The organism is Nocardioides albus (assembly GCF_014648255.1).
Classification (GTDB): domain Bacteria; phylum Actinomycetota; class Actinomycetes; order Propionibacteriales; family Nocardioidaceae; genus Nocardioides; species Nocardioides albus.
Map to the genome: position 1 here is coordinate 1 of NZ_BMQT01000006.1, position 228314 is coordinate 228314.

General features: G+C 69.6%; 199 protein-coding genes, 3 tRNA genes and 1 pseudogene (1 of these 203 running past the window's edge). 64 read left to right on the plus strand and 139 right to left on the minus strand.

Annotated features, from left to right (window positions below):
- Nucleotides 1–204: 204 nt before the first annotated feature.
- The gene (locus tag IEY84_RS13465) at nt 205–1584 is read right to left on the minus strand and encodes an NAD(P)/FAD-dependent oxidoreductase (protein WP_229788653.1); all 1380 of its coding nucleotides are present in this window, start codon (nt 1582–1584) and stop codon (nt 205–207) included.
- Nucleotides 1585–1716: 132 nt separating this feature from the next.
- Here IEY84_RS13465 and IEY84_RS13470 point away from each other — a divergent pair, with 132 nt between their 5' ends.
- From IEY84_RS13470 to IEY84_RS13480, 3 genes are all read left to right on the plus strand, one after another.
- A complete protein-coding gene (locus tag IEY84_RS13470) occupies nt 1717–2187 on the plus strand; it encodes an Lrp/AsnC family transcriptional regulator (RefSeq protein WP_183546365.1) in 471 nt (156 codons plus the stop codon).
- Complete coding sequence (locus IEY84_RS13475) at nt 2184–3575, plus strand: NAD(P)/FAD-dependent oxidoreductase (protein ID WP_229788655.1); 1392 nt, start codon at nt 2184–2186, stop codon at nt 3573–3575. The genes IEY84_RS13470 and IEY84_RS13475 overlap by 4 nt, the downstream gene beginning before the upstream one ends.
- 165 nt (nt 3576–3740) lie before the next feature.
- Complete coding sequence (locus tag IEY84_RS13480) at nt 3741–4616, plus strand: serine protein kinase RIO (protein ID WP_183546367.1); 876 nt, start codon at nt 3741–3743, stop codon at nt 4614–4616.
- Between the two features lie 60 nt (nt 4617–4676).
- On the opposite strand, the gene IEY84_RS13485 is transcribed toward IEY84_RS13480, so the two are convergent.
- Nucleotides 4677–5270 carry a TetR/AcrR family transcriptional regulator gene (locus tag IEY84_RS13485; RefSeq protein ID WP_183546369.1) on the minus strand — a complete coding sequence of 198 codons (594 nt, stop codon included), beginning with the start codon at nt 5268–5270 and terminating at the stop codon, nt 4677–4679.
- Nucleotides 5271–5342: 72 nt separating this feature from the next.
- Between IEY84_RS13485 and IEY84_RS13490 the strand changes: the two genes are divergently transcribed.
- Together IEY84_RS13490 and IEY84_RS13495 are read left to right on the plus strand one after the other, a co-directional pair.
- A complete protein-coding gene (locus IEY84_RS13490; RefSeq protein WP_183546371.1) occupies nt 5343–6221 on the plus strand; it encodes an oxidoreductase in 879 nt (292 codons plus the stop codon).
- Nucleotides 6222–6239: 18 nt separating this feature from the next.
- Nucleotides 6240–7376, plus strand: a complete 1137-nt coding sequence (locus IEY84_RS13495) for an LOG family protein (protein ID WP_183546373.1) — start codon at nt 6240–6242, stop codon at nt 7374–7376.
- On the opposite strand, the gene IEY84_RS13500 is transcribed toward IEY84_RS13495, so the two are convergent.
- Nucleotides 7354–8514 carry a glycosyltransferase family 4 protein gene (locus tag IEY84_RS13500; RefSeq protein WP_183546375.1) on the minus strand — a complete coding sequence of 387 codons (1161 nt, stop codon included), beginning with the start codon at nt 8512–8514 and terminating at the stop codon, nt 7354–7356. The two genes, IEY84_RS13495 and IEY84_RS13500, sit on opposite strands and share 23 nt — an antisense overlap.
- Before the next feature lie 169 nt (nt 8515–8683).
- Between IEY84_RS13500 and IEY84_RS13505 the strand changes: the two genes are divergently transcribed.
- Entirely contained in the window at nt 8684–9118 is a 435-nt protein-coding gene (locus IEY84_RS13505; RefSeq protein ID WP_183546377.1) for a hypothetical protein, read from the plus strand.
- A gap of 5 nt (nt 9119–9123) precedes the next feature.
- On the opposite strand, the gene rlmN is transcribed toward IEY84_RS13505, so the two are convergent.
- From rlmN to rpsB, 7 genes are all read right to left on the minus strand, one after another.
- Nucleotides 9124–10248 (minus strand): dual-specificity RNA methyltransferase RlmN, encoded by a 1125-nt coding sequence (rlmN, locus tag IEY84_RS13510; RefSeq protein WP_183547090.1) that lies wholly within the window; start codon nt 10246–10248, stop codon nt 9124–9126.
- 121 nt (nt 10249–10369) lie between these two features.
- Nucleotides 10370–10768, minus strand: coding sequence for a hypothetical protein (locus IEY84_RS13515; RefSeq protein ID WP_183546379.1), 399 nt, complete (start codon nt 10766–10768; stop codon nt 10370–10372).
- Nucleotides 10769–10913: 145 nt separating this feature from the next.
- Nucleotides 10914–11822: a phosphatidate cytidylyltransferase gene (locus IEY84_RS13520; RefSeq protein ID WP_183546381.1), complete on the minus strand. Its 909-nt coding sequence runs from the start codon at nt 11820–11822 to the stop codon at nt 10914–10916.
- A 167-nt stretch (nt 11823–11989) separates the two neighbouring features.
- Nucleotides 11990–12544 carry a ribosome recycling factor gene (gene frr, locus IEY84_RS13525; RefSeq protein WP_229788707.1) on the minus strand — a complete coding sequence of 185 codons (555 nt, stop codon included), beginning with the start codon at nt 12542–12544 and terminating at the stop codon, nt 11990–11992.
- Nucleotides 12545–12607: 63 nt separating this feature from the next.
- Entirely contained in the window at nt 12608–13321 is a 714-nt protein-coding gene (gene pyrH / locus IEY84_RS13530) for a UMP kinase (protein WP_183546385.1), read from the minus strand.
- 164 nt (nt 13322–13485) lie between these two features.
- Nucleotides 13486–14295, minus strand: a complete 810-nt coding sequence (gene tsf / locus IEY84_RS13535; protein ID WP_183546387.1) for a translation elongation factor Ts — start codon at nt 14293–14295, stop codon at nt 13486–13488.
- Nucleotides 14296–14344: 49 nt separating this feature from the next.
- Nucleotides 14345–15292, minus strand: a complete 948-nt coding sequence (gene rpsB, locus IEY84_RS13540; protein WP_183546389.1) for a 30S ribosomal protein S2 — start codon at nt 15290–15292, stop codon at nt 14345–14347.
- A 422-nt stretch (nt 15293–15714) separates the two neighbouring features.
- Here rpsB and IEY84_RS13545 point away from each other — a divergent pair, with 422 nt between their 5' ends.
- On the plus strand, nt 15715–16338 hold the full coding sequence (locus tag IEY84_RS13545) for a peptidoglycan DD-metalloendopeptidase family protein (protein WP_183546391.1): 624 nt from the start codon (nt 15715–15717) through the stop codon (nt 16336–16338).
- Here the strand turns inward: IEY84_RS13545 and IEY84_RS13550 are convergent.
- The 9 genes from IEY84_RS13550 to rplS form a co-directional block, all read right to left on the minus strand.
- The gene (locus IEY84_RS13550; protein WP_183546393.1) at nt 16257–16862 is read right to left on the minus strand and encodes a hypothetical protein; all 606 of its coding nucleotides are present in this window, start codon (nt 16860–16862) and stop codon (nt 16257–16259) included. The two genes, IEY84_RS13545 and IEY84_RS13550, sit on opposite strands and share 82 nt — an antisense overlap.
- A gap of 119 nt (nt 16863–16981) precedes the next feature.
- A complete protein-coding gene (locus IEY84_RS13555; protein ID WP_183546395.1) occupies nt 16982–17944 on the minus strand; it encodes a tyrosine recombinase XerC in 963 nt (320 codons plus the stop codon).
- 29 nt (nt 17945–17973) lie between these two features.
- Nucleotides 17974–19146 carry a DNA-processing protein DprA gene (gene dprA, locus IEY84_RS13560; protein WP_183546397.1) on the minus strand — a complete coding sequence of 391 codons (1173 nt, stop codon included), beginning with the start codon at nt 19144–19146 and terminating at the stop codon, nt 17974–17976.
- On the minus strand, nt 19143–20726 hold the full coding sequence (locus IEY84_RS13565) for a YifB family Mg chelatase-like AAA ATPase (protein ID WP_183546399.1): 1584 nt from the start codon (nt 20724–20726) through the stop codon (nt 19143–19145). Before IEY84_RS13565 ends, dprA begins: the two co-directional genes overlap by 4 nt.
- Nucleotides 20726–21091: a YraN family protein gene (locus tag IEY84_RS13570; RefSeq protein ID WP_183546401.1), complete on the minus strand. Its 366-nt coding sequence runs from the start codon at nt 21089–21091 to the stop codon at nt 20726–20728. The genes IEY84_RS13565 and IEY84_RS13570 overlap by 1 nt, the downstream gene beginning before the upstream one ends.
- 128 nt (nt 21092–21219) lie before the next feature.
- The gene (locus IEY84_RS13575) at nt 21220–21528 is read right to left on the minus strand and encodes a DUF2469 domain-containing protein (protein WP_179657015.1); all 309 of its coding nucleotides are present in this window, start codon (nt 21526–21528) and stop codon (nt 21220–21222) included.
- Nucleotides 21529–21555: 27 nt separating this feature from the next.
- Complete coding sequence (rnhB, locus tag IEY84_RS13580; RefSeq protein ID WP_229788656.1) at nt 21556–22248, minus strand: ribonuclease HII; 693 nt, start codon at nt 22246–22248, stop codon at nt 21556–21558.
- The gene (lepB, locus tag IEY84_RS13585; RefSeq protein ID WP_183546403.1) at nt 22245–23147 is read right to left on the minus strand and encodes a signal peptidase I; all 903 of its coding nucleotides are present in this window, start codon (nt 23145–23147) and stop codon (nt 22245–22247) included. The genes rnhB and lepB overlap by 4 nt, the downstream gene beginning before the upstream one ends.
- A 74-nt stretch (nt 23148–23221) precedes the next feature.
- Nucleotides 23222–23572 carry a 50S ribosomal protein L19 gene (rplS, locus tag IEY84_RS13590; protein WP_183546405.1) on the minus strand — a complete coding sequence of 117 codons (351 nt, stop codon included), beginning with the start codon at nt 23570–23572 and terminating at the stop codon, nt 23222–23224.
- A 323-nt stretch (nt 23573–23895) separates the two neighbouring features.
- Here rplS and IEY84_RS13595 point away from each other — a divergent pair, with 323 nt between their 5' ends.
- Nucleotides 23896–25107 (plus strand): Fic family protein, encoded by a 1212-nt coding sequence (locus IEY84_RS13595; protein ID WP_183546407.1) that lies wholly within the window; start codon nt 23896–23898, stop codon nt 25105–25107.
- 191 nt (nt 25108–25298) lie between these two features.
- Here the strand turns inward: IEY84_RS13595 and IEY84_RS13600 are convergent, their stop codons facing one another.
- The 13 genes and pseudogenes from IEY84_RS13600 to IEY84_RS13655 form a co-directional block, all read right to left on the minus strand.
- Nucleotides 25299–26555, minus strand: a complete 1257-nt coding sequence (locus tag IEY84_RS13600; protein ID WP_183546409.1) for an ammonium transporter — start codon at nt 26553–26555, stop codon at nt 25299–25301.
- A 153-nt stretch (nt 26556–26708) separates the two neighbouring features.
- Nucleotides 26709–27095, minus strand: a complete 387-nt coding sequence (locus IEY84_RS26940) for a GNAT family N-acetyltransferase (protein WP_260173753.1) — start codon at nt 27093–27095, stop codon at nt 26709–26711.
- A 117-nt stretch (nt 27096–27212) separates the two neighbouring features.
- Nucleotides 27213–27881 (minus strand): annotated as a pseudogene (gene trmD, locus IEY84_RS26945) (tRNA (guanosine(37)-N1)-methyltransferase TrmD); the annotation flags it as partial.
- Entirely contained in the window at nt 27878–28447 is a 570-nt protein-coding gene (rimM, locus tag IEY84_RS13610) for a ribosome maturation factor RimM (RefSeq protein WP_229788658.1), read from the minus strand. The gene rimM and the pseudogene trmD, both read right to left, overlap by 4 nt.
- Before the next feature lie 214 nt (nt 28448–28661).
- Nucleotides 28662–28904 carry an RNA-binding protein gene (locus IEY84_RS13615; RefSeq protein WP_183546413.1) on the minus strand — a complete coding sequence of 81 codons (243 nt, stop codon included), beginning with the start codon at nt 28902–28904 and terminating at the stop codon, nt 28662–28664.
- A gap of 5 nt (nt 28905–28909) precedes the next feature.
- Nucleotides 28910–29410, minus strand: coding sequence for a 30S ribosomal protein S16 (rpsP, locus tag IEY84_RS13620; RefSeq protein WP_183546415.1), 501 nt, complete (start codon nt 29408–29410; stop codon nt 28910–28912).
- Between the two features lie 173 nt (nt 29411–29583).
- Entirely contained in the window at nt 29584–30657 is a 1074-nt protein-coding gene (locus tag IEY84_RS13625) for an amidohydrolase family protein (protein ID WP_183546423.1), read from the minus strand.
- 14 nt (nt 30658–30671) lie between these two features.
- Nucleotides 30672–32378, minus strand: a complete 1707-nt coding sequence (locus IEY84_RS13630; RefSeq protein ID WP_183546425.1) for an FHA domain-containing protein — start codon at nt 32376–32378, stop codon at nt 30672–30674.
- A gap of 166 nt (nt 32379–32544) precedes the next feature.
- A complete protein-coding gene (locus IEY84_RS13635; protein WP_183546428.1) occupies nt 32545–32907 on the minus strand; it encodes a hypothetical protein in 363 nt (120 codons plus the stop codon).
- 86 nt (nt 32908–32993) lie between these two features.
- Nucleotides 32994–34556 carry a signal recognition particle protein gene (ffh, locus tag IEY84_RS13640; RefSeq protein ID WP_183546430.1) on the minus strand — a complete coding sequence of 521 codons (1563 nt, stop codon included), beginning with the start codon at nt 34554–34556 and terminating at the stop codon, nt 32994–32996.
- Between the two features lie 159 nt (nt 34557–34715).
- Nucleotides 34716–36932 carry a [protein-PII] uridylyltransferase gene (locus IEY84_RS13645; protein WP_183546432.1) on the minus strand — a complete coding sequence of 739 codons (2217 nt, stop codon included), beginning with the start codon at nt 36930–36932 and terminating at the stop codon, nt 34716–34718.
- A 20-nt stretch (nt 36933–36952) separates the two neighbouring features.
- The gene (locus IEY84_RS13650; RefSeq protein WP_008363338.1) at nt 36953–37291 is read right to left on the minus strand and encodes a P-II family nitrogen regulator; all 339 of its coding nucleotides are present in this window, start codon (nt 37289–37291) and stop codon (nt 36953–36955) included.
- Between the two features lie 84 nt (nt 37292–37375).
- A complete protein-coding gene (locus IEY84_RS13655; protein ID WP_183546434.1) occupies nt 37376–37714 on the minus strand; it encodes a P-II family nitrogen regulator in 339 nt (112 codons plus the stop codon).
- 197 nt (nt 37715–37911) lie between these two features.
- Between IEY84_RS13655 and IEY84_RS13660 the strand changes: the two genes are divergently transcribed.
- The gene (locus IEY84_RS13660; RefSeq protein ID WP_183546436.1) at nt 37912–38958 is read left to right on the plus strand and encodes a class I SAM-dependent methyltransferase; all 1047 of its coding nucleotides are present in this window, start codon (nt 37912–37914) and stop codon (nt 38956–38958) included.
- Nucleotides 38959–38964: 6 nt separating this feature from the next.
- Here IEY84_RS13660 and IEY84_RS13665 read toward each other — a convergent pair whose 3' ends face one another.
- The 20 genes from IEY84_RS13665 to IEY84_RS13760 all read right to left on the minus strand — a co-directional run bounded on the left by IEY84_RS13665 (nt 38965) and on the right by IEY84_RS13760 (nt 62358).
- Entirely contained in the window at nt 38965–40533 is a 1569-nt protein-coding gene (locus IEY84_RS13665; protein WP_183546438.1) for a glycosyltransferase family 2 protein, read from the minus strand.
- Nucleotides 40534–40733: 200 nt separating this feature from the next.
- Complete coding sequence (locus IEY84_RS13670) at nt 40734–41684, minus strand: sugar phosphate isomerase/epimerase family protein (RefSeq protein ID WP_183546440.1); 951 nt, start codon at nt 41682–41684, stop codon at nt 40734–40736.
- Between the two features lie 54 nt (nt 41685–41738).
- The gene (locus IEY84_RS13675) at nt 41739–42746 is read right to left on the minus strand and encodes a sugar phosphate isomerase/epimerase family protein (protein WP_183546442.1); all 1008 of its coding nucleotides are present in this window, start codon (nt 42744–42746) and stop codon (nt 41739–41741) included.
- Nucleotides 42743–44146: an alkaline phosphatase family protein gene (locus tag IEY84_RS13680; RefSeq protein ID WP_183546444.1), complete on the minus strand. Its 1404-nt coding sequence runs from the start codon at nt 44144–44146 to the stop codon at nt 42743–42745. The genes IEY84_RS13675 and IEY84_RS13680 overlap by 4 nt, the downstream gene beginning before the upstream one ends.
- 76 nt (nt 44147–44222) lie before the next feature.
- Nucleotides 44223–45407, minus strand: coding sequence for a metabolite traffic protein EboE (gene eboE, locus IEY84_RS13685; RefSeq protein WP_183546446.1), 1185 nt, complete (start codon nt 45405–45407; stop codon nt 44223–44225).
- The gene (locus IEY84_RS13690; protein WP_183546448.1) at nt 45404–46261 is read right to left on the minus strand and encodes a TatD family hydrolase; all 858 of its coding nucleotides are present in this window, start codon (nt 46259–46261) and stop codon (nt 45404–45406) included. The genes eboE and IEY84_RS13690 overlap by 4 nt, the downstream gene beginning before the upstream one ends.
- The gene (locus IEY84_RS13695) at nt 46261–46992 is read right to left on the minus strand and encodes an EboA domain-containing protein (RefSeq protein ID WP_229788660.1); all 732 of its coding nucleotides are present in this window, start codon (nt 46990–46992) and stop codon (nt 46261–46263) included. The genes IEY84_RS13690 and IEY84_RS13695 overlap by 1 nt, the downstream gene beginning before the upstream one ends.
- Nucleotides 46989–47858: a sugar phosphate isomerase/epimerase family protein gene (locus tag IEY84_RS13700; RefSeq protein WP_183546450.1), complete on the minus strand. Its 870-nt coding sequence runs from the start codon at nt 47856–47858 to the stop codon at nt 46989–46991. Before IEY84_RS13700 ends, IEY84_RS13695 begins: the two co-directional genes overlap by 4 nt.
- Nucleotides 47855–48697, minus strand: coding sequence for an SCO3242 family prenyltransferase (locus tag IEY84_RS13705; protein WP_183546452.1), 843 nt, complete (start codon nt 48695–48697; stop codon nt 47855–47857). The genes IEY84_RS13700 and IEY84_RS13705 overlap by 4 nt, the downstream gene beginning before the upstream one ends.
- On the minus strand, nt 48694–49848 hold the full coding sequence (locus tag IEY84_RS13710; protein WP_183546454.1) for an inositol-3-phosphate synthase: 1155 nt from the start codon (nt 49846–49848) through the stop codon (nt 48694–48696). Before IEY84_RS13710 ends, IEY84_RS13705 begins: the two co-directional genes overlap by 4 nt.
- Complete coding sequence (locus IEY84_RS13715; protein WP_229788662.1) at nt 49848–50645, minus strand: ThuA domain-containing protein; 798 nt, start codon at nt 50643–50645, stop codon at nt 49848–49850. The genes IEY84_RS13710 and IEY84_RS13715 overlap by 1 nt, the downstream gene beginning before the upstream one ends.
- Before the next feature lie 87 nt (nt 50646–50732).
- The gene (locus IEY84_RS13720) at nt 50733–51908 is read right to left on the minus strand and encodes a Gfo/Idh/MocA family protein (protein ID WP_183546458.1); all 1176 of its coding nucleotides are present in this window, start codon (nt 51906–51908) and stop codon (nt 50733–50735) included.
- Nucleotides 51909–52001: 93 nt separating this feature from the next.
- Nucleotides 52002–53066: a substrate-binding domain-containing protein gene (locus IEY84_RS13725; protein ID WP_183546460.1), complete on the minus strand. Its 1065-nt coding sequence runs from the start codon at nt 53064–53066 to the stop codon at nt 52002–52004.
- 69 nt (nt 53067–53135) lie between these two features.
- Nucleotides 53136–54188, minus strand: coding sequence for an ABC transporter permease (locus IEY84_RS13730; protein ID WP_183546462.1), 1053 nt, complete (start codon nt 54186–54188; stop codon nt 53136–53138).
- Complete coding sequence (locus IEY84_RS13735) at nt 54185–55744, minus strand: sugar ABC transporter ATP-binding protein (protein ID WP_221208917.1); 1560 nt, start codon at nt 55742–55744, stop codon at nt 54185–54187. The genes IEY84_RS13730 and IEY84_RS13735 overlap by 4 nt, the downstream gene beginning before the upstream one ends.
- The gene (locus tag IEY84_RS13740) at nt 55741–57030 is read right to left on the minus strand and encodes an ROK family transcriptional regulator (RefSeq protein WP_183546464.1); all 1290 of its coding nucleotides are present in this window, start codon (nt 57028–57030) and stop codon (nt 55741–55743) included. The genes IEY84_RS13735 and IEY84_RS13740 overlap by 4 nt, the downstream gene beginning before the upstream one ends.
- A 247-nt stretch (nt 57031–57277) precedes the next feature.
- Nucleotides 57278–59407, minus strand: coding sequence for a PQQ-dependent sugar dehydrogenase (locus tag IEY84_RS13745; protein WP_183546466.1), 2130 nt, complete (start codon nt 59405–59407; stop codon nt 57278–57280).
- Between the two features lie 155 nt (nt 59408–59562).
- The gene (locus IEY84_RS13750) at nt 59563–60768 is read right to left on the minus strand and encodes an ROK family transcriptional regulator (RefSeq protein ID WP_183546468.1); all 1206 of its coding nucleotides are present in this window, start codon (nt 60766–60768) and stop codon (nt 59563–59565) included.
- A 50-nt stretch (nt 60769–60818) separates the two neighbouring features.
- On the minus strand, nt 60819–61970 hold the full coding sequence (gene ftsY / locus IEY84_RS13755; RefSeq protein ID WP_183546470.1) for a signal recognition particle-docking protein FtsY: 1152 nt from the start codon (nt 61968–61970) through the stop codon (nt 60819–60821).
- A gap of 133 nt (nt 61971–62103) precedes the next feature.
- Nucleotides 62104–62358, minus strand: coding sequence for a hypothetical protein (locus tag IEY84_RS13760; RefSeq protein ID WP_183546472.1), 255 nt, complete (start codon nt 62356–62358; stop codon nt 62104–62106).
- Between the two features lie 162 nt (nt 62359–62520).
- Between IEY84_RS13760 and IEY84_RS13765 the strand changes: the two genes are divergently transcribed.
- Together IEY84_RS13765 and IEY84_RS13770 are read left to right on the plus strand one after the other, a co-directional pair.
- Nucleotides 62521–63513, plus strand: coding sequence for a glycosyltransferase family 2 protein (locus tag IEY84_RS13765; protein ID WP_229788663.1), 993 nt, complete (start codon nt 62521–62523; stop codon nt 63511–63513).
- 20 nt (nt 63514–63533) lie between these two features.
- On the plus strand, nt 63534–64580 hold the full coding sequence (locus IEY84_RS13770) for a methyltransferase domain-containing protein (protein WP_183546474.1): 1047 nt from the start codon (nt 63534–63536) through the stop codon (nt 64578–64580).
- 157 nt (nt 64581–64737) lie between these two features.
- On the opposite strand, the gene IEY84_RS13775 is transcribed toward IEY84_RS13770, so the two are convergent.
- From IEY84_RS13775 to IEY84_RS13815, 9 genes are all read right to left on the minus strand, one after another.
- On the minus strand, nt 64738–65781 hold the full coding sequence (locus tag IEY84_RS13775) for an FUSC family protein (protein WP_183546476.1): 1044 nt from the start codon (nt 65779–65781) through the stop codon (nt 64738–64740).
- Between the two features lie 51 nt (nt 65782–65832).
- Nucleotides 65833–66453 carry a maleylpyruvate isomerase family mycothiol-dependent enzyme gene (locus tag IEY84_RS13780; protein ID WP_183546478.1) on the minus strand — a complete coding sequence of 207 codons (621 nt, stop codon included), beginning with the start codon at nt 66451–66453 and terminating at the stop codon, nt 65833–65835.
- An 89-nt stretch (nt 66454–66542) separates the two neighbouring features.
- Nucleotides 66543–69698 carry a glycosyltransferase gene (locus tag IEY84_RS13785; RefSeq protein WP_183546480.1) on the minus strand — a complete coding sequence of 1052 codons (3156 nt, stop codon included), beginning with the start codon at nt 69696–69698 and terminating at the stop codon, nt 66543–66545.
- A 105-nt stretch (nt 69699–69803) separates the two neighbouring features.
- Nucleotides 69804–70256, minus strand: coding sequence for an acyl-CoA thioesterase (locus IEY84_RS13790; protein ID WP_183546482.1), 453 nt, complete (start codon nt 70254–70256; stop codon nt 69804–69806).
- A gap of 22 nt (nt 70257–70278) precedes the next feature.
- The gene (locus tag IEY84_RS13795; RefSeq protein WP_183546484.1) at nt 70279–72351 is read right to left on the minus strand and encodes an acyltransferase family protein; all 2073 of its coding nucleotides are present in this window, start codon (nt 72349–72351) and stop codon (nt 70279–70281) included.
- Complete coding sequence (locus IEY84_RS13800) at nt 72348–74102, minus strand: glycosyltransferase family 2 protein (protein ID WP_183546486.1); 1755 nt, start codon at nt 74100–74102, stop codon at nt 72348–72350. Before IEY84_RS13800 ends, IEY84_RS13795 begins: the two co-directional genes overlap by 4 nt.
- Nucleotides 74099–75184, minus strand: a complete 1086-nt coding sequence (locus IEY84_RS13805) for a glycosyltransferase (RefSeq protein ID WP_183546487.1) — start codon at nt 75182–75184, stop codon at nt 74099–74101. The genes IEY84_RS13800 and IEY84_RS13805 overlap by 4 nt, the downstream gene beginning before the upstream one ends.
- Nucleotides 75185–75499: 315 nt before the next feature.
- Nucleotides 75500–76735 (minus strand): metal-dependent hydrolase family protein, encoded by a 1236-nt coding sequence (locus tag IEY84_RS13810; protein ID WP_221208918.1) that lies wholly within the window; start codon nt 76733–76735, stop codon nt 75500–75502.
- Between the two features lie 40 nt (nt 76736–76775).
- Nucleotides 76776–78185: an MFS transporter gene (locus IEY84_RS13815; protein ID WP_183546488.1), complete on the minus strand. Its 1410-nt coding sequence runs from the start codon at nt 78183–78185 to the stop codon at nt 76776–76778.
- Nucleotides 78186–78274: 89 nt separating this feature from the next.
- Between IEY84_RS13815 and IEY84_RS13820 the strand changes: the two genes are divergently transcribed.
- The 4 genes from IEY84_RS13820 to IEY84_RS13835 all read left to right on the plus strand — a co-directional run bounded on the left by IEY84_RS13820 (nt 78275) and on the right by IEY84_RS13835 (nt 83859).
- A complete protein-coding gene (locus IEY84_RS13820) occupies nt 78275–78589 on the plus strand; it encodes an antibiotic biosynthesis monooxygenase (protein ID WP_183546490.1) in 315 nt (104 codons plus the stop codon).
- 12 nt (nt 78590–78601) lie between these two features.
- Nucleotides 78602–79438: a MurR/RpiR family transcriptional regulator gene (locus tag IEY84_RS13825; protein WP_183546491.1), complete on the plus strand. Its 837-nt coding sequence runs from the start codon at nt 78602–78604 to the stop codon at nt 79436–79438.
- A gap of 109 nt (nt 79439–79547) precedes the next feature.
- A complete protein-coding gene (gene hrpB, locus IEY84_RS13830; RefSeq protein ID WP_229788665.1) occupies nt 79548–82088 on the plus strand; it encodes an ATP-dependent helicase HrpB in 2541 nt (846 codons plus the stop codon).
- 151 nt (nt 82089–82239) lie between these two features.
- A complete protein-coding gene (locus tag IEY84_RS13835) occupies nt 82240–83859 on the plus strand; it encodes a DEAD/DEAH box helicase (RefSeq protein WP_229788666.1) in 1620 nt (539 codons plus the stop codon).
- A gap of 67 nt (nt 83860–83926) precedes the next feature.
- On the opposite strand, the gene IEY84_RS13840 is transcribed toward IEY84_RS13835, so the two are convergent.
- From IEY84_RS13840 to IEY84_RS13880, 9 genes are all read right to left on the minus strand, one after another.
- Nucleotides 83927–84163 (minus strand): hypothetical protein, encoded by a 237-nt coding sequence (locus IEY84_RS13840; protein WP_183546496.1) that lies wholly within the window; start codon nt 84161–84163, stop codon nt 83927–83929.
- Between the two features lie 135 nt (nt 84164–84298).
- Complete coding sequence (gene smc / locus IEY84_RS13845; protein WP_183546498.1) at nt 84299–87838, minus strand: chromosome segregation protein SMC; 3540 nt, start codon at nt 87836–87838, stop codon at nt 84299–84301.
- 171 nt (nt 87839–88009) lie between these two features.
- Nucleotides 88010–89140, minus strand: coding sequence for a polysaccharide pyruvyl transferase family protein (locus IEY84_RS13850; protein WP_183546500.1), 1131 nt, complete (start codon nt 89138–89140; stop codon nt 88010–88012).
- Nucleotides 89133–90167, minus strand: a complete 1035-nt coding sequence (locus tag IEY84_RS13855; RefSeq protein WP_183546502.1) for a glycosyltransferase family 2 protein — start codon at nt 90165–90167, stop codon at nt 89133–89135. Before IEY84_RS13855 ends, IEY84_RS13850 begins: the two co-directional genes overlap by 8 nt.
- Before the next feature lie 64 nt (nt 90168–90231).
- Nucleotides 90232–91869: a glycosyltransferase family 2 protein gene (locus IEY84_RS13860; protein ID WP_183546504.1), complete on the minus strand. Its 1638-nt coding sequence runs from the start codon at nt 91867–91869 to the stop codon at nt 90232–90234.
- Nucleotides 91870–91930: 61 nt separating this feature from the next.
- Nucleotides 91931–93796: a glycosyltransferase family 2 protein gene (locus IEY84_RS13865; RefSeq protein ID WP_183546506.1), complete on the minus strand. Its 1866-nt coding sequence runs from the start codon at nt 93794–93796 to the stop codon at nt 91931–91933.
- A 45-nt stretch (nt 93797–93841) separates the two neighbouring features.
- Nucleotides 93842–95962: an acyltransferase family protein gene (locus IEY84_RS13870; protein WP_183546508.1), complete on the minus strand. Its 2121-nt coding sequence runs from the start codon at nt 95960–95962 to the stop codon at nt 93842–93844.
- Nucleotides 95963–96262: 300 nt separating this feature from the next.
- Nucleotides 96263–96460 carry a hypothetical protein gene (locus IEY84_RS13875; RefSeq protein WP_045548398.1) on the minus strand — a complete coding sequence of 66 codons (198 nt, stop codon included), beginning with the start codon at nt 96458–96460 and terminating at the stop codon, nt 96263–96265.
- A gap of 160 nt (nt 96461–96620) precedes the next feature.
- Nucleotides 96621–97421, minus strand: coding sequence for a DUF6576 domain-containing protein (locus IEY84_RS13880; protein WP_183546510.1), 801 nt, complete (start codon nt 97419–97421; stop codon nt 96621–96623).
- Between the two features lie 212 nt (nt 97422–97633).
- Here IEY84_RS13880 and IEY84_RS13885 point away from each other — a divergent pair, with 212 nt between their 5' ends.
- Nucleotides 97634–99064, plus strand: a complete 1431-nt coding sequence (locus IEY84_RS13885) for an ATP-binding protein (protein WP_183546512.1) — start codon at nt 97634–97636, stop codon at nt 99062–99064.
- A 17-nt stretch (nt 99065–99081) separates the two neighbouring features.
- On the opposite strand, the gene IEY84_RS26730 is transcribed toward IEY84_RS13885, so the two are convergent.
- Complete coding sequence (locus IEY84_RS26730) at nt 99082–99234, minus strand: hypothetical protein (RefSeq protein ID WP_221208919.1); 153 nt, start codon at nt 99232–99234, stop codon at nt 99082–99084.
- Between the two features lie 70 nt (nt 99235–99304).
- On the opposite strand from IEY84_RS26730, the gene IEY84_RS13895 reads away from it, so the two are divergent.
- The gene (locus IEY84_RS13895) at nt 99305–99445 is read left to right on the plus strand and encodes a hypothetical protein (protein ID WP_183546513.1); all 141 of its coding nucleotides are present in this window, start codon (nt 99305–99307) and stop codon (nt 99443–99445) included.
- On the opposite strand, the gene mutM is transcribed toward IEY84_RS13895, so the two are convergent.
- The 6 genes from mutM to IEY84_RS13925 all read right to left on the minus strand — a co-directional run bounded on the left by mutM (nt 99442) and on the right by IEY84_RS13925 (nt 104222).
- Nucleotides 99442–100314, minus strand: coding sequence for a bifunctional DNA-formamidopyrimidine glycosylase/DNA-(apurinic or apyrimidinic site) lyase (gene mutM / locus IEY84_RS13900; RefSeq protein ID WP_183546515.1), 873 nt, complete (start codon nt 100312–100314; stop codon nt 99442–99444). The genes IEY84_RS13895 and mutM overlap by 4 nt on opposite strands.
- 17 nt (nt 100315–100331) lie before the next feature.
- Nucleotides 100332–101030, minus strand: a complete 699-nt coding sequence (gene rnc, locus IEY84_RS13905; RefSeq protein ID WP_183547105.1) for a ribonuclease III — start codon at nt 101028–101030, stop codon at nt 100332–100334.
- Between the two features lie 20 nt (nt 101031–101050).
- Nucleotides 101051–101236 carry a 50S ribosomal protein L32 gene (gene rpmF, locus IEY84_RS13910; RefSeq protein WP_008358292.1) on the minus strand — a complete coding sequence of 62 codons (186 nt, stop codon included), beginning with the start codon at nt 101234–101236 and terminating at the stop codon, nt 101051–101053.
- Between the two features lie 67 nt (nt 101237–101303).
- Nucleotides 101304–101873 carry a YceD family protein gene (locus IEY84_RS13915; RefSeq protein ID WP_183546517.1) on the minus strand — a complete coding sequence of 190 codons (570 nt, stop codon included), beginning with the start codon at nt 101871–101873 and terminating at the stop codon, nt 101304–101306.
- Between the two features lie 40 nt (nt 101874–101913).
- A complete protein-coding gene (locus tag IEY84_RS13920; protein WP_183546519.1) occupies nt 101914–103296 on the minus strand; it encodes an ArnT family glycosyltransferase in 1383 nt (460 codons plus the stop codon).
- Nucleotides 103248–104222, minus strand: coding sequence for a lysylphosphatidylglycerol synthase domain-containing protein (locus IEY84_RS13925; protein WP_183546521.1), 975 nt, complete (start codon nt 104220–104222; stop codon nt 103248–103250). Before IEY84_RS13925 ends, IEY84_RS13920 begins: the two co-directional genes overlap by 49 nt.
- Nucleotides 104223–104337: 115 nt before the next feature.
- Here IEY84_RS13925 and IEY84_RS13930 point away from each other — a divergent pair, with 115 nt between their 5' ends.
- From IEY84_RS13930 to IEY84_RS13950, 5 genes are all read left to right on the plus strand, one after another.
- Nucleotides 104338–105456, plus strand: coding sequence for a glycosyltransferase family protein (locus IEY84_RS13930; RefSeq protein ID WP_221208920.1), 1119 nt, complete (start codon nt 104338–104340; stop codon nt 105454–105456).
- Nucleotides 105453–106208 carry a class I SAM-dependent methyltransferase gene (locus tag IEY84_RS13935; protein WP_183546523.1) on the plus strand — a complete coding sequence of 252 codons (756 nt, stop codon included), beginning with the start codon at nt 105453–105455 and terminating at the stop codon, nt 106206–106208. The genes IEY84_RS13930 and IEY84_RS13935 overlap by 4 nt, the downstream gene beginning before the upstream one ends.
- Before the next feature lie 70 nt (nt 106209–106278).
- The gene (locus IEY84_RS13940; protein WP_183546525.1) at nt 106279–109047 is read left to right on the plus strand and encodes a YfhO family protein; all 2769 of its coding nucleotides are present in this window, start codon (nt 106279–106281) and stop codon (nt 109045–109047) included.
- 66 nt (nt 109048–109113) lie between these two features.
- Nucleotides 109114–110727 carry an acyl-CoA synthetase gene (locus IEY84_RS13945; protein WP_183546527.1) on the plus strand — a complete coding sequence of 538 codons (1614 nt, stop codon included), beginning with the start codon at nt 109114–109116 and terminating at the stop codon, nt 110725–110727.
- Nucleotides 110728–110729: 2 nt separating this feature from the next.
- A complete protein-coding gene (locus tag IEY84_RS13950) occupies nt 110730–111539 on the plus strand; it encodes an enoyl-CoA hydratase (RefSeq protein ID WP_183546529.1) in 810 nt (269 codons plus the stop codon).
- A gap of 27 nt (nt 111540–111566) precedes the next feature.
- On the opposite strand, the gene IEY84_RS13955 is transcribed toward IEY84_RS13950, so the two are convergent.
- Genes IEY84_RS13955 through IEY84_RS13975 form a run of 5 tightly spaced genes read right to left on the minus strand, consistent with a single transcriptional unit; the run spans nt 111567 to nt 117936 of the window.
- Nucleotides 111567–113255: an AMP-binding protein gene (locus tag IEY84_RS13955; protein WP_229788668.1), complete on the minus strand. Its 1689-nt coding sequence runs from the start codon at nt 113253–113255 to the stop codon at nt 111567–111569.
- Nucleotides 113256–113264: 9 nt separating this feature from the next.
- A complete protein-coding gene (locus IEY84_RS13960) occupies nt 113265–114026 on the minus strand; it encodes an ABC transporter ATP-binding protein (RefSeq protein ID WP_183546531.1) in 762 nt (253 codons plus the stop codon).
- Nucleotides 114026–115852 carry a branched-chain amino acid ABC transporter ATP-binding protein/permease gene (locus IEY84_RS13965; RefSeq protein WP_183546533.1) on the minus strand — a complete coding sequence of 609 codons (1827 nt, stop codon included), beginning with the start codon at nt 115850–115852 and terminating at the stop codon, nt 114026–114028. The genes IEY84_RS13960 and IEY84_RS13965 overlap by 1 nt, the downstream gene beginning before the upstream one ends.
- A complete protein-coding gene (locus IEY84_RS13970; RefSeq protein ID WP_183546535.1) occupies nt 115852–116709 on the minus strand; it encodes a branched-chain amino acid ABC transporter permease in 858 nt (285 codons plus the stop codon). The genes IEY84_RS13965 and IEY84_RS13970 overlap by 1 nt, the downstream gene beginning before the upstream one ends.
- A 48-nt stretch (nt 116710–116757) precedes the next feature.
- A complete protein-coding gene (locus tag IEY84_RS13975; RefSeq protein ID WP_221208922.1) occupies nt 116758–117936 on the minus strand; it encodes an ABC transporter substrate-binding protein in 1179 nt (392 codons plus the stop codon).
- 117 nt (nt 117937–118053) lie between these two features.
- Between IEY84_RS13975 and IEY84_RS13980 the strand changes: the two genes are divergently transcribed.
- The 3 genes from IEY84_RS13980 to IEY84_RS13990 all read left to right on the plus strand — a co-directional run bounded on the left by IEY84_RS13980 (nt 118054) and on the right by IEY84_RS13990 (nt 121017).
- Entirely contained in the window at nt 118054–118815 is a 762-nt protein-coding gene (locus IEY84_RS13980) for an SDR family NAD(P)-dependent oxidoreductase (RefSeq protein ID WP_183546539.1), read from the plus strand.
- 181 nt (nt 118816–118996) lie between these two features.
- Nucleotides 118997–120046 carry a glycosyltransferase family 2 protein gene (locus IEY84_RS13985; RefSeq protein ID WP_183546541.1) on the plus strand — a complete coding sequence of 350 codons (1050 nt, stop codon included), beginning with the start codon at nt 118997–118999 and terminating at the stop codon, nt 120044–120046.
- The gene (locus IEY84_RS13990; protein ID WP_183546543.1) at nt 120043–121017 is read left to right on the plus strand and encodes a lysylphosphatidylglycerol synthase domain-containing protein; all 975 of its coding nucleotides are present in this window, start codon (nt 120043–120045) and stop codon (nt 121015–121017) included. The genes IEY84_RS13985 and IEY84_RS13990 overlap by 4 nt, the downstream gene beginning before the upstream one ends.
- On the opposite strand, the gene IEY84_RS13995 is transcribed toward IEY84_RS13990, so the two are convergent.
- From IEY84_RS13995 to fakA, 7 genes are all read right to left on the minus strand, one after another.
- Nucleotides 121014–121634: a helix-turn-helix domain-containing protein gene (locus IEY84_RS13995; protein WP_229788669.1), complete on the minus strand. Its 621-nt coding sequence runs from the start codon at nt 121632–121634 to the stop codon at nt 121014–121016. The genes IEY84_RS13990 and IEY84_RS13995 overlap by 4 nt on opposite strands.
- Before the next feature lie 50 nt (nt 121635–121684).
- Nucleotides 121685–123448: a hypothetical protein gene (locus tag IEY84_RS14000; protein ID WP_183546548.1), complete on the minus strand. Its 1764-nt coding sequence runs from the start codon at nt 123446–123448 to the stop codon at nt 121685–121687.
- Between the two features lie 70 nt (nt 123449–123518).
- Nucleotides 123519–124247 (minus strand): class I SAM-dependent methyltransferase, encoded by a 729-nt coding sequence (locus tag IEY84_RS14005; protein WP_229788671.1) that lies wholly within the window; start codon nt 124245–124247, stop codon nt 123519–123521.
- 74 nt (nt 124248–124321) lie between these two features.
- Nucleotides 124322–124813, minus strand: a complete 492-nt coding sequence (gene coaD, locus IEY84_RS14010) for a pantetheine-phosphate adenylyltransferase (protein WP_183546550.1) — start codon at nt 124811–124813, stop codon at nt 124322–124324.
- 48 nt (nt 124814–124861) lie between these two features.
- The gene (rsmD, locus tag IEY84_RS14015; RefSeq protein ID WP_183546552.1) at nt 124862–125425 is read right to left on the minus strand and encodes a 16S rRNA (guanine(966)-N(2))-methyltransferase RsmD; all 564 of its coding nucleotides are present in this window, start codon (nt 125423–125425) and stop codon (nt 124862–124864) included.
- A 9-nt stretch (nt 125426–125434) separates the two neighbouring features.
- Entirely contained in the window at nt 125435–127696 is a 2262-nt protein-coding gene (locus IEY84_RS14020; protein WP_183546554.1) for an ATP-dependent DNA helicase RecG, read from the minus strand.
- An 11-nt stretch (nt 127697–127707) separates the two neighbouring features.
- Nucleotides 127708–129345: a DAK2 domain-containing protein gene (fakA, locus tag IEY84_RS14025; protein WP_183546556.1), complete on the minus strand. Its 1638-nt coding sequence runs from the start codon at nt 129343–129345 to the stop codon at nt 127708–127710.
- Between the two features lie 218 nt (nt 129346–129563).
- Here fakA and IEY84_RS14030 point away from each other — a divergent pair, with 218 nt between their 5' ends.
- Nucleotides 129564–130592 carry a methyltransferase domain-containing protein gene (locus tag IEY84_RS14030; RefSeq protein WP_183546559.1) on the plus strand — a complete coding sequence of 343 codons (1029 nt, stop codon included), beginning with the start codon at nt 129564–129566 and terminating at the stop codon, nt 130590–130592.
- A 125-nt stretch (nt 130593–130717) separates the two neighbouring features.
- Nucleotides 130718–130903: a 50S ribosomal protein L28 gene (gene rpmB / locus IEY84_RS14035; RefSeq protein ID WP_183546560.1), complete on the plus strand. Its 186-nt coding sequence runs from the start codon at nt 130718–130720 to the stop codon at nt 130901–130903.
- 168 nt (nt 130904–131071) lie between these two features.
- Here the strand turns inward: rpmB and IEY84_RS14040 are convergent, their stop codons facing one another.
- Nucleotides 131072–132028: a thiamine-phosphate kinase gene (locus tag IEY84_RS14040; protein WP_183546562.1), complete on the minus strand. Its 957-nt coding sequence runs from the start codon at nt 132026–132028 to the stop codon at nt 131072–131074.
- A 190-nt stretch (nt 132029–132218) separates the two neighbouring features.
- Here IEY84_RS14040 and IEY84_RS14045 point away from each other — a divergent pair, with 190 nt between their 5' ends.
- Together IEY84_RS14045 and IEY84_RS14050 are read left to right on the plus strand one after the other, a co-directional pair.
- On the plus strand, nt 132219–132455 hold the full coding sequence (locus IEY84_RS14045; RefSeq protein WP_179656947.1) for an Lrp/AsnC family transcriptional regulator: 237 nt from the start codon (nt 132219–132221) through the stop codon (nt 132453–132455).
- 58 nt (nt 132456–132513) lie between these two features.
- Complete coding sequence (locus tag IEY84_RS14050) at nt 132514–133470, plus strand: D-alanine--D-alanine ligase family protein (RefSeq protein ID WP_183546564.1); 957 nt, start codon at nt 132514–132516, stop codon at nt 133468–133470.
- Between the two features lie 278 nt (nt 133471–133748).
- On the opposite strand, the gene IEY84_RS14055 is transcribed toward IEY84_RS14050, so the two are convergent.
- Genes IEY84_RS14055 through IEY84_RS14065 form a run of 3 tightly spaced genes read right to left on the minus strand, consistent with a single transcriptional unit; the run spans nt 133749 to nt 137137 of the window.
- Complete coding sequence (locus IEY84_RS14055; protein ID WP_183546566.1) at nt 133749–134864, minus strand: D-alanine--D-alanine ligase family protein; 1116 nt, start codon at nt 134862–134864, stop codon at nt 133749–133751.
- Between the two features lie 18 nt (nt 134865–134882).
- Nucleotides 134883–136373, minus strand: a complete 1491-nt coding sequence (locus IEY84_RS14060) for a Mur ligase family protein (protein WP_183546568.1) — start codon at nt 136371–136373, stop codon at nt 134883–134885.
- Between the two features lie 17 nt (nt 136374–136390).
- Entirely contained in the window at nt 136391–137137 is a 747-nt protein-coding gene (locus IEY84_RS14065) for an alpha/beta fold hydrolase (protein ID WP_183546570.1), read from the minus strand.
- 180 nt (nt 137138–137317) lie between these two features.
- Between IEY84_RS14065 and IEY84_RS14070 the strand changes: the two genes are divergently transcribed.
- The gene (locus IEY84_RS14070) at nt 137318–138385 is read left to right on the plus strand and encodes a trans-sulfuration enzyme family protein (RefSeq protein ID WP_183546572.1); all 1068 of its coding nucleotides are present in this window, start codon (nt 137318–137320) and stop codon (nt 138383–138385) included.
- A gap of 154 nt (nt 138386–138539) precedes the next feature.
- Here IEY84_RS14070 and ggt read toward each other — a convergent pair whose 3' ends face one another.
- The 3 genes from ggt to IEY84_RS14085 form a co-directional block, all read right to left on the minus strand.
- Entirely contained in the window at nt 138540–140357 is a 1818-nt protein-coding gene (ggt, locus tag IEY84_RS14075) for a gamma-glutamyltransferase (RefSeq protein ID WP_183546574.1), read from the minus strand.
- A gap of 123 nt (nt 140358–140480) precedes the next feature.
- Nucleotides 140481–141503 carry an NAD(P)H-dependent glycerol-3-phosphate dehydrogenase gene (locus IEY84_RS14080; RefSeq protein ID WP_183546576.1) on the minus strand — a complete coding sequence of 341 codons (1023 nt, stop codon included), beginning with the start codon at nt 141501–141503 and terminating at the stop codon, nt 140481–140483.
- The gene (locus IEY84_RS14085; RefSeq protein WP_183546578.1) at nt 141500–142264 is read right to left on the minus strand and encodes a lysophospholipid acyltransferase family protein; all 765 of its coding nucleotides are present in this window, start codon (nt 142262–142264) and stop codon (nt 141500–141502) included. The genes IEY84_RS14080 and IEY84_RS14085 overlap by 4 nt, the downstream gene beginning before the upstream one ends.
- A 60-nt stretch (nt 142265–142324) precedes the next feature.
- On the opposite strand from IEY84_RS14085, the gene cofC reads away from it, so the two are divergent.
- On the plus strand, nt 142325–142966 hold the full coding sequence (gene cofC / locus IEY84_RS14090) for a 2-phospho-L-lactate guanylyltransferase (protein WP_183546580.1): 642 nt from the start codon (nt 142325–142327) through the stop codon (nt 142964–142966).
- Here cofC and IEY84_RS14095 read toward each other — a convergent pair.
- A complete protein-coding gene (locus IEY84_RS14095) occupies nt 142963–143946 on the minus strand; it encodes a histone H1-like repetitive region-containing protein (RefSeq protein ID WP_229788672.1) in 984 nt (327 codons plus the stop codon). The two genes, cofC and IEY84_RS14095, sit on opposite strands and share 4 nt — an antisense overlap.
- 151 nt (nt 143947–144097) lie before the next feature.
- Between IEY84_RS14095 and IEY84_RS14100 the strand changes: the two genes are divergently transcribed.
- A complete protein-coding gene (locus IEY84_RS14100; RefSeq protein WP_183546584.1) occupies nt 144098–145288 on the plus strand; it encodes a YncE family protein in 1191 nt (396 codons plus the stop codon).
- Between the two features lie 143 nt (nt 145289–145431).
- Here IEY84_RS14100 and leuD read toward each other — a convergent pair whose 3' ends face one another.
- On the minus strand, nt 145432–146037 hold the full coding sequence (gene leuD, locus IEY84_RS14105) for a 3-isopropylmalate dehydratase small subunit (RefSeq protein WP_183546586.1): 606 nt from the start codon (nt 146035–146037) through the stop codon (nt 145432–145434).
- 17 nt (nt 146038–146054) lie between these two features.
- Entirely contained in the window at nt 146055–147467 is a 1413-nt protein-coding gene (gene leuC, locus IEY84_RS14110) for a 3-isopropylmalate dehydratase large subunit (RefSeq protein WP_183546588.1), read from the minus strand.
- A gap of 143 nt (nt 147468–147610) precedes the next feature.
- On the opposite strand from leuC, the gene IEY84_RS14115 reads away from it, so the two are divergent.
- A complete protein-coding gene (locus tag IEY84_RS14115) occupies nt 147611–148333 on the plus strand; it encodes an IclR family transcriptional regulator (RefSeq protein ID WP_008358359.1) in 723 nt (240 codons plus the stop codon).
- 37 nt (nt 148334–148370) lie between these two features.
- Here the strand turns inward: IEY84_RS14115 and IEY84_RS14120 are convergent, their stop codons facing one another.
- From IEY84_RS14120 to IEY84_RS14130, 3 genes are read right to left on the minus strand one after another with little or no spacing between them, the layout of a single operon-like run.
- Nucleotides 148371–148796, minus strand: coding sequence for a hypothetical protein (locus tag IEY84_RS14120; RefSeq protein WP_183546590.1), 426 nt, complete (start codon nt 148794–148796; stop codon nt 148371–148373).
- Nucleotides 148796–149275: a methylated-DNA--[protein]-cysteine S-methyltransferase gene (locus IEY84_RS14125; protein ID WP_183546592.1), complete on the minus strand. Its 480-nt coding sequence runs from the start codon at nt 149273–149275 to the stop codon at nt 148796–148798. Before IEY84_RS14125 ends, IEY84_RS14120 begins: the two co-directional genes overlap by 1 nt.
- Entirely contained in the window at nt 149275–150750 is a 1476-nt protein-coding gene (locus tag IEY84_RS14130) for an Ada metal-binding domain-containing protein (RefSeq protein WP_229788674.1), read from the minus strand. The genes IEY84_RS14125 and IEY84_RS14130 overlap by 1 nt, the downstream gene beginning before the upstream one ends.
- 183 nt (nt 150751–150933) lie before the next feature.
- Here IEY84_RS14130 and IEY84_RS14135 point away from each other — a divergent pair, with 183 nt between their 5' ends.
- The 7 genes from IEY84_RS14135 (at nt 150934) to IEY84_RS14165 (ending at nt 159629) form a co-directional block, all read left to right on the plus strand.
- Nucleotides 150934–152094, plus strand: a complete 1161-nt coding sequence (locus IEY84_RS14135; RefSeq protein WP_229788676.1) for an LCP family protein — start codon at nt 150934–150936, stop codon at nt 152092–152094.
- Nucleotides 152095–152111: 17 nt separating this feature from the next.
- Nucleotides 152112–153659, plus strand: a complete 1548-nt coding sequence (gene hutH / locus IEY84_RS14140) for a histidine ammonia-lyase (RefSeq protein WP_373292315.1) — start codon at nt 152112–152114, stop codon at nt 153657–153659.
- Nucleotides 153660–153681: 22 nt separating this feature from the next.
- Nucleotides 153682–155337, plus strand: coding sequence for a urocanate hydratase (hutU, locus tag IEY84_RS14145; RefSeq protein WP_221208925.1), 1656 nt, complete (start codon nt 153682–153684; stop codon nt 155335–155337).
- A gap of 128 nt (nt 155338–155465) precedes the next feature.
- Nucleotides 155466–156692, plus strand: a complete 1227-nt coding sequence (locus IEY84_RS14150) for an allantoate amidohydrolase (protein WP_183546602.1) — start codon at nt 155466–155468, stop codon at nt 156690–156692.
- The gene (locus IEY84_RS14155; protein WP_183546604.1) at nt 156689–157984 is read left to right on the plus strand and encodes a formimidoylglutamate deiminase; all 1296 of its coding nucleotides are present in this window, start codon (nt 156689–156691) and stop codon (nt 157982–157984) included. Before IEY84_RS14150 ends, IEY84_RS14155 begins: the two co-directional genes overlap by 4 nt.
- The gene (gene hutI / locus IEY84_RS14160; protein WP_183546606.1) at nt 157981–159135 is read left to right on the plus strand and encodes an imidazolonepropionase; all 1155 of its coding nucleotides are present in this window, start codon (nt 157981–157983) and stop codon (nt 159133–159135) included. The genes IEY84_RS14155 and hutI overlap by 4 nt, the downstream gene beginning before the upstream one ends.
- Complete coding sequence (locus IEY84_RS14165; protein ID WP_183546608.1) at nt 159132–159629, plus strand: arsinothricin resistance N-acetyltransferase ArsN1 family B; 498 nt, start codon at nt 159132–159134, stop codon at nt 159627–159629. Before hutI ends, IEY84_RS14165 begins: the two co-directional genes overlap by 4 nt.
- Here IEY84_RS14165 and IEY84_RS14170 read toward each other — a convergent pair.
- Together IEY84_RS14170 and IEY84_RS14175 are read right to left on the minus strand one after the other, a co-directional pair.
- Nucleotides 159626–160405 (minus strand): ABC transporter permease, encoded by a 780-nt coding sequence (locus IEY84_RS14170; RefSeq protein ID WP_183546610.1) that lies wholly within the window; start codon nt 160403–160405, stop codon nt 159626–159628. The genes IEY84_RS14165 and IEY84_RS14170 overlap by 4 nt on opposite strands.
- Nucleotides 160406–160509: 104 nt before the next feature.
- Nucleotides 160510–160582: transfer RNA gene (locus IEY84_RS14175), tRNA-Glu, on the minus strand.
- 121 nt (nt 160583–160703) lie between these two features.
- Here IEY84_RS14175 and IEY84_RS14180 point away from each other — a divergent pair.
- Complete coding sequence (locus tag IEY84_RS14180) at nt 160704–161735, plus strand: helix-turn-helix domain-containing protein (protein WP_221208926.1); 1032 nt, start codon at nt 160704–160706, stop codon at nt 161733–161735.
- Between the two features lie 19 nt (nt 161736–161754).
- On the opposite strand, the gene IEY84_RS14185 is transcribed toward IEY84_RS14180, so the two are convergent.
- From IEY84_RS14185 to IEY84_RS14225, 9 genes are all read right to left on the minus strand, one after another.
- Nucleotides 161755–165861 (minus strand): S8 family serine peptidase, encoded by a 4107-nt coding sequence (locus tag IEY84_RS14185; RefSeq protein ID WP_183546612.1) that lies wholly within the window; start codon nt 165859–165861, stop codon nt 161755–161757.
- A gap of 76 nt (nt 165862–165937) precedes the next feature.
- Nucleotides 165938–170533 (minus strand): S8 family serine peptidase, encoded by a 4596-nt coding sequence (locus IEY84_RS14190; RefSeq protein ID WP_183546614.1) that lies wholly within the window; start codon nt 170531–170533, stop codon nt 165938–165940.
- A gap of 29 nt (nt 170534–170562) precedes the next feature.
- Nucleotides 170563–173244, minus strand: coding sequence for a kelch repeat-containing protein (locus tag IEY84_RS14195; RefSeq protein WP_183546616.1), 2682 nt, complete (start codon nt 173242–173244; stop codon nt 170563–170565).
- A 137-nt stretch (nt 173245–173381) separates the two neighbouring features.
- Nucleotides 173382–177149 carry a S8 family serine peptidase gene (locus tag IEY84_RS14200; RefSeq protein ID WP_183546618.1) on the minus strand — a complete coding sequence of 1256 codons (3768 nt, stop codon included), beginning with the start codon at nt 177147–177149 and terminating at the stop codon, nt 173382–173384.
- Nucleotides 177150–177344: 195 nt separating this feature from the next.
- A tRNA-Glu gene (locus IEY84_RS14205) sits at nt 177345–177417 on the minus strand.
- 91 nt (nt 177418–177508) lie between these two features.
- A tRNA-Gln gene (locus tag IEY84_RS14210) sits at nt 177509–177580 on the minus strand.
- Nucleotides 177581–177715: 135 nt separating this feature from the next.
- A complete protein-coding gene (locus tag IEY84_RS14215; protein WP_183546620.1) occupies nt 177716–178654 on the minus strand; it encodes a CPBP family intramembrane glutamic endopeptidase in 939 nt (312 codons plus the stop codon).
- Nucleotides 178655–178673: 19 nt separating this feature from the next.
- Nucleotides 178674–180164 (minus strand): glutamate--tRNA ligase, encoded by a 1491-nt coding sequence (gene gltX / locus IEY84_RS14220; protein ID WP_183547115.1) that lies wholly within the window; start codon nt 180162–180164, stop codon nt 178674–178676.
- A 41-nt stretch (nt 180165–180205) separates the two neighbouring features.
- Entirely contained in the window at nt 180206–181018 is an 813-nt protein-coding gene (locus IEY84_RS14225) for a fumarylacetoacetate hydrolase family protein (protein WP_183546622.1), read from the minus strand.
- Between the two features lie 86 nt (nt 181019–181104).
- On the opposite strand from IEY84_RS14225, the gene IEY84_RS14230 reads away from it, so the two are divergent.
- Nucleotides 181105–181953: a 3-methyladenine DNA glycosylase gene (locus IEY84_RS14230; RefSeq protein WP_308424454.1), complete on the plus strand. Its 849-nt coding sequence runs from the start codon at nt 181105–181107 to the stop codon at nt 181951–181953.
- 18 nt (nt 181954–181971) lie between these two features.
- Here IEY84_RS14230 and IEY84_RS14235 read toward each other — a convergent pair whose 3' ends face one another.
- From IEY84_RS14235 to IEY84_RS14245, 3 genes are all read right to left on the minus strand, one after another.
- Entirely contained in the window at nt 181972–182475 is a 504-nt protein-coding gene (locus tag IEY84_RS14235) for a nucleoside deaminase (RefSeq protein WP_221208927.1), read from the minus strand.
- 264 nt (nt 182476–182739) lie between these two features.
- Nucleotides 182740–183054 (minus strand): type II toxin-antitoxin system PemK/MazF family toxin, encoded by a 315-nt coding sequence (locus IEY84_RS14240; protein WP_183546626.1) that lies wholly within the window; start codon nt 183052–183054, stop codon nt 182740–182742.
- Complete coding sequence (locus tag IEY84_RS14245; protein ID WP_183546628.1) at nt 183047–183265, minus strand: ribbon-helix-helix protein, CopG family; 219 nt, start codon at nt 183263–183265, stop codon at nt 183047–183049. The genes IEY84_RS14240 and IEY84_RS14245 overlap by 8 nt, the downstream gene beginning before the upstream one ends.
- Nucleotides 183266–183359: 94 nt before the next feature.
- On the opposite strand from IEY84_RS14245, the gene IEY84_RS14250 reads away from it, so the two are divergent.
- The 3 genes from IEY84_RS14250 to IEY84_RS14260 are packed head-to-tail and all read left to right on the plus strand — an operon-like array spanning nt 183360 to nt 186157.
- On the plus strand, nt 183360–184445 hold the full coding sequence (locus IEY84_RS14250) for an alpha/beta fold hydrolase (protein WP_183546630.1): 1086 nt from the start codon (nt 183360–183362) through the stop codon (nt 184443–184445).
- 48 nt (nt 184446–184493) lie between these two features.
- Nucleotides 184494–185102 carry a pentapeptide repeat-containing protein gene (locus IEY84_RS14255; RefSeq protein WP_221208928.1) on the plus strand — a complete coding sequence of 203 codons (609 nt, stop codon included), beginning with the start codon at nt 184494–184496 and terminating at the stop codon, nt 185100–185102.
- Between the two features lie 17 nt (nt 185103–185119).
- Complete coding sequence (locus IEY84_RS14260) at nt 185120–186157, plus strand: DUF2330 domain-containing protein (RefSeq protein ID WP_183546634.1); 1038 nt, start codon at nt 185120–185122, stop codon at nt 186155–186157.
- Here the strand turns inward: IEY84_RS14260 and IEY84_RS14265 are convergent.
- The gene (locus IEY84_RS14265; RefSeq protein WP_183546636.1) at nt 186143–186712 is read right to left on the minus strand and encodes a TetR/AcrR family transcriptional regulator C-terminal domain-containing protein; all 570 of its coding nucleotides are present in this window, start codon (nt 186710–186712) and stop codon (nt 186143–186145) included. The two genes, IEY84_RS14260 and IEY84_RS14265, sit on opposite strands and share 15 nt — an antisense overlap.
- A 111-nt stretch (nt 186713–186823) precedes the next feature.
- Between IEY84_RS14265 and IEY84_RS14270 the strand changes: the two genes are divergently transcribed.
- From IEY84_RS14270 to IEY84_RS14280, 3 genes are read left to right on the plus strand one after another with little or no spacing between them, the layout of a single operon-like run.
- Complete coding sequence (locus IEY84_RS14270) at nt 186824–187432, plus strand: biotin transporter BioY (RefSeq protein ID WP_183546638.1); 609 nt, start codon at nt 186824–186826, stop codon at nt 187430–187432.
- The gene (locus IEY84_RS14275) at nt 187425–188129 is read left to right on the plus strand and encodes an energy-coupling factor ABC transporter ATP-binding protein (protein WP_183546640.1); all 705 of its coding nucleotides are present in this window, start codon (nt 187425–187427) and stop codon (nt 188127–188129) included. Before IEY84_RS14270 ends, IEY84_RS14275 begins: the two co-directional genes overlap by 8 nt.
- Nucleotides 188130–188131: 2 nt before the next feature.
- A complete protein-coding gene (locus IEY84_RS14280; protein ID WP_221208961.1) occupies nt 188132–188731 on the plus strand; it encodes a CbiQ family ECF transporter T component in 600 nt (199 codons plus the stop codon).
- Nucleotides 188732–188915: 184 nt separating this feature from the next.
- On the opposite strand, the gene IEY84_RS14285 is transcribed toward IEY84_RS14280, so the two are convergent.
- From IEY84_RS14285 to IEY84_RS14320, 8 genes are all read right to left on the minus strand, one after another.
- Nucleotides 188916–190322, minus strand: a complete 1407-nt coding sequence (locus tag IEY84_RS14285; RefSeq protein WP_183546644.1) for an amidase — start codon at nt 190320–190322, stop codon at nt 188916–188918.
- Nucleotides 190323–190331: 9 nt separating this feature from the next.
- On the minus strand, nt 190332–191291 hold the full coding sequence (locus IEY84_RS14290) for a GNAT family N-acetyltransferase (RefSeq protein ID WP_183546646.1): 960 nt from the start codon (nt 191289–191291) through the stop codon (nt 190332–190334).
- A 100-nt stretch (nt 191292–191391) separates the two neighbouring features.
- Nucleotides 191392–191931, minus strand: a complete 540-nt coding sequence (locus tag IEY84_RS14295) for an NADPH-dependent FMN reductase (RefSeq protein ID WP_183546648.1) — start codon at nt 191929–191931, stop codon at nt 191392–191394.
- Nucleotides 191932–192013: 82 nt separating this feature from the next.
- The gene (gene cimA, locus IEY84_RS14300) at nt 192014–193606 is read right to left on the minus strand and encodes a citramalate synthase (RefSeq protein WP_183546650.1); all 1593 of its coding nucleotides are present in this window, start codon (nt 193604–193606) and stop codon (nt 192014–192016) included.
- Nucleotides 193607–193759: 153 nt separating this feature from the next.
- Nucleotides 193760–195286, minus strand: a complete 1527-nt coding sequence (locus tag IEY84_RS14305) for a serine/threonine-protein kinase (RefSeq protein WP_183546652.1) — start codon at nt 195284–195286, stop codon at nt 193760–193762.
- A gap of 167 nt (nt 195287–195453) precedes the next feature.
- Nucleotides 195454–196533, minus strand: a complete 1080-nt coding sequence (locus IEY84_RS14310) for a branched-chain amino acid aminotransferase (RefSeq protein WP_183546654.1) — start codon at nt 196531–196533, stop codon at nt 195454–195456.
- Between the two features lie 114 nt (nt 196534–196647).
- Nucleotides 196648–197703 (minus strand): 3-isopropylmalate dehydrogenase, encoded by a 1056-nt coding sequence (locus IEY84_RS14315; RefSeq protein WP_183546656.1) that lies wholly within the window; start codon nt 197701–197703, stop codon nt 196648–196650.
- Nucleotides 197704–197712: 9 nt separating this feature from the next.
- Nucleotides 197713–197898: a hypothetical protein gene (locus tag IEY84_RS14320; RefSeq protein WP_183546658.1), complete on the minus strand. Its 186-nt coding sequence runs from the start codon at nt 197896–197898 to the stop codon at nt 197713–197715.
- Between the two features lie 267 nt (nt 197899–198165).
- Here IEY84_RS14320 and IEY84_RS14325 point away from each other — a divergent pair, with 267 nt between their 5' ends.
- Nucleotides 198166–198735 carry an O-methyltransferase gene (locus IEY84_RS14325; RefSeq protein ID WP_183546660.1) on the plus strand — a complete coding sequence of 190 codons (570 nt, stop codon included), beginning with the start codon at nt 198166–198168 and terminating at the stop codon, nt 198733–198735.
- 18 nt (nt 198736–198753) lie between these two features.
- On the opposite strand, the gene IEY84_RS14330 is transcribed toward IEY84_RS14325, so the two are convergent.
- Complete coding sequence (locus tag IEY84_RS14330; RefSeq protein WP_183546662.1) at nt 198754–199449, minus strand: DsbA family oxidoreductase; 696 nt, start codon at nt 199447–199449, stop codon at nt 198754–198756.
- Between the two features lie 159 nt (nt 199450–199608).
- Here IEY84_RS14330 and IEY84_RS14335 point away from each other — a divergent pair, with 159 nt between their 5' ends.
- Together IEY84_RS14335 and IEY84_RS14340 are read left to right on the plus strand one after the other, a co-directional pair.
- Nucleotides 199609–200544, plus strand: a complete 936-nt coding sequence (locus tag IEY84_RS14335) for an ABC transporter ATP-binding protein (protein WP_183546664.1) — start codon at nt 199609–199611, stop codon at nt 200542–200544.
- Nucleotides 200541–201368 carry an ABC-2 transporter permease gene (locus IEY84_RS14340; RefSeq protein WP_183546666.1) on the plus strand — a complete coding sequence of 276 codons (828 nt, stop codon included), beginning with the start codon at nt 200541–200543 and terminating at the stop codon, nt 201366–201368. Before IEY84_RS14335 ends, IEY84_RS14340 begins: the two co-directional genes overlap by 4 nt.
- 111 nt (nt 201369–201479) lie before the next feature.
- Here IEY84_RS14340 and ilvC read toward each other — a convergent pair whose 3' ends face one another.
- The 4 genes from ilvC to IEY84_RS14360 form a co-directional block, all read right to left on the minus strand.
- A complete protein-coding gene (gene ilvC / locus IEY84_RS14345) occupies nt 201480–202505 on the minus strand; it encodes a ketol-acid reductoisomerase (RefSeq protein WP_183546669.1) in 1026 nt (341 codons plus the stop codon).
- Nucleotides 202506–202574: 69 nt separating this feature from the next.
- Nucleotides 202575–203138: an acetolactate synthase small subunit gene (gene ilvN, locus IEY84_RS14350; protein ID WP_183546677.1), complete on the minus strand. Its 564-nt coding sequence runs from the start codon at nt 203136–203138 to the stop codon at nt 202575–202577.
- Nucleotides 203138–204889, minus strand: coding sequence for an acetolactate synthase large subunit (locus IEY84_RS14355; RefSeq protein ID WP_229788678.1), 1752 nt, complete (start codon nt 204887–204889; stop codon nt 203138–203140). The genes ilvN and IEY84_RS14355 overlap by 1 nt, the downstream gene beginning before the upstream one ends.
- Nucleotides 204890–205142: 253 nt before the next feature.
- Nucleotides 205143–207266, minus strand: coding sequence for a prolyl oligopeptidase family serine peptidase (locus IEY84_RS14360; protein WP_183546679.1), 2124 nt, complete (start codon nt 207264–207266; stop codon nt 205143–205145).
- 54 nt (nt 207267–207320) lie between these two features.
- Between IEY84_RS14360 and IEY84_RS14365 the strand changes: the two genes are divergently transcribed.
- Nucleotides 207321–208658 (plus strand): ABC1 kinase family protein, encoded by a 1338-nt coding sequence (locus tag IEY84_RS14365; protein WP_183546681.1) that lies wholly within the window; start codon nt 207321–207323, stop codon nt 208656–208658.
- 22 nt (nt 208659–208680) lie between these two features.
- Here the strand turns inward: IEY84_RS14365 and IEY84_RS14370 are convergent, their stop codons facing one another.
- Entirely contained in the window at nt 208681–209094 is a 414-nt protein-coding gene (locus tag IEY84_RS14370) for a VOC family protein (protein ID WP_183546683.1), read from the minus strand.
- 32 nt (nt 209095–209126) lie between these two features.
- Nucleotides 209127–209453, minus strand: a complete 327-nt coding sequence (locus tag IEY84_RS14375; protein WP_183546685.1) for an SHOCT domain-containing protein — start codon at nt 209451–209453, stop codon at nt 209127–209129.
- A gap of 156 nt (nt 209454–209609) precedes the next feature.
- Between IEY84_RS14375 and IEY84_RS14380 the strand changes: the two genes are divergently transcribed.
- From IEY84_RS14380 to IEY84_RS14395, 4 genes are read left to right on the plus strand one after another with little or no spacing between them, the layout of a single operon-like run.
- Entirely contained in the window at nt 209610–210641 is a 1032-nt protein-coding gene (locus IEY84_RS14380) for an iron-siderophore ABC transporter substrate-binding protein (RefSeq protein WP_183546687.1), read from the plus strand.
- A gap of 31 nt (nt 210642–210672) precedes the next feature.
- Entirely contained in the window at nt 210673–211731 is a 1059-nt protein-coding gene (locus IEY84_RS14385; RefSeq protein ID WP_183546689.1) for a FecCD family ABC transporter permease, read from the plus strand.
- Nucleotides 211728–212804 (plus strand): FecCD family ABC transporter permease, encoded by a 1077-nt coding sequence (locus IEY84_RS14390; protein ID WP_229788680.1) that lies wholly within the window; start codon nt 211728–211730, stop codon nt 212802–212804. Before IEY84_RS14385 ends, IEY84_RS14390 begins: the two co-directional genes overlap by 4 nt.
- A complete protein-coding gene (locus IEY84_RS14395; RefSeq protein WP_229788681.1) occupies nt 212801–213646 on the plus strand; it encodes an ABC transporter ATP-binding protein in 846 nt (281 codons plus the stop codon). Before IEY84_RS14390 ends, IEY84_RS14395 begins: the two co-directional genes overlap by 4 nt.
- Here the strand turns inward: IEY84_RS14395 and IEY84_RS14400 are convergent.
- Nucleotides 213643–214920 carry a multidrug effflux MFS transporter gene (locus IEY84_RS14400; RefSeq protein ID WP_183546691.1) on the minus strand — a complete coding sequence of 426 codons (1278 nt, stop codon included), beginning with the start codon at nt 214918–214920 and terminating at the stop codon, nt 213643–213645. The two genes, IEY84_RS14395 and IEY84_RS14400, sit on opposite strands and share 4 nt — an antisense overlap.
- A 58-nt stretch (nt 214921–214978) precedes the next feature.
- On the opposite strand from IEY84_RS14400, the gene IEY84_RS14405 reads away from it, so the two are divergent.
- Complete coding sequence (locus IEY84_RS14405; RefSeq protein ID WP_183546693.1) at nt 214979–215428, plus strand: MarR family winged helix-turn-helix transcriptional regulator; 450 nt, start codon at nt 214979–214981, stop codon at nt 215426–215428.
- Here IEY84_RS14405 and IEY84_RS14410 read toward each other — a convergent pair.
- From IEY84_RS14410 to ilvD, 4 genes are all read right to left on the minus strand, one after another.
- A complete protein-coding gene (locus tag IEY84_RS14410) occupies nt 215419–216141 on the minus strand; it encodes a GNAT family N-acetyltransferase (protein WP_229788683.1) in 723 nt (240 codons plus the stop codon). The two genes, IEY84_RS14405 and IEY84_RS14410, sit on opposite strands and share 10 nt — an antisense overlap.
- 35 nt (nt 216142–216176) lie before the next feature.
- Nucleotides 216177–217409, minus strand: coding sequence for an MFS transporter (locus tag IEY84_RS14415; protein ID WP_183546697.1), 1233 nt, complete (start codon nt 217407–217409; stop codon nt 216177–216179).
- A 91-nt stretch (nt 217410–217500) separates the two neighbouring features.
- Nucleotides 217501–218064: a pyridoxamine 5'-phosphate oxidase family protein gene (locus IEY84_RS14420; protein WP_183546699.1), complete on the minus strand. Its 564-nt coding sequence runs from the start codon at nt 218062–218064 to the stop codon at nt 217501–217503.
- Nucleotides 218065–218189: 125 nt separating this feature from the next.
- Nucleotides 218190–220037, minus strand: coding sequence for a dihydroxy-acid dehydratase (ilvD, locus tag IEY84_RS14425; RefSeq protein WP_183546701.1), 1848 nt, complete (start codon nt 220035–220037; stop codon nt 218190–218192).
- Nucleotides 220038–220447: 410 nt separating this feature from the next.
- Between ilvD and IEY84_RS14430 the strand changes: the two genes are divergently transcribed.
- Nucleotides 220448–220675, plus strand: coding sequence for an AbrB/MazE/SpoVT family DNA-binding domain-containing protein (locus tag IEY84_RS14430; protein ID WP_183546703.1), 228 nt, complete (start codon nt 220448–220450; stop codon nt 220673–220675).
- A gap of 19 nt (nt 220676–220694) precedes the next feature.
- Nucleotides 220695–221102, plus strand: coding sequence for a type II toxin-antitoxin system VapC family toxin (locus IEY84_RS14435; protein ID WP_229788684.1), 408 nt, complete (start codon nt 220695–220697; stop codon nt 221100–221102).
- Between the two features lie 85 nt (nt 221103–221187).
- On the opposite strand, the gene IEY84_RS14440 is transcribed toward IEY84_RS14435, so the two are convergent.
- Complete coding sequence (locus IEY84_RS14440; protein WP_183546705.1) at nt 221188–222255, minus strand: WD40/YVTN/BNR-like repeat-containing protein; 1068 nt, start codon at nt 222253–222255, stop codon at nt 221188–221190.
- 138 nt (nt 222256–222393) lie between these two features.
- Between IEY84_RS14440 and IEY84_RS14445 the strand changes: the two genes are divergently transcribed.
- The 5 genes from IEY84_RS14445 (at nt 222394) to IEY84_RS14465 (ending at nt 228079) form a co-directional block, all read left to right on the plus strand.
- The gene (locus tag IEY84_RS14445) at nt 222394–223161 is read left to right on the plus strand and encodes an HAD family hydrolase (protein ID WP_183546707.1); all 768 of its coding nucleotides are present in this window, start codon (nt 222394–222396) and stop codon (nt 223159–223161) included.
- Nucleotides 223158–225812: a glycoside hydrolase family 65 protein gene (locus IEY84_RS14450; protein WP_183546709.1), complete on the plus strand. Its 2655-nt coding sequence runs from the start codon at nt 223158–223160 to the stop codon at nt 225810–225812. The genes IEY84_RS14445 and IEY84_RS14450 overlap by 4 nt, the downstream gene beginning before the upstream one ends.
- Before the next feature lie 29 nt (nt 225813–225841).
- The gene (locus IEY84_RS14455) at nt 225842–226741 is read left to right on the plus strand and encodes an EamA family transporter (RefSeq protein ID WP_183546711.1); all 900 of its coding nucleotides are present in this window, start codon (nt 225842–225844) and stop codon (nt 226739–226741) included.
- Nucleotides 226742–226875: 134 nt separating this feature from the next.
- Entirely contained in the window at nt 226876–227133 is a 258-nt protein-coding gene (locus IEY84_RS14460; protein ID WP_183546713.1) for a hypothetical protein, read from the plus strand.
- Nucleotides 227134–227155: 22 nt separating this feature from the next.
- Nucleotides 227156–228079, plus strand: a complete 924-nt coding sequence (locus tag IEY84_RS14465) for an alpha/beta fold hydrolase (RefSeq protein ID WP_183546714.1) — start codon at nt 227156–227158, stop codon at nt 228077–228079.
- A gap of 189 nt (nt 228080–228268) precedes the next feature.
- On the opposite strand, the gene IEY84_RS14470 is transcribed toward IEY84_RS14465, so the two are convergent.
- A protein-coding gene (locus IEY84_RS14470) for an ECF transporter S component (RefSeq protein WP_183546716.1) crosses the window boundary here: on the minus strand, nt 228269–228314 show its 3' end. Its footprint extends 770 nt past the window's final position; 46 of the gene's 816 nt are visible here — the last part of the coding sequence; its start codon lies off the right edge, out of view — the gene reads right to left on this strand; it ends in the stop codon at nt 228269–228271.

The window sequence follows — 228314 nt, forward strand, 5'->3', positions numbered from 1 at the left end:
CTATGAAGCTCTCAACCGAGAGCAACAACCCGTATAGCGGCGGCAGAGAACCTGGGGCGCTTCAGGATCGCCGAAGGCGACCGGCGAAGCCGGCGGCCAAAGGCCGTCCTTGACTCCGGGACACGGCGAGAACACCATCCAAACAGGGTCGGCGGCCCCAACCCAACAAAGACGCCCAACCCCAAGAGCCTGCCCCAACCCCATTCAGGAGTCGAACCCGAGCCCCAGCCGATCCATCGTCCGCAGGAAGAGATCCCGCCGACCACCATTGACATCCGCCTTACCCAGCGACCGGACCATCATCTGGATCCCGGCATAGCGCGCCGGCTCCGGCGGGAACGGCAACGGCTTGGAGCGCACCATCTCCAGCGACGTACGCTCCGTCTCCTCACCGCTGAGCAGGTCGAGCATCACCTGGGCGCCGAAGCGGGTGGCCCCGACGCCGAGACCGGTGTAGCCGAGGGCGTAGGCCACGCGGCCGGCGTAGGCCTTCCCGAAGAAGGCGGAGAAGCGGGTGCAGGTGTCGATCACGCCGGCCCAGCGGTGCGTGAAGCGCAGGCCAGCCAGCTGCGGGAAGGTCTCGAAGAAGTGACCGGCGAGGCGGTCGTGCGTCGCCCCGGTCTCCAGCTCCGGTGAGATCTTCGAGCCGAAGTGGTAGATCGCGTCGTACCCGCCCCAGAGGATCCGGTTGTCCCTGGTCAGGCGGTAGTAGTGGAAATGGTTGGCGGAGTCGCTGACGCCCTGCCGGTTCGTCCAGCCGATCGAGGCGAGCTGCTCGGCTGTGAGCGGCTCGGTCATGAGTACGTAGTCGTATACCGGCACCGTCATCATCCGCAGCCGCCGCAGCAGCGGCGGGAAGGCGTTGGTGGCCAAGGCGACTCGACCAGCGCGCACCGACCCCATGATCGTCGACACCTTCATTCCGGCCCCGTCGCGGGCGAGGCCGGTCGCCGCGGAACCCTCGTGGATCACCACACCCGCGTCCAGACAGGCCTGCCGCAGTCCCCACGCCAGTCGCGCCGGTTCGACCGTCGCCGTGTCGCCGAGCACCTCCAGACCACCGAGATAGGTCGGCGAGCGAAGCTCCTTCCGCACACCGGTCTCGTCCAGCAGCCGGTGCTTGATGCCGTGCTCGGACAACGCTGCCGACCATTCGGCGAGGTCGTCGACCTCGTGCGGGCGGGTGGCGACGTTGAGGGCGCCAGTCATCTGCCAGTCACAGTCGATGCGGTGCTCCTCGATGGTGGCGGCCATCTCGGCGAGGTTCTCCTCACCGAGGCGGTCCAGCGTCGCGAGCTCGTCTGGCCAGCGCTCCAGCCCATTCCAGAAACCGTGCGTCAAAGACGCCTCGGCGAAGCCGCCGTTGCGCCCCGAGGCCTGGTCACCGCACTGCCCGGCCTCGAGGACCATCACCGACCACGACGGAAACCGCGTCCTGGCCAGCAGCGCCGTCCACAGCCCCGAGTAGCCGCCGCCGACGACCACCAGGTCGGCTTCGGCCATTCCGACCAGTGGCGGCGACGGCGCAGGCTTCCCGGGGTCGTCCAGCCAATAGACGGCTGGCTTGGCATCGGTCAGCGACACATGGCTCACCTTGCCAACTATGGCAAGTCTGCACGCCCGAAACCACCCATTAGATACGGAATCATGTAAATAGTTCGCCACACACGACGGATTTCGTTGCAAGGGACCAGTAGCAAAAGGTTGACTGGCCCCATGACTCGCAAGCACAACGGGGGCGCTCACCTCGATGAGGTCAACAAGCTGATCATCGAGCAGCTGCAGCAGGACGGCCGGCGCAGCTATGCCGCGATCGGCAAGGAGGTCGGCCTGAGCGAGGCGGCGGTCCGACAGCGCGTACAGCGCCTCGTCGACAGCGGCGTCATGCAGGTCGTCGCGGTCACCGATCCGCTCGAGCTCGGCTTCGCACGGCAGGCGATGATCGGCGTACGCACCTCCGGGCCGGTCGAGGGGATCGCCGACGAGCTCGGCAAGCTCGACGAGGTCGACTACATCGTCATCACCGCCGGCTCCTACGACCTGCTCGTCGAGGTCGTCGCCGAGAGCGACGAGGCCCTCCTCAACCTCATCTCCAGCAAGATCCGCGCGATCGACGGCGTGGTGAGCACCGAGACCTTCATGTACCTCCACCTGCACAAGCAAACCTACGCCTGGGGAGTCAGGTGAGCGAGCCGGTGAGCGGGTACGCCGACATCAGCCTGTGGCACGAGACCGCGGGCGACTCCTGGGAGCCGCGACCGGCGCTGATGGGCGACCTCGAGGTGGACGTCGCGATCGTCGGCGCCGGCTACACCGGACTGTGGACCGCCTACTACCTGACCGAGGCCCGGCCCGAGCTGAGGATCGCGATCCTCGAGGCCGAAGTCGCCGGGTTCGGGGCATCAGGCCGCAACGGTGGCTGGTGCTCGGCCCTCTTTCCCGCTTCGCTCGACAAGGTCGCGGCGGGCTCGAGCCGGGAGGCAGCGCTCGCCCAGGATCGCGCCATGCGCGCCACCGTCGACGAGGTGATCCGCGTCGCCGAGGAGGAGGGCATCGAGGCTGACATCACCAAGGGCGGCACGATCACCCTGGCCCGTACGCAGGCACAGCTCGAGCGCGCGGGGGCCGAGGTCGAGCACGCCAGGTCCTGGGGTCTCGGCGAGGCCGAGCTCGCCCTCCTCGACCGGACCGGCGCCGAGCAGCGCCTCGCCGCGACCGACACCCTGGGCGCGACCTACACCCCCGACTGCGCCGCGCTCCACCCGGCCAAGCTCGTCCGCGGCCTGGCCCGTGTCGTCGAGTCCCGCGGCGTCACGATCTATGAGCAGACTCCCGTCATCGCCATCGAACCACACCTGGTGAGGACGAAGCGCGACGTGGTCTCCGCCGACGTCGTCGTACGCGCCACCGAGGGCTACACCCCGACCCTGGCCGGCATGGAGCGCGAGGTCATCCCGGTGCGCTCCCTCATCATCGCCACCGAGCCGCTCTCCGACCTGGTCTGGTCGAGCATCGGCCTGGAGGAGCGCGAGACCTTCTCCGACGGCCGGCACCTGCTGATCTACGGTCAGCGCACCGCGGACGACCGGCTGGTCTTCGGCGGGCGCGGCGCTCCGTACTCCTTCGGGTCGAAGATCACCCACGCCGACGCCTCCGACCTGCGCACCCACCGTCGCCTGCTGACAACCTTGATCGAGATGTTCCCTGCCATACGCGGCCACCAGGTCACCCACCGATGGGGCGGCGTGCTCGGCATCCCGCGCGACTGGCACGCCTCGGTCGGCTACGACCCCAGCAGCGGGCTCGCCCACGCCGGCGGTTACGTCGGCGACGGCGTCGCGACCACCAACCTGGCCGGGCGTACGCTGCGCGACCTCATCCTCGGCACCCCCTCCGATCTCACCGCACTCCCCTGGGTCGGCCATGTCTCACCCCGCTGGGAACCGGAGCCCCTGCGCTGGCTCGGCGTCAACGCCGGGCTGCGCGCGATGACGGCAGCAGACGCGGAGGAGTCCGCGACCGGCAAGGCCTCCCTGGTCGCCCGCGCCGTCGCCCCGCTGGTCGGCGGCCACTGATCCCGACGGATAAACCGGTTGCACACGCCGGTCGCGGTCCGCCACCATGGACCGCGACCGGCGTACCTCGTCCTTGAGGCGCCCTTGATCGAGAGGAGCAGACCATGACTGTCGTTGTCCTGTGCCTGCCCACAGACCACATCTCTCGCATCAGGAGCACCCGTAGTGACTCAGGAGAATCTCTCCGCTGATCCCATCGGTGGGATCGACCCGAACTTCATCTTCGACTTCCAGGCGTACGACGACGACCTGGACGAAGGACAACGCTGGTCCACCTGGCTCTCGGTCGAGCCGCTCTCCCGTGGACCGGAGCCGCGCCCCGACTGGGTGGTGACCTCCCAGGGCGCCATCGACACCGAGCTCGGCATCCTCAAGACCGGCAAGGAGGCCGACGCCTTCCTGCTGGTCCGCGCCGACCCGCTGGAGCCGGAGCACGAGGCAGTGATGGTGGCCAAGCGCTATCGCGACGCCGACCATCGCACCTTCCACCGGGCCGCGACCTACACCGAGGGCCGCTCGGTCAAGCGCTCGCGTGACGAGCGCGCTCTGAAGAAGGGCTCGACCTTCGGCCGCGAGGTCGCCAAGGCCGAATGGGCCAATGCCGAGTGGAACGCGCTCGTACGCTGCTGGAACCTCGGTCTCCCGGTCCCCTATCCCGTGCAGATCGACGGGACCGAGATCCTGATGGAGTGGATCGCGGTCGACGGCGGCAACGGCGAGCTCGAGACGGCGCCACGGCTCGCCCAGACCCGACCTGAGCGGCACGTCTTGGAGATGTGGTGGGACGGGCTGGTCGACTCGCTGGCCACGATGGTGCAGGCGGGGATGGTCCACGGCGACCTCTCCCCCTACAACATCCTGGCCCAGGACGACCGGCTGGTGATCATCGACCTGCCCCAGATCATCGACCTGGTCGGCAACCCCCTCGGCTTCGACTTCCTGCTCCGCGACATCGCCAACGTGGCGAAGTGGTTCCAGGCCAAGGGCCTGGAGGTGGACGAGCAAGAGGTCTACGCCGACCTGATGGCGCACGCCTTCTGAGCCCGCGCTGTGCTGCCAGGAGTGCGCGATGGCGCACTCCTGGCAGCACAGCGCGGCGGTTCAGCGCGCCAGGCCGCGCATCAGGGTGGCGACGACGTCGCGCAGCATCCGCTGTGACTGCTCGGGCGTCACGAAGCCGGAGCCGACGAAGGTGGCCAGGCCCTGGAGCGCGGCGAGGACGGTGACCCCGATGACTTCCGGGTCACCGTCGACGACCTCACCGCGGGCCTGGCCTTCGGTGAGCAGCGCGGTGGGGTGAGCGAAGGCGGCGGCGACGGCCTCGGCGATCTCGGCGCCGGCGGTCTCGCTGTGCTTGCGCGCGAACATCACCGAGAGCAGCGCCGGGTTGTCGGTGGCGAACTCGAGGTAGGCCGAGGCGAAGGTCACCAGGTCGTCGGTCAGCGAGCCGCGGGTGGCCAACGCGGCATCCATCACCTCGCCCAGCCGCCGGAACCCCGCGACCGCGAGCGCGTCGAAGAGCGCGTTCTTGTCGCGGAAGTGGGCGCTCGGCGCGGCGTGGCTCACGCCCAGATCGCGGGCGATGGCGCGTAGCGAGAGCGCATCGGTGCCCGACTCACGCAGCACCTCCTCCGCACGGCGGAGCACCGCGGCGCGCAGGTCGCCGTGGTGGTAGCGGGGCATCGTCTCGGTCATCAGGGCACACCCTATCGAGATTTCACTGATATTGGCATTGTCAAGATTCTTGTCAGCGTCTAGATTGAATCCATGACCGAACAGAAGTGGACAACCGATCGGCTGCCGTCCTTCGAGGGCCGCACCGTGATCGTCACCGGCGCGACCAGCGGTCTGGGCCGCATCGTCGCCACCGAGCTCAGCGCGAAGGGTGCCCGTGTCGTCCTGGCCGTACGCAACACGGCCGCCGGCGAGGAGGTGGCCACTGCGATCGGAGGCAAGACGGAGGTGCGGTCGCTCGACCTCGCCGACCTCAGCTCGGTGCGACAGTTCGCCGACGCATGGGAGGGGAAGATCGACGTACTCATCAACAACGCCGGGATCATGATGGTGCCGAAGCGTCTCACGACCGACGGCTACGAGAGCCAGCTCGCCACCAACCACCTCGGGCACTTCGCGCTCACCAACCTGCTCCTGCCCCACATCACCGACCGCGTCGTCACGGTCGCCTCCTCGGCCCACCGCTGGGGCGGCTTCGACATCGACGACCTCAACTGGGAGCGGCGCGACTACCAGCCGGAGAAGGCCTACGGACAGTCGAAGATCTCCAACCTGCTCTTCACCCTCGAGCTGCAGCGACGTCTGGAGGGCACTGGGATCCGGGCGTACGCCGCCCACCCGGGCTACGCCGCCACGAACCTGCAGAGCCACACCGGCAACCGCCTCAAGCACGCCCTCATGACGCTCGGCAACCGGGTCGTCGCGCAGTCGGCCGAGGCAGGCGCCCTCCCGACTCTGTACGCGGCCGGCCAGGATCTTCCGGCGGGAAGCTATGTCGGACCCGACGGGCTCGGCGAGTACCGCGGCAGCCCGACGCTCGTCGGGCGCACCGCGATCGCCTCCGATCCCGACCTGGCCCGCAAGCTGTGGGCGGAGTCCGAGGCGATGACCGGGGTCTCCTGGCCACTGTGAGTCGGTAGGTTTCTCGGTATGAAGCATCACCGGGGACGGCATGTCGACATCGAGTCGGTCGAGGAGCTCGACGGGCATCTGGCGGCAGGAGCGGGGAGCCTGCGCGGGTGGCGATTGCGATCGGTCGACCTCACCTCGCGCTCCACCGCGTTGCGGGACGCCGAGCTCGCGGGGGCGACGTTCCTGGGGTGCAGGTTCGCCTCCGGCGACAAGGACTACGCCGAGGACGAGGGCGCACTGGTGATGCCGGTGATCCCCGAGACACCCGTGGACACCTACCGCTCCAGGCTCTACACCGCCGAGGAGCTCTACGACGATCCCGTCTATGCGCGGAGCCTTGACGCCAGGGCGTACGCCTGGCTGCAGCAACCGCTCGACGCCGACGACGAGCTCGCGATCACTCTCCACGACCACGCGATCGACGCCGCGCTCGAGGCGTGGGTGCGGGCCCGACGCGACGAGGGAACCAGGATCGTCGGGATGATGGGCGGGCACGCGCTGCAGCGGGGCGAGGCGGACTATGCGACCGCTGCCCTTCTGGCCCAGCAGCTCGCGAACCACCATGTGATCGCCACCGGCGGGGGTCCGGGTGCGATGGAGGCGGCCAACCTGGGGGCCTTCCTCGCCGGCGCACCGAAGACGACGCTGGAGGACGCGCTCGAGAAGCTGGCCGCGGTGCCGTCGTTCCGGCCCTCGATCCGGGCCTGGGCACAGGTGGCCCTCGGCGTACGCGACGAGGTCGAGGGCAGGCCCGGGAGGTCGCTGGGGATCCCGACCTGGCACTACGGGCACGAGCCGCCCAACGTGTTCGCCGGCGCGATCGCGAAGTACTTCCGCAACGCCACCCGCGAGGCGGTGCTGCTGGAGGTCTGCGACGGCGGCATCGTCTTCCTCCCGGGCGCGGGCGGAACCGTGCAGGAGATCTTCCAGGACGCCTGCGAGAACTACTACGCCGACGCGAGCGCGATCGCGCCGATGGTGCTCGTCGGACGGCGCTACTGGACCGAGACGCTGCCGGTCTGGCCCTTGCTGCAGGCGCTCGCGCGTGGGCGTGCGATGGAGCCGTACGTCCACCTAGTCGACACCGCCGAGGAGGTGCTCGACGTCATCAAGCCAGAGATCAGGCCAGAGATCAGGCCAGCGAGCGCGCCCTGATGACGTCTCGGTAGTGGTCCACCAGGGCCGCGTTCACCGAGCCCCAGGACTTGTGCGCGACGCTCTTGCGGGCCTCGCGTCCCATCCGTAGCCGTAGCTGCGGGTCGTTGTGGAGGAGCGCGACGTGCGAACCGAGATCGTCTCGGCTGCCCGGATCGTAGAAGAACCCGGTGACGCCGTCGGCGACCAGGTCCAGCGGCCCACCCGAACGCGGCGCGACCACGGGGATGCCGGAGGCCAGCGCTTCCTGGACCGCCTGGCAGAACGTCTCGTGGGAGCCGGTGTGCACGAAGATGTCGAGGGAGGCGTATGCAGCCCCGAGTTCCTCCCCCTGCAGCACCCCCAGGAAGGTGGCGTCGGGCAGCAGCTGTCGCAGCTCGCGCTCCTGCGGGCCACCGCCGACGAGCACGACCTTGTACACCGGGTTGCGGGCGAGCGCGGCGAGCAGGTGCAGCTCCTTCTCCTGAGCCAGGCGACCGACGTACCCGACGATCGTCTCCCCGTTCGGTGCGAGCTCCGCACGCAGGTCGTGATCGACGCGGCTGGGGTGGAACAGCTCGACGTCGACGCCTCGGGGCCACAGGCCTGTGCGCTGTACGCCGAGGCCCTCGAGCTGGGTGAGCGCCGACGAGCTCGGTGCCAGGGTGCGGTCGGCGGCCGAGTGCGCCTGTCGGGTGAGCATGGCGGCCGCCTGCGGACCCCCGACCGCCCGGTACTTGTCCCAGAAGCCCACCAGGTCGGTCTGGTAGATCGCCACGCTCGGGATGCCTAGCTCCTTGGCGACCAGCACCGCCTGCCGACCGAGCAGGGCAGGTGAGGCCACGTGGATGACGTCGGGGCTGAACCGGCGCATCACCGCGCGCAGCTTGCGTCGGGTCTCGAGCCCGACGCGGAAGTCCTTGTAGACCCAGAACGTGGCGCCGCGGGTCCGGGTCACCGGGAACCCGGCATACTCCGCCGGTCCGGTGGGAGCCACCACCTCGACGGTGTGGCCGTCGAGTGCGAGATGCTCCAGCACGCGGCGTACGGAGTTCGTCACGCCGTTGACCTGGGGCAGGAACGACTCCGTGACGATGAGGACGCGGAGCGGCTCTGAGTTGGCGGCGACCAGCGGGACCCGATCGAGGCTGATGCTCATGTTTCTGATCGTGAGCGCCCTCCGGCAACGTGGTCCCCGACTTGGTTGACGGATCGGTGAACCTCCTGTGGCCAGAACTCCGTGCCGGGCGACAGGTAGGCCGAACGGATAGGAGCCAGCGGCTGCAGATGGGTTGCCGCAAGCCCGTTCGGTTTGCCACGATCGCGGCATGACCACCGATGAGGAGCACATCCGGCCCGAAGGCGTCGACGACCTCACCGTCGAGGCGCTCGGCTCCATCAGCGAGGCACTCGAAGCGATCGAGATCGCCCGCGGTCATCTGTACGCACTGCATCGCATCACCGGCACCGCCGACCTGACCCTCGGCAAGGGGGTCCAGCAGTTGCGCGAGGCCGGCCACGCCGAGCTGGCGGACAGGTTCGAGCGCGAGCTCGTCGGACGCAACGTGCTCTACGGCAGATGGACGTTCCAGATCGTCGAGGAGTACGACGACGGCTACTACGCCACGTTCAAGCGCCTCGAGAAGGAGGCTCGCGACACCCTCGTCGAGGGCAAACGACACCTCTACGAGTCGGAGATGAAGGAAGACCGCCGCACCCGAGGCCGACACGGCCACGAGCGCCGGCCCGCGTCAGGGGCCTGATCCGGTTACGACACCGACTGAGCGGCGAGCTGGCCGCAGGCGCCGTCGATCTCCCGGCCTCGGGTGTCGCGGACGGTGGTGGAGATGCCCTTGGCCTCGAGGCGGCGTACGAACTCGCGCTCGTCGGCCGGGTCGCTCGCGGTCCACTTCGATCCCGGGGTCGGGTTGAGCGGGATCAGGTTGACGTGGACCCAGCCCCAGTCGCCGTAGGAGTTGAGGACGTCGGCGAGCATGTCGGCGCGCCAGGCCTGGTCGTTGATGCCGCGCATCATCGCGTACTCGATGCTGACCCGGCGCTTCGTGACGCGGGCGTAGTTCCAGGCGGCGTCGACGGTCTCGGCGACCGAGAAGCGGGTGTTGATCGGGACCAGCTCGTTGCGCAGCTCGTCGTCAGGGGCGTGCAGGGAGAGGGCGAGGGTGACCGGGATGCCCTCCTCGGTGAGCTGCTTGATCCGGGGTACGAGGCCGACGGTGGAGACGGTGACATGGCGGGCGGAGAGGCCCAGGCCCTCGGGAGCCGGCGAGGTGAGTCTTCTGACTGCACCCATCAGTGCCTTGTAGTTGGCCATCGGCTCGCCCATGCCCATGAAGACCACGTTGGAGAGACGGCCGGGGCCGCCGGGGATCTCGCCGCTGGCCATCTGCCGGGCAGCGACGACGACCTGGTGGACGATCTCGGCGGTCGACATGTTGCGCTCGAGGCCGCCCTGGCCGGTGGCACAGAACGGGCAGGCCATGCCGCAGCCGGCCTGGGAGGAGATGCAGACCGTGGCGCGGTCGGTGTAGCGCATCAGCACCGACTCGACCAGGGCACCGTCGAAGAGCTTCCACAGTGTCTTGCGGGTGGTGCCCTTGTCGGCCTCCTGCTGACTGATCGGCGTCATCAGGTCGGGCAAGAAGGTCTTGACGAGCTCTTCGCGCTGGCTTGCCGGAAGGTCTGTCATCTGCTCGGGGTCGTCGACCAGCCGCTCGAAGTAGTGCACCGAGAGCTGCTTGGCCCGGAACCCCGGAAGCCCGGCTTCCTTCGCCGCCTCTTGGCGGCCTGCCAGGTCGAGGTCGGCCAGGTGGCGCGGAGGCTTTCCGCGTCCCTTCGGCGGCGCCATCACCAGCGGCAGGCGGCGCCCCTCCATCGCGGCAGCCTCGGCCTCGGGGCTGTGCGGGGCCGGTACGGTCACGGGGTCGGGCTCGGTCACCGCTCCATTGTCCCACCGGGGTGCTGCGTACGGCTAAACCTGGATCCGGGCGGCTCGGTCAGCCCGTCTTCAGCAGGATCCAGAACACCAGCGCACCGACTCCGACCACCACCAGCACGGTGAGGATGATCCCCAGCCAGATGAACTGGGCCAGCCGGCGGGTCTTGCGCGGGATGAGCAGGGCAAGCGGCACCAGCAGGGTCAGCGCCACCCATGGGAACAGCTGCTCGGCCCGCTCCGGGCCGGCCACCCAGGCCAGCAGAGCACCCCAGGTCCCGGGCACCAGGATCGCGTAGGCGAGGCCGATGTAGAACCCGACCAGGGCTGCCACGGTGGGATGCGAGTCGTGCAGCCACGCCCACACGCCACCCGACCCCGAGGGCTTCGCCTCCGGGTCGTGATCTGCCTCGACATCTGGATCTGAGTCCACGTCGAGGTCCGTGGGCCGCTGGGTCACGATTCAACCGTAGCGCCGAACACCGAGCGCCCTCGGTAAAGAATCGCGGGCGGACGTGGGTCGCGGGTGTGATACGACGACGCTCCCAGTGCTTCGCGGCGACACCACGGACCTGGTCGGCGCGCTCGTGACGTACGAGAAAGAGTTAGAAGACGGCGTAGTGGAGGATCAGCCAGACCGGGGCGACGGTCGCCAGCAGCGAGTCGAGGCGGTCCATGAGGCCGCCGTGACCGGGGACGATCTGGCTCATGTCCTTGACGCCGAGGTCGCGCTTGATGACCGACTCGACCAGGTCGCCGAGGACTGCCATCACACAGGCGACCACGCCCAGCGCGACGCCGATCCACCAGGCTCCGTCGAGCAGCCACACGACCAGGCCGACGCCCGTGGCAACGGTGAAGACCACCGAGCCGGCGAAGCCCTCCCACGACTTCTTCGGGGAGATCACCGGGGCCATCGGGTGTCTGCCGAAGAGGACGCCGGCGATGTAGCCGCCGATGTCGGACATGATCGTGAGTAGGACCCAGACGATGATGCCGCGTACGCCGTCGTCGGAGAGACCGCCCGAGGTCCAGTCGCCGCCCTCGCCGAGCATGAGCGCGACGAACGATCCCAGGAACGGCAGGTAGAACAGGGTGAGGACGGCCGCAGCGGACGTGCGTACGTAGCCGTCGACGCCGCGCCGCAGCACCCACAGCATGATCACCAGCGCGGTCACCGCGGTGGCCGTCACCAGCGCGTCGGAACCCAGGAAGTACGCGACCAGGACCATCACCGTGCCGCCGATCATCAACGGCTGCTCGGGGACGTCCATGTCCTTGGCCATCAACCCGCGGTGGAGCTCCCAGACCGCGGCCACCACACAGCCGACGACGATCAGCATGAAGACCGTCTTGACGAACATCAGGCTCAGCGCGATCGCAACCAGGAGGACGACGGCGGAGCCGATCGCCGCGGGCAGGTTGCGGCCGGCGCGGCCGTAGTCCTTCTTCGGCGGCTCGGGGGCTGCAGAAGGAGGAGGTGGCGGCGTCTGGGTCACGGGAAGCTCAGCCATTCGTCAGTCGGTGGTGGTGGGCCAGCAGTCTGGGCATCTGATCTCGGCGTGATCGTTCGCGTACGGGTAGATCTCGACCCGCTTCGCGGCTTCGCAGGCTCAGCCGCTGCGCTCGCTCGATCTTTTCGCGTTGTGACCCTGCTCGCTTCGCTCGCAGGGTCACAGGCTCAAACCTCGAGCAGCTCGGCTTCCTTGGACTTGAGCAGCTCGTCGATAGCGTCGGTGTGCTTCTTGGTGAGGCCGTCGAGGCGCTTCTCGGCACCGGTGACGTCGTCCTTGCTGGCCTCGCCGTCCTTCTCGAGCTTCTCCAGGTTCTGCTTGGCCTTCTGGCGGACCTGGCGCACCGAGACGCGGCCCTGCTCAGCCTTCTCCTTGGCGAGCTTGATGTATTCCTTGCGGCGCTCCTCGGTGAGCTCGGGGAAGACCGCGCGCAGGATCTTGCCGTCGTTGGACGGGTTGACACCGAGGTCGGAGTCGCGGATGGCCTTCTCGACGTTTGCCATCGCGCCGATGTCGAACGGAGCGATGTTGATGATCCGCGGCTCGGGGCTGGTGAACGAGGCGAGCTGCTGGATCGGCGTCGGGGTGCCGTAGTAGTCGACCAGGATCTTGCTGAACATCTGCGGGGTGGCCCGGCCGGCACGAATGGTGGCGAAGTCCTCACGCGTGGAGTCCACCGACTTCACCATCTTGCTGTCGGCCTCGTTGAGGATGTCGTTGATCACCGGATGCTCCTGTGCGCTCGTAAGGGTTATGGGTGTGGGTGGCGTGTGGGCTCGTGCCGCTCAGCCGGCGGTGACGAGCGTACCGATCTTCTCACCCTGGACGATCCGGAAGATCGCGCCCTCGTCCTCCGCGCCGTAGACCACGATCGGCATCTTGTTCTCCATGCAGAGGGCGAACGCGGTGGCGTCGGCGATCTTGAGCTGCTTCTGGAGCGCCTCGCCGAAGGTGAGCTCATCGTACTTCGTCGCCGTCGGGTCCTTCTTCGGGTCGGCGGTGTAGACCCCGTCGACGCCGTTCTTGGCCATCAGGACGACCTCGGCGTGGACCTCCAGAGCACGCTGGGCGGCGACGGTGTCCGTGGAGAAGAAGGGCATGCCGGAACCGGCGCCGAAGATCACGACGCGGCCCTTCTCCAGGTGACGCATGGCCTTGCGCGGGATGTAGGGCTCGGCGACCTGACCCATCGTGATCGCGGTCTGCACCCGGGTGTCGACGCCCTCCTTCTCGAGGAAGTCCTGCAGCGCGAGGCAGTTCATGACGGTGCCGAGCATGCCCATGTAGTCGGCGCGGGACCGGTCCATGCCGGCTTGCTGGAGCTCGGCGCCGCGGAAGAAGTTGCCGCCACCGACCACGATCGCGACCTGCACGCCGGAGGCGGCGACAGCGCCGATCTCCTTGGCGATCGATGCGACCACAACAGGGTCGACACCGACCTCGCCACCGCCGAAGTTCTCTCCGGACAGCTTGATCAGGATGCGCTGGTAGCGGGTCATGCCGTGGCCTTTCTTCGGGCGACGTCGTGCGGGGTCGTGCCCATGTCTGTGTACGAAAGAGCCGGTCCGATGATGACCAGACGGATCATCGGACCGGCTCCTTTCGTCGTACGTTGCTGCTCAACCTAACTGATCGCGCACTGTGTGCGCGGGCCAGGCTCTGGTCAGGCGCCGACGTCGAAGCGGGCGAACTGCTTCACCTGCGTGTTGGCGGCGTCGAGGACCTGCTTGACGGACTTCTTCGACTCGAAGACCGACTCCTGGTCGAGGAGGACGATCTCCTTGAAGAAGGCCTTGATCCGACCCTCGACGATCTTGGCGACGGCAGCCTCGGGCTTGCCCTCCTCGAGCGTCTTCTTCGTGAGGACGTCCTTCTCAGCCTCGACCACGTCGGCCGGGACCTCGTCGGAGGTGAGGTACTGCGCCTTGAGAGCGGCAGCCTGCTGAGCGGCCTGCTTCGCAGCCGCCTCGTCACCCTCGTAGGCGACCATGACGCCGAGGCTCGGCGGCAGGTCGGAGGCCTTCTTGTGCAGGTAGACCGTGGTCTCACCCTCGAAGTAGGCCACCTGGCCGAGCTCGATCTTCTCGCCGATGGTGCGGGCGAGCTCCTCGACGGTCTCACCGACGGTCTTGTCGCCGAGCGAGATGGCCTTGAGGGCCTCGAGGTCGTTCGTCTTGTTGGCGTCGGCAGCCTCGGCGATCTGCTGGGCAGCAGCGACGAAGCCCTCGTTCTTGGCGACGAAGTCGGTCTCCGAGAGGAGGCTGACCAGCGCGTTGCCGGAGGCGGCGACGAGGCCGGCCGAGGTGGTGCGCTCCGCGGCGCGGGCGGCGGCCTTGGCCGTGCCCTTGACGCGAAGGATCTCGACTGCCTTGTCGAAGTTGCCGTCAGCCTCGTCGAGCGCCTTCTTGCAGTCCATCATGCCGGCCTGGGTCAGCTCGCGGAGCTTCTTGACGTCGGCAGCGGTGTAAGCCATGCGTGTCTTCCTCTGACTTGTTAAGTGGCTCTTGGGTGGACGATGAGGCTCAGGCCTCGGCCGGGGCCTCGGGGGTCTCAGCCTTCTCGGCCTCGGGGGCCTCGGTCGACTCAGTCTCGGCGGGCGCCTCGGCGGCCTCGGTCTCGGCGGTCTCCGCGGCGGTGGCCTCGGCGACCTCAGCAGCCTCGGTCGGGGTCTCGACCCCGGCCTCGGCGGTCTCGGTGCCGGAGGTCGCCAGGAGCTCGCGCTCCCACTCGGCCAGGGGCTCCTCGGCGGTGGCGCTCTCGGTGCCCTCGGTCTTGCCACCGGAGCGGGCGATGAGGCCCTCGGCGACGGCGTCGGCGACCACGCGGGTCAGCAGGCCGACCGCGCGGATGGCGTCGTCGTTGCCCGGGATCGGGAAGTCGACCTCGTCGGGGTCGCAGTTCGTGTCCAGGATGCCGACGATCGGGATCCTGAGCTTGCGAGCCTCCTCGACAGCGAGGTGCTCCTTCTTGGTGTCGACGATCCAGACGGCGGACGGGGTGCGACCCATCTCGCGGATGCCGCCAAGGGTCTTCTCGAGCTTGTCGCGCTCCCGCTTCATCTGCAGGAGCTCCTTCTTCGTGCGGCCCGAGCCGGCGACGTCGTCGAAGTTGACCTCGTCGAGCTCCTTGAGGCGGTTGATCCGCTGGTGCACGGTCTGGAAGTTGGTGAGCATGCCGCCCAGCCAGCGCTGGTTGACGTAGGGCATCCCGACGCGCGTCGCCTGCTCGGCGATGGCCTCCTGGGCCTGCTTCTTGGTGCCCACGAACATGATCGTGCCGCCCTTGGCCACGGTCTCCTTGATGAAGGCGTAGCTGCGGTCGATGTAGGCCAGCGACTGCTGCAGGTCGATGATGTAGATGCCGTTGCGGTCCGTGAGGATGAACCGCTTCATCTTCGGGTTCCAGCGACGGGTCTGGTGTCCGAAGTGGACGCCGCTCTCGAGGAGCTGGCGCATGGTCACGACTGCCATGATGTTTTTTCTCCTAGGTGGTGGCTCACGTGTGCACCGCTGGTGGCTCGACCTTGCGTTTCTCGAGGTCGGGCGGGTGTTGGCGCGAGCCGGTCGGTTTTCAGTTTCGCGCCCATCGGTGGTGATGGGCCCTGACGCCTGCACGCGGTCCGACCTGAGCGTGCTGCTCGGGACTGAGGGCCGCGCCCGCGGGCGATCGGGGTCTCGGAGCGAGGCACCGTCGCGGTCTGCTGGCGTGCGAAGTCAGCCCACAGGGGGCTGCCGGTCCAAGACTAGCCGCCGACCGGCGTCTCGGGCCAATCCGCCGTGGCCGGCTCTGGTCCGGGCCGGTCAGTGTCCACAGGGGTATCTCGCGCCCGAGTTATCCACAGGGCGCGCGAAGCCCGTTGTGCAGGTCGTCGATCCGGGGTTGTCTGCTCGCCATGACCTCGTTTCACCTTTCCGACCGGGCCCGCGCCCTCGTCGCGGCCCTGTTCCTCGTCGTCCTCATCGCCCCGACAGGCCCAGCCCTCGGTTCACCACGTGCCGAGGTGGCGCCGTCCGGCGCCTCGTTGGGTGGGGCAGAGGGTCACGGCGGGGGTCCGAGCCCGGTCGGTCCGTCTGATGAGGTCCCCCGGGGCGAATGGCCGTTGGCGCCACAACCGGAGATAGTGCGGCGCTTCGACCCTCCAGATGCTCCGTGGGGTGCCGGCCACCGCGGTGTGGACCTGGTCGGATCGCCGGGCGGGGTGGTTCGCGCCGCGATGGCTGGGAAGGTCGCCTTCGTCGGGGTCATCGCCGGCAGGCCGGTGGTGAGCGTCGACCACGATTCCTCGCGGACGACCTACGAGCCGGTCGTGGCCACGGTGGCGGTCGGTGATCCGGTGGCGGCCGGCGCCCCGCTGGGTCGGCTCGGTGTCGCCGGTTCTCACTGCTTCCCGGCCGCCTGTCTGCACTGGGGCTGGATCCGCAACGCCGACGACGTCTATCTCGACCCGCTGCTGCTCGTCGATGCACCGCGTCCGGTCCGGCTCCTCCCCCTCTGGCGGGGAGACCCGGTCCGGTAGGCGCGTTCTCTGAACCACGTGCGTCCCCAGGGTTTGTAGACCGAGAGCACGACCGCGACCGTCAGGACGGTCAGCGAGACCGCCGGGGGAAACCGCAGAGTGCTCACGTCTCCGGTCAGCTCACCGGTCGCGACCATTGCTTCGCCGATGGACCGCACCTCTGCCATGCCTGGCATCAGCAGGAAGACGATCAGCGCGACCAGCAGCACGTTGGCGACCAGCTTCACCGCGACCCACCAGAACCGCACCAGTCCCCACTTCGTACCCCAACCGAGCACCAGCCCGGTCACCAGCACGATCACCCCAGCGGCGAGCATCGGCCCCGCGAGATACGTGCCGATCACCTGCAGCGCCAGCCCGCGATCGGCGGCGTCTCCCGATCCTGTGGCGACCGCGGCCAGGATGCCGACCACCACATCGATGCCGATCCACGCTCCCACTCCGAGGAGGTGGAGCACGAGCACTCCTTTGCGTACGCCAGGACGCAGCCGCGCCGGCTTGCCGTTCGTCGACCTCTTGGACATGTCCTCACCCTCGCCGAGGCGCGGGGTCCTGGCGTCCGCGCGAGGGCGTGGGCTGCGTACGTGATCTGGCGTAGGCCCCAGCGACACATTCGGCCCGCCGCTTCCACCGATTCGACGGGTCAGGCGCGGGGGTGGGCCTGACGGTAGGCCTTGCGGAGCCGATCGCTGCTGACGTGGGTGTAGATCTGGGTGGTGGCCAAGCTGGCGTGGCCGAGGAGCTCCTGGACCGAGCGGAGGTCGGCGCCACCCTCGAGAAGGTGGGTGGCCGTGCTGTGGCGGAGTCCGTGGGGACCGAGGTCGGGGGCGCCGGGGACGTCGGCAAGGCGTCGGTGGACGAGGGTGCGTACCGCGCGCTGGTCGAGGCGGCCGCCGCGGGCACCGAGGAACAGCGCGGGGCCGGAAGAATCGGTCAGCAGCTGTGGGCGACCGCGGACGACCCATCGATCGAGCGCCCGCACCGCGGGGCCACCGAAGGGCACCATCCGCTCCTTGCGGCCCTTGCCGAGCACCCGCACGACCCGTCGTTCGTAGTCGACGTCGTCCAGGTCGAGGCCGACGAGCTCGCCTACCCGGGCGCCGGTCGCGTAGAGCATCTCCAGCACGGCGATGTCGCGTATCCCGACTGCGGTGCCGTCCTCGGCGGCTGCGATGGCGGCAGTGATGAGGGATTCGACCTCGTCGGGGCGGAGTACGGCCGGGAGCGTGCGATGGGCCTTCGGCGAACCGAGGGCGGCACCGGCGTCGACCTGCGCCCGGCCGGTGCGCACGAGCCAGGCGCAGAAGACCCGGGCCGCGGTGGCCCGCCGCGCCAGGGTCGTCCGTGAGCGGCCGGTGGTCTGCTGCTTGGCCAGCCAGCTGCGCAGCGTGCGCAGGTCGATCGCCTCTGGACTGGCGCGGCCCATCCTCTCGGCATGGTCGAGCAGGCTGCGCACGTCGCCCAGATATGCCCTGACCGTGTGGTCGGAGAGACCGCGCTCGGCGCTGAGGTGTCGCTCGTAGTCCCCCAGCAGAGCGGCGTAGACCTCGGGAAGATCCGCTTCCGCGGCTCCACCCTCCTGGTCGACCTCCGGATCAGCGCTCACCCGAGCCAGAGTAGATGTTGCACCGGGTCTCAGGTGCGAGCCGCGCCCGGCGCCAGCTGCCAGCCCTCGGGGAAGCGTTCGGCGAGGCCGAGCGCCTCGAGTCGGGTCAACGCGGTGCCTGCGGTCTTCGGATGCAGACACGCCGACCTGGCGATGTCGAGCTGGGACGAGGGTCTGGTCACCGGGACCGCGTCGAGCACCTGCTTCTCGATGGAGGTGAGCGAGTCGCGGCGGCGTACGGGGCCTCGCGGCTCGGTGGTGAGTGCCTCGCCGGAGTCTCCGACGAGCTCGCGTACGTCGAGACCGTCGGTCACCAGGACACCCTTGCCAGTCCGCACGAGGTCGTGAGTCCCGACAGAGGTCACCGCCCCCACCTGGCCCGGCACCGCCATCACAGGTGTGTTGATGCTGTAGGCCCAGTGGGAGGTGTTGAGTGACCCGCTGCGCGCGGCCGCCTCGACGACCACGGTGCCCCGGGCGAGAGCGGCGATGATCCGGTTGCGGGAGAGGAATCGGTAACGGGTCACCGGGAACCCGGGCGCGATCTCCGAGATCACCGCTCCGCTCTCGGCGATGGCGTCGATGAGGCGCCGGTTGCGCAACGGATAGGGCACGTCCACACCGCCCGCGAGCACCGCGACGGTGCTCCCAGGCGGGCCGGTGAGGGCGCCGCGGTGCGCGGCGGCATCGATGCCGACCGCCGCCCCTGAGACGGTCACGAAGTCGTTGACCGCAAGGTCTGCGGCGATCCGCGCCGCGGCGTCGGCACCATAGGCTGTCGCCTCGCGGGACCCGACGATGGCGACCGATCGGTCGAGATCGCTGAGCAGGAGCGGGCCCCGCACCCACAGCCCGAGAGGGGTGCCGGTGCGGTGTTGAAGAGGCTCCTGCCCGGCGAGCCGCTCGACCTGGGCGGGCCACTCCTCGTCGCCGGGGATGACGTAGCGGAACCCGGCGTTGGTCGCCCGCTCCAGGTCGCGGTCAGGGTGGATCTGGGCCAGTCGCGCTCTCGCTTCGAGTCCGTCCTCGCCGAGGTCGGGGTCCTCCTCGGCGAAGCGTCGGTACACCTCGGTCGCGGTGGCTCCGACCATGCAGCTGTCGAGCAACGGGGTGCCGGGCTCGACCAGCTGCGTCAGCGCGATCCGGGACAGGCGCTCGCGCTCGAGGTCGGTGAAGGTCGGAGCGACAGACGCCGCGGTCATGCCGACCTCCCCTCGTAGGTCGCGACCGTGAGCGAACCGCCGCTGCGCAGCGCGAGCGCCGTCTCGGTCTCGGCGACTCCCGGCCAGTCGATGCCGGCCAAGTCGGCCACCGTCCAGGCGAGGCGATGCACCCGCACCGCGCCGCGACGGGTCAGGGCGCCCGAGAAGATGCGTGAGTCGATCAGCGCTTCGGCCGACGGCGGCAACGGCCAGTTGTCGCGCAGCGCGATCCCGCTGGCCTGACCGTTGAGCCGCCACCCGAAGTCGGCGTAACGCTCGCGCTGGCGACGCCGGGCCTCCGCGACGCGTTCGCGGATGTCCGCGCTGGCCTCCGAGCCCCAGGGGTCATGGTTCTGCTCCGACATCGGTCGCAGCGTGCGGCTGATGTCGATGCGGTCGGTGATCGGGCCGGAGACCTTGCGCGCATAGGCCTGTCGCTCGTTGGACCGGCAGATGCAGCCGTCCTTGGTGATCGAGGCGTCGTAGTTGCCACACGGGCACGGGTTGGCGGCGAGGACGACCAGGGCACGCGCGGGAAGGGTCACCGACTCCTCACCGCGGGAGACGGTGATGTCGCCGCTCTCCAGCGGCTCGCGCAGGCATTCGATGACGTCGCTCTTGAACAACGGGAACTCGTCGAGGAAGAGGACGCCAGCGTGGGAGAGCGAGACCTGCCCCGGACGGACCCGGCCGCTGCCGCCACCGACGATGCCAGGTTTGGAGGCGTCATGATGCGGAGCCGCGAACGGAGGCCGCGTCAGGAGCCCCCGGTCCACATCGAGCACCCCGGCCAGCGACTGCACCGCCATCACCTCGAGCGACTCCTCCCGAGACAGGTCGGGCAGGATCGTCGGGATCCGCTCGGCGATCGAGGTCTTGCCGCAGCCCTTCGGTCCTTTGAGCAGCAGGTGATGTCCACCGGCGGCCGCGACCTCGACCGCATAACGGGTCTCCGGCATCCCGCGAAGGTCGGACATGTCGATGTCGTCGAGCCTGCGGTCGCCTCGCCAGCCGAGCAGGCTGCCGCCGGTGCCGGTCGCGACCGGTGGCGCATCGGGCACCGGCTCTCCCCGCAGCTCTGCGACCACCTGACCGAGGGAGCGGAAACCCAGGACCTCCATGCCGGGGACCATCGTCGCCTCGGCGACCTGTGGCTCCGGCACGACGACTCGCGCGATCCCGGCGTGCGAGGCGGCGAGCACCATCGGAAGCACCCCCGAGGTCGGTCGCAGCCCACCGTCGAGCGCCAGCTCGCCGATGAAGACCGTACGTTCGAGACCGATCGTCTCGATCTCACCGCTGGCCGCGAGGATCGCCAGCGCCATCGCGAGGTCGTAGTGCGAGCCGCCCTTGGGAAGGTCGGCCGGCGAGAGCAGCACCGTGATCCGCTTCGTCGCCGGCCACTCGAGCTCGGAGTTGATGATCGCCATCCGCACCCGGTCGCGACCCTCGGCCAGCACGCTGTCGGCACGGCCGACCAGGGTGACCCCCACCAGACCGGGCGAGACATCTGCCTGCACATCGACCAGATGGCCGACCGCGCCGCGAAGCGCGACGCCATGGGCTCGTGCGTATCCCATCACAGCCCCCTGACGTGCTCGACCAGCGCCGAGCCTCGAGGGGCGTGCATGACCGCGACGAGATCTATCCGGATCCCGGGGGCTTGCACATCGTGCTGCTGCAGCCAGGCCATCCCCAACCGCTTCAGGCGGTCGAGCTTGGTCTTGTCCACTGCCTCGTGCGGTGTCCCGCACCCGTCATGGCTGCGGGTCTTCACCTCGCAGACGACGAGCGTGTCCTCCTCGCGGAGGACCAGGTCGATCTCTCCCTCGGCGCACCGCCAGTTGCGATCGAGCACGATCATGCCCGCCTCGACCAGATATCTCTCGGCGACCGATTCGCCGTAGCTTCCCAGCGCGATCCGCGCCGGTGCCGTTGAACTCATCATGGACCTCCTGCCATTCGGCTTCGAGGTCCACACTCATCGGGAGGACCGACAATTCGAGCCGGTTCCAGGACGCCTGGGGATAACCCAGGATCGAGATCGCCCTGTGGACGGCAACTGGCCCGAGGTCAGTCCAGCGGCTCGTCGATGTCGGTCGGGTTGAGCGTCTCCACGTTCACGTCCTTGAAGGTGAGCACCTTGACCGCCTTCGCGAACCGGGCCGGCCGATACATGTCCCACACCCAGACGTCGTTCATCGACACCTCGAAGTAGACGTCCCCCGAGTCCGTACGCGCCCGCACGTCGACCTGGTTGCACAGATAGAAGCGGCGGTCGGTCTCGACGACGTACTTGAAGATGCCGACCACGTCGCGGTACTCGCGGTAGAGGGTCAGCTCCATCTCGGTCTCGTACTTCTCGAGATCCTCCGCGCTCATGCCGCCGCTCGCTCGCGCTCGCTCATGTCACGACTCTAGAGCCAGTTCCCGCGTAGAACCGGGAAGACTCCACGAGCGCCGGTGGTACGCCGAGGGTCCGAGGCGCTCGAGCGCGGCGATGTGAGCAGGCGCCGAATAGCCCTTGTTGTCGGCCCACGCGTAGTCGGGATACTCCTCGTGCAGCGCCACCATCAGCGCGTCGCGCGAGGTCTTCGCCAGGATCGAGGCTGCGGCGACGGCGGCACACTTCATGTCGGCCTTGATCATCGTCGTCACCGGCGGCACCTCGACCTCCTCCACCATCGCGGAGACCTCGCCGAAGAGGCCCTCCTGCACCGGTGGGGTCAGATAGTTGTGGTTGCCGTCGAGCAGCAGCGCGTCGGGACGTACGTCCAGGGCACCCAACGCTCGCTGTCCGGCCAGCCGCATCGCGGCCATGATCCCGACCTCGTCGATCTCGGAGGCCAGCGCGTGCCCGACCGCGGAGTCGACCGCCCAGCGGCGCACCTTCGGCGCGAGCATCTCGCGGGCCTCGGGCGTGAGCAGCTTGGAGTCGCGTACGCCCTGGGGTGCCGTGCGGGTCGCCGCGGAGATCACCACGATCCCGATCGAGACCGGCCCGCAGAGCGCTCCACGCCCCACCTCGTCGACGGCACCGAGATGGGTGATGCCATCGCGCAGCATGGACCGCTCGACTCGCAGGGTAGGCGCACTGCTCACTGTGCCGGCACGTCCTCGAAGCTCTCGGGGCGGTGGATCCACTTCGCCCGGTCCAGCGGCCAGCCCAGCGCGACGACCTTGCCGACCACGTTCTCCTCCGGAACCCAGGGGATCATCGCGCAGTCGGTCTCGTTGGCGGTGCACATGTGCACGGTCGAGTCGGCGGAGTTGGCCCGGTTGTCGCCCATCACGAACAGCGACCCCTCGGGCACCGGACCGACCTCCCAGTGGCGGGTGCCGGGCATCGGCCCGAAGCACTCGCCCTCCTTGTTGGGGCGGCCGCACTTGGTCTGGGACGGCCGAGCGTACGGCTCCTCGATCGGAACCCCGTTGACGATCAGCCGACCCTGCTTGTCGCAGCACTCGATGACGTCGCCGGGAACGCCGATCACGCGCTTCACCAAGTGGCCGCCCTCGGGGTAGAGACCGATCACGGCGAGACCCTTGCCGAGCAGGTTGTCGGGGCCGGCCGACTCCTCGACGCCGAGCCAGGAGCCGGGGTCGGAGAAGACCACGACGTCACCGCGCTGAGGCGTGCCCGAGAGCCAATAGGACGGCTTCTCGACAAGCACCCGGTCGTCGGTCGCCACCGACGGACCACCCTGCAGCCCCGGCTCCATCGACTCGGAGGGGATGTAGAAGGCCTGGACGAACAGTGCCTTCACGATGATCGCGACCAGCACGGCCAGCACGACCAGGACGATGCCTTCCTGCCAGGCGGACAGGCGCGGCTTGGACTCCTCCTCACGGCGCGGACCGTTACCGGGGCCCGGCGGCTCGGAGGCCCAGCGAGGAGCCTGGGGCGAAGACGAGAACGACCGCGATCCCCCTGTCTCGGGCCCGTCCCAGCGGGCCTGGGGCCCGACGCCGACGGAAGGATCGCGGTCGTTCGAAGTCACGCGGTGAGTCTAGAGACTCCCTCCATAACGAGCCTCATCGACTCGCAATGCTCAGGAACCTCAGACATCCCGACTCACGCCTCGCGGCGCTCCTTGATCTTCGCCTTCTTGCCACGCAGGTTGCGCAGGTAGTAGAGCTTCGCGCGACGGACGTCACCACGGGTGACGACCTCGATCTGCTCGAAGATCGGCGAGTGCAGCGGGAAGGTGCGCTCGACACCCACGCCGAAGGAGACCTTGCGGACGGTGAAGGTGCGGCCGATGCCGGACCCGTGGACGCGGATCACGACGCCCTGGAAGACCTGGACGCGGGACCGGTTGCCCTCGACGACCTTGACGTGCACCTTGACGGTGTCACCGGCGCGGAACTCCGGCAGGTCGTCGCGCTTGGCGGCGTTGCCGACCTCAGCAAGTACGTTGCTCATCTTTTCTCCTCACGCTCGCCACAGGCCGATCGCGGTCATCAATGCCCTGGTCAGGGCGATCTTTGGCGGTGGTCCAGCCGCACTGGCCGGCGGCGCACGGCTCCCCCTGTGGCAGGAACCCAGCGCGACACCTCCGGGTGCCTTCTTCGGAGCGTGCTTTCGGCCGACTGGACCGGCCCACAAGTCTGCCACAGCGCCGTGGACCGCCGAGAATCGAGGCGAGGGAGTAACCGCGCGCAGTGCGGAGACGACCGAGCGAGCCAGTAACCGGGCAGAGCGCGAAGACGTACGCAGCGCCTCGGCGCCCGTGCGAGGATGCCCCCGTGACCGACACCGACTGGGCGCCGCACACCTACGTGACGCGACCCTACCGGCAAAGGATCCCGCGCGGACCGCGGGCGGACCGGATGCTCCGCGAGGTGACGGTCGCGCTGCCTCCGCACATCGCCGAGCTCGATCTGGCGCTGGAGCGGCCGGTGGCGGCGATGACGACGGCCAGCGCAGGCGCGCTCCGCCACCTCGACCTCGTCCACGGGCGGACGATGGCCGGCCTCAACCATCTCCAGCTGCGCACCGAGGCGATCGACTCCTCCAAGATCGAACACGTCGAGGCCAGTCTGGCCGACTACGGACGAGCCCTGCTGGGGATCGGAGCCAACGCCTCGGCGGTCTCGATGGCCTCCGCGACCCAGGCGATGGAGCGACTGATCCGGGAGGCCGACACCACCCGCAAGATCACCTCCGACGCGATCTTGCGCGCTCACGGCGACCTGTTCGGCCGCCACCCCGACGAGGCGGCCGGAGCGGGCCGGTTCCGCACCGTTCAGAACTGGGTCGGCGGCTCCGACTACGCGCCCCGGGACACCCTCCACGTGCCGCCCCCGCCCGAGACGGTCGTCGACTACATCGAGGACCTGGTCGCGTTCGCGAACCGCGACGATCTCGCTCCCATCGCGCAGGCGGCGATCGTGCATGCCCAGTTCGAGTCGATCCATCCCTTCATCGACGGCAACGGCCGCATCGGCCGTGCTCTCATCCACGCGGTGCTGCGCCGGCGCCGTGCCTCACGCCACCTCGCCGTGCCGATCGCCTCGGCACTCGTCGCCCATCGCGACCGCTACTTCGCCGCGCTCAACGGCTACCGGGCAGGCACCGCGTCCACGATCATCGCCATGCTCGCCGCCTCGACGACCATCGCCACGACCGAGTCGTGGAAGACCGCCGAGGCCCTGGAGCGGATCCGGCGCGGCTGGGGCGAGGCGGCCGGCGACCCACGGCCGGGGTCTGCTGCGTACCGTCTTCTCGATCTGCTCACCGAAGAACCGATCCTCAACGCCGATCTCGTCGTGGAGCGACTCGGGCTCGAGCACGCCCAGGAGACGATCGACCGGCTGGAGCAGGCCAGGATCCTCTCCCCCATCAAGCGCACCCGCCGCTCCCCTGTATGGGTCGCGCCCGCGGTGCTGGCCGAGGTGGAGGACCTCAGCGCGCGCATCCAGCACCAGGCGAGGCAGCTGCCCTACGGGCCCCGCTGAGCGGGGGATGTTCACCGAGGTAACTCGGTGAACGGCCAGCCCTGTTCACTGAGGTAACTCGGTGAAGCAAGTGAGCACTCAGCGAGGCACCCTTCGACAGGCTCGGGCCGTCGCCTCGGCGAACATCCCGCCCGTACGCCGCGAGGCCCGCCCCGGCGAACCGGAGCGGGCCTCGTGCGTGAAGGAGTCGATCAGCCGAGCTCGGAGTAGCCCGGCTCGTGCAGAACGGTGTCGATACCGGCGACCTCGTCCTCCTCCTTGGCCCGGAATCCGATGGTCTTCTCGATCGCCATCCCGATGACGAAGGCGACCACGAACGAGAAAGCGATCACGGTGAGCGAGGAGAGGATCTGGGCGCCGAGCAGCTTGAAGCTGCCGCCGAAGACCAGGCTGCCGCCGGTGAGCGCCTCGATGCCGAAGATGCCGACCCACACGCAGCCGATGAACCCTGCGACGAGGTGGATGCCGACCACGTCGAGGGTGTCGTCGAAGCCGAGCTTGAACTTGAGCTCCACGGCCAGCGAGCAGACGGCACCGGCGACGAGCCCGAGGACGAGGGCCCAGACCGGGCTCACGAACGCACAGGCCGGGGTGATCGCGACCAGACCGGTGACGATGCCGGACGCGGCACCGACGGCGGTAGGCTTGCCGTCCTTGAACTGCTCGACGACGATCCAGCCGATCAGACCGGCGGCCGGGGCGATGAGGGTGTTGAGGAAGATCAGCGAGGTCTGGCCCTCGTCGGCGCCGAAGACGCCGGTGTTGAAGCCGAACCAGCCGAACCACAGGATCGCCGTGCCGATCAGCACGAGCGGTACGTTGTGAGCGACCGTCTCCTCCTTGGAGAAGCCGACCTTGCGCCGGCCGAGCACGAGCGCCAGCGCCATCGCCGCGGCGCCTGCGGACTGGTGGATCACGGTGCCACCGGCCCAGTCGAGGGAGCCCCCGAGGCCGTAGACGTTGTTGGCGAGCCAACCGTAGAAGTTGCCGTCGGCGTCCACGCCCCAGATCCAGCGGAAGGTCGGGAAGACCACGAAGGTGGCGAAGAAGACCGCGAAGATCATCCACGGCCAGAACCGAGCACGGTCGGCGACCGCACCCGAGACCAGGGCCACGGTGATGATGCAGAAGGCGACCAGGAAGGCGTGTCCACCGAAGAGGTTGCCGGCCTCACCGCTGCCCGCGGAGGCGACCAGATCGGTCATCCCGAAGTCCTCGAACGGGTTGCCGAACAGCTTGCTGCCGCCGCTGGTGCCGTTGCCGGCGATACCGGTGCCGCCGTAGAGGACGTACAGGATCGTGACGACGGCCATCGAGCCGAAGCTCAGCATCATCATCGAGACGACGGACTTGGCCTTCACCAGACCGCCATAGAAGAACGCGAGGCCGGGGGTCATGAAGATGACCAGGGCCGCGCACAGGAGTTGCCATGCTAGTTCGACAGACATTCAGTGCCTCATAGAAGTCTCGGGACTGGGCGGTGGCGTCACGCGAGCCACGTCGCTCGTCGTACGCATTGCCCGGAATCGTCGCGATGCTTCGTTTCAGGGACCGATGTCTGGTGTTACAGGAAAGTAACAGTGTTGGCGGTTGCCGTTCCGCTACCGGCGAGCTCCGTGGGTCTTCGTCAGGATGACGGCGCCCGGCGGGGCCTCCAGGTCGCGGCGCAGTCGGAAGCCGGCCTTCTTGTAGATCCGGTGGTTGCGCTCGCTCCTGGCGCCGGTGAAGAGCCGAAGCGTCCTGGTGCCTGCCGGGGCGACCGCCTGGATGTGCTCGAGCAGCTGGCGACCGAGCCCTCGTCCCTGTATGTCCGGGGCGGTCATCAGCCGTCCGATCTCCCAGACGTCGTCCATCAGCCGGCCACGGACCGAGCCGACCAGCCGCCCGGCGGAGCGGACCACGTAGACGTCGTGGGTCTCCAGCGCACGAACGGTGTCGTCCAGCGACTCGTGCAGCGGCGGGATCTCGACGCCGGGGTTGTCGTGCATCTCCTGGACCCAGCAGGCGAGCTGCAGGACGTGCAGCTCGGGGACGTCGGCGCGTACGGCGGGCACGATCTCCCACCTCTCCCCCTCGCTCAGCCCGGCTGCCTGGGAGGCGTGGAGCAGGTCGGGGCGGCGTACGGAGGTCCGGGTCACGGCCTGCTCGTGGCGCCACTGCGCGATGCGCTTGTGGTCGCCGCTGAGCAGGACCTTCGGGACCTCGAGGTCACGCCAGGAGGCGGGCTTGGTGTAGACCGGGTACTCCAGCAGACCGTCCTCGTGGGACTCCTCGACCAGCGACTCGGCGTTGCCCATGAACCCGGGGAGCAGGCGTACGACGGCCTCGGTGATCGCCATCGCGGCGACCTCTCCCCCGTTGAGCACGTAGTCGCCCAGGGAGATCTCGCGGACCTCGGCGCGGGTGGCGGCGTGGTCGAGCACGCGCTGGTCGATGCCCTCGTAGCGACCGAGCAGGAAGACCAGCCTCTTCCGTGTCGACAGCTCCCGGGCCAGCGCCTGGGTGAACGGCTCACCGCTCGGCGTCGTCACGATCACGGTCGCCCCGTCGATCGCCAGCTCGTCGAAGGCCTCACCGAATGGCTCCGGCTTCATCACCATCCCGGCGCCACCGCCATAGGGCGTGTCGTCGACGGTGCGGTGGCGGTCATGGGCCCAGTCGCGTACGTCGTGGACGTGCATCTCCAGCAGCCCCGACTCGATCGCCTTGCCCGGCAGGCTCAGCCGGAGCGGTGCGAGGTAGTCGGGGAAGATGGTGAGGTAGTCGAGCCTCACTTCGTGTCGTCCTCGTCCTCGTCGTTCTCGGGGAACGGCGTGACCAGGCCTGGACGGTCGGCGATGACGACCTTCTTCTCGTCGAGGTCGACGACCGGGACCAGCGCCTTCACGAACGGCACCAGCGCGTCGCGCCGGTCAGGGGTACGGATCGTCAGCAGGTCCTGGGCGCCGCCGTGGACCAGCGCCTTCACCGTGCCCAGCTCACGGCCCTCCTCGTCGAAGGCGGTCAGGCCGACGAGCTGATGGTCGTAGTACTCGTCAGGGTCCTCGGGAGTCTCCTCGGCCGGGACGTCGGCGAAGAGCAGCGTGCCGCGAGCGGCCTCGGCCTCGTTGCGGTCGGTGATCTCCTCGAAGGCGATCTGGAGCACCTGCCCGTGCCAACGGGCACCCTCCACGGTCAGCTGCTTCGCAGCGTACGCAGATCCCTTCGGCGGCTGCGCCCGCAGCACCGTCCCCTCGGCGAACCGCCGATCAGGCTCGTCGGTGCGCACCTCGACCGTCACGAATCCTCGGATCCCATGCGGCTTGCCGATCCGTCCGACCAGCACCTCGATCAACTCCACGAGGTGAGCCTAGAGGGTGGCGTACGTCGGGCTGAACTCCTCGGTGGGGGCGGCCAGGCTCCGTGTAACACGCTGTTTGTGGGTCTATCCGGTCGTTATAACAGGCGAGTAGACCCACGAACGACGTGTTACACGCGGCACGGCACCCCGAAAACGAGCAACGGGCGCCACCCCCGAAGGAGTGGCGCCCGTTGTGAGCTGGTGCAGCCGGTGCTCAGCGACCGCCGTCGACGTCGACGAAGTCGATCCGCGCGCCGCCCTTGCCGGCGAGCGCGGAGACAACCGTGCGGAACGCGGTGGCGGTGCGGCCACCGCGGCCGATCACCTTGCCGAGGTCGTCGGGGTGGACCCGGACCTCGAGGACGGAGCCGCGACGAAGCTGCTTGTCGCGCACGCTCACCTCGTCCGGGTTGTCGACGACTCCTCGGACGAGGTGCTCGAGAGCTTCGGCGAGCATGCTGCTCAGGCCTCGGCCTCAGCGGCGGCCTTGGGCTCCTCGGCCGGGGTCTCCTCGGCCTTCGGCTCCTCAGCCTTCGGCTCCTCGGCCTTGGGCTCCTCGACCTTGTCGGCCTTCTCGTCCTTCTTGGCCTTCTTGGTGACGGCCTCGGAACCCGCCGACGCGTGCGCCTCGGCGAGAGCCTTGTTGAAGAGCTCGAGCTTGTCGGGCTTCGGCGCGGCGTGCCGCAGCGTGCCCTCGGCGCCCGGGAGGCCCTTGAACTTCTGCCAGTCGCCGGTCACCTTGAGGATCGCCTCGAGAGCCGGGGTCGGCTGGGCGCCGACGCCGAGCCAGTACTGGGCGCGCTCGGAGTCGACCTGGATGAAGCTCGGCTCCTCCTTGGGACGGTAGAGACCGATCTCCTCGATGACAGCGCCGTCGCGCTTCTTGCGCGAGTCGACGATGACGATGCGGTACTGCGGAACCCGGATCTTGCCCAGGCGCTTCAAGCGGATCTTGACAGCCACTGTTGGTGGTATTCCTTTGGAATCGAATATGGGTGAAGAGGCCCGTGTCGGTGTGGGGACACCCGTCAGGCAACTTCGGCGGGCACTGTTGCGCTGGGTGAGAGGGTCCCTGCGCACAGGACACACATCTCAGTTTGCCAGAGGTCCCCGGAACCGACGAAATCTCAGCCGGGTCAGGCGTAGACCTTCCCCCGGAGTACGACGGCGGCCGGCCGGGCGAGGACGGTGAGATCCTCGAGCGGGTTGGTGTCGTAGACGACGAAGTCGGCAGGGTCGCCTTCGGCGAGGCCGGGGTTGTGGCCGAGCCACTCCCGGGCGCGCCACGAGGCGGCACCGAGGACGACGTCGGCCGGAAGGCCGAGCCGGTGCATGGCGAGGATCTCCGTCGGGAGAACGCCGTGCAGCTGGTCTCCCGCACCGTCGGAGCCGGCGTAGAGAGCCACGCCGGCCTCATAGGCGCACATGATCGTCTCCCGGCGGCGGGCGTAGAGATCCTCCATCGTGGCGGCGTACGTCGGGAACTTGGGCGCCGCGGCCGCGGCAAGGTCGGGGAAGATCTCCAGCTGGGCGACAGTGGGCACCAGCGCGGTTCCTCGCTCGGCCATCGCCTCGACGAGGTCAGGGGTCAGCCCCGTGCCGTGCTCGATGCAGTCGATCCCGGCCTCGATCAACCCGGGCAGCACCTCGCGACCGAAGCAGTGCGCCGTCACGCGGGCGTCGTTGTCGTGGGCGACCTTGATCGCCTCGGCGAACGACTCCGCCGGGAAGGACGGCATCAGGTCGCCCTCGGCACGGTCGATCCAGTCGCCGACGAGCTTGACCCAGCCATCCCCGGAGCGGGCCTGCCGCTCGACGGCCGCGGCCAGTCCGTCGGGCTCGACCTCGTCGGCGTAGTTGCGCATGTAACGCTTCGTACGTCCGATGTGGCGGCCGGCGCGGATCAGCCGGGGCAGGTCGTCGCGGGACTGCACCCAGCGGGTGTCGGCGGCGGAGCCGGCGTCGCGCAGGAGCAGCGCGCCGGCGTCGCGGTCGGCGATCGCCTGGGCCTCGGCGGTCTCCTGGTCGACCGCGCCGTCGGGCCCCAGCCCGACATGGCAGTGGGCGTCGACGAGGCCGGGCACGATCCAGCCCGAGGCGCCGGTCTCCGTCCCCGACGGCCGCTCGTAGGTGATGCGGCCGTCGAGGACGTAGAGGTCCCGCACCTCTCCATCGGGAAGGACCGGGCCGGAGAAGCGCAGAGCAGGCATGTGACGCAGGCTACCTACTTCGAGCCGCTTCCCGCAGGCACCTTCACGTCTGCCGCCTCGAGGATCGGGTAGTGCTGGGCGAGCGGGATGACCTGGCCGGTGACGACGTTATTCTCGTCCCACCCGATGGAGGTCGGTACGCCGACGAGCTCGCCGTCGTCGTTGACCGCGGCGCCACCGGAGTTGCCGCTCGAGATCCGAGCGGTGACGTCGAAGACGGCCCGCTCCTCCCCCTCGAAGGAGAGGATGGTCGCCACGTTGCCCTCGGCGACCGTCGGCGGCTGGAAGTAAACACCCTTCTTGTCCGCGAAGCTCTGCTTCGGCAGGGTCGGGAAACCGATCGTGGCGATGAAGTCGCCGCGGTCGACCGCGTCGGAGTCGCCGAGGGTGATGGTCGGCAGGTCCAGCGAGGACGGTTCCACCGGGTCGCCGTTGCCGTCGGCGACGATCTGCACAACCGCGCTGTCGACCTCGCCGTCAGACTCGACGACCTTGGCGACGTAGTCGGGCTCGCCGACCTTGTAGCCCTCGGCGGGGTTGGTCATGTGGATGTTGACGGTCTCCGGTGAGATCGCGCCCTCGGCGGCGAGCTCCGGGATCTTCGCCGGGTCGGCGACATGGGCGTTGGTCAGGATCTTGCCGTCATCGGTGACGATCGACCCGGACCCCATCGCGATGGTGTCCTCGGTCGGGAAGTAGGTGATCCAGACGGCCGCGCGCTGCGCGCTGTTGAGCTCGTCCTTGGTCAGGCCGGTGTCCTGGGCGGCCGGGTCGCCGCCGGGGACTACGAACATCGCCACCACCAGGCCGATGACCACCACCGCGGCGGCTGCGCTGATCCCGCCCCACAGCAGGAGCTTGTTACGGCGCTTCGCAGCCGCACGAGCGACCTCGACCTCGGCCGCATAGATCGGGATGACCCTGAGGATCTCGCCGGCGACCGGGTGGCCGAGGCGGATCTCGGTCTCCTCGTCGATCTCCTCCCGGACCAGGGGCTTCCCCTTGAGGAACGAGCCGGTCTGAGAGGCGTTCTCGAACGTCCAGCCGCCGGGCTTGGCGACCAGCCGGGCGTGCTGGCGGGAGACGCCCTGGTCCTCGAGCACGACCGAGTTGTCCGCCGCGCGGCCGATCGTCACCGTGACCGGGTGTCGGAAACGGTGCTCCTTGCCCTCGGCCACCAGCAGCAGGTCAGGTCCGCTCGGCGGGGTCGGGGCCTGGCCGGGGGCGACGGGACGAGCCATCCCCGGGGCGATCGTCATCTCGGAGATGTCCTGGGTCGCCGGATGGCCCGCCGGCGCGGGCGGCAGGTTGCCCGGCGGCGGCACCGGCGCCGCCGCTTGACGCGGAGCCGCCGTCGTTCCTGGCATCGCCGGCGGCGGTGGCGGAGCCGGGGCCTGGGCGGGCGGGGCTCCGGCCGCGACCGGCGCGTCGTCGAGGGTGACGGTGATCGTCGACCCCGGCCCCGCAGGACCGAGCTGGATCTGCGTCGCCCCGGTCAACGGCGCCTCGGTGATGCGGTTTCCGGCGACGTACGTCCCGCCGGCGGAGCCCACGTCGACCAGCTTCCACCCGGACGGGTCGGGGCGGAGCTCGGCATGGGCACGCGATACCGAGGAGGACGCGAGGACCACGTCAGCGTCGATCGAGCGCCCGATACGGACGATCTTGTCGGGCGGGAAGCTGAGCGCACGTCCCGATACGTCTACGCGAAGCGTCTGCATGGACAGATCATGCACCGAAACTCCCCGAACCAAGCATCACGAATCGAAGATTCGGCCAACTCGCTCCCGGACATTTCCTCCGGCCGCGGGTCCGGGGACCGTGACCGTAAGCAAACAGCGGTTCACGGTCGGTATCGCCGAAGTCGGTCGGTTTCCGGAGCGGGGCTCAGATCTGGTCGAGCAACCAGGCGGGCCCCAGGGCCGTCGCCCCGCCGCAGCGCGCCTGCAGCATCCGGTCGGCGCTCACCAGCGTCACCCGGTCGCCCTTGCCGACGGCCTCGCGGACGACATCGACGATCGCGGCGTCACCGTCCTTGGGCGCGTGGACGGTGCGGACATGAGCGTCCTTGCCCGGACGTACCCCGCCCTTGGCCTGTCCCTCCAGGACCAGGACGACCTGGTCGTGCGGGAGATCGGCCACGAGCAGTGCCTCGTGGAGCCGGCGGGCAGCTCCCGCGCGGTCCTTCCACCAGCCGTCCGGACGGGCACCGACGACGTTGGCGCCGTCGACCACGAGAACCGTTGCCATGCGGCCAGGATAGGTCCCGGGTCACCGGCGAAGCCCGTGGGGCCTCCCCAATGTCTCCGCATGGATGACGATGCGGTCCAGGCGGGTCACTTCAAGAACTTGGAGAAGTCCGTCGGCAGGTTGAGGTCGGCGGCGGCCTTCTCGTAGTCGATCTCCTCGCCGCCCGGCATCCCGAACGGGTTGGCGGCGGCCGGCTTCTTCTCGGCATCGGCCTTCGCCTGCTGAGCGGCCTTGGCCGGGTTGCCGGACTTGCGCGCGCCCTTGCCCTTCTTCTTCTGGGCGACCTGCTTGGCGCCAGCGCGCTTGCCGAAGCTCGCACCGGGCGCGCCGGGCATCCCGGGCATGCCGCCACCGGAGGCGAGCTGCTTCATCATCTTCGACGCCTCGGTGAAGCGCTGGATGAGCTGGTTGACGTCGGAGACCTGGCGGCCCGAGCCCTTCGCGATGCGGGCGCGGCGGGAGCCGTCGAGGAGCTTCGGGTTGGCGCGCTCGGCCGGGGTCATCGACTGGATGATCGCCTGGATCCGGTCGATCTCGCGCTCGTCGAAGTTGTCGAGCTGCTCGCGGAACTGGCCCATGCCCGGCAGCATGCCCATCAGCTTCGACATCGAGCCGAGCTTGCGCAGCTGCTGCATCTGCTTGAGGAAGTCCTCGAGCGTGAAGTCGCCGGTCGCGAGCTTGGCCGCGTCCTTCTCGGCCTGCCCCTGGTCGAAGGTCTTCTCGGCCTGCTCGATCAGGGTGAGCATGTCGCCCATGTCGAGGATGCGGCCGGCCATCCGGTCGGGGTGGAACAGGTCGAAGTCGGTCATCTTCTCGCCGTTGGAGGCGAACATGACCGGCTTGCCGGTGATCTGGACGATGGAGAGCGCCGCGCCACCGCGGGCGTCGCCATCGAGCTTGGTGAGGACCACACCGTCGTAGCCGACGCCGTCGAGGAATGCCTGCGCGGTGTTGACCGCGTCCTGACCGATCATCGCGTCGACGACGAAGAGGACCTCGTCGGGGTTGACCGCCGCCTTGATGTCGGCGGCCTGCTTCATCAGCTCCTCGTCGATGCCGAGGCGGCCGGCGGTGTCGACGATGACCACGTCGTGGAGCTTGCGCTTGGCCTCCTCGACGGCGTCGCGAGCGACATCGACGGGGTTTCCGACACCGTTGCCGGGCTGGGGCGCGTAGACCGGGACGCCGACGCGCTCACCGTTGACCTGGAGCTGGTTGACCGCGTTGGGGCGCTGCAGGTCGGCGGCCACCAGGAGCGGCGCCTTGCCCTGCTCCTTCAGCCACAGAGCGAGCTTCGCGGCCAGGGTGGTCTTACCTGCACCCTGCAGACCCGCGAGCATGATGACGGTCGGGCCGGTCTTGGCGTAGCGGAGCCGGCGGGTCTCGCCACCCAGGATCGTGACCAGCTCGTCGTTGACGATCTTGACGATCTGCTGGGCGGGGTTCAGCGCCTGGCTGACTTCCTCGCCGCGCGCCCGCTCCTTGACCCGGGCGACGAACTCGCGCACCACCGGCAGCGCGACGTCGGCCTCGAGCAGCGCGATCCGGATCTCGCGAGCGGTGGCGTCGATGTCGGCATCGGTGAGGCGGCCCTTGCCCCGGATGTTCTTGAACGTCGTGGCGAGCCGGTCGGAGAGCGTGGCGAACAAAGCGGTCCTTCAGCAGAGTGGTTGTCCTGCCAAGACTAACGAACAGTTGTACGCCGCGCGGCATCCGGCAGGGTGGATGCTGACCGAGGTGACTCGGTGGAGGTTCGCTTCCTTCGTGGAGCTCCACGAAGGAAGCGTGCGCTCACCGAGTTACCTCGGTCAGCATTCGAGGGCCGCGCGGACCGCATGCGCGGCCTCTGCCGCGCGGTACTCGGCAAGGACACCGGCCGAGGCCTCCTGGAGATAGAACACGTCGACGGCCTGCGGGCCGAGGGTGGAGATGTGGGCGGAGCGTACGGCGATCTCCATCCGCGCCAGCGCGGCGGCGACGGTGTAGACGACGCCGGGACGGTCGACGGTGCGCACCTCGAGGACGGTGGCGTTGCTGGATGCCTCGGGGCGTACCTCGATCGAGGGCTCGCTCCCCCGTGCTGCCGCGCTCGGGGCCAGCCGGGTGGCCGGGTCGAGGCGACCCTCGGTGATGGCCGAGAAGCGGGTCCGCAGCACCGCGGCGTCGACATAGGAGTCGTCGAGGTCCCACACGCTGACCGCGAAACCTCCCTGCGACCAGACACGGCACGCCCGCACCGGAAGCCGCGCGAGCGCGAAGGTGGCGGCCAGGTCGGCGAGCAGACCGAGCCGGTCGGGCGCGATCGCCCACACCCGGGCTCCGTCGGCAAGCGGCTCCGCACGGAAGGCGGTCGATCCCGAAGAACGTACGCTCTCGGGGATCTCCACCTCCGCCTGCGGCCTCTCCTCGGCCGCGATGCCGGTGTCGAGGACGCGCGCGGCCCGACCGGCGAGGTCGAGGATCAGGCGGGCCCGCCAGCTGGTCCAGGCCTGGGCGCTGGTCGCGCGCGCATCGGCCTCGGTGAGCGCCGTGAGCAGCGCGAGCGCCTCCGCGTCGCCCATCGCGTCGACCACGAGCTCGACGGTGGCCGGGTCGTCGGGGTCGCGCGTGGTCGCCGTCGTCGAGAGCAGCAGGTGCTGGCGCACCAGCAGCGCGATCAGGGCGACCTCGTCGTCGGGAAAGCCCATCCGGGAGGCGATCCGGCGCGCGATCGGCTCGCCCGCGACGCAGTGCTCGGTCAGCGACCCCTTGCCGATGTCGTGGAGCAGAGCCGCGACCAGCAGCACGTCCGGGCGGGCCACCCGCGGAAGCAGGGCGACCGCCTCGATGCAGGCCTCGATGGTGTGCCGGTCGACGGTGAAGCGGTGGATGATCGAGGCGTGCGGGAGCAGCCGGATCCGCTCCCACTCGGGCAGGATCCGGGAGACGGCTCCGGTCTCCTCCAGGGTCTCCCAGACCGCGAGCAGCCCACGCCCCGCCCCCAGCAGGCGTACGAAGAGCCGACGGGCCTCCTCCGGCCACGGTTCGGCCAGCGCCGGGGTCTCCCGGGCCAGTCGAGCTGCGGTCGGCGGCGCCAGCGCGACCCCGTGCTCGGCGGCCAGCGCCGAGGCGCGCAGCAGCATCAGAGGATCCCGCGCCGGGCGAGCCCCTGGCGCGAGCACCAGCTCCCCTGAGGCGAGGGCCAGGCCATGGCCGAGCGGCGCTAGCCGCGGGCGGCGCGGCGCACCGGGTCGTGAACGCTCCAGGACTCCGTCCACCCGCCGCCAGGCCAGTCGGGACAGGTGGGTGAGGCGGCGGCCGATGGTGCGTACGTGGGCCTGTGCGGTGCGCCCGTCGGCCAGCTCGAGCCGCTCGGCGAGCTGGTCCCACATCTCCGGGACGACCCGGTCGGTGGCCCGGCCGGCGATCTCCTGCACGAGATCACGTACGTCGAGCATCGCGCGGCGCGACGTCTCCAGGTCGACCGCAGGCACGTCGATCAGCCAGGTGGCCACGATCGCCTTGATCACCACCGTGTCCCGCAGCCCGCCATACATGTCCTTCAGGTCGGGCACCGAGGCGTGCGCGAGCTCGCCGGCGCGCCGGTGACGCTCGAGGGTCATCGTCCTCAGCTCGGGCAGCAGCGCACGGGCGTGCTTGCGCCAGTGCGCCAGCATCGTCGTACGCAGCCGCAGCACGAGCCCGCGGTCGCCGGCCAGGTGCCGGATGTCGAGCAGCCCCAGCGCGACGCGGAGATCACCGGTCGAGGAGGAGAGCATCTCGGAGAAGGACCGCACCGAGTGGTCGAGCCTGGGTGCGGTGTCCCAGAGCGGGTACCAGACCTGCTCGGCCACCGACCCCGGCGAGACGGCGTCGTCGTGCACCAGGACCACGTCCCAGTCGGAGAAGGGCGCGAGCTCGCCGCGCCCGTTTCCCCCGACCGCGACCAGGGCGACCCCGACCTCGGGACCGCCGGCCGCGGCGTACGCCTCGACGCACTGCGCGTCGGCTTCGGCTGTGCGCGCCGCCCGGCCCTCAGCGGTCACACGCAGCCTCCTTCACGAGGTCAGATCGCGGCGTCGTCGCGGTCGCCCGTACGGACCCGCACGATGGTCTCCAGCGGGGAGACCCAGACCTTGCCGTCACCGATGCGCTCGGTCTTCGCCGAGGTCTCGATCGCGCTGACCACCGACTCGACCTCCTCGTCGGGCACCGCGATCTCGATGCGGATCTTCGGCACCAGGGCGACGTCGTACTCAGCACCGCGGTAGACCTCGGTGTGACCCTTCTGCCGGCCGTAGCCGGAGACCTCGGAGACAGTCATGCCGGTGACACCGACAGCTTCGAGGGCGACGCGGACGTCCTCCCACTTGTGGGGTTTGATCACTGCGGTGACGAGCTTCATTTCTCTCCTCCGGTGGGAATCGGTGGACCGACACTCGGACGAATCCTAGTGGTCGCGAGCCGATCGCTCGGCGCCGACCGGCGATCAGAGCGCCTCGACGTCCCGTGCACCGGTCCGTACGCGGAGGACGGAGTCGATCGGGCTGAGCCAGACCTTCCCGTCGCCGATCCGGCCGGTCTGGGCGGACTTCACGACGATCCCGACGACGTCGTCGGCGTCCTCGTCGTCGACCACGATCTCGATGCGGATCTTCGGCACCAGGGCGATGTCGTACTCAGCGCCGCGGTAGACCTCGGTGTGGCCCTTCTGCCGGCCGTAGCCGGAGACCTCGGAGACCGTCATGCCGGTCACGCCGAAGGCTTCCAGCGCCTCGCGCACGTCCTCCCACTTGTGGGGTTTGATCACTGCGGTCACGAGCTTCACGAGAGGGCGCCTCCAGAGGTGCTTGATCCAGTCATCTTCGCTGCCACCCTCGTCCGGAGATGTTTCGACACCCCGGAAAAGTATGTCTCCAGTGTGTAACAGACTGTTTCCCTGTACGTCGCCGAAGCATAGAAACTGCCCGCAAATCACCCGTGCCGGACCCGCCTGGCGGAGCCAAAGGTCGCTACCCTCGTCGCATGTCGCACTACGCCGTCGAGATCGACCTCGATCACCGCAACACCAGCCACGTGCAGGTCCTGGACATGGCTGAGTCGGCCGCCTCGGCGAGCAGCGGGAAGCAGGTCCTCGACGTCGGTTGCTGGACGGGCGAGGTCGGCCGGATCCTCACCGAACGCGGCTGCACCGTCACCGGCATCGAGCTCGACCGCGAGGCCGCGAGCCTGGCGGAGAAGGTGCTGGAGAAGGTGTACGTCGCCGATCTGGACGCGACGCCGCTGACCGAGATCGTGGAGCCCGGGTCGTTCGACGTGGTGATCTTCGCCGACGTCCTCGAGCATCTCAGCGATCCCCGGGCGGCGCTCGAGCAGGCCCGTGACCTGCTCGCCCCCGGTGGCCGGGTGGTCATCTCGATCCCCAACGTCGCCCACGGATCGGTCCGTCTCGCCCTGCTTCAGGGCCGTTGGCAGACCACCGACACCGGGCTCCTGGACCGCACCCACATCAAGTTCTACTCACGCGAAGGGCTGCTCTCGCTCTTCGCGGAGGCCGGCTACGCCATCGAGGACCTGCGCGGCACCACCGCCGACCCCCTCAACGTCGAGGTCGCTGTCGACCCGGCGCTGCTGCCCGACGTGACCGTGGAGTGGGTGCGCCAGCAGCCCGACGCGTTGGTCTACCAATTCCAGCTCTCCGCCCGGCCGCTCGCCGACGGCGAGCTCCCGCCGGCCCCGCCCGAGCTCGTCCAGGCCGCCCCGGCCGACGAGGTCAGGATCCGTGACGTCCACACCACCAGGTTCGAGGAGGCCACTCGCTCCAGGCTGGCGACCCGCGACCACATCCTCGGCATCCAGGCCTCGGCCAACTCCGCCCAGGCTCGGGTCGGCACCCTGTCCAAGCAGCTGCGTGAGGCCCGTGAGGTCAACCGGCGCCGCCGCGAGCGGATCGAGCGGCTGCGCGGCAAGGTCGCCGGCCTCGAGGCCGACCTCACCTACGCCACCCGCCACCCGGTGCGGAACTTCTTCCGCCGGGTCGTCCGCCGCCTCCGCCGCGCAGCCCAGGGCTGAGCGCCGTCAGCGGACCCCGTTGGAGTAGGCCTCGCGAACGTGCAGGTAGTTGCCCCAGCGGTTGTTGATGAAGTCCTTCTCCCAGTCGTGGACCGCGTTGTCGCGGCTGACCGACTCGAAGTGGAAGAGAGTGACGTCGTGGAGCCAGACCAGGCGCAGGCCCAGTGAGCGGCGGACCTTGAGGCACAGGTCGACGTCGTTGTAGTTGATCGGCAGGCGCTCGCTGAACCCGCCGGCGTCGAAGAAGACCTCGCGCCGCATCGCCACACAGGCTCCGGTGAGCGCGGAGGTCTCCCGGTTGATGTGCAGCTCACCGTGGTTGCCCCGCTCCTCGGGCCGCGTGCGGTAGTAGGCGTGCGTGATCGTGCCGCTGCCGTAGACCAGGCCGGCGTGCTGGATGCGGAAGTCCTCGAAGAGCAGCTTCGGCCCGGTCATCCCGACGTCGGGCTCGCGAAGCGGGGCGATCAGCTGCTCGATGACGCCCTCGGAGTAGGCCTCCATGTCGTCGTTGAGGAAGATCAGCACGTCGCCGGTGGCATGCGCGGCACCGACGTTGCACTTGGCGCTGAAGCTGAACTTCTCGGTGAACTCGACCAGCTTGATGTCGGCACCCTCGATCGCCCGCAGCGCGTCCAGGACGGGCGCCGGGGTCGGGGTGTCGTAGACGATCACGAACTCGATGTTGCGGTGCTGGGTGGAGGCGACCACGGAGCGTACGGTCTCCACGACCATCGCACGCTTCTCGCCCCACACGATCGCGCTGGTGCCGATGGTCGGGATGATCACGCTGACCGGAGTGTCCAGGTCGGGCTCCCGCTCGACGTGGTAGAGCCCGGGCGAGACGCCGCGTGAGGCTTTCGCCCGGATCCCGAGCCGGTCCAGCTGACCCTGCACGGCGCGTACGCCGGCGTCCCAGGCGTACGGCTTGGCCTGGTTGTCCGCGGCGGCCGAGCCCGGCACCTGGCGCCAGTGGTATAGCGCGCCGGGGACGTGGACGATGCGTCGCGCGCACTCGCTGACCCGGAGGACGAGGTCATGGTCCTGGGAGCCGTCGAACCCCTCCCGGAACCCGCCGACCGCCTCGACGAGGGAGCGGCGGAACACCGAGAAATGGGTGCAGTAGTTGTGGTGGCGCAGCCGCTCCGGGGACCAGTCGGGCTTGTAGTAGGCGTCGCGGAGCTCGCCCGCGTCGCTCATCAGGTCCTGGTCGCTGTAGGCGTAGTCGAGGTCCTCGAACCGGTCGTAGGCGCCGGCCATCTTCTCCAGCGCGTTCGGCTCGAGCACGTCGTCGTGGTCGAGCAGGGCGACCAGCTCACCGGTCGCCTCGGCCAGCGACGAGTTCGACGCGGCCACGATCCCGCCGTTCTCGGGACGCTCGACGATGCGCACCCGCGGCTCGGTGGCGGCCAGCTGGCGCAGCCGCGGAAGCACCCAGGAGTTCGGCGAACGGTCGTCGCTGAGGATCCACTCCCAGTCGTCGTACGTCTGGCCGAGGACCGACGCGATCGTGTCCTCGAAGGCATCGGCAGGCGGGTTGTAGACGGCGGTGATCAGCGATACCCGGGGCGATGGCATGCACTCCAGCCTATGACCCGAGCCGGCGGTTCGCAGGCCCGACACGGGGCGTGGGGGCGTTGCGGACCTGCCGACACCCTGCCTTCACGGAGCTTTCACCGGAGAAGGCTGGCGGTGTTGGCGAGCGCATGGCCTCAGGTTGTGAAGCTGAGAGTGACCCATAGGCCGCCCTCAGCTTCACAACCTCTACCCGATGTACGTCAGTAGCGCAGGCGACGCAGGTAGGAGTAGCCGACGTCGGCGGTCTGGACCGGAGTGACCTCCGGGGTGTCGTTCTCGACGATGTACTCCTCCACCCTGTGGGCGGCGAAGATCTTCGAGAAGTCGATGAACCCGGTGCCGAGGTCGCAGTGGTCGCCGGTGCTGGGGTTGCGGTCCTTGACGTGGTACTGCCGCACCGCCTGCGGGGAGGCCGCGATGGTGTCGATGGCGAAGTCGATGGCGTCGTCGTTGGACATGCCGAGGTTCACCCCACCCGTCACCGCCCAGTAGAGGTCGATCTCGTAGTGGACGTAGGCCGGGTCGAGCTCCCGGGTGAAGACGTCCCACGGGGTGACGCCGCCACCGAGGTCGGTCGTGAACTCGTGGGCGTGGTTGTGGTAGCCGTAGGCCAACCCACGAGCCTTCGCTGCCTGCGCCTCGACGTTCATCTGCGCTGCCCACTTCTGCCAGTCGGACAGCGAGTTGGACGCCAGGTAGGGCACGTTGATGAATCGCTGGCCCATCGTCTCGGCGTTGTCGAGCTTCGCCTCGAGCGCCTCAGGCGAGCCGCTGATGCCGTCGTGGCTCGAGGACGACCGGATCCCGAGGGAGTCGAGCGTGCTCCGCATGTCGGCTGCGGTGCGGCCGTAGAGACCGGCGAGCTCGACCCGCGGATACCCGAGGTCGGCCAGGGTGGCCAGGGTCTGGTCGACGCCGGCGCCGTTCATCACGCTGCGCAGCGTGTAGAGCTGGATGCTGATCCGGCCCGGCGGGACGCGGCGTACGCCGGAGACGGCCGCAGCGGCCGGCGACAGCAGGCCAGGCGCAGCGGCCAGCGCGGCTCCACCGGCGACGGCGCCCAGGGCGCCCTTGAGCATCGAGCGGCGGCTCAGGCCTCGCTCGGCGAGTGATCGGCGCAGTGCGCCCTCACCGTCGAATCCGTAACACATGGGGTTCCTCTCGGTTGCAATGACCGGCCGGGCGGCCGGGGACCAGGGGGTGGTTCAGTCGTTGGTGCTGAACGCCGCGTCGAATGCGGCCTCGGGGGCGTCGAAGGCGAGCCGGCGGACGAACTCGAGCGCCTCGGGGGCGCCGACGAGACGGTCCATGCCGGCGTCCTCCCACTCGACCGAGATCGGGCCGTCGTAGCCGATGGAGTTGAGCATCCGGAAGCACTGCTCCCACGGCACGTCGCCGTGGCCGGTGGAGACGAAGTCCCAGCCGCGGCGCGGGTCGGCCCAGGCGAGGTGGGAGCCCATCCGGCCGTTGCGGCCGTTGCCGACGAGCTTCTTCGCGTCCTTGCAGTCCACGTGGTAGATCCGGTCCTTGAAGTCCCACAGGAACCCGACCGGGTCCAGGTCCTGCCACACGAAGTGGGACGGGTCCCAGTTGAGCCCGAACGCCTCGCGATGGCCGATCGCCTCGAGCGTCCGCACGGTGGTCCAGTAGTCGTAGGCGATCTCGGAGGGGTGGACCTCGTGGGCGAAACGTACGCCGCACTCGTCGAAGACGTCGAGGATCGGGTTCCACCGGTCGGCGAAGTCCTGGTAGCCGGCGTCGATGGCCTCCTGGGAGACGGGCGGGAACATCGCGACGTACTTCCAGATGGAGGAGCCGGTGAAGCCGACGACCGTCTTGACCCCGAGGTTCTTCGCCGCCCGGGCAGTCATCTTCATCTCCTCGGCTGCCCGCTGACGTACGCCCTCGGGGTCGCCGTCGCCCCAGATCTTGGCGGGCAGGATGTCCTGGTGGCGCTGGTCGATCGGGTCGTCGCAGACCGCCTGGCCCTTGAGATGGTTGGAGATCGCGAAGACCTGCAGGTTGTGCTTCTCCAGCAGGTCCAGCTTCGCCTGGACGTACGTCTCGTCCTCGGCCGCCTGCCAGGGGTCGAGGTGGTCGCCCCAGCAGGCGATCTCCAGGCCGTCGTAGCCCCATCCGGAGGCGAGTCGGCACACCTCCTCGAACGGCAGGTCGGCCCACTGGCCGGTGAAGAGCGTGATCGGACGGGTCATGGTTGTCCTTCCTCAGGGAGAGCAGTTCTGATGAGCAGTGAAGCGAGCAGGTCGCGGACCTCGGTGGCCTCGAACCGGTCGCGCTTGGCGGAGGCGTCCGAGCAGATGAGCACGGGGCCGTGCTCCGGGGTTTCCGGCAGCCTGCCGTGGCTGCCCGAGACAGGGGCGGGGTCGAGCGGCACCACGCTCATCGCGTAGCGCAGCCCGGCCTTCTTGCGCGCCAGGGTGGTGGCGGCGCGCAGCTTGACCCAGCGGTCCTCGGGGTCGAGGAACAGCTCGGCGGGGTCGTAGCCGGGCTTCTTGTGGATCTCGACGCCGCGGGCGAAGTCGGGCGCGTTCGCGTCGTCGAGCCAGTAGTAATAGGTGAACCAGGCATCCGGCTCCGCGACCAGGACGAGCTCGCCGGCGCGCTCGTGGTCGAGTCCGTACGCCGCCTGGCCCGCGCGGTCGAGGACCTCGGCCACCCCGTCGAGGCCGGTCAGCAGGTCCCGGACTCGTTCCAGGTCGTCGGGGTCCTTGATGTAGACGTGGGCGATCTGGTGGTCGGCGACCGCGAAGGCCCGCGAGGTCCACGGGTCGAGCAGCTCGCCGGTGGCGTTGTGGTGGACGTGCAGTAGGCCCTCGCGCCGCAGCAGCCGGTTGACGTCGACCGGGCGGGAGGCGGCGGTGATGCCGTACTCGCTCAGCAGCACGACGCGGCAGCCCATGGCCTCGGCGTCGTCGAGCAGCGGCGCGAGCGTGGCGTCGACGTCACGGGCGGCCTGGACGGCCTCGGGGCTGTCGGGGCCGAACTTCTGCAGGTCGTAGTCGAGGTGCGGGACGTAGACGAGGGTGAGGTCGTGGTCCGGCAGCACCTTGCGAGCGGCCCCGACGATCCAGGCCGAGCTCTTGATGGAGGCGGTCGGTCCCCAGTAGTTGAACAGCGGGAAGGGGCCCAGCTCCGAGGTGAGGGTGTCGTGGAGCTCGGGCGGCCAGGTCCAGCAGTCCGGCGACTTCTTGCCGTCGGCGTGGTAGGCCGGTCGCGGGGTGACGGTGGTGTCGACATCGGCGCCCATCGCGTACCACCAGCAGATGTTGGCGACCTTCGCGCCGGGTCGCCGGCGGCGTACGACGTCCCACAGCTTCTCGCCCTGGACCAGTGCGTTGTGCTGGCGCCACAGGAGCACCTCGCCGAGGTCACGGAAGTACCAGCCGTTGCCGACGATGCCGTGGTCGCGCGGCAGCGCGCCGGTCAGGAAGGTCGACTGGACCGAGCAGGTCACGGCGGGCAGCACGGTGCCGAGCTCGGCGGTGAACCCCGACTCCCCCACCTGCCGCACCCGCGGCATGTGCTGGAGCAGCTCGGGGGTCATCCCGACCACGTCGATGACCAGCAGCTTCTCGTTCGGGTTGTCGCTCATGCCGCCGCCTCCGTAGGGCAAATCTGAGAATACGGACGCGGCGACCTGAGGCTTGTTGCCGCTCGCTTGCGCTCGCTCATGCGGAGGCCTCCTGCAGCTGTTCGAGACCGGCCTCGAGGAGCCGGTCGCGTGTCCAGGCCAGCTCGGCCGCGATACCCGCGACCAGGCCGGCGTCACCGTCCGGGCGGACCTGCTCGGGCAGTACGCCCCAGGTGTAGGTCTCGACCTCGAGGTGGTCGGTGTGCGCCGCCGGGCCGCCCAGGAGCGCGTCGAGTGTGCCCGCGAGATGGTCACGGGTGCTGCGCAACGGCGGCGCCGGGTCGGCATGAAGAGGTACGTGGAAGTGCACCCGCCACGGATGCTCGGCCGGCAACGGACGATGGCCGCCGAGCGCCTCGGGCAGGTCGTCGCGGCTGTCCACGCGGCCGCCGCGCGGCTCGCGGGTCTGGTGCAGGAACCGGTCCTCGGAGTAGGCGGCCAGGGCCTCGCGGGTCGCCGGGTCGCTCGGGGCGTCGGCGTGCAGCGCGGCTGAGACCTGGACCTTGACGACGGGAAGTCCGGCCACCCGGAGCCGGTCGAGCGCCTCGGTGGCGTCCTCGAACTGGGTGGCGAGATGGCAGGTGTCGACGCAGATCCCGAGGTGGTCCGGGGCGAGCCCGGCGAGCCGGGTCACCGCATCGCGCGTCGTCTCCACGACGCATCCGGGCTCCGGCTCGAACCCGACCCGGATGAGCCGGCCCTGCTCGGCCTCGATCCCGGCCAGGCCGTCTGCGAGCTCGCCGATCAGCTCGCGGGCGGCCCGGTCACGGTCGGTGAACCACGGCGTGCGCCAGCCCAGCGGAAGGGTCGAGACGCTCCCGCGGACGGCGTCGTCGGGCAGCAGCGCGGCCAGTACCCGGGCGCAGTCGAGGGTGTAGTCGAGACGTCGCCGGGTCGACCAGTCCGGGCTGTAGACGTCGCGCTTCACCACCGGGGCGTGGAACCCGCCGTACGGGAAGGCGTTGAGGGTGACGACCTCCAGGCCGTGCCGGTCCAGGCCGGCGCGCAGCCGGTCGAGGGTGGCCGGGTCACCGGCCAGCTCGTGCGCCGTCGCGGCGGGCAGCCACAGACCGAGACCGAGGCGCGCGACCCCGAGCCGGGCCCGCACCTCGCCGGCGTAGCGGCGGAGCTGGTCGAGGATGCCGTCGACGTCCTCGGCGGGGTGGACGTTGCTGCCGTAGCCGAGATGGACGACCGTGCCGTCCCGGTGCCGGAACCTCATCCGCGCTCACCTCGCAGCAGCGAGTTGCCGGCGTAGGTGGCGCCCAGGTCGGCGCCGGGCACGTCGAGGAGCAGCCGGCCGCTCTGCCCGAAGAACTCCACGGGGTTGCGCCACAGCACCCGGTCGACGTCGTCCTCGGTGAAGCCGGCCGCGAGCATGGCCTCGCCGGTCGCCCTGGTGCGCAGCGGGTCGCTCCTGCCCCAGTCGGCGGCGGAGTTGACCAGCACCCGGTCCAGACCGCGGCGCTGGAGGATCGCCACCATCCGGTCGGGGTCCATCTTGGTGTCGGGGTAGATCGAGAAGCCCATCCAGGCGCCCGCCTCGTCGACGACGTCGACGGTCACCTCGTTGAGGTGGTCGACGACGACCATCCCGGGCTCCACGCCGGCCGCCTCGACGAGGTCGAGGGTGCGGCGGGTGCCGACGAGCTTGTCGCGGTGGGGCGTGTGCACCATCGCGGGCAGCGCGAACTCACGGGCCAGCTCCAGCTGGCGGCTGAACGCCTTCTCCTCGTCCTCCGTCATCGAGTCGAAGCCCACCTCGCCGACCGCGACCACCCCGTCCTTGGCGAGATAGCGCGGCAGCAGGTCGAGCACCGGCGTACAGCGCGGGTCGTTGGCCTCCTTCGGGTTGAGCGCGATCGTGCAGTGGTGGGCGATGCCGAACTGCGAGGCCCGGAACCGCTCCCAGCCGACCAGCGCGTCGAAGTAGTCGACGAACGAGTCGACGCTGGTCCGGGGCTGGCCGAGCCAGAACGCCGGCTCCACCAGGGCGCGGACGCCGGCGGCGTACATCGCCTCGTAGTCGTCGGTCGTACGCGAGCTCATGTGGATGTGTGGATCGAAGATGCGCATCAGGACTCCCGAGTGGTCTGAGTGGGGGCGGGCAGGAAGGGCAGGGCGTCGGCGGGCACCTCGCGGCCGGCCGCGCGACGTTCGGCGGCGTAGTCGGCGACCATCCGGCGCAGCTCGTCGTCGGCACGGTCCTCGACACCGGCGACCAGCCGCAGAGGTACGCCGACGAAGAGGCACTTGAGGACGGCCTGGCGCCAGGCCGCGGGATCGAGACGAGCGGCGTACGTCCCCATCGCCGCAGCCACCAGCCGCGGGTCGTTGGTGCGCAGGGCGTCGTGGAGCAGGTCGACCGCACGGTCGCCGATGGCGTCGGCGAGGCGTCCGAGGCCGAGAAGGACCGCCCGCCGCTCGTCGGCGTCGCCGAAGCGGTAGAGGTCGTGCACCTCGGCGCTCAACGTGTCGGGGTCGCCGGCCAGGCCACGGCCGAGCGCCAGCAGCAGGCTCACGCGTACGTCGTCCTCGACCCGCTCCGCGCCCGGCTCCGGCGAGGTGCCGGGCGTGCGGCCGATCTCCCTGGCTGCAGCCGGGAAGCGGGTCCTGATCCGGGTGGGGTCGGTCTCGATCTCGGCGCACCAGGCATTGAGGGTCAGCTCGTCGACGACTGTGTTGGTCTCGACACGCCTCCGCCTAGCGGCTCCGGCGGCTCGACCAGCGGATCTCCCGTCGGTCGAGCCGCGAGCGCCAGCGAGCGTGTCGAGACCAACACGATCACCTTCCGAAGACATGTTCATGCGCGCACCTCCATGGCGTCGGGAACCGCAGCGAGGGTCTCGCGCAGGAACGCCAGAGAGCGCTCGGCGACGGCCGGAGCGGCGTGGGACTGGCGAGGAAGTTCGAGCGCCGCGAGCCCGGTGTAGCCGATCTCGACGAGAGCGCCGAGCGCGGCGGCGAAGTCCACCTCGCCGGCGCCGAGCTCGAGGTGCTCGTGGACCCCCTCGACCATGTCGTCGACCTGCACGTTGGCCAGCAGCGACCCCGCGCGGCGGATGGTCTCTGCCATCCCCCGCGGCTCGTTGCACACCACGTGACCGATGTCGAGGGTGACCCGGAGAAGAGCCGGGTCGTCGAGACGGCGGCGCAGCTCGAGGACGTCGTCGAGGGTGTCGATGAAGTGGCCGGGCTCGGGCTCGACGGCGCACACGACGCCGCGGCGGGCGGCCAGGTCGAGGACCCGCCACACCCCGTCGCACAGCCGGCCCCAGGCGCGATCCTCGTCGACACCGTCGGGAAGGCTGCCCGACCAGAACGAGACCGCCTCGGCGCCGAGGTCGGCCGCGACCTCGACCGCCCGGTGGAGGTAGTCGACCCGGCGGCTCGCCTCCGGCCCCGGGTGGAGCAGGGTCGGGTAGTGCTTGCGGCGCGGGTCGAGGATGTAGCGGGCTCCGGTCTCGATGACGACCGACATCCCGAGCTCGTCCAGCCGACGACGCACCTGCCCGACCCGGCCCGCCAGGTTCGGCCGGTACGGGTCCAGATGAAGATGGTCGAGAGTCAGAGCGACCCCGTCGTAGCCCAGGTCAGCCAGGACCGCGAGGGCGTCCTCGAGCCGGTGGCTGTGCATGCCGTTGGTGCCGTAGCCGAACCTCAGCGCGCTCATGTCGGCGACACCACCTTCGAGGCGGCCTTCGCGATCGGCCCCGCGGCGAGCAGCCCGAGCGCGGCCAACGGCGAGCGACGCGCGACCAGCGCGGCCTGGAGCGGAATCATCCCGCGGATCCCGGCGCCGGTCGCCCGCCGGACCGTCCCGGCGTCCGGCGAGGAGACGGCGGCGAGCTGAGCCGACCCGACACCGGCGGCGTACGTCGCGGCGAGAGCGACCGGAAGCGCCGCCCGCCCGTGGCCGGCCGCCGCGGCCGCAGTCGCGACCGTGACCCCGCCGGCGATGCCTGCGGTGAGGGCCCGGGTGCCGTGGACCTCGCCCCGGCTGAGCAGGGTGACCCCGGCGGTGTGTGCGGCCAGCAGACCCGCCGGCACCAGCCCAGCCCGCGTACGTCCGCTCGCACTCGCCCCGAGGAGGACGTCGAGACCTCGAGCCGCCGCCATCGCGACCGGACCCGCAGCCGTGTCCTTGAGGACGGTGTCGTAGGCCCACACCGCTCCGGCGAGGGCGACCGCCGTTGCGGCGGCAGGGCGTCCTCCGGCGAGCGCGGCCAGGCCGACACCCGCCGCGGTCAGCCCGGCAGCCACCCCGAGCGCCTGGCGGGAGGTGACCCGGCCGGACGGGATCGGGCGTTCCGGTCTCTCGACGGCGTCGAGATCACGGTCGGCCCAGTCGTTGAGCGCCATCCCGGCCCAGTAGAGCGCCACCGAGGCGACGGGCATCGCGAACCATCGCCCCCGCAACGGGCCCGCCGCGGCCGCCCCGGCCAGGCTGTCCCCCGGCACAGTGAGTGCCGCCGGCAGCCGGACCAGCTCAGCGAAGGCTCGAGGCGTCATGCGCCTACCCGGCCGCACCACGCGACCAGTTCCTCCCACTGCGTACCCAGCCGGTGCTCGGTCGAGCCGGCCGGGTCCTTGAAGAAGAACCCGAACGGAAGCGGCCCACTCTCGTCCGCCTGATGCGCTCGCAGCGTGAGCCGCGCCAGGTCCAGGACCAGCGGCGCTGCCAGCGCCGAGTCGCAGCCGTTCCAGGTGAACTGCAGCGACATCCGCACCCCGAGGAACCCTTCGAAGGAGACGTGGTCGATGGCGGTCTTCCAGTCACCGTGGTCGGGGACGTAGTCGATGTGCATCGGCCCCTCCACCGGGTGGCCGAGCATCGCCTCCAGCCCCTGAGCCTTGGTGACGAGCTTGCTCCGCGCGTTGTCCGGGTCGGCGAGCGTGGCGCCGTCGCCACCACCGAGCATGTTGTACGAGGCCCAGGCGTTGACCTGCAGCGCCCGCGTCGCGAACATCGGCGCCAGCGCGGACTTCAGCAGCGTCTCCCCGGTCTTCCCGTCCGAGCCTGCCCAAGGCAGCCCGGCCTGCTCGGCGAGCGTGACCAGCACCGGCAGCCGCGGCCCGGGGCTGGGCGTGAACGAGACCACCGGGCACCCCGCCCGGTAGGCGGCCAGGACGTAGACCGAGCTGGCCGGCAGCGGCGACTCTCCCGCGGCCAGCGCCGCGGCGAGGACCTCAGGGTCGGTGAGCGGTCCGCCGGCCACGACCTCGGCCGGCGGCTCGGTGCTCGCCACATCGACCACGACCACCCGCTCGAGTCCGTGGGTCTCACGGAAGGCGACCAGGTCGGCGCTCAGCCGATCGACCGCGACGCCCTGAGGCTCCTCGCCCGCCGGGTCGTAGCCCGTACGCAGCCGCCCCTCGACCTCGGCCAGCTCGCCGGCGAGCGCCGGCAGGATCCCAGCGGGAACGACCCCGCCGGCGGCGAGCCTCTCGGCCCGCTTCACCAGCGTCTCGACATCGAGGTCGTGCCCACCGATCACCAGGTCGTCGAGGGAGGACAGCCCGGCAGCCGCGATCTCCGGATGCTCGGCCACCAGTCCGACCCGTCCGGCGAGCCCGGCCCGGACGGCCAGCGCACCGACCGTCGTCGTGACGCCCACCGAGCCGCAGGCACCGACCAGCCAGAGCCCGACCGCCCTGCCCATCAGCCCGCCTCACAGCGGAACGGCGCGACCCCGGCAACCATCTCGATACCGCCGAGCACGTGGGAGAGGAACTCCGGCTCGGTGAACGACTCGTTGGTGTGGCCCATGCCGGTGTAGAACGCCCGGCCGCCGTCGTACTCGTGGCACCAGGCGATCGGGTGCGGGTCGCCCATGGCGAACCGGCCCGGGTCATAGCTGCGCTCGTCGAGGTCGGCGAGGACGCGGATCGAGTCGGCCGGCTGGTCCCGGAAGCTGTACCACTCGTCCCAGCGCGTCCACCGCTTCGGCAGCTCGGCAGTCGCCGCGGTGTTGTGCGCGTGCACCTTCACCGTCGCGGTCTGCTGGGCGGGGTGGCCGGCGAAGTACGCACCGACGAGCTCGCCGTACCAGGGCCAGTCGTACTCGGTGTCGGAGGCGGCGTGGACGCCCACATAGCCGCCACCGCTCTGGATGTAGCGCTCGAACGCGCCCTGCTGTGTCGCGTCGAGCACGTCACCGGTGGTGGAGAGCCACAGCACCGCCTCGTACGCAGCCAGGTCGGTGTCGTTGAACACGGCCGCGTCCTCGGTGGCGGTCACCGTGAAGCCGTTCTCCGCGCCCAGCCTCTGGATCGCCGCGACGCCGTTCGGGATGGAGCCGTGCCGGAACCCGGCGGTCTTGGAGAAGACCAGGACGTCGTACGTCCCCACCTCCGCGCTCCCGCCGGAGCCGTCCGCGTTCGCGGCCGGTGCCGCCGACAGGCCCGGGGCGAAGGCGGCCACCGCCACCAGCCCGACTCCCGCGATCAGTGTCCGCAATCTTCTCGATCCGTGCTTCATGATGCGTATCCCTTCTGTGCTCAACGGTCTGAACAGGCTGGAATCGGCCGGGCGGCCCCGCGTGGGTCAGACGGGGATCTCCTGCCAGGTCCTGGTGTCGGAGCTGGTCTCGACCGCGGCGAGCACGCGCTGCACCTGGAGGCCGTCGGCGAAGGTCGGCGCCGGGTCGGTGCCGGCGCCGAGCGCCTGGACCAGGTCGACGACCTGGTGGGTGAAGCCGTGCTCGTAGCCGAGGCCGTGGCCCGGAGGCCACCAACCGCCCACCCACGGGTGCTCGGGCTCGGTGACGACGATCCGGCGGAAGCCGCCCTCGGTGTCCGGCAGGGTCGCGTCGTGGAAGTGCAGGACGTTCATGTCCTCGAAGTCGAAAGCGAGACTGCCCTTCGACCCGTTGATCTCGATCCGGATCGCGTTCTTGCGACCGGTGGCGAAGCGGGTGGCCTCGAAGGAGCCGACCGCTCCCCCGGCGAACCGGGCCAGGAAGAGCGCGGTGTCGTCGACGGTGACCGGTCCACGGTCGGCTCCGGCAGTGGCGGAGAGTCCGGAGGAGTCCTCGGCCACCGGGCGCTCCTTGACGAAGGTCTCCAGCATCCCGGAGACCTCCTGGATCCGGTCGCCGGTGATGTGCTGGGTCAGGTCGATGACGTGGGCACCGATGTCGCCGAGGGCCCCCGAGCCGGCCTTGGACTTGTCGAGGCGCCAGCTCAGCGGGGCCTCGGGGTCGGCCAGCCAGTCCTGGAGATACTGCGCGCGGACGTGGTGGAGCTCCCCGAGCCGACCGTCAGCGACCAGCTTGCGGGCCAGAGCGATGGCGGGCACCCGGCGGTAGGTGAAGCCCACCATCGTGCGCACGCCGCGCTCGGCGGCCACCGCGGCGGCCGCGGCCATCCGCTCGGCCTCGGCCACGCTGTTGGCCAGCGGCTTCTCGCACAGCACGTGCTTGCCGGCCTCGAGCGCGGCGATCGCGATCTCCGCGTGGGTGTCGCCGGGTGTGCACACGTCGACCAGGTCGACGTCGTCGCGGGCGATCACGTCGCGCCAGTCGGTGGCGCTATCCTCCCAGCCGAACCGGGTCGCGGCCTCGGCGACGCGGGTCGCGTCACGGCCGCAGACGACCTGCATGCGCGGCGTCAGGGGAAGGTCGAAGAAGCGGTGGGCGCTGCGCCAGGCGTGGGAGTGTACGGCGCCCATGAAGGCATAGCCGATCATCCCCACACCGAGCGTGGCTTTCTGCTCGGTCATCGGAACTCGATCCTGTGTTTCGGTGGTGTCGCTCCGCGCCCGAGCGCGGAGCGATCTTGCGGTCTGACGTGATCTGCCCAGGGTCGGGCTCGATCAGGACTCGAAGGCCGTGGGGAGGAACTCCTCCACGTTGTCCTTGGTGACGACCGGCGCGTCCAGCTGGATGGTGCGCGGCACGGTCACCTCGACCAGGTCGGACATCGCCTTGTCCTGCGCCAGGAGCCGGGCGAGCTTGATGCCGTCCGCAGCCTGGGTCGACGGGTAGATGACCGTGGCCTTGAGAACGCCCTTGTCCGACTCGATCTCGCGCATCGCGTTGGCCGAGCCGGCGCCGCCGACCATGGTGAACTCGTCGCGGCCGGCGTTGTTGATCGCGGCGAGGACGCCGACACCCTGGTCGTCGTCGTGGTTCCACAGGAAGTCGATCTTCGGCGCGGCCTGGAGCAGGTTGGAGGCCGCCTTCTCGCCGCCCTCGACGGTGAAGTCGGCCGCGACCCGGTTGTCGACGTCGAGGCCGCACTCGGACAGCGCGTCCTTGAAGCCCTTGCTGCGGTCCTGGGTCAGCGGCAGCGAGTCGATGCCGGCGATCTCGGCGACGACGGCGCCCGTCTTGCCACCGGCCTGCTCGCAGACGTACTCACCGGCCGAGACACCCATGCCGTAGTTGTCGCCGAGCACGGTGACCCGGGCGGCGTTGGGGTCGTTGAACTCGCGGTCGACGTTGATGACCGGGATGCCGGCCTCCATCGCCTTGAGCGCCACCGGCGTCAGCGCGGCGCCGTCGAAGGGCAGCAGCACGATGGCGTCGACCTTGTCGTTGATGAAGGTCTCGACCTGGCTGATCTGCAGACCGACCTCGTTGGTGCCCTCTGCCAGGCGCAGCTCGACGTCCTCGTAGGAGTCGGCGGCCGTCTTGGCCTGCTCGCTGATCGCGCCCATCCAGCCGTGGTCGGCGGCGGGGGCCGAGAAGCCGATGACGACCGTGTCGCCCTTCTCGTCGTTGGAGCCGGCTTTGGCGTTGGACGTGCCGCCGACGTTCTCGGACTTCTCGGGAGTGTTGCTGATGCAGGCCGAGAGGGCGAGCACCGCGAGACCGGCGACGAGGCCGGTGCCCACGCGACGGGCGAGGGGGCGTCTTGCTGGGGACTTCAGGTTCATGGAACTGCTCCTAGATCGTGCGGAGGTGGAGGGGCGGGTGAGTCCGAGAGATCCGAGAAGGTACGGCGGCTACGAACCGGGCTGTCGTGAGAACCGCTTCTGCAGCAGCACGGCGGCGATGATGATCAGGCCCTTGGTGAAGGCCTGGGCGGAGATCGAGAGGTTGTTGAGCACGAACACGTTGGTGAGGGTCATGAAGATCAGCACCCCGAAGACGGTGCCGATGATGTTGCCGCGACCGCCGGAGAGCAGGGTGCCGCCGATGACGACCGCCGCGATGGCGTCCAGCTCGTAGAGCTGGCCGTGAGTGGCGCTGCCGGTCGTGGTGCGGCTGATCAGCATCACCGCGGCGATGCCGCAGCAGACACCGACGAGCACGTAGAGGAGCACGGTGTGGCGGCGTACGTTGATGCCGGCCAGTCGCGAGGCCTCCGGGTTGCCGCCGATGGCCAGCGTGCGCCGGCCGAAGGTGGTCCGGTTGAGCAGGACCCAGCCGATCACGGCCACGATGGCGAAGATCCAGATCAGCACCGAGATCCCCAGGATCTCGCGCGAGAACGCGTCGGTGAAGCCCGGCACGCTGACGATCTGGGTCTTGCGCGCCGAGATGATCTCGGCCAGACCGCGGGCGCTGGCCATCATCGCAAGCGTGGCGATGAACGGCACCACGCCGCCGTACGCGATCAGCAGTCCGTTGATCAGGCCTGCTCCCGCGCCGACCAGGAGAGCGGTGGTGACGATGATGATCCAGTGGATGTCGTTGGCCATCGTCTGGGTCGCCACCGTCGTGCACCAGATCGAGGAGAGCGCGACCAGGGCGCCCACCGACAGGTCGATGCCGCCGCCGGTGATCACGAACGTCATCCCGATGCTGACCACGCCGATCACCGCGGACAGTCGCAGGATCGTCATCACGTTGTCGACCGAGGCGAACCGCTCACCCCCGGTGGCGATGCCGATGACGGCCAGCAGCGCCAGCGCCAGGACCAGGCCAAGGTTGTGGCCGGCGCCGCTGCGCAGCAACTGGCCGAGGCCACCGGGCTCGGCCCGTCGGGCCGCTTCCTTCTCGACCCGAGCCGTGTCCTCCTCGGCCACAGCAGCGTTCGTCGGGTTGTCGCTCATGCGACCTCTCCTTCCATCACGAGGTCCAGGACCTTCGACTCATCGATCTCGGTGGCGGGTCCCTCGTGGACGACGGCACCCTCGCTGATGACGAGGACCCGGTCGGAGAGACCGAGCACCTCCTCCACCTCGCTGGACACCACGACCACGGCGACACCTTCGTCGGCCAGGCGGCGGACGAGGTTGTAGATCTCGCTGCGTGCCCCGACATCGACACCCCGGGTGGGCTCGTCGAGGAGCAGCACCTTGCAGTCGCGCAGCAGCCACCGGGCGAGCACGACCTTCTGCTGGTTGCCGCCGGACAGGTTGCGGACCGGCCGGTCCACCCCGGCAGGACGTACGTCGAGCGAGCGGGTGAGCTCCTCGGCGGCGCGGCGCTCGGCGCCGCTGTCCAGGAAGCTCGCCTTGGAGAACCGGCCCAGGGACGAGATCGTCACATTGCGGTAGACCGCCTGGTCGAGCAGCAGCCCCTGGCTCTTGCGCTCCTCCGGAGCCAGACCGACCCCGGCGGCGACCGCGGCACGGACCGAGCCGCCGCGCAGCCGGCGGCCGTTGATGGTGACCGTGCCGGTGGTCGAGCGGCGGGCGCCGTAGATGGTCTCCAGGATCTCCGAGCGACCGGAGCCGACCAGGCCGGCCAGACCGACGATCTCGCCGGCGTGGACGCGCAGGTCGACGTCGTGGAAGCGGTCGCCGGACAGGCCGCTGGCCTCGAGCACCGGCGCGGCGTCCTGACTGGGGCGGGTCGCGGGACGCTCGGGGAAGACGTACTCGATCTCGCGACCGGTCATCAGGGTGATCAGCTCGGAGGTCGGGGTCTCCGCGACCGAGAGCCCAGTGGCCACGGTGCGGCCGTCCTTGAGGACCGTGATCCGGTCGCCGATCTGGCGGATCTCCTCGAGGCGGTGGGAGATGTAGATGATCGCGACGCCCTCGGCGGTGAGGCCGCGGACCACCCGGAAGAGGTTGTCGACCTCCTCCTGGTCGAGGACCGCGGACGGCTCGTCGAGGATGAGCAGCCGGGTGTCGTGGGAGAGAGCGCGCGCCATGCTGACGATCTGCTGCCCGGCCGGTGAGAGATCCCCGACCAGGCGGTTCGGGTCGACCTCGCTGTGGCCGAGCCGGGCCAGGATCGCGCGCACCCGCTGGGTGGCCTCGGCACGACGGCTGAACCCGGCGGTCGCGAGCTCGTGCCCGAGGAAGACGTTCTCGGTGACGGTGAGCCCCGGAACCAGGTCGAGCTCCTGGTAGATGGTCGAGATGCCCCGCTTCATGGCGGCGACCGGCGTGGTCAGCCGGACCGGCTCGCCCTCCCAGCGGATCTCCCCCTCGTCGGGCTGGTACGACGCGGAGAGCACTTTGATCAGGGTCGACTTGCCGGCACCGTTCTGCCCGAGCAGACAGTGCACCTCGCCCGCGCGGACGTCGAGGTCGACGCCGCCGAGAGCGAGCACGCCCGGGAACCGCTTCACGATCCCGGTCATCTGGAGCAGTGCGTCACCCCCGTCTGCCCGGGCGGCGGGGCCGTCCGGCGACGGCTCTGGGGTTTGGGTCATCGGGTTCCTCCGTGCAGTTCAGCGAGAGCGGTGGGATCGGAGAGCAGCGGCTCGAGGGAGACCAGCGCGCCGCCGCGGACTGCGGCGGTCGGGCCGAAGGCTGAGATCGCGACCCGGGTGCCACCGGCACGCGGCGCGAGCACGTCGGCGGCGAGCCGGGCCTCGAGCGCCGGAAGGAGCCACTCGCCGAGGACGGCGAAGTAGCCGCTGAGCACGACAGTGCCGGGGTTGAGCGTGTTGACCAGGACCGCGGCGCCGGTGCCGAGCCAGGAACCGACCTCCTCCAGCGCGGCCAAGGTGCGTCCGTCTGCGAGCCGGGCCCGCTCGACCAGGGTGGCGAGCCGCTCCTCCAGGGTCAGCGCGGGGTCGCGAACCGGGTCGTCGGGATCGGTCGCCGCCTCGAGGAGCGCCCGCAGGCCGACCACGGTCTCCCAGCAGCCGGTGCGGCCACAGCCGCAGAGGCGACCGCGCGGGTCGACCGGGAGATGGCCGATCTCGCCGGCCCAGCCGTGCCGGCCGGGTGCCACCCGGCCGCCGCTGACGATGGCACCACCCAGGCCGACCTCGCCGTAGAGCACGACCATGTCGGCACGGTCGGCGAGATCAGCGGGGTCGGAGTGGGCTGAGCCGGTCGGCTCGAGCTCGGCGGTGGCAGCCAGAGTCGCCTCGTTGGCCACCCGCACCGGGGGCACCGGCGAGGCGGTGGTGGCCAGCCGGCGGCGTACCTCCTCGGCGACGTCGACGTCGCGCCAGCCGAGGTTGGGGGCGAGCGTGACGAGCTGCGTGGTGGCGTCGACGAGACCGGCAACGCCGACGGTGATGCCGGTGACGGTGGACCCGGCGGTCCGTGCCTCGGCAAGCGCGTCGGCGACCAGGTCGGCGACCTCGTCCAGGACACCGTCCGGCGGAAGGCTCCGGCCGTCGATGCCGCGGCGGGCCTCGGCGATCACGGTGCCGGACAGGTCGAGGGCCACGACGGCGAGGTGGTCGACGTTGATCTCGGCACCCACACCGCACACGGCACCGCCGACGAGACGGACCTGGATTCCCGGGCGGCCGGCACCGCGGCGCCCGGCGTCCTCGCAGGAGACCAGCCCGAGCTCGGCGAGCTCGTCGACCAGCCCGGTCGCTACCGAGCGGGTCAGCCCGGTCTCCTCGGCCAGGCGGCCGCGCGACCGCGGCCCGCCGTCGCGCAGCGATCGGAGCAGCAGGCCAAGGCGGGCCGTCCGGACGGCGGCCGGGTCTGCGGTCGCGGAGACCCGCACGATGATGTCTGCGTCGCGCATGGTGGCCTCCTGTCCGGCGATCGGGGGTCGGGTCGTTGAATCTGGAGTCGGTGAGCACCGACTTGTGATGACAGTCACAGAATTCGGTGCCCGGAAGACAAACTAGTGACCTCCGGCACGTTCTACAACCCCTAGATGGCGGTTTCTGCAAAGTTTGTGTCAGACTTTGAAAAGTTATTGGACAAAGTAACGAGAGGGGCACCCGGCCATGGTCGGCCGGATGCCCCTCTCGAGTCGTCCGCGAGGATCACTCGCTGGGAGCGATCACCACCTCGTCACTACCGGTGAGCGCCGGGATGTCGCCGACGCCCGGGTCGGTGTACTCCGCCACGAAGACGGCATTCAGGTCGTCCTGCCCGGGGTCGTGGCCGCCAGGGACGGTCGTCACGATCGAGCCGCTGCAGCCGTTCGCGGTGGTCTGCGGGTGCCCGTGCTCGTCGTGGCCCAGGACGTACGTCACCGAGACCCGGTCACAGTCGACCGCCTGGTCGTCGGCCACCTCGACCTGGAACTGGACGGTGTCACCGAAGTGGAACGCCTCCCCTGGAGCGGGGCTGGTGGTCAGGGTGACCACCGGCACGTCGTTGCCGACGATCACGTCGACGTCGGCCGAGGCGTGCTTGCCCCGACCGGCCTTGCCCTTGTCGGTGACGGTCAGGGTCGCGCGGTACGCCCCCGGCTTCTCGTAGGTGTGAGTGGCGGTCTTCCCGGTGGCGTCGAAGGTGCCGTCCCCGTCGAAGTCCCACTGGTAGGTGAGCCGGTCGCCGTCGGGATCGGTCGTCCCGGCGCTGTCGAAGGCGACGGTCAGCGGCGGCTGACCGGCGGTCTTGTCGGCGCTGATGACCGGCTTCGGGCTGTGGTTGCCGGTGCGGGCGATGTAGTCGATCCGGGAGACCTGGGCCTCCTCGTTCTCGCTGAAGAACCCGTCGCCGTACTCGAGCATGTAGAGCGAGCCGTCCTTGCCGAACTCCAGGTCCATCACGTTGTCCGTGGCGAACGTGGAGAGCACGGACTCGATGCCGGTGAGCTCGCCGTCGGCGTCGAGCCGCATGCCCTTGATGTAGTCCCGGCCCCACTCCGCGAACAGCGGAACACCGTCGTAGTACTCAGGCCAGGCGCCGGAGCGCGGGTCCTTGGTCGCCGACTTCTGGAAGTCGTACGCCGGGCCGGCCATCGGGGCGATGCCGCCCGTACCGAGCTCAGGGAACTGCTCGGACTGGCCGTAGGTGTACCAGACGGTCGGCTGGGTGACCGGCGGGAGCTCGGTCAGACCGGTGTTGTGCCGAGAGTCGTTGATCGGGGCGTCACAGTCGAAGGCCGGTCCCGAGGTCCCGGTCGCGAAGTCGTAGTCGCGGTAGGGCATCTCGGCGGTCGCGCACAGCGGCCAGCCGTAGTTGGCCGGCTCCGAGACGACGGTCCACTTGCCCTGACCCGACGGCCCGCGCTCGGGGTTCGCCGCGGAGGCGTCGGGTGAGTAGTCGGCCACGTAGACGCGGTCGGTCTGCGGGTCGATCTCGATCCGGAACGGGTTGCGCAGGCCCATCGCGTAGATCTCCGGGCGGGTCTTGTCGGTGCCCGGCGCGAACAGGTTCCCGGCGGGGACGGTGTAGCCGCCGCCTGCCTTCGGCTTGATCCGGAGGAGCTTGCCGCGCAGGTCGTCGGTGTTGGCGGCCGTACGCCGCGCATCGAAGGCGGGGCTTCGGTTCTCGCGGTCGTCGAGCGGGGCGTACCCGTCGGACTGGAACGGGTCGGTGTCGTCGCCGGTGGCGAGGATCAGGTTGCCCGCGGAGTCGAAGACGATGTCGCCGCCGACGTGGCAGCAGCGCCCCCGGTCCACCGGTACGTCGATGATCTGCTGCTCGGTGGAGAGGTCGATCTTGCCGCCGGCGTACTGGTAGCGCGAGAGTCGGATCGCGCCCTTGAAGGGCTCGAAGTCGGCCGGCGAGCCGTACTCGGGCGCGTCACCCTCGTTGACGTCCGGCGTGGCCGGGTCGTCGACAGGGGTGTTCATGGGCGGCGAGTAGTAGACGTAGACCCACTTGTTGGTCCGGCCGTTGTATCCAGGGTCCAGAGCGATGCTCTGCAGACCCTCCTCGTCGTGCTGGTAGACATCGAACTGGGCTGCGACGCTGTTGACGCCGGTGTCGGCGTCGTTGAGCCACACCTTTCCTGCCCGGGTGGTGTGGAGGACGTCCCCGTTGGGCAGGACCGCGAGGTCCATCGGCTCACCGGGGCGGTCGTTGAGGGTGACCTTCTCGAAGTCCGTGTCCGGCGGTGGGGCAGCCGAGGGGGCCGCGTCCGCGGACGTCGTGAGGGGGAGAACCAGGAGGCCGGAGACCACGGTGGTGGCGACGCTCCAGAGGGTGAATCTGCGCACGGTCCATCTCCTTCTCTCGCTGTCGTGGAAGGGAGCGAGATCGCTGGCGAACGTAGCGATGTGACGCGGGTCACGTCAAGCAAGTTGCGAACTTTCGCAAGGTGTTTTCGAAAGATGAGACGATGTGACGCCCTCGAGGCGACAGAAGGGCGGGTTTACGCCTCGCCGCTGCTGGGGGCGTAGACCGAGGCGCTGATCAGGTGAGCAGCGCCGATGACGCCACCCTCGTCCCCCAGCTCGCTGAGCACGATGGGGAGGTTGCCGGTCGCCAGGGGCAGCGAGCGACGGTAGGTCACGCTGCGGATCTCGGCGAGCAGCCCATGACCGAGCTTGCTGACCCGTCCGCCGATGACGATGAGCCCGGGGTTGAAGAACGACACCAGGCTGGCGAGCACCTGGCCGATGCGATGACCGCTCTCACGGATGAGCTGGACCGCCTGGGCATCGCCGCGGGCCACCGCGACGGCGATGTCCTCCGCGCTCAGCTCACCCTTCTCGGCGAGCAGCTCGGCCAGCACCGGGGAGCGTCCGGAGCGGGCCGCGGCGAGCGCCTCGCGGGCCAGGGCCGCTCCCCCGGAGAAGGCTTCCAGGCAACCGGTGTTGCCGCAGGCACACGTGGGCCCGAAGTCCTCGACCCGGATGTGGCCGATGTCGCCGGCGCAGCCGTCGACGCCGCGGTAGAGCTCCCCGTCGACGACGATCCCGCAGCCGATGCCGGTGCCGATCTTGACGTAGAGGAAGTCGCGCGCGGTGCGGGCGACTCCGGCGTGCTGCTCCCCCGCCGCGAGCACGTTCACGTCGTTGTCGAGCACGACCGGGCAGCCCAGCTCACGCGCGACCGCGTCCCGCACCGGGTAGCCGTCCCAGCCCGGCATGATCGGCGGTGACACCGAGACGCCACGGTGGAAGTCGACCGGCCCAGGTACGCCGACGCCCGCGCCCATCGGCTCGGAGACGCCGTGCTCGTCCAGGAGCGTACGGACCTCGTCGAGCGCGGTCGCCAGGACGTTCTCCGGACCGCTGCGGATGTCGCAGGCCCGGGTGCGGGTCTCGATCACCGACAGCCGGCCGTCGGTGAGTCCGACCGACATGCTTGTGGCACCGATCGAGATGCCGACGAACCGGATGTCCGGCGCGAGGTCGACCAGGGTCGAGCGCCGTCCACCTCGGGAGGCCGCCGGCCCGACCTCATGGGCCATGCCCAGCTCGGTCAGCCTGCCGACCTCGGCCGCGATCGTGGTGCGAGAGACGCTCAGCCGGTCGGCGAGCTGCACCCGCGAGAGCGGACCCTCGTCGCGGAGCTGGGCGAGCAGTCGGGCCTGCATGGAGGTCTCGGCCCGACCGGCGAGTGAATGGCGCATACCGGCGATCCTGCCATGTGACACCGGTGGATCGACATGTGCGTCGACGGCTAGCCCAGGAGCGCGTCGACGAAGGCCTCGGGCGTGAACGGAGCCAGGTCGTCGGGGCCCTCGCCGAGGCCGACGAGCTTGACCGGGACGCCGAGCTCGCGCTGGACGGCGACGACGATGCCGCCCTTGGCGGAGCCGTCGAGCTTGGTGAGGACGATGCCGCTGACGGCGACGGCCTCGCTGAAGACGCGGGCCTGGATGAGGCCGTTCTGGCCGGTGGTCGCATCGAGGACGAGCAGGACCTCGGTGACCGGGGTCTGCTTCTCGATGACTCGCTTGACCTTGCCGAGCTCGTCCATCAGGCCGGCCTTGTTCTGCAGGCGTCCGGCGGTGTCGACGATGACCGTGTCGACACCGGTGTCGAGGCCCTCCTTGACCGAGTCGAAGGCGACGCTGGCCGGGTCGGTTCCCTCCGGGCCGCGGATGACCTCGACGCCGACGCGCTCGCCCCAGGTGGTGAGCTGCTCGGCGGCGGCAGCGCGGAAGGTGTCGGCAGCACCGAGGACGACCTTGCGGTCCTCGGAGACCAGGATGCGGGCGAGCTTGCCGGTGGTGGTGGTCTTGCCGGTGCCGTTGACGCCGACCATCAGCACCACGCCGGGGGCGCCGTCGTCGGCACCGCTGACCTGGAGCCGACGGTCCATGTCCGGGTCGACCAGCTTGATCAGCTCTTCGCGCAGCGCCGCCTTGGGGTCGACCTTGCCGCCCTCGACGCGCAGACGGGTGCGCAGCCCGTCGACCAGCTCCTGGGTCGGCGCGACCCCGATGTCGGCGGTGAGCAGCAGATCCTCGATCGACTCCCAGGTGTCCTCGTCGAGCTTGTCGGTCGAGAGCAGGTTGAGCAGGCCTCGGCCCAGCGCGTTGGAACCGGCCAGACGCTGGCGCAGCCGCACCAGGCGAGACGCGGTGCTCTCCGGCTTCTCGATGACCGGAGCGGCCGGCTCGGCCGGCACCGTCTCCGGCTCGGCCCCCTCGACCGAGGGCTCCTCGACCGTGGGCTCTTCTGGACGTGTGATGACATCGGTCCCCGCCTCGGTCGGCAGCGAACGGCCCTTGCGGCGCCGAGTGGTGGTGACCAGACCGGCGATGCCGCCGCCGATGATCGCGACAGCGGCGACCGCGATGATGACGATGAGGGTGACCATGTCCATGGCATCATCCAATCAAATCCGCACCGAGACGTCAGTTCCTGGCCGCGAGAGGTCGGTTTCTGACGCCGAATGGACCATTCGGCGTCAGAAACCGACGCCTCGACGTCAGAAACCGACGTCTCGGCGCAGGGGGTTAGTCGCGCTCGGGGGTCGGTTCCGCGGAGCCGTCACCGAGCAGCTCGGTGAGATGGTCCTCGCGGCGCTCCTGCAGACGCGTCGCCGGGCTGAGCGTGGGGGCCGTGTCGACGGCCCGCTCCATCGCCTCACCGAGCTTGGTGGCGTACGGCATCTTCTGTCCGCGGTGGGGGAAGACCGTGTAGACGATCACCAGTCCGGCCAGCGCGACGATGAGAAGCATCGCCACGAAGATGACAAGGATGGTCAGCACTGGCTCGGCCAGCCCCCTTCTGGATACGCACGGACGGCATCAACCTTTGCACACCTCGCGCCGCTAGCCCACACCGCCACGCTGCCGCCCGCGGCCGGCGGGGCGTCCGTCGTACGGCGCGGGATCTCGACAACGTCCACCGGGCCGGTAGTGTTTCGCGGCATGAGGATCATCGGGACAATGATGGTCCGGGACGAGGTCGATATCGTCGCCGCGATGATCGAGCACCACCTGGACCAAGGTGTCGACACGTTGATCGTCACAGACAACGCGTCGGTCGACGGCACCACAGAGGTGCTCGAGCGCTACGCCGCGACGGGGCGGGTCGAGCTCCACCACGACCCCGTCCACGAGAAGCAGCAGGGCAAGGTCGTCACTGCGATGGCCCGCCGTGCGCGCACCCACTTCCGCGCCGACTGGGTCCTCAACCTCGACGCCGACGAGTTCCTGGTGCCGAAGGACAAGGGCCTGACCGTACGCCAGGCGCTCGAGGCCACTCCCCTGTCCCTGAACGCGTTCACCGTCGAGGTGGAGAACCTCGTCGGCCCGCCCGCCTGGACCGGCGGCGGCGTCAACCGGCTCCAGTGGCGCGACCGGCGCTCCGACGAGCGGCTCGAGGCCGCCGGGCTGCATGCCCACCCCACACCCAACGCGATCCACCGCGGCGAGTCCGACATCAAGGTCGTCCAGGGCAACCACTTCGTCTCGCTGAAGAGCAACGGCCAGCCGGCCGACGAGGTGGCCATGGAGGTGCTCCATCTACCGTGGCGGTCCTGGTCCCAGCTCGAGCGCAAGGTGCTCAACGCCGGCAAGGGCTACGAGGCCAACCCGGACCTCAAGCCGAGCCCCCGTCACCACGGAATGCGCGACTATCAGCGCTACCTGAACGGCACCCTGCAGGACGCCTACCTGGCGCGTACGCCCACCCGTGCCGAGCTCGCCGCCGGCGCCTTCTCGGGTGACTACGCCTTCGACGACTGGCTGACCAACCACCTGCACATCGTGCTCAACCGCGCGCTGGAACCCGACCTCATGCGTGACGTGCTCGACCCCGAGAACGACAAGGCCGTGCCCGACGACGAGCACGCCCGCGGCGCCGAGCGCGGCCGGGCCGCTCTCGCCGCCGAGCCCTACATCCCACCCCGCAACAGCTGAACTCTTCAGGAGGACCTGTCTTGCCCACCTTCAGGGGCGCCGTACGCCGCGGCCTCGCTGCCGCGGGTCTGCAGACCGTCCGTGCCGCCGATGCCGAGGCCGCGCGCCTGCACCACCGGATCGACGAGCTCAAACAGCGCAACCAGAAGCTGCGTACGAAGGTGGACAGGCTGCAGGGCGACCGCAACCGCACCACCGCGGTGCCGGCGATCCCGGGCCAGGACCGGCTCGGCCTGCGGCGCGAGCAGGTGCTCGCCGGGGTCAAGCCCGACGCCCTGATCCTGGAGATCGGGCCTGCGCACAACGCGATCCTGCCCAAGCGCGACGGCTACGACGTACGCATCGTCGACTATCTCGACCGCGAGGGTCTGGTTCAGCGGTATTCGGGTTTCTCGCAGTACGACCCCGACGACATCGAGGAGGTCGACTACGTCTTCCGGCCCGGCACTCCCTGGTCAGAGGTGATCCCGGAGCGTTTCGACCTGGTCGTCGCCTCCCATGTCATCGAGCACACCACCTCGATGATCGACTTCCTCAACGAGTGCGAGAAGCTCCTCGAGCCCGACGGAGTGCTCGCCCTGGTCATCCCCGACCACCGCTACTGCTTCGACCGGTTCCGGGAGCGGGCCTCGCTCTCGCGGGTCATCGACGCCTCCCTCTACCCGTCATCGGTGCACACCATGGGTGCGGTCATCGAGGAGCGGCTCAACGCGGCCAAGCACGGCGGCATCACCGCCTGGGGCCCGCGCCACAAGGGCGACTACACCTTCGCCCACGGCCTGGAGGCCGTGAAGGCCAGCGGTGAGGAGGCCAGGCGCGGGGAGCGTTACATCGACACCCACAACTGGGTCTGCACCCCCAACCACCTCCGCCTGCTCCTCCAGGACCTCGCCGACCTCGGCTTCATCTCGATGCGGGAGACCTCCTTCCACGACACCGTCAAGCACGAGTTCTTCATCAACCTCTCCCCCACCGGTGAAGGCACCGGCCTCGCCCGCGAGGACCTCCTGGTCCTCGCCGACGACGAGCGCCGGGTTCTGGACCAGGCGGTCTTCGAGAAGATGTAGCCGAGTCGGCGCGTAATCCTCTACCTCAACTCCCCGTACGCCCGAAGCGTCACGTAGGACGGCCGAAGCGTCGCTCGCGTCGGCCGACTTGGCACTGCGATGACGTCTCGGCCGACGTACGTGACGCCTCGGCCGACGTGGGTGACGCCTCGGCGGGTCAGGGGCGGCGTCGGAACTCGCGGAGGGCGAAGGCGGCGGCGAGGCCTACGACGACACCGAGGAGGGTCTCGACGAGGCGGGACCAGAGCAGGGCGTCGACGGGCTGTGGGTGGCCGAGCTGGACCATCAGCAGCGAGAGCGGGGTGATGGCGATGAGGGCGAGGCCGTAGTGGCGCCCGACGAGCAGCTCGGTGACCGCTTGGAGCGCGGCCACGACCACCGCGACGAGGAGGGCGGGGAGGGAGACCGAGAGCAGTACCGCTGCCAGGACCAGGCCGACCAGGGTGCCGACGACGCGCTGCAGTCCGCGAGTCGTCTGCGCCAGCAGCCCGGTGACGCCGAACGGTACGGCTGCGGCCACCATCGCCCAGTAGGTGTGGCCGAGCCCGAGCGCGGTGGAGACCGTGCCGGCGACCACGACCGCGACGACGACCGCGGTCGCGTGGTCGAGGCGTACCTCACCACGGCTGGCCTCTACCGGTGCTCCGCTGCCGGCCAGCCGCTCCTCGAGCAGCCCGAGGAGCACCGCGATCAGGGCCGCGGCCGCGGCAACGCCGACGGCCACTGCGACCCCCGACAGGGTCACCGGGAGCGCGGCACATGTCGCCACCGCGAACACCGGGAACATCGGGCCCGGCGGCCGCAGTACGAACCGGTCCGAGAGCATCGACCCGGCCGCGGCCCATACCGCGGCGACGGGGATGACGAGCCAGGCCCGGTGTGGGGAGGTCGCGACGAGGGCGCCGCACAGGACCGCGGCACACATCAGCGCCCCGGCCGCAGCCTGGGTCCGCCAGCGTCCTCGCAGCGGCTGGCGGCCACCGTAGATCGAGGCGAAGGTGCCGAAGCAGGCGTACGCCGCCAGCTCGATGTGTCCGATGCCGGCCAGCGCCACCAGCCCGACGAGCAGCGTGACGCTCGCGCGCCAGGCGGGCGAGTGGCTTCCCGGGGCCGGTGAGATCCGAATCGACTCCTGCATCAACCGCTCGAGCCGGCTCCGGTCGCTGCCCAACCCGTCTCCTCCATACCGCTGTGCCGTCATCGCCATCCAACACCTTACGGCCATCTGTACGAACCAGATGGTTCGGAGGGCTCAGTCCAGCCGACGGCGCAGCTCGGGCACGCCGTCTCCCTTCAGGTCCTCCAGGACCGCGCGCCGGCCGGCCATCGCCATGACCAGATCGAGCAGGCGGCCGCTGACCTCGGGACCGTGGCCGGCATCGAACTCCGCGTCGGACGCTCGGAGCCGGAGGCCCTCGACCAGCGTCTTGCTGTTGACCGCGAAGTCCTTCGTGGCGAAGAACGTCGCGACCGCCGAGAGCCCGTCGGGGTCGGGATCGTGCCGGATGCCCAGGGGCCGCCGGATGTCCTCGCCGTGCACGATCATCTCGCCCAGCCCGCCGACGCTCTCCTTCCGAGGCAGCCCGATGGGCCCGATCCCGGCGTACGTCTCGAGCGTCTCCTCTGGAGAGGACCCGCGGAACTCCTCGAGCCGCCTGCGGTTGTGTACGTCCGGATCGAACCGCGCCCCGATCATGCTGCGCAGCCAAGCCGGGAACGAGAGTCGTGAGGCGGCGCCGAGGTGCGAAACGACCTCCTCCACGTCCCACTCGCCGCAGAGGGTTGCCGAGCGCCACTGCTCCGGAGAGAGCGACCTCAGGTCATCGACCAGTGCGTCCCGCTCGCGCAGCTGGATCACCGACAGCTTCGTCATGCGGACACTCTGACAGGTTTCGTACGCCGCGAGCAGTGACGCCTCGGCCGACGTACGTGACTTCTCGGCCGACGTACGTGACGCCTCGGCTAGGGACGGGTGCGCTTGGCGCGCTCCTCGAGCGCGATGTCGAGGAGAGAGCGGGCGCGGGCGTCGAAGCCGTGGTCGCGGTGGATGCGGGCGGCCTCGGCGCGGATGTGGTCGTCGGTGCCGAAGACCACCGACGGGTCGGGCATCGAGGACCACTTCACCAGGTCGTCGGGGGTCTCGTAGACCTGCACCGTGTCACCGAAGACGTCGCGAAGACCGACGACGTCATCGGAGATGACCCGGGCCCCGGAGGCGACGGCGTCGAAGAGACGGTTGGAGATGAAGCCGTAGTCGCGCATGTCGGCCCAGTGGTCGTTGAGGACGACCCCGGCGGCTCGGTACTCCGCGCCGAGCCGGGTGTTGGGCATGTGCTGAGCCTTGACGTAGTGGCGCGGGATGTAGGGCTCCCAGCCGTGACCGTAGACCGACAGCGGCAGCCCCGCGGCGACCGCGTCGTGGATGATCGGTCGCTCGACGTCTCGCGAGGTGCCGACGAAGAGCACCGCGTGGCCGCTGTCGGGCAGCGCCCGGTCCGGGTTGAACAGCTCGGGGTCGGTGGCCTGCAGCAACGGGTCGATGCGGATCCCCCAGCGTGCCGACATCCGCTCGGCCCACGCCGGCCCGGCCGCCAGCAGCCGGTCGAAACCGGCCGCCTCGGCGCGGGTGACAGCATCGGGGTGGGAGATCACCCAGCCGATGTTGATCCGGCCGTCGGGCGACGGGAAGTAGCGCGAGAGACCGCGCAGGGTGACCACGACATCGTCGTCGAGCGCGCTCGGTCGCTCCCACTCGTAGTGGTGGTCGACGACCGCAGACTGGCCGAGCTTGCGCAACGAACGGGCCAGCGCACGAGCGAAATGGGTGTCGCCCCACCGCTCCCCCTCCGGCGCTCCTGGCGCGGAGATCTTGATCGACCAGCGCAGCTGCGGTGCGCCCTCGACGATCGAGGCGCGCGGCATCGGGGCGATGATCGGGCGGGTGGCGGCGTACGTCTTCGCGGGGCCGGTCGGCTCGCCTGCCGTCGCCCGGCCGACGACCTGGTAGCCGCAGGCCGCCCAGGCGGCGGCGTCGTCGCGTGGCTCCACTCGGCCGGCCCAGCGGTCGAGGTAGATCAGCCGGTTGCGCGGGGCGCGCGCGAAGCGGCCCTTCGACTTCGACTCGTGGTGGACGACCTCCGAGGTGGTCACCACCCGGAACGACCCGGACCGCAGCGCGGCGAGCCGGTGGCACAGGTCGACGTCCTCCATGCCGTTGGTGAAGATCGGGTCGAATCCTTGGAGCGCGACGACGTCGCGGTAGCGCATCGCCAGCGCGGCGCCGGTGAGCGCCGAGAACCGGTGACCCGGGAGGCCGGTGGCGTCCTCGGGCGGATACTCGGCGAGCATGTTGTAGGGCAACCCGCCGTAGGGCGGGAAGACGACGCCGGCCGACTGCACCGACCCGCTCGGGTAGAGCAGCAGCGGCTGCGCCGCAAGCACCTCGGGATCCTCGAGAGCAGAGACCAGGGGCGAGAGCCAGCCGGCCAGCGCCGTGGTGTCGTTGTTGAGGAAGACGACGGTCTCGCCGGTGACGTACGGGATGGCGAGGTTGTTGCCGAGCGCGAAGTTGTGGTTGACGGTGCTGTGCACCACCTTCACCTCGGGGAACCGCAGCGGCAGCGAGTCGAGCACCGCCGAGACTCGGGCCGAGGAGCCGTTGTCCCAGACCACGACCTCGAGCCGCTTCTCCCCCGCGCCGTGCTCCATCAGGGCCTCGACCGCACCGACGGTCAGCAGCGAGTCGTCGTAGGTGGGGATGACGACCGAGACCACGTCCGGGTCAGGGGTGCGCGCGGCGAGAGCAGCCCAGTCGATGAAGGCCCGGTTGCGTACGACGTCCTCCCACGACTCCAGGTCGAAGGGGTCCAGCGGGAGCCGGTCCTGGCGCGGTCGGCGCGGGTTGATGCCCTGGCGCCGTTCGACGCCGACCTCGGGGACGACCTCGACCGTGGTCTTCGTGGTCAGCCGCAGCGCGAGGTCGTAGGCCCAGCCGAAGCCGATGCCAGCGCGTGGCCCGCCGATCTCGTTCAGCAGCGACGTGGAGATCAGCAGCCGCGACATCAGGACGCGCATCAGCGGACCGGGGACGTCGGGGCCGGGCGAGGCCGGAGGTACGTCGACGGCGAACCGCTGCTCCGGCTGCCACGGCCGCTCCAGCACGTCGGCGACCAGCGGCTTCCCCGCCGCCTCGGCCACCGAGACCAGCCGCGCGAGACGACCGGGCTTCCAGACCTCTCCCCCAGCGACGTACGCAACGAAGTCGCCGCTGATCTGCGAGAACGCCGCGACGACGCCCGGCTCACCACGGTCGGGGTCCCCGGGCACGACCCGGGCGCCGGGGACGAGGTCCGCGGCCGACCCGATGGCTGCGGGGGTCAGACCTCGGTCGATGACGATGATCTCGGTGCTCACCCCGCTCTGGGCGGCGACGCTCTCGAGCGTCCCCCGAGCGAGCTCGTCGGAGGCGCCCAGGTCGACGATGACGCTGACTGTGCCGGCCGGTGCTCGGTCGGCCGGGGTGGCGGCGCGGTCGATGGCCGGCCGCCACGTCTGCGGACCGACCTGCCGAGCCCGCCATTCCGCTCGACGATCCTTGATCCAGTCCCGCAGATCGGGGAACCGGCCGTCGACCTGCTCCAGCCAGTCGTTGGCGCGCCGTCCGTTGCGGGCGCCCCGGTCGACGTAGTGGCCGATCGCGCCGCCGTAGAAGTTCTCGGTCTGGCGCCGCTCGGTGTAGCCGTCGGTGTCGAAGAGCGGGTGGGTCGGCTGCAGCCACAGCTCGGCGCGCAGCCAGTAGAGGAACGGGTCCTGGTCGCCCATCTGCTTGCGCAGCCGCGGACTCAGCCGCGCGACGAAGAACTCCGGGTCGAAGAGCGGGCTGGGCTGCGCCAGCGGCTTGGCACGGTCCTGCTCGAGATAGTGGCGGGCGGCCCGTTTGCGGTCGAGCCGCTCTCCGACCTGCTCGGCGTACCACTCGTGGTCGAAGATCGGGCAGTCGACGAGCAGACGCACGTCGTCGGCCCGGCTGTAGAGAGGCGAGTCGTTGTAGACCTTGCGGGCAAGGTCTCGCCCCCTGCGCAGACCGCCACGTGCGATGCGCTTCAACTCTTCGTCCACAGAGGTCCCCCAAGACGCTCTAGATCGTGCTACGGCGGTGGATCAGCGTGTCACAGTGCCCGGCAACCATGAATGGTGCCACGCAAGGTTTAGCCGAAGGTTCGCTCAGCTCTGCCGCCACAGCGGCATGACTGCTTCCCGGATCTCGTCCGGCATCGGCGTCACCGGACGCGACGGGTCGGTGTTGTCGACGTAGACGTGGACGAACCGCCCCTCGGCCGCGGCCTCCTCGCCCGGCCCCTGGAAGAGCCCGATCCGGTAGATGACCGACGAGCTCCCGACCTTGTCGACGACCAGCCCGGCCTCGACCGGCTCGGGGAACCCGATCTCGCGCAGGTAGCGGCACGAGGTCTCCGCGACGATCCCGATCTTCGGCAGCTTCCGCACGTTCACGCCGGTCGTCTCGAAGAGGTAGGCGTTGACGGCGGTGTCGAAGTACTCGTAGTAGGTCGCGTTGTTGAGGTGACCGTACGCGTCGTCGTCACGCCAGCGGGTGGTGATCGTGCGCCAGTGCACGTAGTCGGCGCGGGTCGGGGCCTTGCGGTCAGGAGTGCTCATCGCGGCCCAATGATAGGCAGCCTCAGGCGAGGGCGTTCTCCACGGCCCGGACCAGATAGGGCGCCAGCGTCTTGGAGAAGGTCGCGGTGATGTGGGTCTGGTCGCGGTAGGCCAGCACGTGGCCGACCACCATCGGGCACCGATCCTCGGCGCAGTAGGCGCTCGAGAGGTCGACGAGGGAGGCCCTCGGTCCGGCGAGACGGACGGCTTCGGGGAGCGGGTCGGAGGTGGCGTACGCGTCCTCGCGAGTCATCTCGCACGCCGACGCCTCCGCGAGCGTCTCGGCGCCGTCGAGACACGTCATCGCCGCCGAGGTGAGCATCGGGTTGTCGGCCAGCGCGACGACCTTCGTCCCTCGCTTCATCACCGGCCGCCACGCCTCGACGAGCCTCTCGACCACCGGGTCGCGCTCGCCGGCCGCCAGGGACGGGCTGCGTCGCTGGGTGACCAGCACGACGTCGTACGCCGTGTTGCCGGTCAGCCGGGCGAGCAGCGCCTTCCGGTAGGCGCGGCGCGCGTCGCCGGCCTCGGGCGCGACCAGGCCGCCGCCGTTGGCGACCATGACGTCGATCGACCAGCCCGAGCCCTTCGCGAGCCGGGACAGCCCAGGGATCAGCGAGGCCGCGTGGGAGTCGCCGACCAGCGCGACCCGGAGCGCGTCCGGCTCGGTCGAGCCGAGGTGGCACATCCTCGGGCGCGCGTCGGTGGCGTAGGTCCGGCGCTCGGTGAGATAGCAGTCGTAGGCGTTGCCGGTGTCGTCCTTGCGGGCGATCGGAGCGGGCAGCAGCACCCCGTCGAGCTCCGGGTTGTCGCAAGACGCCAGGAAACCCGCAGCACCGAAGCACTCGACGTCTCCCGACGCCAGCGCGTTCGCCTGCTCCCGGCTCTGCTCGGCCACGCTGCGGCCGTGCACGATGCCGGGCACGGCGACGACGGCGACCAGCGCCATCCCGACGACGGCGAAGACGTAGGCGCGCGCCGACGTGCTCAGCGTCGGACCGGTGCGGAACGGCGCCTCGACGAACCGGTGGGAGAGCGCCGCGAGCCCGACCGTGGTCAGCAGGATCAGCGGTTCACGCAGCCAGGTGCCGAGCACCGGCCCGGTGTCGGGGACCACGACGACGAGCGGCCAGTGCCACAGGTAGAGCGAGTAGGAGACCGTCCCGATCCATTGCACGATCGGGTTGCCGACAAGGAGGGCGCCCACCCCTCCGGGGGCGCCTGCCCAGATGACCAGCGCGGTCCCGACGACCGGCAGCAGCGCCACCCAGCCCGGGAACGGCAGCGACTCCCGGAAGAGGAGCAGCGCGCCGAGCAGCGCGACCCAGCCGAGGACCGCGACCGGTGCCGCCCACCGCGAAGGCGCCCGGCTCGAGGCGGCCGGCAGCAGGGCCAGGAGACCGCCGACGGCGAACTCCCACGCCCGGGTGTGGGTCACGAAGTAGGCGGCGGCGCCGTCCTTCGCCGTGATGACGACCGACGCTGCGAAGCTGGTCACCAGGACGGCCACGATGACCGCCCGGATCGCCGGGAGCCGCAGCTCGGGCCGGCGTCGGGTGAGGAACGCTGCGGCGAGGATCAGCAGCGGCCAGAGGATGTAGAACTGCTCCTCCACGGAGAGCGACCAGTAGTGCTGCACGGGCGAGGGCGGGTCGTCTGCGGCGAGATAGTCGACCGCGGCCCAGGACAGCTGCCAGTTCTCGACGTAGAACGCCGCTGCGACCGTCTCCCGCAGGAACTGCTGCCACAGCGCCTCCGGCACCAGGACGTACGTCGCCGCCGCACTGCACACGAGCACCAGCAGCGCCATCGGGAGCAGACGCCTGATCCGGCGAGCCCAGAACGCGCCCAGCCGCACCCCGCCGGGCTTGGCGGCCTCTCGCACCAGGTGAGAGGTGATCAGGAAGCCGGAGATGACGAAGAAGACGTCGACCCCCGCATAGCCGCCCCGGACCGCCCCCGGCCAGAGGTGGAAGAGCACCACCCCGAGCACCGCGGCCGTACGCAGCGCATGGATCTCCGAGCGCCTGTCCCGCCCCGGTCCGCTCTGGCCACGTGGTTGGGCTGTGACCGGAGCGACGGCGAGAGAGGTCACCGGCGGACCCGGCGGACGACCCGCCCCGCCACTCGGCGCGCCTTGCGTACGCCCCGCTCACCGAGGCTCGGCTCGATCTCGATCCCGTGCCGGTGACGGCCTTCGTCCTGGACGATCCGGGCTCGATCGCCGGACCGCACGCCGATGACGTCGTCGCGGATGATGATCGGTCCGTCGAGCTCGCCGAGACGGTCGCGGCCCTCGAACCGCACCCGCCAGCGGCCGCCTGCGAGCGCGGAGGTCGGCAGCGCCACCTCGATGCTCCCGGAGGTGAGCTCGGCGGCGGTGAAGTCCAGGTCCCGGCGCCGACGGTCGTGCAGGAACACGATGTGGAGCTGCTCCGGGTCGACCATGGTGTGCGCCAGCCGCAGGTGGACCCGGCCCTCGACGAGGGTGAGCGAGGTGGCGGTCACCGGGTCGGTCGCCCCCGAGACGACCCGACGCAGCAGCTCGGGGCCGTCATCGAGGGCGGCCATGATCCGGCCCAGCCGCCAGTCCGGTGTTTCGTCGGGCGCTGCCGCCTCGGCGACCGCGGTGAAGAGGTCACGATGCTTGAGCACGAGGTCGGCGAGGTCATCCCCGATCAGCGTCTCGTCGTTCAGCGAGATCGTCGCGACGGCGTTGACCAGCGGCCGCTGGAGCGTACGCAGCGGCACCACGCCGCTGTCGGCGACGAGCTGCAGCGTCTCCAGGATGTCGGCGACCGTCCGGTCACCCCAGCGGACGTCCTGGCCGATCAGCCGGGCGGCGGTCGACCACTGTCCCGAGGTGACCAGGCGCCAGCCCCACCTCTTGTCGCGCTCCAGGCTGTCGATCAGCTCGTCGATCCCGGCGCCGGCGGTGCTGGCGTCGTCGAGGAGCCTGATCAGCTCGGCGACCAGCGCCCGCGCAGGCTCGAGCACCAGCGGGTCGACCACGGCCATACCCCGAAGCGCCCGGACGATCGCCATCCAGCCATCGGCGTCGAAGATCAGCGAGGCGTACTCCGCGCGCACCTTCGGGTCGCCGAGCTCCAGGATCCGGCGGGCGCAGCGCAGCTCCTGCTCAAGATAGCTGATGATCCCCGCCGGCGAGTGGGACTTCGCGGTCATCGACCCCGGGCCGGGCCGGTCGCGGTAGACGTAGACCGTCTCGGTCACGATGTCGAAGCGGGCCGTGGTCAGCGCGTGCACCATCGGCTCGATGTCGTTGGACCGGCTCGCATCGGGGAAGGAGATCTGGGCCGAGTCCCAGAAGTCGCGCCGGAAGATGCGGTTCCAGCAAGCCCGGTTGCGCAGCGCCGAGGGGTGATCGGCGAGCCTGACCAGGGTGCGTTCCTCGTCGAAGGCCGGCCATGCTCGCACCGGCCACCAGACCCGGTCGCTGAAGAGCTTGAAGAACCGGCCGACCACCATGTCGGAGCCGGTCTCCCGCGTCTTGCGGAGCATCGCTGCGTACGCCCCGCGGGGCACCAGGTCGTCGCCGTCGGCGAACGCGAGGAAGCGGCCTCGTGCCAGCGAGACGCCGTGGTTGCGGGCCTGTCCCCCGCCCTTGCCGGGCGAGCGGACGACCGTGAGACGGGGGTCGCGGGCGGCGTACGCCTCGGCGATCTCGAGCGTGTCGTCGGTGGAGGCGTCGTCGACGAGGATCACCTCCAGGTCGATCGGCTCCTGCTCGGTCGACTGGTCCTCGAGGACCGAGGAGAGCAGCTCGTCGACCCACAGGCCGACGTCGTGGGCCGGGACGACGACGGAGAGCTCAGGCGTGGTCATCGGGTCTCGCCCTCCAGGTCGCTCAGTCCGTCGAGCAGCCGCAGGTAGTCGCGCGACATGTCGTAGGGCGTGTACGTGCGGGTGAACTCATACGCTGCGCGGTGCCGCTCCTCCTGCCCGTCGAGGGCCTCCAGGATCGCGGCGGCGAGCGCCTCCGGCTCGTCGGGCTCGGGGGCGTACGTCACCACCCACGGCTGGTCGGCGAACTGCCGCGCGACCGGGGTGTCCGCGGGGATCAGGGCGGTGCGCCCGAAGGTGCCGGCGGCCAGCAGCGAGCCGGAGTTGAGGATGCGCCGGTACGGCAGTGCGACGACGTCGCTGGCTCGCATCCAGTCGGAGAAGTCCGCGGTCTCGACGAACCCGATCCGCTTGACGATGTTGGCCGCCGAGAGCATCTCCTCGACCGTCTCCGCGTCCTCTGCCGGCACCACCTTGCCGGCTACCACGAAGGTCAGGTCGGGCACCGTCTCCGCGGCGATCTCGACCGCCCGGCAGAGGACGTCGAGCCCCTTGTACGCCCGGATCTGGCCGATGAACCCGACCGTCGGCACCCCCTGCGGGACCCCGATCCGCTCACGCGAGGCAGCGTCGTCGCCACCGTCGGGGTAGACGCCGAGATAGGACGAGTGCGGCAGGTCGACGACCTTGTCTGGCGGGAGCGCGTAGTAGGCGGCGGTCTCCTCGACCGTGGCCGGGTTCAGCTGGATGATCCGGGTCGCGTTGCTCGCCAGCGCCTTGGCGACCGTGAGCTCGACGTCGACGTAGTCGGCCTCGTGGGCGATCGAGTTGTGCACCGTCCACAGCACGTCAGCACCGCGGTCCCGTACGCCGGTCAGCACATCCTCGAACCGGGCCGCGTTCGCCCAGGCCTCCTCCGAGCTCGCGCAACCGCTGGTCACCGGCGAGGTCCAGTGCACATGCAGCACGTCGCCCCTCCCGAGTTGCTCAGCCCGGGCCTCGAGCCGCCGCAACCCCTGCACCCCCTCGACCACATCCCACCCCGCCGCCCGCGGCGCCACGGTGAGCATCGTGAGGTAGGGATTGCTCCGGTAGTACGGGAACGACAGCAAGGTCGAAGACATGTGGGGGGTCCTTGATTTTTCTTCACCGTGACGATCCCCCGAACGCCGAGACGATGTCTCGCCGGATGCCCCGGCTGGCCGGTGACCGGAGGATTCTAGGCAGGCAAGATCCCCCACTTTGACCACTCTGGCGCCTTCCCCGAATGCCTTCATCACGGGTTCATCGATGGTTCATCGAACCCACCCCCTCCGGTGGTCGAGCCTGTCGAGACCACCCCTCGCAGAGGCCGCTCCTCGACGTCCTGGTGCTCAGGATCTGAGGTGATCCTGATCGGCTCGAACTTGCTCGCTGTACGAGTGCGGATCCGTTTGGGGCTACTTCCCTGCGTCGCGGTAGATCTGCCCGGCTCTCATCACGATGTCGAGGTACTTGTCTGGCCGGGTGAGGACGGAGATGTCGGTGATGGGGTCTCCGTCTACGACGAGGAGGTCGGCGTGTGCGTCCGGGGCGATGACTCCGACTTTGCCGGTGAGGTTCGTCAGCTCAGCTGCAGTCGTGGTCGCGGATCGGATGACGTCGATTGATGACTGGACCTCGGACCTGATCGTGAATTCCTCGAGCTGTCTGGTCTGAAGCTCTCCGATGAGGTCGGATCCGTACACGAGTTTGACCCCGCCGCGGTCTGCCATCTCGAGGGCCTCGAGACCCGTGGCGAGAACCTCGCTGTTCTTCTGATGGCTGGACTTCGACATGCCGATGGCTGGGCCCATCTCGTCCATGGCTTTGTAGGTGACGAGGGTCGGGACGAGGAAGGCGTCGTGTTCGACGAAGCTGGCAACGGTGCTGGGTTTGAGGAGATTGCCGTGCTCGATGCAGCGAAGCCCGAGCGCCAGGGCGTTCTCGATGGCCTCGGCCAGGTATGCGTGTCCGGTGACGTACTTGCCCTGGACGGAGGCTTCTCGCACGGCCACGGCGATCTCTTCGTCGGTGTACTGGATGGAGGAGATGCTGTCGGTGGGAGTGGAGACCCCGCCGGACAGCATCAGCTTCAGGTGAGCGGCGCCGGTGCGCAGGATGTCACGGGAGACCTTTCGGACTTCGTCGGGGCCGTCGGCGATGCGGCTCATGTGGGGGCATCGGCAGCACGACTGTTCGGTGTCGTCGCCCGGCCTTCTGCCGTCCCCGTGACCACCTGTCTGCGACAGCGCCGGGCCGCCGTAGATGAGTCGGGGGCCGGCGATGAGCCCGTCGTCGATCGCTTGCGCCAATGCGAAGTCGGCGCCTGCGGTGTCGCGGACGGTGGTGAACCCTCGCTGCAGCATGTCCTCGAGTGCGCGTGCGGCTTTAGGTACGAGGTAGGACGGCGGCCAGGACTGCAACTTCGGCAGGTCCAGCGATTGGAAGTACACGTGTACGTGGGCGTCGATGAGCCCTGGCATGAGCGTGCGGCCACGTACGTCGATCACGCGGTCCGCGTTCGGCGCGGTGACCTCGCGGGTGGTTCCTACCTCGCGGATGAGGCGGTCCACCACGATGACTGCGCTGTCGGGAGTCATGTCACCGGTGGCCGGATCGAGGACGGTGGCGTTTTCGAAGAGGATTGTCGACACGTATTTCTCCTTGCAGAGGTCTGCCGGAATCGGGCGATGATCAGTGCGTGAGGGGGCGTCCTTTGATGTCCTCTTGGAGGACGCGGCCGGCGGTCTTCTCACCGAACACGACGACGATGAAGACCGCGCACGCCAGACACGCGACCAGGATGAGGAGTACGTTCGTGAACCCCAGGCCCTCGTACAGGTAGCCGATCGCGACGGGCGCAGAGATCGCTCCGAGCCGGCCGATCGCGGAGGCGGCTCCCATGCCGGTGGCGCGGATGGCTGTCGGGTAGAGCTCGGCAGTGTAGGTGTAATACACCGCTGCGGAGCCGTTGACGAATGCGGCGAGGAAGCACACTCCGACGAGGAGCACCACCTGGCTATCAGTCAGGGCCACGGTGAGCGCGGAGCAGGTGGCTCCGGTCGCGTACACCGCGATGAGCCATTTGCGTTCCATCTTGTCGATGAGCCAGGCCGCGATGTAGTAGCCGGGCACCTGGGAGATTGCGGTAGCCGCGGCGAACCAGAGCGATTTCGTGATCGTGAAACCCTTCGCCGCGACGAGCAGGGCCGGCATCCATGCGGAGAACCCGTAGTTCACGCCGGTCAGGATGAACCACAGCGTCCAGAGGATGAGGGTGGTACGAAGCATCGGCCCGGCGAACAGCGCCCCGAGCTGTGCGCCCACGCCGACAGACGTCGTCGGTGTGCCGGCTGCCCGTTCGGTGCCGGTCGCCGGTGAGGCGTCGGGATCGATCTCGCTGTCTCGCTCGATCTCAGTGACGATCGCCTCCGCCTCGGCCGTGCGCCCCTTCGCGAGCAGGAACCGAGGAGACTCAGGCATGCTGCGCCGCCACCACAGCAGGAGCAAGACGGGAAGCGCGCAGATGAACGCGGCGATGCGCCAGCCGGCCTCGGGGTTCGGCGAGATGAGCAGCGGAGCAACGACACCGGCGAGCACATACCCGAAAGAGAGGAAGCCGACGGTGCGGGCGACGAATCGTCCGCGGTACTTAGCCGGTAGGAACTCGGAGATGTACGGGGCGATCAGCGTGGTCTCGGCGCCGATCCCGATGCCCGCGAGCGTGCGCCAGATGAACAGCTCGGTGACGGTTTGCGCGGTGCCCATCATCACGCTGCACGCGCAGAAGATGAGCAGTGCCGTGACCAGGAGCTTCTTGCGTCCGATCCGGTCGGCAAGGATCCCGGACAGCAGCGCGCCGACCAGGTAGCCGATGAAGATGCATGACAGCAGCCAACCGCCAGTGCCTGCGGGGATCTGCCAGATGACGATCAGGGTCGCGAGGGCGTATCCCATCAGGGCCCCGTCGAACGAGTCGAACGTGTAGCCGAGTCCGCCCATGAACATCAGCTTGCGGTGGGGGCGGCCGGGTTTGAGTCTGTCGAGCCGCGTCAGCAGCTCGGTGCCATCTGATCGAGCGGGGGTGGTCGTGGGCTCAGTCATGCTCGGGTCTCCTTGCACAAAATGTTGCGCGGACTGGCGCAATGCAGCGATGTTAGTTGCATCACTTCGGATTGTGCAATACTTGCTGCATGACGAACGCCGCAATGAGCCTGCTCGCGATGACCGTCCCGGAGGGCTGCATCGACGCAGTGGTGGACTACTATCGCGACCAGCGAATTCTCGAGGTTTCTGGCGCGGCATCCGGCTGCCTCCTGGTCGACGACCGCCGCCCGGGCGAGGTCACCGTTGTCGCGTGGTGGCACAACGAGGGCGACTACGCACGATGGGAGAAAGCACCGGAACGGGAAGCCTTCGCCGAGAGGATCGCCGCCATGACCAACGGAGAGGTACGCGCCACCAACCGTGAACTGCGCGTCGTGCACCGCATGTTCGAGATGAAGTAGGGGGAAGAACCTGTGTCGGTCGACTCGTGGCTCGACACTCGAGGTGAAGGCATCACCCTGGCACGCCGTGCGCAACGTGTCGTGCAGACCCTTGCCCGCGCGCCAGAGCTCGCCTCGTACGCATCTGCTCGAGAGATCGCCGAGCTGGCAGATGTGAATGTCTCGACCGTGGTCCGGACGGCGCAGCAGCTCGGTTTCGAGGGCTGGCCCGATCTCCGGGAGCAGCTCAGGGCGACGTACCTGCAATCGGTCGCCGCCAGCGAACCGCGAAACCGATCAGGTTCATCCGATCTCGCGACCGCCACCCTCGAACAGCAAGCCGCCAACGTGTCTGCGGTGATCACCGACGAGAACACCCAAGAGATCCGCGCGATCGCGAAGGCGATTCGTAATTCCCGCAGGACCGTCGTGATCGCGAGCGGCAGCGGCGGGGGGCCCGCTCAGATCCTCGCCTACCTCGTTGGGGCCCAAGGTGCCGACATCCACTTGGCGACAGGAGCGGAGACGGCGCAGGCCGCGCAGGTCGCGCACCTCTCGCAGGACGACTGTCTCATCGTCCTGAACGTATGGAGGCTCACCCGGTCGCTGCGCGACCTAACGATTCTGGGACATGAGAACGGGGCCACCGTGGCAGTCATCACCGACCTACGATCATCCCCGTTGAGTGCGTTCGCAGACCACGTGGTCGCCGCTCCGATCACGAACGTCGATCGAACACCATCCCTGACCGCGATGGTCGCGGTCGTGCAGGCGATCATCTCCGAGTACACAACCCGGGAATCGGCGGCAGTCGCCGGCCGGATCGAAAAGACATGGGACAAGCTTGGTCTGATGTTCGAGCAGTCGTAGCCCGCAGGGCGTGGACTTCCGTCCTTCGTCTGAGAGAGGTCTGCCGTCGTGGTGACAGCCCCCGGCGCCGACGCGACACCGGCCGAGGGACGTCAGGCACACTGCAGGAGTGTCCGACACTCTGCGCAATCTGCTCGCCGCGCCGCCCGATCTCCCGGTCACCGCCGGCTTGGCCGCTCTCGACCAGGCGCTTCGTGCCCGCGGAGTCGCGGTGGTCCACGCACCGCCGGGCACCGGCAAGACGACCTTGGTCCCGCCCGCGGTCGCCGAGGTTGTCGCCGGACGGGTCGTCGTCACGCAGCCCAGCCGCATCGCAGCCCGTGCTGCTGCCCGTCGGCTGGCGCACCTGCTGGGCGAACCGGTTGGCGAGACGGTCGGATACTCCGTACGCGGAGACCGGCGCACCAGTCGGCGTACCCGTGTCGAGATCGTCACGACCGGCCTGCTGCTCCGGCGGATCCAGCACGATCCCGAGCTGGTCGGCGTCGGGGCCGTCGTGCTCGACGAAGTGCACGAGCGCCACCTCGACGCCGACCTGACCCTGGCGCTGCTCATCGACATCCGGGCCCACCTGCGTGAGGACCTGTCCCTGGTGGCGATGTCGGCCACCATCGAGGCCGAACGGACCGCGGCCCTGCTCGGTGGGGTCGACACCGTTCCGGTGATCCGCGTCCCGGGTGCTCTGCACCCGGTCCAAGCGGTCTGGTGCCCGCCGCCTGCGGGGGTACGCCGCACGGACGACCGGGGCATCACCCCGGCCTTCCACGACCATGTCGCAGCGACCGTACGTCGTGCGCTCGTCGAGCACGAGGGTGACGTCCTGGTCTTCGTGCCGGGCGTCGCGGAGGTCGAGGCGACCGTACGTCGCCTTGCCGGAGTGGACGCGAACGTCCACGCCCTGCACGGACGTCTGGCCGGCGCCGAGCAGGATCGTGCGCTCAGCGAAGGCCCGCGTCGACGAGTGATCGTGTCGACCGCTGTCGCCGAGTCGTCGCTGACGGTGCCTGGGGTACGTGTCGTGGTGGATGCCGGGTTCTCGCGTGAGCCGCGCACCGACCACCGTCGCGGACTGGCTTCCCTGGTCACCGTCGCGGTGAGCCGGGCAGCGGCCGAGCAGCGGGCGGGACGGGCCGGACGGCTGGGGCCGGGCGCCGTGCTGCGTTGCTGGTCCGAGGCGGAGCACGCGCACCTGGCCGCTCACCCGGAGCCCGAGATCGCCACCGCCGACCTGACGGCCTTCGCCCTGGAGGTGGCGTGCTGGGGCAGTCACGACCTGGACGACCTGGCGCTGCTCGACCAGCCACCGGCGCATGCTCTGTCGGCAGCGAAGGAGGTGCTCGTGGACCTGGGAGCGATGACCGAGGACGGGACAGCCACCCCGCGAGGACGGCTGATCGCCGGCGTACCGACCGACCCCAGGCTGGCGCGTGCCCTCATCGACGGGGCCGGTCTCGTCGGAACCCGGCGGGCGTCGGAGGTGGTCGCGATGCTGAGCGAGGACACCCGCGCTCCCGGCGGAGACCTGGTTGCTGCGCTCCGGTCGCTGCGCGCTGACCAGCGGGCCGGCGCGTGGCGCAGCCAGGTCACCCGGCTGGCGAAGATCGTGGAGAAGGACGACACCGCCGACGGCCGCAGCGGCGTGTCGGACCACGCCCGGGCAATCACCGATGACGTCGCCGTGGGCCTGGTGGTGGCCCTGGCACATCCGGACCGGATCGCCCGCAAGCGCTCCGGTTCCTCGAGCTACCTGATGGCGTCCGGGACGGGAGCGGCGCTCGATCAGCGTGCCCCGGGGCCCTTGGCCGGTCTGGAGTGGCTCGCGGTCGGCGACGCTGAGCGGCGGGCGGGGCAACGTGAAGCCCGGATCCGAACGGCAGCACCACTGACCGAGGACCTCGCGCTGGAGGCGGCCGGGTCCCTGTGGACCGAGGTGGACGAGGTCACCTGGTCCGGAGGGCGGGTGCTGGCCCGCCGCCGTACGTTGCTGGGCGCCATCGAACTCAGCTCCGCCCCACTCGATGATCCGCCGGCACAGGCCGTGAGCGACGCCATCCGGGAGGCCGTGGCGAGGGAGGGAATCGCTCTCTTCACCTGGTCGGAGGCGGCCACGGCGCTGCGCGCCCGCCTCGACTTCCTGCACCGTGCGCTCGGCGACCCGTGGCCCGATGTGAGCGACGTGGCACTGACGCAGAACCTCCAGTCGTGGCTCGGGCCCCAGCTGGCGCGGGTTCGCTCGGCCCAGGATCTTCGTCGCGTCGACGTGGCTGCCGCGCTGCGGGCGATGGTGCCGTGGCCGCAGGCAGGCAGGCTCGACGATCTGGCTCCCGAGCGAGTGCAGGTTCCCAGCGGGTCGAGCGTGCGGATCGACTACTCCGCCGAACAACCGGTGCTCGCTGTGCGAATCCAAGAGGTCTTCGGCTGGACCGCAGCGCCGGTCCTCGCGGACGGCCGGGTCCCGCTCCTGCTGCACCTGCTCTCCCCCGCGCGACGCCCAGCAGCCGTCACCGCAGACCTGGAGTCCTTCTGGGACAACGGCTACCCCGGCGTTCGTGCTGACCTGCGCGGGCGCTATCCCAAGCACGCCTGGCCGGAGGATCCCCGCAGCGCACCAGCCACCGCGCGTACGAACGATCCCCGCCGCCGAAGATGAGCGACGATTCGACTCGCGTGGAGGATAGCGTCTGAGGGTGGCCAGTTCTCGCCGATCCAGTGCTCGTCGCCGCGGCGGGCGTCCGCGCCGGAGTGGGACGCGAGAACCGAAGCGGCCGTTGCCGGCCGTCGGCCCGGGAGAGCGGCTGTGGGTGCTCGACGTCCCTTACGGCACCCAGGTCGAGGGCGCCACGTGGCACCCGGGAGTCAAGACCCACCTGTACGTCGGCCGCGCTCTGCCGGCGCACCTCGCGCCCTACGCTCCGGGTCCCTACACGCTCGGTCGGTTCATCGAGAACACCCTCAATCCCGACCTTCCGACGCAGAGCCCCGAGCCGACCGACGCACTCGAGCCGCGGCAGATCCAGTACGAGGCTGCTGACGCCATCGCGGCGCGCGCTGCGGCGGGCGGACGACAGTTCCTGCTGGCCGATGAGCCCGGCGTGGGCAAGACGATCTCCGCGGTCCTCGGGGCGACAGCGGTGGGCGACCTTCGCGGTGCGCGACGGGTGCTGGTCGTCGCTGACCGTCCCGCCGCGATCACGATCGGCCACTGGTGCCGCACGATCACGGCGCTGGGCGACGGCGGTCTCGAATGGGTCGTGATCACCTGGGACCGCCTGGAAAAGGTCAAGGACCACGCGTGGGACGTGATCATCGCGGACGAGGCCCACGCGCTGCGACGTACGACGACCAAACGGTGGAAGCTCTGGGCGCGGATCGCGGGCCACGGGTGGCCGCACGACAAGGCACCCTTCGTCATCGCGACGACCGCGACACCCGGACACACGCCGCTCGACCTGCCCTATCTCGCCCCGGCCTATGCGCAGGTCCTCGGCGAGCCGATGCAGGAGTGGACCTCGGCGACCCAGCCCGGCGCTACGTTCGCCACCGCACTCGAGCGCAACGGCGTCGGGGTCGAGCGGGGACGCTACGGCGCAACGTGGACCGCCGACCCGGCGCGGCGCGCCGCGGACCTCAAGCTCGTACGCGGCTGGCTCGAGGACGAGCGGCCGCCCGCGATGCTGCACCGCGCGGCACCGTGGGGGCCGGTGCCGATCTCCGGCATGCCGGTGGCACTCACGCCGTCGGAACGGACCGCGTACGAGGCCGAATGGGGAGAGTTCTGCCGCGAGATGGACATCGCCCGGCGTGGCCGCAATGTCGCGAAAGGGCGGGCAGCGCTGCTGCGCTTCCGGCAGAAGGCCGGGCTGATCCGGGTCGACTCCACGGTCGCCTGGATCGCCCAGCAGGTCGAGGCCGAGCGACAGGTGGCGTGCTCGGTCGAGTTCGTCGCGACCGCCGCCGACCCGATCGCCGACCGGCTGCGTGACTCCGGCCTCGAGGTCGCCACGATCTACGGCCGCGACCGGTTCGACGCAGAGGCCGAGCGGCTCCGGTTCCAGACCGGACAGGCGAAGGTCTGCGTCTTCACCACGGTCGCCTCGATCAGCCTGCACGCCGGCGAGACCCTCGCCGACGGTCGCCGGGCCAGCAGCGAGCCGCGCGTCGGCGTCTTCCACCAGGCCCGCTTCTCGGGTATCGCAGGACGGCAGGTGACCGGCCGCACCCACCGCGACCACCAGCTCTCGCCGTGGCACATCGCGTACGCCGAGGGAACCGTCGAGGAGCAGGTCGGCAGGGTGATGGTCGAGCGGATCGCTGCGGCCTCTGCCACGGTGGGAGGCGACGTCACCGGCCTCACTGCCCTCGCCCAGCTCCTCGGCGCCGACTGGCTTCCCTCCACCACCCTGACCGAGGTCGACGCCTGACCTCTCGGCTCATGCACCGCACACCGGCACCGTGGAGAAACCCAGGCAGAGGTGACGCGGCGGACCCCTAGGAGTAGCGGTGGCTCTTCGCCTCGTGGCCCTCCTCGCGGGTGCAGGTGCGGCCGTTCATCGAACGATGGCCGCACAGCGCCTCGGCGGGCGAAGGCGGAACAGCCGTCTTGGCGGCCTGGTCCTTCGCGGGGCGGACCGCCGGTCTGGTCGGTGTCGAGCCGGCGGTCGACGATTCTGACCTTTCGCGATAGCGGGCCTCCCGCATCGCGCGCATTGCTGCGTCCTTGCTCACTGTGTCATCACCTGACGAACAGTAGGCGTGCGCGCCGACAGTTTCGTCCAGGCGCGGCGGTGAGACCTCCGTGGTCAGTCAGCCTCGCGGCTTCATCTCGCCGCCGAGCGAGCCTGGCATGACCCGTATGAGGTATCAGGCAGGCTGGACGTCGCGGAGGCGCTGCGAGATGACGGTGGTGACACCGTCGCCGCGCATGGTGACGCCGTAGAGGGCGTCGCCGACCTCCATGGTGCGCTTCTGGTGGGTGATGACGAGCAGCTGGGAGGACTCGCGCAGCTCCTCGTAGATCTCCAGGAGCCGGCCGAGGTTGGTGTCGTCGAGGGCGGCCTCGACCTCGTCGAGGATGTAGAACGGTGACGGCCTCGCCTTGAACAAAGACACCAGGAACGCGACGGCGACCAGCGACCGCTCGCCACCGGAGAGCAGCGAGAGCCGCTTGACCTTCTTGCCCGGGGGCCTGGCCTCGACCTCGATGCCGGTCGTGAGCATGTTGTCCGGGTCGGTGAGGACGAGACGGCCCTCACCGCCGGGGAAGAGCCGCGAGAAGACGTGGTCGAAGGCGACGCGTACGTCCTCCCAGGCCTCGGTGAAGACCTGCTCGACGCGGTTGTCGACCTCCTTGACGATGTCGAGGAGGTCCTTGCGGGTCTGCTTGAGGTCCTCGAGCTGCTCGGTGAGGAACTTGTGGCGCTCCTCCATCGCGGCGAACTCCTCCAGCGCCAGCGGGTTCACCTTGCCCAGGGCGCGCAGGTTCTTCTCGGCGATCTTGAGCCGCTTGGCCTGCTCGGCGCGCACATAGGGAATCGGCGCAACCTCGTTGCCGTCCTCGTCGGGGTGCTGCGGGACCAACTGGTCGGGGCCGTAGTCCTTGACGATCGCCTCGGGGTCGAGGCCGAGCTCGTCGAGGATCCGCTCCTCGAGCTGCTCGATGCGCATCCGCTGCTGGGCGCGGGCCATCTCGTCGCGGTGGACGGAGTTGACCAGCTCCTCGAGCTCCTTGCCGAGGTTGCGCAGCAGCGAGCGGCACTCACGCAGCGCCTGCTCGCGCCCGGCCCGGGACTCCTCGATCTCGCTGCGGACCCGGGCAGCCTGCTGCACCGAGACCTCCAGACGTTCCAGCGCGTACGCCACCGCGGTCCCGACCGCTCGCGCGGCCTCGCCCTCGCGACGCATCTGCTCACGGCGGGCGGCCGCCTTGGCACGCTGCTCACGCTCCTGCCGGGCGGCACGGAGCAGCCCCTCGGCACGGCCGGCCAGCGCGCGGGCGCGCTCCTCGGAGGTACGCAGCGCCAACCGCGCATCCATCTCGCGCTGTCGCGCGTCGCGAGCGGCCTGGGCCAGCCCGTCGCGGGCGCTCACGTCGGGCTCGTCCTCGGGCTCCTCCTCGGCCATCGCGAGCCGCTCCTCGAGCTCGGCGAGCCCGGCGACGGCGTTCTCGCGCGCCTCCTGCGCCTGCTCGACGGCGGCCAGCAGCCGCTCGGCCTCGCCGCGCGCCGCGCGGGCCTGGGCACCGAACTGGCCGAGCTCCTCGGCCACCGCGGCCAGGGTCGCGTCGGACTCGTGCAGCTTGGCCAGCGCGACGTCGACCCGCTTCTGGGCAGCCAGCCGCTCGGACTCCAGACGGGAGGTCTCGAAGGTGGCCCGCTCGGAGACCGCATGGGCCTCGGCCAACTGGGCGGTGGCCTCGTCGACGGCGGCCTGCACCTCGAGCAGGCTGGGCACGCTGGAGGAGCCACCGGCCGCGAAGTGGGCGCCGATCAGGTCGCCCTCGCGGGTGACCGCGGTGATCCCGGGCTCGGCGGCCACGAGCGTCTGAGCCATGGCGAGGTCCTCGACGACCGCAACCTTGTCGAGCAGCCGCGCCACCGCAGGCCGCAGCACCGGCTGGCACTCGACCACGTCCAACGCGTACTCGGCACCGGCAGGAAGCGACGGCCAGCCGCCGGTCTCCTCGGGCGATCCGCCCAGGAGCAGCCCGGCCCGGCCGAGATCCTCGGTCTTGAGATGCTCGATCGCCCCGACGGCACGCTCGCCGGACTCGACGACGACCGCGTCCGACGCGGTCCCGAGCGCCGCTGCGACGGCGGCCTCGTAGCCGGAGCGCACCGCGAGCAGCGAGGCGACCGAACCCAGCACACCGGGGAGGTCGGAGCCGAGCAGCGCGCCGGCACCGTCCTTGCGGTTCAGCCCCATCTCCAGAGCTTCCTTGCGGGCCGCCAGCGTCGAGCGGTCCCGGTCGGCCTGTGAGGCCTCGGCCTGCAGCTTGCTGAGTCGCTCCTCGATGTCCTCGAGCGCGGCAGCAGCGGCCTCGTGCTCGGCGTCGAGGCCCTCCTCCCCCGCGTCCAGCCCGGCGACCTTCGTCTCCAGGGCGGTGAAGTCGCGCTGGGCCCGCTCGGCGCGCGCCAGCGCCTCCTCACGAGCAGCGGACAGCCGCCCGACCTCTTCGTCAGCACCCGCCGCACGCGATCGCAGGGCATTGACCTGACCGGCCAGCCGGGCAAGCCCCTCACGACGGTCGGCCGCGGCACGCTCGAGCCCCTTGACCCGGCGCTCCTCCTCGGCCGCGGCATCCTCGGCGGCCTTGCGGGCCTCGACCGCCTCCTCGAGGGAGTAGCGAAGCTCCTCGACCTCGGCGTCCGCGGTCTCCTCCTGCTCGCGGGCAACCTCGGCCTGGGCCTCGAGCTCCTCGGGGTCGCGCCCCTGACGCACTTCCAGGTCCTCGGAGCCGGCCGCGTTGCGGACCCGCTCAGAAGCCAGCGACTGGGTGCCTCGCAGCCGCTCGCGCAGCGAGTTCAGCGCGAACCAGGTCTCCTGCGCGGCGGCCAGCGCCGGCAGGTCCTCGCGCAGCGCCGCCTCGAGAACGGCCTCCTGCTCGCGTCCCTCCGCGATGGTCTCCTCGACCTCGGCACGACGGGCCAGCAGCGCACCCTCGTCGGCGAGCTCCTTGTCGAGCTCGGTCTTCGCGGTGACCAGGTCGTCGGCGTAGATGCGGGCTTTGGCGTCGCGTACGTCCATCTGCACCGTCTGCGCCTGCCGGGCGACCTCAGCCTGGCGGCCGAGCGGCTTGAGCTGCCGGCGGATCTCGACGAGCAGGTCCTGGAGCCGGTCCAGGTTGACCTGCGTGGAGTCGAGCTTGCGCAGCGCCTTCTCCTTGCGCTTGCGGTGCTTGAGGACGCCGGCGGCCTCCTCGATGAAGCCGCGGCGGTCCTCGGGGGTCGCGCGCAGGATCGTGTCGAGCTGGCCCTGGCCGACGATGACGTGCATCTCGCGGCCGATGCCGGAGTCCGACAGCAGGTCCTGGACGTCGAGCAGCCGGCAAGGGCTGCCGTTGATCGCGTACTCCGAGCCGCCGTTGCGGAACATCGTGCGGGAGATGGTGACCTCGGCATACTCGATCGGCAGCGCGCCGTCGGTGTTGTCGATCGTCAGCGAGACCTCGGCGCGGCCCAGCGGAGCGCGGCCGGCCGTGCCGGCGAAGATGACGTCCTCCATCTTGCCGCCGCGCAGGCTCTTGGCGCCCTGCTCACCCATGACCCAGGCGAGCGCGTCGACGACGTTGGACTTGCCCGAGCCGTTGGGCCCGACGATGCAGGTGATGCCCGGTTCGAGCTCGAGAGTCGTCGCGGAGGCGAACGACTTGAAACCCTTCAGCGTCAGACGCTTGAGGTACATCGGCTTCTCCCCCGGCTCAGGATCACGTGGTCATACACGATTCGCAACACATCAGCGTGGCTGAGGTGAGTCAGCAAATCTAATCGTCGCTGCTCAGGGGAACCCCAGCGGGTCGAGGATAACCCGCCGGGGTTGTCGATCTGGGGACCTCGAGGTCGAGACGCGGGGCGGTCAGAGCCCCAGCGCCTGCTTCACCTCGGCCCGCAGCTCCCGCAGGTGAGCGTCCGCAGCCGTACGCAGGCCGGCGACGTCGTCGGTGGCCGGGACCACCCGGTCGGCGAACCGCTCGGCCAGGTCGGCGGCGGCGAAGTCGGAGACGTTGGCACCCAGGCCGATCCGCTTCATGAAGTTGCGGTTCTTGTTGGTCGGGATCATCACGATCGACGGCACCCCGTACATCGTGGCCACCACCGACCCGTGGAACTTCATGCTCGCGAACGCGGTGCACTCACCGATGGAGCGGGTGAGCTCGTCGAGCGACTCCGTGTAGACGACCTCCTTGCCCGGGATGTCGAGGTCGTCGGCGTTCGCCATGTCCCGGCGTCCCACGTCCATGGTGCCGAGGATGAGATGGCGTACGCGCCAGCCGTCCGCCATCGCCTTGCCGGCCATCTCCTCGACGCGGGAGTAGTCGTCGGGCTCGTCCAGGTTGGGGCGGAACCGGGTGACCACGCCGAGGATCGGCGCTCCCTCCGGCTTCTCCGCGGGTGGCAGCTCCAGCGAGCAGACCATGTCGGGGGCGACCAAGATGTCGAGGTCGGCCGAGATGTTCGCCAGGATCCAGTCGGCGGTCGGCTGGTCGCGTACGCCGATGAACCTCACGTTCGGGTGCTCGAGGAACCTCTTGTGCTTCTCGATGATGCCGGGCTTGATCTGGGTGTTGCGGTAGATCGGCACACCGATCCCGACCACGAAGACAGGCTTGGCCAGCATCTTGTGGTTGAAGTAACGAGGGTCCGCCTGCCACGGCTGCAGGATGTCGCCGCCGCCGATGAGGATGGCGTCGACCTCGTCCACGATCTCGGCCAGCGGCCGGTCGTAGTAAGGCTTGGTCATGTTGTCGGCGAGCACCCGCAGCTCGAACTCGTCGCCGAAGTACTGCTCATAGACCGACAAGAAGAGCTCGTCGCCGTAGTTGCCGGCGCCGAAGAAGCCGGCGAGCCCGATGACCGGCTTGCGACCGCGCCGTACGCGGCGGGCCAGCGCGTCCTTGACCTGCTGCTTGAGCGGGCCGGGCAGGCGACGGGCCGCCGCCCGGACGACCGGGTTGCGGCGCAGCGTCGAGCGGGAAGAATCAGGCATCGAGGAAGCCCTCCAGATCATCGTCCAAGATTGTCTGTACGTGCGTGCCGTAGGCCGTCTCCTCGGCAGCCGCCGCGCACTCCTTGCCGAACAGCGGAGACATCAGCAGCGTCCGCAGCGCACGGAAGAGCCCCCGCTGGCGTGACCGGTTGTTCACGAAACCGAGCGTGCGCTGCATGTTCATCACCTTGAGGAAGCGGTGCAGCAACACCTCCGTGACCACCCGGATGCGTACGTCCTCATCGACCTCTGCCGCGGAGAGCTCGAGCAGGCTGTGCTCGAGGAAGCGGATCCCGTCGGCGACCCGGTGGTGCGCGAAGTAGCCGTGCGTGTGGTCGCGCCGTGACAGATGGCCGTCCTCCTTCGCGGCGTCGATGTCCCCGTGGCCGCTGAAGTGGTAGTAGTCGTGGCCGCCGACGTAGGCCAGCTGCTTGGCGTGGGCCAGGAACGAGAAGGTGAACTGGAAGTCCTCGAAGACCGTCATCGACTCGTCGAAACGCAGCCCCAGCTCGTTCACCGTGCTCGTTCGGAAGATGCGTTTGCACGACAGCGAGGTCGCCGCCCTCAGGAGATCCACCTCCTCGAAGTCGGTGGCGATCGTGAGCTCCCTGGCCCGTCCCGCCTCCGAGACGTTGTTGACGGCGACGTAGTCGAGCTCGGGTCGTTCGTCCAGGATGCCCAGCAGCCGCTCGACCGATCCACGACCGACGTAGTCGTCGGAGTCGACGAAGAAGACGTGGCTCGTCTCGACGTGGTCGAGCGCGGTGTTGCGAGGCGTGCTCGCTCCGCCGGTGTGCCGCGGCAGACGTACGACTTCGAGCCGATCCGACGAGAACCGCTTCCGCAGCGCGTCGAGCGTGTCCACGGCGGCCGGCGAGGTCGACAGGTCGTCGGCCACGACCACCCGGACACGACCCTCGAGATCGGGACGGTCGGCGACGTCGAGCAGCACCGACTCGACGCACCGCTGGAGCAGCTCTGACCGGTTGAAGGTCGGGATCGCGATGGTGAGCGAGGAGACCGGCATGGCCCTCCCCGGGCTGGGTTCGCCAGGGCTGGGTTCGGGCGCGTGGCGCCGCAACCAGGACATCTCAGGCCCCACGCGTCCTGCGCGCGGCCCGGCCGAGCTCACGGCGTACGACCGTACGCAGCCGGATGTTCTCCAGCTCGGCCACCCGCGCCTCGGCCTCCTCGGCCCGCTTGGCCTGGTTGGCGGCGCGCCGGCGTGCCTTCTGCAGACGCTCCTCGGTGATCGGGCCGTCCTCACGGCGGATCTTCTCGACCGGCTCGGCCGTGCGGAGATCCACGAACCCGAGCCCGGCGTTGGAGCGCCACTCGACACCCCAGGCCGCCTCCAGCGCCTCGGTCTCGGTCACCGTCGAGCCCACGTATCGGTGGGCGCGCGCGAGCGCGGCCGAGGACGTGACCCGGACGGCTTCGTCGGTGTGGGAGTCGGCCGGTGCGAAGTAGCTGACCCGGCCGAGGTCCTCGCCGTAGACGGAGCGCATGATCTTCTCCACGCCCCTCGAGCCGATGCCCACGGTGGCCGGGACGTCGAGCCGGTAGGGCGAGGGGAAGACGTCGTCGGGGTCGTCCTCCACCATCCGAACCCGCCCCTCGCAGCGATACCACTCCTGCAGCAGGTGCAGCTCGACGGCGGGATCGGCGAGCACACGACGGCGGCCCGTCTCCAGCGCGGACCAGGGACCGACGAGCACCACCTCGAGATCGGTCTCGGTCTGGTTGAGCAGCATGTCTACGCAGCGTCGGGCGAGCTCCGCGGTCCCGACGTCCACCTTCACCACGGCGGTGACGTAGGGCACCTCCCACTGCCGGTTGTTCGCCGAGCGCCGGTAGCGCGGGATGGGCATCTTCTGGGCGAAGTGGACGTCGTTGAAGTGCGCGACCTCGCGCCCCTTGTCCTGCACCGTCGCGCGGCCGAGATGGTAGGTCTGCGCCGAGCTTGCCGGGATGAAGACGGCGCCCCGCTGCCAGATCTGGTAGGCGATCTCGGTGTCGTCTCCGAGCTTGAGCTCGGGCCGCTGTCCGTATGTCCTGGCGTAGACCGACCGGGTCACGGTCGCGCACGCGCCCATGTGGGTGGAGTAGTTGCGGCCGCCGGACGAGTTCAGGTCGTCGGTCTCCGCGAAGACGTCCAGGGACCAGTGGCGGTGCAACGTGGCGAGGTCGTGGTGCTTGCGGATCTCGTCGCTGCGTACCTCCTCGAACACCTGCTCCGGGGTGAAGTCCCACTCCTCGACGAAGCCCTTGTGGCCGATGGTGGCCGCCTCCGGGATGAAGTGCGCCCACTTGGCGTGCTCGCGCACGTTGTCGGAGAAGAGGATCATGTCCGAGTCGACCCAGTAGATGATGTCACCGTCGGATGCCTCGATACCGATGTGCAGGCCGTTGGAGCGCCCCCACCCCTCCCCGGCCGCCTCGTCGACCCTGATCAGGCGGGTGTTCTTCGGGGCGTACTTCCCGATCTCCACGGCAGGCTCGCTGCCGTCGTCGATCACGATGACCTCGAGCAGGTCCTCGGGATAGTCCTGTGCGGCCAGCGACGCCAGGGTCAGATCGAGGGTCTTGCTGTTGAAGGCGGGGGTCACGACCGAGACCTTCAGCGTCGGTTCCCAGCCTTCGGGGACGGTGCCGTCGAAGACGTCGCGCCACTGGTTCTTGTAGACGACCTGGGTGAGCTCGGGATTGACCGTGAACTGCTTGGGCATGGGGTTCCTTCTGGATCTGGCAAGACTCTGGTGATGCGCTGGTGCGGCGGCAGGCTCGGGCTCAGCCGTCGACGATCTCCGACATGAACCGGGGCCACTGCTCGAAGGCCCCGGCGACGAGGCTCGACTCGTCCCGCTTCCAGGTGTGGCCGTCGGCGTGCCGGATGTAGACGTAGCCGAGGCTGGTCGTGCGATAGCCGATGCCGCCGGCGTTCCCGACCCGGATGAGCACCGAGCGGTCGGTCGAGTTCGGCGTCGGGCGCCAGCCGCCGACCTCGTTGAGCATGGCGGTGGAGAGCATCATCGCGCCGCCGGCGAGCTGGTAGTGGTACGCCTCCGTGGTGAACGTCCGATGCACCGTGTGGCCGAGGGCCTCCAGGTAGAGATACTCGGTCGTCTTCCCGACCATGTCGGCGCTGGAGTAGAGATAGGCGAGGACCAGATCGCCGATGACCTGCGGACCGTAGACGTCGTCGTCGTCGATCTTCACGATCAGGTCGCCCGAGGCGTGCCGGGCCGCATCAGCGAGCACCGCACCGAACGGGGTGGCGCGGTCGTGGAGCAGAACGGTCGCATCGGCCGCCTTGATCGCGTCCTCGAGCTCGCCCGGGAGCGGTGCCTCGGCTCCGTGCACCGCCACGATGATCTCGAGGTGCGGATACCGCTGTGCCGCGAGCGCCTCGACCACCGCGCTGACCCGGTCCGGCCGCATCGTGGAGAGCACGGCGCTCACCTTCGGCAGCAGCCGGCGACCTCGATCCTCGGCGTACCCGGCGAGCTCGAAGAACCCGCCGAAGCGCTCCATCGCCTCACGACGCTGACCCACCGAACGCAGCTCGCGCACCAGCCCGAGTGCCGGTCGGTACGGCTGCCGCATCAGGTCTGCGAGGGTGTCGCCCAGCATCTCGTCCGCGAGCTCGAGCCCGGAGGGCATCGAGTGCAGGATGGCACCGCTGGCCGCGATCTCCGCCAGGCGGCGATGAGCCGTCCGCTCGTCGTCCACAGCAGTCACGGCAGTCAGCGCGGTCAGCCCGGACAGGTCGATCGACTCCACGTGTCGAAGCCGCGCGATCTCCTGACGGGTGAACGGCGCCGCCAGCGGGTGCACCATCTCGTCGAGCTCCTCGGCCGACCCCGCTGTCGGGTGCAGACGGAGCTGGTCCCCCTCGATCGTCAGCGCGAGCCATCCCTCCGGCTCGTCGAACCCCTGGAGCCGCCCGATCGGGTTGTGCACGTGCAGGTCGACGACGGGCCGCGGGCTGCGTTCGCTGATCGAGAGATGTCCGTACGCATCCACGAGCACCGGCGTACGGAACACCGTCTCGCGAGCGTCCTCGGCGATCTCAACGAGCTCGTCGAACCGCTCGGGCGAGGAGACCAGACCCAGGTCGGCCGAGCTCAGTCCGACCCCCTGGAGCTGGTCGACGGGCAGCTCGGGGATCCCCGGTGCCGTACGCGTCGGCAGCAGCGCCAGCGCGGCCGCATCGACGGCGTCGGTGCCGAGCTGGACGTGGCCGAAGCCATGGTGGCCGCGGTCCACGGCGAACAGCGGATAGACGGCGCGGGCGACCAGGGCGAGCGACGTCTCGTCCCTCAGCTCGATGTCGCACCAGGAGGCGCCTACCGATCTCGCCGGATAGCGCACCATCTGGCGCAGGACGCCGGGCAGCCAGCCGAGCCGGCCGTTCCAGCGTCGGTGCGGCCACTCCCAGCGGCGCACCTTCAGGGACAGCCTCGAGACCGTGATCGACGGGTCCGCGATGGTGAGCGCCCGGATCTGGTCGACGTCCTCGACCACGATCTTCACGAATCCACCGGGCCGGGGCAGACCGGCGACGAACGCGCCGACCTCGGCAGCGCTCGCGAGCACGGTCTCCTCGGGCGGTGCCGCGATGGGGGCATCGGGGTTGATCGGTTGGCTCGTCACCGTGGACTGCACAGCTCTCCTAGGTCGATTCTTGAACAGCATCGATCAGCCCTCGACCACTCGGTCGATCGCGTCTTCGAGCTGCAGGGCGAGGCTGCGTACGAAGGTCCCGGACAGGTGGTGGAGGTCGTAGTGGACGATGACGCCGCCGACCACGACCCGGCAGACGTCCTGAGGGCAGACGTAGGGGGTGGGGTCGAAGACCTCTACCCGCTCATCGTCCAGCCGGCGAGCCGCGTCGGCCTGCTCGACCGTGACCGCGCGTTCGGCGAGCGGGGCATCGCAGGCCGCCAGGTCGTCCTCGTGCAGCGCTGCGCACTCGGGGTCGGTCGGGTCGCCTTCGTAGCCCGATCGCGGCGCATCCTGCACCACCAGCACCGGCCTGCCGGCCTCGCTCCAGCTGCGCAGGACCCGCTCGTAGGCATCGGTCACGGCCTGCTCCATCTTCGGCTCGGGCACGTTCAGGAGCGGCTGCAACGATCGGTTCCCGGTGATGATCAGGTCGTAGTCGCCGTCCCGGGCCTCTGCGATCGCCCATCGGTTCCACTCGAAGCAGTTGCGGGTGCGCTTGTCCTCGAAGTCGATCCGCCGGTCGACGGTGTAGCAGTTCTCGATCAGGTAGGTGGAGATCCGCCAGCCGTTCTTCTCGGCGAGGTCCGCCAACGCCGGGAGCCACATGTCGGCGTGCGAGTTCCCCACCAGGGCGATGTCGAGCACCTGCCCGCTGCGCACCCCGTAGGTGCAGACCTCGCGATCGACGTAGCTGCCGCTCACCATGCAGCCGTCCTCGCCCGCCGGGCTTGCGTCCTTGGCAGCGAAGGCGGGCGTGGTGAAGAGCTCGTCGCCGTGCACCGCCCCACAAGCCGGGTCGACGAGAACCTGGGCGCCGAAGCAGGGGTCGCCGACGGCCGCCGACGGCCCGCGCGACGCTTCCTGCGTACGCCACTCCAGACCGCCCCCGAGGGCCGCGATCACGAGCGCGCCACCGAGAGCGAAGACGAAGCTGCGACGAAGCGGCACCCCGAGCGGACGGCTGCCGCGCAGCCTGTCCTCGACGAGGACCTTCGTCGCCCAGGCGAGGGCGACGACGACCGCGACCGCCGCGATCTTGACTGGCCAGGCGGCCGGGTGGCCGAGGGCGTACGGGACGAGGACGACGAACGGCCAGTGCCACAGGTAGACCGAGTAGGAGATGTCCCCGATCCACTGCACCGGTCCGAGGCTCAGCAGCCGGTGCGGCGAGCCGAACCCGGGTCCGGCGGCGGCCAGGATCACCAGCGCGGTCGCGGTGACCGGCAGCAGCGCGGCCGTGCCGGGAAAGACCGTCGCATCGTCGAAGACGAAGGCCGCATACAGGATCCCCGCCAGTCCGACCCAGGTCAGCAGGGCGCGTAGCGTACGACCGCTTCCACCGGAGCCGGAGCCGGGCAGCCCGAGAACGACCAGCGCGGCGATGCCGCCGACGCCGAGCTCCCAGAACCGGGTCCAGGAGAGGAAGTACGCCGCGTCGTTGGTCGAGGTCAGGAGCGCCGAGCACGCGAAGGACGCCACGGTCACCGCGACGATCACGCACGCCACCCCGGGCAGGACCCGACCGCCACGGCGCCGGACAAAGGCCCCGGCGAGAAGGATCATGACGGGCCAGACGAGGTAGAACTGCTCCTCGACCGACAGCGACCAGTAGTGCTGGACGGCCGTCGGGACGTTGTCGGCGGCCATGTAGTCCACCGCCTCGGCGGCGAGCGACCAGTTCTGGACGTAGAACGCTGAGGCCACCGCCTGGGTCGCGGTGTCGTGCCACAGCGTCGCGGGAGCGATCAGCCAGGTGGCGAGGAGGGAGGCGGCCAGCACGAGCAGCGCGGCCGGGAGGAGCCGCCGGATCCGGCGGCCCCAGAAGACTCCGAGGTCGCGGAGGGTCCGGGGTTGATGCTGGAGCAGGTGCGTGGTGATCAGGAAGCCGGAGATCACGAAGAACACGTCGACACCGACGTATCCGCCGGTCAGTCGCTTCGGCCAGAAGTGGTAGCCGACGACCAGCAGGACCGCGAGCGCGCGCATCGCCTGGATGTCGGCGCGAACCTGGCGACTCGCAGGTGCCGCGTCGGTTGCCGATATCGGCTGCGGGGTGGTCGCTGCCGGACTCGGCGAGACCGTGGGCGCGGTCATCGGTCAGCTTTCCGGGCGTACAGAAGCCGATGCGTACGCGACGAGGACAACGTTGAGCTCCTGTGGGGGATCACGAGTGGGGGCACTACTGCAGGCAGTAGGACCGCGCGAGCCTAACCACGTCCGGTGCCGCCCGGCCTCCATGAGTCGACGCGGAGGTGAACAGCAGACAGCAACTTCGTACGCCTCCGAAAAAGGTCGAAACCGACCCTGTTCAACAGAGTCGGTTCCCCCTGAACGAGGCACCCCTTGAACGAAGCAAGGGGCTCTCGCCCGTGGTGTTGCAGAGTTGCCCGCAGGTCAGGCGGGCTGCATCTCCTGCATCGAGGTGTCGAGGTCAGCGGTGTGGGCCGCGACCAACGCATCGTTCTCCGTCTTCAGAGAGAGAACGAGATCCTCGAGCTCACGCACACGTGCACGCAACCGAGCATTCTCGGCGGTGAGGTGGGCGGGAGTCCGCAGGTCGCTGCTCATGTAACCGATCAGCGCCTTCGCCATGAATACGTTTCCTTCGTTGGAATCACTAGAAGTCCCCGCGATACCGGGCCGTCTACAAGAGTGACACCGTTATCGACAAGCGTCAACGTCGCGCGTCCAAAGCCGGGACCTCCGACCGTACGAACGGGTCGATCTCACGCCAGAGTTGAGTGGGTCGCGCTCAACTTCGGCGGCGGCGCTCACGCAGCTGCATGAGCTCCTTCTTCTCCTTGGCGGTCAGCGAGTCGGCTCCTTCGGCGTGGATCTTGTCGAGGAGCTCATCCATCCGCTGCTCGTCCTTCGAGACGGTCGAGGACTCCCACGGGCCGGTGACCACGGTCGGGCCCGACTTGCGCTTCTTGGCCTTGGCGGGCTTGGCCGCCTTCGGCTGGCCGGGTCCGGCGACCTGCGGGATCCAGGCGAACCGTTCCAGCAGCCCGAACTGGCGCGCGACGAACGCGTTGACGAACAGGCCGACGACGAAGACGAGCAGCATCACCCAGCTGCGGTAGCCGAGATACTGGATCAGCTGGATGCCGACCAGGATCACGCCGAAGAGCCAGGCCGGGATGTTGAACATGAACATCCGGTCGGGCCACTGAGCGATCCACAGCAGCACCACCATCATCTCCAGCATCCCCAGGCCGGCGAGGATGTAGGTGGGGTCCAGCACCGCACCGAAGAAGACGGTCAGGAACGAGAGCACCGCGGTGAAGGCCACCAGCATCCAGGCGAACCGGACCCGGCCGAGCTCGTTGCGCTCGAGCTCGGACCCGAAGTACCAGAAGAAGAAGATCGCCAGGACGTCGAAGATGCTGAACTGCGGGTAGGCGAACGGCCAGGTGACCAGCGTCCACAACTTGAGGTCGGCGAGGTTGGGCTGGATCAGGGCGAGCCCGGTGAGCACACCCTCGCCGCCCAGCACCGCGAAGAGCACCAGCCCGACGATGCTCCCGAAGACCACGAGCCACGTCGTGGTCACCCCCAGGGAACCGATGTGGAACCAAGGCTCGTGGGGGTAACGACCACCTGGGGTCAACCGGAAACGTTCTCTCACGGGGCCGAGCCTATCCACGCATTGGTAGTCGCGTCAGCGCGGGACACGGATTGGAGCCATTGCCGTGTGCCGCGTATTGATGCGCGAATACTCGCGATCACCGACAAGATAGTATCTTCTGATGATACTATCTTATCATGGCACTATTCGTCGGGCGCTCACGAGAAACGGCCCATCTCGACAGCCGCTTGCAGCGCGTCAGCAGATCTGGAGACGGCCTTGCACTACTCGTACGCGGGCGCCGCCAGGTCGGCAAATCGACCCTGGTCAGCCACTGGTTGGACGACCTGGATCTGCCATCCCTCTTCTTCACCGCGTCCCGGCGGTCGCGACAGGAGGAGCTGCGTCTCTTCGCCAGCCAGACATCCCGCTCCACGCTTCCAGGCGCCGAGCTGTTCGCCGACGTCGAGTTCGACACCTGGGACGCCGCGCTACGACTGCTGGGATCCGTGCTGCCTGACCATCCGAGCGTCGTCGTCATCGACGAGCTGCCATACATGATCGCCGGCGACGACGGGTTCGAAGGCACACTCCAGACGCTCTGGGACCGAGTACTTTCGCGCAAGCCGGTTCTGCTCATCCTCATCGGCTCGGATCTGTCGATGATGGAGGCGCTGGATGACTACGACCGCCCCTTCTACGGGCGGTCGCAGACGATGGTCGTCAATCCCTTGGATCCCGCCGCTGTCGGCAACTACCTCGGCACGAACGGCGCCGACACGCTCGACGCCTACCTGGTCACCGGCGGCATGCCGGCACTGTGCGCCGAATGGCGAGCGGACCGCGACCTCTGGACCTACCTCGAAGACGCACTCTGGGACCCGTTCTCCGTCCTTACGACCCAGGCTCGCCGAATCCTGGCGGCAGAGTTTCCGGAGGACGTACAAGCCCGGTCTGTTCTCACCGCCATCGGCTCGGGCGAGCGTACGAACGCAAACATCCAGCAGGCGGCCGGTCTTCCCAGCCCGCGGGTCGCGCGGGCGCTCGGGGTGCTGCGCGACGGCAAGCGGGTCATCGCCAGCGAGTATCCGATCTCGATGACCGGCGAAGGAGCGAAGTCGCCCCGCCACCGAGTCGATGACGCATACCTGCGTTTCTGGCTGCGTTTCATCGAGCCTCGCCTCGGGGATATCGAGCGCCAGCGCGGCGACCTGGCCGTCGACTACGTCAAGGCCGGCTGGAACCAGTGGGTCGGGAACGCGATCGAGCCCGTCGTACGCGACTCGCTCAATCTCCTTGCCGGGCGAGTAGACCTTCCTGGTCTGCCCGGTTCGAGGGGCACCGTCGTCGGCTCCTACTGGAACAGGAGCAACAACCCGCAGATAGACCTCGTCGTCGCCGACAAGGAGCCCAGGGCCACGCGTATCCATGCCGTCGGATCGGTCAAGTGGCGCACCGGAAAGCTGTTCGACCGCCACGATCTTCACGAGCTGGAGGCCCATCGGAGCCATGTCACGCCGGGCGACGCACGTCTCCTCGCCGTGTCGCGTTCCGGATTCGACGAGTGGACAGGCCAAGCGCTCGACTCAGCGCTGGGCCCGGAAGAGATCCTTGCTGCCTGGGACTGAGCGCCTTCCGTGTCTGCTCAGGCCGGGCTTGGCTCGGAGTTGATGCTGCCGAAGGGGCCGTAGGTCTCCTCGCTGACCCGTGCGGCTTGGTCGATGTAGCGCGCCAACGCGTCACGGGAGCGGGTCAGGTTGTCGAGCCGGTCCTCGAGGACCCCCATCCGTGCGCGCATGGCCGCGACCAGTTCGGGGCAGCCGATCAGTTCAGGAGCCTCCCCCGTGGCGCATGGCAGCAGGTAGGCGATGTCCGCGGTCGACAGCCCGGCCGAGCTCCCCGATGTGCACCGCTTCGGCCCGGCCGATGGCCCGCCGGCAGGGACGGGTATGGACGTCGCGGTGATCGAGCGAGGTCAGGTCAGCAAGATCTACGGGTTCTTCAGCTAGGCAGACTTCGGGCTCTTGATCGCTCGCGGGGCGGGCTGGCACCTGGGGCAGAAGTAGGAGGAACGGTTCATGAAGGCGACGCGGCGCATCGGGGCGCCGCACCGGTCGCAGGGCTCACCCTCGCGTCCGTACGCAGCCAGCGACCGGTCGAAGTAGCCCGACTCGCCGTTCACGTTGACATAGAGCGCGTCGAAGGAGGTGCCGCCCTGGGCGAGCGCCTCGGTCATCACGTCGCGTACGTGGCCCAGCAGCTCGCGCACCTTCGGGCCGGTCAGCCGGTCCCCCGGGCGTTCGCCGTGGATCTTCGCGCGCCACAAGGCCTCGTCGGCGTAGATGTTGCCCACCCCGCTGATCACCGTCTGGTTGAGCAGGATCCGCTTGATCCCGCTGGCCGATCTCCGGACCCGCCGCACGACCGCCTCGGTGTCGAACGCCTCCTCGAGCGGGTCGGGGGCGATGTGGGCGATCTCGGACGGGAGCTCGGCTCCCCCGGGGCTGATCGAGAGGCCGCCGAACATGCGCTGGTCGACGAAGCGGAGCTCGCGGCCCTCCGCGGCGCCGTCGAGACGGATCCGCACCCGCAGGTGGCGCTCGTCGGGCGAGGCGGGCGGTTGGACGAGCATCTGGCCGCTCATGCCCAGGTGTGCCATCAGGGCGTCGCCGGAATCGAGCGGCAGCCACAGATACTTGCCCCGGCGCCGGGCGCCGGTGATCGCTCGACCGGCCAGTTCCTCGGCGAAGGCCGAGGGGCCGGCGAGATGGCGGCGTACGGGCCTGGGGTGCAGGACCTCGACGGCCACGATCCTCGCGCCGACGACGTGGCGCTCGAGGCCGGCGCGGACGACCTCGACCTCGGGGAGCTCAGGCAACTAGTGACCTGCAGCCTTCAGGCGGAGGTGGTGGAAGCGGCCTGGATCTCGCCGTAGGCCGTCTCCGCGGCGGCCTGCTCGGCCTCCTTCTTGGAGCGGCCGACGCCGTTGCCGTAGAGCTGCTCGCCGACCCGGACCTTCGCGGTGAAGGTCTTCATGTGGTCGGGGCCCTCGTCGGTGATGACGTATTCGGGCACACCGAGAGCCCGCTCGGCGGCGAGCTCCTGCAGCGAGGTCTTCCAGTCGAGCCCGGCACCGAGGTCGGAGGCCGCCTCGATGAGGGGGTCGAAGAGCCGGTGGACGAGGACGGTGGAGACCTCGATGCCACCGGAGAGGTGGACCGCTCCGATCACCGCCTCGACGGTGTCAGAGACGATCGACGCCTTCTCGCGCCCACCGGTGGCCTCCTCGCCACGGCCCAGCTTGATGTGCTGGCCGAGGCCGATGGCCTGACCGACCTCGGCCAAGGCGCGGGCGTTCACAACCGCAGCCCGCAGCTTGGCCAGCTTGCCCTCGGGCAGGTCGGGGTGGGTGCGGTAGAGGGTCTCGGTGACCACGACGCCGAGCACCGAGTCGCCCAAGAACTCCAGGCGCTCGTTGGTGGGCAGGCCACCGTTCTCGTAGGCGTAGGACCGGTGAGTGAGCGAACGCTCAAGCAGCTCGGGGTCCAGAATCGGATCCCCGAGCGCTTTGCGAAGCTCTGCGTAGTTGGTCAGGAGACTAACCGCGTGTCAGATCAGAGGACCTGGCGACGCTCGGCGCGAGCGCCGTACTGGCCGCACTCGCCGCACGCACGGTGCGGGATGTGCTTGGCGCCGCAGGCGGGGTTCGCGCACGTCACCAGGGTCGGCGCAACGGCCTTCCAGGCCGAGCGGCGGTGACGGGTGTTGCTGCGCGACATCTTCCGCTTCGGGACAGCCACTGTTTTCTCCTCTTATTCGGCCGGTCGGATCTCGACCGGCTACTGAAGCCTAATTATCTGGCGAACTCTAGTTGCTGGGGTCATCTTTGAGCGAAGCCAGCCCCGCCCAGCGCGGGTCGACCTTCTCGCCGTGGTTGTGCCCGGGCTCGTCCGCGAGCCGCGCCCCACAGTCGGGGCACAGTCCCGGACAGTCGTCCTGGCACATCGGCTGGAACGGCAGTGCGAGCACCACCGCATCCCTGAGCACCGGCTCGAGGTCGATCAGATCACCCTCGGTCCGGCTGGTCTCGTCGTCCTCGTCAGGCGCCTGGCCGTCACGAGAGTCGTTGTAGACGTACAACTCCTGGATGTCGACCTCGGCTTCGTCCTCGATCTTCTCCAGGCACCGCACGCACTCGCCGTCGAGGTCGACCAGAGCCGTCCCCGTGACCAGAACACCCTCCATGACCGCCTCGAGACGCAGGTCGAGCTCGACCTGAGATCCCTCGGGGACTGCGAGGACTTCGATACCAAGATCCGCCGGTGCCGGCACCTTCATCTCAACATGACGTTCGGACCCCGGGCGGCGGCTGAGCTCACGTGTATCGAGCACGAGCGGCCCCTTGGGGTTCAACCCAGTCGGGTCCAGACTGGTCATGTTTCACTTCCGGATGAGGGCACGACAGATCCATCAGATCTTAACGGGACCGGGCGACGGCGACCAAAAGGACGGTCGCCGCAGCGACCACCGCCCCGATCCCGGCGACCCCCGCCGCCGCCCACGCCACCGACTGGAAGACCGGTGCGGTGGCGAGATCACCACCGGAGGGGTTCGGCGGAGCGATGTGGGCAGCGAAGACCGCGTACGCCGCTGCGGCCCAGACCGCGACCACCGGCCCCGCCAGGCGCGGGACGGCGGTGAGCCCGAGCGCGCTGAGCAGGCTGGTCACGACCGTGAGCGGGATGAGATAGCGCCAGTACGCTCCCCCGCCGCCGGCCGCATACCTGAGCTGGATCGCGACGATGACAGCGGTGAGGGCGAGCAGCAGCAGCGCCGTCGCCATCCGGACGGGCTCGCGCCGCGAACGGGAGATCGCCCGGAGGCCGACCACCAGGCCGACCACGAGCGGTACGAGGGTGAGCACGGCCCCGAGGACCACGCGCTCCTGGAGTGCCGGCGGGATCAGCAGCTGGCGCCAGATGTCCGGGTCGGTGGCGACCTCGAGCACCGGGCGTACCTCCCGTTCCTGGAGGGGGCTGCCAGGCTTCCCGACGAGGTCGGTCTGCATGCCGGACCAGTTGCCGGTGTCCCGGAAGTTACGGATGTAGAACCACGCGTTGACTGCGACGGCGAACAGCACCGCGATGCTCAGGCGCAGGATGCCCGCCCAGTCGCGGCGGGGGCCGGTGAAGAGCCAGACCAGGCCGAGGGTCGTCGCACACAACCCGATGAAGACGACACCGGGGAGCCGGGTGCCGAGCGCGGCAGCGGCGTACAGACCGAAGAGCACCAGCCCGCGGGTCCTCGGCCCGTTCCGGAGCAGCCAGACGGTCTGCCCGACCAGCAGGGTGGCCCAGAGCACGAACAGGTTGTCGTTGAAGACGACGCCGCCGAGCCTGGTCAGCGCCGGGCTCAGCGCGGTGACCAGTCCGGCCGTGATCGAGACCTCGGGACGGCCCGGGACGATCTGCCGCGTCGTCCACATCACCGCGGCCACCACCAGGCAGGTGATCACGGCACTGATGCCGCGCGCGGCCATCCCGGCGGTGAGCAGGTGGCCGGCGTCGGTGAGCGGCCCGACCACGGGCGCCAGCAGCAGGTAGAAGAGCGGCGGGTGCTGGCCGGTCCAGTCGAAGGGCAGCGTGTAGCCCCAGATCTGCGGCATCCGCATCGGATCACCGATGCTGATCAGGGTGCCGTGCCAGAGCTGGTAGGCGTGGTCGACATGAGCCACCTCGTCCTTGGTGCCGTAGAGCGGCGAGGAGAGCGCATAGCCGGCGCACACGCCGGCACAGGTGATGAGGTTGGCGATCAGGCCGGCGGTCCAGAGCTGTGGTGCGGTGGGCCGTGCGGTGGGCACAGAGGTCTCCCGAGTGGTTCGTTGGCTGGTGTTGGAAGGTCGCCGGCGCGACGGGTCAGGAAGACGGCGACCAGGGCGACGACGACATCGGCCAGGACCGCGATGCCGCGGGCCAGCAGGGCGACCAGGAGGGCCAGCCCTGGCGAGAGGACGCCGGAGAGCGCGACGACCAGGACGGCCTCGCGCAGCCCGGCGCCGGCCGGCAGCCCGATCGCGGCCATCCCCAGGCTGAACCCGAGCGCGTAGCCGCCGACGCTGGCCAGCAAGGAGGGCAGCGGGTCGCCGCCCAGGCCGACCACGACCACCCAGATCTGGAGGCCGAGGAGAAGCCAGACCAGGCTCTGCAGGGCCAGCGCCTTGCCGATCCCCCGCCAGGTCGGCAGCACCTCGAGCGGCTCGCGCCCCACCAGTCCCAGCCCCGTGTCGACCACACGGCCGAAGACCGGCGGATGCAGCATCACCAGGATCAGCGGCAGCAGCAGGACCGCCCACCAGTAGCGGGCAAGGGTCTCCTGCCCGAGGAACGGCATCAGCAGCACCGACACCATCACCCCGGCCCCGACGGCGATCGCCAGCACGAGGACGCCCTGGGTCAGGGACGTACGCCGCGGCACCCGCTCCGCGCGGGCGAGCTCCATCTGGCCCAGGATCGTCCACAACGAGCCGGGCAGGTACTTCCCCAGCTGGCTGACGTAGAAGATCCTGGCCGCGGGCACCAGCGGCAGCGGCGTGCCGAGATCGGCCAGCACCACCCGCCACATCAGCAGCGCCACACCCTGGGCGAGCACGGTCAGGCCGAAGGCGACCGCGAGCACCCACAGCGGCAGCTCCTCGAAGCCGCGTACGAGCGCATCCCAGTTGCGGTGGACCGCGTACGCAGCCACCGCGACGACGATCGCGACGACCACCGCCTTGAGCGGCACCACCTGCGTCCAGCCTCGGCCCACGGGTCCTTTCCCGGCAGCACTTTCGGGTGCCGACATCTCAGATGCGGGGTGTGCTGCTCGATCTTTCCTTGACGTCGAGCCTAACGTTGAGGTGATGCACATCGTCGCCTTCGGCACCTACGACGTGACCTCCCATCCGCGGGTCGCGGTACTCATCGAGGGTCTACGCGCCTGCGGTGCAGAGGTCAGCGAGGTCAACCGACCGCTGGGTCTGGACACCGCGGCGAGGGTGGCGATCCTGCGTCAACCGTGGCGGCTGCCGCTGCTCGTGCTGCGCCTGCTGACCTGCTGGAGCGGGCTGATCGTGGAGACGCTGCGACGGCGCCGGCGCCCCGACGCCGTCCTGGTCGGCTATCTGGGCCACTTCGACGTGCACCTGGCTCGTCTCCTGCATCCCCGCTCGACCATCCTGCTGGACCACATGGTCTCCGCGGCCGGGGTCGCCACCAACCGGCGGCTGGCCGGGTCGGGCGGGCTCAAGCTGCGGCTGATGAAGGCGATCGACGCGATGGCGCTGGCGCAGGCCGACGTGGTCATCGTCGACACGGTCGAGCAGCAGCAGGCACTGCCCGAGGACGTACGCCTCCACTCGGTGGTCTGTCCGGTCGGGGCCACCACGGAGTGGTTCGACGCGGGGGCCAAGGCGCTCGAGCGGCCGACCGAGGCGCCGCTGAAGGCGGTCTTCGTCGGCCTCTTCTCCCCCACCCACGGCGCTCCGGTGATCGCCGACGCCCTCGACATCCTCGCCGACGACGAGCGGATCGAGGTGACGATGGTGGGCCAGGGCCAGCAGTACGACGAGGCCCGGCGCCTCGCGGCCGACAATCCGCGGGTCTCCTGGGTCGACTGGGTCGACGCCGAGGAGCTGCCCGACTTCGTCGCCGGGTTCGACGTGAGCCTCGGCATCTTCGGCACGGTCCCGCAGGCTCGCCGGGTGGTGCCGAACAAGGCGTTCCAGGGCGCGGCCGCCGGTGCGGTCGTCGTCACCTCCGACACCGCACCCCAACGGCGGATGCTGGAGAGCGCGGCCATGCTGGTCTCCCCGGGCAGCCCGGACGACCTCGCCGCCGCTCTCACCAAGCTCGCCGACGACCCCGACGAGGCCCAGCGCCTCCGGGAGGCGGCCTACGACCAGGCCCGCGAGCACTACACGCCCCAGGCCGTCGCCTCCCCCATCATCGACTGTCTCAGCCACGACCCAGGAACCAGATGACGCTCACCGCGACCGACCGCCCGCTGCCCCCGCTCGCACCCCGTGCCTGGCTGCGCTACGACGTCGTCAGCCGGATCATCGACCGGCTCGCACCGAGGACCGCTCTGGAGATCGGCTGCGGCCAGGGGGCTTTCGGCGCCCGGCTGGCCACCCGCGCCGACTACCTCGGGGTCGAGCCCGACGCGGACTCGTTCGCGGTGGCGTACGAGCGCATCACCGCCCTCGGTGGCACCGTCCTCAACGCGATGTCCTCCGAGCTGGAGCCGGGGGCGACGTACGACCTCGTCTGTGCCTTCGAGGTGCTCGAGCACATCGAGGACGACAAGGGGGCGCTGGCCGAGTGGGTCACCCACATCCGCCCCGGCGGCCACCTGGTGCTCTCCGTGCCGGCGTTCCAGGAGCGGTTCGGGCCGATGGACCAGCACGCCGGCCACTTCCGCCGCTACAGCCCCGACGAGCTCACCGCCCGGCTCGAGGAGGCGGGCCTCGGGGAGGTCGCGGTGACCGTCTACGGCTGGCCGCTCGGCTATGCCCTGGAGGCGGTCCGCAACCGGATCGACGCCCGGAAGCTGGCCAAGGTGGGAGATCTCACACCCGAAGAGCTCACCCGGGCGACGGGGCGTACGTTCCAGCCCAGCGGACGCCTCAAGGGCGCCGCCATCGCCCTCGCGACCAGCCCGTTCATGGCCCTGCAGCGGCTACGGCCCGACACCGGAACCGGTCTCGTCGCCGTCGCGACCAGGCGCGACTGAGCGCCCGCATGCCCGACCTACCGCGTGCGCTCCCCGCGCTCGGCGCCGACTACTCATAGATTTCCGGGTTGTGATCTCCGATCGGTGGCGCTCCGGCGTCGTGCTGGCGCTCGTCGTCCTCTTCGTCGCGGTGACCTTCGGTCCCGCGCTCGTCGGGCACGGCATGCTGCTGGACACCGGCTGGCTGCACGCGATGATGCCGTACGCCGCCGACGGGCCGATCCCGCAAGGGACGCTGTGGTGCCGCGGCGACACCTGGGACTACTACCTGCCGGGTGTCGAGAGCATCGTCGAGGGCGCACGCCACGGCAACTGGCAGACCTGGGCGCCCTATGAGGTCGGCGGCGCGCCGCTGGCCTCGCTGCCCAACCACGCGGTCCTCAGCCCGGTCTCGTGGCCCTACTGGGTGATGCCGATGTGGCTGGCGCCGGCGTGGGTGAAGCTGACCGAGCTGGTCCTGGTGCTGGCCGGGATGGTGCTCCTCCTCGGCCGCCTCGGCGTGCGGCGCAGCATCGCGCTCGTCGCCGGCCTGGTCTTCTTCACCTCGGGCTTCATGATGATGTGGACCAACTGGCCGCACACCAAGGTCGCCTGCCTGATCCCGCTGCTGTTCTGGGCCCTCGACAGGGCAGTCCACGAGCGGGGTGCGCGTGACCTCGCGGCCGTCGGCGTGATCGTCGCCTCGATGCTGCTCGGCGGGTTCCCGGCCGTGACGATGTTCGCGCTGACCCTGGGCGGGGTCTATGTGGTCGTCCGGGCGCTCATGCTCCGAAACGCGCGGCGGACGCTGGTCGCGGGCGGCATCGCCGCCGGCGGGGTCGGGCTCGGGGTAGCGCTCTCCGCGGTGCAGGTGCTTCCGTTCGCGCTCAACATGAGCGCTCTGGGGATCGACGAACGCGTTCCCAACCAGGTCAAGCCCGCCAGTCTCGCGCTCACCACCGTCGCCCCCGACGTCTACGGCACCTGTGTCGACGGGCTCTGGTTCGGCGAGGACAACCCGATCGAGTCGATCGCGTTCGTCGGTGTCGCAGCGCTGGTGCTGGTCCTGGGCGCCCTGGTGATCAGGCTGCCGGGCGGTCGCCGGCCGACGACGCCGGCACTGCTCGCGGTCGCCCTGGCCGCGGTCGTCTGGCTCCTGTGGATCGGCGGGCTGCCGCTCGAGCTGCTCCAGAAGCTGCCCGGCTACAGCTCCAACAGCTTCGGGCGAGCGAACTCGATCTTTGGGTTCCTGTGCGCGGTCCTGGCCGGCATCGGTCTCGAGCGTCTGCTCCAGCGGGCCGAAGAGTCCCGCCCGCCTCACGGCGAGGGCCGGGCCTGGCGTCCGCGCCCGGTGGTGGCCGTGGTCATGCTGCTGGTGGCCGTCGGAGCGGCTGCGTACTTCCTCTACGCGGCGTACGTCTACATCGACAGCGCCACCCGGCCATTCCCGGACCTGGCCGCGAACCTGCGAGGGCCGGCGGTCCTGCTGATCGTCTCGGTCCTCGCGGTGGCGGCGACGCTGCTGCTGCGGGGTCGCCTGCGGCTGCTGGGGCCGCTGGTGCTCGTGATCGCCGTGCTCGCGCAGAGCACGATGTTCGCCCGCGAGGTGCTGCCGCTGACCGACCGCGACGACTTCTACCCGGTGACTCCGGCCCACGCGTTCTTGAAGGAGAACCTCGGCGAGGAACGCTATGGCGCCTCGAGCTGGGAGCACACGGGCGTCGCCGACCACTACCGGTTGCGTACGCCGACCGGCCACGAGTTCACCTCGCCGGAGTGGAAGGCGCTGATCGCCGCGGTCAGCCCGGATGCCCAGCTGTCGCGGACCTACAGCGACTTCCCCGCGAACGTGCCCACCCCGGGCCGCCAGCCGGTGCTCGACCAGCTCTCCGTCCGCTATTGGGCGACCCAGCCGCGGGAGGTCATCGGGGCCGCCGAGCCGGTCCGGGTGCCGCCGGCGCAGCGACAGCCGCTGACCGTGATGTCCGGTCAGGAGGCGACCTGTCAGGTCCCGCCGGGCGAGCTGCGCGGGATCGAGGTCACCGTGCCGGACGGCCTCAGGCCGCGCCAGCAGGTGCCCACGACCGTCCGGGTGGAGATCGGCACGGGCGCCGATGCGATCTCCTCCGCGCAGGCCGTGACCAAGCCGATCAAGCGCGGTGCCAGGCTCCGCGTCGCCGTGCCCGACCACCGCTTCACCTCCGGCCCGGTGCCCGTCACCATCACGTTCTCGGGCAAGCGCAAGCCCGTCCACCTGGCCGGCCGCTCCGACGGATCCGCGATCTGTGCCCCGGTCAGGCCGGAGAGGAACGACGGCCTCCGGGTGGTGCACACCTCGGCCGGTGCTGTCGTCTACGAGCGCGCGAGCGCGCTGCCCCGGATCCGCTGGGCCGGCACCAGCGAGGTCGTCACCGACGGGCCGACCCGGGTGCAACGCCTGACCGAGGGGATTCCAGCAGGCACGGTGCTCCTCGAGGACGACTCGACGCCGGTGGCGTCGGGCTCGACCGCAGAGGTCGAGGTGCTCCGCGACGAGCCCGAGACGATCCGGGCGTCGGTCACCGCGGACGGAGCCGGCTACCTGGTCGTCGCCGACTCGATCGCCCGCCCGGGATGGTCGGCGACGGTCGACGGCCGCGCCGTGGACCTGGTCGCCGGCAACCACGCCTTCGCGGCGGTGCCGGTTCCCGACGGCACCCACACCGTCACGCTCCGGTACGAAGCGCCCGGTCTGCGGGCCGGCGCGGCGATCTCCTCAGGCGGTGTCCTCGTTCTCGCTCTCCTCCTCGTACCGGCCGTGCTCCGGAGGTGGCGGCGGGGCCGGGAGGACGTCGCGACGCCGACCTACACGAGTTCCTAGAACACGTTCCATCTAGCGACACTGCGTGCGTGACACCAGGCGCCCTCGCGTTCCAAGGTTTCGCTCATGGCAGTTCAGATCGCCGACCTGGTCGAGCACGTTGTCGATGTCGTCCCGGATCGTCCAGCGCTGATCGCCGGCGAGGTGCGCTACACCTACGCCGAGCTGGACGCCGAGGCCAACCGCTTCGCACACCATCTCCTCGGCGTGGGGATCGAGCCTGGCGAGCATGTCGGGCTGATGGCCCGCAACGTGGCCGAGCACGTGGTCGCGATGCTGGGATGCTTCAAGGCGCGCGTGGTGCCGATCAACATCAACTACCGCTATCTCGCGGCCGAGCTCGACCATCTCTTCGAGAGCTCCGGGATCGTCGGCCTCGTCCACGAGGCCCGGTACGCACCGGTGCTGGCCGCGGTCGTGCCGAAGCACGAGCGCATCCGGCATGTGGTGTCGATCTCCGACGGCAGCGGCGAGACCACCGCCTACGAGTCCGTCGACTGGCGCACCGCTCTCGATCGCGAGCCCCCCACGAGGGGGTTCGACGAGCGCAGCGCCGATGACGTCTTCATCATCTACACCGGCGGGACCACGGGCTACCCGAAGGGGGTGATGTGGCGGCACGAGGATGCCTGGCGGGCGCTGGGTGGCGGCATCGACTTCGCGACCCGGGAGCCGATCGAGGAGTACGCGCCGTCCCGGGCTGCGGCCGAGGATCCGTCGCCGCTGGTCACTCTCCAGCTCGGGCCGGTCATGCACTCCAGCGGGCAGTGGGCGATGCTGATGCGGTTCATCACCGGCCACACCAGCGTGCTTCTTCCCAAGTTCGACCCACCGACGATCTGGCGGACCGTCGAGGCCGAGGGGATCAGCACGATATCGCTGGTCGGGGACGCGATGGCGCGGCCGCTGATCGAGGAGCTCGAGCGCGGCTCCTACGACACCAGCACGGTGACCACCGTGACCAGTGCGGCCGCGCTCTTCTCCGCCGAGGTCAAGGAGCGCTGGATCAAGACGTTCCCGGACGCCGTGGTGCTCGACGTCATCGGCTCCTCCGAGACCGGGATGACCGGCAACGGACGGATCGAGCAGGCGACACTCGCGGACAAGGGATCCCTGGTGCACCTAGGCCCCGGGACGGCCGTGATCGACGAGCAGCACCGGATCATCGATCCCAGCGAGGTCGGCGCGATCGGGCTGATGGCACGCTCGGGCGCCATCCCGATCGGCTATCTGGGCGATCCCGAGAAGACAGCGCGCACGTTCATCGAGATCGACGGCACCCGGTACGCCGTCCCCGGCGACTACGTCCAGATCGAGGAGGGCCATCGGCTGACCCTGCTCGGACGTGGATCGGGCTGCATCAACACCGGCGGCGAGAAGGTCTACCCCGAGGAGGTCGAGGTCGCTCTCAAGTCCCATCCCGGAGTCTTCGACACCCTCGTCTTCGCGCTTCCCGACCCGACCTACGGTCAACAGGTCGCAGCCCTCATCGAGCCTCGGCCGGATGTCGACCTCGACGTCGAGGACGTCCGCGCGCACCTGCGCACCCGGCTCTCGGGCTACAAGGTCCCGCGCACCGTGCACGTCGTCGAGACGGTCCCGCGGCACGTCACAGGCAAGGCCGACTATCGCCGCGCACGGGAGATCTCCGACGCGATCCGTGCCGAGAAGGCGAGCTGACCATGTCGTACGTCTCGATCGACCGTCCTGTCGACGGCGTCGCCGTCCTCACCCTGGACCGTCCCGAGCGGATGAACGCGATGTCGTTCGACGTGATGGTGCCGGTTCGCGACCAGCTGGTCGCGCTCGGCCACGACAACAGCGTCCGGGCGATCGTGATCACCGGGGCCGGACGGGCCTTCTGCGCCGGCGCGGACCAGGAGTCGGCTGGGCGGCCGCCGCATACCGAGGGGCTCGCTCGGCCGGGCTACGCGCTGCGGTCGCTGGATCTTCTCGAGGACGTGATCGGAACCATCCGCAGGCTGCACCAGCCGGTCATCGCGGCGGTCAACGGCGCGGCCATCGGTGGCGGGCTCTGCCTGGCGCTCGCCTGCGAGATCCGGATCGCCTCGCCCGCGGCGTACTTCCGGGCCGCCGGGATCAACAACGGGCTCACCGCGAGCGAGCTCGGGCTCAGCTATCTGCTGCCGCGCGCCGTCGGCTCCAGCCACGCGGCGGACCTGATGTTCACCGGCCGCGACCTGATGGCCGAGGAGGCCGCGCGCATCGGGCTCGTCTCCCGCCTGGCCGACCCGGTGCTCGAGGAGGCCATCGCGATCGGGGCCCGGATCGCCGAGCTCTCCCAGCCGGGCATCGAGCTGACCAAGAAGTCCCTGCATGCCGGGACCGCCGCCGGCTCCATGGAGAGCTACATGCCGGTCGAGGGCATCGGCCAGCTCTACCTGCGGCTGCTCACCGACAACTTCGAGGAAGCCACGCGCGCTCGCAAGGAGGGCCGGCCGGCGCGGTTCCGCGACGACCTACCCCGTTAGTGGATGGTTGGCTGGATGCTCACCGAGCTACCTCGGTGAACATCCCCGGTCAGAGGCGCGAGGCAGCAGATGAGCGCGTTCATGCAGACGGAACTCCTTCTCGATCGCAGTCCTCGCCGACTCGCCCAGACGTTCGTAGGCGCTCGTGCGTCCGACGCGCCGGAACACCGGATCGGTCGTGTTCCAGCCCATCCGGCGTAGGGGCGCCTTGTCGACCTTGTTGCTGCCGGTCAGCGGCACCCGGCCGATGAGCCTGACGTACGTCGGCCACCACTTGCCTCCCATGTCGGCCTGCTGCGAGACGAACTCGCCGAAGGCGTCCGGGTCGAACTCGGTCCCGGCAACAAGCTCGAGGGCACACATCACCTGGTCGCCTGTGCTCGGGTCGGGGACCGCGTAGACCAACGACGCGGCAACACCCGGGACTCGGGCGAGCACGTTCTCGACCTGTGCCGCGGAGAAGTTCTCACCGTCGACGCGGAGCCAGTCCGATGCCCTGCCGGCGAAGTAGAACCACCCGTCGGCATCGCGGTAGGCGAGGTCCCCCGACCAGAAGTCGTCTCCCCTGACCCGATCCGCCATGGCGACGGGGTTGCGGTAGTAGCCCTCGAAGGTGTGCGCGGCCCCGACCGCGACCAGCTGCCCGATGGCTGCCGAATCATCCAGCCGACCGTCGCTGTCGATCGTCGCCCTGGGACACTCCTCGCCCGTCGTCTCGTCGAGCACGCGTACGTCGACTCCCCCGACGGCCTTTCCGAGGGACCCGGGCGGGGTGCCGGGGACGCGGTTGAGGCGGAAGACGCCTTCGCTCATGCCGTACCCCTCCTGCACCACGCAGCCGAAACGCTCGGCGAAGCGGGCGATGTCGGTCTCGGATGCCTCGGTCCCGTACGCGAGACGCAGCGTGCTCGACCGATCACGTGGGTCCTCGGGCGTGTTCAGGACGTAGGCGAGCGCGCGGCCGACGTAGTTCGTGTAGGTGGCGCCGAAGCGGTGTATGTCGGCGCTGAACCGGCTCGCCGAGAACCGTCTCGCCAACCCGACCGTCGCGCCGGCGGCCATTGCCGGAACGAGGTTCATCATCACCGCGTTGCCGTGGAACAGGGGCATCGCGAGGTAGGTGACCGAACTCCGCTCGAGCCCGATCCGGTCGATGATCGCGGCGGTGAGCCCGGCCAGACGCCCGTGGCTGACGATCACCGCCTTCGGTGCGCTCGTCGAGCCGGAGGAGTAGAGCAGGACGGCCGTCTCCGCGGCCGTCGGGTTGGCCGTGGGCATCGCAGACCCCCGAAACGGGCCGAGAAGTCGGCCGTACGCCGCGGAGTCGACCTCCAGGATCAGGCCGGACGGCACGACATGGGCGATGCCCTCGACGAGGCCGCGGTGGCGTGTCTCGGTGATGATCACGTCGACGTCGGCGTGCCGAACGTCGTCGGCGATCTCCTGGCTGTTCCGGCTGGTGTTGAGCCCGACCACGACTCCTGCGCCGAGCGCTGCCGCGCCGAGCCAGAAGACGTAGTCGGGCACGTTGTCGAGCAGGACGCCGACATGGGTCTGCCGAGTCGCGGGCCGTGCGACGAGATGGTCGAGCAGGGCAGCCCGGTCCGCCGACTCCTGCACCACCTCGGCCCACGTCCACGACCGTTCCTCGAACCGCAGCCCGACGCGTCCGTCGCCAGCGCGTGATCGGAGGATCTCGGCGAGCGTCTCCATCATCCGACCGCCTCAGGCGCCCGCTCGCCCGAAGTAGGCCTCCTGCAGGACCGTCACGTCATCGACCTCCGCCACGGGTGCCGAGAGCACGGTGCGGCCACTGTCGAGCACGACCACGTGATCGGCGATGGCGTACGAGGCCTCGACGGCCTGCTCGACCAGCAGGATCGCGAGGCCCGTCTCCTTCAGAGCGGTGAGACGTTCCATCACCTCGGCGACGATGACCGGGGCGAGACCGCCGGAGGGTTCGTCGAGGAGGAGCAGCCGTGGGTGCGCCATCAGGGCTTGGCCGATGGCGAGCATCTGCTGCTGGCCGCCGGACATGCTGGCCGCAGCCGCGTCCCGCCGCTCACCGAGGACGGGAAACAGCTCGTAGATCCGCTCAGCCTCCTGCTCGAGGCTGACCCGGCGGCGCCGCGTGTACCCGCCGAGCAGCAGATTCTGCTCGATCGTGAGACCGCGGAAGACCCGCTTGCCCTCCTGGACGTAGCCAATGCCGCGGCGTACGCGATCGTGTGGCGGGGCCTTGGCGAGGCTCAGGCCCTCGAAGCGCACCTCTCCTCCGTCGATCCTGTTGAGACCCGCCACTGCGCGCAGCGTCGTCGTCTTCCCGGCGCCGTTCCGCCCGAGCAGGACCGTGATCTGCCCCGGCCGAACCGACACCGATACGTCGCGAACCACCTTCAAGTCGCCATAGCCGGTCGCCAGGTTGCGCACGTCGAGCAACGGCTCGGTCCCGTCCTGCTGCTCGGTCTTCTCCGTCACGGTCGCCATCACTCCTCCCCTACCGCGTCGTCGACCAGGTCGCCGAGCACGATCGGCGACGCGCTGTCGTCGGGGACCGTGCCGAGGTATTCGCTCATCACCCGGGGATCACGCTCGATCATGTCCGGGGTTCCTTCTGCGATCACCCGCCCCTGTGCCAGGACGACGATGTGGTCGGCCAACGAGAGAACGAGCTGGAAGTTGTGCTCGACCAGGACGACGGTGCCGCCGGCGTCGCGTACCTTCCTGATGACATCGGCCAGACCCGCCGCCTCGTCCTCGTCGAGCCCCGAGGCCACCTCGTCCAAGAGCAGCAGGCCGGGGCCGGCAACCAGGCTCCGGGCGACCTCGAGCAGGCGACGCTGACCCAACGGGAGCGCCACCGCCTCGCTCGCCTCCAGGTGCCTGAGGCCGACCAGGTCCAGCATCCGCCGTGCCTCGGCGAAGTCGTCGCGGCGTACGCGGCGATATCGCGGCAGGCGCAAGACGGCCTCGAGCACCGAGGCGCTGTGAGTGGCGAACCGCCCCGACATGACCGCATCGAGCACCGTGATCCCCGGCGGGATGTTGGGCGTCTGGAAGGTGCGGGCGACCCCGGAACGTGCCACCGCGTGGGGAGCCCGACCCTCCAGGTTCTTCGCGCCCAAGGTGATCGTGCCGGCATCGGCACGATAGAAGCCGCAGATCATGTTGAGCAACGTCGTCTTGCCCGAACCGTTGGGGCCGATCAGGGCAGTCACCTGGCCCGGCTCCGCGATCAGGCCGACGGTGTCCAAGGCCTGGTTGCCGCCGAAGGCCTTCGCGACTCCAGCGACCTTCAGCTTTTCCCCGCGCAGGTCCGGCATGTCCGGCGCCTGGACCCTCTCCACCCGCTCGGGGACCGTCGCCGGCGCGGCGATACGCCGCCACAGCGTGTGTGCCAGCGAGCTGAGTCCGCCGGTCAGGGCGACTCCGCCGAGGATCAGGAACGCGCCCGTAACCAGCAGCGAGTAACGCTCAAAGCCACCGGCCTGGTTGAGCCCGAACTGCATGATGAAAGCTCCGACCAGCGCCCCGTAGACGCTCGCCGACCCGCCCAGGATCGATGCCGCCAGGGCCGTCGTCGCGAGACTGAACGAGAACGCCTCCGGCGAGACATAGAGGTCGAGGTTGGCGAACAGCGCACCCGCCAACCCTGCGGGGATGGCGCCGAGAGCGTAGGCCAGCAGCTTCATCCGAAACACCGAGATGCCCATCGACGCCGCGAGCACCGGCGACTGCTTCAGGACCCGGAGCGCGGTGCCATGACGGGAGACGACGATGTTGCGCATCACCGCGAACCACAGGCCGGTCACGACCACGATCACCAGGTAGTAGTCGTCCGGAGTCAGCGGACGTCCGAACAGCGTCGGCGGCAAGATCCCGCTCAGCCCGTTGCGCCCACCGGTCTGCTCGCGGAACACCGCGATCACATCGGGAATCAGGAGCACCAGGAAGAACGACGTCATGGCCAGTGACCAGCTGCCCAGCCGCAGGCCAGGAATTCCGGTCACGGTTCCTACGACGAGGGCCACCGCACCGGCGATGAGCAGGTGGAGCAGGATCTCAGTGTGGCCACGCAGCGACAGCAGCCCGGCGGTGTAGGCGCCGGCCGCGTACATCGCCGCTTGGCCGATGGCGAGCTCGCCTGCATACCCGAGGCTGAGGTTCAGCCCGCTCACGATCAGGGCCAGGATCAGACCGAGCTGCACCTGCCGGATCAGCGAGAAGTCGCCGATGACCTGCGGAAGCAACAGGACCAGCACGCCGATGGCGACCGGGACCGCCCAGCCCGGGATCCGACCCAGCAAGCCCATCACACGACCCTCTCCCTGACGCGGACGAACAGGCCGGACGGCCGTGCCAGAAGGACCGCCACCAGGATCAGGAACACCGTCAGATGGGCATACTCACTACCCAGATACCGCACCGCGCACGCCTCGGCGAGCCCGACGATGAGGCCCCCGACGAGAGTCCCCGGCAACGATCCGAAGCCGCCGATCGCCAGCACGACGAACCCCTTCAGTGCCAACGAGGCACCCAAGGTCGAGATGGCGTACGTCTTCGGGCCGACGAAGACCCCAACGGTGCCGGCGAGCACGCCGGCGACCACGAAGGCACCGAAGGCCATCAGCCGTACGTTCACACCGCGAAGCTGTGCGGCCTCGCGGTCCTCCGCCATCGCGAGCAGCGCCAGGCCGGTCATCGTGCGCCGGCTGAGCAGAGTCAGCGCGACGACCACGACCACGGCAAGGATGATGAGGAACAGCTCGACCGGGTAGACCCGGCCGCCCGCGAACGTGACCGCGTCGTCGCCGGCGAAGAAGGGAACCGCCAGCGGCTGGCTCCCCCACTGCAGCTGGACGAACCCGTCGATCAGGATCGCGGCCCCCAGTGTGGTCACCAGGATGTTGTGTGGGTCTCGCACCGGGTTGACCGCGACCACCTGCTCGAGCGCTGCCACTCCGGCCACGACAGCGGCGGCGACCAGCACCACCACCGGCGTGGTCAGGTTCCACGACACCAGAGCGGTGTAGGCCAGGAACGCGCCCACCATCATCAGCTGCGCCTGAGCGAAGTTGAAGGTCTTCGAGGAGATGTAGACGATGTTGTAGCCGACCGCGACCAGCGCGTACACCGCGCCGAGCGCAAGTCCTCCCCAGATCAGCGTCATGTCCTGGACCTCGACCTCAAGACCGGACCCCCGCACTGCCGACGTACGTCACTGGAACTGTCCGTCCTTCAGCACCGACGGCGCGATGAACTGATACTCCCGGGAGACGTCCTGCGGCTTGTGCACGTCGCTGGAGAAGCCGTAGTCGTCGTAGAGCGCCGTGCTCGCGCGTTCGAGGACCTTCGGGTTCTCGAGCGCCTTCGCCAGGTCGGCAGCCTCGATCGAGTCGGCGGACTCGGCCGCCGCCATCACCAACGGGAGCGCGTCGTAGTTCATCGCCAGCACCATCGACGACTTGATCTCGCCGTGCTTCAGCATCCGCTCGACGGCCTCGTTGACCGCCTTCGCGGCCGGATCGCGTTTGGCCGCGGAGGGCACCTGCATCACCAGCGACTTCGCCTCTGGCGTACCCACGATCCCCTCGGGTGCGGCGGCTCCGGTCAGGCTCGTCGAGGACACCGAGGTATTGCCGATCAGTGGAACGTCCCAGCCCAGCTTCCCCACACCCTTGAGGATGTAGCCGAGCGGGGCTCCGTAGGCGTCGACGATCACCGCGTCGGGCTCGCTCGCCTCGAGCTTCTGCAGCTGCGAGGTCATGTCGAGGGCGGCGACGTCGTACTCCTCGCGCACCGTGACCTCGACACCTGACTTCGTCAGGAGATCCTCGGCAGTGGACCCGAACGTCTCCCCATAGGCGCTGTTGCCGTGCAGGATCGCGATCTTGCCGTAGCCCTTCTCCTCGAAGTGGTCCTGGTAGGCCGCGATCTGCTGGTCCGCGCCGGCAGCGATGTCGAAGTTCAGCGGGAACTTCTTCGGATCCGACGAGTTGACGGTCGGGCCGATGTTGAACGACAGGATCTGGTTCTGGTTCAAGATAGGGAGGGTGGCCTCTGCAACTGTCGACGGCCCTGAGTTGAGGACCAGGTCGGGCTTGTTCTCCGCGATCGCCTCACGAAGCTTGCTGACCGCGACCGTCGGGTCGCCGGTGTCGTCGATGACGTCGATCGTCACCTTACGACCCACGACACCGCCGTTGTCGTTGGCGAAGTCGACCCCTGCCTGAGCCGCGTTCACCGAGGTGGACGCGTTGTCGGCGAGGATGCCCTCAGAGCTCAGACCACCGAGCACGACGACGTGATACGCGTCGTCGTCACCGCCCGCACCGTCCGCGCTTCCGCATCCCACCATCGCCGCTGCCAGCGCGAACACGCCCGTCGCGGCTGTCATCCGAAGCCTCATGTCGTTCCTCGACCTCTCCTCGTGGTTACGATCAACCAAGCGCTTGCTAGCCGCTGCAGGCTAATATGACTCGCGTCACAGCGTCAACGAGATCGGTGGACTTTCATGCCCGGCGTCCCGCCCAGCAGCCGCGGCACCGTGCTGGTCACCGGCGCGGCCGGCGGCATCGGCGAAGCGATCTGCCGGCGCCTCGCGGAGACCGGCGGTCGCCTGGTGCTCGCCTACCGCAGCCGGAAGCCGGACACGCTGCTGGACGACCTCGGTTCGCGGATCGTCTTCGCCGACAGCTGTGACCTGGCCGATGCCGCGGATGTCGCCCGCTTCGTACGCGCGGCGCTGCAGGAAGCGGGCGACATCCGCACCGTCGTGCACGCGGCAGGGCCGCACGTCCCGATGACTCACCTCTCGCGGATCGCCCCCGAGGAGCTCGACCGTCAACTGCGCGAGGACGTCTCTGCGTTCTTCAACCTCGCCCACGCCGTGCTCCCGTCGCTGCGCCGCACCCGCGGATCGGTGACCGCCATCACGACGGCGGCGACCAGCCGCTATCCGGTACGCGACGGTCTCTCCGCCGCACCCAAGGCCGCCGTCGAAGCCCTTGCCCGTGCTCTCGCCGCCGAGGAGGGTCGCTACGGCGTACGCGTCAACTGCGTCGGTCCCGGAATGCTCGACGACGGCATGGCGGCCCGCCTGATCGCCTCCGGCGACCTCGACCAGCGCGCGCTCGACGTCACCCTCGCCAACATCCCGCTGCGTACCTTCGGAACGTCCACGGACATCGCCGAGGCCGTCGAGTTCCTCTCCTCCGACCGCGCACGCTTCATCACGGGCCAGAAGCTCGACGTCGACGGCGGCTACAGCGTCTGACGAAGGACCGCAGACGCGGCGTAGACCCGTGTTGAACGCCAGGTTGCCTTAGCACATACGCCGGATGACACCAGCGAGGGGGCGTGGAGCCGCAGAATCCACGCGGTAATGTGACGGGTCAGAAGCCCCTCACGTACGCCCGGATTCCGTTCGGTTCCACTACTTGCCCCTTGAGGTCCCTGTGAAGCTTGTCGTTCAAGTCCCCTGCCTCAACGAGGAGGAGACGCTCCCGTCCGTCCTGGAGACGATCCCGAAGGAGATCCCCGGGATCGACGAGATCGTGATCTTGATCGTCGACGACGGGTGCACCGACCGGACGGTCGAGGTCGCCAAGGAGCACGGGGTGCGCGAGTTCGTGCACCACTCCCGCAACCAGGGTCTCGGCCGGAGCTTCCACGACGGTGTGGTCCGCGCGCTGGAGCTGGGCGCCGACATCGTGGTCAACACCGACGGCGACAACCAATACCCGCAAGAACGCATCACCGACCTCGTCCAGCCGATCATCAACGGTCAGGCCGACATCGTCATCGGTGACCGCCAGGTCGATCGGATCGAGCACTTCTCGGGGCTGAAGAAGAAGCTGCAGAAGGTCGGCTCCAAGGTGGTCAACATGGCCGCCGAGACCGACCTGCCCGACGCCGCCAGCGGGTTCCGCGCCTACTCGCGCGAGTCGCTGATGCTGCTCAACACGGTCACCCGCTTCTCCTACTGCATGGAGACGATCATCCAGGCGGGCAACAAGCGGATGAAGATCGCCTCGGTGCCGATCGAGACCAACGCCAAGACGCGTGAGTCGCGGCTGTTCAAGTCGATGCCAGAGCACATCATGAAGTCCGGCGCTGCGATCGTGCGCTCCTACATGATGTACAAGCCGTACGCCATCTTCGTCTGGCTCACCGCCTTCTTCTTCGTCCTCGGGGCGATCCCGTTCCTCCGCTACCTCGTGCTGTGGCTGAGCGGCGACAACGGCAACCACATCCAGTCGCTGCTGCTCGGTGGCGTGCTGATCAACCTGGCCTTCATGTCCGCGATGCTCGGCGTCATCTCCGACCTGATCCGCACCAACCGGGTGCTCATCGAGGACGACCTGGAGCACACCAAGAAGGCCCGCTTCGGCAAGTCCGGCACCGAGATGCTCCGCGACCAGACCTCGGTGGCTCAGTTCGACCTGCCGCACACCCAGACGCGCACCACTGCCCAGTCCGGCGAGACGTGGACGACCAGCCTGTGACGACGACCCACTCCGACCCGGTCCCCGCTGCGGGGACCGGGTCGTCGGCTACTCCCGTCCCCGCTAGGCCCAGCCATGCCAAGCGGCTGGTCAAGATCGGCCTCGCCCTCCTCGTCGTGCTCGGCGGCGCCTACCTGGTCTGGCGCCAGCGCGAGGACCTGGCCACAGCGGTGCAGGAGCTGAGCCTCGGCCGCGTCGCGATCGCCGGCGTCCTGGCCGTCGTCGGCACCATGCTGATCGGCCAGATCTGGGTGGCCCTCCTGCACGGCATGGGCATCCGACCCTCGCTGCGTGACTCCCACTCGGTCTTCTACGTCTCCCAGCTGGGCAAATACCTGCCCGGCTCGGTGTGGCCGGTCGTCGCCCAGATGCAGTTCGGTCTGCGCTGGGGCGTCGCCCGGCGCACCATGCTCGGTGCCAACATCCTGTTCATGGGCGTCGTCGTCGCCAGCGGCATCGGCGTCGGCGCACTCCTGCTGCCATGGTCCTCCCCCGACGGCCTCAACCACTACTGGTGGCTGCTGCTCCTGCTGGTGCCGTTGGCGGTCTGTCTCCACCCGCGCGTCGTCCCGGGCATGCTCGACTGGGCGTTCGCCCGGATCGGCCGAGAACCCCTCGGCGTACGCCTCACCGCGCGGGGCCTCTTCACCGCCATCGGCTGGGCGGTGCTCGCCTGGGTCGCCTTCGGTCTCCACCTGGCCGTGATGATGGATTCCTACACCTCGGTGGGACCGATCGAGGTCGCGGCTGCGACCGGCGGGATGGCCCTGGCCTGGGCCGCCGGGATCGCGTTCATCCCCGCTCCCGCCGGCGCGGGTGTCCGTGAGGCCGTGCTCTCGCTCACCCTGGGGCCGATCATCGGCGTCCCCGAGGCACTCACCGTCGCGCTCGCCTCGCGGGTCCTCCTGCTCATCGCCGACGTGGTGCTGGCAGGTGTTGGGGCGGTTGCTGGGCGGCGTACGTCTGCCTAAGGGGCGGGCAGCGTGCCTGAGGTCAGGTCACGCTCGGGAACGTAGATGCGCAGTCGGCGGAGCCAGTCGGGGGTCCTGGCGACGACGCGCTCCGGGCTGAGGAAGGGGTGAGGTGGTTGCCATTCCTTCTCCAACGGCTCGATGCGTGTCCACTCCGGGGCAGCGTGCTCTGCCTCCTCGAACTCATGGAACGCAAGTGCTGCGAGCAGTGCATCAAAACCGCTGTCACCAGTGGTTCCCGGGAGGGCTTCCCACGAACCCGTCAGGTCGAGGTCAGCATAGTTGGGATCGGTGAGCATCAGGCGGAGGTGGTCACGACCCTGCAGCAGCATTCGCCACGCCCAGGCTGCTTCACCTGCCCCGAGCGCACGTCGGATCTCGGCAGCGGTCTCCGGAGCAGACATGAGCCCGCGTTCGCTGGCATCTGCAAGTGCCTTGGCCAACCGGTGCGCGCGAGCACAGAACCATGCCGAGGGCCGCGTCGCCCCTGTCATATAGGTGGACATTCGCGATGCGGAGGTGCCGAGCGCACGGGCGAACGCTGCTTGCGAAAGCCCGCTGACCGCGACTGCACGTCCCAGGAAGTCGATGACGTCCAGGGTGTCACGGTCGGGCATGGATGGCTGCACGACACAAGTTTATCATTCGTTATCTGATTCGATAACGATCATTTGCTCGGTGCCACCGTAGGAACTCTCTCGCCATCGCGGATGGTCACGTCACGCCGATCCACCTCGCCACGGGACTTGTGGGTCCAGACGGTGACGGCGACGCCCTGCTTCTCGATCCGCACGATCGAGCACGGCACATAGTTGGCGCGGATGGCGTCGGTGAGCCAGGGCTGCGGGGTGTGCAACGGCATCGTCTCGATGATGACCGGGATCGAGCCGTCCTCGAGCTGAGGCACCAGCACGTCCTCGTACTGGGCGAAGTCGTAGTGGAACAGGTAGTAGGGCGTCGGGTTGGTGATCTCGAGTGCGTCGTAGAGCTCGAGATAGTTGGGCATCACCAGCGCCTCGCGGGTGCCGCCGCTGCAGCGTTCGTACTCCGGTCCCGCCCAGCGGGCGATCGAGTCGCTCACCACGAACGACTTCGCGTCGCGGCGCATGTCGCCCAGGTGGTCGACGGCGGCAAGAGCGGGTACGGCCCCCAGCACGACCAGCGCGCCGGCCGAGACCGCCGCGACAGCCCGGCCCAGGAACGCGGCACCGAGGGTCGCCCCGGCGATGGCCAGCGCCACCAGGAGGACCGCGCCGAGCATGCTCTGCAGGCCGAAGCCGATCCAGAGGGTGGCGGCTGCCCAGGCGGCGCCGAGCACGGCGAGAGGAAGCGGGATGACGGACCGTGTTGGTTTCGACACGGATTCGCTCGTTCCTCGCGAATCCGGCTCAACCGACGGGGGCGTACGGCGCTCGTAGAGCTCGGCGACCGCCAGGACGAGGGCAACGAGGACCAGGGCGGAGACGGTGGTGGTGTGGGGGTTGTCGACGCGGCGGATCGGGACGACGACGAGGACCAGGCCGGCCAGCCCGACCAGCCGGGTGGAGTCCGAGATCCGCTGCCACACCAGCGGCACGAAGGGGATCAGCAGCGCGAACGGGTAGAGCGCGAGGATGAAGAAGCGTCCGGACTCGGTCGGCAGGTCGAAGAAGTTCCAGGCGGCGTACTGCGCACTTTCGTGCGTCTCGGTCTGCCCCAGGATCACCTGGCGGTTGAAGTCGGCGAAGGAGAGCCCCCACAGGACCTTGTACGCCACCGCCTGGACGACCAGCCCGAGCACGAATCCACCGGCCAGCTGGACGCAGTTGAGGATCCTGGTGCGCCACGGCGCCGAGCGCCGCGCGAACAGCTCGAAGAGCCCTGAGGCGCCGGTGAGGAGCACCGCCAGCTCGACGTACTGCCAGAAGACGAAGGCCGGGAGGAGAACCCGCACGGCCGCCGCCAGACGCGGGCGCGACTCGAGCCGGCCGGTGGGCAGCAGGACGAAGACCCACAGCAGACAGATCGTGTACTTGATGTGCAGCGGGGTCGCCAGCAGGAGCACTCCGAGCGCGACTGCGATCATCACGGCCGGGTGCAGCCGCAGGCGGAGGCCGATGGCGGCGGCGAGCACCGCGCCCAGGCCGGCGCCGAGGAGTCGCCCCCAGAGGAAGTACCAGATCGTGGGGCTGCCGCTGGCGATCGCGTAGAGGGCCGCGTTGATCCAGAACGAGCCCGCGTTCCAGCCGTGCTCGAAGTCGACCAGCGGGATCGCGCCGCGAGCCGTGATCTCGGCGAGATGGTACTGGGCGCCGAAGTCCTGGGTCAGGAACGAGCCGTTCTGAGCGCCGACCGAGTAGGCCGACCAGACCAGCGCGACCACGCAGACCCCGGCGAACGTCGCCCAGCGTACGGTCCCGACAGGTTCGTTCCGCTCCACTGGTGCCGCCATGACGGCGACCCTATGAGAGCGGGAGCCCGGCGTGGATCATCCACGCCGCGCGCCCGTGATGACTTGGGTCTCAGCCCTTGGTGAGGACCGACGTGCGTTCGGGGTACGGCAGCGTCGGGGTGAGACCGGCGTGGATGGTCTCCTTCAGCCCCGAGGCGGCGATCGCCTCGACGTAGCGGCGCCGACGGCTGTTGTCGAAGACGATGATCCCGCCGGGGGCGAGCCGGTCCTTGGCCTTCTCCAAGCACGCCTCGCGGGCGCGCCCGTCGATCACCACGAGGTCGAACTCGCCGGCGACGTCGTCGATCGAGTCGACGTACGCCGCGAAGTCGAGGCCCGCATGGCCCTCCTTCTGGGAGGCGATCACGGGGTTGTCATTGGCGACCGGCTCGATGACCCGCAGCGAGATCTTCTCCTCGCCGGCCAGCTCGGCCTGCATCATCTCGCCGAAGCCCTTGTGGTGCTCGACGGAGTGGATCTCGTCGGCGCGGCGGGAGAGCCAGACCGTGGAGGCGCCCGAACCGTACTCGTAGACCCGGATCGGACGATCGCGCGCGCTCAGCCAGGCGTCGACAGCGGCGATCGCGTCGTAGGTCCACCACGGGACGTCCAGCTTCGCCATCGCCAGGGAGTCGTAGACCTTGGTCAGCGAGTGGGTCCAGTGACGCCAGCGCTGCTCGACCGGCGGGGCGGTCTCCTTCGCGAGCCCGGTCTTCGTCAGTCCGCGACCGACCGCCTTGAGAGAGGCGGCGTAGGACTGCTTGGCCAAGGAAAGCGGCGAACGGCCTGAGGTGGACATTGATCTCCAGAGAAAGAACGGCGGGCAGCCCTGGGAAGAACTGTCCTATGAACGATACCGGCGAACGGTGCCCGTTACTCGGAACGTTCTGCCAAACGCTTGGTGAGTCGTGCGAGAACATCCGGCGGCAGGAAAGCCGACACATCCCCACCGAAATGGGCCATCTCCTTGATCAGGCTGGAGGAGACGGCCGCCCAGCGCGGGTCGTTGAGCAGGAAGACGGTCTCGACCCCGGTCATGTGCGCGTTCATCTGCGCCATCGGCGCTTCGTACTCCAGGTCGGGCGCGCCACGCAGCCCCTTCACGATCGCCTGGGCCTCGATCTCCACGCAGAAGTCGGTGACCAGCCCGGTGAATCCCTGGACCCGCACGTTGCCCAGCGGAGCGACGATCTCGGTGATCATCTCCATCCGCTCCTCGGCCGTGAACAGTCGCTTCGACTTCGACGGGTTGACCCCGACGGCGACGACTACCTCGTCGAACATCGCCGAGGCGCGGGTGAAGATGTCGAGGTGGCCGAAGGTGGGCGGGTCGAACGACCCAGGGCACACCGCGCGACGCGTCATTCTGCTTCTCTCCTCAGATCGGTCTCGGGTGGTCGAGCTTGTCGAGACTCATTCCGGCGCATGGCCGTACCAGAGCGAGGTCTCGCCGTACTTCTTCGACTTCTGGTCGGTGAATCCGTCGGGCCAGACCGGCTCGGGGCTGCGCGCGGACCGCTCGACGACGACCAGCGCCCCCGGGACCAACCAGCCGTGCTTGACCAGCAGCGCCATGTCCTCGGCGACCGCATCGTCCGAGAGCGGGTAGGGCGGATCGAGAAAAACCATGTCGTACGGAGCGGTCGGCGGTGTCACCAGGGTGCTCGCCACCGTGGCCGCGACCACGTCGGCCCGAGGGAAGCCGAGCTCCTTCGCGTTGGAACGGATCACCCCGGCCGTACGCCGATCCGACTCGACCAAGGTGACGACCCCGGCGCCGCGAGACCACGCCTCCAGCCCGACCGCGCCGGTGCCGGCGTAGAGGTCGAGGAAGCGCAGGCCCGCCAGGGAGCCGTAGCTGGACTCGATCGCCGAGAAGAGTGCCTCGCGGACCCGGTCGGTGGTGGGACGGGTCCGCACCCCTCTGGGAGCGAGCAGGCGTCGCCCTCCCGCGGCGCCTCCGATGATCCGGGTCATTGGGACACCTTAGGACTTTTCCAAGTAGTCGGCGGAAGCGGACTCCTCGATCTCGGTGACCCGCTCGGCCAGGAGCGGTGCGGTCGCGAGGTCCGGGTCCTTCTCCAGGAGGGAATCGGCCGCCTCGCGAGCCTGCAGGATCGTCTCCTCGTCGCGGAGCACACGCAGGCTCTCCAGGCTCGATCGCCGACCCGACTGGGACGCGCCGAGCACGTCCCCCTCGCGGCGCTGGTCGAGGTCGACCCGGGAGAGCGCGAACCCGTCGGTGGTCTCGGCGACCGCGTCCAGGCGGGTCCTGGCCGGGGTGCCTGCCTCGGCGTGGGAGACCAGCAGGCACAGCCCGTGCAGGCCACCACGGCCGACGCGACCGCGCAGCTGGTGGAGCTGGGAGACGCCGAAGCGGTCGGCGTCGAGGATGACCATGGTGGTGGCGTTGGGAACGTCGACGCCGACCTCGATCACGGTGGTCGCGACGAGCACGTCGACGTCGCCCGCGGCGAAGGCGCTCATGGTGCGCTCCTTCTCCTCGGCGGGGAGCTTGCCGTGCAGCTTGGCGACCCGGAGACCGTTGAGCGGACCGCTGGTCAGCTCCTCGGCGATCTCGTCCACGGCGGAGAGCTGAGCCTTGACGGCGGCGACCTCGTTGCCGTCGGCGTCGAAGTCACGCTGGTCGCTCTCCCCCTGCTCGGACTCGTCGCCGCTGATCCGGGGCGCGACGACGTAGACCTGGTGGCCCTTCTCGACCTCCTCCTTGACGCGTTCCCACACCCGGGTGATCCACGTGGGGTGGTCCACGAGGGAGACCAGGTTGGTCTGGATCTCGGCGCGTCCTGCCGGGAGCTCGGTCAGCGTGGAGACCTCCAGGTCACCGAAGACGGTCATCGCGACCGTGCGCGGGATCGGCGTCGCGGTCATCACCAGCAGGTGCGGCGGGGTGCCGGCCTTGTCGGTCAGGGCGGCGCGCTGCTCGACGCCGAAGCGGTGCTGCTCATCGACGACGACCAGACCGAGATCGTCGAACATCACCTGGTCCTGCAGCAGGGCGTGGGTGCCGATCACGATCCCGGCCTCGCCGGTGGCGATCCGGCTCAGCGGCCCCTTGCGCTGCGTCTTGGTCATCGAGCCGGTGAGCAGCTCGACGTGGGTCTGCTCCTGGTCACCGGCGAAGAGACCGCCGGCCAGACCGCTGGCGGCCAGGTCGCCGAGCATGGTCGTGATCGAGCGGTAGTGCTGCTGGGCGAGCACCTCGGTCGGCGCCAGCAGCGCCGCCTGGCCGCCGGAGTCGACGACGCGGAGCATCGCCCGCAGCGCGACCAGCGTCTTGCCGGAGCCGACCTCACCCTGCAGGAGGCGGTTCATCGGATGGGGCTGGGCCAGCGCCTGCTCGAGCTCCTCGCCGATCTCCTGCTGCCCCGTGGTGAGGGTGAACGGGAGCCGCTCGTCGAAGGCCTCGAGCAGCTGGTGGACGCCGCCTTCGCGGGCGGTGGTGCCGAGCGCCTGGAGCGCTCGCCTCCTCCGGCCGAGAACCAGCTGCAGGCCGAGCGCCTCCTCGAACCGGAACCGGTGCTGTGCGCGCTGGACGTCTTTCCACTCGTGGGGCGCATGGATCAGGTCCAGGGCGTCGCGCAGCCCCGGCACGGCGTACGTCTCCCGGAGCGGCTCCGGGAGCACGTCGGTGACCTCCTCGACGACCTGCCGGGCGAACCGGACCGCCCGCATCACGTCCCAGTGCTGGAGCCCCGCGGTGAGCGGGTAGATCGGGAAGAGCTCGGTCAGCTCCTCGACCGCCATCTGGTTGTCGGCCGCCTCGGCGGCGTTCTCGGCGTCGTCGTCGCCGAAGACGACCATCTGCGGGTTGGCCAGCTGCCACTCGCCGCGGAACGATCCCGCCTTGCCGACGAAGACGCCGCGGACACCCGGTGCGAGCACGCCGCGGCGCCACTCGGCGATCCGCTGGGACTTGGAGAAGAAGGTGAGCTGCAGGTCGGCGGTCCCGGCCTTGAGCTGGGTCTCGACCCGGTAGGCGGGCCGGCCGGTGCGGCGGTCGGTGTGCTGGCGTACGACGCTGCGGACCACCTCGCCGAGCACGGTGAGCATCTCGCCCTCGTGCAGCTGTGGCGTCTGGCTGAGGTCGGCGGTGCGCAGGTAGCGGCGCGGGAAGTGGTGGAGCAGGTCGCCCACGGTGCGCAGCCCGAGGCCCTTGGTGAACTTCGCGGCGTGCTTGCTGGTGCCCAGCACCGCCTCGATCGGCGACTCGAGGGTGATCGCCACCGTCTTCTCCTCTACTCCACCGACATCAGGAGGGGATAGCGCTCCTGGCCTCCGTCGTACACCATCACATCAACGGCCGGATGGTTGGCAGCCAGCCACGCCGCGACGGCCTCGGCGAGCTCGCCCGTGGGGTCCTCCAGCCCGGAGACCAGCGTGACCAGCTCGCCACCGCCCCCGATGAGCCGGGCGAGAACGTAGGTCGCGCACGTCTCGAGGTCTTGGCCAACCTTGACGAAGTCTCCGTCGAGCACCCCGAGCGCGTCACCCGGCATACACGGCCCTGCCATGGTAATCGCTCGGGTGTTCGAGATGGTGACCGCGCCATGCCGCGCGTGTCGCGCGGTGGCGGTCATCTCCAGCACGTCCTTGTCGAACTTCCGACCGGGCTCATGGACCGCGATCGCCGCCAGCCCCTGCACCTGGCTGCGGGTCGGGATCACCGCGACGTCGATGTCGAGGTCGTCCTCGGCGGTGCGGGCAGCGGCCTCCCCCGACTGTCGAGTCGGCACGTCGTTGGGCAGCACGATCACCTCGGCGGCCCCCGAGGCGGTGATCGCCTCGAGGAGCTCGGAGGTCGTCGGGCGCCGGCGCGGGCCGCCCTCGATCACGATCGCCCCGGCCCCGCGGAAGAGCTCGGCAAGACCAGGTCCGGCCGCGAACGCGATCACCGCACGACCGCTGCGGGTGGCATGCGGATGCGTCTGTCCGGCGATCTGCTCGGCGAAGTGGGTGACATGGATCCGATGCGGTCGTCCGGCGTCGATCCCGGCCTCGATCGCGGCGCCGACGTCGTCGACATGGACGTGGACGTTCCAGATGCCCTCACCACCGACGACGACCAGCGAGTCGCCCAGCGGCTGGAGCCGCTTGCGGAGGTCGGGGATCGCCGCGTCCTCGGCGTCGAGCAGGTACATCACCTCGTACGCCGGGCCGCCCGGCTCCAACGCATGCCCGTCGGCTGCACCCAGGACCGTCGGGATCGGGATGTGCGGGGTGCTCGGCATCGGCACCTGCGGGCTGGGGCGACGCCCGGTCAGGGCGGTCTCGAAAGCGTCGAGGAGGACACAGATCCCCCGGCCACCCGCATCGACCACTCCGGCAGCCGCGAGCGTGGGCAGCTGGTCCGGCGTACGGGCCAGGGCTTCGCGGGCCGCGCCGGCGGCGACCGACATCACGTCGCGAGTGCGGGCGGTGTCATCGCTGTCGACACACGCCACAGCGGCATCCGCCGCCGCGCTGAGCACGCTGAGCATCGTGCCTTCCTGGGGCTCTCCCACCGCGGCGTACGCGGCGTTGCCCGCCTTGCGCAGCGCGTCGGCGAAGACCGTGGCGGTGCGCTCCTCCTCGGTGGCCAGCACCAGGCGGCGCAGCAGGGCGCCGATCATCTCGGCCAGGATCACGCCCGAGTTGCCGCGGGCGCCAAGCAGAGCGCCGCGGGAGAAGGCGCGCAGTCCGTCTCGCCAGTCGGGGCCGGTGAACTCCCGCAGCCGGTCACGGGCCGCGGCGATGGTCAGGTAGAGGTTGGTGCCGGTGTCGCTGTCGGGCACCGGGAAGACGTTGAGCGCGTCGATCTCCTCGCGGTGCGACGCGAGCGCGTCGGTCGCCAGGTCGCCGAACCGGCGGAACAGATCGAGCTTGATCTCGGCCACACTGCCCTCCCAACTCATCAGACATTGTGATGCCGGACACACTGCCCGGCACCGCGGCCCCAAGGTTAGGCGGTGCCCGGGCATGGGGTAAACGACGGGTGAACAAATCCGAGGCTGCAGGAACGACACGAGCGAGTAACAAGATCCACCGTGTTGCGCCCCCATCGGCGGCCATCCGTCCCTACTGTGGAGACCTCCCTACGCCGAAGGACTCCCGGATGTCGATCCCGACCCCGACCCCGCGCGCGAGACGCGTCAACGAAATCTTCGACTTCTCGGCCGGGCGCGGCCTGGAGATCGGGCCGCTGCACCAGCCGCTCGTCCCCCGAGACGCCGCGAAGGTCTCCTATCTGGACCTCTACGACCGCGACCGGCTCTACGCGTCGTATGCCGAGCACTCCCAGGTGAACCACGACACCATCCCCGAGATCGACTATCCGATGTGGGACGGCACCAGGATGCGTACGCTCGATGAGGCCGCCAAGGAAGGCGCCCCGTTCGACTGGGCGCTGGCCAGCCATGTAGTCGAGCACGTGCCCGACCTGATCGGCTGGCTGGGGCAGGTCGAGGCCGTCACCGCTCCCGACGGCGCGCTCGTCCTGGTGGTCCCCGACCGGCGCTACACCTTCGACGCGCACCGCCCGCCCACGACGATCGGGCAGATCCTGCAGGCGTACGAGGCCGGCGACACGACGCCGTCGGTCCGTGCGGTCTACGACCACCACCGCTGCGCGGTCAACGGCGATGCCAAGCGTCTCCACCGCCACGGTCCCAGCGAGGCCGAGACCTGCGTCCACGACCTCGGCTACACCCGGACTCAGCTCGAGCGGGCGCGCCGAGGCGAGTACGTCGACTGTCATGTGTGGACCTACACCGACCGCTCCTTTCCCGAGATCATCGCCGAGCTGCGCCGGCTCGGACTGACCGGCTGGTCGGTCGAGAACCTTTTGCCCGTGCCCGATGACGACATCGAGTTCTACGTCGTCCTGCGCCGCGGCCTCTCCCCCGAGCTTCCCGAGGCTCCCGCCATCCCGGACTGGGTCGAGCACGGCCTCGAGCTGCGCGAGGAGGTCGCCCGGCTCCGCGAGGTCGTCGCGGACCAGCGACGGCGCCTCGGGTCGCAGCGCAAGCAGCTCGCCGCCCAGCGCGACGAGATCGACGCGCTTCGGGGGTCGAAGCGGTGGAAGCTGGCCACCGCGCTGGCCGCGCCGCTGGACAAGTGGCGCGATCGCGGCTCGGACGAGTGACGATTTCGTCGGTCACAGCCCGACGGGCTACGCTTGTTCGGTTGTCTCGGCTGGGCAGCCGTTCATCGCGCTCGCCGGCAACGTCTAACTGACCTCGATCATCTATTCAACCTCAGGAGTTCACGGTGGCTGCCGTCTGCGACATCTGCGACAAGAAGCCGGGCTTCGGCAACAACCGGCCGTGGTCCAAGAAGGCGACCAAGCGCCGCTTCGACCCCAACATCCAGCGCGTCCGCGCCGTCATCGGCGGCACTCCGAAGCGTATGAATGTGTGCACGACCTGCATCAAGGCCGGCAAGGTCGCTCGCTGAGCTGATTCTTCGTCGAAGGCCGCTACCCCTGGGGGTGGCGGCCTTTGTCGTCGTCGGGTCGTGGCGTCGGTTCGTCTAGGTATGCAGAGAAACCGTCACTTTCCACGCGGAGTTCCGCACGGGAAGTGACGGTTCGTCTGCATACCTAGACGAACGGTCGCGCGGTTCTCAGAAGTGCGTCCACCCCGCCGGCCCGTCATAGACCTCGCCGTCGACCGTGACCGCCTCGCCACCGGGCTCGCCGACAGTCCCGATCACCGTCCACCCCTCCGGCAACTCGACGTCCGGGGGAAATGCGGCGAGCAGCGAGTGGTCCTCTCCCCCGCCCAGCACGAACGCGAGCGGGTCGGCACCGGTCGCCGAGGCGACCGCGTTGAGCTCGTCGGGGATGGTGAGCGCCGCGGTGTGCACGTCGATGGAGACCTCCGAGGCCTCGGCGATGTGCCTGGCCTCGGCAAGGAGCCCGTCGGAGACGTCGATCAGCGCCGAGGCTCCTGCCGCGGCGGCCGCGGGGCCGGCGGCGTACGGCGGCTGCGGGCGCCGGTAGGCGTCGACGAGCACCCGCGGCGACCGGAACCCTCGCTTGAGGATCGCCAGGCCCGCCGCGGCCCACCCCTGACGGCCGCACAGCGCGAGTACGTCGCCGGGCTCGGCACCCGAACGGAGCACCGGCGCCTGGGCGACCGCCCCGATGGCGGTCACGGAGATGACGATCTGATCGGCGCCGGTGACGTCGCCCCCGACGACCGAGGCTCCGACCAGCGCACACTCCGCGGCGAACCCCTCAGCGAAGTCGACCGCCCACTCGGCCGGAAGATCCGAGGGAAGGGCGAGCCCGAGCGTCATGCAGTGCGCGACGCCTCCCATCGCGGCGATGTCGGCGAGATTCTGACCGGCTGCCCGATGGCCGATGTGGGACGCCTCCGCCCAATCCCGTCGGAAGTGTCGGCCCTCGACGAGCAGATCGGTCGAGACCACCACGTGCCCCTGCTTGACCCTCAGCAGCGCAGCGTCGTCTCCGGGGCCGACCAGCACCTGCTCTCCCTGAGCGAAGTGCTTGGTCATCTCGGTGATCAGCCCGAACTCGCCGACGTCGGCGAGTGTCGTGTCCCTCGGAAAAGCCATGACTACATCCAACCCTCCTCTTCGCGCTCGGAGATACCGGGACACGCATCTGGCCGTCTCCGCACTTTCGCGCGATCGCGCCATCGTTACGTCTTATCCCCAGGGTCGGTGTAGGTCGAGCGATAGATAACGCGATAGGTTACTGGTCGGACAATGTGCCAAGGGAGGCACTGAGAACAGGAGCTGCACCATGGTCGTACAGGCGTACATCCTCATCCAGACGGACGTCGGCAAGGCCGCGGAGGTCGCCACCGAGATCGGCAAGATCCAGGGCGTGACCCTGGCCGAGGACGTCACCGGGCCGTACGACGTGATCGTCCGCGCCGAGGCCCGCAACGTCGATGAGCTCGGGAAGCTGGTCGTGGCCCGCGTGCAGAACCTCGAGGGCATCACCCGCACCCTGACCTGCCCGGTCGTCCACATCTGAGATCGGATCGACGGCTCCGCGCAGCCGTCCGTGACAACACTGTGTTAGAACCATGGGCATGAGCACACCTCCTCTTTCCGGGCCCGTCGCCGTCATCGCCGGCGGGCTGAGCCACGAGCGCGACGTGTCGCTGGCCTCGGGCCGCAACCTCGTGCGCGAGCTGTCGGCGCTGGGCGTGGAGGTGGCTGCGTACGACTTCGATCGGGCGCTGCTGCACAACCTCGAGCGCGACAAGGCGGTCGTGGCGCTGCCGGCTCTGCACGGCCAGTTCGGTGAGGATGGCGAGATCCAGACGCTCCTGGAGCTGATCGGGATCCCGTACGTCGGCACCCTCTCCACCTCCTGCCGGGTCGCGTTCGACAAGACCGCGGCCCGCGAGCTGCTCCGCCGCGGCGGTATCCCGGTGCCGGACTCGGTCTCGCTGTCGTCGACGACCTTCCGCGATGTCGGCGCTCCGGTGCTGATGGAGCACGTCATCTCGCGGCTCGGCGAGCGAGTCGTGGTCAAGCCCTCCCGCGGCGGCTCGGCGCTCGGCGTCACCGGCGTCGACGGTCTCTCCGCCCTCCCCGCAGCCCTCGTCAAGACCTACGCCTACTGCGACGAGGCGCTCATCGAGCGCTTCTATGCCGGCATCGACGTCTCCGTGGTCGTCCACGAGACCGACGAGGGCCCGCAGCCGCTGACCCCGATCGCCATCGACTTCAGCAAGGGCCACGAGTTCGACTTCGCGGCTCGCTACACCGCCGAGTTCGTCGGCTTCGGCCGCCCCGACCTCCCCGACGCGCTGCTCACCGAGCTCGGCGAGACCGCCGTACGCGCCCACGAGCTGCTCGGCATGCGCGACATCTCCCGCACCGACTTCATGGTCACCCCCGACGGCAGCTTCGTCGTCCTCGAGGTCGCCATCACCCCCGGCGCCACCGAGACCAGCGTCTTCCCCTTCGCCGCCAAGCACGACGGCACCTCGATGGGCGAGGTCACCCTCGCCCTGCTCAAGCGCGCCCTCTCCCGCTGATCGAAGCGTCAGCCCGGCCGGCCGAGACGTCAACCCGGTCGGCCGAAGCGTCAGCCCCGTCGGCCGAAGCGTCACTTAGGTCGGTCGAGATGGCACTTGGCTGCCAACTCGGCCGACCGGAGCGACGTCTCGGCCGACCGGAGCGACGTCTCGACCGACTGGCGTGACGTCTCGGCCGACCGCCGATTCGGCTCATCCTGACGCAAAACCACGCCGAGTCGGCGCGTCTTAACGCGCCGACTCGGCGTGGTTTGCGGTCAGCTTGCGCCGACTCGGCGTCAGCTCAGGCCGGTGAGCTTACCGGCGATGCCGCCGGCCGCCTTGAGGGCGACGCCCTCTTCGAAGTTCCGGGTGACCTGGGGGATGTGCTTCTCGGCCTCGGCGATCGCGCTGATGAGGACCTCGGAGGCGGGGGTGTCGGGCCACAGGTAGAGCGAGAGGGCTCCGGGGATGGAGTTGACCTCGTTGATGAAGACCTCGCCCTTGCCGTCGGAAAGGAAGTCGATACGGAGGATGCCGGTCAGACCGGTGAGCTCCACGACGCGTACGGCCAGGTCCTTGATCTGCTTGGTGATCGACTCCTCGACCTGGGCCGGGAACTCGCGCGGGGAGGAGGAGAGGCCGTCGGTGTGGACGTACTTGGCGGAGTAGTCGTACATCTTCGCCTCCTCGGAGCGCAGCGGGCGCTCGACGTCGCTCACCGCGACCTCTGGCGCGGTGCGCACGGAGGCGTTGAGGTCGAAGAGGTCGGGGCGGTACGGCTCGACGACCGCGCCGGCACGCAGGTGCGGCGAGGTGTTGAGGAGCGCCAGGCCGGTCTCGTAGTCGTCGACGACCTCGATGCCGATCGAGGAGCCGCCGAAGCGCGGCTTGACGATGTAGGGGCCCGCGAAGGACGGGGCGGCGTAGCGCGAGAGCAGCTCACGCTGCAGCGACGGCAGCCCGGCGTTGAGCATCACCGCACCGAAGGCGAGCTTGTCCATCCCGAGCGCGGCGGAGGCCGGGGACGCACCGGTCGCCTTGAGCCCGGCGAGCTCGAAGAGCCACTGGATGCCGCCGGCCTCGCCCGCGCCGCCGTGGAAGGCGGAGAGGATCGGGCCGGTCTCCAGCCGCTTGCCACCGCCGAAACCGCCGACGGTGTAGAAGCCGTCGCCCTTCTCGGTGCCGAGGCGGAACTCGACGGCCTTCGACCCCTTCGGCTCACCACCGAGGAAGTCGCGCGCCTCCTGCTTGGCGGGCACCAGGAACCACTTGTCCGAGCGCGCCCAGTAGAGGCACGTCACCTCGACGCCGGCCCCGGAGAGGACTCGCTCGGCCTGCAGGCCGGTGAGGATGCTGATGTCGTGCTCGGCGCTCGGACCGCCGAAGACGATGGTGGCCTTGGTTACGCTCATGGTGAAAGCTCCTGGGTCCTACGCGTAGTGGTCGGGGAGGTCGTTCTCGTACAGCACCACGTCGCCCTCCTTGGCTGCGGTCAGTGCATGATCCGCTGCCGCCTTGCGGCTGTCGAACGCAGTGGTTCGCGCTGGGTCCCCCGCACGCAGCGCTTTTCGGTTGGTGCGACCGACGATGCACAGCTGCATCCGGTCAGAGGCCGTGGCAGCCTGCGCGAACTCGATGTTGCGCGCGGCCTGCTCCTGGCCCAGCTCGACCATACCGGGAGTGATGGTCCACACCGTGCCCGACTCCCCCGCCAGCCGCTTCGCCTTCGCGAGCGCGGCGGCGGCGCCGGTCGGGTTGGAGTTGAAGGTGTCGTCGACGACCCAGACACCGCCAGGCGTCTGGTTGGTCTCGGCCCGGTGGGGCGTACCCGGGATCGACGACAGCCGTTGGGTGATCGTCTCGATCGGCACCTCGACGGCGAGAGCGAGGCCGACGGCGATCGCCACGTTGATCGGGTGGCCGACCTCGTCGGGCAGCTCGACGGCGTACGTCTCGTTGTTGATGGTCAGCGCGCCGTCGGACACCACGACCTCGGCAGGGGTGCCGGGGATCGCGGAGCAGGCGATGACCCGTTTGCTGGCGCGGAGGTTCTCGGCGATGAGGGCGAGCTCGGGTACGTCGATGTTGAGCACCACCGTGGCGGCCTTCGGCAGGATCTCCGACTTGGCCTTCACGATCGTCTCGCGCGACTTCATCCGCTCCAGGTGGGCCTCGCCGATCGTGGTGATCGCAGCGACCTCGGGCGGGAAGATCTCGGTCAGCGCGGCGATCTCGCCCGGACCGTACGTGCCCATCTCGGCCACGAAGATGTCGGTGCCGGGCTGGAGGCGGTCGTTGACCGCGCGAGAGAGACCCATCGCGTTGTTGAAGCTCGCCGGCGAGGCCAGCGTCGACCAGCGGCCCTGCATCAGGTGGGTGGCGTAGTTCTTCGTCGAGGTCTTGCCGTAGGAACCGGTGATCGCGACGATCTTCGGGCTGACCTTCCTGATGGTGGCGGCGGCCTGCACCTGCCACTTCTTCGCCATCGCCTTCTCGGTCGGCCACATGATCGCCAGCGCCGCCTCGGCCAGCGGCACCGCGAGGATCGGGAGCAGGCCGGCGGCGGCCGGGGCGAGAAGCGCGATCAGGACGGTCACGACTGCGTGGAGCACGAAGAGCACCCCGGCCAGGCGCTTGACCCGATCCGTCCAGACCAGCCGCTTGGCGCCCACGAAGCTCATCCCGACCGGCCAGCCCACGAACAGCAGCGCCCCGACGAGCGCACCGTAGGGCAGCACGAACGCGGCCAGACAGACTACGACGACCGCGCCGAGCAGGATCGCCTCGACCGGACGGGCCTTGATCCAGATCCACTCGATCGCGAACAGTCGGGTCGGCTCGTAGTGCTCACGCTGGGCTACCCGCAGCCAGCGGTAGTACGAGACCAGGGTCAGCGCGGAGGTGACCAGGACGATCCACATGCTTCTTCTTCAGCCCCTCAGATTCGGTTCGTACGAAGTTCGTCGATGGCGCCTCGAAGGCTCTTGACCAGCCTGGCATCGAGCAGGTGTGCGGAGCCGGGGACGATCTCCAGGGTCGCGTTGTCCCCCAGGATCTCCATGGCCTCGCCGGGCATCCAGACCGGGGCGGCGGTGTCGTTCTCGCCCCAGATCAGCTTGACGGGCAGGTCGGTGGCGGCGATGGCCTCCAGCTGCTCGGTGTAGTCGTCGTTGACGGCCTTCACGAGCACCTGCCGCATCACGCCCTTGGCGTTGCGGTAGTCCGAGGAGCCGTACTTCTCGCGAAGCTCCTCCATCTTGGACTCCGGGATGAGCTTCTTGGCGTACGCCCAGCGACCGATCCGGTAGGCCAGCTTGGGCTTCCCACCGGCCTTCGGACGGAACAGCGGGAGGCCGGTGATCACGAGGCCACGGACGAGCTCGGGATGCGCGGCAGCGAGCTGGACCGCAACCCGGCCGCCGAAGGAGTGGCCGACGAGTACGGGGCGGTCGAGATCGCGCAAGATCTCGGCGAGCCACTCGGCGTACTGCTTCGTGTCCCAGCCCTCGTCAGGAGCGGGGGTCGCACCGAAACCGGGCTGGTCGAGCGCGAGCGCGTCCAGCCCTTCGAGCGTCGAGCCCCAGTCGCTGCGGTTGCGTGCCCAGCCGTGCAGGGCCACGACGGTGGCAGCATCCTTGCCGTGCTTCTCACCGAAGGCACGTCCATCCAGCAGGGTCGTCAACACGGCCGCAACCTTATCCGGGACCATGCCATGACCCGTAACCGCGCGGCGCGTGGGCCGCCCCACAGCCCGGGTAACACGTCGTTCGTGGGTCTACTCGCCTTTTATAACGACCGGATAGACCCACGAACGACGTGTTACCCCCACCGGGCTCGCCACCGGCCGAGGTTTACGCTCACAGGCATGGATCACAAGCCCGCCACGATCGCCGTCCACGCCGGGCGGCCGGCCCACGAGCCCGACCAGCCGCTCAACGTACCGATCACGATGGCCTCGACCTATGTGGCCGGCGGCGACAAGGAGTACGGGCGCTACACGAACGACTCGTGGGTGGCCTTCGAGGAGGCGCTCGGGCAGCTCGAGGGCGGACGGGCGCTGTCGTTCGCCTCCGGGCTCGCGGCGATCGCGACGCTGCTCGACCTGGTCAACGACTCCGTCGTCGTGGCGACCGAGCAGAGCTACCTCGGGACCATCGGTCAGCTGGCCGACCTCGAGGGGCGAGGCCGGCTGACCGCACGCCTCGCAGACTTCTCCGACACCGACGCCGTGGTGAAGCTGCTCGGGAAGCTCGATGGCGAGGTCACGCTGGTCTGGATCGAGACGCCGACCAATCCGGGGATGCAGCTCGCCGACCTGCCGACGATCATCGCTGCCGCGCACGAGGCCGGCGCGCGGGTCGTGGTCGACAACACCTTCGCCACTCCTCTGCTCCAGCAGCCGCTCGCGCTCGGCGCGGACATCGTCATCCACTCGGCCACGAAGTTCATCGCCGGCCACTCCGATGTCGTCATGGGCGCGGTCGTCGTCTCCGACGACGCGCTGTGGGACGTACTCAAGGCCCGGCGCGACCTCATCGGAGCGATCCCCGGCCCGTTCGAGGCCTGGTTGGCGCTTCGCGGGCTTCGTACGATGCACCTGCGGGTGGAGCGCTCCGCCGCCAACGCGGCGGTGCTCGCCGAGCGGCTGGCCGCGCACCCGGCCGTCGCCGAGGTCCGCTATCCGGGGTTCGGCGGCATGCTCGCGGCCGTCCTCCCGACCGCGGAGCAGGCCGACTTCCTCACCCACGCCACCTCGCTGTGGGTCCATGCGACCTCGCTGGGAGGCGTCGAGTCGACCTTCGAGCGCCGACGCCGCTGGAAGACCGAGTCCGCGACCGTTCCCGACGGGCTGGTGCGGATGTCGGTCGGCATCGAGGACGTCGACGACCTCTGGAACGACCTCTCCCAGGCTCTCGACCGGATCGAGCGTTAGTGGTCGTCGCCTCAATTTCGTCCCCGGTCCGCCGCCATGGCACGCACCGGGCGGCGTTGCCCCCGCTCGAAAGACCCCGGTATGCCTTCGCGGGGGCGCCTTGCCCAGCACGCACCCTGACGACGGACCGGGGACGAACTATCGGCTCAGACCACTAGTCGACCGGACTTACCACCAGCGCCGACCCGCCGCCGCGGCGCCACGGCTCCGCGGTGGCCGTCAGCAGCCCGTCCGGGCCGATCTCGATCGCGGTGGCTGCCCCGAGCTCGGCGGTCGAGGCGAAGCTGTGTCCCAGGGACGTCAGCGGCCCTCCGTACGCCTCGATGAACGCCGGCTCGGCACCAGTGTTCGCGGCGTTGCGCTGAGACGCCCGCGGCGCGGCCATCGCCTCGGGCAGGGTCCGCTCGCGGGCGAGACGCTCGACGAGGATCTGGAGCACGGTGGTGATGATCGTCGATCCGCCGGGCGACCCGACCGCCAGGACCGGGCGGCCCTCGGAGAGGACGATCGTGGGCGCCATCGAACTGCGTGGGCGCTTGTTGGGCTCGATCCGGTTGGGGTCGTCGGACCGGTAGGTCGTCGAGAAGTCGGTCAGCTCGTTGTTGAGGATGAACCCTCGTCCGGGCACGGTGATCCCGGATCCGCCGGTCTGCTCGATGGTCAGGGTGTATTCGACCACGTTGCCCCATCGGTCGACCACGGTCAGGTTGGTCGTCTCCAGGTTCTCGGTGTCCTTGGCCGTCTCACCGGTGCCGGTCGCGGCGTCGCAGATGCCGTCGAAGTCGTACGCATCTCCGGCCGCTACCGGCTTCGGCTGCGCCGCTGCGGGGTCGAGAGTGCAGGCCCGCTCGGCGGCGAAGGTGTCGTCGAGAAGCGCCTCGACCGGCACGTCGACATGATCGGCGTCGCCGAGGTAGGCGCCGCGGTCGGCGAAGCTGATCGCGCTCGCCTCGAGCAGATGGTGGTAGGCCTGGGTGTCGTTCATCCCGGCGAGGTCGTATCGCTCCAGGATGTTGAGCGCCTCCCCCACCGAGGTGCCGCCGGACGATGGCGGTGCCATCCCGTAGACGTCCAGGCCCTGATAGGTCGAGCGGGTCGGCTCACGGTCGGGGGCGGTGTAGGCGGCGAGGTCCTCGGTGGTCACCCAGCCGACCGGGACCGGCAGGTCGGTGTCGGCGGTCTTCGGCGGGTCAGCCACCGTCGCAGCGATCTCCTCGGCCAGCGGACCGCGGTAGAAGGCCTTCACGCCCTTGCGGGCGAGCAGGTCGTACGTCTTGGCGATGTCGCGGTTGCGGAACCGGCTGCCGACCTCGGGCGCAGATCCTCCGGGAAGAAATAGTTCGGCTGTGGAATCGATCGCTGCGAAACGTTCCGCGTTGTCGACGGTCTGCTGACGGAAGGTCTCGTCGACGACGAATCCTCGACGCGCGAGCCGGGAGGCGGGCGCGAGCGACTGACGCAGAGAGCGCGTCCCCCATTTCCTCAGCGCCTTGTCCCAGGTCAACGGGGTGCCCGGCACGCCGACGGAGGCGCCGCTGGTGACCATGTCCGGGAAGAACGGGTACTCCTTCCCCGTCTCGGGGTCGATGAACGCGTCGCGCGGGATCGCGGCAGGCGCCTTCTCACGCCCGTCGATCGTCTCGACCTCACCGGTGCGCGCGGAGTAGTGCACGAAGAAGCCACCCCCTCCGATCCCGGCCGAGTAAGGCTCGGTCACGCCGAGCGCGGCAGCCGTCGCGATCGCCGCGTCGGTCGCGTTACCGCCCTTGCGCAGCACCTCCAACCCGATCCGGCTGGCGTCGGCGTCGACGCTCGCCACCGCACCCCCGTATCCGACCGCGGTGGGCACCTTGGGTGGCGGCACGTGCCGGTCGTGCGGAGCGGCGGTCGCCCCGGCGTACGGAACCAGAGTGGCCAGCGCGAGCGCGCCTCCGGTCAGCGTGGCTACGACTGCAGAACGACGTCCGAGCATGGCGATCTCCCAGTGGTTGACGGCCTCTCGAACCTACTACGCCATCGGCCTCGGCTGCGGCTGATGCGTGGGACGAAATATGGGACGGCCCCAGAGCTCTCGCTCCGGGGCCGTCCCAACGTACTACTCGGTCTCGGCCTTCGTCGGCCGCTCGAGCATCTCGTCCAGGATCTCGCTGACGGTCTTGGCACCGGACACGACATCGTCGACGTACTGTGCCAGCGGAACGTCCACCCCGACCTTCGCCGCAAGCTCGCGCAGCGAGTGGGAGGATTTGGCACCCTCGGCGACCTGGTGGCTGGAGGCCAGGATGTCGGCGGTGGTCATGCCCTTGCCGAGCTTCTCCCCGAACGTACGGTTGCGCGAGAGCGGCGAGGAGCAGGTCGCGGCCAGGTCACCCAGACCGGCGAGACCCATCAGGGTCATCGGGTTGGCTCCCAACTGCATCGCCAACCGTGCCGTCTCGGCAAGACCTCGGGTGATCAGCGACGCCTGGGTGTTGTCTCCGAACCCCATCCCGGCGGCCATCCCGGTGGAGATCGCGACCACGTTCTTGTAGGCCCCGCCGATCTCGCAGCCGACCACATCGGTGGAGGTGTAGGGGCGGAACGCGGGCGAGTGCACCCGCGCCTGGATCGTCTTGGCGACATCCTCGTCGGCGCACGCCACCACACCGGCGGCGGGCTCGCGACGGATGATCTCCTTGGAGAGGTTGGGGCCGCTGACCACGGCGATCCGGTCCGGACCCGCCCCGGTGACATGGGCGATGACCTCACTCATCCGCTCCAGGGTGCCGAGCTCGACGCCCTTCATCAGCGAGACCAGCGGCACGTCCTTCGGCAGGAAAGGCGCCCAGTCGGTGAGGTTCTTGCGCAGCGTCTGCGACGGCGCCGCGAGGACGACCAGATCAGCGCCGTACGCCGCCTTCTCGATGTCATGGGTGGCGCTGATGTTGTGCGGCAGCTCGGTGCCGGGGTGGTACTCGGGGTTCTCATGGGTGTCGTTGATCGCCGCCGCGACCTCCTCACGCCGCGCCCACATGGTGACGTCGTTGCCGGCGTCGGCGAGGATGACCGAGAACGCGGTGCCCCACGAGCCCGCTCCGAAGACCGCTACCTTGCTGTTCGCTCGCTTACGCTCGCTCAATTGCTGTCCTTCTTCTTGGTCTTGCGGGGGTCGCCGGTCGCATTCACCCCGGCCTTCTTCGGGTCGAAGAGCTCACCGGGCGGCTCCTCGCCCCTGATGTCGGCCACCAGGCCGACGATCGCCTTCATGATCCGGTCGGTCGCCTCGTTGATGACACCAGTGGTGTGATCCTGGACCTCGAGGTCCTTCAGGTCCACCGGGTCACCGATCTTCATCTGGATCATCTTGCGACCGATCAGATGCGGCTTGAGAGAGTACGCCGGAAGGAGCTCCTGGGCTCCCCACTGTCCCACCGGGTAGACCGGGGCACCGGTCGCGAGCGCGATCCGAGCCGCGCCGGACTTGCCGCGCATGGGCCAGCCGGTGGGGTCCTTGGTGATCGAGCCCTCGACGTAGACGACCACGATGCTGCCGTCGTTGACGGCCTTGACGGCCGCGTCGAAGGCCGAGGCGCCGGCCTTACGGTCCACCGGGATCTGTCCGGCGGCCCGCAGGAACTTGCCCAGCGGGCCCTTGAACAACCCGGCCTTGGCCAGGTAGCTCGGCCTACGTCCGTAGTCCCAGACGATGTGCGCTGCGGTGAACGGGTCGATCTCAGAGACATGGTTGAGCGCGAACACCGCTCCCCCGCTCTCCGGGATCTTCTCGCCGCCGTCCCACTCGTGCTTGGTGGTCGCGAGAAGGGCGGGCTTCACGATGCCGACGGCCACGACCCATGGCCAGCCGACCTTGCCCTCCTGGAACTTCCGGTACTTTCCCACCAGGGCAGGTTACCGGGCCGTATCCGCGAGGTTGTGAGACACCTGTCAGGATCTACCCTGATGCCCGCACCTGCACCCGGTTACGTCGTCCTGCTGCCCGTCAAGCCTCCGGCGCGCGGCAAGTCCCGGCTGGTCGGTATCGAGTCGCACGAGCGGGCCGATCTCGCCCGCTCGTTCGCCCTCGACACCGCAGAGTCATGCCTGACCGCCACCCGCGTCGGCGCCGTTCTGGTGATCACCGACGACTCCTACTTCGCCGCCGACGTCGTCCGTCTCGGAGCCGACGTCATCCCCGACGGGGTCAGCGGCGACCTCAACGAGACCCTGGTGCAGGGTGCACGCGAGGCCCGGCGCCGCTGGCCGGGACTCCGACCGGCCGCCCTGTGCGGCGACCTGCCCGCGCTGCGTGCCGCCGACCTGGACGCAGCCCTGGCTGCCACGGAAGGGTCCGGGGCTGCGTACGTCGAGGACGCGGCGGGCGGGGGCACCACCCTCTACACCGCGCCCCACGACCTGTTCCGGCCCGCGTTCGGCCCCGGGTCCGCGGCCGCCCACGGTGCCGGCGGCGCTCGCCCGGTGGAGGGCGCCCTCAGCTCGCTCCGCCACGACGTCGACACTCTCGAAGACCTCGAGGCCGTACGCAGGTTGGGGCTGGGGCCGCGTACCACGCTGGCGTCGGTGCGGGTCGGCAGCTCCGGCTAGGCGTCGCTCGACGGGCTCTCGGGCTTGGTCGTCGGGTCGGTCGAGCCGGATCCCGTCGAGTCCCCAACCGTTGAACCCTTCGTCTCATCCGTCTGCTGTGCGGGCGGCTGCTGTGCGGGCGGCTGCTGCGCGAGCGGCTGCTGCGCAGGTGCCTTCTTGGCCGGCGCCTTCTTTGCGGGTGCCTTCTTGGCTGGCGTCGTCTTCGCCGCGGTACTCATCTGCTGCGCAGGGGTCTTGTCGGCCGTCGTCTTCTCCGCCGCAGTCGTCTTCGTAGGGGCCTTGTCGGCCGTCGCCTCGTTCGCCGCAGTCGTCTTCGCGGGAGGCTTCTTTGCTGGGGTCTTCTTCGCGGGAGCCTTCTTGGCCGTCGTCTTCTTGGCCGTCGTCTTCTTGGCCGTCGTCTTCTTGGCCGTCGTCTTCTTGGCCGTCGTCTTCTTGGCCGTCGTCTTCTTGGCCGTCGTCTTCTTGGCCGTCGTCTTCTTGGCCGTCGTCTTCTTCGCCGGCGTCGTCTTCTCGGCCGCGGCCTCAGAGGCCTCGACTGGGGTCACCGCGGCAGCCTTCTTCGCGGGGGCCTTCTTGGCGGGGGCCTTCTTGGCGGTCGTCTTCTTCGCCGCGGTGGACTTCGCCGTCGTAGACTTCTTGGCCGGGCTCTTCTTGGCCGGGCTCTTCTTGGCCGCGCTCGTCGTCGCAGCGGTCTTCTTCGCGGACGCCTTCTTGGCGGCAGTCTTCTTCGCCGGCGCCGGCTCCTTCACCGGCGTAGGCGTCTTGGCGGAGCTCGCCGCCTGCTTCGGCGCGGTCTCGACCGGCTCGACGGCCTTGGCCGGCGCCTTGCGGCCCGGCCTCGGCAGCTTGACCTTCGGCACGGAAGGGACCTTCACCTTGCCGGAGACGACGTCGGCAACCAGCTTGCCCGCCGTGCCCGTCACGGTGCCGACTACCTTCCCGGCCTGCTTGCTCGCATCAGCTACTCGTTTTCTCACCACCCGATCGACCATAGGCCATACCCACACATTCGATACATACCGACAGCATGTGAACACGCACTGTTCACCGGAACTCTCCTGATCCTCCGGTGCGCGCCGGTTAGCGTGGAAACACTCAGGGCAGGACGAGGAAGGTACGACCATCACTGACGTGCACATCGACGAGGAGAAGCCGGCCGTGGTGCTCGAGGAGCCGCAGACCACGGTGAGGCGAAGCCGCGCCGGGATCCCGTTCTCCGCCTGCATCGCCCTCGCGCTGATCGCCTCGGTGACGTGGCTGGCCGTCCATACCGCCCGGCTCGCCGAGGGCCGGACCAGCGCCAGCACCCCTGCCCCGGCGCCACCTGCTCCGACGGTGCGCAACAGCGAGCCCACCATCCCGGCGACGTACGCCGACCTGCCCATCGGACCCGCGACGACCCTGCCGTTCGTCGACCGTGCCGGCCGGCTCCAGCTGGGCGCGAAGCCGCAGAAGGTCTACGGCTCACAGATGAGCGTGGCCGGGTGGACGGTGCTGATGTACGAGAGCGCCACCGAGCCCGGCCCGGTCTGGATCGCGCGACGCGGGAAGACCATCCAGATCCCCGGACTGTGGACCCAGCCGGTCCTGAGCAAGGACGGCACCCAGCTCTTCGCTCTCCAGCAGACCGGAGACACCGCTTCCGCCCTGGTCGCGGTGGACACCACGACGGGCGAGGAGACCGGCCGGCTGACGCTCGAAGGGACCCCTGTCGGCACCGCCGTGCTCGGCACCGACCGCACTCGCGCCTACTTCCGCACCGGACTCGTACCGGCACCGCCGGCGGCACCCGGAAACTACGGCGAGCTGGCCGTCTCCAGCCCGCCGGTGACGGCCTGGCACCCCGACAAGGGGACCCGGCGGATCTCGCTACCGCTCGACTACCAGCAGCTGATCCCGCTGAGCCGCGGCGTACTCCTCTACAACCCTGGCGAGTGGGAGGCCCGTTTCGCCGCCATCGAGGCCGACGGCAGCCTCACCCAGCCCGGCGTCCATGCGCCGTTGCCCGGTTCGGTCGCCGACTCCCCCGACGGCTCGATCGTCGCCATCGCCCGCAACCCCAGCGACCCCGGGATGATCAGCTACGGCGCCGAGCGCGGCATCGCCGTCAACATGAGCACCTCCGAGCACATCGACCTGCGCGTACCCGACTCCGTCGAGAAGGTCTACGTCGCCGGCTTCGAGTCCGACCGCAGCGTCGTCCTCCGCACCGCCACCGCCTCCGAGTCCTGGTATCTCCGCTGCTGGGTCGACACCGGCTCCTGCGACCGCATCACCGGATCCCAGCGTGGCGCCGACGGCCGCCAGATCCACCTCCCCTAGCCCGCAGTGACGTCACGGCGGACGGCCGAAACGTCACTGCGGTCGGCCGAGTTGGCAACGTTGTGCCAACTCGACCGACGTACGTGACGTCTCGGCCGACGTACGTGACGTCTCGGCCGACGGGGGCGACTTCTCGGCGAGGCTCAGGCGTGCAGCGTGACCGGCTTGAAGGAGGGCCGGGTCGCCTCGTACGTGGCGATGTCGTCCTCGTGGGAGAGCGTGATGCCGATGTCGTCGAGGCCCTCGAGGAGGCGCCAGCGGGTGTAGTCGTCGATGTCGAAGGAGTCCTCGATGGCGTCGGGACCCTCGCCGGCACGGACGGTGCGCGACTCCAGGTCGACCGTGATCTGGGCACCGGGGTTGTCGTCGAGGTGGTCCCACAGCTTCTGGACGACCTTCTCGTCGACCTTCGCCGCCAGCAGACCGGCCTTGCCGGAGTTGCCGCGGAAGATGTCGCCGAAGCGAGAAGAGATGACCACGCGGAAGCCGTAGTCCATCAGCGCCCAGACGGCGTGCTCACGCGAGGAGCCGGTGCCGAAGTCGGGGCCGGCGACGAGGACGGAGGCCCCGGCGTACGCCTCGTTGTTGAGGACGAAGGTCGGGTCGTTGCGCCACGCGGCGAAGAGGCCGTCCTCGAAACCCGTGCGGGTCACGCGCTTGAGGTAGACCGCTGGGATGATCTGGTCGGTGTCGACGTTGCTGCGGCGCAGCGGTACGCCGGCGCCGGTGTGGGTGGTGAACTTGTCCATGTCAGGGCGCTCCGTGTTCAGGCTCGGGCGAGCGTCAGGTCGGCGGGCGAGGAGAGGGTGCCGCGTACGGCGGTGGCGGCAGCCACCTCCGGCGAGACCAGGTGGGTGCGACCGCCCTTGCCCTGGCGACCCTCGAAGTTGCGGTTGGACGTGGAGGCCGAGCGCTCGCCGGGGGCGAGGGTGTCGGGGTTCATGCCCAGGCACATCGAGCAGCCCGCGCCACGCCACTCGGCACCGGCGTCGAGGAAGATCTTGTGCAGACCCTCCTCCTCGGCCTGCAGGCGCACCTTGGCCGAGCCCGGGACGACCAGGAAGCGGGTGCCGTCGGCGACCTTGTGCCCCTGGATGATGTCGGCGGCCGTACGCAGGTCCTCCATTCGCCCGTTGGTGCAGGAGCCGAGGAAGACGGTGTCGATGTGCACCTCGCGCATCGGGGTGCCGGCCTCGAGACCCATGTAGGTCAGCGCCTTCTCGGCCGCGATCTTCTCGTCGGCGTCCTCGAAGTCGTCGGGGCTCGGGACGGCAGCGCCCAGCGGGACGCCCTGGCCCGGGTTGGTGCCCCAGGTGACGAACGGGGTGACCTCGGCGGCATCGATCGTGATCTCGCGATCGAAGACGGCGTCCTCGTCGGTGACCAGGGACTTCCAGTGCGCGACGGCCTGGTCCCACTCGGCGCCCTTCGGGGCCTCGGGCTTGTCCTTGATGTAGGCGAAGGTGGTCTCGTCCGGTGCGATCATCCCGGCCTTGGCGCCCCACTCGATCGACATGTTGCAGATCGTCATCCGAGCCTCCATGGAGAGCTCGCGGATGGCCTCGCCGCGATACTCCACGATGTAGCCCTGGCCACCGCCGGTGCCGGTCTTGGCGATCAGGGTGAGGATCAGGTCCTTGGCGCTGACACCGTCGGGCAGCGCGCCGTCGACCGTGACAGCCATCGTCTTCGGCTTGTCCTGCATCAGCGTCTGGGTCGCCAGGACGTGCTCGACCTCAGAGGTGCCGATACCGAACGCGATCGCGCCGAAGGCACCGTGCGTGGAGGTGTGGGAGTCGCCGCACACGATGGTCATGCCCGGCTGGGTGAGCCCCAGTTGCGGGCCGACCACGTGGACGATCCCCTGCTCGGCGTCGCCGAGGGGATGGAGACGTACGCCGAACTCCTCGGCGTTCTTGCGCAGCGTCTCGACCTGCGTGCGGCTGACCGGGTCGGCGATGGGCTTGTCCCAGTCGACGGTCGGGACGTTGTGGTCCTCGGTGGCGATGGTGAGATCGGGGCGGCGCACCTTGCGGTCGGACAGGCGCAGACCCTCGAAGGCCTGCGGACTCGTCACCTCGTGGATGAGGTGAAGGTCGATGTAGAGAAGATCAGGCTCTCCCGCGCTCGACCGGACGACATGCTCGTCCCACACCTTCTCCGACAAGGTCCTGCCCATGACTCGATCTCCATCTGGCATCTTTGGTCTGTAGTGGCCGGTGGCGGGTCGAGCGTTGAATCTCGAAATCAGATCCGCCACTTCCAGTCTGCTGTTCCGAGCGTAACGTTGCATCTCAGGTTCTGAGAAGTTAGTCTTGCGATATGGACAGTTCCAGTGGTGTAGGCGTTCTCGACAAGGCCGCTCTCGTGCTCACAGCGCTCGAGTCCGGCCCGGCGACCCTGGCGGGTCTGGTGGCAGGAACAGGGCTCGCCCGCCCGACCGCACACCGGCTCGCGGTCGCGCTCGAGCACCACCGTCTGGTCGCCCGCGACATGCAGGGCCGCTTCGTTCTCGGTCCGCGCCTGGCCGAGCTGTCCGCCGCCGCCGGCGAGGACCGGCTCCTCGCCACCGCCGGGCCCGTTCTGGCGCGTCTGCGCGACATCACCGGCGAGTCGGCGCAGCTGTGGCGGCGCCAGGGCGACTTCCGGGTCTGCGTCGCCGCCGCCGAGCGTCCCTCCGGTCTCCGCGACACCATCCCCGTCGGCTCCCAGCTCACCATGCGCGCCGGGTCGGCCGCTCAGATACTGATTGCCTGGGAGGACCCCGAGCGCCTCCACCGCGGTCTGCAGAACGCCGCCTTCTCCGCGGCCGCCCTCTCCGGTATCCGCCGGCGCGGCTGGGCGCAGTCGATCGGCGAGCGCGAGGCCGGTGTCGCCTCGGTGTCCGCTCCCGTCCGCTCCCCCGGAGGCAAGGTCATCGCCGCCGTCTCCGTCTCCGGCCCTCTCGAGCGCCTCACCCGCCAGCCCGGCAAGATGCACGCCCCCGCCGTCCTCGCCGCCGCCGACCGACTCTCGGAGTCGCTGCGGCGGGCTGCCGCGGAGTAGCGGCGCCGGATGCTCACCGAGGTACCTCGGTGAGCATTCAGCCGCAGATCTCCCGCACCGCCTCGCGCACGGCCCGGAAGTCATCCGCACTCGTCCGACTCTCTGCCGACCCGACGATCACGGCGACGCCGTAGTCGTCGAAGAGCCGGGGCTCGGCGTCCTCGAGGTCGCCGGTGACCAGCACGACGACCCCGGCGGCGGTGCTCTCGGCGAACCGGACCGACCAGGTCGGCTGTTGGAGGCCGCCGACACGTTCGATCGTGTCCTTCGCCCGCTCGCTCGAGACGTCCTGGTCGCAGGTCACCCGCCCGTTGACCAGGAGCTCGCTCTCATCGACCGCGGGCTCGACGGGCTCCGTGACCGGCTCCTGCCCACACCCGGCGAGAGCGGCAGCGAGCGCGACAGCCGAGAGCGACGTACGCCATGACTGAGCTCTCGACCACCACGACTGCGGGCTCGGCATCAGAAGAGGGCACCGCTCTCCAGACCCAACAGGGCCGTCTTGCGCTCCAGGCCACCGGCGTAGCCGGTCAGGGAGCCGTTCGCGCCGATCACACGGTGGCACGGGATGACGATCGGGATGGGGTTCCTGCCGTTGGCGAGCCCGACGGCGCGGGCGCCGTGGCCGGTCATGGCCATGCGGCCGGCGATCTCACCGTAGGAACAGGTGGTGCCGTACTCGATCTTCTGCAGCTGCTCCCAGACCCGCTCCTGGAACGGGGTCCCTGCCGGCGCCAGCGGAAGATCGAAGAAGGTCCGATCCCCGGAGAAGTACTCCGCGAGCTGCCGGGCGCACTCGATGAGCAACGGGTCCGAGTCGGACCGTTCGCCACGAGGCCGCCCCTCGGCGTACAGAGCCGGCATGAAGTCGATCGCGGTGATCGCGCCGTCCTGCGCGACCAGCCTCAGCTCGCCGACGGGCGAGTCGATGATTGTCCACATCAGAGTTCCTCCAAGGGAGTCAGTGAAGTCCATAGATAGAGCAGGGCGTACGAGCGCCACGGCCGCCATGCGGCGACGTCCGCCGCGGGCGCACCGAGCACTTCCAGCGCTCGTCTGATGCCGACATCGGTCGGCAGGAAGACGTCGGGGTGGCCGAGCGCGCGCAGCGCGACATAGTCGGCGGTCCAGGGGCCGACGCCGGGCATGCCGAGCAGCTGGTCGTGCACGACGTCGCGGTCGGTGCCGCGGTCCAGCTGGAGCTCGCCGGAGGCGAGGGCAGCTGCCAGGCCGGTGACCGCCCGACCGCGTGCGCGCGGCATCGGCAGACCGGCCGGGTCGGCGGCGGCCAGCACGTCCGCGGCCGGGAACAGATGCGTGAGCCCCTCGATGTCGGTGCAGATCGGGCGGCCGTGCTCGGCGACGATCCCTGCCAAGACGGTGCGTGCCCCGGCGACCGAGACCTGCTGCCCCACGATCGTACGCAGCGCCAGCTCGCCGCCGTCGACGGTGCCGGGCACGCGCAGCCCCGGCAGAGCCCGGGCCAGCGGGCCCATCACCGCGTCGTCGGCGAAGACGTCCGCCACCGCGCGCGGGTCGCAGTCGGCGTCGAGCAGTCGACGGGCACGCTCGACGGCCGCGGTGGTGTCGCGCAGGTCGGTGAGCTTGAAGGTCGCGTGGACGAAACCGGTCTCGCCCTCTGGGATGTCGGTGAGCTCGAGGCGCAGCGTCCCCGGACCGTTGGGCAGATCGAGGGTCCGGGCGAACCACAGTCGCCCGTTCTCGACCCCTGCGACCTCCACCCCCGGCACCAGGTGGTCGCGCAGGAAGGCGTGCAGCGCACGACCGGCGAACGGGGTGCGGACGGCGAGCCGCAGCGCGATCGTCCCGTCGGCTCGACGCCTCGAGCCGCGTCGCCCGCGGAGCTCGGTCGGCGAGGCCGCATAGACCTCGCGGACGGTGTCGTTGAACTGACGTACGCTCGAGAAGCCCGCTGCGAAGGCGATGTCCGCGAAGCCGAGCTCCGTGGTCTCCACCAGCGTCCGGGCGGTCTGCGCGCGGCGCGCTCTGGCCAGCGCCAGCGGACCGGCCCCGAGCTCGGTGGTCAGCAGCCGGGTCAGGTGACGGGGCGAGTAGCCGACCCGGCGGGCCAGCCCCTCGACGCCTTCGCGGTCGACGACGCCGTCGGCGATCAGGCGCATCGCCCGACCGGCGAGGGTCGCGGCCACGTCCCACTCCGGGCTGCCCGGGGTGGCGTCGGGACGGCAACGTTTGCAGGCCCGGTAGCCGGCCGCCTGGGCCGCTGCCGCGGTCCGGTGGAAGGACACGTTGACCAGCGCGGGGGTCCGCGCCGGGCACGAGGGACGGCAGTAGATGCCGGTCGAGGCAACCGCAGTGTAGAAGACACCGTCGAAGCGCCGGTCGCGCGATCGAACTGCGCGATAGCACGATTCGAAGTCGAGTCCGTTCAGGCTCATCGTCCCATCCATGTCTTCAATGGTGCCGTGTTCGGAACGAAATTACTCGCGGTTTTCGGACAGTACCTTCCTCATGGTTTCACAATGCAGTTTTCTGCCGTCAACTGATTGCAGCAACCTCTCGGCCCGCTGGCGCGTACTACCCGTGTGGGGCTGCTCAGGCGGAGCGATCGAGGGAGGACGATGGGGGCCGAAGTGACGTCGGGAACGCGTACGGTGGTGCTCACCGTCGTGGTCACGATGCTGTTCTTGGCGGTCGCCACCGGGATCGGCACCTGGGCCTTCTATGACCGACTCAACAGCAACCTCGGCTCGGGCGGCGACATCGAGCATCTCGTCGACGAGCCCGAGGACACCGGCCCGAAGCGACCCCTCAACATCTTGGTCCTCGGCACCGACGGGCGCGACTGCGCGGGCTGCTCGATCGACGGCGAGGGTGGCGCCGGCGGCTCCGACAGCACGATCCTGCTCCACGTCGCGGCCGACCGTGAGTCCGCGTACGGCATCTCGATTCCTCGCGACGCGCTCGTCGACCGGCCCGAGTGCACCGCCCCGGACGGCACCACGATCCCCGAGGCCAGCGGGGTGATGTGGAACGAGGCGTACGCCCTGGGCGGCCCCACCTGCACCGCTCGCCAGACCGAGCTGCTCACCGGGATCCCGATCGACCACTACCTCGCCCTGGACTTCGCCGGTTTCCGTGGAATGGTCGACGCCGTCGGCGGCGTCAGGATCTGCATCCCGGAGGCGATCGACGACGAGGAGCACAACATCTTCCTACCCGCCGGGACCCACAACCTACGCGGGAAGCAGGCCCTCGACTACGTACGCAACCGCTCCTCCACCCCCAACGCCGACCTTGGCCGGATGCGCCGCCAGCAATACTTCCTCACCGCCCTCGCCACCAAGGTCCTCTCCGCGGGCACCCTGACCCGCCCGAGCCGGCTGGCCTCGTTCGCCACCGAGCTGTCTCGGTCGATCACCACCGACGTCGGCTCGGTCGCCGGCCTGGCCGACCTGGCCGGGCAGATGCGCAACCTCGCCCCGGGCAGCATCGAGTTCGAGACCGTGCCGAACGAGGCCTTCCCCGAGGGGGATCCCAACTGGGGCCGGCTCCGGATCCTCCCGGAGGCCGACGAGCTGTGGCAGCGGATGCTCGAGGACCGTCCGCTCCACGACCCGGCCGCCACCGCCAGGCCTTCCCCGACGGGCTCCCCGTCGTCCACTGCCGCACCCGACAGCCCCACATCCAACACCTCACCGGTCGAGTCACCGGTCGAGTCGGTGACCCCCGAGGAGCAGGAGAAGGACGCGGCAGACAACGGCCTGTGCTCCGCCGCCTGAGTGTGATGTGATCCACTCTGGTCATGACCTACACCACGGTTCCCGTCGGGGTCGGTGCCCTCACCTTCGATCAGGTAGTCGCCGTCGCCCGTCACCACGCCCCCATCACCCTCACCGACGAGTCGCTGACCGCGATGGCCACGAGCCGTGAGCTCATCGAGTCGCTGGCTCATGACACCCGGCCCCACTACGGCATCTCCACCGGCTTCGGCGCCCTGGCCAACACCTCGATCCCGCCCGAACACCGCGCCCAACTGCAGGCCTCGCTGGTCCGCTCGCACGCGGCCTCCTCGGGTGCCGAGATCGAGAAGGAGGTCGTCCGTGGCCTCATGCTGCTGCGTCTCTCGACCCTCGCCACGGGGCGGACCGGCGTGCGCCCCGAGGTCGCCCGGACCTACGCCGCGCTCCTGAACGCCCAGATCACCCCGGTGATCGGTGAGTACGGCTCGCTCGGCTGCTCCGGCGACCTGGCCCCGTTGGCGCACTGCGCGCTCGCGGCGATGGGCGAAGGAGACGTACGCAACGCCGACGGCGACCTCGTGCCCGCCGCCGACGCCCTGGCGGCCGCCGGGATCACCCCGGTGCAGCTCCGCGAGAAGGAGGGGCTGGCGCTGATCAACGGCACCGACGGGATGCTGGCGATGCTGGTGCTGGCGCTCGCCGACCTGGACGAGCTCGTGGCCACCGCCGACATCGCCGGTGCGCTCAGCATCGAGGGCCTCCAGGGCACCGACAGCGTCTTCGCCTCGGATCTGCAGGAGCTGCGACCGCACGCCGGACAGGCGACCTCGGCCGCCAACATCCGCGCCGTCCTGGCGGGCAGCGGCATCGTCGCCGACCACCGCGGCACCGGGTTCACCCGCGTGCAGGACGCCTACTCGCTGCGCTGCGCGCCCCAGGTCCACGGTGCGGTCCGCGACACCATGGCCCACGCTGCCAGGGTCGCCGAGGTCGAGCTCGCGAGCGCCGTCGACAATCCGGTGGTCACCCTCGATGGCCGGGTCGAGTCCAACGGCAACTTCCACGGTGCCCCGATCGGCTACGTACTGGACTTCCTGGCCATCGCCACCGCCGACCTCGCCTCGATCTCGGAGCGGCGTACCGACCGGTTCCTCGACAAGTCCCGCAACCACGGGCTGCCGCCGTTCCTCGCCCACGACCCCGGCGTCGACTCCGGGCACATGATCGCGCAGTACACGCAGGCCGGGATCGTCTCCGACCTCAAGCGCCTCGCCGTCCCGGCATCGGTCGATTCCATCCCGACCTCCGCGATGCAGGAGGACCACGTCTCGATGGGCTGGAACGCCGCCCGCAAGCTCCGTCGCGCGATCTCCGGGGCCCAGCAGGTCGTCGCCATCGAGATCCTCACCGCGGCCCGCGCGATCGACATGCGCTCCCCTGAGCGTCCCGGTGCCGTCGGGGCCGCGTTGGTCGCGGAGATCCGCAAGCTGGTCCCGGCCCCCGGTCCCGACCGCTTCCTCGCGCCCGACATCAAGGCCGTCGTCGACCTCGTCGCCACCGGGAAGCTCCTGGACACTGCCCGCTCGCTGACCACCGTCCGCTGACCCGACTGGAAGGATGGGAGACATGAGCGAACCACGCACTGTCCGCGCCCCGCACGGCCCCGAGATCACCGCCAAGAACTGGCAGACCGAGGCCGCCAAGCGCATGCTGATGAACAACCTCGACCCGGACGTGGCCGAGCGTCCCGACGACCTGGTCGTCTACGGCGGCACCGGCCGCGCCGCGCGGTCCTGGGAGGCGTACGACGCCATCGTCCGCACCCTCGACGAGCTCGAGGCCGACGAGACGCTGCTGGTGCAGTCCGGCAAGCCGGTCGGCGTCTTCCGCACCCACGAGTGGGCGCCGCGGGTCCTGATCGCCAACTCCAACCTCGTCGGCGACTGGGCTAACTGGCCGGAGTTCCGGCGGCTGGAGTCGCTGGGCCTGACGATGTACGGCCAGATGACCGCCGGTTCGTGGATCTACATCGGCACCCAGGGCATCCTCCAGGGCACCTACGAGTGCTTCGCCGCGATCGCTCGCAAGAAGTTCGGCGGATCGCTCGCCGGCACCCTGACGCTCACCGGTGGCGCCGGCGGCATGGGCGGCGCCCAGCCGCTCGCGGTCACGTTGAACGAGGGCGTCGTGATCGTCGTCGACGTCGACGCGGCCCGCCTCCAGCGCCGTGTCGACCACGGCTACATGGACACCGTCGCGACCTCCCTCGACGACGCGCTGGCGCAGGCCGAAGAGGCCAAAAAGGCTCGTACGCCGCGCTCCATCGGCCTCGTCGGCAACTGTGCCGCGGTCTTCCCCGAGGTCCTGGCGCGCGGGGTCGAGGTCGACATCGTCACCGACCAGACCTCGGCGCACGACCCGCTCTCCTACCTCCCGCTGGAATACACGGTCGAGGAGTGGGCCTCCCGCGCCGAGGCGGACGCCGAGGACTTCACCGAGAAGGCCCAGGCCTCGATGGCCAAGCACGTCGAGGCGATGGTCGGCTTCATGGCGACCGGCGCCGAGGTCTTCGACTACGGCAACTCGCTGCGCGAGGGTGCCCGCCTGGGCGGCTTCGCGGACGCCTTCGCCTTCCCCGGGTTCGTCCCCGCGTACATCCGCCCGCTCTTCGAGGAGGGCATGGGACCGTTCCGCTGGGCGGCGCTCTCGGGCGACCCCGAGGACATCGCCAAGACCGACCGGGCGATCGTCGAGCTCTTCCCGGAGAACGAGGGCCTCAAGCGCTGGATCACCCAGGCGGGCGAGAAGGTCCACTTCGAAGGCCTGCCGGCGCGGATCTGCTGGCTGGGCTACCAGGAGCGCCACCTCGCCGGGCTGAAGTTCAACGAGATGGTCGCCTCCGGGGAGCTCTCGGCGCCGGTCGTCATCGGTCGCGACCACCTCGACTCCGGCTCCGTGGCCTCGCCCTACCGCGAGACCGAGGCGATGAAGGACGGCTCCGACGCGATCGCCGACTGGCCGCTGCTCAACGCGCTGCTCAACACCGCCTCCGGCGCGAGCTGGGTCAGCATCCACCACGGCGGGGGTGTCGGCATCGGCCGCTCCATCCACGCCGGCCAGGTCTGCGTCGCCGACGGCACCCCGCTCGCCGCGGAGAAGATCGAGCGGGTCCTGACCAACGACCCCGGCACGGGCGTCATGCGCCACGTCGACGCCGGCTACGAGCACGCCCGCGACGTCGCTCGCGAGCGGGGCCTCAACGTCCCGATGCTCGGCGCCTGACGCCAGCAGACGACTGTGTTGGTCTCGACACGCGGTGGCCCCGCTGGTCGAGCCGCCGGAGCCGCTAGGCGGAGGCGTGCCGAGACCAACACATCACCTTCTCCGAACGACCTGAACCAAGGACCTGAATGACACTCGACGTCGTCACGCTGCTCAACGAGATCGCCGAGATCGGCCGAGATCCCGTACGCGGCGGCTACTCCCGCCATGTCTACGAGCCAGCGGAGCTCGAGCTGCGGGAGTGGTTCCGGCGTACGTCCGATGCCCTCGGGCTCGAGGTCGAGACCGACCGCAACGGCAACATCTGGGCCCACTGGGGCACGCGGGGACACGGGACGATCGCGATCGGGTCCCATCTCGACTCGGTCCCGGGTGGGGGCGCCTATGACGGCCCGCTCGGCGTCACCTCCTCCCTGGCCGCGGTCTCGGCGCTGATGGACGAAGGCTTCGTGCCCGCCCGGCCGGTGACGATCGCCGCGTTCGGGGAGGAGGAGGGCTCCCGGTTCGGCATCGCCTGCCTGGGGTCCAAGCTGATGGCCGGAACGCTCCCGGGCGACAAGGTGGCGGCCCTCGTCGACGAGACCGGGGTGACGTACGCCGAGGCCTGCCGCGCCGACGGGATCGACCCCGCCGGGCTCGGCCGGGACCAGGAGCGGCTGGCGAACCTGGCCGCCTTCGTGGAGCTTCATGTGGAGCAGGGCGTCGGGCTCGCCGATCTGGATGCCCCGGTGGCGGTGGCCTCCTCGATCCTGGCCCACGGCCGCTGGAAGCTGGTCTTCTCCGGTGAGGGCAACCACGCCGGCGCCACCCGGATGCGCGACCGCCGCGACCCGGTCGCCGCGATGGCCGCCGCCGTCCTGGCCGCCCAGCGGATCGCGTCGTCCCACGACGGCGCCGAGTCCGCCCGGGCCACGATCGGCCGCCTCACCCCGATCCCCGGCGGCACCAACGTCATCGCCTCGCGGGTGGACGCCTGGCTCGACGTACGCGGCGACACCGAACCGCAGACCCGCGCCCTCCTCGAGGAGATCCTGGCGGCCTCGAACGCAGCCGCCGAGGAGCACGGTTGCACCCTGGAGGTGACCGAGGAGTCCTACGTCTCCACGGTCCATTTCGACCCTGACCTGCAACAACGCCTGACCGACGCGTTGGGCGGAGTTCCGGTGCTCGCCACCGGCGCCGGCCACGACGCCGGCGTCCTGGCTGCCGAGATCCCCACCGCGATGCTCTTCACCCGCAACCCCACCGGCGTCTCCCACTCCCCCTTCGAGACCGCCACCGACGAGGACTGCCGCGCCGGGGCCAGGGCGCTGACCGAGGTCATCCGGCTGCTGGCGAGCGAGCCCCGCGGATGACCCGGATCCATGCCGAGCGGGCGCTGGTCGAGGGTCGCGAGCTCGCCGACGTCGTGATCGAGGTGACCGACGGTCGGATCACCGCGATCACCCCCGGCGGGAGCGCGGAGAACGCCGACCTCCGTCTCGGCACCGTGCTCGCCGGCTCCGGCAACGCCCACTCCCACGCGTTCCACCGCGCGCTGCGCGGCCGTACGCACGACCAGGGAGGTGACTTCTGGCGCTGGCGCGAGCAGATGTACGCCGTCGCCGACCGCCTCACCCCAGACTCCTACGAGCGCCTGGCCGAGGCCGTCTTCGCCGAGATGCTGGTGACCGGCTGGACCACCGTCGCGGAGTTCCACTACATCCACCACCGCCCCGACGGGACGCCCTACGAGGACCCCAACGCGTTCGGCACCGCTCTCACCAGGGCCGCGAACGCCGTCGGCATCCGGCTGACCCTTCTCGACACCCTCTACCTGTCCAGCGCCGCGGGCAAGCCGCTCCTCCCCGAGCAGAGCCGCTTCGGCGACGGCACCGCCGAGGCCTGGCTCGAGCGTTGGCAGCGGCTTCATCAGACGCACGCGGTCGGCGCGGCGATCCACTCGATCCGCGCCGTCTCCCCCGATGACATCGCGCTCGTCGCCGAGCGGGTGCCCGCCGAGGTCCCGCTCCATGTCCACGTCTCCGAGCAGCCTGCGGAGAACGAGCAGTCGCTGGCGGCGTACGGACGAACTCCCGTCCAGGTCCTGGCCGACGCCGGTGCCCTCTCGCCGCGCACCTGGCTGATCCACGCCACGCATCTGACCGACGCCGACATCGCCCTCATCGCGGACGGCGGCGCTGGCGTGGTGATGTGCCCGACCACCGAGGCCGACCTCGGCGACGGCATCGGCCCCGCCCGAGAGCTGGCCGACGCCGAGGTGCGCATCGCGCTCGGTTCAGACCAGAACGCCGTCATCGACCCGTGGCTCGAGGTGCGCGGCCTCGAGGCCGGCGAGCGGCTCCGAAGCCGACAGCGCGGACGCTTCTCCCCCGCCGACCTCGAGTCCGCCCGCACGAGCTCCGGCTACGCCGCCTCCGGCCTCCCGGGCGGCCTCCGGATCGGAGCCTGCGCCGACCTGGTGGAGCTCGACCCCGGTTCCGTACGCACCGCCGGAGCCGCCCTCGACCAGCTCGCCCTGGCGGCGACCGCCAGCGACGTACGTCGCGTCGTGGTCGGCGGGCGCGTGGTGGCCGAGGACGGTCGTCTGGCCGACGGTCGCGACCCGGCCGCCATGTTCACGCAAGCGCTGAAGGAGCTCGGATGAGCCAATTGCTGACCAATATCGCCGAGCTGACCACCCACACCGAGGAGCACGGCACCCTCCACGACGCCGCCGTCGTGATCGAGGACGGCCGGATCGCCTGGATCGGCCCCGCCGACCGAGCCCCGGCCGCCGACACGGCCGACGAACTCGGCGGCCGCGCCGTACTCCCCGGCTGGGTCGACTCCCACACCCACCTGGTCTCGATGGGCGACCGCGCCGAGGAGTTCATCGACCGGATGGCCGGCCGACCCTACGAGGCCGGCGGGATCATGCGTACGGTCGAAGCCACCCGGGCCGCCACCGACGACGACCTCCGAGCTCGAGCGAAGGCGCTCCGCGACGAGGCCTACCGGGGCGGCACCACGACCATCGAGGCCAAGACCGGTTACGGCCTCGACGTCGAGACCGAGAAGCGCCTGGCCAGGGTCAGCGCCGAGCATGCCGACGTGGTCACCTACCTCGGCGCTCACGTGATCCCCGCGGGAGCAGACCGCCGTGACTACATCGACCTCGTGACCGGCCCCATGCTGAGGGCCGTCGCGCCTCACGCCCGCTACGTCGATGTCTTCTGCGAGCAGGGCGCCTTCGACGTCGAGGAGTCCCGCGAGATCCTCGAGGCCGGCCGCGCCGCCGGCCTCGGCATCAAGGTCCATGGCAACCAGCTCGGCGAGTCCGGCGGCGTACGTCTGGCCGTCGAGATGGGCGCGACGAGCGTCGACCACTGCAACCACCTGAGCCCGAAGGACATCGACGCGCTCACCGGCTCCGCCACGGTCGCCACGCTGCTGCCTGCCTGCGACCTGTCGACCCGGCAGCCCTTTCCGCCCGCCCGGGCCCTTATCGACGCGGGTGCAGCCGTCGCGATCGCGTCCAACTGCAACCCCGGTTCGAGCTTCACCACCTCGATGGCCTTCTGCGTGGCGACCGCGGTCCTGCAGCAGCACGTCACCCTGGAAGAGGCGCTGTGGGCGGCCACCGTCGGCGGCGCGAAGGCGCTCGGCCTCGACGGCACCGAGGACGCGATCGGCCGCATCGCCGTCGGCGGCCGCGCCGACCTGCACGCCCTCGACGCCCCCACTGCCAGACACCTCGCCTACCGGCCGGGGACTCCCCTCACCCACAAGGTCTGGAAGGACGGAGAGCAGCGATGATCATCAGACCGGCCACCACGGACGACGCTGCCGCCTGCGCGCGGATCTACGCCCCGTACGTCACCGACACCCTCGTCTCTTTCGAGACCGAGCCACCCACCACCGAGGAGATGGCCAGCCGGATCGAGGCGTCCCTCGCCGAGCACGCCTGGCTCGTCCTGGAGAGCGAAGACGAGGCCGGCCCGGAGGTGGTCGGCTACGCCTACGCCACTCAGCACCGCACCCGAGCTGCCTACCGCTGGGCCTGCGACGTGTCGATCTACCTCGACCAGGACCGCCGTGGCAACGGCGCGGGCAAGGCGCTCTATGGGGCCCTGTTCCCGCTCCTGAAGGAGCGCGGCTACCGCCGCGCGCTGGCAGGGATCGCGATACCGAACGACGCCAGCCTCGGGATCCACCGATCCTTCGGGTTCACCGAGGTCGGGACGTACCGCCGGATCGGCTGGAAGTTCGACGCCTGGCACGACGTCACCTGGATGCAGCTCGATCTCTAGCGCGGGTAGATGGCGACGAGGTCGCGGCGCACGACCTTGGCTCGGGCGATCAGCCGGAGCAGCACGGCTGAGGTGATCGCCTGCACCGCCAGGAGCCCGAGCAGGACGAGCACCTGGGCGGCACCTGCGTCCAGCGGCGTACCGCCACCGAGGAGGACCCCGATGAAGGCTCCCGGGAGGGTGACGAGCCCGACGGTCCTGGTCTGGTCGAGTCCCGGCATGAGCGCCTCCTTGGCCGTCGGCTGCAGCACCACGAAGGCCGCCTCGGCAGCCGGCAGGCCGAGCGCCAGCGCAGCCTCGTACGAGCCGTGGTTGGCCTTGATCTCGTCGGAGGCTCGGCGTCCGGTCAGCGTCGAGGCCGTCATCGCGCCACCGATCAGGATGCCCGCGACCGGGATGATGCCGGCACCGTTGAACGGGACGACCCCCGAGATCAGGCACAGCCCGATGATCGGAAACGCCCCTGCCGCGATCCCCGTGGCGACCCACGGCAGCTGACGCCAGGGAACCCCGATACGCCGCGCAGACGTCGTGCTCGCCACGACGAACATGAGCGCCGCGAACGCGAGAGAGGACCACAACGAGCTGAGCGCGGCGGCGATGACCAGCGACACCACGGCGAGCTGCACCACAGCGCGCAGCGCGGCACCCACCTGCTCGCGGCCCGCACCCAAGCGGCCCAGGAAGGATGCCAGGACGGCGATTGCCACCAGCGCCACCAGCACCAACGCCAGCCGTAGGTCCGGCGACGGCGCGACGGCTGTCTGTGCAAACACACCGGGAGTCTGTCAGAGGACAGCGCTGTCACCCGGCAGGTCCCGGACCGGTCAGGAGATACTGAAGGGCCCTTCCTCGCGAGGAAGGGCCCTTCTGTGCGTTGTACCCCCGACCGGATTTGAACCGGCGTTACCGCCGTGAGAGGGCGACGTCCTAGGCCGCTAGACGACGGGGGCTTGCACGTCTGCGATGACCTCTCGGCCCCGCAGGCAGGACGAAATATTACCTGATGTCCCTCCGAACCGACGCATCGGCATCGTCGCTGCCCGGCAGCGGCACGACGGATAGGCTCGGGTCATGCTGAGTGAACTGGGCATGTCGGCATCAGCCCTCGAGGAAGAGGTCTACGGCTACCTCCTCGGCCGGAGCTCGACCTCCGCGAACGACATCTCACAAGGCATCGGCAAAGGTGCGGGCGAGATCCTCGAGGCGCTGCTGGCACTGCGAGACCGAAATCTGGCGACGAGGATCCCGAGCGTCGCCGATGTCGGCGACGATTCCGCGACCGGGCCCGACGAGGACGCGTTGTGGTCGGCCACTCCACCGGATGTCGCGCTCGGGCCGTCGGTGGGACAGATGCGTTCCGACCTGCTGCGGGCCGAGACTGCGCTGAGCTCGCTGGTGCAGGCCTACCACCGGAGAACACCTGCCACGCCGGAGTTCTTCGAGCTCTGGGAAGGCCGGCAGGCACAGGCGCAGCGTCTCGTCGAGCTCGAACGCAGCGCCACTCGCTCCATCTGGGTGTTCCAGACCGGCGGCAACGCCGTCGCGCCGGTGCCACTGACCTTCACCGAACCGCGCGCACGCCCGCTTCCGGCGCCACCGCCGGCCCTCGATGAGAAGGATGTCTCGGAGCCGGTCACCAACGGCTCGGACATCAGCTATCGGGTGATCGTCGACACCGCCTTCCTCACCGAGCCGAGCGCGGTTCGAGCACTCGACGAGCGCCTGACGGAGGGCCACGACGTACGCGTGGTGGATCAGCAGCTGATCAAGCTCGCCATCGCCGACGAGTCGCTCGCGATGATGCAGATCAACGCGAACGCCTCGGTGACGTTCCAGGAGCCATTCGTACGCCTGGCGACCGAGCTCTTCCACGCCACGTGGCGCCGGTCCCGGCCCTATCTGCGGGAGGGCACCGATCTGAGCAGCGGTGACCGGCTCGTCCTGCAGCTGATGCTGTCCGGCCTGACCGACGACGCGATGGCCAAGCAGCTCGGCACCTCCTCCCGCACCGTCCAGCGTCGGCTGAGAGCGATGATGGACGTGGCCGAGGTCAGCAGCCGGATCCAGCTCGGTTGGTACGCGATGCGCAACAACTGGGTCTGAACCGGCTGCCGACCGGTGGTCAGCTGGGCATCAGCGCGACGTAGTCGGCCAACGACTTCCCCTGGTGCTTCAGCTGGGGCGCGGTGACGGTCGGGGCCGACGAGTTCTGCTTGAGGTAGTTCTGGCTCACCCAGGCCATGTCGCGTCGGTCCACGTCGCCATCGAAGTCGATGTCGGCGGCACGACGGTCGGTCCCGCGGGCCGCGTAGATCTCCGCCGCATCTCGGACGTCGATCACGTCGTCGCCGTTCACGTCGCCCGCGACCAGCGCCGGCACGGTGGCGTAGCTGCTGCCGCCGATGCCGGCGTCGGTGTGGATCACGCCGCCGACCTTCTCGTACCAGGTGAAGTGTCCCGGTGCCCGGGCCACGAGCCGGTAGGGCTCCGCGGTCACCTGCAAGCCGGTGGCGAACCGGGCGGTCCGGTCGCCCACCACGGACGTCACCCCGCCGTCTGGGGCGATCAGGTCCACCTCCAGCCCGGCGGCGCTGTAGTCGCGGTCGGGGTCGAAGGCGTAGCCCGGTGTCAGCAGCGCCTCCGCCGCGGGACGAGCACTGAAGGCAACCGAGGAGTTGAGCATCTGGACCGAGCCGTAGTACTGGGTGTTGACGTTGACTCGCGTGCCGTCAGCCGTCGTGCCGCCGGTGGTGTTGCTGCCGATCCCCACGGACCCGGCCCAGGAGCCGTCGAGGACCTCATAGGTCACCTGGAGCGTCGGCAGCGCCGCCGTGGTCAGCGGCTTCGGCAACGCGATCTCCACGCTGCCCGATGAGGAGCCACCGTTCGGGTTGTCGGTGAACCGGAACGAGGTCGGCTCCATTGCGGTGAGCTCGTCGGTGGGCGTGACCGACTTGATCCGCATCGTCCGCGCGTCATAGCGGAAGCTCGCCCGAATCGACGTCCAGTCCTCGAGGTTGTGGATCCGCATGGTCTGCGTCACGACGTCGCCCGGGCCGGCCGCACGGGCGTCGGCGTCGACGACCAGATAGGGGTATCCCTCGTCGGCGAAGTTCACGAAACGGGTCTCACCCAGGTTCCCGGCTGCGTCTTGCGGCCAGATCCACAGTGGGCTGACCGGCGGGCCCTTGGGATAGGTGATCTCCTCCCGGATGTGGCCCGCGGCATCGGCGTTCTCGAATCCGTCCGGGGCGTTCGGGCTGAACTGGGCCCACAGGATGCGGCTGTCCGACTGGTCGATGTCGATCCCGGCCTTCCGGATCGCATCGACCTCGCCATCGTGGATGGTGCCGGTGATCTCTCGACCGGTCGCGTCCGCGGGGCGCTCCACGACCAGCGGCTTGGCCGGGTCTCGCGGCCCGAACTCGTCGTCGTACGTCGGTGCCTTGGTGTCCACGTAGATGTCGCGGACCTCGGTGTCGGTGTTGCCGTAGGCGTCGTTGCCGACGATCTTGAGCTGGTAGTGACCGTCGGTGAGCCACTTGCTGCGGGGGTCGACCGGCGCCAGCGGGTCGCCGGTCAGGTCGAAGTAGCGGCCGAGGATCACGGCCGGCCCGTAGTCGACGCCTTCGCGCAGTCCGATGGTGTTGATCGCGCCGACGTAGCCGATCTCCTCGCCGTGCTCGTCGGCGACGAAGATGTCGATGGAGCGCAGCTGTCCGTCGATCCGCAGCGAGAACGTCGCTTCACCGCCGGCGGCCTCGCCGGCGCCGGTGCCCTGGTTGGTGCTCAGGACAGGCTTGATCATGTCGACCGCGGCGAGCCCGGTCTTGGCAAGGCGGAAGCCGAACGGAACGGTGAAGCGCTGGTTCGTCTCGGTGTCGGTGACGACGAGGCGGCCCTCGTAGTAGCCGGCCGCGGCATCGGCCGGCACCTTCAGCTCAGCGGCGAGCTTGCGCTGACCGCCCGGCCCGAGAGTGGCTGTGTCGGGAACCTCGAGCGTGATCCCGTTGGTCGCGGTGTCCTCGGACGAGTCGCCACCGCGGCCCAACTCGACGTCCAGCTGGTAGCGGGCGACCTTGTCGCCGCGGTTGCGAAGCGTCAGCGACCTGCCCTCCGCGACATCCTCGCCGTGCGGCAGGGTGCCGAAGTCGAGCGCCCCGGTGTCGTACGACTCGGTCGAGGTGACGCCGCCCGGCCCCACGAGCGCGAGCTCCGCGGCGACCCGGACGGCGCTGGTGGCATGGGCGGCCCGGTAGGGGTCGACCTGCCCGGCACCGGCGGCGAAGACGCTCGGGTCCCCCGCCAGCGGCGCCGCGGTGTTCATCAGCGCGACCTTGATGTCCTCGGGACTCCGGTCGGCGTCGTCCGCGAGCAGCAGGGCCGCGGCACCCGCGACGTAGGGGCTGGCCATCGAGGTGCCGCTGAGCCGTCCGTACGCGTGCTGGTAGTCGTCGCCGACGACCTCGTCGTCCTGGTCGACCATGTAGGCAGGCACCGCCGAACGCACGCTGACACCGGGGGCGGTGACCTCGGGCTTGATGCTGTTGGTGCCGAACACCGGGCCCCGCGAGCTGAACTCGGCCAGGCCTCCCTCGCCCAGGACGAAGCTGCCGTCCTCGGTGAAGGCGACCGTCGCGGTGCCGGAGCCGACCAGGGCCGCGATCGCGCGGCCGTCGTCGCTGGTGACCGAGAACGTGGGGACGAAGTCGTCGGACTCGCCCAGATAGTGACCGACGTGGCCTTCCTCTGGCTTGTCGTTGACCAGCAGCACGGCCAGCGCGCCACTCTCGGCGGCGTACTTCACCTTGTCGTTGAGCGAGATCGCTCCGCGAGTGACCACCACGACATGACCGGTGACCTCCTTGCCGGTGTAGTCGCGACGCTGACCGGTGCCGACGTCGGTCACCGGGTGTGTCCCGGCGATGATCGTGGCGGGGTCGGTGGACAGCGGACGGGCGAGAAGCCTGGCCTCGACGCGGGTGCCGCCGACGTCGGCCACGTAGGCCGGCAGCTGCATCGGTACGTCGTTGGCGCCGACGGTGATCGGCAGCGCCGCCGCCCCCGGGGTGCCGAGCGTGTAGGCGTCGGGGCCGCTGTTCCCGGCCGCGATCACCGTGACCACGCCGGAGAGCGCGAGCGAGTTGGCGGCCATCGCCTGCGGGCTGCCCGCGTCGTTGACCGCAGCGCCCAGGGACATGTTCACCACGTCCATGTCGTCGGCCAGGGCCTGGTCCATCGCGGCGATGATGTCGCTGGTGTAGCCGCTGCCGTAGGGACCGAGCACCCGGTAGGCGTACAGGTCGGCGTCGGGGGCGATCCCGGCCGCACCATGCTCTGAGCCTGGCTCGTCCTGGCCGGCGATGATGCCGGCCACGTGCGTGCCGTGCTGGGTGTAGTAGGAGTTGCCGCCGGAGAACTCGCTGCGCTTCGACGCCTTCCAGTCGGCGTAGCTGGTCTCCATCGGGTCGGTGTCGTCGTCCACGAAGTCGCGGCCACCGACGTACACATCGCGCAGCGCCGGGTGGCGGTAGTCGATGCCGGTGTCGATGATGCCCACCTTGACGCCGTCACCGGTGATGCCGTCGCCGTGCAGCTGCGCCACACCGGCGGCGATCTCCTCCTGGGTGCGGCCCTCCGGCGCGGCGGCGAGCCTGCCTGCGACTCCGGCGCCGGCCTCGGGAGCGGAGAGCGTCGTCACCTCCGCGTCCGGCCAGACGGAGGCGACACCGTCGATCTCGGCGAGGTCCTCCAGCGCGGTCCCCGAGACCCGCATGCTGAACCCGTTGAACGCCTCGTCGTAGGTACGGCGTACCTCGGCGGTGGTGCCCGAGCCCTTGCCGAACTTCTTGCCCAGGTGATCGCGGGAGCTCTCCCGCGCCTCGGACGCGCGCTCGGTCGCCTGCGCCATGGTCAGGGGGTGGCCCTTGCTGGCCGCGAGCAGTCGTTCGGTACGCGCCGGCGGCTGAGCCAGCGAGACGATCACGTCGACCGGCTTGTCCGCGGTCAACAGTGCGCGGTCGTCGACCTGGAGACCGCGGACCTCCACCTCTCCGAGCTGGTCCAGCGCCAGCCGCTGATCGGGGCTGAGGGAGGCGATGATCTCCTCGGCCGACTGCTGCGACGCCGCGGCGCCGGCCGCGGGTACGACCCCGGCCAGCGGGGTGGCCAGCGCCGCGACGGCGATGACGGGAAGGGCTGCTCGGGCCGAGCGCCACGACAGACTCACGGTGTTGTTCTCCTGGTTCCTGGTTCGTTTCAGCTGGTCGACAGGGCAGACCCTCGCGGGCGACCGCCCCGCCTGTTCAGCAGCGTTGTTCGAGCGTGAGGTCGACGATCGTCGCCCGGCCCTTGTTCCTGACCTTGACCTCGCTGCTGGCCGCGGTCCATCCGTCTCGCAGTGCTGAGACTCGCACCGGATTGTGCGCGGTGTCGACCCAGCGGAGGTAGGCGCCGTCGTCCCCGGTCAGACCGGTCCAGCGCACCCCGGCATCGACCTGGACTGTGGCACCGGTCAGCGGCCCGGTCTCCCCGTTGCAGGAGTCGCCCTTGATGGTCCCGACCACAGCACCCCAGGTGCTGGGGACCGGCGAGGTCACGGTGACCTCGACCCCGGCCGTCGGGTACGGGGTGTCCTCGAGGAGGCGGAGGCTCGCCCGCACCTCCCCGGGCTGGGCGATCGCGGCACCGTCCAGAGCAAGGGTCACCTCGGCCTGCTCCCCGGGCGCGAGAGTTATCTCTCCCGGAGAGAGCGCCATCCAGCGTACGTCCGACGCCGCCCCGAGGCAGTCTCCCTGGCCGGACAGCAACGAGACCTGGGTGGACACCGAGGTGCCGTTCGGCGATCCGCCGAGCGTGTAGAAGCCGCAGGCGGAGGCGCCGCGATAGACCGGCGTCGGCGCGTTCGGAAGCGCCGTCCAGGCGTCGGTCTGCGGGTCGTAGGCCCAGCCGGCGGTGGTGATGCTCGCCCCGGCGATACCACCGGAGACCAGCAGCCGTCCGCCTTGGGCGGCGACGCCGGAGCCCCAGTGAGCGACCGGCATCGGGGTGAGCGCCGACCAGGCGTTCTTCACCGGGTCGTAGACGTAGGCGGCCCGGACCGCGGAGGCGCCGTTGCTCCCGCCGGCGCAGTAGACCTTGCCCCGGATCGCGCCGCAGTTGAGCCAGCCGGCCTTCACCGGGTAGTCGGCCAGCCGCTCGAAGGAGTCGGCGCCCGCGTCATAGGCGAACACCTCGCTGTGGTCGCACGAGCTCGCGCACCCGCCGACGGTCAGGATCCGGCCATCGAGGACGGCCGTGCCGGCCGCGGCCAGCGGGACCGGGTGCTCCGCGCCCCGGCTCCAGGTGTCGGTGCCCGGGTCGTAGAGCTGCGTCCGGGCGACGGGATCGCCCCCGGCGGCCCAGCCGCCGAGCATCACGAACCGGCCGTCCACGAACGCACCGGCCGGCCTCTGCCGGGCCTGGGGCATGTCCGCGATCCGCCGCCAGCCCAGGTCGGGGTCCAGCATCCAGCTGGTCGCGACCGGACCGGCGCCGAGGGTGCCGCCGAAGTTGTAGAGCCGGTTTCCGAGCGTTCCGGCGACGCTGTCCACGGTCCCCTGCGGCATCGCGGCCTGGCTCTGCCAGCCCTCGGCGAGGGTGCCGGCTGGGGCCCGGGAGCTGCGCGGCGCAGCATCGTCGAGCGGGCCGACGTCCTGCAGCGGGGTCACCTCGGCGCGCTGGGTACGGGTCGTGCCGAGGTCGGTCATCGCCGCCTGCGGTGCCTGGTAGCCCTCCGGGACGGCGAGGTCGCCGCCGCGGTCACGCTCCGCCAGCCGGACGGTGGCCGGGGCGGATCCGGTGTTCTCCACCGTCACGGTCCGCTCGGCCTTCGCGCCGATCGGCACGGTAGCGGCGATCTGGCCGGTGGAGACCTTCAGCCGTCCGGCGGCCAGCTCCAGCTCGGTCTCCACGACCTCGTCGGCGACGACCGACAGCGCATCGGTGGCGGTCTGGTACTCCGCCAGCGTCGCGGTGACCTCGCGGTCGCCGGCCGGCGCGAAGAACCTCACCAGACCGTCGTCGAGAGCGGGGTCGGCCGGGGTTGTCACCGACGTCGAGGTGACCGAGCCCGCGCTGATCCGCGCACCCGGCAGGCCGGCGCCGGTGTTCCCGTCGGAGACCTGCCCGACCACGAGCCCACCGGGCGCCGGGTGGCACCCGACGTTCTCGTCCTCGGCGTTGGCCCAGTCCAACGCGTTCTCGAACACCAGCTCGCTGGTCTCGGACCAGTCGTCGGTGTCCCGGGTGTAATAGGGCGAGTGCATCGCGAGCAGCACGTACCGGCTGGTCGCCCGCTGCTGCACCGCGATCGCGGCGCCGCGAGATCCCGCGGTCGAGGAGCCGACGGTCGCCAGGACCTGCCGGCCGTCGCCGTCGTACCCGTTGAACCACTTCATCCAGGCCGGCAGCCCGGGCTCGTGGTCCCAGCGTTCGCCGACCTTCACACCGGCGAGCACCGGGTGCTCGGCGACCGCCTCGAGGTAGCCGGTCTCGCCCGCCGCGGCTTCGGCTCCACCGGTCGAGGTCGGGACCCCGGCGTACTTCGCCAGCGTCGTGACGCCGCCCCAGGTGCCCTTCTGGCTGTCGGTGAAGACCACGCCGGTGCCCTCGGCGTCCATCCGGGTGAGGAAGCTGGTGAAGGCAGCCTGCCGAGGATCGGTGTAGCTGTAACCCCAGACGACGATGTCGTACCCGGTGATACCGGCGATCTGACCCGGCCGGACCATGTCGACGGCGATCCGGCGCTGGTCGAACCGGGCCCGGAACTGTTCGGGGAGGTCGGTGACGACCGCGATCCGCGGCTGGGCCTTGACGTAGCCGGGCGCGTCGGCGCAGTCGGTCGGGTCCACCTTCGCGACCAGGTCGACAGGTCCGTTCGTCCCAGCAGGATCCAGCGTCGTGCTTGCCGGCTGGTAGCCGCTGTCGACCGGGCTGGCGGTGAGGTCGTACGCCGCGCCGGTCGGTAGCTCGACGGCGTACTCACCGGTCGCCGGGTCGGTGAAGGTGGTCACCGGGGTGCCGGGAACCGAGACCTTCGCATAGAGGGGCCAACCGTGCCCGGAGCCGTCGGCGACCTTCCCTGCGACCCGCTGCGTCGGGGCCTTCGCCAGCTCGGCGTCGTGGCTGGTCGACTTTCCGACGGCGATCTCGACGCCGGCCTTCTCCTGGGTGGTGTAGCCGAACGCCGAGACCTTCACGGTGTAGCTGCCGACCGGCAGCGCCATCCGGAAGGAGCCGTCGGCGGCGGTGTCGCGGGAGGTCGTGAACGAGCCCTCGGCAGTCACGGTCGCCCCGGCGATCGGGTCGCCGCCGGCATCGGTCACGGTGCCGCCGAGGAAGCCGGCCTCGCCCAGGGGCGCGCGTGCGAAGAGCGCCGCCACATCGAGCCGGCCCTCGCCCCAGACGTTGTTGTCCGCGGGGGTGCCACCGCAGGTCAGGTCCTCGGTGTCGATGGCGGTCTCGTTGAGCAGCCGTTGGGTGGCCGGGATGTCACCGACCAGAACCGGTGCGGCCGACCACAGCAGCGCCACCGCGCCGGCCAGGTGCGGTGCCGCCATCGAGGTGCCGTTGAAAACGTCGTACCCGTTGCCGGGGACCGAGGAGCGGATGGCTACGCCGGGGGCGGCGATCGCCGGCTTGATCTCGCCGTCCTGGCCAGGGCCGCGGCTGGAGAAGGAGCCGATGGTGTGGTTGACCGCGTACGCGCCGACGGAGTAGTTGACGGTCCTGCTGCCGGGGGCGCCGGAGGTGGCGCAGCCGGGACCGTTGTTGCCGTTGGCGAAGGAGCTGAAGATCCCGGAGGCCTCCCAGGCCTTGGAGATGTCCTCCATGAACGGGTCGTTGGACGGGGCCTGGCTGCCCCAGGAGTTGTTGACCACGTTGGGCCGCTTCGCTGCGTTCGGGTTCTCCCCGTTGCGGTCGGTCGGCTCGAGGATCCACTCCCCCGCAGCGATCAGCGCGGTGTCGCTGGGGCAGCAGCCGTTGACCGCGATCCACGTCGCGCCGGGTGCGACACCGATGCCGGTGCCACCGGCGTCGTCGCCGACCATGGTGCCCATGGTGTGGGTGCCGTGCCCGTCGGAGTCGCACGGTCCGGCGCAGTCGGCGCCGGCGACGTCCATCCAGTTGTAGTCGTGGTCGAAGGTGCCGTCACCGTTGTTGCCGCGGTAGGACGACACCAGAGCCGGGTGGTCGTACTGCACCCCGGAGTCGATGTTGGCCACCACCATGCCCTGGCCGTTGACGCCGTACTCCGACCAGACCTGGTCGGCGTGGATGTCGGCGATCCCCCACTCGACCGCGGCGGCGGTCGATTGCGGCACGACCGACTTCGTCTCGATCGGTTCGGGGGCTGCATAGGCACGAGGCACGTAGAGGCCCTCGACGTCCGGTTCGGCGGCGAGGGTGTGGGCCAGCCGGCTCGACCCGCTCTTGACCAGGATGGCGTTGGTCGCCCAGAACGCCCGGTACGTCACGCCGCGCTTGCGCAGCACAGCACGGGTCTCGGCCTGGCTCTCCTCGGCCTGCGCCCGCAGTGCGTCCGCGACCGCCTTCCCGCGCTCTGCCCAGTCGGTGTTCTGGCTGGCGCCGGTGAGGTCGGCCGCGTCCTCGAACCGGACCAGGAAGTCGTCGGTGCCCTTCTCGAGCTGCTTGGCGAGCTTCTTCTCGATCTTGTCCGCCGGGTCCTTGGCCGGGCGTTCGGCCGCAGGCACCACCGTGGCGGCGCCGCTCCCGACCGGCCCGGCGACTGGCACAGCAGCCGCGGTCGGCGCGGTCAGCAGAAGGCCACCGAACATCGCCATGGTGGTCGCCAATGCCGCGATCACGCGGAAGCGCCGGGAGTTCAGCCGGGTACTCACAGATCCACCTCGATGGGTCGTCATGCCGGTCAGCAGCCGGTCCGGGTCAGGGAGAAGTCCTCGGTCGCCACGTCCACGGGGCTCTTGGGTGCCTTGAGGAGGCGGGTCTCGATCTCGTAGCCGTCGTGGCCGACCACGAGCTGGAGCTGTTTCTCGTCTTTGTCGATCCAGCGGCGATAGCGGCCGTCGGCGGTCGTGGTCAGGGTCCAGCCGGAGCTGACCCCGTCGACCTGCACGGTCGCCCCCGCCAACGGAGCTGGCGTGCCGTCGCAGGCCTTCGCGGTCACGGTGCCCTGCAAGAAGCCCCAGTCCTTCGGTGCAGGGACCCGCATGGTCACCGCCAGTGGTGACACCGGATACGGCGTGTCCTCGACCAGACCGAGCTGGGCGGCCAGGTCACCGGGCTGGCCGGCACCGGCCGGGTCCGCCGTCAGGGTCATCGTGACCGACTCCCCCGGCTGGAGGGTGGTGCCAGCTTCGGGGGCGGACGAGACCCAGCCGACATCGGTCGTTCCCGGGTCGCAGCCGTCGTACCCGCTGAGGACGAAGACGTCCTGCTTGCCGGTGTAGCCCGCCGAGGCGCCTCCGACTCGTACGCCGCAGGCCGATCCACCCCGGTAGAGCAGCGTGTTCAGCCAGGGCAGCTGGGACCAGCGGTCCTGGCCGGGGTCATAGGCCCAGGCGTCGCGGGTGGGGAACCCGGCGTACATCCCGCCGGCCGCCACCAGGCGTCCGCCGGAGGTCCAGGTCGTGGCTCCCCAGCTCTCGCCGGGGAAGTGCGCACCCTCGGTCCAGGTGTCGGTCGCCGGGTCATAGATCCAGGTGGCTCCGTTGACTCCGTAGTAGTCGTCGGTGTCGGCGCCGCCGGCGCAGACGATCCGGCCGTCGACGGCTCCGCACGAAGGCCAGGAGACCTTGACCGGGTAGTCGGCGAGCCGACGGAACTCGTCAGCGGCGACGTCGTAGGCCAGCACGCTGTTGTTGCCGCAGACCGTGGTGCACCCGCCAACGGTGTAGACGACGCCGTCCATGATCGCGCTGCCCGAGCCGGCCAGCGCCTGCGGGGATGCAGCGCCGGTGCTCCAGCTGTCGGCCTTCGGTGAGTAGCGCAGCACCTGCGAGGCGAGGTGCTGCCGGTTGTCCACCCAGCCACCGACCATGACCATCGTGCCGTCCACGAAGCCACCCGCGGCGGCCAGCCGACCCTCGGGCATCGGGGCGGTCGGCTGCCATGCACCGGCGCGGTCGCGGAGCACCCACCCGTCGGTGATGGCCTTGCGGTCGGCGCTCGCGCCGCCGAAGGAGTAGAGGTCTCCGTCGTGATCCCCGGCGATGTTCTCGGTGATGCCCATGGGCAGCGAGGGCAGGCGGCTCCAGGCTTGGTTCTGCGGCGCAGGGGCCGCCGGCGCCCAGTCGTCGTCCAGCCGCTCCGGTGGCTCGGTGGTGCCGTCCGGCTGCAGGAGGGCGAACCCACGGTCCCGCTCGCGGACACCGACGGTGGCCGGCGCGGTGCCGGTGTTGGTCACGGTGATCTGCTGGGTTCCGGTCTCGCCCCAGGGAACGGTCGCATCGATCCCGGCGCCGGCGACCTCGAGCCGCCCGGCGGCCAGGCTGACGTCCGCGGTGGCCACCTCGTCCGGGCTGACGCGTACGGGAATCTCCTCGGCGACGTATTCGGCGCTGTCGACAGCGACAGTGTGCTCCCCGGTCGGCAGGAAGCCCCAGTAGAAGCCGGGGTCGCTGCTCGGCGAGGCCATGACGGCGCCGTCCACCCGAGCTCGGACGCCGGCGACGACCGCGCCGGTGTTCTGGTCGCTGGCGGTGCCTGCGACCAGACCGCCCTCGACGGGGAGACAGCCGCGCTTGCCGACGAACACGTCGTCGACGGCGAACCAGTAGATGCCGCCGGTGAAGTTGAACCGCACCTTCACATCAGGCTGGTCGGCCGCGGCAGGGAGAGGTACGACATGAGTGATCGGCCCGCGCTCGCCACCGCTCTTGCTCCACACGGCGGTCCAGGTCTGACCACCGTCGACGGAGACGCTCGCCGAGGCGGTTCCCGAGCCGAGGTCGCGGAGGTCGCTGGAGAACTGCAGCTCGGGCTCGGCGACCCCGCTGAGGTCGGTCTTCGGCGAGATCAGCGAGGAGTCGAAGGCCTGGGCCGACCCGGCGTCGTGGTCCGCGATCGCGAAGCCGCCCGATCCTCCGGTCAGGTTGCCGCGCCCGCCGGGGTCGTCGAACCTCCAGATGTTGCCGGTGCCGGCGTGATCGACGACCTGCCACCCTTCGGTCGTCGCGGGGGTGTCGAAGCCCTCGGTCATCCCGTCGAGGCGGTAGCCCGGAGCGCGGCAGGTCTCGGTCTCCGCGGTCACCTCGAGGTCGACGGCGGTGCCGTCTGCGGCGACGGTCACCGGGGTCGTCGAGGTCTCGTATCCGGGGTAGACCGGGTCGACGCTGACCTCGCCGACCGTTCCTGCAGGCACGTCGAGGCGAAACGCTCCGGTCGAGGGATCCGAGTAGGTCACGCTCCCGCTCATGCTCACCTTGGCACGTACCGGCCAACCGTGGCCGGACCCGTCGCGCACGTGGCCGGTGAGCAGACCGGCCTCGGCCACGGCCGTGGGCACGCCGCCGGCCACAGCCGGGGTCGCTGACCCGGCGAGCACCAAGGCCGCGAATGCAGCGAGACCGAACCTGGAGTGCGGACCCATGTGAACTCCTAGTGATAGTCCGATGAGCGACGAGCTGGACCGACCATCCCAGGGGGCCGAGACGGGCACAACATGCTCACGAGGTCGGGAAGACGCCATGTCGGGAACTCGTCACGGGAGCGACGAACACCCACCTGTCAGGAAGTCGGCTGGCCCGTCCGGAAGGCGCGGACCATGGTCTGATCGACCTCCGAGCCGGACCCGTCGGCCATGCTGACCCGCAGGTGGGCGAAGGTCCCCGGAGCTGCGTCACCGGGCACGATCGCGAACCAGCCTGCGGCCGTGCGCTGGACACGCGCGGGTGTCCAGCCGGTGACCTCGTCGACGCGGGACTGGTCCCCGAAGGCATAGTCGAGCGAGACGCGTGCCAGGTCGAGGGGACCGTCCTCCGTGTCCATGACCGCGGCCAGCGGGATCCGGACGTCGGTCCCGGACGGCACCTGGTTGGTCAGGTCGGAGGGCACGTCGACGACCGGGACCAGGAGCGGCTGAGCACCCTGATCGTCCGGTGAGGTCGGGAACCGCCACTCGGCACGGTAGGCGAGGCCCATCTGGTCGGCCGGCGAGATGGGCCGGGCCCACGTCTGACGGAAGGTGACCTCGGCCTTCTTCTGCGGCAGGACGTACTGTCCGTTCGTCTGCGGGTGCGGCACCCCGTCGAGCAGCAGCTGCCTGGTGCCGTTGTCGCGATAGTCCGCGGTGGAGTCGTGCCCGCCGGCGTCGCCGTACGGCGCGATCGCGAAGCTCAGCCGATTGGCCGTGCGGCTCATCATCGGCCGGTCGTAGGTGTTGCGGGTGGCCCCGTAGGGCGCCTTGAACCAGGAGCTGTGCTCCTTCGACCCGGCAGTCATCGTCCTCGGCCCGTCGAAGGACGACCCGTACGTCGTCCCGCCGAACCCGCGCGAGGCGATCGTCGTCCACGCCACGTCGGGGTCGGCCGTGTAGAACTCGGTACGCCGCAGCGGAGCCGCGAGCTGGAGCGTCGTCCCACCGGCGTACTGCCCGGCCAGGCCAGGCACCTTGACCTGGACGTTGGAGGCGTACGTGGTCTGCCCGCCCTGGGTGTGGTGATCGGCATCCACCCGAGCCAGCTCAGGATCACCGACCCGCTCGACGCCGGGAACGATGGCGTCGGTGCGGTAGCGCGCGAGGTTGTACAGGTACGGGCTGGAGGCCAGCGGGGTGCCGCTCCACGACATCGTGACCGGCCCCTCGGCCAGCTCGGCCTGCAGCGCGAGCGAGTCCTGCCAGGTGACGGTGATCTGCGGGAGCTTCGCGCCGCTGCCGCTGACCTGGAACCGTCCGACGCTGTCCGGGACCGCGGCGAGGACGCCGACCGCCCCACCGGCGACGGCGGCCGTGGACCAGGTGTTGGCGTTTCCGCCACCGGTGCCGGCGTCGAGCAGGACGACCTTGCCGTCGATGTCGTGCTTCGCGAAGTTCTCAGGGCTGCCCTTGCCGATGTGCACGAGCTCGGCCGACCCGCCGTCGGAGAACTCGGGTGCCAGCTGGACGGGGACGTCGTCCACGGTGTGTCCACCGGACGAGGTCATCTCCAGGCGGGGCGCAGAGAGTCGCGCCGACGCCACGAAGGCGAGCCGGTCATCGCGTGCCGGCTCGGCATAGATCGCCTTGGTCAGCATCGGGATCGTCTGCAGGAAGCCGGCTCTGATCGCACCGTCGTCGGTCATCTCGTAGCTCAGCCCCATGGCGAACCCGGCGGCCTCGCTGGGTCGGTTGGTCTTCCAGGTGATCTCTTCGGCGTCCCGCGCATCCAGGGTGACCGTGGTGTCGCCATCGACATCGATCTCGGACCGGTAGAGCTGGGAGAGGGAGGCGACGCTGCCCACGTTGCCCGGCTCGTCCCGGGTCATCACGGTCGCGGACAGGGCGTAGGCGCCGTGCGGCACCCGGATGGTGGTGCTGCCGGCCTGCGGGTAGCCGATCGTGTAGCGGCGGGCGGTGTCGCGGTGCTCATCGAAGAGCTGGAAGGTGGACGGGTCCGCGGCCGGATCACCGTGCCGGTCGACCGCACGCACCGTCAGGTTCGCCGAGGGCTCCTCGAGATGGACCGCGTACGGCGCGACGACCCGCTGTCCGTCGGTCCCGCTGGCGAGGAGCCGGCCGGTGACCACACCGTACGCCGCGGCCGGGATCTCGACCGTCGGGTCCAGGTCGAGCGACACCGCCGCAGTGCCTGCGGCGGGAACGACCACGGAGTCGGTGGCCAGGCCGACGAGGCCCTCGACCGGGGTCTCGCCGTCATCGCCCAGCACCGGCGAGAGGGAGAGGTCGAGCTCGGCAGGCTGGTCGGACCGGTTCGTCAGCGTGATCGTCGCCTTGGTGGGCGCGAGGTCTGCCTGGGGGTAGTCGAAGTCGCCGAGCGTCTGGTTCGGCGCCGCGAAGACGGTCTGGTCGACGGCCCGCCCGATGTCGAGCGGCCCGGCGCCCTGCTCCGGGACCGGGGTCTCGGTCGGGGCTGCCGCCGAGGTCAGAACGGCCTTGAGCTTCGCCGGCGTCAGGTTCGGGTCGTCTTGCAGGGCGAGTGCGGCGGCACCGGCGACATGCGGGGTCGCCATCGAGGTCCCTGAGCTGGCCGCGTAGGCGTGAGCCTCTCGGCCGCCCGCATTGGCCGCGACGACGCCGACGCCCTGCGAGGCGATGTCCGGCTTCGCCCAGTCGCCGCCGACCGCCGGGCCACGGCTGGAGAACGGCGCCGTCATGTTCTTCCGGTCGAGCGCGCCGACCGTCAGAGCTGCCGGGGAGCAGCCCGGGGTCGAGACCGTGGCGTGGCGGGAGGAGTTCCCGGCCGCCACCACGAAGAGTGCACGGTCGCTCAGTGCTTCCAGAGCCAGAGTGTCGACGCTGTTGCACGAGGTCGAGGCGTCGTTGCCCAGGGACATCGAGACGATGTCAGCGCCCTCGGCGACCGCCCACTGCATGCCGGCGATGATCCCGCTGGTGGCGCCGGAGCCGGAATTGTCGAGCACCTTGCCGACCATCAGGTCGGCGCCCGGTGCCATGCCTGCGTAGCGGCCGTCGGAGGCGGCGCCCGTGCCGGCGACGGTCGATGCGGTGTGGGTGCCGTGGCCGTTGAGGTCGTCGACCTGCTCGCCGGGGATGAAGGAGCGGGACGTGGTGACCTGTCCGGCGAGGTCGGGGTGGCCGAGGTCGTACCCGGTGTCCAGCACGGCGACCGTGACCCCGGTGCCGTCGACTCCGCGGGCGTGGGCCTGGGGTGCGCCGGTGAGCGGGACCGTGGGTGTCCCCAGGTCCGGGACCGCGGTGCCATGTACCTGCGCGTCGAGCCAGATCTTGCGCACCGATCCCGCCGCGCGAGCCCCTGACGTGGGCCGGAGACCGTCCCAGGCTTCCGCAGCCTGGTCCTTGTCGATGCTCAGCGCGGCTCCGCCGACCGAAGGCAGGGCTACGCCGGGATCAGTTCCAGCGACCGCGGCGCGCGGGCTTCGGCCCCCGGCGTACTGCACGATCACCGGCAGCGTGTCGCGGTGCGCGTCGTCGTAACCACTGGCGATCAGCGTAGTGACGTCGAACAGCCCCAGATCGAGCCGGCCGGCGTCGATCATCGACTGCACCCCGTCCGGGACGACGTAGGTGTGCTGCCCGTCCTGCCACACGACACTGCCGTGATCGGCACCCTCGGCGGCGCGCAGGCCCGCCGACAGCACCCGGCCCGCTCCGTCGACCCGAGCGTCGACGACGTCGCCGGTGACGAGGGTGACGGTCTTGTGGTGACCGGACGGCTCGGTCACGGACCGGATCCCTTCGTCGTCCGCGCCGGAGGCGCCGGGCTCGGCCGCCTGCGCCCCTGAACCGCTGACGACGACGAGGCCCAGAGCGGCCATCGCGACCACACACTTTCGCCAGGACGGGGAGGAGGGCATCGGAGTCTCCGTTCACGTACGTTCGCCCGGCGATGGCCAGGACCGTCGCACACGCTAAGCGGAAATGACCGGCCGTCGACCGTGAAGGCGATGTCGGACAGTTGCCATGTCGCAGCCTCGCCACCGCCGCATCGGCTGCCTACCGACGAAATGCGAAGAGCCCCGAGTCAAAGACTCGGGGCTCTTCGTGCGTTGTACCCCCGACCGGATTTGAACCGGCGTTACCGCCGTGAGAGGGCGACGTCCTAGGCCGCTAGACGACGGGGGCTTGCACTGCTTCCGCGGACTTTCGTCCGTTTCAGCGGGAGAAACTCTAGCGAATCGCCTTGATCTCTCCCAAATCCTCAGCTGAGGATCCGCTGGGCTACTAGGACTCGAACCTAGAATAACTGGACCAGAACCAGTCGTGTTGCCAATTACACCATAGCCCATCATCTTGGTCGACTTAGCCTCGAACGAGGCCGTCGACAAGAGTGATGTGGCCCTCGGAATTTCTCCCTCGAACCGAGAGGAAACATTACCGGGGACGCCCCCAGGCTACGAAATCGGCACGCCCTAGAAGCCCCCTAGACGCTCTTCGTCGTGGTCGAGAGGCCCGCTGATCTGGCGGCCCACACGGTCAGCGCCAGGAAGACACCCGACTGGACCAGCGTGACCGGGATCCGCCACCACGACGCCTCGGAGGTGTTGAGCACCGTCGAGATGTCACCGAAGGCAACAGCCATCCCGAGGCTGACGAAGTTGTTGAGGACGTGCATCGCGATGCCGGCCTCGATGCCTCCGGTCGCGATGACGCAGATCCCGGCGACGATCCCGAAGGCGAACCGGTCCAGGAACAGCGGCAGGTCCTGGGACCCGTGGGCGAAGGCGAACAGCAGCGCGGTGATCGTCACCGAGACCGTACGCGCGCCCAGCATCCCGCCGAAGAGGGACCCGAAGGTCTGGAAGATGTAGCCGCGGAAGAGATACTCCTCCCCCGCCGCCTGCAGCGGGGTGAGCAGCACGATCACGAGCACGAAGTCGCGCATCGTGCTCGTCCACGGGTTGAGGGTGGTGGCGCCGAGGTCCTCCCCCGGGATCGGCAGCCGGGAGGCGATGATGACGGTGACCACCATCGTGATCGCAGCGATCCCGAGACACTGCAACAGCCATCGCCAGCGGATCCGCCGTTCCACCGAGGCCAGCCACCCCGGCCTCAGACCGTGCAGCGCCCAGCACAGCAGCATGGCTGCCGGGATGGCGCCGGCCAGCGACAGCAGCAGGAACGCCAGGGACTCCGGTGTGACGTTCTCGACGTCGGCCACCCGGACCATCCCGTTGGTGACGTCGTCGCCGGCGAGCACGAAGAAGATCTCGAACCCGGCCAGCACCACTGCCGGCGAGACGAAGAAGACACACAGTCCGATCAGGATGAGTCCGACCAGCGGCCGCCCCCAGCCGCTGCGGCCACTGCGCTGCACCTGGTAGTACGCCAGTCCCGAGGGCGGCTCCACGACCGTGCTCATCCTGCCCGTCCTGCCACGTTCAGCCCCTCCCGAGAACCGCCTTCAGGCGCCCCAGCGTACGCTCCCGGCCGAGCAGCTCCATGGATTCGAACAGCGGCGGGCTGATCCGTTTTCCGGTCACCGCGACCCGCACCGGGCCATAGGCCTTGCGCGGCTTGAGCTCAAGCCCGTCGATCAGGGCTGCGGTCAGCGCGTCCTGGATCTCGGCGGTCGACCACGTGGTGAGACCGGCCAGTGCGTCGTACGAAGCCTGGACGACCTCGATGCCCGACTCGTCGAGCAGCTTGGCGGCGTCCTCCTCGTCGAGCGTGAAGTCGGTCTCCGGGACGAAGAGGAAACGGAGCATGTCGGAGGCCTCGCCGAGCTTGTTGATCCGCTCGGCGACCAGCGGCATCGCCTGCTCGAGCATCTGCGCGTCGGCGTCGTTGACCGGGTCGGAGATGATCCCGTCGGCCTTGAGGTAGGGAATCACCCGGTGGGTGATCTCCTCGACCGGCAGCAGCCGCATGTGGGAGGCGTTGATCGCCTCCGCCTTCTTGATGTCGAAGCGGGCCGGGTTCTTGACCACGTCGTGGATCTCGAAGGCCTCGACCATCTCCTCCATCGTGAAGATGTCGCGGTCGGCGGCGATCGCCCAGCCGAGCAGCGCCACGTAGTTCAGCAGCCCCTCGGGCAGGAAGCCCTCCTCGCGGTACTTCAGCGCGTGCGCCTCCGGGTCGCGCTTGGAGAGCTTCTTGTTGCCCTGACCCATCACGTACGGCAGGTGGCCGAACTCCGGCGCACGCTCGGCCAGCCCGACCTCGACGAAGGCGTCGAAGAGCGCGATCTGGCGCGGCGTCGAGGAGAGGAGGTCCTCGCCGCGGAAGACGTGGGTGATGTGCATGGTGGCGTCATCGACCGGCGCGGTGAGCGTGTAGAGCGGGTCGCCGTTGGCGCGGGCGAGCGCGTAGTCGGGGACATGCTTGGTCTCGAAGGTCACCTCGCCGCGGACGAGGTCGTTGAAGGTGATCGACCCGTCGGGCATGCGGAAGCGCGGCACGCTGGTGCGACCCTCCGCCTCGTACGCCTTGATCTGGTCCTCGCTCAGGTCGCGGCAGTGGTTGTCGTAGCCCTGGGCGGGCGCCTCGCCCTTGACGCCCTCGGCCTTGGCTGCCTTGTAGGCAGCCAGCCGCTCCTCGTAGCGGGCGGTGGTCTCCTCGCCGGTGCAGTAGCACTCGTAGACGTGGGAGGAGGCGCGCAGCCGCGCGAGCGCGTCGGCGTAGATCTCCGAGCGCTCCGACTGGCGGTAGGGGCCGTAGGGGCCGCCGACCTCGACGCCCTCGTCCCAGTCCAGCTTGAGCCAGCGCATCAGGTCGAGGAGCCCGTCGTAGGACTCCTCGGTGTTGCGCGCCTTGTCGGTGTCCTCGATGCGGAAGACGAAGGTGCCGCCGTGGTGGCGCGCGAACGCCCAGTTGAACAGGGCGGTCCGGACCAGGCCGACGTGGGGCGACCCGGTCGGCGAGGGAGCCATCCGGACCCGGTAGTCCTTCGGGTCGAGTGAGTTGCTGTCAGTCACCGCTGTGCCACCTTGTTCGTCAGAGCTCCGAGCCCCTCGACGAAGATCTCGATCTCGTCACCGGGCTCCATGGGACCGACACCCTCAGGGGTGCCGGTGAGGATCACATCGCCCGGGAGCAGCGTCATGACGCTGCTGATGTGGGCGATCAGCTTCGGGATGTCGTGGACGAGGTCCTTCGTGGACCCGTCCTGGACGACGTCACCGTTGAGGAAGGTCTGGATGCGTACGCCGGCGGCCAGCTGCTCGAGCTCGACGTCCGTCTCGATCCACGGACCGAGCGGGCAGAAGGTGTCGTAGCCCTTCGCCTGGGAGAAGTGCTTCAGCCGCCGCTGGATGTCCCGCGCGGTCACGTCGTTGGCGACCGTCATCCCGTAGATGACGTCCTTCACCTTCTCCTCCGGGACGTCGCGGCAGATCCGGCCGATCACGATCGCGAGCTCGCCCTCGAAGTGGAGGTCCTCGACGCCGGCGGGCCGCTGGATCGCGTCGTTCGGCCCGCACACGGCGGTGTTGGGCTTGATGAAGAAGAGCGGCTCGGCGGGGACCTCGTTGCCGAGCTCGGCGGCGTGCTTGGCGTAGTTGCGGGCGACCGCGACCACCTTGCTGCGCGGGATGACCGGCGCGAGCAGCTTGACGTCGTCGAACTTGTGGACCTGGTCGGTGAGGTTGACCCCGGAGAACAGCGGGTCGCCCTGGAGAGCGACCACGGTCGCGTCCTCGCTGAGCTGGCCGTAGCCGTCGAGGTCCCCCACGACGACGCCGAACTGGGGCTCGCCACCCTTGGCAGTGAATCTGGCGATGCGCACGAGGTGAGCCTATCCGGAGGACACCGGTTGTCGGTGGTCGAGCCTGTCGAGACCCCGTATCTGGGCGTTGCCTACCCTTGTATCTCGTGGAGGTGCTGTCGCGTTCGGAATGGACCGCTCGCGCGGAGGCTCACCGCGCACGCCTGGCGCCCTACGTGGAGCCGCATCTCGCCCGCCGTGGCGCCCGGGTCAAGCACCCGGTCAACGACTTCCTCTTCACCTACTACTCCTACCGTCCCGCGCAGCTGCTGCGCTGGCACCCGGGGTTCGGGGTGAGGCTGTCGGACGCTCCGGAGTACGCCTCGCTCCGCGGCTATGCGGACGGCACCGTCACCGCAGACTTCCTCGCCGACAAGCGCCTGCTCGTTGAGACGCTCCTGAAGCTGCTTCGGGCGACCGCTGGGCGCGAGGGCAACTTCGGCTGCTTCGGCCTCCACGAGTGGGCGATGGTCTACCAGCTGACCCCGGAGCAGGTACGCCACGCCGACTGGCCCTTGCGCTTGGGGGCCGCCGGGACCGACCGCGTGGTCGAGTCCCACCGGATCGCGTGCAGCCACTTCGACGCGTACCGCTTCTTCACTCCCCCGGCCGCACCGCTCAACACCCTCTCCCCGCGCTCCGACGACCGCGCGGCCTTCGAGCAGCCGGGCTGCCTGCACGGCAACATGGACCTCTACAAGCACGCCTTCCGGCTCTCGCCGCTGGTCTCCTCCGACCTGGTCGCCGACTGCTTCGAGCTCGCCTGGGACATCCGCACGATGGACATGAAGGCCGCTCCCTACGACCTCGCCGAGCTCGGCCTAGACCCGATCCGCATCGAGACCGCCGCCGGCAAGCAGGAGTACGCCGCCGCCCAGCGCACCTTCGCCGAGCGTGCCGCTCCGCTCCGGGAGCGCCTGATCGCCGAGTGCGACTGGCTCCTCGTCGGGTGGTGAGTCCGCGATCTTTCGTGGCTACCCATGAGCAAGGCCGGCGCACCACTGTCGCATCCCGGTCGGGTGGGAGTCGTCGGCGGCGTACGCAGCGAACTGCTCGCGGATCGCGGTCTCGCAGAATCCGCCTTCGATCGTGCTCGGCGGTTTGAAGAACGGAAGCTCCGTGCGCGGCTTCCAGTGTGCGAACGCCTCGACGCCACCATCGTCGGGTGACCAGAGGCCGAAGTAGACGTGATCGATGCCCAACGTCACAGCGGCACCGAGGCACATCAGGCACGGCTCGAGGTTGACGGCCAGGGTGAGCGGAAGATCGCGCCGAGCGAAGCCGATCCGTCGATCTGCCGCGTCCATCGCGCGCAAGTCTGCATGAACCATGCGGCGGCGCTCTGCCTTCTCCGAGGTGAAAGCACTGGCGATCACCTCATCACCCAGAAGCACGACGGCGCCGATCGGCATCTCGCCCATCGCGAGGCCTCTGCCGGCAGCCTCGACCGCGAGCACGACAGCGTCCTCTGGATCCACTCGAGCAGGATGCCAGGTTCTCAGGATCCCGGCTCGAGTAATCGAGATGGCCGACGCTTGCAGCCACCACGGTTCTCATGAGCAGCTCGCCGAACTGGGAGGCCGTAGGCGCGTCCAACTTCCCCGCGACACGCCGAGACCGCGGCGTGTCGGCCCGAATCCAGACGTCTTGATGGCCGCTACCCGCGAGCAGCACCGGCACCGAGATCGCCGAGGACTTCCCGATGCCTCCGGCGCTGAGTTCGCCGACGAATGCGGACGGGCCTACGTGCGACCGCCCGCCCGTAGAGCGAAGGCGCTGGTGATCGCCTTGGCCAGATCGGGCTCTTGACGGTCGAAGAAGAAGCCGATGTGACGGCCAAGCGCGGCCTTGTCGATGGTGATGATGTTGTCGCAGCTGACCACGCAGGCACATTCCAGCCCGTTCTCCGGACCGACCCCGACCTCGGTGCTGAGGCCCTTGATCGTGGAGGTGATCGGCGCGACCGTTACCCGGCGCATCGCGGCGCGTACCGGCTCACGCGTCAGCACCAAGACAGGGCGAGCCTTGTCCAGGTGGGCGATGTGAAGATCACGCATCGAGCGCGGCGTGCTTCACCATGTCGTCGAAGTCGTCGTAGTCGCCTGACTCCTCGAGGATCCGAGCATCCGCCTCGGCGCGTCGATGCTGTCGATAGAGGCTCAGCGCTTCGCACACGATCGCCGCCCGCGGACCATCACCAGCACGCACGAGCTCGTCAACGTACGCAGCCATCTCATCCGGCAGGCGGACGGTGATCTGAACACTCATACCGAAATAATACCACTCTGGGATTCAATGTGCCCTCGCCGGTGGTGACGGGTGACACACGTGACCCCGAACGGCGGGGTACGTTGATCCCACGATGGCCCTCCTTCCCCACCCCCGACACGCTGCCGCCTCGATCGCCACCACGGTCGGCGCCGCGGCGGGGAACGTCGCGCACGCACTGCTCTACGGCGGCCTCGCGGACCTGAGGCCGATGCCGCGTACGTTGATCGACGACGGCACCCGGCGCGAGCTCTACCACTACCGACCGGCCGCGGGTGAGACTCCTGAGGGCGACCCGGTCCTGCTGGTGACGCCGCTGGCGGCGCCGGCGATCTGCTACGACCTGCGGCGCGACTGCTCGGTGGTCGAGCATCTGGTGGAGACGAACCGGCCGACGTATCTGGTCGAGTACGGCGAGGTGAACTTCGCCGACCGCAGCCTCGGCATCGAGCACTGGATCGAGCACGTCGTACCGGAGGCGATCCGGTCGGTCTCCGAGCACGCCGGCGGGAAGCCCGTGCATGTGGTCGGCTGGTCGCTGGGCGGGATCTTCACGATGCTCGCCGCCGCCGACTATCCCGACCTCCCGATCGCCTCGCTCGCGGTGCTGGGCTCGCCCTGCGACGTACGTCAGGTGCCATTGATCGCGCCGTTGCGGCCGCTGCTCAACCTGCCGCCGGGCAACCTGGTCACCACCGCCTCGCGGGCTCTCGGCGGCGCCCCGAAGCCGCTGGTCAGGTGGGCTTTCCAGATCTCCTCGGTGGACAAGATGTTCACGAAGCCGGTCGCGAAGCTGTCCAACCTGGCCGACCGCGAGTTCCTCGCCCAGCTCGAGGCCGTCGACCGGTTCACCGACAACATCATCGCCTACCCGGGGCGTACGTTCGGGCAGCTCTATCACCACTTCTTCCGCACCAACGCGCTGTTCAGCGGCCAGATCGACCTCGGGGACCACGCCGTCTACCTCCGTGACGTCAAGCAGCCCACCCTCGTGGTCGCAGGAGCGAACGACGGCATCGGTCCGGTCGCTTCCGTCAAGCCGCTCATCGACCTGCTCACCGGCGCCGAGGAGCTCCGCTTCGAGGTCGTGCCGGGCGGTCATCTCGGCCTGCTCACCGGCCGCGCCGCCCGCGACACCACCTGGCCCCTCCTCGACGAGTGGTTCGCTCAGCACGACTGAGCCAGGTCGTCGGCGTTCCTGTCGGTGGCGGGTGGCAGGGTGTGCGCCATGTCGAACCCACCCGCAGAGGCGACCGACGAGCACTTCCGCAACGAGGACTGGTACGCAGCCGACCTCTCCGGCTCGCGGTTCGTCGACTGTGTCTTCACCGACGTCGACCTGACCGAGGCGAACACGTCGTCGGCGGTCTTCGAGCGATGCACGTTCCACGGTGGCCGGTTCAACGCCTCGACCCATGTCGGTTCGGCGTTCGTCGGCTGTGACTTCCGGCGTACCAACTTCTTCGACTCGACGTTCGAGGGCTGCAAGCTCAGCGGGAGCGAGTTCTCCGGCTGCACCCTGCGACCGCTGAAGGTGAGCGGCGGCGTGTGGCGCGGCGTCTCGCTGCGCGGCGCGAACCTCGCCCGGCTCGACCTGTCCGGGCTGGACCTGCGCGAAGCCGACCTGTCGCTGGCCGACCTCAGCGACGCGGTCCTGCGCGAGGCCCGTCTCGGTGGCGCCACGCTCCAGGAGACGATCCTGCACGGCGCCGATCTCCGCGGCGCCGATCTCGACCGCGTCGACCTCACCACGGCGTCACTGCGCGGCACGAAGCTCGACCTCGCCGGTGCCGTGCTGCTCGCCGAGCTGCACGGCGCAGAGGTCGAGACCGCGTGACCGATAGGTTGTCCGCCATGTTCCGTGGAGCAGTACGCATCGTGGTGGTCGCCGTCGTCGCCGGCCTGCTGCTGGTGCCTGGCTCCGCACGGGCCTGCGCCTGCGGCGCGGCCTACGCCCCGGAGGGCCACACGGTGGAGGCCGGCGAGGAGATCGCCTTCTTGAGCTGGGCAGAGGAGGGCGAGCGCGAGCGGCTCGAGATGCTGCTCGGGATCACCACGGACACTCCGGACCTCGCGGTCCTGGTGCCGACGCCAACCGTCCCGGCCGTCACTCAGGGAGACCCGGAGCGCTTCGACGAGCTGGCTCGGCTGGCCACCCCGCCGGCGAAGGAGGACTGGTCGCTCTTCGGCGAGGACGGCGCCGGCGCCCCGCCCGGCAAGGCGCCCGAGGTCATCTCCCGAACCGTGCTGGAGGACGTCGTCGCCACCGTCATCGAGGGCGGGGACGCCAGCGGGGTGGCGGGCTGGCTGCGTACGAACGGGTATGCGACCAAACCTGAGCTCGAGCCGGTCATCGCCGACTACCTCGATGACGGCTGGCGGTTCACCGCTGTCAAGATGCGCGGCGACAAGCCGTTCGACGGCTATGCCGACCCGATCGTCCTCACCTTCGACACCCCCAGCCTCGTCTATCCGATGCGACTCAGCTCTGCGGCCGAGAAGCCGGGCGAGGTCACCGTCTTCACCCTTGACCGTACGTTCCGCTCGCCGCGCGCCTCGTGGGTGACCGCGACGGAGCCCGCGGCCGCGGTCGAGCTCGTCGAGGACGGCGTCCACGACGACGTGCTCGACAACCTCGTCGAGCAGGGCCAGAACCGGCTGACCAGGTGGACGTTCTCGATCGACGACCCGGCCACGCTCACCAGCGACCTCGAGCTCGCGCGGGAACCGGGGATCGGCGAGACCTTCACCCCGGCCGCGACCGAGTCCGCGCGCGACGCCGAGCGGAACCTGTCACCGTGGGTGGCGGTGGTCAGTGGCACGCTCGGGCTGGTCGTCGGGGCAGGGGCGGTCCTGCTGCTGCGCCGACGCCGGTCCTCAGCGGTCGACTGAGGCCTCGCGGACGGCCTTGGCCATCGTGATCCCGGCGGCGATCAGGCCCAGGCCGGTGACGAAGTCGTCGGTGTCGCGTACGTCGTCCTCGATGGCACCCGCGGCAGCGGCCTGGAGGTGGGTCTGCTCGTCGACGGCGTGGCCGTAGACGAAGTGGAGCAGGGTGCGGGCCGCGACCTGAGCGAGGTCGCCGAGGCCGCCGTCCTTCAGGGCGGCGACCAGGTCGTCGTACGGCTGGGTCGCGCCGAGCCCGAAGGCCCAGACGGTGGCGACGACCTCGGCGCCGTCGCGGTAGGCCAGCAGCGAGTCGCGCAGGTCGGTGCAGATGGCGGTGACGCGTACGTCCCAGGCGCCCGACGGCTCGTGTCGGCCCCGGAGCAGGATCTCGTCGGCCACCGCCGCCAGCAGCGACTGCTTGTTGGCGAAGTGGTGGTAGAGGGCGCTGGGGCGGACGCCGAGCTCGGTGCCGAGACGACGCATCGTCAGGTCGGCGAGGCCATAGTCGTCGAGGACCTGAAGCGCGCGGGCGACGACGTCCTCACGGCGGTAACGCATGTTGCTCCCAGGGGCCGGGTGGTGGGACGAAGTGGACGAAGACGTACGTCGACCTTAACCTGAACACCGTTCACCTGACCACGGTTCAGGTCTGAGTACGCAGGAGCGAGTATGACCGAGTCCCCGACGAGCACTGATGAGACCCCTACGACGAGATCGCCGCGCCTCGACGCCACCGACCTCGCGCTGGTCGCCGCGTTCGCGGCCCTGATCGCGGTCTGCTCCTACCTCGCGGCCATCCCGATGGGCGGCGCCGGAGTGCCGCTGACACTGCAGGGGTTCGCGCTCCTGCTGACCGGCGCGCTGCTGGGGCCGCTGCGTGGCACCGCGGCGGTGGCGCTCTACTTCGTCCTCGGGATCGCCGGCCTCCCTGTCTTCGCCGGTCACGCAGCCGGGCCGGGCGTCTTCGTCGGCGTCACCGCCGGTTATTTGTGGTCGTTCCCTCTCATGGTGCTCGCGGTCGGCCTGCTGGTGAAGTACGTCCTGCGGGGCCGCCGCACCAACCCGGTCCTCGTCTTCGCTGCCTGTGTCGTCGGCGTCGTCATCAACCACGTCGGCGGCATCATCGGGATGGCCGTCGTGCTCCACGTCGGCCTGCTCGAGGCCGCGGCCTTCGACGCCCCCTACTGGATCGGCGACTTCATCAAGGCCGCGGTCGCCGCGGTCGTCGCCTCCCAGGTCCACCGCGCCTTCCCGAAGCTGCTCGCCCGACGTGCCTGAGCTCCGCTTCGAGGCTGCCGAGGTCCGGGTCGAGTCCCCGGATCTCGACGGCGAGCGCACGATCCTCGGGGCGACGACGCTCACGTTGACCGAGCAGCGGATCGGCATCATCGGCAGCAACGGCTCGGGAAAGTCGACCCTCGCGCGGATGATCAACGGCCTGATCACGCCCACATCCGGGAGGGTGAACGTCGACGGCCTCGACGTGGCTCGTCGTGGTGCTGAGGTGCGTCGCCGGGTCGGGTTCACCTTCACCGACCCAGCCGCCCAGCTGGTGATGCCGACCTGTGTCGAGGACGTCGAGCTGTCCTTGCGCAGGACGGTGAAGGACCGCGTACGCCGCAAGCAGGTCGCTCTCGAGACGCTGGCGCGCTTCGGGCTCGCGGAGCGGGCCGAGGTCAGCGTCCACGCCCTCTCCGGTGGCCAGCGCCAGCTGCTCGCGCTGGCCGGCGTCCTCGCCACCGAGCCGGACGTGCTCGTCACCGACGAGCCGACGACGCTGCTCGACCTGCGCAACACCCGGATGGTCGGGGAGCTGCTCTTCTCGCTCCCCCAGCAGCTCGTCCTGGTCACCCACGACCTCGATCTCGTACGCCGCTGCGACCGCGTCCTCGTCGTCGAGGACGGCCAGGTCTGCTACGACGGCGAGGCCGACGCGGCGGTCGAGCACTACGTGCGGACGGTGAGCGAGCCGTGAGCATGACGGTCGGCCTCTACCGCGCCGGCGACACCGTCCTCCACCGGCTTCCGGTCGGGGTCAAGCTGTTCGGCCTGGCCGTCCTCAGCGTGGCGATCGTGGCGGTCCGCGGCCCGTTGCTCGCAGCCGGCTTCCTCGCCCTCGCCGTGGCTCTCGCACTGATCGGCCGGCTCGACCTACCGTCCACCGCACGGGCGCTGCGTGCGGTGCTCGTGATCGCGTTCGTCGTCGCGCTCCTGCAATGGTGGCTGTTCACCTTCGACCGGGCCGTGGAGTCGCTGCTCGACCTCGTCTCCCTCGCACTGCTCGCCCTCACCCTGACCGTCACCACGCCGACCACCGAGACCCTCGACGCCGTCGTACGCTGGATCCGCCCGCTCCAGCGCTTCGGGCTCGACCCGGAGCGGGTCGCCCTGACGATCGCGATGGCGATCCAGGCTCTTCCCGGCACTCTCGCGCTGGCGCAGGAGACCCGCGACGCCGCCCGGGCCCGCGGCCTCGGCCGCTCCCCCCGCGCGTACCTCACCCCCTTCGTCATCCGCGTCGTCGCCCGCGCCCACGAGACCGGTGATGCCCTCAAGGCCCGCGGCCTCGGCGACTGACCCCTGCCGAGACGTCACCCCGGTCGGCCGAAGCGTCACCCCGGTCGGCCGAAGCGTCACCCCGGTCGGCCGAAGCGTCACCCCCGTCGGCCGAAGCGTCACCCCCGTCGGCCGACGTACGTGACGTCTCGGCCGACCTACCTGACGCCTCGGCCGACGCGAGTGACGTCTCGGCGAAGGGGGGTCACCAGCCGGGCGGGAGGCGGTGGTCCCAGAGGGCGGCGGCCTCGATCTGGGCCGAGAGGGAGAGCAGCAGGGACTCCTCGGCGGGGCGGGCGGCGAGCATGACGCCTACCGGCAACCCACCAGGGGTCCAGTGCAGGGGCAGGGAGATGGCGGGCATGCCGGTGACGTTCCACGCCGAGGTCCAAGGGGTGAACTCCTTCTGTGCCTGGAAGTCGCGGGCGGGGTCGGCGTCGTCGCGGATCGCGCCGACCTTCGGCGGCGGCGTAGCCAGGGTCGGGGTGAGCACGGCGTCGTAGGGGGCCAGGGCCTCCAGAGCGACGGCGGCGTAGCGGCGCAGCTCGGCGATCGCCAGCCCGAACGCCGGACCGCTGACCGCTTCTCCCCGTTCGGTGAGCCAGCGGGTCAGCGGTCGGATCAGCGCCCGCTGCTCCGGCGCAAGATTGACCACCGACATCGCGGTGCCGACAGCCCAGACGGTCTCGAAGACCGCGACCGCCTCGACGGGCAACGGGCGAGGGATGTCGACGATCTCGTGACCCAGCGACTCCAGCAGTGTCGAGGCGTTCTCCCACGCGGCGACGCACTCGGCGTCGACGGCGGTCTCCGCGATCAGCGGCTCGATGAACCGGGCGATGCGCAGGCGTCCCGGCGGTCGCTCGCACGCATCCAGGAAGGGGAGCTGCTCCTCGGGCGCCCAGAACGGATCCCCCGTACGCCGCCCCGCGAGCACATCGAGAAAGGCCGCCGCGTCCCGCACGGACCGAGCGATAGGACCAGCGGTGGCGAGCCCGGCCGCGTCACCGTACATCGGCGAGGGGGAGATCCGGCCGCGGGTCGGCTTCAGGCCGACCAGCCCGCAGCAGGAGGCCGGGATCCGGATCGAACCGCCCCCGTCGGAGCCCTGCGCGACCGGCACGAGCCCGGCGGCCACCGCCGCGGCGGCACCTCCGGAGGAGCCGCCGGCGATCCGCGTACGGTCCCAGGGGGTGACGGCGGGCGGGGCCACATCCGGTTCGGTGTAGCAGGGCGAGCCGAACTCGGGGGTGTTGGTCTTCCCGAGCGAGATCATCCCGGCCGCCTCGATCGAGAGGGTCACGTTGTCGGATACCTCGGGGACGAAGTCGGAGTAGACCGCCGACCCGAAGGTCGTGCGCACCCCGCGGGTGAGGTTGAGGTCCTTGATCGCCGTCGGCACTCCCCACAGCGGCGAGGCACCGACCGGCTTGACCGCGAGCTCACGAGCGCAGGTCGAGATCCGCTCCTCGGCCACGGTGACGAAGGCGCCGACATCATCCAGCCTGGCGATCCTGTCGAGATAGTGCTCGGCGAGCTCTCCTGGGGAGACCTCGCATCGATGCAGCAGCTCTCCCTGCTCCAGGGCGGTCAGATCATGAAGTTCGGCCACCCCTGCAGGCTAACGCCGATCACGCCACTCGTCCTCGAGCATCGCGTAGTGCACCATCGTCGTCCACTCGCCCTTGAACCACTCGGCCTCACGCTCGACCGCCTCCTTGCGCATCCCGAGCCGCTCGATCACCCGCGCCGAGGCGGTGTTGCGCTCGTCGACCCTGGCGGTCACCCGGTGCAGACCGAGCCCGTCGAAGGCCAGCCCGAGCAGGGCCCTAGCAGTCTCGGTGGCGAAACCCCGGCCGTGGAACTCCGGGTTGAAGGCATAGCCGATCTCCCCCGACCGCTGCTCCTTGCTGTGCCAGAAGAGCACGATGTCGCCGATCAGCCGGCCCTCGTGCTCGACGGCGAGGCAGAGCACCTCGCCCTCGCGACGCAGGACGGAAGGACGCTTCGCCGGGATGTACGCCTTCCGCAGCTGCTCACGGTCGCGTGGCACCGCCGGGATGTAGCGGCAGACATCCTCACGCGAGAGATAGGCGTGCAGATCGTCGAGGTCGCGGTCGACATCGAGAGGACGCAGCGCCAACCGCTCGGTCTTGACCGGGTACTCCGGCGCCAGGACGGGTTCGCCGAGCTCCTGGAAGAGGCTCAGGTGCAGGCCAGCGGGACCGTCGAGGCGCGCGTTGAGCGACTCCCACGGGGTGCGGGTGGGTGGTGCCACGAGCACAGCGCCGCTCTCGACGAGCTGGTCGGCGACGCCGGCGGAGTCGTCGACCTCGAACGCCACCCGCACGTGCCCAGCGGCCGGGCGCCCGACCTCTACCTCGTCGATGTACGCGTGCTGGGCCGGGTTGGCGAGCTCGAGCGTGGCCCGGCCGGCGTCGAGGATGGTCACCTCGGCCCCGTCGGGACCGGAGAAGGCGGCCTCTTCAGGAAGACCGAGGGTGTCGCGGTAGAACGCCACCGCTTCTTCGTAGTCCTTCGCCTCGACCACCACACGGAGCTGCTTCACGAGTCCACTCATGGCGGCAACGTACGGCCTCAGGCCCCTTCGCGCACGCGATAAATGACGATGGTCAGGCCTCCCCCGGAGACCTGACCATCAACGCACTGTCTGGATGAGATCAGACGGCAGCAGGCTCGAAGCCCGCCAGCTTCTCGACCGCAGCCGCGAAGCGCGCCTGGGCCTCAGCGTCGGCGAACACGTCGATCTCGTGGCCCGGCTGGGAGACGATCGCGTCCTCGACGACGATCCCGCCGGCGATGCCGACGGACCGAGCGGCGTCGGCGTGCGCCCACTTGCCGCCGTACGGGGTCGGGGTGACGCCGACGACGGCGACGACCTTGCCCTTGATGGCACCCGCAGCGTACGGACGGGACAGCCAGTCGATCGCGTTCTTGAGGACGCCCGGGATGGTGGCGTTGTACTCCGGGGTCACGATCAGCACGCGGTCGGCCTCGGTGATGGTCTTGCGGAGCTGGGTGACGGCCTCGCCCGGGTCGGCCTCGAGGTCCTCGTTGAAGAACGGCAGCTCGCCCAGGCCCTCGACGATCTCCAGGCTGACGCCCTCAGGCGCCTCGGCGGCGAGCTTCTCGGCGAGCTTGCGGTTGGTGGACTCGGCGCGCAGGCTGCCAACGAGTACGGCGATGCTGGTGTCGGACACGGGTTCTCCTCGAATGACGCGGAAAGTTCAATGTTGAACTGCCCAACGCCTTCGCTCCGGAGATTCATTCCGCGAGGAGAGCCTAGGCGGGTGTGGTCTTGCTCACGTGGCGTCGCAGACCGAAGGTGAGCCCGTCGACCAGCGCCTCCCAGGACGCCTCGATCACATTCGATCCCACCCCGACCGTCGTCCACGAGGTCGCGCCGTCGGAGGTCTCGATCAGCACCCGCGTCCTAGCGTCGGTGCCGTGCCCTTGATCAAAGAGCCGCACCTTGAAGTCGATCAGGTCGAAGTCGGCGACCACCGGGAACGCGCGCGTGATCGCGGCCCGCAGCGCCTGGTCGAGCGCGTTGACCGGGCCGTTGCCCTCACCGGTCTCGACGTGACGTACGCCGTCCGCGTGGATCTTCACGATCGCCTCCGTGGTCGAGGCCGCCTCTGGGCCACCGCCCCGGGCCTCGGAGATGACCCGCCAGGACTCGACCTCGAAGAACGACGGTCGGGCGCCCTCGACCTCCTCGATCAGAAGCAGCTCGAAGGAGGCGTCGGCGGCCTCGAAGGTGTAGCCGCGCTGCTCGGCTTCCTTGACCCGCTCGGTCACCCGGGTCACCAGGTCGCGGTCGTCGGAGAGGTCGTAGCCCAGCTCGCGACCCTTGAGCTCGATCGAGGCCCGTCCGGCCATGTCGGAGACCAGCAGCCGCATGTCGTTGCCGACCCCGGCGGGGTCCATGTGCTGGTAGAGGTCGGGGTCGACCTTGATCGCGGAGGCGTGCAGCCCGGCCTTGTGGGTGAACGCGGACGCACCCACATAGGGCTGCCGCCCCGCGGGCGGCACGTTGGTCACCTCGGCGACGGCATGGGCGACGCGGGTGGCTTCGCCCAGCAGACCTGTCGGAAGCACCTCGCGGCCGAGCTTGAGCTGCAGGTTGGCGACCACGGAGACCAGGTCGGCGTTGCCCGTACGCTCCCCGTAGCCGTTGATGCAGCCCTGGACGTGCATTGCCCCCGCCTCGACGGCGGCCAGCGAGTTGGCGACCGCGCACCCGGTGTCGTTGTGGCAGTGGATCCCGACCGCACCCTGGGTGGTCTCGCGGACGTCGTGGACGACGTCGGAGACCCAGCCCGGGAGCATCCCGCCGTTGGTGTCGCACAGCGCGACCACCTCGGCACCAGCCTCGTAGGCCGTCCGCAGGACCTCCACCGCGTAGTCGCGGTTGGCCCGGTAGCCGTCGAAGAAGTGCTCGGCGTCGAGGAAGACCTGCTGACCCTCTTCCCGCAGGTGGGAGACGGTGTCGCGGATCATCGCGAGGTTCTCCTCGAGCGTGGTGCGCAGCGCGAGCTCGACGTGGCGGTCGTGAGACTTGGCGACGAGGGTGACGACGCTCGCACCCGAGTCGCGCAGCGCGGCCACCTGGGGGTCGTCGGCCGCTCTGACACCTGCTCTCCGCGTGGACCCGAAGGCCGCCAGCCGGGCGTGCTCGAGGTCGAGCTCGGAGACGGCCCGCTTGAAGAACTCGGTGTCCTTCGGGTTCGCACCGGGCCAGCCGCCCTCGATGAACCCGACGCCCAAGCCGTCGAGATGCCGCGCGATCGCGAGCTTGTCGGCGACGCTGAGGTTGAGGCCTTCCTGCTGCGCACCGTCGCGCAGGGTCGTGTCGTAGACGTGGAATTCCATGGCTCTTCTGTCCTCGGGCTGGGCAACAAAAAACCCTCTCGGGAACGAGAGGGTGGCGCGTCGAGCAGGGCTCGGCGCGCTAGCGAATGATGATGACGTACGTCGTCATGCCCCTGATCCTGCCACGAAATCTCCTTCGGTGGGACGAGCGTCTCACCAGCCGAGGAGCTCGACCCACCACGGCTCGTCGCCGCCGGAGAACTGCGGGCCGTCCTCGGCCACGGTCTGGATCGGGAAGAGAGCTAGGATGATGACCACGGCGAACCCGAGGATCCATGGCACCCATCGCTCCGAGACCCGCCGGACCGCCGTGGTCACCGGGTCGCGCAGCCGGTCGCGGCCGGAGCCGGTCCACAGTGCCGCCACGAACGCCAGGCCAGCGAAGCCCAGCGTCGCCGTCAGAGAGAGCTGCAGCGCAAAGCCGATCAGCACCGCGGCCACCACGAACCCGAAACCCCACGTCCCCACCACGAACGTCTTCGGGAGCGAGCGGATCAACCGCCAAGGGGCACCGATCAGGAGCCGGGGCGCGTCGTGCCACTTGCGGCCGCGATACCAACGCCACCTGCGCAGGTCACCGGCAGCCAGCGTGCCGGAGCGGATCAGCCAGGCTGCACCGAGCACGGTCAGGAAACCGACGCTCGGGAACGCCGTGATCACGCCGACCGCGAAGGCGAGCAGGCCGAGCCAGATGGTCCCGCGGCGCAGCTTCTCCAGATTGCTGTCGCGGCCACTCGGCGGGCGGTGGTCGGGCCGAGCCGAGCGGCCGACCGGAGGGAACGGCGCGGCCGGCGTGGTGGCCTTCTCGCGCTCGGTCCGATCGCTGAGCGAGAGCTGCTCGACCGGCTTGTGCACGAACGGTCGGCGCGGCGTACGCAGCCACTCGCGGACCTCGTCCAGCGTCGGGCGGTCGGCAGGGTCGGGCGAGAGCGCCTGGCCGAGCAGCCCGCGAAGCGGCTGCGGCACGCCCTCCAGGTCGTGCTCACCGCGCCGGGCGCGGTCCATCAGCTTCATCGAGTTGCCTTCGCCGAAGGGCGGGCGGCCGGTCGCTGCGTACGCCACCACGGCGGCCCACGAGTGCACGTCCGAGGCCGGAGTGGTCGGGTCGCCGACGGCGATCTCGGGTGGCAGATAGCCGGGCGTGCCGATCAGCAGCCCGGTCACGGTGATCCTCGGGTCGTCGGAGACCCGGGCGAGCCCGAAGTCGATCAGGATCGGGGTGCGCCCCTCCATGATGATGTTGGCCGGCTTGATGTCGCGGTGGAGCACGCCGACCGCGTGGCAGTCGGCGATGCCCTCGGCCAGGTCGCTGGCCAGCTGCTCGACGTCGTCGCGCGAGAGCGGACCCTCGTTGACGATCTTGTCGTGCAGCGTCTGCCCTGGGACGTAACGGGTCGCCAGCCACGGCACCTCACCCCACGGGTCGGCGGCGACCACGCCGGCGACCCATCTGCTCCGAACGCGCTGCAGCGAGGAGACCTCGCGCGCCAGCCGCTGGCGCCCCTCCTCGTCCCCGACGAACTGAGTACGCAGCACCTTCAGCGCCACCCGCTCACCGCTCACCCGGTGGCTGGCCAGATGGACCCGCCCCATGCCTCCCTGCCCCAGCAGGGAGAGCAGGTCGTAGTCACCAACGGTCTCCCGTTGGGTCGCCCGGGGAAGGCGTGGGGCTGTGGTCACAGGACAAACCTTATCCGCCCCAGCAGAGGCCTTGTCGAAGCGTCAGGTACGTCGGCCGAGACGTCGCTCCCGTCGGCCGAGATGGCAGACCGCTGCCATCTCGGCCGACGGGAGTGACGCTTCGACCTGCGTACGTGACGTCTCGGCCGACGCGGGCGACGTCTCGGCTAGACGATCTTGCGCATCCAGCCGAAGGTGTCCTCGGCGCGGCCGAACTGGATGTCGACGAGCTGCTTGCGGATGGTCTTCCAGACCTCGCCGTCACCGGCAGAGGCGATGGAGCCGCCCTGGTGGACGAGCTCGCCGACCGGGGTGACCACGGCGGCGGTGCCGCAGGCGAAGACCTCGGTGATCTCACCGGACTCGACGCCGGACTTCCACTCGTCGATGGTGAACTTGCGCTCCTCGACGGTGTAGCCGAGCTTGCCCGCGAGCTCGATGATGGAGGCTCGGGTGATGCCCTCGAGGATCGTGCCGGTCTCGGGGGTGACGATCCGGCCGTCGGCGTGGACGAAGTAGAGGTTCATGCCGCCGAGCTCCTCGACGTACTTGCCCTCCTGCGCGTCCAGGAACACCACCTGGTCACAGCCGTTGGCCGAGGCCTCGGCCTGGGCGACCAGGGAGGAGGCGTAGTTGCCACCGGTCTTGGCCGCGCCCATGCCGCCGCGGCCGGCGCGGGTGTAGTTCTCGCTGAGCCAGATCCGGACCGGCTTCACGCCGCCCTTGAAGTAGGAGCCGGCGGGCGAGGCGATGACCATGTAGGTCACGTGCTGGGCCGGGCGCACGCCGAGGAACGACTCCGAGGCGAACATGAACGGCCGCAGGTAGAGGCTCTTCTCGTCGGCCTCCGAAGCCTCGGGCACCCAGCGGTGGTCGACCTTGACCAGGTCGAAGACGGTCTGCACGAAGTCCTCGATCTCGAGAACGGGCAGAGCCAGACGCTCGCTCGAGCGGGCCATCCGGGCGGCGTTGGCCTCGGGCCGGAACGACCAGATCGAGCCGTCTGCGTGCCGGTAGGCCTTCATGCCCTCGAAGATCTCCTGGGCGTAGTGCAGCACGGCTGCCGACGGGTCCAGGCTGATCGGGGCGTACGCCTCGATGCGACCGTTGTGCCAGCCCTGTTCGGGCGTCCACTCGACGGTGAGCATGTGATCGGTGAAATGGTTGCCGAAGCCTGGGTTCGCCAGGACCTCCGCGCGCTGCTTGTCGGTGGCCGGTTGGGTCGACAATGTGGTGCTGATCTCCATGACCATGAGATTAGTCCTGTTCTGCGATGGCTGTGCTATTGGGCGGTAAGGGATGAGGACAGAGAAAGGGCCGGACGCAGGAGAATCTGCGCCCGGCCCTTCGAGGGTGAGCGTCTAGCCGGCTACTCGCTTGGCGATCGCGTCGCCGACCTCGGAGGTCGTACGAGGCGCCGAGCCGCGCTCGGACAGGTCGGCGAGCACGGCGGCGTCGATGGCAGCGGCAGCCTCGGGGTGACCGAGGTGCTCGAGCAGCAGGGCCCCGGACAGGATGGCCGCGGTGGGGTCCGCCTTCTGCTGGCCGGCGATGTCGGGGGCGGAGCCGTGGACGGGCTCGAACATCGAGGGGAACTCGCGGGAGGAGTTGATGTTGCCGGAGGCGGCCAGGCCGATGCCGCCGGTGATGGCAGCGGCGAGGTCGGTGATGATGTCGCCGAAGATGTTGTCGGTGACGATCACGTCGAAGCGGGCCGGGTCGGTGGCGAGGAAGATCATCACCGCGTCGATGTGGAGGTAGTCCACGGCGACGTCGGGGAACTCCTCGGCAACCTGCTGGGTGATCCGCCACCACAGTGAGCCGGCGTTGACGAGCACGTTGGTCTTGTGGACCAGGGTCAGCTTCTTCCGCGGGCGCGCCTGCGCGCGGGCGAAGGCGTCACGTACGACCCGCTCCACGCCGTAGGCGGTGTTGACCGAGGTCTCGGTGGCGACCTCGTGCGGGGTTCCGACTCGCATCGCGCCACCGTTGCCGACATAGAGCCCCTCGGTGCCCTCGCGCACCACGACGAAGTCGATCTCGCCCTTGTCGAGCACTGCCGGCGACAGCGGGGAGGTCGCCCCCGGGAAGAGTCGCGACGGTCGCAGGTTGACGTAGTGGGCGAGCTCGAAACGGAGCTTGAGCAGCAGCCCGCGCTCCAGGATGCCCGGAGGCAGGTTCGGGTCGTTCGGCTTGCCGCCGACCGCGCCGAGCAGGATGGCGTCCTGCTCCTTGATCTCGGCGAGAACAGACTCGGGAAGGACCTCGCCAGTGGCGAGGTAGCGCTCGGCTCCGAGGTCGTAGCGGGTCTGCTCGAACTTGACGGGTGAGGCGACCTCGAGCACCTTCAGCGCCTCGGCGGTCACCTCCGGTCCGATGCCGTCGCCGGGGATCACTGCGAGGTTGGTCGTAGACATACGGCGAGACTAGTTGTCGTCGGGCAGCTGGCCGCCGTTGTCCCGCAGGTCGAGCGCCTGCTGGACCGCGGCGATGGTGTTCTCGACGCTGTGCGGGTTGTCGGGGTCGTGGCTCGCCGGGCCCCACTCACGGCTCCACTTGTCGCCAGCATAGTCGGATCCAGCGGCGGGGCTCTCGGGATACATCGCGTACATGGCTTCTTCCTTCACACTTCGGGGAATCAGAGGGTGTGGGAGAGAAGCCGGGGTCTTGTGGAAGACGGAAGCCACCGCGACGAGGTGGCTTCTCCTGCGGTCGTTACCGCCGGGCCCCGTCGCGGCACTCGAGTACGAGAAAAATGCTCCGCATGGTGTTCTGACGTTAACCCGGAAGACGCCTCGATTGAACGGATCTGGACGATTGGTCCGCCATTCGAGACACCCGTGCGCACGATCACACCAGGCATCGGCAAGACTGGCCCTGTGAGTGCACCCCCAGAGCTTCCGGACATCGTGACCCGCGCCTTCGATGTCTCTCGCCGCGCGGGCTATGTGTCGTTCTGCCGCAACGAGACCGGACGACTCCTGGCGACCCTGGCGGCCACCCGCAGCGGCACCATGGCTGAGTTCGGCACCGGATGCGGTGTCGGCACCGCCTGGCTGCGAAGCGGCGTACGCGGCGACGCGGCCCACATCGTCTCCGCCGAGCTCGACGAGCACCTCGCCAAGGAGGCCGCCGAGATCTTCGCCGACGACGAGCAGGTCGAGGTGATCGCCGCCGACTGGGGCATCCTGCGCGACCGCGGCCCGTTCGCGCTGCTCTTCCTGGACGCCGAGACTCCCGGCGGGGTCTCCCCCGACCAGCTCGCCGATCTGGTCGAGGAGGGCGGCATCGTCGTCATCGACGATCTCATCCCGACCGACCTGTGGCCGCCGATTGTCTACGGCCGGGTCGACAGCCTGCGCGAGTTCTGGCTCACCGACGAGCGCTTCACCACCGTCGAGGTCATGGTCGCCCCCGACACCAGCGTCCTGATCGCCACCAAGCGTTAGCGGACTCCGGCTCGACGGTCAGATCGCGCAGCCGTCGGGACCGCAGGCATCGCCGTCGCCGACGATCGTCAGCGCCGGCTTGGTCTCAGCGTGCACCCGCTCCAGCAGCTGGCTGAACACCTTGGTGGGCTGTGCACCGGAGACGCCGTACTTCTCCTCGACGACATAGAACGGCACCCCGGTCGCGCCGTAGGCGCGGGCCTGGTCGATGTCTGCCTGCACGTCGGCCGCGTACTCATCGCTCGCGAGCACCTCGTCCACCCGGGCCGCGTCGAGTCCGACGTTGACCGCGGCCTGGCGCAGGACGGAGTGGTCACCCATCGACTGACCCCGAGTGAAGTACGCAGCGAGCAGCTCCTCCTTGAGGGCGGCCTGCTTGCCCTCGGCCTTGGCCAGGTGGATCAGCCGGTGGGCATCGATGGTGCGCGCGTGCGGGGTGTCCTCGTAGCTGAACTCGAGACCGGCCGCGGCAGCGGGGACGCTGACCTGCTTCATCATCTCGCGGGTCTGCTCGACAGAGGCACCGAACTTCTTCGACAGTGCCTCGACCGTGGACTCGACCGGAACCTGCGGCGCGCTCGGGTCGAGCTCGAAGGAGTGGTAGACGATCTCGACGTCGTCGCTGTGCTCGAAGCCCTCCAGGGCCTCCTCGAGGTGGCGCTTGCCGATGTAGCACCAGGGACAGACGACATCGGACCAGACATCAATACGCATGCCCTGAGAACGTTTCGTCCGGTACGAAACATTCCGCAGCCGAACAGGATTCCGATGCGCTCCCCCTGAGCCGGTCTCAGGGGAGATCAGGGGAAGGTCAGGCGCCCGCCAGGGATCTGCCCGACGCGCCCGAGGGTCGTCTGGCACCAGGCTCGAACCATGATCCAGATCGATGCCCTCTCCAAGAGGTACGGCGGGTTCACGGCCGTCGACAACGTGACCTTCACCGCCGAGCCCGGCCGGGTGACCGGCTTCCTCGGCCCCAACGGCGCCGGCAAGTCCACGACCATGCGCATCCTGGTCGGGCTCACCGATCCGACCACCGGTAGCGCGCACCTCCTCGGCCGCCACTTCTCCCAGCTGCCGAACCCCGGCCGCGAGGTCGGCGTGCTGCTGGACGCCTCCGCCCAGCACGGCGGCCGCACCGGCCGCGAGATCCTCACGCTGGCCGCCCGCACGATGGGGCTGCCGAAGTCCAGCGTCGCCGAGACCCTCGACCGGGTCAGCCTGACCGAGGAGGAGGCCGGGCGCCGCGTACGCAACTACTCCCTCGGGATGCGACAGCGGCTCGGGATCGCGACGGCCCTGATCGGGGACCCGGAGGTGCTGATCCTCGACGAGCCGGCCAACGGCCTAGACCCGGCCGGCATCCGCTGGATGCGCGACCTGCTCCGCGGCTTCGCCGACGACGGCGGCACCGTGCTCCTCTCGTCCCACCTGCTGCACGAGATCGAGGTCATCGCCGACGACATCGTGGTGATCGGCAACGGCCGGATCGTGGCGCAGGGCACCAAGCAGGAGCTGCTCGCCAGCGGCGAGGCATACGCCCGAGCCGGCGACCCCGCCGAGCTCGGCCGGGCGCTCCAGCGGGCCGGCCACAACGCCGAGCTCACCACCGAGGGCGCCGTCCGCACCGCCGCCGACCTCGCCACCGTCGGCCAGATCGCCTTCGACGCAGGGCTGGTGCTGACCGAGCTCCGCGCCGCCGACGGCTCCGGCCTGGAGGAGATGTTCCTCCAGCTGACCGCCGAGACCCAGCGCGACCACCTCGACAGCCCGGAAGGGCTGGACTCCTCGAAAGGTAAGGCAGCATGAGCACCGCGACCGTCGCACCCGAGCCCCTCGAAGGCACCATCGGATCCACCCGGCACCGCCAACGGGCGACGCCCGCGCCGATCCCGTTCACCCGCGTGCTCTCCGTCGAGCTGCGCAAGATGTTCGACACCCGCTCCGGGTTCTGGTTGCTGGTGAGCATCGGCATCCTCGCCGTGATCGCCACGGCGGCGATCATCATCTTCTCCTCCGACGACGCGCTCACCTACGGCATGTTCGCCACCGGGATCGGCATCCCGATGGCCGTCATCCTGCCGATGATCTCGGTGCTGTCGGTCTCGAGCGAGTGGAGCTCGCGAACCGCGCTCACCACCTTCACCCTCGTCCCCAGCCGCGGCAAGGTGATCGGCGCCAAGGCAGTGCTGACGGTCGCCCTCGGCATCGTCTCGATGGCCGTCGCGCTCGGGGTCGGCGCACTGGGCAACCTGATCGGCACCACCATCGCCGGGGTTGACCCGGTCTGGGACCTCACCACGGTGATCCTGGCGCAGACCGTCCTGGCCCAGGTCCTCGGCATGATGATGGGCTTCATGCTCGGTACGCTGTTCCGCAGTTCACCCGCGGCCATCGTCGGCTACTTCGTCTACTCGTTGGTCCTGCCGACGATCTCCAACGCGCTCGTCATGGTCAACGACTGGTGGCGCGACAACGGCGCCTGGGTCGACCTGAACTGGGCCTCGACCCGCCTCTTCGACGACGACATGACCCGCGAGGCCTGGGCGCAGCTCGGCACCGCCACCACCCTCTGGCTGATCATCCCCCTCCTCATCGGCCTCCGCCTGGCACTCAAGTCCGAGGTCAAGTAACCCGCCGAGTCGACGCAAGCTGACACCAATTCCCGCCGAGTCGGCGCGTTATAACGCGCCGACTCGGCGGGATCTTCGGTCAGTTCGTGCCGACTCGGCACGATGCGGGGATCAGCGGGCGGCCGAACCCTCGGTGTAGTCGTCGTCGGCCTGGCTCCACGAGAAGTGAGCGCGCAGGGCCTTGCCGGTGGCCTCGATCGGGTGACCGGCCTCCTCCTCGCGCAGCTTCTGGAACTCGGTCGCACCGTTGTCCTGGTCGGCGATGAACCGGGAGGCGAAGGAGCCGTCCTGGATCTCGGCGAGCACCTGCTGCATGGTCTCCTTGACCTGCGGGCCGATGACGCGCGGGCCGGAGACGTAGTCGCCGTACTCAGCGGTGTCGGAGATCGACCAGCGCTGCTTGGCGATGCCGCCCTCCCACATCAGGTCCACGATGAGCTTGAGCTCGTGGAGCACCTCGAAGTAGGCGATCTCGGGCTGGTAGCCGGCCTCGGTCAGCGTCTCGAACCCGGCCTGGACCAGGTGGGACACGCCGCCGCAGAGCACAGCCTGCTCGCCGAAGAGGTCGGTCTCGGTCTCCTCGGTGAAGGTCGTCTTGATGACTCCGGCGCGGGTGCCGCCGATACCCTTGGCGTACGCCTTGGCGAGGTCCCAGGCGGAGCCGGAGGCGTCCTGCTCGACGGCGATGATGTCCGGGATGCCGCGGCCGGCGACGTACTCACGCCGGACCGTGTGGCCCGGGGCCTTCGGGGCCACCAGGATCACGTCGACACCCTCGGGCGCCTTGATGTAGCCGAAGCGCACGTTGAAGCCGTGGCCGAAGACGAGGGTCTTGCCGGCGGTCACGTGCGGGGCGAGCTCGTCGTTGTAGAGACCGCGCTGGTGCTGGTCCGGGGCGAGGATGACGATCACGTCCGCCTCGGCGGCGGCGTCGGCCGGCGTCAGAACCTTGAGGCCCTCCTCCTCGGCCTTGGCGGTCGACTTCGAGCCGGGCTGCAGGCCGATGCGCACGTCCACACCGGAGTCACGCAGGTTGAGCGCGTGGGCGTGGCCCTGGCTGCCATAGCCGATGACCGCGACCTTCTTCGCCTGGATCAGCGAGAGGTCGGCGTCGTCGTCGTAGAAAATCTCAGCCACGAGGGCTTCTCCTTTTCGTCGGTGGTCGACCTTGTCGAGACCCACCTGTAGTGATTGATTTGATTTGGTTCAGACCGCGGAAGGCGGAGCGGGCACAGCCACGGATCGCAGGCTGCGCTCGGAGATCGACCGGGAGCCGCGGCCCATGCCGACCATGCCGGACTGGGAGAGCTCACGGATACCGAAGGGCTCGATGACCCGGAGGAAGTCGTTGAGCTTTCCGGTGTTGCCGGCGAGCTGGACGACGACGGTGTCGGTGGACACGTCGACGACCTTTGCCCGGAAGAGCTGGATGGTGTCGAGCACCTGGCTGCGGGTCTCCGTGGTGGCGGTGATCTTGACCAGCATGAGGGCGCGCTGGACGCGCGTCTCAGGCTCGAGCTCGACGATCTTGATCACCTCGACCAGCTTGTTGAGCTGCTTGGTGACCTGCTCGAGGGGGGTGTTCTCGAGATTGACGACGACCGTCATGCGGGAGAGCTCGTCGTGCTCGGTCGGGCCGACCGCGAGAGACTCGATGTTGAAGCCGCGGCGCGAGAAGAGCGCGGCCACGCGGGCCAGGACGCCGGGCTTGTTCTCGACCAGGACGCTCAGCGTGTGCTTGCCGCCGGTCTTCACGGGCTGGATGCTCATCACAGGTCGTCCTCGTCGAACTCGGGCGCGAGGTCGCGCGCGTACTGGATCTCGTCGTTGGAGGAGCCGGCGGCGACCATCGGCCACACCATGGCGTCCTTGTTGACCCGGAAGTCGACGACGACGGGCATGTCGTTGATCTCCATGGCCTTCTCGATGGTGGCGTCGACGTCGTCGGCGGAGTCGCAGGCCAGCCCGACGCAGCCCATCGACTCGGCCAGCTTCGGGAAGTCGGGGATGCGCTTGGGCTGGCCGTGGGACTGCAGGTTGGTGTTGGAGTAGCGCTCGCCGTAGAAGAGCGTCTGCCACTGGCGCACCATGCCGAGGTTGTCGTTGTTGATGATCGCGACCTTGATCGGGATGCCCTCGATCGCGCAGGTGGCGAGCTCCTGGTTGGTCATCTGGAAGCAGCCGTCGCCGTCGATCGACCACACCGTGGAGTCCGGGCAGCCGACCTTCGCGCCCATCGCGGCCGGGACGGAGTAACCCATCGTGCCGAGGCCGCCGGAGTTGATCCAGGTGTTGGGGTGCTCATAGCCGATGAACTGCGCGGCCCACATCTGGTGCTGGCCGACACCGGCGGTGAAGATCGTCTCCTCACCGGAGATCTTGCCGAGCCGCTCGATGACGTACTGCGGCGAGAGGCCGTCCGCGGGGAGGTCATAACCGAGCGGGTACGCCGTCTTGATCCCGGCCATGAACGCGACCCAGCCCTCGTAGTCGCCCTCCTTGCCGGCTTCCTTCTCGGCGGTGAGCACCGCGATCAGGTCGGTGAGGACCTCACGCACGTCACCCACGATCGGGACGTCGGCGTAGCGGTTCTTGCCGATCTCGGCCGGGTCGATGTCGGCGTGGATCACCTTGGCGTTGGGGGCGAAGGAGTCCAAGTTGCCGGTGACACGGTCGTCGAAGCGGGCGCCGAGGCTGATGATCAGGTCCGACTTCTGCAGACCGGCGACCGCGGGGACGGTGCCGTGCATGCCCGGCATGCCGAGGTGCTGCGGGTGGGAGTCGGGGAAGGCTCCGCGCGCCATCAGCGTGGTCACCACCGGGATCCCGGTGAGCGTGGCCAGCTGCAGGAGCTCGCGGTGGGCGCCGGAGCGGATCGTGCCGCCACCGACGTACAGGACCGGCTTCTTGGCCTCCAGCATCAGGCGCGCCGCCTCGCGGATCTGCTTGGCGTGCGGCCTGGTCACCGGGCGGTAGCCCGGCAGGTGGAGCTCGGTCGGCCACCGGTAGGTGGTGGTGGCCTGCAACGCCGACTTGGTGACGTCGACGAGGACCGGACCCGGCCTCCCGGAGGAGGCGAGGTGGAAGGCCTCAGCGACCCGCAGCGGGATCTCCGCCGGGTCGGTGATGAGGAAGCTGTGCTTGGTGACCGGCATCGTGATGCCGCGGATGTCGGCCTCCTGGAAGGCGTCGGTGCCGATCATCGCCGCGCCGACCTGGCCGGTGATGGCCACCATCGGCACGGAGTCCATGTTGGCGTCGGCGAGCGGGGTGACCAGGTTGGTCGCGCCCGGGCCGCTGGTGGCCATGCAGACCCCGACCTTGCCGGTCGCGGCGGCGTAACCCTGCGCGGCGTGGCCGGCGCCCTGCTCGTGGCGTACGAGGATGTGGCGGATCTTCGAGTCCATCAGCGGGTCGTACGCCGGAAGGATCGCTCCTCCCGGAATGCCGAAGATGTTCTCGGCTCCCGCTGCTTCCAGCGATTTGATCAGGCTCTGTGCGCCTGTCATCTGCTCGCTCATGTCCGCCGTCCTACTCAACTGTTCGTGGGCTGTGCCAGATTGATTGGCTTGCGTTGCTGGTGCAACAAAAAACCCTCCGGCCCGGCGGGCAACGGAGGGAGACGCGTCGTCTGGGGCCAGTGGCTCCTAGGCGACGCGCCTGCTAAGTACGAGAATGCTGTTCAGCATGCTCACACGTTAACCCCAGGTGTCGCGCCGTGTCATCACACCCTATCGGTCGTCCCATGATCTGAGATCACCGTCCCAGTATCTGTCAGTCGATCAGTCCGAGGCGCTCGCGCAGGAAGGTCCAGGCGAAGGCGGAGAGGTGGGCCGACTGGGCGTTGTTGGCCGCGCCGCCGTGGCCGCCCTCGATGTTCTCGTAGTAGGTGACGTCCTTGCCGGTCGCGGCCAGGAGCGCGGCCATCTTGCGGGCGTGGCCAGGGTGGACGCGGTCGTCCTTGGTGGAGGTGGTGAGCAGGACGGGCGGATAGGTCCTGGCGCCGTCGAGCAGGTGGTAGGGCGAGAAGGTCTTGATGAACTCCCACTCCTCCGGCACGTCCGGGTCGCCGTACTCGGCCATCCAGCTCGCTCCGGCGAGGAGATGCGAGTAGCGCTTCATGTCCAGCAGCGGCACCTGGATCACGACCGCGCCGAACAGCTCGGGGTAGAGGGTGAGCATGTTGCCGGTCAGCAGCCCGCCGTTGGAGCCGCCCTGGATCCCGAGGTGCTGGGCGTCGGTCACGCCGGTCTCGGCGAGGTGGCGGGCGACCGCGGCGAAGTCCTCGTACGCCTTGTGCCGGTTCTCCTTCAGCGCCGCCTGGTGCCAGGCGGGGCCGTACTCCCCTCCCCCGCGGATGTTGGCGACGACGTAGACGCCGCCCTCGCTGAGCCAGGACCGTCCGACGCCGGCGGAGTAGCCGGGCGTCATCGGGATCTCGAAGCCGCCGTAGCCGTAGAGCAGGGTCGGTGCCGGTCGACCGTTGCCGGCGAGGGCGGCCTCGGCACCGACGATGAAGTAGGGGATCCGGGTGCTGTCCACTGAGGTCGCGAAGCGCTGCTCGGCGCGGAGCCCGTCGGTGTCGAACCAGGCGGGCGCCGACTTGAGCGGCTCGATCGTCTCCGCGCCGATCTCGGTCAGTCCGTACGTCGCGGGGGTCAGGTAGCCGCTGGTGACGACCCAGACCTCGTCGGACTCGACCGCGTCGACGGCACGAGTGCCGACCGCGGCCACCGGGTCGGTCGCGGGGAACGCTGAGCGGGCCCACTCGCCGGAGGGCGACGGGGTGAGTACATGGAGCCGGTTCTTGACGTCCTCGAACACGTTGAGGACGAGGTGGTTGCGGGTCCAGGTCGCCCCGGCGAGCGAGGTCTTCGCGGTGGGCTCGAAGAGCACGGTGAGGTCGCGCTCACCGGCCAGGAACCGCTCCGCGTCGGTCGCGAGCAGCGAGCCGGCGGCGTACGTCGTTCCGGCGACGGTCCACTCCTCGCGGAGCTCGATGACGAGCCACTCGCGGTGGAAGCCGGCCTCGGCCGAGTCGGGGATGTCCAGCTTGGTGAGGGTCTGCTCGGGGGTGCCGGGGTCGGTCGCGACGTACGTCTCGGACTTGTAGAACGCGATCGAGCGGCTGACCAGGTCGCGCTCGAAGCCGGGGGTGTGGATGTGGCGGGCGGAGATGTACATGTCCTCGTCGGTGCCCTCGTAGACCACCGCCGCGTCCTCGAACGGGGTGCCACGGCGCCACAGCTTCACGATCCGCGGGTAACCGCTCGGCGTGAGCGATCCCGGGCCGAAGTCGGTGAAGACGTAGACCGCGTCGGGGCCGCACCAGGAAAGCGCCCCCTTGGCGCCGCCCTGCTCGACGGCACGGGTGAAGCCACCGTCGGCCGGGCTCACAAAAGCCTTGGTGACCAGGTCGAACTCCCGGGTCACGTCGGCGTCCGAGCCGCCCGGGGAGAGGTCGATGAGCACCTTGCGCCACGGCTCGCCCGGCTCGGGCCGGAGCATCGAGGCGCCGTGCCAGACCCAGCTCTCGTCCTCCTCGGCGGCGAGCGCGTCGAGATCGAGCAGGAGCTCCCAGTCGGGGTCCTCGGTGCGGTAGGACTCCGGGGTGGTGCGCCGCCAGATGCCGCGCTCGTGGTCGGCGTCGCGCCAGAAGTTGTAGAGGTGCTCACCGAGCCGGGAGACCTCGGGCACCTGGTCGTCGGAGTCGAGCACCTCGAGGATCTGTGCCTCGATCTTGGCGAAGACGGGATCGGAGCCGACGCTCGCGTGAGCCTCCTCGTTGCGGGCTCGGACCCATGCCAGAGCCTCGCCCCCGTCGACCTCCTCCAACCAACCGAACGGGTCCTCCCCTGAGGGGTCGAGCGGGGTCACGATCGTCGGCTCAGAGGTCATGCAGGAAGGCTACTTCGCAGGGCGCAAGTTGCGGCCGACAGGCACAATTGCGGCATGGATGAGGCGGAGGGGTCGTCGAAGGGTCTGCCGCGGCGAGCGGCGACACGGACGGCAAAGCTGGCCGCGCTGCCGATGGGGTACGCCGGGCGCAAGGCGCTCGGGCTCGGGAAGCGGATCGGGGGCAAGCCGGCCGAGGCGGTGCTGGCCGATGTGCACCAGCGTACGGCCGACCAGCTGTTCCGCACCTTGGGCGAGCTCAAGGGCGGCGCGATGAAGTTCGGGCAGATGCTCTCGGTGATGGAGGCGGCCCTGCCCGAGTCGCAGGCGGCGCACTACCGAGACCAGCTCACCCGGCTCCAGGACTCCGCTCCGCCGATGCCGACCGGCATCGTACGCGGTCTGCTGGCCCGGGACCTCGGCAAGGACTGGTCCGAGCGCCTGGTCGAGCTCTCCGAGGAGCCGGCCGCCTCGGCCTCGATCGGACAGGTCCACCGGGGCCGATGGTTCGACGGCCGCGAGGTGGCGGTGAAGGTGCAGTACCCCGGCTCCGAGGAGGCCCTGCGCGCCGACCTGCGCCAGATCGGCCGGCTGGGAGCGATAGGCAACGCGGTCGTGCCCGGCATGGACGTCAAGGCTCTCGTCGCCGAGATGCAGGAGCGGGTCATCGAGGAGCTCGACTACCCCAAGGAGGCCGAGGCCCAGCACGTCTTCGCCGAGGCGTACGCCGACCATCCCCTGATCGACGTCCCCGATGTCGTCGAGGTGGGTCCGTCGGTGCTGGTCACCGAGTGGGTGGAGTCGCAGGGCTCGATCGCGAAGGTGATCGCCGAGGGCACCCCCGAGGAGCGCGACCACTACGGCGAGCTGCTCGCCCGGTTCTGGTTCTCCGCGCCCGAGCTGACCGGCATGCTGCACGCCGACCCTCATCCGGGGAACTTCCGGATCCTCCCCGACGGCCGGCTGGCGGTGCTCGACTTCGGGCTCGCGGCCCGACTCCCGGAGCGCGGCTTTCCCGAGCCGATGGGCCGGCTGATCCGGATCGCCTCGACCGGCGACGCGGAGGCGCTGGTCGCCGGCCTGCGCGACGTCGGTTTCATCCGCGACGGGATCAAGGTCGAGCCTCAGCACGTCCTGGACTACCTGGCGCCGTGGGTGACCCCGGCGCTCGAGGGGCGCTTCCGATTCACCCGGGAGTGGATGCGGGAGGAGTTCAAGCGGATCAACGACCCCAAGGACCCCGCCTACACGGTCGGCCTCAAGCTCAACCTGCCGCCGTCCTACCTGCTCATCCACCGGGTCTGGCTCGGCGGTCTCGGGGTGCTGGCGCAGCTCAACGCCGAGGCACCGTTCCGGGAGATCCTCGAGGAGCACCTGCCCGGGTTCGCGGGCTGATCGGCGGATCGAGGCCGAGGGCTCAGTCGGGCAGCACGGTCTGCCCTACCGGACCGGGGTTGTAGGCGATCTCCCAGCGGACGCCGTCGGGGTCGGCGAAGTAGCCGGTGTAACCGCCCCACTCCCGGGCCTGAGCGGGCGACGCCTCACGTCCGAGCGACCGCGCGAGCTCCAGCACGCCGTCGACCTCCTCGCGGGTGGCGACGTTGTGGGCGAGGGTGAACGGCGCGACGCCGTCGGCGACGGCGATCCGGCCGACCTCCTCCTCGAACTCGTCCCGGTCCCACAGCGAGAGGATCACGTGCTCGCCGACACGGATCATGAGCACCCCGTCGGCCTCCAGCTCGGGGGTCCAGCCGAGGCCGTCGACGTAGAACACACGGCTCGCCGCGACGTCGGCGACGGCCAGGGTGATGAAGCTGATGCGCTGGTCCATGACAGCCACCCTGCCACGGACCAGCGACGGGTTCAGGCGTTCTTCGTCCCGCCCGGCTTGGCCGGATTCTCACGGAGTACGTCGCGACGGGCTCGGTACTCGTCATCGTCGATCTCCCCCGCGGCGTACCTCTCGGCGAGCTTCGCCTCGCCCGCGCGCCGCGGTCCCTCGGCCACCCGCTTGCGGCTGAAGAGGACGACCGCGGTGATGATCGCCGCGATCACCAGGAACCACAGGATGGGGAAGATCGGCCAGAAGGCCGGCGGTCCTCCCCCGTCGTGCCACGGGCCGCTCTCGCGCCACGGCCCCCAGCTGTCGCCGGCCACGGCGAGGGTCGCCACCGTCTCGTTGATGCTCATCGCTCATCCAATCTGTTGGGCTTTCCTATGCCCTCCAGACTGCTGCGTACGTGCAGCCGGCACATCGGCTCAAAAGCGGGAACGGGGTACGCAATCCCGCGTAGGTTAAGACATCCAGTAAGGTACGCCTAACCTAACTACAGAAAGCGGGACGAGATGTTCATCGCACGGAAGGCGGCAGTGCCCGTCGCACTGATCGCAGTCGCGGCAGGCTTGGCGGCATGTGGCTCCGACGCCGATGGTTCCTCGAAGAGCGCCGCGGGCGAGGGCTGGAAGCCCGTCACTGTGCAGCACGCCTTCGGTGAGACGGTCATCGAGAAGAAGCCCGAGCGGGTGGCCACCATCGACTTCGCGAACCAGGAGGTCCCGCTCGCGCTCGGCATCGTGCCCGTAGGCATGTCGAAGATGACCTGGGGCGACGACGACGGCGATGGCGTCCAGCAGTGGACCGAGGACAAGCTGAAGGAGCTCGACGCGGAGACGCCCGTGCTGTTCGACGAGACCGACGGCTACGACTTCGAGGCCGTCGCGGGCACGGATCCCGACGTCATCCTCGCCGGCTACTCGGGCCTGACCAAGGACGACTACAAGACCCTCAGCGAGATCGCTCCGGTGGTCGCCTACCCGGATGACCCGTGGGCGACCGAGTGGCGGGACTCCGTCCTCCAGAACGCCAAGGGCCTCGGCCTGGAGTCCGAGGGCAAGAAGCTGGTCGCTGACCTGGAGAAGAACATCGCCGACGCGGCGGCGACGCGCCCCGAGCTCGAGGGCACGACGGGCATGTTCATGACCCATGTCGACCCGGCCGACCTGAGCGAGATCAACTTCTACAGCGCCGCTGACACGCGGTCGAAGTACCTCGCCGACCTCGGCATGGAGGTCGCGCCGAGCATCATCAAGGCCACCGGCGACAGCGGCGACTACTCCGGCTCGATCAGCACCGAGCGGGCCGACGAGCTCGCTGACGTCGACGTCATCATCACCTATGGCGGCCAGGAGCTCATCGACGCTCTCGAGGGGGACCCCGTGCTCTCCCAGCTGCCGGCCGTGAAGAACAAGGCGATCGTCACCCTCGACGGCGCCGAGGCGATGGGCACCGCGGCCAACCCGACCGCTCTGTCGGTGCCGGCCCTGGCGGAGAACTATGTCGGCCTGCTGGCCGACGCAGCCGCGTACGCCACCAAGTGACCGTCGCACGACGACGGATCGACCCAACGAGATGACGACGTCTCTGACCAGCCGTCCAGGATCCGCGCCCGCCGACCCCGCAGCCCAGCTGCGCGGCACCCGGCGGACGCGGAGCCTGGCGCTGCTCGTGCTCGCGGCCGCCGTTCTGGCGGCCGCGGCCACCTCCATCGTCCTGGGCTCGCGCGATGCGTCCTGGACCGACATCTGGGCCGGCGTCTCCGGCCAGGCGGAGGGATTCGCCCAGGCCGCGGTCGCCAAGCGGGTGCCGCGAACGGTGCTGGCTGCCGTCGCGGGGGCCGCGCTGGCGGTGTCGGGTCTGGTGCTGCAGGGCATCACCCGCAACCCGCTGGCCGACCCCGGCATCCTGGGGGTCAACACGGGCGCCTCGCTGGCCGTGGTCAGCGGCATCGCCTGGTTCGGCCTGGCCTCCCCTACCAGCTACATCTGGGTCGCCATCCTCGGGGCGGCCCTCGCATCGGCGTTCGTGTGGACCGTCGGGTCGCTGGGCCGCGGGGGTGCCACTCCGCTCAAGCTCACCCTCGCCGGCGCCGCGACCGCTGCCGCGCTGTCGTCCTTCGTCACCGCGGTCGTCCTGCCCAGACCCGACATCTCGGAGAACGTCGTGTCCTGGCAGGTCGGTGGCGTCGGTGGAGCCACCGACGACAAGCTGTGGCTGATGGCGCCGTTCCTCCTCGCCGGCGCTCTGCTGTGCGTCTGGTGCGCCCGTGGACTCAACATGCTGGGGCTCGGTGACGACCTCGCCTCCGGGCTCGGCGAGCACGTGAACCGAACCAGGCTGCTGGCAGCCGCCGGCGCCGTCACGCTCGCCGGGGCCACCACCGCTATCACCGGACCGATCGCGTTCGTCGGGCTGGTCGTGCCACACCTCGGTCGCCTCCTGATCGGGACCGACCACCGCTGGCTGCTGCCCTTCAGCGTGATGGGTGGCGCGGTGCTGCTGCTGGTCGCGGACGTCCTCGGACGCGTCGTCGCACCACCGACCGAGGTGGACGTCGGGATCATCACCGCCCTGATCGGAGCACCGGTCCTCATCGCCGTCGTGCGCCAAGCCAAGGTGCGTGAGCTGTGACTCTCTCTTCTTCGTACGCCATCGACGCCGAGGGCGCTGCCGACGCGGACCTGCGCAAGGTCGTCTCGGCCCGCCGCAACCGCGACCGCAGACGCCGCCAGCTGATCGCCGTCCTGTCCGCGCTCGTGGCGTCCGCCTACCTCGGCAGCCTGATGCTCGGGTCCACCACCTACGGGATCGCCGAGGTGGCCGGTGTCGTCCTCGGCGACGGCGACGGCGGTGCCGAGTTCATCGTCGGACGGCTGCGGCTGCCCCGCGCCTCCCTCGCGCTGGTGGTGGGGATCGCCTTCGGCCTGGCGGGCGTCACCTTCCAGACCCTGCTGCGCAACCCGCTCGCCAGCCCCGACGTCATCGGCGTGACCGAAGGCGCGAGCGCCGCTGCGGCCGTCGCCATCGTGAGCTTCTCTCTCGGCGGCCTCCTGGTCTCGTGGGTCGCGGTCGCGGCGGGGGTGGGCGTCGCGCTCACCATCTACCTGCTCGCTTACCGGCGCGGCACCGCGGCCGGTACGCGGTTGATCCTCATCGGCATCGGCGTGGCCGCGATGATGCAGAGCGTCATCGCCTGGCAGCTCGAGCGCGCGACCAACTTCCAGCTCGCCGAGGCGCTGCGCTGGCTCACCGGCAGCCTGAACGGAGCGCTGTGGCGCGACGTCCTCGTGGTCCTCACGGCGGTCGTCGTGCTGGGCAGCGCCGTGCTTCTTCAGACGCGTGCCCTCGCTGCCGCACAGCTCGGTGACGACGCGGCCTCCGCGCTCGGCGTACGCATCGAGCGTACGCGGCTGTTGACGATCGTCGCCGCGGTCGGACTCGTGTGCATCGCGACGGCAGCGTCCGGACCGATCGCGTTCCTCGCGCTCCTGTCCGGGCCCATCGCGGCCCGGGTGGTCGGCTCCCGGGGCTCTCTTCTAGTTCCGGCCGCTCTGGTCGGCGCGCTGCTCACGTTGCTCGCCGACTTCGCCGGTCAGTACGCCTTCGGCACCCGGATGCCGGTCGGCGTCGTCACGGGCATCCTCGGCGCTCCTTATCTCCTCTATCTCATCGTCCGCGTCAACAGAGTCGGAGGCACCCTGTGACCATCAACCAGCCCGCTGCCCAGCCCAACGGCGGGCCACGCCTGGAGATCGAGAAGCTGACTCTCGGCTACGGCGATCGGGAGGTCGTGCACGATCTCGATCTCATCATCGCTCCGGGCGAGGTCACCGCCATCGTCGGCCCGAACGCGTGCGGCAAGTCGACGCTGCTTCGCTCGATGACACGGCTGCTGCCGCCCCGGACCGGCCGCGTGTTGCTGGACGGCAAGGAGGTCCACGCGACGCCGGCCAAGCAGCTCGCCCGCCGGATGGGCCTGCTGCCGCAGTCGCCGATCGCGCCGGAGGGGATCACCGTCGGTGAGCTGGTGGGCCGCGGACGCCACCCGCACCAGCGAGTGATGTCCCGCTGGTCGGAGGCGGACGACCGCGCGGTGACGGCTGCACTCCGCGCCACGGACACCATCGAGCTGATCGGTCGCACCGTCGACGAGCTCTCCGGTGGTCAGCGGCAACGGGTCTGGATCGCGATGGCGCTCGCACAGGAGACCGAGGTGCTGCTCCTCGACGAGCCCACCACCTTCCTCGACATCAGCCACCAGGTCGAGGTGCTCGACCTGCTGACCGATCTCAACCGCAGTGCCGGCACCACGATCGTGATGGTGCTGCACGATCTCAACCTCGCCGCGCGCTACGCCGACCACCTCATCGCCCTGCACGACGGCCGCCTGCATTCCGCGGGCCGACCCCAGGAGGTCCTGGTCCCCGAGCTCGTTCAGGACGTCTTCGGGATGCGCAGCACGGTCATCCAGGACCCGATCTCGGACAAGCCGCTCATGCTGCCGATCGGTCGCCACCACGTCGTGGCCCTGGACGCGCCGAGCTAGACGGGCTCGAGCACGTCGTCGCGGTCTCGCAACCGCTCGGCGGTTGCCGCGGGCCCCCGCCCGGCGACCGCGTACGCCACGCAGGCGACGACCGCGGCGGTGACCATCACGATCGCAGCAGGCACGGCGGTCCCTTCGCCTCCGAGGCTGACCAGCGGCGAGACCAGTGCGGCGAGACCGAACTGGAGGGCGCCGAGGATGGCCGAGGCGCTGCCCGCGGCCCGCGGCACGGACTCGAGGGCGAGCGCAGTGGCATTGCCGAAGACCAGGCCGAGGGGCGCGACCGCTACGAACACCGCGACGGCGAGCAGGCCTACCGGGAGGCCGGTGAGCGCGATGACCAGGAACAGCACGGTGCCGGCGAGCGAGATGGCGAGCCCGAGCCCCACCATGCGGCGTACGTCGACACGGCCGGCCAGGTTGGCCGAGGCCCCGCTGACGACCATCAGGGCGAGGGCGTTGAGGCCGAAGAGCAGTCCGTAGGCCATCTCGTCGAGGCCCATCATCTCCTGGTAGAGGAACGGCGAGGACGAGATGTAGGCCATCATCACCGCGAACCCGAACGCGAAGGCCAGCGTGTAGCCGAGGTAGGTGCGCGAGCCGAGCTCCGCGACCACGGATCCCTGCGTCGTCCGGGCGGCACGGAGCTCGGCCCTCCTCGCCGGCGGGAGCGACTCGCGTACGACTGCGATGACCGCGACGAGCATCAGCACCGCGATCCCGAGCACGACCGCGAGCACGCCGCGCCAGCCGAGCGGCCCCGCGATGAAGCCGCCCGCCAGCGGCGCGACGACAGGGGCGACGCCGCCGACGACCATCATCAGGCTCATCGCGCGCGCCGCGGCCGGCCCGTCGGCTCGGTCGGAGACGATCGCGCGACCGAGCACCATCCCGGCAGCCCCGGACAGGCCCTGCAGCAACCGGGCCACGACGAGCAGCTCGACGGTCGGGGCGAAGACGGTGGCGACGCTGGCGAGCACGAACACCGTGGCCCCGACGAGGAGAGGTACGCGGCGCCCGATCCGGTCCGAGATCGGACCGAACCCGAGCTGACCCACCGCGATGCCGACGAGGAAGGCCGTGAGGGTCAGCTGGATGCTGGTCGCGTCGGTGCCGAGGTCGGTGACCATCGCCGGGAACGCGGGCAGGTAGAGGTCGGTCGCGAACGGCGCGACTGCGGACAGGAGTGCGAGGACGAGCAGCAGCGCAGGGCCGATCGCGGACGCGGGCGGCCCTGCGGGCCCGGCGGGCTCGGTGGTGGAGGAGGAGGACATGCGATCGATATTAGTTATGTTTTCATAATTATGAAAGGGCAACCACTAGACTGTGACCATGCTTACCCGCGCCACCACCGACGAGCTCGCCGATCTCGCGGAGATCATCACGACGCTCGCCCGGGACATCGAACGGCACCATGCCCGCGACCCCGAGATCACCGAGCTCACGATGGGCGAGCAGGCGGTCATGCGCTACGTCGACCGCCACCCCGGCGCCACTCCCAGCGAGATCGCCGAGGACGTGGGCATGCAGCGACCGAACCTCAGCGCCACACTGCGCAAGCTCGAGGAGAAGGGACTCGTCGTCCGCTCGACCGGAGTCGGCGACAAGCGGGGCAAGGTCGTCGACCCGACCCCTCGAGCGGCCGAGAACCTACGCCGGCTGCGCGCGGTCTGGAGCGACGCCGTCGCCCCCGCCGCCTCCGAGGCCGGCATCGCCGAGCTGACCAGCCGGCTCAGCGCCATCCGCGAGCTGGTCGTCGCCGGCCGCGCCGGTCAGTCCTGACGGACTCCCAAGCCGCCGGTCAGCGAGCCGAGCGAGACCCGCTGGCCACCGTCCGCATCGAAGTTCTCCGGTGCGAGCCAGCGCTCGTGCGCCTCGCGCACGGCCGGCCACTCCTCCGCGGTGACCGAGAACCAGTCGGTGTCGCGGTTGCGGCCCTTGACGACCATGTGGTTGCGGAACCGGCCCTCGTAGGTGAACCCGAGCCGCACCGCCGCCCGCCGCGACGGCTCGTTGAGCCTGTCGAGCTTCCACTCGAAGCGCCGATAGCGCAACGTGTCGAAGGCGTGACTCATGAGCAGATGGATCGCCTCGGTCGCCGCCCTGGTGCGGGCCAGCGCTGACCCGAAGAGCACTCCGCCGACCTCGATGCTGCCGTTCGCCGGGTTGATCGCGTGGTAGCCCGCGACCCCGGTCGCCCTGCCTTCCCGCTCCCCCTCCTTCGGGACGAACGCGAACGGTACGACGTCGGGCGCGTCGACGAGCCCTGCCAGGTGCATCCACAGGTCCTGCAGCGAGGTCGGCATCGCGATCGGCCGGTAGGTCCACAGATCGGCGTCGTCGGGGCCGCAGACCGCGGCGTAGAGGTCCGAGTACTGCGTCGACGAGAGCGGCGCGACCCGGACGTAGCTGCCCTCGAGGGTCACCGGCTCGGGCCACGGCCGCGCCTCCCAGGCTTCGACGACATTGCCCACGGGATAGGAGAATTCGGTCACGGCGGTCATTCTCGCGGACCGCCGCAACCGACTTCTCAGGAGGCTGACGCGTCCACCGTGGCGAGCGAGCGCCGGGCGCTGCCGAGGGCGAGCATCCCGGCCAGGCAGCCCAGGAGCAGCAACCCGGCGAGGACCATCACCGACTCCACCGCGAACCTGTCCGCGAGCGGCCCGAAGACGATCATCGAGACCGGCATCGACACCGACATGACGATCCCGTAGAACCCGAACACCCGGCCGCGCATCGAGTCCTCGACCTGCTCCTGCAGGACCGTCGCCGCGGGCACCAGCAGCGTCTGGAAGAGGATGCAGATCACCAGGCCGGCGACCGAGAACACCCAGAAGTCGTCCGAGACGCCCAGCCCGATGACCAACACCCCGACACCGACCGAGGCGGCCACCATCAGCCGCACCCGACGCTTCACCCTGGGCCCGAAGGTGGCCATCAGCGCGCCGCCGACGACCATCCCGACGCTCCAGAACAGCTCGTTGACGCTCAGCATCCAGACCTCGTCGCCGAAGCTGCGCGTGATCATCAGCGGCGTGAGGTGCGCCGGGGCGCCGGCCATGAACATGACGACGGCCACGAGACCCATCACCCAGCGCACCGAGGGGTTCCCCTTGACGTACCGCACCCCGGCGAGGAGGTCGCCGAAGTAGCTCACCGGCTCCGTCGAGCGGACCATCTTCGCCACCGGCACCAGCAGCAGGAGGAGTACGCCGGACACGGCTGTCACCACATCGATGAAGAAGACCGCGACGATGCCGGTGCTCGCGTAGACCGCGGCAGCCACCGCGGGCGCGAACAGCATCATCCCCGACTGGATCGTCTGCTGGGCCCCGTTGACCCGCATCAGGTGCTCGGCCGGGACGATCTGCGGGAGCATGGCGTTGACCGCCGGTCCCTGGATCCCGGCCAGCGCCGAGCGGACCGCCATCGCGACGAAGATCATCCACAGGTCGCCGACGCCGCTCAGCATCAGCAGAGCGAGCACCAAGGTCGCCACCGCGATCGCCGAGTCGGCGCCGATGATCAACAGCTTGCGCGAGTGCCGGTCGGCCCAGACGCCACCGAAGACCGACACCACCGCCTGCGGCAGCATCCCGGCCGCGACGCTCAGGGTCAGCACCGCGGCAGACCCGGTCTCGACGGTGAGGTGCCACATCACCGCGTACCCGACGATCATCGATCCCAACGACGACACCGTCTGGCCGCCGAGGAAGACCAGCAGATTCCGCTTCCATCGATCCGACTGTTGAGCCGACATAGCAACCACTCCCGCATCAGGTGGGCCGCCGTGCCGGCCCCTCACCCATGCCACGAACGGTTGCCGCCGATTTCGACAGTCGCAGAGACGGCTATTCAGGTGCCGGGTCGAAGTCGAACGCCGGAAGCCCGTCGAGACTGATGAGGTTCTTGCGGTGCCGATACTCGGCGGAACCCTCGACCCCCTTGCGCTCGAAGTACGCCGGGAGCAGGTCGCGCTCGCCGACGTACGACATCAACGGGACGGCGAAGCCACAGGAGTCCGAGACCCGCTCGATGTCCACGACGACGACCGCCCGGGCACCGGGAAGGTCCGTGAAGCGGCCGGCCAGGTCGGCGTACTCCTCGTCGTAGCGGGTCACGACCCGGCCACGCCCGTGGAAGCGGACGATGTTCGGCGCCCCGTCGAAGGCGCAGAACATCACCGTGATCCGGCCGTTCTCACGCAGGTGCGCGATCGTCTCGCTGCCGCTCCCGGTGCCGTCGACCCACGCGAAGGTGAGCTCGTCGAGCATCCCGAAGGTGCCCGGGATGCCCCGTGGCGACAGGTTGACGTGGCCCTCGTCGGAGAGCGCTGCGGTGGCTACGAAGAAAACGACCTGACGATCGACGAACTCCCGCAGACGACCCTCGACGCGCGCATGAACTTTACCCATGCGGCAGATGCTGTCAGCAGGCTGCCAGGCCCGCCCGCAATATCCAGCGGGCGGACCGCCATCGGCACAAGTTGTGAACCTGAGAGTGACCTATAGGCCACTTTCAGCTTCACAACCCGGGCGGACTACTCCGGCACGAGCCGGTAGGCGCCGTCGGAGGCCGAGGTGGCCATCGAGGCGTACGCCCGCAGCGCCGCAGAGACCTTCCGGTCCCGGGTCGCCGGGGTGTAGGGCTTGTCCCGCTTCTCCTCAGCGGCGCGACGCTGGTCGAGGACGAGGTCGTCGACGTCGAGGGAGATCGAGCGGTTCGGGATGTCGATGGAGATCTGGTCGCCGTCCTCGATGAGCGCGATCAGGCCACCGCCTGCCGCCTCCGGCGAGACGTGGCCGATCGAGAGGCCGCTGGTGCCACCGGAGAAGCGGCCGTCGGTGATCAGCGCGCACTTCTGGCCCAGACCGCGGCCCTTGAGGAACGAGGTCGGGTAGAGCATCTCCTGCATGCCCGGCCCACCCTTCGGGCCCTCGTAGCGGATCACCACGACGTGGCCGGCCTCGACCTTCTTGGCGAGGATGCCCTCGACCGCGGCGTCCTGGGACTCGAAGACGATCGCGGTGCCGGTGAACGTCCAGACCTCCTCGGGAACGCCGGCGGTCTTCACGACGCAGCCGTCGGGGGCGATGTTGCCGGACAGGATCGCCAGTCCGCCGTCCTCTGAGTAGGCGTGCTCGAAGTCGCGGATGCAGCCCTCGGCGGCGTCGGTGTCCAGGCTCGCCCAGAGGTTCTCGGTGGAGAACGCCTCGGTCGTACGCACCCCGCCGGGCGCCGCGAGGAAGAGGTCGAGCGCCTCCTGGCTGGGACTCTCGGCGCGGATGTCCCAGGCGCCCAGCCACTCGTCGATGGAGTCGGAGTGGATGGTGTGGACGTCCTCGTTGAGCGCTCCACCGCGGCGCAGCTCGCCGAGCAGGGCGGGGATGCCCCCGGCGCGGTGGACGTCCTCCATGTGGTACTTCGGGCTGTTGGGGGCGACCTTGCTCAGGCACGGCACCCGGCGCGAGATCGCGTCGATGTCGTGCACGTTGAAGTCGAGCTCTGCCTCACGCGCGGCGGCGAGCAGGTGCAGCACTGTGTTGGTCGAGCCGCCCATGGCGACGTCGAGCGCGACCGCGTTCTCGAAGGCGCTGCGGTTGGCGATGTTCCGCGGCAGAACGGACTCGTCGCCCTCCTCGTAGTAGCGGCGGCACAGCTCGACGACCGTACGTCCCGCCTCCTCGAAGAGCGCGCGGCGCTTGGCGTGGGTGGCCAGGGTCGACCCGTTGCCGGGCAGACTGAGGCCGATGGCCTCGGTGAGGCAGTTCATCGAGTTGGCGGTGAACATGCCGCTACAGGAACCGCATGTCGGACAGGCGGAGCGCTCGACGGTGTCGAGCAGCTCGTCGCTGACGGCCTCGTTGACCGAGAGCACCATCGCGTCGACCAGGTCGAGCTTGTCGTGGACCAGGCCCTCGACGGCGACCGTCTTGCCGGCCTCCATCGGGCCGCCGGAGACGAAGACCACCGGGATGTTGAGGCGCAGGCTGGCCAGCAGCATGCCGGGGGTGATCTTGTCGCAGTTGGAGATGCACACGATCGCGTCGGCGCGGTGCGCCTCGACCATGTATTCGACCGCGTCCGCGATCAGCTCGCGGCTCGGCAGCGAGTAGAGCATCCCGGCGTGGCCCATCGCGATGCCGTCGTCGACGGCGATGGTGTTGAACTCCTTGGCTACTCCGCCGGCCTCCTGGATCTTCTCGGCGACGATCTTGCCGAGGTCACGGAGGTGGACATGGCCGGGCACGAACTCGGTGAACGAGTTGGCGATCGCGATGATCGGCTTGCCGAAGTCGTCATCGGTCATGCCGGTCGCGCGCCACAGCGCGCGGGCACCCGCCATGTTGCGGCCCGAGGTCGAGGTTGCGGAGCGAAGAGTGGGCATACCAGAAGGCTAGACCCGTCAGCGTATGACCTCGAACGCAGCGCCACGCGGTGGACGGTGATCGTCGCCGTCCACCCTTGAAATGGCTGAGGGCCCATGGTGAGAACCATGAGCCCACAACACGATCTGTAACGAAGAGACCTGCCTCCGCCTTCACCTACAGTCTAGGCCCCTCCATGACAGCCACTACTCAACCGAGCGATGCGCCGGCGCGCCCACTGCTGGCTGGGGAAATCTCCCGCGCGTGCCGATCGAGGTTCTGGGAGCGAACGCCGCTTTCGTCGCAGAGCGGGTGATCAAGGCCGTAGGTGGCGACGGCCGTGCTTGGTAATCACTGTCCATCGAGACCCGTGACGACCCGCAGGTAAAGACGTATCATGTATTACAAGTATTACGTGTCAGGAGGTGCCATGAGGCTGAACAGCAAAGGACAAGTCACCATCCCGGCCGACCTGCGCCAGAAGCATGGATTCGCTGAAGGCGACGAAGTCGACATCATCGAGGATGGCAACACGCTTCGGATCGTGCGTAGTGCGGGAGGCCAGACCCGAGGGCAGCGGCTGGTGAGCCGGATGCGAGGGGCCGCGACGACCACGAAGAGCACGGATGAACTGATGGAACTTCTTCGTGGGGAATAACAGCGGCACGGTGACGTTGGTGGACACCAACGTGATTCTCGACATCGTCACCGAGGACGAGAAGTGGGCGAGTTGGTCCGAGGAACAACTCGCCCAAGCGGCGGATGCCGGCGAGGTGGTCATCAATCCAATCATCTACGCCGAGGTCTCGGTGGGCTTCGATCGCATCGAGGACCTCGACACCGCACTTCCCGAGACGTGGTTCAGACGTGAAGCGCTTCCGTACGCGGCGGGGTTCCTGGCAGGGAAGGCGTTCCTCACCTATCGCCGCAAGGGCGGGACGAAGACCTCGCCGCTCGCCGACTTCTACATCGGCGCCCATGCCGCCATCAGAGGCCACCGATTGCTGACCCGTGACAACGGTCGCTACGCAACCTACTTCCCCAAGGTCGACCTGATCACGCCGGAAGGACGACTCGACGACTGACGCTCACGCAGGAGACCGAACGAAGTGGTCGATTTGGGCTCTCGGAGTCGCTGGGTCCGGGCCCAGATCGACCACTTCTCCAGTCTCACACCTTCGCGGCCCTGACCACCATCACATCCGGGATGTCGCGGAGGATCTCGCGCCAGGTCTCCCCGGCGTCGGCGGAGGCCCAGACCGAGCCGTTGCGGGCGCCGAAGTAGACCCCGGCGGTCTCGTGGTCGTCGGCGCACATCGCGTCGCGCATGACGCCCACGTAGAAGTGGTCGGGCAGGCCCGAGTCGAGGGCTTCCCAGTGGTCGCCGGCGTCGCGTGAGCGCCATACGATCGGCTTGGCCTCCGGCGGGTAGCGCGACTCGCCGGCGCCGATCGGGAAGGTGAAGATCGTGTCGGGCTCCTTGGGGTGGACCACCATCGCGAAGCCGAAGTCGGTGGGCAGGCCGTCGGCGATCGACTTCCACGACGAGCCCTCATCGTCGGAACGGTAGACACCGCCGTGGTTCTGCAGATAGAGCCGCTCCGGGCGGGACGGGTGACGAGCGACCTTGTGCACGCACTGGCCGAACTCGGGGTACTGCTGCCCCTCGGGGAGGAAGACGGCGATGATGCCGTTGTTGCGGGCCTCCCAGGCCTCCCCGCCGTCGCGGGTCTGGTAGACGCCGCCGGTCGAGATCGCGGCCGTCACCGAGTCAGGGTCGGTGGGGTGCGGCAGGATCGTGTGGAACGCCTGCCCGCCGAACCCCTCGCTCCACTCGGTGCGGTGCGGGTGGTTCCAGAGCCCGCGGACGAGCTCGAAGGAGGCGCCGCTGTCGCGAGACCGGAAGATCGCACCCGGCTCGACACCGGCCCAGATCGTGCCCTCCGGCAGGCCCGGCTGGAGCTGCCAGACCCGGGCCAGGCTCGCGTCGACGTCCTCGGGGAACGACATCGAGGTCTCGGTCCAGGTCTTGCCGCCGTCGGCGGAGGCGCGCACCAGCGCACCCAGCCACAGCGAGGAGCATCCGGCAAGGACTCGCCCGGTCCCGGGCTCGATCATGGCGGAGTAGATCTCCTCCATGTCATGGTGCGGACCGGTGAACTCCCAGTCCTGCCGGGCGTCGTCGGAGCGCCCCATCCACAGACCCTTACGGGTCCCGACCAGCAGTTGCGTACCCATGATTCCAGCATCCACCCGCTCGCCGTCTGTGGCCAGGAGATTTCAGCGAAAGAACGTCGAAGGAAAACATCTTGCCTCGGTGACGCCGGCCGGGCCCGGTTGTTCGGCCTGGGACCACCGAGCCCCTAGCCTGAAGTCATGACCAGACCTGTTGCCTGGGAGACGTTCACCGCGATCCTCTTCGACCTCGACGGCGTGATCACGCCGACCGCGGTCGTGCACATGCGTGCGTGGGAGGAGATGTTCAACGCCTACCTGCAGGAGAAGACTCCGGGAGCGCCGGCCTACACCGACCAGGACTACTTCGCGTACGTCGACGGCAAGCCGCGCTACGACGGCGTGCGTGACTTCCTCGCCTCCCGCGACATCCGGCTTCCCGAGGGCACACCGGACGACGCGCCCGAGCTCGAGACCGTCTGTGGCCTCGGCAACCGGAAGAACAACGCCTTCAACCTGGTGCTCGAGCGTGACGGCGTGGAGGCCTACCCCGGCTCGGTGGAGTTCCTCGACTACCTCGCCACCCTCGACGTCCGGCTCGGCGTGGTGTCCTCGTCGGTCAACGCGCCGACCGTGCTGAAGGCCGCCGGGCTGCTGGACCGATTCGAGACGGTCGTCTCGGGAGCCGTCGCAGACGAGCAGGGCCTGCCCGGCAAGCCTGCACCGGACACGTTCGTCTACGCCGGTAAGGTCTTGGGAGCCACCCCGAGCGAGGCCGTCGTCCTGGAGGACGCCGTCTCCGGGGTGCGCGCCGGCAAGGCAGGAGATTTTGCGCTCGTCGTCGGGGTGGACCGTGGCGCCGGCCACGACACCCTCACGGCCGCCGGCGCCAGTCTCGTCGTATCCGACCTTGCTGAACTCGTACCTGATCGGCACAGTCCAGACCCTGCTCGAGGAGCCCAGCAGTGAAGACCAACGTCGGCCCGAACCCCCTGGACCGGGCCCGTTACCCCATCGACCCGTGGCGGCTGGTGGAGACCAGCTACTCCCCCGACGACCTCGGCCTGACCGAGACGATCTTCAGCGTCGCCAACGGCTATCTAGGCATGCGCGGCACCCCTGAGGAGGGGCGCCCGACCTACGCGCACGGCACGTTCATCAACGGTTTCCACGAGACCTGGCCGATCCGCCACGCCGAGAACGCCTACGGCTTCGCCAAGACCGGCCAGACCATCGTCAACGCCCCCGACGCCAAGATCATGAAGATCTACGTCGACGACGAGCCGCTGACCTTCGGCACCTCGGACCTGGAGGAGTACGAGCGGGTGCTCGACTTCCGCGAGGGCATGCTGCGACGGCATCTGGTGTGGCGTACGCCCTCGGGCAAGCGGGTCGCGATCAAGACGACCCGGATGGTGTCGATGACACAGCGCCACCTCGCGATCCAGACCCTGGAGATCACGATGCTGAGCGGCTCGGCGCCGATCGTGGTCTCGTCCCAGCTGCTCAACCGCCAGGACGGCAAGGACGAGTACCACGTCCCGTCGGCGGCACTGGGCGAGGGCATGGACCCACGCCGGTCGACCTCTTTCGACACCCGCGTCCTGATCCCACAGCTGTCGGCCGCCGACGAGGAGCAGATGACCCTCGGCTACCGGTGCGCCAACTCGGGGATGACGATCGCCGTCAGTGCCGCTCACCAGATCGACACCCCGGACCCGATCGAGACCATCGTTCGCGCCGAGGACGACCTGGCCAAGACGGTCTTCCGGGTCGATGCGACCGAGGGCAGCACGCTGCGGTTGCAGAAGACGGTGGCGTACCACACCTCCCGTGGAGTGCCGGTGCGCGAGTTGGCCGAACGCTGCGAACGTACGCTCGACCGGGCGATCCGGCTGGGGGTCAGCCACTTCGAGCGCGACCAGCGCACCTGGTACGACGAGTTCTGGTCGGCCGCCGACGTCGAGATCTCCGCGGCTCGTGCGGAGGACGACGAGGACATCGCCGCAGCTCAGCAGGCGACCCGGTTCAACCTGTTCTCGCTGGCTCAGGCGACGGCCCGCACCGACGGGCTCGGCGTCCCCGCGAAGGGCGTCACCGGCTCGGGCTACGAGGGGCACTACTTCTGGGATACGGAGTGCTACGTCATCCCGTTCCTCTGCTACACCCAGCCAGAAGTTGCCCGCAACGTGATGCACGCCCGCTCGGTGATGCTTCCGGCGGCCCGGCAGCGGGCGCTGGAGATGGCGGCGAAGGGCGCGCTGTTCGCGTGGCGCACGATCAACGGGCAGGAGGCCTCGGCCTACTACGCGGCCGGCACGGCGCAGGTGCACATCGACGCCGACATCGCCTTCGCGCTGATGAAGTACGTCTACGCGACCGGCGACACGGGCTATCTCATCCGCGAGGGCGTCGACATCCTGGTCGAGACCTCGCGGATGTGGGCCGACCTGGGCTTCTGGCGCCACAACGGCGAGCCGTCCTTCCACATCCACGGGGTGACCGGGCCGGACGAGTACACCACGGTGGTCAACAACAACCTGTTCACCAACGTGATGGCCCGCTACAACCTGGAGAAGGCTGTCGAGACCATCGAGATGCTCCGGACGGAGTATCCGCGCGAGCACGCGCAGGTCATGGGTCGGCTCGACGTCTCCCCGGAGGAGGTCGAGGAGTGGGCGCGCTGCGCTGCCGCGATGCACATCCCCTACGACGAGGGGCTGGGGATCCACCCGCAGGACGACAACTTCCTCGACCGTGAGGTGTGGGACCTGCCCAACACCCCCGACGAGGTACGCCCCCTGCTGCTGCACTACCACCCGCTGGTCATCTACCGGTTCCAGGTGCTCAAGCAGACCGACGTGGTGCTCGCCCTCTTCCAGCAGGGCAACCGCTTCACGCCTGCCGAGAAGCGGGCCGACTTCGAGTACTACGACCCGATCACGACGGGTGACTCTTCGCTGTCGGCGGTCGTGCAGTCGATCATGGCGGCCGAGGTGGGCTACCAGGAAGACGCGCTGCGCTACTTCTACGACTCCTTGTACGTCGACCTGCACAACATGCACGGCAACACCGTCGACGGGATGCACATCGCGTCCACCGGCGGCGTGTGGGGCGGGCTGGCGTTCGGCTTCGGCGGGATGCGCGACTACGACGGCAAGCTCTCCTTCGACCCGCGGCTGCCGGCCGAGTGGGGCTCGCTGGTCTTCCGGGTCCAGTGGCACTCGACCCGGATGCAGGTCGCGCTGGCTCGTGATCAGATCGTGTTCACGGTCGTGGACACTCCCGGCGAGGAGTTCGACATCCCGATCAGCGTCCGTGGCGAGGAGTTCGTGGTCTCCAAGGGCGCCCCGGTCGTCGTGCCGCTCGCCGACCAAGGGCCGCGGATCGGCACCCACCTGGACGAGGAGCCGCCAGGCGGTGTCCGCTCCGACGGGTCGAAGATCACCGCCACCGTACCGACGCCGATCCCGCCGGAGGTCTACGAGCAGGAGCACATCGAGCAGATCGAGCACGCGGTGGTCCCGAGCGACGGATCACGCGGGTCCGAGCGGCTCGCCGAGGAGGCCAACAAGGCGGTCAACCTCTCCAACATCTCGCAGACGGACTCGGCGCAGTAGCGCCCTTTACCTCGCCCTAGACTGACCGGGTGGTCACCCGCTTCTCAACCGGCAGCGTTTCTCTCCGGACGAGGCTGGCCCACCCGGTCGTCCTGGTCCTGATCGGGATCGCGTCGGTGCAGGTCGGCGCGACGTTCGCCAAGTCGCTCTTCGACGAGGTGACCCCGACCGCGATGGTGTGGCTGCGGCTGTCGCTGTCCGCGCTGATCCTGCTGGCGATCACCCGGCCCCGGATCCGTGGCCTCGCGCGCCGCGACTGGCTGGTCGTGGTCGCCTTCGGCGCGTCGCTGGGGCTGATGAACTGGGCGATCTATCAGGCCTTCGCCCGACTCCCGATCGGGATCGCGGTCACCATCGAGTTCATCGGCCCGCTCACGATCGCCCTGGTCACCTCCCGGCGCGCCCGTGACCTGGTCTGGGTCGCCCTCGCGGCCGCTGGCGTCGTGCTGCTCGGTCTCGAGCCCGGCCGGATCTCGATACCGGGGGTGCTGTTCGCCCTGCTCGCGGGGGTCTGCTGGGCTGCGTACATCATGTTGTCGAAGGCGACCGGAGCACGCTGGGAGGGGCTCGACGGGCTCGCCCTGGCCTCGACTGTCGCGGCGGTTGCGCTGACCCCTGCTGCGATGGCGTACGCCGATGGGCTGGGGTCTCCGCACGTGTGGCTGGTGGGGCTGATGGTCGGCCTGATGTCCTCGGTGGTGCCGTACTCCCTCGACCTCGTCGCGTTGCGTTCGATCAAGTCGGGGCTCTACGCGATCCTGATGTCGCTCGAACCGGCCGCCGGCGCGCTCGCCGCGATCCTGATCCTCCACGAAGGGCTCTCGGCCCTGCAATGGCTGGCCATCGCCTGTGTCGTGGTCGCCTCGGCGGGGGCGACCCGGACCGGAAAACCGGAGCATCACGTGCCCGCGGAGTCGACGCCGGCGTGAACTGGACGCGGATGGTGCCGCGTTTCACACAACCGACATCGGAACGTCACTGACTCCGAATGTTCATGTCACTACAATTCGGTGACAACTCCCCCTCCCTCCGCTCGGTCTCGTCTGTCTCTGGAGTTGCTCCGTTGTCCTCCATCACCACGCCCGTACCCACCGCTGCCGCCGCCCAGGTGGCCGTTCTCTTCGCCGCCCGCGCCGCTGGCCGGATGGCCGGTCCGTTCCTGCGACCCGTCCAGCTGCTGATCGCCTGGCCGGTGGCTTCTCAGCTCGCTGCCCGGCACAACGCCAAGGTCGCCGAGCAGGAGCTCCTGCTGCGGCGTGCGGAGCGCGAGGAGGTCGAGCGCTTCCTCCAGCTGCTCGCTTCGGAGAGAATGTCTGTATGAGCGAGCGCCAGCGAGCGACCGCATGACATTGCCGAAGGCGATCGCCGAGTCCACGGTCGCCTTCCGTGACGTGCTCTCCGACGACGGCACCCTGATCCGTGCCTGGACGAACGACCCCAAGGGCGTCATCGACGGGCCTACGGTGCTGCTGTGCAACGGCCTCGGCACCAGCCCGTGGAACTGGCCAGCGCTGCTGCACACCTCCTGCGGCGTACGCGTCGTGTCCTGGCAGCACCGCGGCACCTCCGGTTCAGCACGCCCCACCGACCCGGAGCAGACCACCTCGAGACACTTCGCCGAGGACGCGCTGTCGGTGATGGACGCCTTCGCCCTCTCTCGGCCGGTCGTGATGGGCTGGTCGATCGGGGTGAACACCGCCTTCGAGCTGGCCGCTGACCATCCCGAACGGGTCTCCGGTGTCTTCGGAGTCGCGGGGGTGCCCGGTGACACCTTCAAGTCGATGCTGGGACCGCTGCCCCTGCCCGCTCCGGCGGCCGCCATCCTCACCCGCACCGCGTCGAAGGTGCTTCGTCGCACCGGTTCCCTCATCACGCCCGTGGCGACCCGCCTCGACCTCGGCCCCCGGGCGATCGACCTGTTCTCGAGAGCCGGCCTGATCGGCAAGGTCCCCGATCCCGAGCTCGCCGCGGCAGCGCTGGCCGAGTTCCTGACCACTCCGGTCGAGTGGTACTTCCACCTCGCGCTGCGCACCTCTCAGCGCCGCTCGGTCTCACCCCGCCGGGTCAAGGTGCCGGTCGTGCTCGTCGCTGGCAGCCGGGACCTCATCGCCGGCTCGCGCCACATCTCCCAGGTCGCCGCCCGCGTCAAGAACGGCACCTTCGTCGAGCTCGACGGCACCCACTTCGTCCAGATGGAGCAGCCCGACCGCGTCCACCAGCTGCTGCTCGGCTTCCTCGCTCGCGTCGCCGAGCACCAGCGGGCCTGACCAACGCCGAGGCGTCACTCCGGTCGGCCGAGGCGTCAGTCGGTGCGGCCGCGGCGGGCTGTAACACGTCGTTCGTAGTACTACTCGCCCTATCGGAACGACCGGATAGTGCTACGAACGACGTGTTACACGTGCGGCACCGGCCAGATCTCGACCGACATACGGTGACGCCTCGGCCGACGGGAGTGACTACTCGGCCGACCGGAGTGACGCCTCGGCCGACGGGAGTGACGTC

What these genes read in the sequence shown, in the direction of transcription:
- IEY84_RS14400 (WP_183546691.1), bottom strand. Translation starts at nt 214,920, where the DNA reads ATGTCCTCCTCCTCCACCACCGAGCCCGCCGGGCCCGCAGGGCCGCCC.
- ilvN (WP_183546677.1), bottom strand. Translation starts at nt 203,138, where the DNA reads ATGAGCATCCAGCCCGTGAAGACCGGCGGCAAGCACACGCTGAGCGTC.
- IEY84_RS14370 (WP_183546683.1), bottom strand. Translation starts at nt 209,094, where the DNA reads ATGGACCAGCGCATCAGCTTCATCACCCTGGCCGTCGCCGACGTCGCG.
- IEY84_RS13955 (WP_229788668.1), bottom strand. Translation starts at nt 113,255, where the DNA reads ATGATGGAGACGCTCGCCGAGATCCTCCGATCACGCGCTGGCGACGGA.
- IEY84_RS14445 (WP_183546707.1), top strand. Translation starts at nt 222,394, where the DNA reads ATGACCAGACCTGTTGCCTGGGAGACGTTCACCGCGATCCTCTTCGAC.
- IEY84_RS13855 (WP_183546502.1), bottom strand. Translation starts at nt 90,167, where the DNA reads ATGCCGGTCTCCTCGCTCACCATCGCGATCCCGACCTTCAACCGGTCA.
- IEY84_RS14405 (WP_183546693.1), top strand. Translation starts at nt 214,979, where the DNA reads ATGCTTACCCGCGCCACCACCGACGAGCTCGCCGATCTCGCGGAGATC.
- IEY84_RS14165 (WP_183546608.1), top strand. Translation starts at nt 159,132, where the DNA reads ATGATCATCAGACCGGCCACCACGGACGACGCTGCCGCCTGCGCGCGG.
- hutU (WP_221208925.1), top strand. Translation starts at nt 153,682, where the DNA reads ATGAGCGAACCACGCACTGTCCGCGCCCCGCACGGCCCCGAGATCACC.
- ftsY (WP_183546470.1), bottom strand. Translation starts at nt 61,970, where the DNA reads ATGGACATGGTCACCCTCATCGTCATCATCGCGGTCGCCGCTGTCGCG.
- IEY84_RS14330 (WP_183546662.1), bottom strand. Translation starts at nt 199,449, where the DNA reads ATGCGTATTGATGTCTGGTCCGATGTCGTCTGTCCCTGGTGCTACATC.
- IEY84_RS14115 (WP_008358359.1), top strand. Translation starts at nt 147,611, where the DNA reads ATGGACAGTTCCAGTGGTGTAGGCGTTCTCGACAAGGCCGCTCTCGTG.
- IEY84_RS14135 (WP_229788676.1), top strand. Translation starts at nt 150,934, where the DNA reads ATGGGGGCCGAAGTGACGTCGGGAACGCGTACGGTGGTGCTCACCGTC.
- IEY84_RS14050 (WP_183546564.1), top strand. Translation starts at nt 132,514, where the DNA reads ATGAGCACACCTCCTCTTTCCGGGCCCGTCGCCGTCATCGCCGGCGGG.
- ilvD (WP_183546701.1), bottom strand. Translation starts at nt 220,037, where the DNA reads ATGCCCACTCTTCGCTCCGCAACCTCGACCTCGGGCCGCAACATGGCG.
- IEY84_RS13500 (WP_183546375.1), bottom strand. Translation starts at nt 8,514, where the DNA reads ATGAGCATCAGCCTCGATCGGGTCCCGCTGGTCGCCGCCAACTCAGAG.
- IEY84_RS13945 (WP_183546527.1), top strand. Translation starts at nt 109,114, where the DNA reads ATGGCAGTTCAGATCGCCGACCTGGTCGAGCACGTTGTCGATGTCGTC.
- IEY84_RS13550 (WP_183546393.1), bottom strand. Translation starts at nt 16,862, where the DNA reads ATGTCCAAGAGGTCGACGAACGGCAAGCCGGCGCGGCTGCGTCCTGGC.
- IEY84_RS13670 (WP_183546440.1), bottom strand. Translation starts at nt 41,684, where the DNA reads ATGTGTTACGGATTCGACGGTGAGGGCGCACTGCGCCGATCACTCGCC.
- IEY84_RS14055 (WP_183546566.1), bottom strand. Translation starts at nt 134,864, where the DNA reads ATGAGCGTAACCAAGGCCACCATCGTCTTCGGCGGTCCGAGCGCCGAG.
- IEY84_RS14365 (WP_183546681.1), top strand. Translation starts at nt 207,321, where the DNA reads ATGGATGAGGCGGAGGGGTCGTCGAAGGGTCTGCCGCGGCGAGCGGCG.
- IEY84_RS13575 (WP_179657015.1), bottom strand. Translation starts at nt 21,528, where the DNA reads ATGAGCGCGGAGGATCTCGAGAAGTACGAGACCGAGATGGAGCTGACC.
- coaD (WP_183546550.1), bottom strand. Translation starts at nt 124,813, where the DNA reads ATGACGCGTCGCGCGGTGTGCCCTGGGTCGTTCGACCCGCCCACCTTC.
- IEY84_RS14250 (WP_183546630.1), top strand. Translation starts at nt 183,360, where the DNA reads ATGGCCCTCCTTCCCCACCCCCGACACGCTGCCGCCTCGATCGCCACC.
- IEY84_RS14200 (WP_183546618.1), bottom strand. Translation starts at nt 177,149, where the DNA reads ATGCCCTCCTCCCCGTCCTGGCGAAAGTGTGTGGTCGCGATGGCCGCT.
- IEY84_RS13975 (WP_221208922.1), bottom strand. Translation starts at nt 117,936, where the DNA reads ATGACAGCCGCGACGGGCGTGTTCGCGCTGGCAGCGGCGATGGTGGGA.
- IEY84_RS13505 (WP_183546377.1), top strand. Translation starts at nt 8,684, where the DNA reads ATGACCACCGATGAGGAGCACATCCGGCCCGAAGGCGTCGACGACCTC.
- IEY84_RS13815 (WP_183546488.1), bottom strand. Translation starts at nt 78,185, where the DNA reads ATGACTGAGCCCACGACCACCCCCGCTCGATCAGATGGCACCGAGCTG.
- IEY84_RS13490 (WP_183546371.1), top strand. Translation starts at nt 5,343, where the DNA reads ATGACCGAACAGAAGTGGACAACCGATCGGCTGCCGTCCTTCGAGGGC.
- IEY84_RS13965 (WP_183546533.1), bottom strand. Translation starts at nt 115,852, where the DNA reads ATGGGCTTGCTGGGTCGGATCCCGGGCTGGGCGGTCCCGGTCGCCATC.
- IEY84_RS14260 (WP_183546634.1), top strand. Translation starts at nt 185,120, where the DNA reads ATGTTCCGTGGAGCAGTACGCATCGTGGTGGTCGCCGTCGTCGCCGGC.
- IEY84_RS14380 (WP_183546687.1), top strand. Translation starts at nt 209,610, where the DNA reads ATGTTCATCGCACGGAAGGCGGCAGTGCCCGTCGCACTGATCGCAGTC.
- IEY84_RS13950 (WP_183546529.1), top strand. Translation starts at nt 110,730, where the DNA reads ATGTCGTACGTCTCGATCGACCGTCCTGTCGACGGCGTCGCCGTCCTC.
- IEY84_RS13750 (WP_183546468.1), bottom strand. Translation starts at nt 60,768, where the DNA reads ATGCGCCATTCACTCGCCGGTCGGGCCGAGACCTCCATGCAGGCCCGA.
- IEY84_RS13695 (WP_229788660.1), bottom strand. Translation starts at nt 46,992, where the DNA reads ATGAACATGTCTTCGGAAGGTGATCGTGTTGGTCTCGACACGCTCGCT.
- tsf (WP_183546387.1), bottom strand. Translation starts at nt 14,295, where the DNA reads ATGGCTTACACCGCTGCCGACGTCAAGAAGCTCCGCGAGCTGACCCAG.
- IEY84_RS13980 (WP_183546539.1), top strand. Translation starts at nt 118,054, where the DNA reads ATGCCCGGCGTCCCGCCCAGCAGCCGCGGCACCGTGCTGGTCACCGGC.
- IEY84_RS13930 (WP_221208920.1), top strand. Translation starts at nt 104,338, where the DNA reads ATGCACATCGTCGCCTTCGGCACCTACGACGTGACCTCCCATCCGCGG.
- IEY84_RS14180 (WP_221208926.1), top strand. Translation starts at nt 160,704, where the DNA reads ATGCTGAGTGAACTGGGCATGTCGGCATCAGCCCTCGAGGAAGAGGTC.
- IEY84_RS14195 (WP_183546616.1), bottom strand. Translation starts at nt 173,244, where the DNA reads ATGGGTCCGCACTCCAGGTTCGGTCTCGCTGCATTCGCGGCCTTGGTG.
- IEY84_RS13690 (WP_183546448.1), bottom strand. Translation starts at nt 46,261, where the DNA reads ATGCGCATCTTCGATCCACACATCCACATGAGCTCGCGTACGACCGAC.
- IEY84_RS14375 (WP_183546685.1), bottom strand. Translation starts at nt 209,453, where the DNA reads ATGAGCATCAACGAGACGGTGGCGACCCTCGCCGTGGCCGGCGACAGC.
- IEY84_RS13545 (WP_183546391.1), top strand. Translation starts at nt 15,715, where the DNA reads ATGACCTCGTTTCACCTTTCCGACCGGGCCCGCGCCCTCGTCGCGGCC.
- rsmD (WP_183546552.1), bottom strand. Translation starts at nt 125,425, where the DNA reads ATGACCCGGATCATCGGAGGCGCCGCGGGAGGGCGACGCCTGCTCGCT.
- IEY84_RS14245 (WP_183546628.1), bottom strand. Translation starts at nt 183,265, where the DNA reads ATGAGTGTTCAGATCACCGTCCGCCTGCCGGATGAGATGGCTGCGTAC.
- IEY84_RS13725 (WP_183546460.1), bottom strand. Translation starts at nt 53,066, where the DNA reads ATGAACCTGAAGTCCCCAGCAAGACGCCCCCTCGCCCGTCGCGTGGGC.
- IEY84_RS14270 (WP_183546638.1), top strand. Translation starts at nt 186,824, where the DNA reads ATGACCGAGTCCCCGACGAGCACTGATGAGACCCCTACGACGAGATCG.
- leuC (WP_183546588.1), bottom strand. Translation starts at nt 147,467, where the DNA reads ATGGGCAGGACCTTGTCGGAGAAGGTGTGGGACGAGCATGTCGTCCGG.
- cimA (WP_183546650.1), bottom strand. Translation starts at nt 193,606, where the DNA reads ATGGAATTCCACGTCTACGACACGACCCTGCGCGACGGTGCGCAGCAG.
- IEY84_RS13730 (WP_183546462.1), bottom strand. Translation starts at nt 54,188, where the DNA reads ATGAGCGACAACCCGACGAACGCTGCTGTGGCCGAGGAGGACACGGCT.
- IEY84_RS14340 (WP_183546666.1), top strand. Translation starts at nt 200,541, where the DNA reads ATGAGCACCGCGACCGTCGCACCCGAGCCCCTCGAAGGCACCATCGGA.
- IEY84_RS14440 (WP_183546705.1), bottom strand. Translation starts at nt 222,255, where the DNA reads ATGGGTACGCAACTGCTGGTCGGGACCCGTAAGGGTCTGTGGATGGGG.
- IEY84_RS14005 (WP_229788671.1), bottom strand. Translation starts at nt 124,247, where the DNA reads ATGTCCACCTCAGGCCGTTCGCCGCTTTCCTTGGCCAAGCAGTCCTAC.
- IEY84_RS13665 (WP_183546438.1), bottom strand. Translation starts at nt 40,533, where the DNA reads ATGCCATCGCCCCGGGTATCGCTGATCACCGCCGTCTACAACCCGCCT.
- IEY84_RS14255 (WP_221208928.1), top strand. Translation starts at nt 184,494, where the DNA reads ATGTCGAACCCACCCGCAGAGGCGACCGACGAGCACTTCCGCAACGAG.
- IEY84_RS13765 (WP_229788663.1), top strand. Translation starts at nt 62,521, where the DNA reads ATGAGGATCATCGGGACAATGATGGTCCGGGACGAGGTCGATATCGTC.
- IEY84_RS13650 (WP_008363338.1), bottom strand. Translation starts at nt 37,291, where the DNA reads ATGAAGCTCGTCACCGCAGTGATCAAACCCCACAAGTGGGAGGACGTC.
- IEY84_RS26940 (WP_260173753.1), bottom strand. Translation starts at nt 27,095, where the DNA reads ATGCACGACAACCCCGGCGTCGAGATCCCGCCGCTGCACGAGTCGCTG.
- IEY84_RS14240 (WP_183546626.1), bottom strand. Translation starts at nt 183,054, where the DNA reads ATGCGTGATCTTCACATCGCCCACCTGGACAAGGCTCGCCCTGTCTTG.
- ggt (WP_183546574.1), bottom strand. Translation starts at nt 140,357, where the DNA reads ATGCTCGGACGTCGTTCTGCAGTCGTAGCCACGCTGACCGGAGGCGCG.
- IEY84_RS14030 (WP_183546559.1), top strand. Translation starts at nt 129,564, where the DNA reads ATGTCGATCCCGACCCCGACCCCGCGCGCGAGACGCGTCAACGAAATC.
- IEY84_RS14155 (WP_183546604.1), top strand. Translation starts at nt 156,689, where the DNA reads ATGACCCGGATCCATGCCGAGCGGGCGCTGGTCGAGGGTCGCGAGCTC.
- IEY84_RS13870 (WP_183546508.1), bottom strand. Translation starts at nt 95,962, where the DNA reads ATGACCGCGCCCACGGTCTCGCCGAGTCCGGCAGCGACCACCCCGCAG.
- IEY84_RS13485 (WP_183546369.1), bottom strand. Translation starts at nt 5,270, where the DNA reads ATGACCGAGACGATGCCCCGCTACCACCACGGCGACCTGCGCGCCGCG.
- IEY84_RS14000 (WP_183546548.1), bottom strand. Translation starts at nt 123,448, where the DNA reads ATGGCGGCACCAGTGGAGCGGAACGAACCTGTCGGGACCGTACGCTGG.
- IEY84_RS13735 (WP_221208917.1), bottom strand. Translation starts at nt 55,744, where the DNA reads ATGACCCAAACCCCAGAGCCGTCGCCGGACGGCCCCGCCGCCCGGGCA.
- smc (WP_183546498.1), bottom strand. Translation starts at nt 87,838, where the DNA reads ATGTACCTCAAGCGTCTGACGCTGAAGGGTTTCAAGTCGTTCGCCTCC.
- IEY84_RS13860 (WP_183546504.1), bottom strand. Translation starts at nt 91,869, where the DNA reads ATGCCCAAGCAGTTCACGGTCAATCCCGAGCTCACCCAGGTCGTCTAC.
- IEY84_RS13960 (WP_183546531.1), bottom strand. Translation starts at nt 114,026, where the DNA reads ATGGCGACCGTGACGGAGAAGACCGAGCAGCAGGACGGGACCGAGCCG.
- IEY84_RS14355 (WP_229788678.1), bottom strand. Translation starts at nt 204,889, where the DNA reads ATGAGCGAGCAGATGACAGGCGCACAGAGCCTGATCAAATCGCTGGAA.
- IEY84_RS13800 (WP_183546486.1), bottom strand. Translation starts at nt 74,102, where the DNA reads ATGACCACGCCTGAGCTCTCCGTCGTCGTCCCGGCCCACGACGTCGGC.
- IEY84_RS14070 (WP_183546572.1), top strand. Translation starts at nt 137,318, where the DNA reads ATGGATCACAAGCCCGCCACGATCGCCGTCCACGCCGGGCGGCCGGCC.
- IEY84_RS14125 (WP_183546592.1), bottom strand. Translation starts at nt 149,275, where the DNA reads ATGTGGACAATCATCGACTCGCCCGTCGGCGAGCTGAGGCTGGTCGCG.
- IEY84_RS13720 (WP_183546458.1), bottom strand. Translation starts at nt 51,908, where the DNA reads ATGACCGAGCAGAAAGCCACGCTCGGTGTGGGGATGATCGGCTATGCC.
- IEY84_RS13875 (WP_045548398.1), bottom strand. Translation starts at nt 96,460, where the DNA reads ATGGCGAAGGCGCTGATCGGTTACATGAGCAGCGACCTGCGGACTCCC.
- IEY84_RS13630 (WP_183546425.1), bottom strand. Translation starts at nt 32,378, where the DNA reads ATGCAGACGCTTCGCGTAGACGTATCGGGACGTGCGCTCAGCTTCCCG.
- IEY84_RS14385 (WP_183546689.1), top strand. Translation starts at nt 210,673, where the DNA reads ATGACGACGTCTCTGACCAGCCGTCCAGGATCCGCGCCCGCCGACCCC.
- IEY84_RS13625 (WP_183546423.1), bottom strand. Translation starts at nt 30,657, where the DNA reads ATGCCTGCTCTGCGCTTCTCCGGCCCGGTCCTTCCCGATGGAGAGGTG.
- IEY84_RS14265 (WP_183546636.1), bottom strand. Translation starts at nt 186,712, where the DNA reads ATGCGTTACCGCCGTGAGGACGTCGTCGCCCGCGCGCTTCAGGTCCTC.
- gltX (WP_183547115.1), bottom strand. Translation starts at nt 180,164, where the DNA reads ATGGCTCCCTCGCCGACCGGGTCGCCCCACGTCGGCCTGGTCCGGACC.
- IEY84_RS13600 (WP_183546409.1), bottom strand. Translation starts at nt 26,555, where the DNA reads ATGTCTGTCGAACTAGCATGGCAACTCCTGTGCGCGGCCCTGGTCATC.
- IEY84_RS13675 (WP_183546442.1), bottom strand. Translation starts at nt 42,746, where the DNA reads ATGACCCGTCCGATCACGCTCTTCACCGGCCAGTGGGCCGACCTGCCG.
- IEY84_RS13520 (WP_183546381.1), bottom strand. Translation starts at nt 11,822, where the DNA reads ATGGCTGAGCTTCCCGTGACCCAGACGCCGCCACCTCCTCCTTCTGCA.
- IEY84_RS14465 (WP_183546714.1), top strand. Translation starts at nt 227,156, where the DNA reads ATGACATTGCCGAAGGCGATCGCCGAGTCCACGGTCGCCTTCCGTGAC.
- IEY84_RS14415 (WP_183546697.1), bottom strand. Translation starts at nt 217,409, where the DNA reads ATGTCGGCTCAACAGTCGGATCGATGGAAGCGGAATCTGCTGGTCTTC.
- rpsB (WP_183546389.1), bottom strand. Translation starts at nt 15,292, where the DNA reads ATGGCAGTCGTGACCATGCGCCAGCTCCTCGAGAGCGGCGTCCACTTC.
- IEY84_RS13970 (WP_183546535.1), bottom strand. Translation starts at nt 116,709, where the DNA reads ATGACGCTGATCTGGGGAGGACTTGCGCTCGGCGCGGTGTACGCGCTG.
- pyrH (WP_183546385.1), bottom strand. Translation starts at nt 13,321, where the DNA reads ATGACCCGCTACCAGCGCATCCTGATCAAGCTGTCCGGAGAGAACTTC.
- cofC (WP_183546580.1), top strand. Translation starts at nt 142,325, where the DNA reads ATGCCCGCACCTGCACCCGGTTACGTCGTCCTGCTGCCCGTCAAGCCT.
- IEY84_RS14430 (WP_183546703.1), top strand. Translation starts at nt 220,448, where the DNA reads ATGAGGCTGAACAGCAAAGGACAAGTCACCATCCCGGCCGACCTGCGC.
- IEY84_RS13995 (WP_229788669.1), bottom strand. Translation starts at nt 121,634, where the DNA reads ATGCCCGACCGTGACACCCTGGACGTCATCGACTTCCTGGGACGTGCA.
- IEY84_RS13470 (WP_183546365.1), top strand. Translation starts at nt 1,717, where the DNA reads ATGACTCGCAAGCACAACGGGGGCGCTCACCTCGATGAGGTCAACAAG.
- IEY84_RS13790 (WP_183546482.1), bottom strand. Translation starts at nt 70,256, where the DNA reads ATGAGCACTCCTGACCGCAAGGCCCCGACCCGCGCCGACTACGTGCAC.
- IEY84_RS26730 (WP_221208919.1), bottom strand. Translation starts at nt 99,234, where the DNA reads ATGCGCGCACGGATGGGGGTCCTCGAGGACCGGCTCGACAACCTGACC.
- IEY84_RS14040 (WP_183546562.1), bottom strand. Translation starts at nt 132,028, where the DNA reads ATGGCTTTTCCGAGGGACACGACACTCGCCGACGTCGGCGAGTTCGGG.
- IEY84_RS13705 (WP_183546452.1), bottom strand. Translation starts at nt 48,697, where the DNA reads ATGACGCCTCGAGCCTTCGCTGAGCTGGTCCGGCTGCCGGCGGCACTC.
- eboE (WP_183546446.1), bottom strand. Translation starts at nt 45,407, where the DNA reads ATGAGGTTCCGGCACCGGGACGGCACGGTCGTCCATCTCGGCTACGGC.
- dprA (WP_183546397.1), bottom strand. Translation starts at nt 19,146, where the DNA reads ATGACCGCGGCGTCTGTCGCTCCGACCTTCACCGACCTCGAGCGCGAG.
- IEY84_RS13895 (WP_183546513.1), top strand. Translation starts at nt 99,305, where the DNA reads ATGTCCGCGGTCGACAGCCCGGCCGAGCTCCCCGATGTGCACCGCTTC.
- IEY84_RS13885 (WP_183546512.1), top strand. Translation starts at nt 97,634, where the DNA reads ATGGCACTATTCGTCGGGCGCTCACGAGAAACGGCCCATCTCGACAGC.
- IEY84_RS13915 (WP_183546517.1), bottom strand. Translation starts at nt 101,873, where the DNA reads ATGACCAGTCTGGACCCGACTGGGTTGAACCCCAAGGGGCCGCTCGTG.
- IEY84_RS14130 (WP_229788674.1), bottom strand. Translation starts at nt 150,750, where the DNA reads ATGAGCCTGAACGGACTCGACTTCGAATCGTGCTATCGCGCAGTTCGA.
- IEY84_RS13570 (WP_183546401.1), bottom strand. Translation starts at nt 21,091, where the DNA reads ATGAGTTCAACGGCACCGGCGCGGATCGCGCTGGGAAGCTACGGCGAA.
- IEY84_RS14280 (WP_221208961.1), top strand. Translation starts at nt 188,132, where the DNA reads ATGACGGTCGGCCTCTACCGCGCCGGCGACACCGTCCTCCACCGGCTT.
- IEY84_RS13850 (WP_183546500.1), bottom strand. Translation starts at nt 89,140, where the DNA reads ATGCCTGATTCTTCCCGCTCGACGCTGCGCCGCAACCCGGTCGTCCGG.
- IEY84_RS13700 (WP_183546450.1), bottom strand. Translation starts at nt 47,858, where the DNA reads ATGAGCGCGCTGAGGTTCGGCTACGGCACCAACGGCATGCACAGCCAC.
- IEY84_RS14310 (WP_183546654.1), bottom strand. Translation starts at nt 196,533, where the DNA reads ATGGAGATCAGCACCACATTGTCGACCCAACCGGCCACCGACAAGCAG.
- IEY84_RS13710 (WP_183546454.1), bottom strand. Translation starts at nt 49,848, where the DNA reads ATGGGCAGGGCGGTCGGGCTCTGGCTGGTCGGTGCCTGCGGCTCGGTG.
- IEY84_RS14335 (WP_183546664.1), top strand. Translation starts at nt 199,609, where the DNA reads ATGATCCAGATCGATGCCCTCTCCAAGAGGTACGGCGGGTTCACGGCC.
- IEY84_RS14290 (WP_183546646.1), bottom strand. Translation starts at nt 191,291, where the DNA reads ATGAGTGGACTCGTGAAGCAGCTCCGTGTGGTGGTCGAGGCGAAGGAC.
- IEY84_RS13680 (WP_183546444.1), bottom strand. Translation starts at nt 44,146, where the DNA reads ATGAGCGACAACCCGAACGAGAAGCTGCTGGTCATCGACGTGGTCGGG.
- leuD (WP_183546586.1), bottom strand. Translation starts at nt 146,037, where the DNA reads ATGGACAAGTTCACCACCCACACCGGCGCCGGCGTACCGCTGCGCCGC.
- IEY84_RS14315 (WP_183546656.1), bottom strand. Translation starts at nt 197,703, where the DNA reads ATGTCTACGACCAACCTCGCAGTGATCCCCGGCGACGGCATCGGACCG.
- IEY84_RS14215 (WP_183546620.1), bottom strand. Translation starts at nt 178,654, where the DNA reads ATGAGCACGGTCGTGGAGCCGCCCTCGGGACTGGCGTACTACCAGGTG.
- rlmN (WP_183547090.1), bottom strand. Translation starts at nt 10,248, where the DNA reads ATGGAGGGGCGCCGCCTGCCGCTGGTGATGGCGCCGCCGAAGGGACGC.
- IEY84_RS14060 (WP_183546568.1), bottom strand. Translation starts at nt 136,373, where the DNA reads ATGTGGATCGTCCTGGTCACCTCCGCGCTGACCCTGGTCTCGTACTAC.
- IEY84_RS14045 (WP_179656947.1), top strand. Translation starts at nt 132,219, where the DNA reads ATGGTCGTACAGGCGTACATCCTCATCCAGACGGACGTCGGCAAGGCC.
- IEY84_RS14120 (WP_183546590.1), bottom strand. Translation starts at nt 148,796, where the DNA reads ATGCCGAGCCCGCAGTCGTGGTGGTCGAGAGCTCAGTCATGGCGTACG.
- IEY84_RS13740 (WP_183546464.1), bottom strand. Translation starts at nt 57,030, where the DNA reads ATGCGCGACGCAGACATCATCGTGCGGGTCTCCGCGACCGCAGACCCG.
- IEY84_RS14150 (WP_183546602.1), top strand. Translation starts at nt 155,466, where the DNA reads ATGACACTCGACGTCGTCACGCTGCTCAACGAGATCGCCGAGATCGGC.
- IEY84_RS13565 (WP_183546399.1), bottom strand. Translation starts at nt 20,726, where the DNA reads ATGGGATACGCACGAGCCCATGGCGTCGCGCTTCGCGGCGCGGTCGGC.
- IEY84_RS13660 (WP_183546436.1), top strand. Translation starts at nt 37,912, where the DNA reads ATGTCGCACTACGCCGTCGAGATCGACCTCGATCACCGCAACACCAGC.
- IEY84_RS14320 (WP_183546658.1), bottom strand. Translation starts at nt 197,898, where the DNA reads ATGTACGCGATGTATCCCGAGAGCCCCGCCGCTGGATCCGACTATGCT.
- rplS (WP_183546405.1), bottom strand. Translation starts at nt 23,572, where the DNA reads ATGAGCAACGTACTTGCTGAGGTCGGCAACGCCGCCAAGCGCGACGAC.
- IEY84_RS13495 (WP_183546373.1), top strand. Translation starts at nt 6,240, where the DNA reads ATGAAGCATCACCGGGGACGGCATGTCGACATCGAGTCGGTCGAGGAG.
- IEY84_RS13780 (WP_183546478.1), bottom strand. Translation starts at nt 66,453, where the DNA reads ATGACGAAGCTGTCGGTGATCCAGCTGCGCGAGCGGGACGCACTGGTC.
- IEY84_RS13775 (WP_183546476.1), bottom strand. Translation starts at nt 65,781, where the DNA reads ATGACGGCACAGCGGTATGGAGGAGACGGGTTGGGCAGCGACCGGAGC.
- IEY84_RS13820 (WP_183546490.1), top strand. Translation starts at nt 78,275, where the DNA reads ATGACGAACGCCGCAATGAGCCTGCTCGCGATGACCGTCCCGGAGGGC.
- IEY84_RS13635 (WP_183546428.1), bottom strand. Translation starts at nt 32,907, where the DNA reads ATGGCAACGGTTCTCGTGGTCGACGGCGCCAACGTCGTCGGTGCCCGT.
- IEY84_RS13935 (WP_183546523.1), top strand. Translation starts at nt 105,453, where the DNA reads ATGACGCTCACCGCGACCGACCGCCCGCTGCCCCCGCTCGCACCCCGT.
- IEY84_RS13805 (WP_183546487.1), bottom strand. Translation starts at nt 75,184, where the DNA reads ATGTCTTCGACCTTGCTGTCGTTCCCGTACTACCGGAGCAATCCCTAC.
- hutI (WP_183546606.1), top strand. Translation starts at nt 157,981, where the DNA reads ATGAGCCAATTGCTGACCAATATCGCCGAGCTGACCACCCACACCGAG.
- IEY84_RS13615 (WP_183546413.1), bottom strand. Translation starts at nt 28,904, where the DNA reads ATGCTCGCCGAAGCTCTCGAGCACCTCGTCCGAGGAGTCGTCGACAAC.
- IEY84_RS14360 (WP_183546679.1), bottom strand. Translation starts at nt 207,266, where the DNA reads ATGACCTCTGAGCCGACGATCGTGACCCCGCTCGACCCCTCAGGGGAG.
- IEY84_RS14420 (WP_183546699.1), bottom strand. Translation starts at nt 218,064, where the DNA reads ATGGGTAAAGTTCATGCGCGCGTCGAGGGTCGTCTGCGGGAGTTCGTC.